The organism is Paenibacillus sp. FSL M8-0142 (genome assembly GCF_038597315.1).
GTDB classification, from domain to species: domain Bacteria; phylum Bacillota; class Bacilli; order Paenibacillales; family Paenibacillaceae; genus Paenibacillus_AQ; species Paenibacillus_AQ lactis.
Genome location: NZ_CP152008.1, coordinates 5068541 through 5299226, shown reverse-complemented (window position 1 = coordinate 5299226; position 230686 = coordinate 5068541). Strand labels below are relative to the sequence as shown.

Genomic DNA, 230686 nt, shown 5'->3' with positions numbered 1-230686 from the left:
TCAGTTATGGAGTGTGGATTGTAAGGAACATTGTAGCAAAAAAACACAAGTTGTAAATAAAAGAACAGCAGTCGGGAGCAAGAATACACAAGTCAGTCAAGAAAGCACATGGGCCGCCGCCGGGATATTCATTACAATGCTAGTAATCCATACGAATATGAAGACAGGGGGTTAATCGATCGTGAAAAAAAGAAAAGGCTTGTACAGCTGGCTTGCCGCTTTGCTGATTGTAACCGTGTTTGCAAGCGGTTGCAGCGGAGGCGGTAAACAGGATGGCGGAGCAGCCTCTCCTCCCAAGGAAGAAGACGGCGGGAAGCAGGTAGAGATTTTGCTGGGCTACTACTCCAGCGACAGCTCCGACACCAAGATGAAGGAGCTGATCGACCGGTTCGAGGAGCAGCATCCGAATATTAAGGTGAAGACGCAGAGCGCGCCGTACGGCCAGTTCTATCAGAAGCTCGACACCCAGATTGCGGCCGGTCAGGCACCGGACGTATGGCTCTCGGACGGCGTCTATGTGATGAAATACGCGCAGCGCGGCGCGGCTAAAGATCTGACGGACTGGATCGTCCGCGATCTGAAGGCCGAGGAATATTACGGTCTGGATTTCAACAAGGACGCCGAGGGCCGTTATTGGGGCGTGCCCCAGGGCATCCAGGTCGGCGTGCTGTTCTACAACAAGGATCTGTTCGATAAGGCAGGCGTCGATTATCCTTCCGAGGATTGGACCTGGGAGGATCTGAAGGCGACGGCAGCCAAGCTGACGGTCGATGCTGCAGGGAAAACGGCCGAGGATGCCGGCTTCGATCCGGCAAGCGTCAATCAATTCGGCCTGACGTTCTTCAGTATTACCGAGGGCTGGTTCTCGGTAATGAAGTCGTATGGCGGCGGAGTTCTCGACGAGAAGGCCGAGAATTCGATCGTCAACACGCCGGAGAACAAACAGGCTTTTGAATGGATGGTAGACGGCATGCAGCGCGGGATTATTACGGACCCGGTGGATTTGAAGAGCTTCCAGAGCAATACGGCCGTATTTCCGAGCGGATCGGCAGCGATGCGGATCGGCATTTACGCAAGGGTGCAGGCGGCGAACGAGGCAGGGCTGAACTATGACGTGACCCTGCTGCCGAAGGGTCCCGACGGCAAACGAGTATCTCCGGTGATCGCGAACTCCTGGGTCATCAACCAGAAGTCGAGTGACGAGAAAGCGGAAGCCGCCTGGGAATGGATCAAATACTGGGCGACCGAGGACGAGGTGCAGAAGCAGTGGACGGAGCTTGGCGAAGCGGTGCCGGTCAAGAAATCCGTTGCGCAGTCGGATGTGTTCCTGAAAGCGGGCGAGCAGCCGGCGAACCGCAAGGCGTTCCTCGACAGCCTTGAATTCGCGCAGACGCTGGACAATAACGCCGTATGGGAGGAATGGGTCGGCAAATTCAACGAGAACGCGGAGCGGGCATTCCTGGGAGACGCGACGATTGATCAGGCATTGAGCGATGCTGATGCGGCGGTTCAAGCGGTGCTGGACGATTTTTATAAAAAATAATGCAAGATCTGCTCAAGAAAGGCGGGAGCGATTATGGACAACACGCTGATCGATAAGACAAAGCCAAAAGCCGAGCTTCTACCGCACGGCAAACCCGCCCGAAAACGGACCTGGGATCATGAAGGACGATGGGGGCTGCTGATGGCATCCCCCTATATTCTCCACTTCATCGTGTTTGTGGCGGGGCCGCTCGCGGCATCGCTGTACTTCAGCTTCTCCGATTACGACATGCTGAACCCGCCTGAGTGGACGGGGCTCGATAATTTCCGCCGGATGGCGGACGATCCGATGTTCTGGCGTTCGCTGTGGAACACGCTCTATTTCACCGTGCTGTTCGTGCCGCTCCAGACCTTCCTGGCCCTGGTGCTGGCGGTTGCTCTGAATCAGCGCTTGAAGGGGCTGAAGTGGTTCCGCATGGCGCATTTTATACCGGTCATCTCTTCCTGGACCGTCATTCTGTATGTCGCGGACGCGGTTTTCAATCCGCGCTTCGGTCTGGCGAACATGCTGCTGCAGAAGCTGGGCCTCGCCGGTCAAGGCTGGCTGCAGGACCCGAAGCTGACAATCCCGCTCCTCGTGATGATCGCGGTGTGGAAGGGGATCGGCTACATCATGGTCATTTATTTGGCCGGCTTACAGAGCGTTCCAGGCGACTTGTATGAGGCGTCCGAGATCGACGGGGCGGGGGCGCTCCGCAAATTCCGGTACATTACGATTCCTTTGATCTCGCCAACCACCTTCCTTGTCTTGATCATGAGCACGATCTCTACCTTCCAGGCATTTGAGCAGATCTACGTCCTGACGGGAAGAGGGGATATCAGCGCGGCCGGAGGACCGAACCATTCCAGTCTGGTGCTCATGCTGTATCTGTACCGCGAAGGCTTCACGTTTATGCGGATGGGCTATGCTTCCGCGATTGCGTGGGTGCTGTTCATGATCCTGTTCCTGCTGACGCTGATCCAGCTGCGGGGCCAGAAGAAGTGGGTGCATTACGAATGACAAAGGAAATCTTGTGTGTCAATACGGAAGATGCTTCGGCGATTGGTTTGCGGTGGAAGGGTATATTTTACGGAGGGAAAGAAAAGGGTTATGGGGCTTCGAGCCGTGGAGTTCCTTGGTTCGGCCTCCTCGGCGAGGATCGTCAGGCAGTCAGCTGGTGCAGGAAGGAGGGACTCGCATGAAGTATAAGCTGCTAGGACGAAGCATTGCTTACCTGTTGATCGGGATAAGCTCGCTTGTGATGCTGGTGCCGTTCGCGACGGCATTGATGAACTCGCTCAAGACCTATCGGGAATACACGACCGTTCCGCCCCGATGGATCCCCGAAGTATTCCAATGGTCGAACTATGCGGCTGTATTTAAGCTCGGAAATATCGGCGGCTATACGATGAACAGCGTGATCGTGGCGGGCTTGTCGGTTGCGGGGGCGCTGCTGTCGTGCTCGATGGTTGGGTATGCGTTCGCCCGTCTCCGTTTTCCGCTGAAAAGCGCGCTGTTCGTCATGGTGCTCGGCACGATGATGATTCCCGCGGTCGTGATCATCATTCCGCACTTTATGATTTTTAATGAGCTGAACATGCTGGATACGCTGACTCCCTTGTGGGTGATTGAGTGGCTGGCCCAGCCGTTCGGAATATTTCTCATGCGGCAGGCTTTCATGAATATACCTAAAGAGTACGAGGAAGCGGCGAAGATGGAGGGCTGCAATCCGTTTCAGATTTACTGGCGGATCTTTATCCCGATGGCCAGGCCTACGCTGGCGACGCTGGCGATCTTCACCTTCATGGGCAAGTGGAATGAAATTTTGACGCCGGTCATTTACTTGACATCCAATGAGAAATACACGCTGCCGATCGGGATTCTGTCGCTGTCCGGACAATGGACGGGAAATGAGCAGCTGATGATTGCCGCGGCGCTGGTCAGTCTGGTGCCGATTCTGCTGGTGTTCCTGTTCGCGGAAAAATATTTCGTGCAGAATCACAATATGGCCGGAATCAAATAACGGTCCCGCCAGAGGCATTGCCTTTGGCGGCGGCCGCCGGAAGGGAAGGATCTACAATGAGGATAGCCGCGTTCAGCGGTTCGCTGATCGATTACGATTTGAAGGAAGCGATGGCGGTCAGTGCTTCGCTTGGTTTTGACGGCATCGAAATTGCCTGCCGGGAGCCGCATCTGCATCCGGACATGCCGCTTATGCAGGTCCGGGAAATCAAGAGCGCCGCCGAGGATCACGGCCTTGCGATCCCCGCCTTGGCAGGCTACATGGGTCATTTCTCAACAGCTCAAGCTGAGGCTTGCGCAGCGGAATACGACCGCTTCATGGAGCTGCTGGAGCGCTCCGTGCTGCTGGAGTCGGATATGATCCGGGTGTTCCCCGGGGGGCCGAACGCTTTTCTGGCCGAGCCGGAGCACTATGAGAAGGCGGCCTATTGGATCCGGCGCTGCGCGGACGAAGCGAGGAAGGCGGGGAAGCGGATCGCGCTGGAAATCCACAATCTCTCGCTGGTGGAGACAGTAGACGGTGCGCTTCACCTGTCGGATCTGGTCGGCCGGGACAATGTCGGATTCATTCACGATGCAGGCAATATGTACATTACGGATACCGGGTACGGCGAGGAATCGGTCAGGCGGCTCGGAAGCCGGCTGTTCCACGTCCATATCAAGGATGAGAAGCGGATCGCGAGCGCCGGGGCTCCGGGAACGTTTAAAAATTTGACCCGGCACGGAGAGGAAAGCTTTCTGCAGTGCCGTCTCGGCGAAGGCGAGGTCGACCACGGCGGTTTGCTCCGCGGGCTTAAGGAAAGCGGCTATGATGGCTGGCTTACGCTGGAATGCGCGGCTCCGTACCCGCCGATCGAGCGGCTGGCCTGGGATATGAAGATGCTGCGAACATGGCTTCGGGCTGTGGAGGTGTAAGGAATGACGGATCGAATCAAATATGGCATTATCGGATGTCAGCACGCCCACATCGGCATGTTTATCGAAGAGATGCAGCGGCTCGGGTATCCATGTGCCGGTGTTTACGAACCGGATAACACGAAACTGGCCCGCGAGGTGGCAGAAAGGTTCGGCCTTGCGATCACGTCGGATCGCGAGTCTTTGCTGGAGGATGACGATGTCGGCATCATCGGCTGTGCGGCGGTCAATAACGAGAAGATCGATGTGATCGAGCTGTGCGAGAGCTACGGGAAGCATGTGATGATCGACAAGCCGGCGGTAACGAGTCGCGAGGGTCTCCGCCGTCTGCAGGGGGTGATGGAGCGGGGAAGGATTGAGATCGGCATGATGCTCACCGAACGCTTTCGCGCTTCGCTGTATACGGCACGCAGGCTGGTTATGGCCGGGGAGCTGGGGGAGATTGTCCACATCGCGATGCGGAAGCCGCACCGGCTGAACCCCGCTAACCGTCCGGCATGGCATTTTGACAAGGAGAAATCGGGCGGCATCATCAACGACCTCCTCGTTCACGATTTTGATCTGCTGCGCTGGCTGACCGGCAGGGAAGTGGAGGCGGTATCCGGTCATATGGCCAAAAACATCCTGCCGGAGCATCCGAGCTTTTACGACACAGCAGCCGTGCATGCGGTCATGGAGGGCGGGGTCACCGCAGAGCTGTATGCCGATTGGCACACGCCGGCGGGCAGCTGGACCTGGGGGGACGGCCGGATCTTCATCACCGGCACGATCGGCACGGCAGAGATCCGGCTGGAGGGCGATCCGCTGCTGCAGAGCCGGGAAACGGTGCTCCTAACGGATGCGGAACAGCTTCGGCCACTCGAGCTGGAGGCTCCGCCGAAGCTGCTGGCACAGGATTTCCTAGACCGCATACGGGGAGGATCGGGACAGATCTCCCACCGTGATATTTACAAAGCGTCGGAGGGCACGATTGAAGCAGACGAAGCCGCCCGTGTCATCGTCCGAAGCACGCTGGAAACCGGGCACAACCAATATCGATAGAGCGGGGTGTATTCGAATGGAACAAAGACCGATACGATTCGGCATCATTGGCTGTGGAATTATTGCGGATATTCATGCACAGTGCATCGAAAGCACGGATGAAGCGGAGCTGGCAGCCGTGTTCGATACGAAGCCTGAGTCGGCTGCAGCATTCGTGGAGAAATACGGAGGGGACGTCTGTGGGAGCTTAGAGGAGCTGCTGGCCCGCCCCGACGTGGAAGCGGTATGTATCTGCACGCCGAGCGGACTGCATGCGGACCAGACGGTGCTCGCCGCGAAGGCGGGCAAGCACGTGCTGGTGGAGAAGCCGATGGCAATCCGGCTGGAGGATGCCGAGCGTATGATTGAGGCTTGCAATGAGGCCGGGGTGCGGCTTGCGACGGTTTTTCCAAGAAGGATGTCCCCGCAGGCGAATTACGCCCGGCAGCTGATCCAGGAGGGACGTCTTGGCAAGCTCAGCCTGTGCTCGGCCTATGTGATGCTGTATCGGGACCAGGCTTATTATGACAGCGCTGGTTGGCGCGGAACCTGGGCGATGGACGGCGGCGGTGCGATGATGAATCAGGGCATTCACACGGTGGATCTGCTGCAGTGGCTTGCCGGCCCGGTGACTTCCCTATCGGCCAAAGCCAAGGCGGTGCTGCGCAGCATCGAGGTGGAGGATACGGTGACGGCGGCGCTGGAATTTGCCAGCGGAGCCCTGGGCATTCTTGAGATTACGACGACGGCCAGGAACGCCAAGGGACAGCGGCTGGCGATTCGCGGCGAGCGGGGTGAACTGGTGATTGAAGAAGACGATATCGTGTCTCTGCAAATCGATGGCGAGGACGTGACGCTGCCTGAATTTGAGGCTTTCCGCATCATCCCGGACGGGCACCGCATGCAGATCGAAGATCTGGCGAGAGCGATCCGCGAAGGGCGGCAGCCGATCGTGCCGGGAACGGAGGGCATCCATTCGCTGGAGATCATCCTTGGCACCTATGAGGCATCGCGACAGCGTAAAGACATCAGCATCGGAGAGAAGGCACCTGCAATATAGAAGGAACGAACCGGATCAGCTGGAGTATAGGGGAAGACTCAGCATGCCGGGAAATGCATGTTCTGAGCAGGTTCTTGCATGCAGGGGAATTAGCCATAATGGGAGAAGTCTTCCAAGCTAGGGAAGTGCACAGATGAAGGAGGTGGGGATATGCACGATCAATCTTTCGGGCTCGTGAATACGCAGGTGAAGGACCGGCTCAAGGTCCGCATCTATGACAGCCGCGAAGCGATGGGAATGGCGGCGGCGGCCGATATCCGCGCTGCGATGCAGGAATTGCTGGCCGCAAAGGAACGTATCCGGATGGTGTTCGCCGCGGCTCCTTCCCAGAATGAATGCCTGGAGGAGCTGGTCCGTTCCGAGGGGCTGGACTGGAGCCGGGTGACGGCCTTTCATATGGATGAATATATCGGGCTTCCGCAAGCTGCACCGCAGCGGTTCGGCACCTTTTTGTCCGAGAAGCTGTTTGACCGGGTTTCCCCCGGAGCCGTGCATCTGCTCGACGGCTTGAATGATCCGGATACGGAGTGTCAGCGGTATGGCCGCCTCCTGGCTGAAGCGCCGATCGATATCGTGGTTCTCGGCATCGGCGAGAATGGGCATATTGCCTTTAATGATCCGCCGGTTGCCGATTTTGACGATCCGGCGCTCGTGAAGCCTGTCGAGCTGGACGAAGCATGCCGCCTGCAGCAGGTGAATGACGGCTGCTTTGCCAGCCTGGATGATGTCCCCAAGCGGGCGCTTACGCTGACGATACCGGCGCTTATGTCGGGGACGCAGCTGTTTTGCATCGTTCCTGGAGCAAGAAAGCGGCACGCCGTGGGGAGAACGTTAACCGGTGATATTAGCGAGGCTTGCCCGGCCAGTATTCTAAGGCGTCATCCGGACTGCACGCTGTATCTTGACCGGGACGCCTATGGGGAAGGTCTCCATGACTAGTAAGGCGCTTGTCCGCGAAGGCCTTCATTACGCAACCGGCGAACGGATTCGAATTACCATAAGTAGCGAAGGTCGCATTACAGAGATATTTACAGAAGATGGCGTTGGCCGAATAGAAGAGATGTCTGCAGACGGCATAGACAGCAAAATTTCAGGGGCGGCGTCAGCTGAAGCTGGCAGCGATGGCGGCGAGGCTTTGGCCACCTACGGCGAGCATTCGGTTCGCGGCGGCGACGGAGAGGTTTGGATCGCGCCGGGACTGATCGACCTTCAGTTGAACGGCGGGTACGGGATTGACCTTAACTCGCTCCCGCTGACAAGCGAATCCGTCATTCGGCTGACGTGCCGTTTGTGGGAGACGGGGGTAACGACGTATTACCCGACCGTCATTACGAACGGCGACCGGGAGATCGAAGAGCTTGTAAGCGCCATCGATCAAGCCTGCCGGGAGGATGCGCTGACAGGGAAGAGCATCGGCGGAATTCATCTGGAGGGCCCTTTCCTTTCGCCGGAGGAAGGGCCGCGCGGAGCCCATGATGAACGGTATATCAGGCCGCCCGATTGGGAACTGCTGCAGCGGTGGCAGGATGCCTCCGGCTCCCGGATTCGCATCCTGACCCTGTCGCCGGAGTGGCCGGAAGCACCGGAGATGATCCGCCGCTGCGTGCAGAGCGGCATCATCGTTTCCATCGGGCATACGGCGGCTACGCCGGAGCAGATTCGCCAGGCGGCACTGGCCGGAGCAAGCATGTCCACCCACTTTGGCAACGGCGCGCATCTGACGCTGCCGCGGCACCCGAATTATCTGTGGGAGCAGCTGGCATTGGATGAGCTGTGGTGCGGCTTCATAGCCGACGGTTATCATGTGCCGGATTCGGTCATTAAGGTGCTTCTCCGGGCCAAAGCGGGCAAAGCGCTGCTGGTCAGCGATGCCGTCTATTTAAGCGGCATGGCACCCGGAAGCTACCGAACGCATATCGGCGGCGAGGTGGTGCTGACCCCCGAAGGAAGGCTCCATCTGGCACGAAAGCCCGAGCTGCTCGCAGGCTCGGCGATGATGCTGGCCGATGCCGTCGAGCGGCTTGCTGCATCGGGGCTATGCTCTTTTGCTGAAGCCTGGGACATGGCTTCCAACGCGCCGGCCCAAGCCGTCGGACGGAAGAACCTGCACGGGCTTAATGAAGGAGCGCGGGCGGATTTTGTCATGTTGGAGCGGCATGAAGGAAAGATCCGTATTGTCGAGACCGTACTTGGGGGCGTGCCGGTATATCAGGCGAGCTCCTGAAAGCCCGCTGGCGAAAGCCGCCGTTCCAAGCATGAATGGCCGATATTCTAATACAGGGAGCCCTTCCGGGATGGAAGGGCTCCTTGCCGTGATTAACGCTGGGATTGACTTGCAGCCTGCTCAACTGCCGTGTTGATTTGTTCATATAAATCTTCGACGTGCAGTCCCGAGATTTCATCAATGGTTTGTATATCTGTGAAATCACGCCGGAATGTAATCCGGTCCCCCTTGGCGCTCATCGTTTCCTCCACGGCTAGGGCATTATAGTCGAGATGGCTTTCCCCCTCGGTATCCAGGCGTACTTGGAACGGAACGCTTGCAGGGAACAGCACGTCCCTAAGCTGCGACTTTGTCAGGAACAGCACATAATCTTCCTCTAATCGGATTTCATCGAAATAAGGCAGCTGAATTTTAGCTTCAATTACCTGCTCCTCCAGCGGATATTGAACCACCTCATACTTTGGAATCGCAATTTGAATCTGTCCGTCCAAATCGCCTAGCAGCTGCTGCTCTACGTCAAAAGTATAAATCTCGCTAACGTAACCGGGTGCCATTTCCCAGGTCTCGACCGGCTTTATATATCGCCCCCGTACAATGTACTCGGAACGCTCAACGATGCCGGGAATATTCCCATTGACCGCATAGTCACTTTCTACATTAACCTCAAAGGTTTGCGGTTCATAGGCGGGCTGGCTGACAAAAACCAAGGTTACTAGCAGAGAAACGGAAATGGCAGCGATAAGAAGTGCAAACATCGTCTTCCTTCGACTGGATCTGCTCAAAGGCAATTCGCTCCTTAGGGTTCAGCGCGGTTACTGGATATTTCCTTTGCTAAGCTTAAATATATAAGCATCCTTAATGAAAAACAATTACAGCAATCAACGGAAAATATCATAAATAAACGAACTTTTACACTTATACACCCTGCCCATACTTCTCCGTAAGCTCTCTCAGAATATCTCTTATGCTGTCCACGAGCTCCTTGGGCTCCAGCACGACAGCCTCGTTACCCAGCCCGAGGAAAAACTTTGCGAAATAGCGCATTTCGCTTATAGGCACTTCCTGCTCGAGCCGGCCGCTTCCATCGGGATTCACGTCGATCCGGGGAACGGGGCATAATTCGGCCTCACAGCGCTGAACGCCCTCTCTCGTCAGTTCGGCAATCATTCGGACATAGACGGCTTTTTCCGCCGCGAATTCTCTCCAGTTTCCCAGATGAATATGGCGGTGATCCAGCGGTTCTACCCCGCTCTCGTCAAAGGCGGCGGAATGCATGCGGTCGCAGCGGAACAAGCGAAAGTCCCTGCGCATAAAGCAGTAAGCGGGACAGTACCAGAAGCCGTTGCTGGCATAAATGCCGACAGGCTGGATGCTTCGTGCCGACAGGCCGTGCTTGGTCTCATATTGGATGCTGACGACCCGCTGCTCCACGGCTGCATCCAGCAATACCCCCAGGAATGCCGCCTTCTGCTTCCGGGTATGGGTTAGAAAATCGACCCGGTTCTTCATCTCGTCAATCCGGTCACGCACATCGCCCGGCATGTAATAATAAAATTTCTGGAGCGCTGCGGACGACTCGGCTTCGAAGGGAAGGAACAAATAATGGCGAAGGGCGTGGCTGGCAAAAAACATCGCGACCGCTTCTTCCTCGCTAAACGCGATCGGCGGAAGGATGCGTTCTCTTAGCACTTGGTAGCCGCCATGCGGACCTACCTCCGAGTATAGCGGGACGCCAAGCTCGCTAAGCTCTTGCAGGTCCCGCAGGATCGTACGGGCCGAAACACCGAATTGGTCGGCAAGCTCCTTCACCGTAAACTTTCGCATCCGATTGACGGTCATCATCAGTTCGATCAGCCGCTTGGATTTCGACATGGGATCAGCTCCGTTTTTTTGAATGACTATGACAATAGTTGTCACTATTATAGCCTATACTTGTATCATAACCCTAGAGAGAGCAGAATGGAAAATGATACAACATAGCGCGCAGGACGCTACTGAGTAATGATAACCATAACGACCAGCGGTTTCCGGAAAAGCGATGCCACGGTTGCGCCTTCCTGTCGCTGAATCTCTTTCCATTATCATTCAAACTAAAAAGCAGGAGTGAACGCCCATGAGTCAACTGGTTGAAATGAAGCAATTGCTGTTTGAGGAGCTGGAGCATATCGTGAAAACCTCCTCCAATCTCATCATGAAAATTTCGGACAAGGATTGGGATTACCGTCCTGCCTCCAATATGCGATCGCTCCTGGAGCTCGTCCATCATCTGGTGTCGGTTCCCGGAGCCGATCTGTTGATCATGCGGGAGAAGCCTGAAGAAGAGGTGCGCCAGCTTGAAGGGGCCATCGCTGCAGACGGCGGCGACAAGGACAAGCTGATCGCATGGATGAACAAGGGGCTGGCCGACTTGAAATCGTATATGGACGGCCTGTCGGATGATGACTTTTTGCATAAAAAGACGACGCCATTCTACTTGGAGCACGGCTCGGCACAAGCCAAATGGCTGATCGAGGTCGTGACGCATGTCCAGCATCACCGGGCTCAAATGTTCAATTACCTCAAAGCCCAAGGCTATGAAGTGAGCATGTTTGATTTGTATTAATTACACAGCAGCTGTGAAGATGATCTTGGGACACCGTCCATAGGTTCGGGCGGTGTTCTTTTGCATTGGTTCAGACCGGGGAGGTAACAAAAATCCCTCAGAATCCGGCATGCGTCACGCTCTTAACCGGACTCTAAGGGATTTCGTGTTGGAATAAGGATATACAAAAATGCCGATTTCTTTTACTCGTCCTGCGACGAAGCTTTGGATGAAGCGCTCGATCTCAGATATTGGGGCGGATTCACGTCATCGATCAACAATATGCCGTCGTATTGATCCCGGGCGATCAGGCTCTCGGGAATCATGCCCCAGCTGTACGCGAAGCGGGGTTCAAACATCCAGGAGTTTCCGGATTCATGGCTGCGATAGCGAAGATCCATGAAGGTATATGGAGCTCCCGATGCCGCTAGAATCGATTCGACCGATCCAGGCTCCGGCGGCAGCACGCCATGGACGGCACCCGTATTGTCGGCGGTTTTGCCGCTGGCCGGATAAAGACCGATTACATAGCTGTATTTTTTCACCTCGTCCGACAGCATCTCGCCCATCAGTTTAACCGGGTACGGGGAGCCCATCACTTCGGTCTGGGCCTTGCGGATGTGATCGTTATGTCCCCAGACGATGAATTTTTCCGTAGGATATGCCTCGGTGGCAAGCCACATGAGATTATCGTGCATTGCCTGATCCCGCCATTCCATCGTTTTCAGGAAAGGCATATAGTCCCCTTTTTCCAAGGCGGCGGTGGATTCAATGGACAGCTCCACATATTCCTCCGCTACCCGGATTCGGTCGCCTAAAGCTCTCTCCAGAAGGAGGGAAAGCTTCGGATTGTCCGGGTAGAGCTGCTTGATATGGGCCTGATTCGCCTCGGTTTTCAATGCTTCCTGAGCTTCCTTGTACACGCTGATCAGATGTTTTTTCTCTTTGCGGTATGCGGCTGCGTCCGAAGCTACCGAATAGTCGGACAGCTTTTTGTCGGCTTCCGCAAGCCGCTTCGCGAGAGCTTTATCCTTCAGCCATCCTCCGTCAAGGAGGGGGAAATGGAGCTGCATGTCGAACCCGGTCAGAACAAGCGGTTGTTCGCTGTTATGCGACGCTTTGATGTAATCGAACAACGGCAGCGTTTCTTTGGACCACCAGACGCCGAAAATCGAATCTTTCATCGTCTGCTCGGCGCTGCGGCCGCTGACTTTTCCGTATGCGATGGAGGCAGGAGCCAGCCCGCTCTCGAATGCCAATACGTTGTATCCCATCTCCTGATGGAGGAATTGGATCAAGCGCGTCTTGGCGAGATTGAATTCGGCTACGCCGTGGGAGCTCTCACCAAGGAACACGAAACGTTTGTCATGCAGGAGCGGCTTCAGCATTTCCAGATCTTGAAACGAGTCCGGCTTGCCGTCCGAGCCAACCGGCTGAATCGTATCAAGCTTATAAGCATGATCCGCAGCCCAGGCCTCCCATTCGGCAATTTTCTCTTCATGGGTTCGGGCTGGCCGGATTTCCGTCACCTTCCCCTGAATGGTGTCAGGGGCGGCTGCTTGAGCGCTCCCCGCATAAGACGCTGTGCCTCCAAGCAGGACAGTCGCCAGCATTAGCGCGGTAAAAGCTTTTCTTGTCTTATGTAGTGTCATTTCGAAAGAGTTCACTCCTTGGTCTTTGGTTTATTCAAGTCGTTCATTCGGTCGACGGTTCAAAGGGCAGAAGCACGGCAGTTTACGGCTTTAATAGACGCGGCATCCCCTCCTTTCAAAAGTCATGAATGTCTTGACGAATGTACGGGTTTCCCCATAACTCATTCATCCCAGAACAGGTCGTCCAGCGTACGGGACAGCGCCTTGCATATGGCAATGCAGAGGCTGAGTGAAGGGTTGTATTTGCCGAGCTCGATCAATCCGATCGTTTGTCTCGATACCCCGACGATCCGGGCCAATTCTTCCTGCGAGAGATCCTTTTCCACCCGGGCCATTTTCAGCTTGATATTTTTCATGCAAAATCACCTTGTCTCCCTTCTTATGAGTCCAGTTGGTCATTTTGCGATATTTTTCGGCTCACTCGATTCGCGAAATGGTGAATGGCCGTCATCGTTCCGGCAAACAGCGGGATGTAGAAGATTAGCGAAAACAGGAATACGGAAAGGAAATACTTCCAAGCGGTCTGACTGCTGCCATCCCCATATACGACGGCGCTTCGTATCCCTAAGATGAGGGCAAGGATCAAGCCGATGGCCAGTCCGGAAATCGCCGTGCGCCGGCTAAACGACATTTTGTTGCGCTGGTCATGTACCTCCACCTCATCGGAGTATATCCCCATCGCCACGCTTCGGATGCTAAAGTACAAGCTGCCTCCCAGGATGACCAGCATTTCGGTCAGAACGGATCCGCGGTCCGGTAAAAACCAGGTTTTGATTACGGCCGAAACGCTGCAGATCAGCATGATCAGAATATAGGCCTCTTTATAAATGCTGTTTTTCAGGTTGACGATACGTTCGTCATCGACTGCTTTCTTTTTAAACCAATTCATTTGTGTACGGCTCCTTTCTAGTAAAAGACAAGTTCGTGCGTTTATTACTTATCCGTATTCTACAGCTATGGATATCATTATGCAATATATATATGTCATTTTGTTAAAAATAATAATCATGCATGAGCTTGTATAACGATTTCATCATGATAGCAGAAGCGGAGCCCTCATTTTTTGATCCGTTTTGCTAATTTGTTGTTTAGATTCTATCCGCTCTCCAATTGTGATAGAATTGGCAATAGGGCAATTTTGTCCTATTTAAATTAAGGGAGGCTTCGTTATGATCTATTACATTCGGTTGCGATAATCAGAGGTGCAGATTTAGAGATAGGCCCGGTCCAATTTTTTGAAAATTATGGGACAAGGGTTTATTTTGCTGCACCTTTATTCATCGACTAATCGAATGGAAAGGGTGGAAACGAAATGTCCCGTTATAATTCAGAGGAGGTATTAACCAAAGCAAGTTTGGTTGCTTCCCAAGAGCAGCTGTTTCGCTGTCCGATCTGCAAAAGTTCGATGCGCGTCAACCGGCTGTCCAGCCTGGACTGCAGCAACGGCCATTGCTTCGATATTTCGAAGCATGGATATGTCAATTTGCTGCCGCGTCCTTCGAAGAGCAAGTATGATAAATCATTGTTTGTTTCGCGCAGCATGATCAGTAACAGCGGTTTCTTCGATCCGCTGATCGAATATGTATGTGATCTATTGATCCGCAGGCGGGAATCGCATTCCGAGATTCAGACTTTACTGGATGCCGGGTGCGGCGAAGGCTCCCACCTTCGGTCAATTATTAGCAATTTGGAGGAAAGGCCTGGCCGCAAGCGCTATTTAGGAACCGGTATCGATATTGCCAAAGAAGGGATCCTGCTGGCTTCCAAGGCTTCGCCGGACCTGGTATGGTGCGTAGCCGATCTGGCGCACAGCCCGTTTGCTGACCGTCAGTTTGATGCTATCGTGAATATATTGTCGCCTTCCAACTATGCTGAGTTCGGAAGATTGCTGAAGGAAGATGGCGTGCTGATTAAGGTCATTCCAGGGAAGTCGTATTTGCAGGAGCTTCGTGAGCTGTTATATGGCAGGAAGAGCAGGGAGCGCGATTCGAGCGGCCATACGATCGAGCTGTTCAGCCGTTACTTTGAGCTCATCGAAACCAAAGAAATTCGGTACCGCAAGAGACTGAGCCCCGAGGAGAGCTCTCTTCTGGTACAGATGACGCCATTGGCATGGGGTGCTTCCCCGGAGTTGAAAATGTCGGATAACCTTCCGAGGGAACTGGAAGTCACGGTGGATTTCACCGTGCTCTACGGCAAACCAAAGCCTGTTCCCGCTGCTGAAGAGAGCGTGTGAACAAGCACATTGTAGGGAATATAAACCAGTTTTGCCCCCGTTGCTAAAACGGCAAGGATTTGGCGATAATGAAAGTCGATACGTACATTGAAAAAAGGTAGGTGGGTCCACCATGACACTGCGTTTGAATCCATACATTATCCTGGATGGAAATGCGAAGGAAGCGATCCGTTTTTATGAGCAGGTACTGGGAGCCGAGACCGTGATGATTCAGACATTTGGCGAAATGCCGGCAAACCCTGATTTTCCGCTGCCTGAAAGCGCCAAGGACCGCATATCCCATGCACTGCTGAAGGTGGGCGGCAGCGAGCTCATGTTCTCGGACACGTTCCCGGGCCAGCCCGTACAATCGAGCAATCAGGTTCAGATTTGCATCATCTCGCAATCGGCAGATCATTCGAAGCGAATTTTTGAAGCTTTGCAGGAAGGCGGGAAGGTTGGCATGCCGCTGCAGGAAACGTTCTGGAGCCCGGCATATGGCATATTGACGGACAAGTACGGGGTGACATGGAATATTTCCACGGAATCCTGATTTCCGCAACAAGCATGACGAAGACCCCTTGGCGGTAAGCCAAGGGGTCTTCGTTCGTTTTTCATATCAATTGGGAATCAAGTTAGAAGGAAGGTGCTTTACGCACGCGACCCGTCCCACCTATTTTTCGACCGGTCAAGCGATTCAGGCTGCTGCTAATCAAAGATGGTTAGTTGTAACTAGCTTGCTTCCGATTCATTACTAAAGGACCATAGGACGAAGGATCGGGATGATGGGATCTTAAATGAAGGGAAGACCGTGCCGAACGAAAGGGAGAAGCTGTGTCCTGATGAGGAAAATAGACAGCTCGATATGTCCTTGTCCGAGAAAGCGGTTTCCATGCATCCTAGTCTGAAAGTCAGTGGGTCGTCATGCCTATTGGAAGGCAACTTTCGATTAAGGTACAATAGCCTTTGGTATATATTAGGAAAAGAGGCGATTGTGATGAGATTCATGCGGAAATGGCTGCTCATGGTCTGCGGCCTTTTGCTTGCAGTCTCCAGCATGATGCCGCTGACGGCGCATGCGGCGGACCAGAAATGGATTAATCAGGTATGGAATGATTACAAAGCGTACAATAAGAAAACCGTAAATGCTTATAACAATTTCCAGAAGCAAATTGATAAGCAATATAAGCAGTTCTATGATGCTTCCCATGCGTCCTTGGACCAATTGGAGAAGACGCTGCTGGACGATCAGAAGCTATGGAACGAGAAGCTGGAGGCGGATCTCGAGCAGTTGAAGGCGAAGTATGAGGGAAATCGGGATATCCAGGATAAGCTTCGTGAGTATGCCCGGGAGATCAATCCCACCTCGATGAGAAGTTCGATGTGGAAGTATGTCTCGGAGGCGAAACGACATTATATGAGCAGCACATTGTGGAAGCTGGATAAGGAAATGAGCGATACTTATCTGAACAGCATGATGTGGACCTACAAAAAAACGATTACTCCGACCTATTTGAACAGCGCGGCATGGAAAATGTCGAAAAATGTCAATGAAAATTATTTGAATAGTCCGATGTGGAAGCTGAAAAACGGCTCCAACGCGCATTATCTGAATAGCCCGATATGGAAGTATAAAAAAGGACAGATCAGCAAGTCAGCCGCAAAGAGCCAGTACAGCAAGCTGTTTAAGACACAGACTGCTGCCCTGTCCAAGAGCAACGCAGCTCTGAAGCAGCAGATTACGGCTATGGCAAGCGGCACGGAGAAGAAGCTCGGCGAGCTGTATGCGGATTCGGTGAAATCCTTGGAAGCTCAGCGGGAAGAGACGCTGAGCCGAATTTCGAAGCTCCGTGCCGAAATTACGGGTGAGGGCTTTACTTGGGAGCCGCTGCTGATTAAAGAATAACAAGCGTCGAAACATGATCATCCTATAGTAAACGTATAGCCGCTTCCGGCGAGACTGTTAGACAGTCCTTCCGGAGCGGCTTTATTTTATTTTTTATCGATTTATCAAAAGGGCCGCTTATAGGCGAAACCACACGTTCATTCATGGGGCCGGATGAATGCTGGTGATGGCCTTTAGTCCTCCCCCCTCATACGTCCCCAGTCATATTTTTTATGAAAATGAAAACAAGAAAATGCAGGATATACTTTGACTTGCAAGCATTTCTCGAATAGTATTATGAATGTAACCTAACAAAAACTAACACAAATAACACGCATAACACACATGGGTTGGTACGGTTCTACAAATATGCTTAAGTAGGTTGATACGATGAAATCAAAAGTAACCATTCAAGAAATTGCGGATTTTACGGGCGTGTCCAAATTTGCGGTGTCCCGTGCGCTATCCGGCAAGTCGGGCGTCAGCCCGCAGACAAGGGAAATGATACTGAAGGCTGCCGGGCAGCTGGGGTATTTCAAGGATCAGCCCGGACATACGGCCGGTCGTTCCGAGCTTCAGGATCCGGAAAACCGTAAATGGGCAGGGGCTGTTCTCGTCCTCTTCCCTAACGTGCGGTACCAAAATCGGGAGTCTCTGTACTGGGGGCCTGTCTTCGACGGGATCTCTACCCGTTTAAATCAACGGGGCCTTGACATTCTGACACTGACCGAGCCGTCTAATGACCATATGTTCTCGCTGTTGAACCCGCAGGGCCTGCTCGGGATTGTCACCGTAGGCTCCGTGTCGACGCAAAATTTGATGGATATCAAAAAATTGAACATTCCCGTCGTCATGGTGGATCATATGGACCCGGCATTTCAGTCGGATACGGTGTTCACCGACAATTTGTACGGCATGCGGCAAATGATGACCAAGCTGGTGAGCCGGGGGTACAAGAAGTACCAGTTCATTGGCAACATAAGCGATGCGCCGAGTTTTTACGAGCGGTATCTTGGGTTCACATCCGTGCTGGCCGATTACAAAATCGAGCATCGTCAAATCCCCGAGCTGATCAGTCACGAGATTGACCAGGATCTGGCAGCAACGTTGAGCAAGGCTTTAGCAGGTCAAGAGCTGCCGGAGGTGTTCGTATGCAATAACGACATCACGGCAATGTTTGCGATGGATATTTTGAAGCAGCGAGGAATCGAGGTTCCGGGGGATGTACAATTCACCGGATTCGACAATACTTATGATCAGCTGCCCATTCTGGCTACGGTCAATATCGACAAGGAATTGCTCGGAATGAGGGCTGTAGATCAATTGTTGTGGCGGATTACGAACCCGGATTCCGGTTACGAGAGGATCCTGATCCAGGCTGACGTCATCGTCAGGGATCTTCAGCAGCCTTCCCGGGGAGAGACCGATTAGATTATAGCTCCATGGGGTGTATACGCATGGCTCCGATGCGGATTGAAGCATCGGGGCCTTTTTATATTCATAACAAACAAATAACATTTTAGGGGAATGGATGGTGGGAAATCAAGTAGGCGGAAAAGATGTCGATTCCTTGTGTTTAAAGGGGTTTTAAGGCGATGACGACATTTTTCAACATACAAAATGAGTTGATTATTAATAACTAGAATAGATTATCATCGAAAAATATTAGGTTTGTTGTTATTTATAAAATAATAAATATTGACGACTAGAAAAACTGATGTTATATTTTTTGGCAAACATAGATAACGGAATGGAGGGGGCATACCGAGGTTCAAGATGTTCCGTTTATCCAAAACCATCGCATCCGGGAACGACATCAAGTTAAATCGTGCTTTTACAAATAAGGGAGGTTTTTAAAGTGAGAAAAATGGAAGGGCTTTCTTTATTACTTATCTGCTTGATGTTTGTCATCACTGCCTGCAGCGGCGGAGGCGGCGCCCAGACGGAAGCTCCCAAGACCGAGCCCGCACCGGCTGCGGAACAGGCGGGAAGCGAAACGCCGAAGGAAGAAGAGCCGGCACAGCCGGCGGCCGAGCCGGTTGACCTGGGCGGCCGAGTGATCAAGGTTGCCGCCTGGTGGGACCTGACGCCGGCGGGCAATACGGCCGACGAGAAGGCGCGCCTAGAGAAGATCGCCGAGGTCGAGAAGAAGTACAATGTCAAAATCGAGTTCGTTAACGTGCCCTTCGAGGAATATATGAACAAGTTTACGACGAGCGTGCTGGCCGGCGAGCCGTTTGCCGATATCGTGCAGCTGGAGTACAAGTCGGCTTTGCCTGCGATCATGAAAGGTCAGCTCCTGCCGATCAGCGAATTTACGACCGATCAGAACAACATAAACAATGAGGCGAATCTGCAGATGAAATACCCTGCCATCGGCGGCGGCGAATACGGGTTCGACAACCCGATCTCCCTCGGGCTTGGGCTGCATTATAACCGCGAGCTGTTCAAGAAGCACGGTCTTCCGGATCTTCAGGAGCTGCATGCCAAGGGCGAATGGAACTGGGATAAGTTCATGGAGATTGCCAAACAGGCAACGAAGGATACGAACAATGACGGCAAGACGGACGTGTGGGGCTTCTCGGGCTGGGCAATCGACGCCGTGAAGCATTTCACCGCAGCCAACGGCGGGAAAATCGTCGACGATGCGAACGGCAAAGAAGGCTTGTCCGACCCGAAAACGCTGGAGGCCGCCGAATTCGTTAACCGTCTCTACAACGTCGAGAAGGTGGTCAAGGTGAAGAGCGGCAACAAGACGAACTGGGAAGAAACGAACACGTTCAAGGACGGAGACGTCGCCATGTTCCCGGCTGCGGAATGGATGCTGGGCGACGTGACCTTCGAAGTCGGCATCGTACCGATTCCGAACGGACCGCAAGGCTCGCCGGAGGCGACCTACGCGAATACGGCCGCTTCCGCGAAGTTCATTGCGAAGGGCGTCGAAGATCCGGCCATCGTCTATCAAATCTATGAAGAAACGTTCGACATCCAATCGACGGAGGAATATCCGGGGCAGGACTACCTGGAGGGCATTTACACCAATCAGGAAGATATCGACATGATCCGCGAGCATATTGCGGGAACCGGCGTAATTACGGTTGACGAAGCGTATACGGATTATCCGACGGGTGCATTCATCGAGGACATTATCGTAAACAACCAATCCGTGACGGCGACGGCTGAAAAATACAAGCAGCAGGCGCAGGCTGCCGTCGACAAAATGGGCAAATAAGACGGATGGACGGGGGGCGAAGAGCGGCAGCCTAAGCCTCCCTTCTCCTGATAAGGGGGATGAACATTGACACGCCAATTTCAGCTGAAAAAATGGATGGGCAGACTCCTGATCCTTTTGTTGATCGTCGCGGCCCTGATGCTGTTCTTCAACCGGGGCAAGGATGATCCCGGCGAAATGCTGATCGGTGCTCCGGCGGAATGGAAGCTTGAACGTCCGGCCTCTTTGATACAGACCGGCGCTCAGGCCGGCAAAGCGATGCCCTACGTTCAGTATTTGTCGAAATATGAAGGTAGCGGTCGACCGGGACAAGAAATCATCATCCCCGCTTCCGAGTACAGCCGTGCAGAAGGCGGAGAATTCCGGAAGCTCGACCATTATGAAGGCAGGCCCGGCACATCGCTCTACACCGGCGAGAAGGGCGAGGTGGAGTGGAAGCTCCGAGTGCAGGAAGAGGGACTATACAATCTGTCCGTGCTGTACTACCCAGTAGAGGGAAAAAGCTCCTCGATCGAGCGCTCGCTTCGGATCGATGGCAGCATTCCTTTTCAGGAAGCCGCTTATTTACAGTTCGACCGGATTTGGGGCAATGCGAAAGACAGTGTGGACCGGGACAATCAGGGCAATGACCTTAGGCCAAGGCAAATAGAGCACCCCGCGTGGATCGAGGCGGTATTGAAAGATGCGGACGGCTATGAAACCGAGCCGTTTCTATTCTACTTCACGGAGGGCGAGCATACGATCTCGCTTACCGCCGCCAGGGAGCCGATGGTGATCCGGGAGCTGAGGCTGCTTCAGCAGCCGGAACCGCTTCCTTACTCCGAAGCGAGAGCCAAATACGAAGCCGATGGAACACCGCAAACCGAGGGAATCCTGCTTGAGATCCAAGCGGAAGCGGCAACGGCCAAATCCTCCCCGACGCTGTATCCGCTGAGCGAGCGTGCAAGTCCGAGCGTGCGCCCGTACAGCGCATCCGAGGTACGGATCAATACGATCGGCGGCTTTAACTGGCGACTGCCGGGTCAGTGGATCGAGTGGGAGCTGGACGTGCCGGAAACGGGGCTGTACAAAATCGCCTTCAAATCCCAGCAAAATTTCGTAAGAGGAATATATTCCACGCGGAAGCTGACGATTGACGGGAAAGTGCCATTTGACGAGATGAATCGTATTCCGTTCCGCTTCAAGAACGGGTACCGAATGGATGTGCTTGGCGGCGAGGAGCCGTACCTGTTCCACTTGACGCGCGGGAAGCATGTGCTGCGCCTTGAAGCGAGCCTCGGCGAATTCGCTCCGCTGATTCACGAAGTGGAGGACAGCTTGCTGAATCTGAATGCGATGTACCGCAAAATTTTAATGATCACCGGCACCAATCCGGATGAGTTCCGGGATTATCGGGTGGAGCAGCGCATTCCTGAGCTGATTGAGACTTTGCAGTTTGAAAGCGACAGATTGAAAGCGATCGCTGCCCGTTTGGTAGAGCTGTCGGGACAGTCCGGCGATCAGGAGGCGCTGCTGAAGACCATGGCGTTGCAGCTCGATGAGATGATTGCCAAGCCCGACACGATTCCGCGCCGGCTGGAGGCATACAAGACCAACACCGGAGGCCTCGGTACATGGCTGCAGCAGGCCAGGGAGCAGCCGCTTGAGCTCGATGCCTTATATGTCGCTTCTCCTGACGTCAAGCTGCCGAAGAGCGGAATGGGGGCAGGAGATAAAGTAAAGCACGAGCTGAATACCTTTGCCAGCTCCTTCTTCATCGATTACAACAACATCGGCAATGTGACGGATGGGAAGAATCAGCATTCGATTACCGTATGGATCGGCAGCGGCCGGGATCAGGCGAATACGGTAAAGGCCATGATTGACGAGACCTTTACGCCCGAGACAGGGATCAGCGTCAATCTGAAGCTGGTCAACATGGGTACGCTCCTGCCCGCAACGCTGTCCGGTCAAGGACCGGATGTTGCCATGCAAATCGGCAACGACCTGCCGGTGAACTTCGCGATGCGCAATTCGGCGGCGGATCTGACGCAGTTTGCAGATTTCGATGCCGTTGCGGGCCGGTTCCGGGACAGCGCGCTGGTACCGTATCAATACCGCGGGGGCGTATACGCCCTGCCGGAGACGCAGACGTTCAACATGATGTTCTACCGGAAGGATGTGCTCGAGGAGCTTGGGCTGGAGGTGCCGGAAACGTGGGACGAAGTGGCAAGCATGCTGGCCGTGCTGAACAAGAACCATATGCAGTTCGGGCTTCCCGTCGTTGCGCAGGCGCCCGACCAGTGGACCACGCTGCCGCCAAACTCCATGTTTGCGGCCCTGCTCATGCAATCGGGGGGACAGTTCTACCGCAACCATGACCGGGAGTCGGATCTGGATTCGAAACCCGCGCTCGAAGCCTTTAAGCGATGGACCGAGTACTACACCGACTACAAGCTTGAGCGGGAGTATGATTTTGCGAACCGCTTCCGTACCGGTCAGATGCCGATCGGCATTTCCGATTACACGACGTATAATCAGCTGTCCGTCTTTGCACCGGAGATTCGCGGCGTATGGGGATTTGCCCCGATTCCCGGAACCGTACGAGAGGATGGAACGATTGACCGGACCGTACCGAGCGGAGGCAGCGCAGTCCTGATGCTCGAAGATGCGAAGGATAAGGAGGCCGCCTGGGAATTCCTCAAATGGTGGACCAGCGACATGACGCAGACGAACTTCGGGCGGGAGATGGAAGGATTGATGGGGGCCGCCGCGCGTTATCCGACAGCAAATATCAAGGCGCTGGACAGCCTGCCTTGGCCCGTGGCCGATTATGAAAATTTAAAAGCCCAGTTTGAATGGGTTCGGGGAATTCCGGAGGTGCCGGGAGGCTACTCCACGGGAAGACATCTGTTCAACGCGTTCTACCGTGCGGTGATCAGCGGTGTCGAGCCGCGGGAGGCTCTGATGGATTCTGTTCAGTATATTCATGATGAAATTCGAACCAAGCAAGAAGAATTCGGCGTGCCGGAGGGATAGGGGGGAATCCAAAATGCATAATGCCGGGCTTCAAGACCCTGAGACGGCGATGCCCGCCGCGGTTCGCCCCGTCAAGCCGCAAACCTGGCGGAGCCGGAAGCTGGCGGAAATCAAGGCCAGCAAGCATTCGTATATTTTGCTTGCACCATACATGATCCTGTTTACGTTGTTTACCGTGCTTCCGGTCGTCATTTCCATGATCCTCAGCTTCACGTACTTTAACATGCTGGAGTTTCCGCGGTTCGTCGGATGGGATAATTACACACGGCTGTTTCTCGAAGACGATATTTTTCTGATCGCACTTAAAAATACGCTTCTATTCGCTGCGATCACCGGGCCGATCAGCTATTTGGCATGCTTCCTGTTCGCTTGGGTCATCAATGAGCTCGGACCGAGGATGCGGGCCTTCATGACGCTGATCTTCTATGCGCCTTCCATCTCGGGGAACGTCTACTTCATCTGGCTTATGATTTTCTCGGGAGACCGCTACGGCATCATGAACGGGATGCTGATCAAGCTCGGGATCATCCTGGAGCCGATTCAATGGCTGAAGACGGAAGCCTTCATCATGCCGATCATCATTCTCGTGCAGCTGTGGCTAAGCCTGGGAACCGGATTCCTGGCCTTCATTGCCGGCCTGCAAACCGTTGACAAGACCTTGTACGAGGCCGGCGCGGTTGACGGGGTCCGCAACCGGTGGCAGGAGCTTTGGTATATTACGCTGCCGTCGATGCGGCCGCAGCTAATGTTCGGCGCGGTGATTCAGCTTACGACCTCTTTTGCCGTCGCCGACGTCTCCATTGCGCTTGCCGGATTCCCGAGCGTGAACTATGCGGCGGAGACGATCGTCACGCATCTGATCGATTTCGGCACGACCCGGTTCGAGATGGGGTTTGCTTCCGCGATTGCCACGGTGCTGTTCATCCTGATGGTCGGCACCAATCTGATCGTTCAAAAACTGCTGCGCAAGGTAGGTGAGTAGCACTCGTGAAAGCTGTATATGAACTGCCGAAGAAACGAAGCGGCCGCCTTCTAAGCCTATCGCTCAAGCGGCGCAGGAAGCGGGTAAACCGTTCTTTCATGGGCACCTTCTCCCTGTTTGCGCTCTTGGCGGTGTTCGGCGCCTTCATGGCGCTGCCGCTCGTGTACGCGATCAACAATGCGTTCAAGCCGCTGGACGAGATCTTCATGTTCCCGCCCACGCTGTTTGTCCGCAACCCGACATGGAACAACTTCTCCGATCTGATCAATCTGCTCGGACAATCGTGGGTGCCTTTCTCCCGATATATCTTCAATACCGTGTTCATCACCGGGATCGGCATCGTCGGGCATGTCATTCTGGCCTCGGCTGCGGCTTATCCGCTCGCGAAGCATCGATTCCCCGGGAAGACGTTTCTGTTTCAGGTCGTCGTACTGTCCCTCATGTTCACGCCGGTGGTGACGGCGACGCCGAACTACATGATTCTGTCGTGGCTTGGCATGATCGATACGTATTGGGCGGTCATTATTCCGGCATTCGCTTATTCGCTCGGCCTGTATCTAATGAAGCAGTTTATGGAGCAGATTCCCGATGCCCTGCTGGAAGCCGCGAAGATCGACGGGGCCAGCGAGTACCGGATATTCTGGTCGATCGTCATGCCGAACGTGAAGCCTGCCTGGCTGACGCTCATTATCCTGCTTTTTCAAATTTTGTGGGGGACCGACGGCAACGGCTTCATTTACAGCGAGCAGCTGAAGACGCTGCATTACGCGTCCAATCAGATTATTCTCGGCGGCATTTCCCGGGCCGGCGCAGGCGCCGCCGTGGCGGTCATCCTGATGAGCGTGCCGATCGTGCTCTTCCTGTTCTCGCAGAGCCGGATTATCGAGACGATGGCTACCTCCGGGATGAAGGATTAGGGGGGATAACATGTCAGCGAAACGATGGCTCATTTCGCTTGCGGCGGTCTCCCTGCTGACCGTCCTGATTCCGGGAACAGCCGCCGCCAGCGCTCCATACGAGAGCTATAACTACAATTATTGGGAGGAAGCAACGCCGGCTCCGGCACCGTATCTTCCGGTTCGCTCGGTTACGGGAACGGAGCTTGGGATCGGCGAATTCGCGGATCCCGGCGATATGCACGTGTCCGGCTCCGGCCATGTTTATGTGCTGGACAGCGGCAACGGGCGGATCGTCTGCCTGGACGACAGCTGGAAGGTGGTCCGCGTGATCGATTCCTTCATCCGGGATGGGAAGAAGGAGACCTTCGCGAATCCATCCGGCCTATTTACGGACGAGAAGGAGCAGATCTACGTTGCGGATACGGATAACCAGCGGATCGTGGTGCTAAGCGCTGAAGGCAAGCTGATCCGGGTCATTGAGCAGCCGAAGTCCGACGTTCTGCCGCAAGGCTTTCAATTTATTCCGCTGAAGGTGACCGTGGACCAGGCGAACCGAGTGTTCGTTGTTGCCCGCGGGGTTTACGAAGGCATCATGCAATTCGAGGAGGACGGGACGTTCCTCGGCTATGTCGGCACGATCAAAGTGAAGCGCGATTACGGGGATTATTTCTGGAGGCTGATTTCGACCGATGCGCAGAAAGCGCAGATGCGGCTGTTTATACCGACGGAATTCTCCAATCTGGATATTGACAACAAAGGATTCGTCTACGCCACGAACATCGACGTCGGATCGAAGGAGCCGATCAAGCGCCTGAATCCTTCAGGGGAAGATGTGCTTAAGCGCTTCGGTTATTTCCCGGTGGCCGGCGATATTTACTACCGGCGAGCCGTCGGCCCGTCGAAATTCGTGGATATCAAGGTGCTGGGCGACGGGATGTACAGCGCGCTGGATTCCACGCAGGGACGTATTTTCACATACGATGATACGGGCAATTTGCTCTATGTGTATGGCGGAATCGGCAACCAGTTAGGAGTATTCAAGACGCCCGCGGCAGTCGAAATGCTCGGGGAGCATCAGCTGGTGCTCGATCGAGGCAAGGGAAGCATCGTGGTGTTTGAGCCGACGGCATTCGGACAGAACGTCAATCAAGCGGTTCGCCATCATTACCGCGGGGACGATGTGGAAGCGCAGGCTTATTGGGAGCGGGTGCTCCAGCTTAACGCCAATTACGACATCGCGTACATCGGGATCGGGAAAGCGAAGCTTATGAAGGGGGAGAACAAGGAAGCCCTGCATTACTTCGAGATGGGGATGGACCGCAAAAATTACTCCGTCGCCTTCAAACGATACCGCCGTGAAGTAATGAAGGAGCATTTCGGCACCTTCTTGTCGGCAGCGACAGGCGCCGTGCTGCTGTATGCCGTATATCGGACGGTTCGACATCGAAACAAGAGGAGGGTGAAGGAGGCATGAGGCAGGAGTATTTTAAATTCCCTCTGCATTTGATCGTTCATCCCTTTGACGGATACTGGGATCTGAAGTATGAGAACCGCGGACGACTCGGCGTGGCGTTCTCCGTGCTGGCCCTTGTCGTCATCGCGAGCATCGTGCAGCGGCAGTATGCCGGGTTCCTCGTAAACTTCAACGATCCCCGGAGGCTCAACAGCTTCGATGAGCTGCTGTATATCGTGCTCCCGTTCTTTCTATGGTGCGTGTCAAATTGGTCGGTGACCACGCTGATGGGCGGGGAGGGAAAGTTCAAGGAAATCGTGCTCGCCAGCGCCTATGCGCTCATTCCGATGGTGCTGATTAACCCGCCGATGACGCTTGCAAGCCGGTTCATGGTTCAGGAGGAGACCGTGTTCTATTATCTCCTCACCATGGTCGCGACGATCTGGTTCATCGGGCTGCTCTTCGTCGGATCCATGACGATCCATCAATACTCGGCGGGCAAGACCGTTCTGACGATGTTCCTCAGCGTCATCGTGATGCTTATCATCGTGTTTCTTGGAACGCTTGTCTTCAGCATGATGCAGCAGATCTACACGTTCCTCGTGAACGTCTACCGCGAGATCATATTTAGACAGTAAAGGAGGCCTTAAGCCGTGAAATCAAGAAAATGGCTCTACACGGTGCTTGCATGTGTCGTCATCGCCGGCATTGCAACGGGCTTTCTGATCGGCGCGAACCGGGGCGCGCCGGCGGTGGACGTTGCTGCTTATGCTGCAGGAGCCTCGGAGCCGGCGCCGGGGAAGGAGCTTACCGTTCTGCCGGACCGGACCGAGGGCGTACCAGGCATGAGCCTGGTCGCAGAGACGGCCGGGCTTGGCCTGTACTACCATCCGGAGACGACCGAAATCGCGATTCGGGACAAACGAAGCGGCCGCATATGGTACAGCAACCCGGCGGACCGGGCGGAGGATCCGATCGCATCGCCGTTCGAGAAGGAGGCTCTGTCCTCGCAGCTGACGGTGACGTTCCGCGATTCGATCGGCACGCTCGAAACGTATCCGAACTACACATGGAGCGTAACGAACGGGAATTTCCAAGCCGAAAGCATTGAGAACGGCATCAGGGTTACATACACTCTGGGCGATGTGTCGCTGGGCATCGATGCCCTGCCGAAATATATTACGCCCGATCGGCTGCAGGAGAAAGTGCTCAGCAAGCTGGATGCCACGTTGGCTAAATACGTGCAGGCCCGCTACTACCCGATGAAGGATAACCCCGCCGTGCTGGAGCGCCTGGACGAACAGATCAAGAAAGAGCTGGTCCTGAAAAAAATGCTGGGGGCGTTCGAGCAGGCCGGATACACCGCAGATGATCTGGCCATCGACAATGCGTCCGGGGGTGGGGAGGCGGCAAGCGCAGATTCAAAGCCGCGGTTCACCATTCCGATCGAATATCGCCTCGACGAGGATTCCCTGATGGTGTCGGTGCCGCTTGGCCAGGTAACCGAAAGCGAGACCTACCGGCTGCGCAGCCTGGAGCTCCTCCGCTATTTCGGGGCGGCTGGTACGAAGGAGCAGGGGTATATGCTCGTTCCGGACGGCAGCGGCAGCCTGATTATGCTGAATAACGGCAAGGTGAAGGAAGAGCAATACGTGCAGCGGATATACGGCACCGATCCGAACCATAACAGCGAAAGCCGGGGACAGGTTGCCGATCCGGCCCGCATGCCCGTATTCGGAATGAAGAGCGGAGACGGCGCATGGCTTGCCATCATTGAGGAAGGGGATGCCGTCGCGAGCGTGTCGGCCGATATCAGCGGCAAGCAGAACTCGTACAATCATGTGTTCAGCAGCTTTGCCGTCCGGGGCGAGGATATGCTGGAGCTGTACACCGGAAGCACGGTTCAGGAAATCCAGCTGCTGAGCGACAAAATGTACGACGGCCATCTCTCCGTCAGGTACAGCTTCTTATCCGGCGGGGATGCGACTTACTCGGGAATGGCTCGCTTATACCAGCAGCGGCTGGTTAAGGAAAACAAACTGACGCCGCTGGCGGAAAGCGATTCGCTTCCGTTCTATCTCGACATGCTCGGCAGCGTGGATAAGCAGCGATCCTTCCTCGGCGTGCCGTATCATGCCGTCGTCTCCATGACGACATTTGACCAGGCAGGGGAAATTGCCGGTAAGCTTATGAAGGATGGGGTATCGAATTTGCGCATGCGCTATCTCGGCTGGTTCGGCAAAGGCGTTCATCATAAGCCGCCGGTCAACGCCAAGACGGACGGGGCCGTCGGCAGCGTCTCGGAGCTGAAGGAGCTGGCGGCGGAGCTGCAGGCCGCAGGCGGCGGATTGTACCCGGATGTTGCGTTCCAGCATGTTTACCGGGACGATGGTTCCTTTACGCCGGCATCGGATGCCGCCAGGTTCGTCACCAGGGAAACGGCGGAGCTGCATCCTTACGACCGCAACATGAACCGGATGGATTCGTATTACGGCACCTACTATCTTATGTCCCCGGCGAAGCTTCCGCATTACGTGAGCCGGTTTGCGGATTCCTACGGCCGTTACGGCATCGCTTCATTATCCTTGCGGGATCTGGGCGATGTTCTGAGCTCCGACTACCGGGTACAGCGGGTCGTATTCCGGGAGACGGCCAAGCTGATCGCCCAAGATCAGCTGGAGCGGCTGCGGGAGGCGAGCCCGGATCTGATGGTATCGGGCGGCAATGCATACAGCTGGCCGTACGCGAAGCATCTGATCGATGTTCCGGCGGCAAGCAGCAAATTTGGCCTTACCGATGCCGAGGTGCCCTTTTACCAGATGGTCATTCACGGCTACATCGATTATGCGGCGGGCGCGTTCAATATCGGCAACGAGCAGAATCCCCGCAAGCAGCTGCTCCAGTCGCTGGAGATGGGCTCGGCTCCTCGCTATCTGTGGTCCTACGAGAAGAGCTCGGAGCTGAAATACACGCGGTTCGACGAGATGTATGCAGCCGATTACCGGGATTGGTACGAGGAGGCCGTTGCCCTGTACAACGAGCTGAACGAGGTGCTCGCTCCGGTCCGAACCGAGCGGATGGTCGAGCACACGCAGCATGCGGATGGCGTGGTCGAAGTGAAGTATGAGAGCGGCATGTCGATTCTGATCAATTATACCGACAAGCCGGCCTCGGTTCGCAGCATTACGGTGGAGCCGCAATCCTATGCAGTAGGTGGTGACCGGGCATGAAATTAAGACTGTCCTTAACGCAAAAAAGATCCATGCTCGGCCTGCTGTTCATTGCACCATGGCTCATCGGCTTTGTCTTTCTGTTCGCCGGGCCGCTGCTTCAGTCCATTCTGTTCAGCTTCAGCAAGCTGGTCATTTCCCCGGGAGGGTATGAGCTGGAGGCTGTCGGCTGGCAGAACTTCAAGGATGCGCTGTTCGTGGACGCTAACTTCAACCGGATTTTGACGGAATCCATTCTGGGGACGGTCGTGGATGTGCCTTTAATCCTGTTCTTCAGCCTGTTCTCCGCAGTCCTGCTCAATCAGAAATTCAGGGGCCGGGCGCTGGCAAGGGCGATCTTCTTCCTGCCGGTCATTCTGGCCTCCGGAGCGATTTCTGCTGCCGAAACATCAGGGCTCATCAACCTGGTCGGAAACGCGTCCGTGGCGGAGGAGCTCGGCACGGCATCCGGACAGTTTAACGTGCTCTCCATGGTGCGGATCTTGACGGAAGCCGGATTCCCGATCACGATCACCGATTACATCGTCGAGGCCGTCATGCGGATCTATGACATCATCAGCAGCTCCGGCGTTCAGATTCTGATCTTTCTGGCGGCGCTGCAGGCCGTGCCGAGCTCGATGTACGAAGTGGCCAAGATCGAAGGCGCAACCGCTTATGAATCATTCTGGAAAATTACGTTCCCGATGGTGAGCCCGCTTATCCTGACCAACATGATCTACACCATCATCGACTCGTTTACGGACAGCACGGTAACCCGAACGATCTATGAGACGGCCTTCAAGACGCAAAATTTCGGACTCAGCGCGGCGATGGCCTGGCTGTACACGATCGTGGTGAGCCTGCTTCTGGTCATCATGGGCATCATCGTGTCCAGAAGAACCTTTTACCAAAACTAAGGCTGTCACATTTACGATCGGAACAAGGAACGGGAGGAAGGGAGGAGCAACGCATGGCAATTATTCGGGATCCGTCGAAAGAATCGGTTCAGGCACGCATGAACCAATCGGTTAAGGCGCGCGTGAACCAATCGGCTCAGGCACGCATGAACCGGATCAGGAACAAGACGCTGCCGATCCTATGGTCGGTATTCCGTTATCTGCTGATCATCGGCATCACCTTTATCATTATTTATCCGATCATCTCCAAATTCTCGGTTGCGTTCAAGGATAAGCAGGACATTTATAATCCGACGATTTACATGATTCCGGTACATTTCACGCTGGATAATTTCAAAATCGTGCTGGACCTGCTTGATTATTGGCCGCTGCTGCTCAATACGATGATCTATGTGTTTATTACGATGCTGCTTACGACAATGTCGACGGCGCTTGCGGGCTATGGATTTGCACGGTTCACCTTTCCGGGGAGCAATCTGTTGTTCGCGCTGGTCGTTCTGACGATCCTGATACCGATGAGCACGCTGATGGTGCCGATGTATTTGCACTTCCGAAGCTTTGACGTGCTCGGGCTGGTCCGGCTGTTCAGCGGCCAGGAAGGAATCAATCTGCTCAACAGCTACTGGCCGTCCATCATTACGTCGGCTACGGCGACCGGGCTGAAAGCCGGGCTGTTCGTATATATTTTCCGCCAGTTCTTCCGCGGCTTGCCGAAGGAGATTGAGGAGGCGGCGCTGATCGACGGAGCGGGCGGGCTCAAGACCTTTTTCGCGATTATGCTGCCGAATGCGATTCCGCCGCTCATTACAGTCACGCTGTTTTCGTTCGTATGGCAGTATAACGACACGTTCTATACCTCGCTCTTCATGAGCGAAGGGGCGCTCATGCCGCTGAAGATCGCCTCGCTGCCCGCTGATGCGAATCAGTTCCTGCCGTCCATCATGGGGCTCGGCTCGTCGGCCAAGGCGGATCCGAACTATGTGGCCTTGGTGGTGGACACCGGCATTTTGCTGGCGATTTTGCCGCTCATCGCCCTGTATCTGTTCGTGCAGCGCCATTTCGTGGAAAGCGTAGAGCGTACGGGGGTTGTAGGCTAGGCGAGGAAAGATGGAGCATATGCCGGTCGTAGGCTAAGCGCGGCAAGATGGAGCGTCCGGAGTAGTAGGCTGCCCATGAAAAGCATGGGGTATGGGCTTTGTGGACTAAGCGTGATGTTGTGCAAAGAGTGGCATGAAATTAAGGGTGTGCGCGGAAAGCGGATAATTGAGGGCCGGTAGCTACTGCCAAGAATTGTCCCATAACGACAGGTCAGGAGAGAAGCCAATGACGAAAGCGAACACTTCCCGGTTCGAGGTTGCGCCCGAGTTGATTAATCCAAGGGCCTCGGAGGGTGCGAAGCGATTGATGCGTTTTTTGTGCAGCATTTACGGAAAGCGGATGCTGACCGGACAGCAGATCGGCGTCGTATCGACGCCTGAATTCGAGATGATTCACAGGGTAACGGGAAAGTATCCCGCGGTTGGCGGCTTCGACTTCATGAATTACTCGCCGTCCAGGGTGGAACGCGGTGCTGAATGCCGCGACACCGATCTTGCAATCGATTGGTGGAACCGCGGCGGGATCGTCACCTTCTGCTGGCATTGGAATGCCCCGAAGGATCTGATTGATCTGCCGCCGGACCGCACATGGGGGAGCGGGTTTTATACGAAAGCCACAACCTTCGACGTTCAGCGGGCGATGTCGGATCAGGACTCGGAGGAATACCGCCTGCTTATCCGCGATATCGATGCAATCTCCGATCAGCTGAAACGGCTGCAGGACGAAGGGGTGCCGGTGCTGTGGAGGCCGCTGCATGAGGCGTCGGGCGGATGGTTCTGGTGGGGAGCGAAAGGGCCGGAGCCCTGCATCGCTTTATGGAAGCTGATGTACGAGCGGATGACCCATGTTCACGGGCTGAACAACCTGATCTGGGTATGGAACGGCCAGCATAAGGACTGGTATCCCGGGGATGCGTACGTCGATATCATCGGCGAAGATATTTATCCGCCCGCTCAGGATTACGGCTCCCAAGCGGAGCGATTCCGCATGGCGGAGTCGTATACAGCTGCGAGGAAGATTATCGCGTTGACCGAGAACGGGGTCGTCCCCGATCCAGACCGGATGCTTGCGGATGACTGCCCTTGGGCATGGAACTGCACCTGGTACGGAAGTTTTGTTTTCACCGGGGAAGGAGACGAGCGTGTCTATTCCGAAGAATATACGGATGCGGAGCAGCTCGTGAAGACCTATGCGCATCCCTTTACGGTTACGCTGGATGAGCTTCCGAATTTGAAGGACTAGGGAAAGATTGGGCGGAGGCGATTTTGGCGCTGCCCATCGAATGCTAAAAAAGGATTTTGAATCTATGTGTGTTATGGTGCAGCAATGTCTTTTCGGAGTGGAGAAAACGATGCTGGATCGAAGCCATGCCGCATGCTAAACGATGAGTTCCATACAAAATATAAAAATAGGGCAAGGTGACTACCATGAATAAAAACATTCTGACATTAACGAAGTGGAATTTTAAGGCTAGCGACGAGACGGAGTGGCTTCCAGCCCAAGTGCCGGGCTGCGTTCACACAGATCTGCTGAGAAACGGCAAGATCCCGGATCCGTTCTACGGAACGAATGAGCATGATCTGCAGTGGATTGACAAGAAGGATTGGGAGTACGAAACGGTGGTTGAAATCGATCCGCAGCTACAGTCTCAAGCCAAGGTTGAGCTGGTATTCGAGGGCTTGGATACATATGCGGATGTGTACTTCAACGGGGTGAAGGTGCTGGAAGCGGATAATATGTTCCGCTCATGGCGCGTCGACGTAAAATCACTCGTCAAGGCGGACGGCAACGCCATCCGCATCCGGTTCCGCTCGCCGATCCAGGAGGATTTGCCGAAGCTGGAGAAGCTGGGATACCCGCTGCCGGCGAGCAATGATCAGTCCGAGCTTGGGGGACTGGGCGACCGGAAGGTCAGCATCTTTGCGCGGAAGGCGCCGTACCATTACGGCTGGGATTGGGGTCCGCGGTTCGTCACGAGCGGAATCTGGCGGGAGGCCCGCATCGAAGCCTGGTCGGAGGTGCGTCTGGATGATGTGTTCATCCGCCAGGATGAAATTACGGCCGTATCGGCACAATTGACGGCTGTGGCATCCATTGAGGCCGAGCAGGCGTGGCAGGGCAAGCTGCGCGTGTCGGCAGCCGGACAGGTATGGGAGAAGGAGGTCCAATTGGCGGAGGGCAGCAACACCGTCGAGCTGGAATTGGCCATTGCCGAGCCAAAGCTGTGGTGGTGCCGGGGATTGGGCGAAGCGCATCTGTATGATTTTCAAGTGGAGCTCGTCCGGGATCAGCACACTGCAGCGTCGTACCGGGTGAGAACCGGACTGCGCAGCGTCCGGCTCGTACGGGACAAGGACGAGAGAGGCACATCGTTCTATATTGAGCTGAACGGCACGCCGGTTTTCGCCAAGGGTGCAAACCATATCCCGAACGACAGCTTCATTACGGAAGTGACCGCTGAGCGTTATCGTCACGAGATTGCGTCCGCTGCGGAGTCCAATATGAATATGCTGCGCATTTGGGGCGGGGGCATTTATGAAGAAAAGGTATTCTATGACCTGTGCGATGAGTACGGCTTGATGGTATGGCAGGATTTCATGTTTGCTTGCAGCATGTATCCCGGGGATGAGGCGTTTTTGGAAAACGTACGGCTGGAAGCGGAGGAGAATATCGTCCGGCTGCGGAATCATCCGAGCATCGTGCTCTGGTGCGGCAATAATGAGATTGACTCTGCTTGGGCCCACTATGACGAGAACGCTGGATGGGGATGGAAGAAGGATTATACGCATGAGCAGCGCGAGCGGATTTGGGCCGACTATGAGGCCATTTTCCACCGGATTTTGCCGGAAGCGGTCGCAAGCTATGCGCCCGGCGCGGAATATTGGCCGTCATCGCCACTCGTATCGCTGAGCGGTGACAAGGATCAGCATGCCAATCCATCCACCACAAGCGGTGACATTCACTACTGGGGCGTTTGGCATAACACTGAACCGTTCGATAATTACAACGTGTATGTAGGACGCTTTATGAGCGAGTACGGCTTCCAGTCGTTCCCGGAGCCGAAGACGGTCCGCACTTATGCGGAGGAAGGCGACATGGAGCTGGAATCGAAGGTCATGCTGGCGCACCAGAAGAATGGGGCGGGCAACAGGCTCATCAAGAGCTACATGGAGCAGTATTATCATGAGCCGAAGGATTTTGAAGCATTCCTGCATATGAGCCAGATTCAACAGGGCGAAGCAATGAAAATGGCAATCGAGGCCCATCGCCGCAACAAACCGTACTGCATGGGTACCCTGTATTGGCAGATGAACGACTGCTGGCCGGTCGCTTCCTGGGCAGGCATGGACTACCTCGGAAGATGGAAGGCGCTGCAGTACGTGGCTAAGCGCAGCTTCCGGGACGTCAGCCTGTCGGTTGATTCCAGGGAACAGGAGGTCCGCGTTCATCTCGTCTCCGACGTGAACGAACCGGTTCGCGGAACGCTGCGCGTCCAGCTGTTCGATTTTGACGGTAAGGAGCTGTACGCTTCCGAACATCCGGTCGATGCGGAGGCGCAGGCATCCTTTGTGGCGTTCCGGGCGGCAGAAGACGGGCTTCTGCAAGGCCATGACCCGTCCCGGGTAGTGCTGCTGGCGCAGCTGCTTCAGGAGGATGACGTGCTCGACAGCAAAACCCATTACTTCGTGAACGACAAGGCGCTCCGCCTTCAACGCCCGAACATTCGCGTAAGCGAGGTTGATGGCAGCGGGGGTACCGCGTTCGTGCTGGAGAGTGACGTGCTGGCCCGTCATGTGTGGCTGTCCCAGGAGGAGGAAGGCTTCTACAGCGACAACTTCTTCGACCTGATTCCGGGCATTCCGGTGACGGTATCCTTTAACCGCAGAAATGCTGCCGGCGAAACGCCGTTCGTCACGGGCCGCCCGGGGCAGGTCGAGGTCCGATCAATGGCGGACTGCATCGATCCGGCGGCGGTCGTGTCGGTATAGTCAGCTACCTTCTTACCGCTACCAGAATTAAATTCATTCGCACGGATTATACGGATGATTCATTAGCAGCCTCGTTCGTAGTGCATATTAGTTGACAGCGATCAACAGTTAGGGTGAGGGATAACCGCTTCTCCAGCCATATAGGCGAGAGGAGCGGTTTTGTTTTTATACAGAACTTCTTTTGGTAATTACCGTGACGGAGAGATTGGTGGGTGTAAGTTTATTTATTGAATTTCTGAGTGAGCTCTGCTTCAGTCAGGTTCACTTCCTGAAAATCCGCTTTGATAGTATCGTCATTGGTAATTGCGACAACCCTATTGTTTTTCAATTGAAAAATATATGGTTCAATCATACCGTAATAACTTGAAGGACCTGACGGTGAAGGAGCTAATGCAAAGATATACTCACCATTCTTTGTTAAAGTAGCCTGTAAGGGAGTGGATTCTCCTTTGTAGTTTCCTCCAGGAACAGCGACATGAATTTTGCTATTCGGTGTGACATCCCCCTTTAAAACTTTGGTTACCTCAACAGCATAATCCGTTCCTGGAACACTGACGTTCTGGTCTTCTTTCGTCGGATCGACCGAATCCCGTCTAAGGTTTCGGGTTGTTCCCTTATCATCGATAATCTTCCCAATAACTACAACCGGGGAGGTTTCAATTGCTAGATCGATGTTATTTGCCGTGGCTCTTCTTACTTCTCCATTCGACGATCCGCTAACCTGTGCATAAACAAAGTAAACCAGAGTAGCAGCTACAAAAGCCGCCAAAATCGTTAGAGCGTAACTCTTTATTCTATTAACCAATTATATTCCCTCCCTTCCATTGATTAAGGATACATGGCATTAGCACCGTTAATGTCATCTTGTAGTGGTTTAGTATCGGTATAAAGTCCTGTTGCCCACATCACTGTTGGGGAAACCGTAGAGTGCCCTAGACCGATAAAGTGTCCGATTTCATGCAGTGCGGTATTAATCTGCAAATTCGTTTTGTTTAGCGGTCCGGAGTAATTATAGAACCACAAGTTGTTTAGACCTGCATCGCCGCTGCTAGCTTCTGAGGTAAAAGGTTTACAGTATAGATGGGCTCTACCCATATTCGATCCTTCTTCGTTATATATGCCGAAAATATTTGCAGTAAGTAAAGAATAATCATGTGACAGACCAACTTTGGTTGGTGTATCATTCCACCCAACGACAGCAGTGGCAAAAATGTTTCTGTAATCACTTGGCGTGTCCCCGATAAATTTATATTTAATGCTTCCGGGAGAACTCCATTTGCCGCACATGTTGTCTTTGTTGTTGTAAGCAAAAGCATAAGAACCTAACGTAAAAGATAGAACGATTAGGAAAACTAAGGCGTGCATTACTTTTGATTTAGTATTCACCGGATTTCCTCCCATCTGTTTAATTTTTGCGGATTCTAGGGCTGATGCTTTTGTTATCCTCCTTTCTTAACCCAGCGTATCACTGAAGAATCCGCTTAATGAAAACAGCAGAACCAAATGTTTCTGGGTTATGCTATTTCCCCGTGCAATATAAAACGCTTTCTTTGGAAAAAGGATACGGTAATATTTCTCTAAAAAATGGGAAAAAACCAATGGACCTGAGCCAGGAGATGCTCATAGAAGCATTGGGATCAGGTAAATGCATGTGATCTGAACATCAAAATGACAAAGACCCCGAAAAGGGGTCTTTGTCTTAGAGCTCGAATATGATATATGACTGTCCAACTTCTAAAACAAAAAAAGGAGATGGCGTTCATATGAATAAATTCATGATGAAGCTTGCGGAGTGGATAAGTAATCCTAAACATGGGTTCACCGCTGCTTATGAAGGGGAACATTTCGTTTTTGGAGCGCGCCGCCCTGGATTTCCTTTTGCTCGTGTTTCCTCCGTGCTATTGCAAAGGTGGATTGCATTTATGCGGACACAAGGCATAATACGCGTCATTTGTTTATTACCCCCACGTCAATTAGCCGCTTATGAGGATCTGCTTCGAAGTTACCACCAGGAGTTTGGTAAAGATAACGTGCTTTGGGTTCCCGTTGAAGATTTCCAGCTGGTAGAAGAGGACCAACTTATTTATCGTATTTTACCATTTTTGGCGGAGTCAGAGCAGCTGCAACTGAAAACGGTCGTTCACTGCTCAGGTGGAGTAGGCCGGACAGGTCATGTTCTTGCTGCCTGGCTCGTAAGCTGTCGAGGAATGTCCAATGAGGAGGCGATTACGGCAGTAAAAAGACAAGGCAGAAATGCACGTGAATCAAGAGACAAAAGATTGGATGAGCTGCTTGATCGATGCAGGGATTCCTTTTCTTAACGAGGGTAAACGAAACTAAAAAACATCACCATACAATCGTTGAAAAGATGTAAGGCGACAACCATACATTTATTGAGGGGAAAGGATGATTGTATTCCTCAAAAATAATTGTTAATATAAGAACATAATGATGAGAGGACTGATGGATGGACAATGGTTAACTAATCTATATTTTTATTTGAGTTGAATAACTTCCAAATACAAAATATAGGGTTAGTCTATCCATTTCTATAAATCAGTGTACATGTCATGAATTTAATGGCAAACTACAAACTTATTTATGAAAATTAACGGCTAATCCTTCCATATCCATTTGGGAGGATTTTTTATTCTCTCATAGGGTAAGCTGTGATGTTTTAAAATCTAAATATAAAGGGGAGAGAGAAATGAGTAGTTCAGACACGATCGTTACGCATGTAATACTCCGTATAAGTCGTTAATATCCATCAAACTTATGCGGAGTATGAAAATAGATGGATTTACCGACTTTGTATACAGAAAGAAGTGCGATATACAAAGGAGGAATTTTTCATGTCAATGATAAAAGTTCAAGACTTAACGTTTTCTTATCCAGGCAGCTTTGACCATATTTTCGAAGGGGTAAACTTTCAAATCGATACCAATTGGAAGCTTGGCTTTATTGGAAGAAATGGGCGGGGCAAAACAACGTTCTTTCAGCTGTTATTAGGGAAGTATGAGTATAGCGGGAACATCCTTTCTTCGGTCGAATTTAATTATTTTCCTTATCCCGTTTCGGATCCTAACAAGTTAACTTATGAAGTTCTTGAAGAAATTTGTCCCCAAGCAGAGGATTGGGAGTTTCTTCGTGAAATATCCTATCTGAAAGTGGATGCCGAGGTCATGTACCGACCGTTCAAAACCTTATCCAATGGAGAACAAACCAAGGTATTGCTGGCGGGACTATTTTTGAATGAAGGCCAATTTTTATTGATTGATGAGCCAACGAATCATTTAGACACCGATGGACGAAAGGTTGTCTCTGATTATTTAAGGAAGAAAAAAGGGTTTATTCTAATCTCGCACGATCGAAGCTTCTTAGACGGATGCGTTGACCACATCTTGTCGATCAATCGAGCGAATATCGAGGTTCAAAGCGGCAACTATTCTTCATGGAAGTTAAATTTTGATAGGCAGCAGGAACACGAAGAGGTAATCAATCAGCGTCTGCAAAAGGACATCGGGCGGTTAAAGGAGTCTTCGAAGCGTTCAGCAAATTGGTCTAACCAAGTGGAAGCCTCCAAAAACGGGACAACGAATTCGGGTTCTAAACTCGACAAGGGTTTTGTAGGCCATAAAGCGGCGAAGATGATGAAGAGGGCAAAGAGCATTGAGTCAAGGCAGCAAAAGGCGATTGAGGAAAAGTCCAAGCTGCTAAAAAATGTGGAGAAAACCGAGCCGTTAAAATTAGAACCATTGGAATTTCAGTCAAAAGAATTGATCGTTTTGGCTGACTTGTCAGTGATGTACGATGATCAAATCGTCAATAAACCCGTTAGCTTCACGGTTGAACAAGGTGATCGCATCATACTTGATGGAAAGAATGGAAGCGGCAAAAGCAGTATCCTCAAACTAATATTGGGGAATGAGATACAGCATACAGGCTCAATCAAACGGGGGTCTGGACTTATCATTTCCTATGTCGAACAGGATACTTCTCATCTAAAGGGGCAGTTATCGGACTTTATAGAAGAACATGAGATTGATGAATCCTTGTTTAAATCCATCTTGCGCAAGATGGACTTTGACCGAATCCAATTTGAGAAGGATATCTCCCATTATTCCGGCGGGCAGAAGAAAAAGCTTCTTATAGCCAAAAGTTTGTGTGAACGGGCTCATGTCTACATTTGGGATGAACCGTTAAATTTTATTGATCTGTATTCGCGCATGCAGCTTGAAGAACTAATTCAACAATTTAATCCCACCATGATTATGGTGGAGCATGATCAGGCATTTCAACAATCAGTTGCAACCAAAATGATATCTGTGTAGTTGAATACGAAGAATGGAAGGACATTACATGTTTAGCGACAACTATGTAATGTCCTTTTTCGTTTTTCAATGTTCCAGGCGGGGGAATCATTCCACCCACAACTTTTTCCATCGGCCCCCTAAACAGTATCACTTTTTGACATGATTAAAAGTTATTATAAAGTCAACAAAAGCGATAAGACAATTCAAGCGAAGCTAAAGAAAAGGAAGGGATTAAAAATGGCAAACTACAGTATTGCGGAAAAGGACAGCTTTATCGTAGTAGGGATCGGAACCGAGCTTCAAAGCGATTATACGGATTATGCCGGTATCAACAAGGAAAAGGCAGATTTCTGGGAGGAAGTACAGCAGGACGGAAGGCTGGATGCATTAAAGGCGGCAGCCGCGAATGAATACTTGTTTGCCGTGAACGAAGCGGTGAATAACAAGATGATGTATTATGCTGGCGTCATGACCGATGAAGCTCTACCCGAAGCAACCCGGGTCATTCAATTTCCTAAAGGGGAATATCTCGTTGTAAAAGGGGAAGGGAAGACGGCAGATGAGTTGAATCATATGCTAACTGGCATTGCTTTCGGGCAAGTCTTGCCGGAGGCAAAGGATATCGCCTATGTTGGCGGACCGAACGCCACGGTTGAGATGGGGGAGCGAAACGGATTGGTATTTGGTGAAATGTGGATTCCTGTTGTTAGGAAGTAATGCTTTCGATGCGAGTTTTGCTCGAAGTCGGTTCAAAGAAGTGCCTCACACAAAACTAAGTCTACGCTTTCGATGCGAGTTTTGCTCGAAGTAGTTCGAAGTAGTAACGCTCACAAAACTAAGTTTACGCTTTCGATGCGAGTTTTGCTCGAAGTCGATTCAAGAAGTACCTCACACAAAACTAAGTCTACGCTTTCGATGCGAGTTTTGCTCGAAGTAGTTCGAAGTAGTAACACTCACAAAACTTTGAGGAGAGATGAACATGTCCCATATCGTTGATTTCAAAAATGTATCCACCGCCGGTTTAGAATCTTCACCCGTAGCCGAAGCACTCGCTGGTTTACGAGCCAATGAAGCCCGTTATTTTATGAACAAATATAAGCATGAATTTACGGTTGTACCCGCCAGCGAGAGCCAAGAGGCCCTGGATTACGTGAACCGCATTTTGAAAAAGGAACGTGATATAGAGATTGCGGCCAAACCATTGGAAACATCGCGGTTCCAAGTGGAAAATATCCAATTTACCTATGTTTTTTATGAGGATGGGCTTGCGCTCAATGTCATGTATACGGTTGATGATCCTAAGAAGCGTGCCGTTGGTTTTAAGCTTTCTGAGGGGATGGAGGTACCCGAGGAGCTGGAAGGGAAGTTTAAATTTGCAAGGCAAAAATCAAAATTAGCTGGTACGATTCGTGGCTCGTTTTTTGTAATCAAGAGAGAATATAGCTATGAGGAGGAATCGAAATGAGTAAGCTGATCAGTGCGGAAACAACAATGAAAGGTAATACCCAACCCCGTGGAAGGAAGGTTGCTTATTGGTCGGTCACCATCCTACTCGCAGCAGCTATTACGTTAAGTGGTATCGGCCAGCTGATGCAATTAGGAGGAAATGTCGAATTAGTGACGAAGCTGGGGTACCCATTATACGTAATGACCATTCTCGGGATTTGGAAAGTGCTTGGAGCGATTGCGCTCGTCGTGCCAGGTTTACCGCGACTTAAAGAATGGGCTCATGCCGGTATCTTCTTTTTAATGACGGGTGCGGCATTATCGCATGCATTTGCCAACGACTATGGGGATTACGGGTTTAATTTTATCCTCCCCCTTGCCTATGCTGCATTAAATATCTGCTCGTGGGCGCTGCAGCCATCGAAGAGCCGCTTATCTTAAAGGATGGTAAATATCACGGACGGCTACCCCTTCGTATCACCAATAGATTTTCAAATCCAAGAAAATCTATTGGTGAAGGGGGGGATATCAGAACAAAACTACGACAATAAGATATGACAGCAGAGCCGCATAACTGCGGCTTTTATGGGTTTAAGCAGCCAAGTTTTTGATCGAACTCATTAGCCAGCGGGTAGGTATATTCATTTAATCCGGTAACGGACATCTCCTAGTCGGAGACTAACTTTCCGTCATGGGTCTTGGACCTGTTCGCTAAGGACGTCAAAGGTTAGGCCATCAATGTTCGAGTGGCCACTTTCAAGTTGTCTTCAGTAATAGCCTAAGTGCTAATGGATTGGAGTAGTCTTTTAAGAAGGTATAAACGTTTTGCTTTCCTGTGCAAAAACAGAGCGATATCAAATTTGAATCGGTCTGTTTTTATACCATTACCCGGGAAATTGAGGAAGAAGATCACAATCTTCGAGTCGGACTGCCGGTTCATGTCGAAAAAGTGATGGGTTAGGGGAAGGGCAAAAGACTTCTAGTGCTGCATTTTTGTCTGCAACCAACGTTTGTGAAGCTCCATGCTTCAGGGTCAATATGATTCTACGAAGAAGTAACTGATTATACTCAGCAGGTACAATGCAATAATGATGCAGATAACGATCAGGGTTGATTTTTTCATAGGGGATTCTCCTTGGCAGGTATTAATAAAAAGAGACTGGCCGAGCTGATGCCTCCACAATATTGCCTACTCTCGCACTTTTATCGAGAGCTAGGGAAGGAATCAGTGCAGTATTTACAGAGCATTTCAGCAAACTCCAATGGAACAGCCCTCATGGAAATGAGCTACCATGGAGCCGGCTATCTTCTGACAGAGTCGTCTCGCTATATGCGAGGCTAACCTGTATTTACACATGGAGAAGGTCCCACAAACATCCTTGATGAAAAAAAGTGCTTACTGATATTGAGATGACTAAGCTCTCAACGATTTATTATTCCATTCCTCCTCCTGTAGGAAGGGAGAGACTAGCCTTTGCGTCCCTTCGTGCAAGCTGGGATAGGCAGCGGTGATCCGCGCACTGCACTTCTTACATACAAGCAGAATAAATCAGCGAGGCTCCCAGCTTTCTTGAGTTAGCTTCAGCGGAGCAGGCGGAATGATCCATTAGAAGCCTCAGCCCAGCAGGCGGAATGTTCCAGAAGAAGCGCCAGCGTTCCCCTCAAAGCTTTCTGGAAGAAAGCTACTTCGGAAGCATCGGCTTCTCCGGATTTCTACAATAGCTACTACAAGTTCAAGGAAAACCCGAGACAAGAGGGACCGGAGGGAACATCCGCATGCGGAGCGATGCAGTACTGGGAGCAACATCCGCATACGCAGCGATGCAATACTTGGAGAAACATCCGCAGGCGGAGTCAAGCTGGTTTTATTATTGAGACAACTAACTTCTCAACGATTTTATTCCTCTCCCCCTATGGGAAGGACGAGACTAGCCTTTGCGTTCTCACGATCCATTGCTGGAAGTGGGGAAAGGGATTAGCACCTTCTGCGGGCAGAGCAACGCAGCAGTGCTCTCTCGGGATCCCTGAATAGCCTCGGCGCAGCAGGCGGAAAGTTGCAGGAGAAGCTTCAGCGGAGCAGGCGGAATGTTCCAGGAGAAGCGCAGCGTGCCCCTTTGTCTCCGGATTTCTACGATGGCTATAACTAGTTCAAGGAAATCTGGGGACAAGAGGGATCGGAGGGAACATCCGCATGCGGAGCGATGCAATACTTTGAGAAACATCCGCATTAGTAACGGTGCAGTCGTGCAGAGCGATGCCTGCAAGGTAAAAGCATGCGAAGCAATGCTAACAACAATCCCCCTCCTAACCCCCAGCACAAAAAAGACGACACCAGCAACAGCTAGTGTCGTCCTTCCCACTTTAAAATTACTTGCTCGCCTTATAAGCAGCCAAGTATTCCTTCACCTTCGCCGGATCCGCTACGAGCTCGTTGCCGGTTTTGACGATCGGGCTCACGGTGGAGTAGGCTTTGATTTTGTTATTGTTGTAGTAAGCAAGGATTTCATCCTGGTTGATCGAGTAGAGCACCGCTCTTCTCAGATCTTCGCTGCTTGCCACATCGCGATTCTTCGTATTGAAGAGCAGGTAAGATACCGCGTTGCTCTCAATGGTTTGCAGCTTCAGCTTGCTGTCGCCCTTCACAACGTCGTACTTCGTTTCAGGCACGCCGTAGTAGAGGTGAATCTCGCCGCTGCGCAGCGCGGAGAGCGTGCTGTCGGCGTCCTTGATGAAGCGGACTTTCACTTGCTCGATTTTCGGCTCATGCTCCGTACCCTTCATGTAACCAGGGTTTTTGTAGAAGATGGCCTCGTAATCGTTCTTGTAGGACAAGATGTAAGGACCGCTTGCAAACAGCGTATTGTTGTATTTGTCGCCTTCCGTTACCGTGTTTTGGTCACCGTAAGGAATGTCTTTGTTCACATCGAATTTCTCGACATCATAGGTGTTGATGGATTCAACTTGTTTCTTTGACACGATCCCTGCGGATTGGTGAGCCAGGTAGTTCAGAACTTGCGGGAACGGCTCAGTGGTCGTCAATTTGATGACCTGGTATTTACCGTCCTTGGTGCTGGCCTGGTTTTTGTCGCTGACCAGGGAAGTGATTTTGGTGTCGAGGCCTTTCTCCAGCGCTTCTTTCACGCTTTCGCCGCCACCGGACACCTTCGTGTTCTCCAGTACGCTCAGATCCGTGACCGCTTCAACGGTATTGATGTGCTCGTGAAGGGTGTAGGTACGGTGATCCGGCACGGAGTTTTTGTCCTTCGCACGATTCATCGAGAAGATGACATCGTCTGCACCAACGCGCTCGCCGGAGTCAACGGCTTTTTTATCCGTGATTTTGGCGAAGTTGATATCGTCGCGAAGAATGAAATAGTACTCCGAGTTGCCTTCCGCAATGGCATGATTATAAGACAGAGAGCCTTCGGACGTGATTTTGTCGTCATCGGTCAGGTTGATCAGACGGACGTTCATGTTGGTGTTGATGATGTTGATGGAACCGTCGTTTCCTTTGATCGGGTCAAGGGAAGTCAATTCGGAAATCGATTGGGACAAAATAAGCGGCTGCGTTGCGCGCTTCGACTGGTCTTTGAAATCAACGGCTTCCCATGGCAGGGAGCGGGATTTCGACAGACGGACGGAGTTCTCGTCAAGAACGTCCTTGTTGAACGCCTGGCTCTTCAGAGAGATGTAAAGCGGCGCAATGTAGGCTTTTTCCGTCACGAGGCGATCCTCGAGCTTTTTATAAGTGGCAACAGCCTCTTCCGGCGTTTGGGTAGCGGCTTCGTCAATCAGCTTGTCCACTTCTTCATCGGACATAATGCTGTAGTCGCCGCCGGTTTTGAACAAGGAACGAACGGCATAGTCCGGGTTACCGGTAACCGTCGTCCAGCTGGACAGCGCGACATCGTAGTTGCCGGCATCCTGCTGGGCTTTGAAGCTGCCGTAATCAGGCTGAAGATTCAGCTTCACGTTGAAGCCGTTTTTGGTCAGCTGGTCACGGATGATATTGACATCGGATTCGTTAGAGCTCATACCGAGCAGCTCAATCGTCACCGCCGAAGCGTCCGTGGACGAATCCGTTGGTTCTTGTTGGTTTTGCTGCTGTGCGTCCTCTTTGGTTTTTACGTTGCATCCTGCCAGTACGATGACGAGCGAGAGGAACAGCAACAGCAAGGAACTCTTTTTCATGGTGATTCCCTCCTGAGTGATGTATATATAAATTTGTTTGAAACCGTTAATTGGGTACTGCTAAGGCCGTCAGGCTAGTCCAGCTTCGGATCGAGCGCATCCCGCAGTCCGTCCCCCAAAAAGTTGAAGGACAGCACGAGGGCAATGATGGCAAGACCCGGATAAATCGCCAGGTAGGAGTTGGTCTCCAGATACGTGCTTCCGATTTTGAGGATATTTCCCCATTCCGGAATATGAGGCTCTACCCCAAGGCCCAGGTAACTCAAACTGCTTGTCGAGATGACCGCCGCACCGATGGTCAACGTCGATTTGACGATCATAGGCGCAAGGGAATTCGGAACGATATGCTTGAAAATAATCGAAAAATTGCTGGAGCCGAAGGCTCTGGCCGCATCCACGTATTCGTATGTGGAAACAAGCATGACATTCGCCCGCATCGTTCGGGCATACGTCGGGATGGCCCCTACGCTAAGCGCAAGAATAAGGTTGACCGTATTCGCGCCGAATGCCGCGATGATCGCGATGGCGAGCAGGATGCCCGGTATCGCATACAGCACGTCAAGCAGCCGCATGATGATGTTGTCCGTCTGACGGCCGTAATAGCCGGATATGGCTCCAAGGATCCCGCCGATAATCACCGGGATGAGGGTGGATGCGAATCCGACGATCAGCGAGATTCGTGCGCCGAACACGATCCGGGAGAATAAGTCCCGCCCGAAATTGTCGGTGCCGAACGGATACTCCAGACTGGGCGGCAGCAGGATCGCGCTGTAATTGTTGTCGATCGCGACGCTGTAATCAAAGGTGAATACGCTGCATACCGACAGGCAGAACAGAAAGATGACAAAGAACAAACCGGCCATCGCCGTCGAGTTGGCAGTCAGCTTGATCCATACGTCGCTCCAGCGCGTCATCGCCGGATTGCCATTCTTGCGGATTTTTGCCAGCAGGTTAATCCCGAGCACCAGTGCAAAAATGTTGCCGGTTGCCGCTGTAACAATAATCGGCAGCGCGAGCCACACAAGCTTCGGATGCGCATAGTGGCTCGTAACGAACTTAGCAACCAAAAGCAGTGCGATCAGTTGAAGGATTGCAACCACGACGAGGATGAACATCGCCGGTAGAAAAGTGTTCGATACATAAGGCTTGAACAAATTGAGCGCCGAGATAGCGATGACATAGAGCTGGGTTAGCAGCATGTACACCGCAATGGTGTACTCGGGAGGCTTCTGCTGTTTGACGAGGTTAAAACCGAACGTAACGGTAAACAGATTCCCGGTTATGATGCTTAGCAGCTGGATGTATCCGAGCAATCGGGTTGATCGCCTGATGTCCCCGGTCCGAAGAAGGTCCCGCCGGATCAGGAGCGTAATAATCATCTGAACGATCGTAAATAGGGCATACGCAGCAAAGGCGGTAAATACCCAAGGCTTCAAGGCGCCTCCAGCGAAATCAAAGCTGTTCAGCAGCAGGATCACGGACAGAGTCAATGATATAACCCATGTGAAGCTGGCTTGACGGTACTCCGGTGATGATTTCAGCTGGTGTGCAGTGCCTTGCTTAGATTGTAGCTTCTTGATCATGAGTACACCTGCTTTAGTATTGTTTCATCTTGGATCGGATCCGTGGATCGAAGAACGCGTACAAGATATCGATAATGACGTTCACCAGCGATATGGTGATGGCGGTATAAACGACGCCGCCCATGATGGCCGGTATATCAGGGATGAATTGCTTGTCCACGATGTAGCTCCCGATACCGCTAATGTTGAACACTTTTTCCGTAACGGCCGAGCCGCCCATCATACCCCCGAATTGAAGACCAATGACGGTGATGATCGGAATAATGGCATTGCGGACCGCATGCTTCATGAGAATCGTCTGTTTTCCGAGTCCCTTCGCTCTGGCCGTGATCATATAATCTTCATGGATGACCTCAAGCGTCGAGGAGCGCGTCATTCTGGCAACGGAAGCGGTAAGTCCCGTACCGAGCACAATAACCGGCATCACGATGGACAGCCAATTCTCCGGATTGAAGGTTGCCGGCAGCCACTGCAGCTTAATCGAGAAATTCAGGATAAGGATTAATCCTTGCCAAAAGTTCGGGATAGACAATCCGATCAGCGCAACGAACATGAACGTATAATCGAAGAACGAGTTCGGTCTGGTTGCCGAAATAATGCCGATCGGCAGCGCGATCGCAATCGCAATAATGAGCGAGATGACGGTCAGCGTCAGCGTGATCGGGAATTTTCGGGCGATGCTGTTCGTAATATCCTCGTTGCCCGAGAACGATTTGCCAAGATCGAAGTAGGCAATGCCCTTGATGTTGTTCCACAGCTGCGTCAGATAGCCTTGATCGAGACCGTGCATTTTATTGAAGGCCGCGATCTGCTCCGGCGTTGCCGTCTCTCCTAAAATATTGGCTGCAGGATTGAACGGCGACAAGTACAGGATGGTAAATACGAGAACCGCTACCCCGAAGATGACGAGAATCGTCATCGCAAGCCGTTCCACAATATATTTCAGATAGGGACTGCGATATAAAAATATAAGAATATACATCAGCAGACCCGGGATCAGTGATATAATGAAGAATAACGGATTGGCGATCAGTCGGTCGAACGTATCGGCCATGGTCAAACGCTTCTTATTATTTAATAGAAGCTCCTTGGTCGTCCGGTCACGTAGCTCCTCCTTAAACCGGGCCTGTGCGATTCGTTCAACTTCCTGCTGGAGCTGCTGCTCGCTGATCTTCTGCTTGAAGAACTCGTGCTTGCGCTTCTGCTGCTGGGCAATCTCGGCCTGGAGGGCTTCCAAATACCCGGATGCAAGCATCGCGCTGCGAATGCGGTTCTCGGCGGCTGTATAGTCGTCCTTCCTTCGCTGGACCAAATAAAAGAGGAAGACCACGAGATTAACGGGTGCTCCCAATAATAATAGTAAGTATTTATAAGAAGGATTCAGAAGGATCTTATGATAAGTGGTGCTTATCGAACCTATGAGTCCGCCTCTTCTAGCTGCTTCCGTCCCCCCCATAAGGTGTCTTTCCTCCTTGTTTCTAAATTGCATTATTCCGAGCGATATAGTATATTTTATTTTGAGATATATTAAAAGTCAATAGATTATTAGCGTCTTACGCGATGACATAATGCATATGGCAGGTGAGGAAGTTGGAACCGATCTTACAGGTTAAAAATTTGAGCGTCGCCTTTCAATCCCGGGATACCGAATTCCATGCGGTGCGCGGCGTCAGCTTCGAGGTGCGTAAAGGAGAGACGCTCGGCATCGTTGGGGAGTCCGGAAGCGGCAAAAGCGTGACCGCTCGCTCGATCATGCGTCTTCTGCCATCCCCGCCTTCTTATATGAAGGATGGGGAAATCCTGTTTCTCGGCCAAAACCTGGCAGAGAAGACGGAGAAGGAAATGGAGAGTATCCGCGGGCGCGATATCGGCATGATTTTTCAGGATCCGATGACCTCGCTCAATCCGACCATTCGAATCGGCGAGCAAATCTCCGAAGGCTTGGTGAAGCATCTGAAGCTGTCCAAGCAGGAAGCGAAGCAGCAAGCGCTGGAGATGCTGAAGCTCGTCGGCATCCCGAACAGCGAAGCCCGGTATAATCAGTACCCGCACGAATTTTCCGGCGGCATGCGCCAGCGGGTCATGATCGCCATCGCCCTGGCGTGCCATCCGGCGCTGCTGATCGCCGATGAGCCGACAACGGCGCTCGATGTAACCATTCAGGCGCAGATCCTGAATTTGATGAAAAATATGCAGGAGCGTTTCGGCTCCTCGATTATTTTAATTACACATGATCTCGGCGTCGTTGCCGGGATGTGCGACCGCGTGGTTGTCATGAAGGACGGCGTTATTGTCGAGACGGGAACGACGGAGGAGATTTTCGAGAATCCTCAGCATCCCTACACCCTGAAGCTGCTCAACGCGCTGCCTCGACTGGACGAGAAGAAGAAGCCGAAACCGGCCCCTCTGATCGTTCCCGGCACGGATTACAAGGGACCGCTGCTTGAGGTGAAGTCGCTGAAGCAGTATTTTGACATGGGAAAAGGCAAGGTTTTAAAGGCCGTGAACGATATCAGCTTCCATATCCAGGCGGGTGAAACGCTCGGCGTTGTCGGGGAGTCCGGCAGCGGCAAATCGACGACGGGACGAGCCATCCTGCGTCTTCATCAGCCGACGGGGGGCGAAGTGCTGTATCAGGGCATGTCGGTGAACCGGCTGTCGGCTTCGGAGATGAAGGCGATGCGGCGCCATATGCAGATGATCTTCCAGGATCCGTATGCGTCGCTGAACCCACGGCTTAAGGTTCTCGATATTATCGGCGAAGCGCTGGATGTCCACAAGCTGAGCGGCAGCAAGCAGGAACGCAAGAAGCGGGTCGAGGAGCTGCTCGATATGGTTGGTCTGGATCCTGCGTTCGCGACGCGGTATCCGCATGAGTTTTCCGGCGGGCAGCGTCAGCGGATCGGCATTGCCCGGGCGCTGGCGGTAGAGCCGAAATTCATCGTCTGCGACGAGCCCTTGTCGGCGCTGGATGTGTCGATTCAATCCCAGATCGTAAAGCTGCTGGAGGAGCTGCAGCATCGATTGGGCCTGACCTATCTGTTCATTGCCCATGACCTGTCCATGGTGAAGCATATTAGCGACCGCGTCGCGGTGATGTATATGGGGAAAATCGTGGAGCTTGCGGAGAGCGAGGAGCTGTACTCCAACCCGCAGCATGAATATACGAAGTCGCTGCTGGCTGCCATTCCGGTGCCTGATCCCAAGATCGAATCGAAGAAAAAACGGGTGATGCTCGAAGAGCGGACCGGCGAGGATAAGTACAATCTGGAGCATTCGGAGCTGGTGGAGGTTTCGGAAGGCCACTGGGTGGCTATGCCGACCGGGGCTTGACCGTTTGCGGGTTTCCTGAGGCATTCGAGCGCATTGCTCTTGTGAACAGCTTTTGTGAACAGCATTTTGTGAACATATAAATCGTGAACAGCCTCTTCCGGCGGGTTTTGCTGGGAGAGGCTTTTTTGATATACGCTACGTATCTTTTAATACTAATAATGAAGTGCTGCAGCTGCTCACTGAGCAGGCTTCTCCGATGAATTTCTTGAATAAACGGTTAAGTGAATCTCTTAAATAAGCGGTTAAGGAGGGCCCCGGCGTGGCCAGTCTGTCCTGCGTTATATTAGAGTTGCTTACGAGGGCTCGGCGTTGCTGTGCGGCTATCTAGGGCTGGTGGGGAATTTGGTAATCGGGAGAAGCGCCGGTGTGGCATTTTCGCGGCCTTTCCCTCGATTTCTTGTGATGCCTGATTGCATTCTTTGGGATTTGGTGTATTGAGATTGTATCTTTAACGGCGACCGCGGAAGGCCTTCGTCGATCGTTGCTCGGTATCACATGAAGGTGGTCTAGAGCTGCTGGGGATGTGGAAAAAAACTCCTGAGGAGGGCCATAAAATAGAGGAGTTTGCGGACCGCATGACAAATATATAAAACGTAAAGCGTTCTCACCGGCTGTGACAGCCTGCTAGATTTCCCATTGTACGTACAACAGCTTCGCACTTATGAAGGAGGAACATGAAATGAATCGTTTGCAGCAAGGAGATATTGTACTTTTCCAAGGAGACAGCATTACGGATTGCGGACGTGACCGCAATAATCCGAACAGTCTGGGTAACGGGTATCCGCTGCTCGTCGACTCGTGGTTTGGCATGAACTTTCCTGAAATGAACGTGACTTTTCTGAATAGAGGGATCAGCGGGAACCGCGTGGTCGATTTGAATGCGCGTTGGGAAGAGGACTGCCTGGATTTGAAGCCGAATTGGGTATCGATTTACATAGGCATCAATGATTGCTGGCGCCGTTATGATAGCGGGGATCCGACCAGCACGCAGGACTTCAAGGACGGATATCGGAAGCTGATCGAACGGACGAAGTCGGCCCTGGACGCGAAGCTCATTATGGTCGAGCCGTTCGTGCTTCCGCATCCGGAGGATCGGAGAGCATGGCGCGAGGACCTCGATCCGAAGATCCATGCGGTGCGGGACTTGGCTGCTGAATACGGCGCACTGCTGGTGCCGCTGGACGGGTTGTTTGCTGCCGCTGCGGTGCGGCGCGAAGCTTCCTTCTGGGCGCCGGACGGCGTGCATCCGTCTCCTGCGGGCCATGGCCTGATCGCGAAGGCGTGGCTTGAAACGATGGGTGTGCGTCTTAGCTAATTTAGAATGAGCGTAGAACTTTGAGGTGCGGGAGTATGGCGGGCGCCTTATTTGGCTGGCGCTGGCTTTTACTTTCGGGGTGTGACAAGGCTGCGGGCGGTTGTGTATCGTCCGGAGCCTTTTGTATTTTAGGCAAGCCAGAATTTCTGGTTGGCTATTTATTAGGTAACTTTAGCGGAACAAGTCCCTTTTAAGTACCTGTAGCGGGAGAAAGGCGGTAAGTAGGCGGAACAAGTCCCTTTTAGGTACCTGTGGTGGGAGAATGGAGGTAAATTAGCGGAACAAGTCCCTTTTAAGTACCTGTGGTGAGAGAACGGTGGTAAATAGACGGAACAAGTCCCTTTTAGGTACCTGTGGTGGGAGGATGGAGGTAAATAGACGGAACAAGTCCCTTTTAAGTACCTGTGGTGAGAGAACGGTGGTAAATAGACGGAACAAGTCCCTTTTAAGTACCTGTGGTGGGGAAACGGCGGTAAATGGGCGAAACAAGTCCTTTTTAGGCACTTGTGGCGGGAGAAGGAGGTGAATTGTGCGGAACAAGTCCCTTTTAGGTACCTGTGGCGAGAGAATGGTGGTAGATGGGCGGAGCAAGTTCCTTTTAGGTACTTGCGGCGGGAGAAGGAGGTAAATTGTCCTTTCTCACGCCATCTTATTACCACCTATCCCTTGTAAAGCTTTAACGCGAAAAAATAAGTATTGACGCTCCTCATTAAATCCTATAGGATTACTTGTATTAAAGTCTTTTTTAGGGGAAACAGGGGGAGAGAGAACATGAGGGGAAGTAAACATGTACGCAGTTTTACGGCGCTCGTGCTCGCATTCGTCATCGTCTTGACAGGCTGTGCCGAATCGGGCAGCGGCGGAGGCAGCAATGCCGGCAAGCTTTCGGACAAGGTGGAGAATCTGCCGGCAGGCATCGCCGAGAAGGATCCGGTCAAGCTGATGGTCGTCCGCAAAATCGGCGGCGATGACCACACGGCGCAATTTTTGGCAGGTGCGAAGCAGGAGGGGGAGGCGCTGGGATTCAAAGTGGATACCTTCTCCGCCAACGGAGACTCCGCGAAGTTTCATGATGCGATCGCTCAGGCGATTGATAGCGATTACGACGGCTTCATCATTTCGCACGGCGACGATCCGGCAACCGTTGAAGACGTGAAGAAAATTACCGCGAAGGGCATTCCGGTCGTTACCTTTGACTCCCTTCCGGAACTTAGCGAAATTGAAGGCGTGACCCAGACCTCGCAGGACGACGAGCAGCTGGCGAAGCTGGCGCTGGACAAGCTGGTGGAAGAGCAGGGGCCGGACGCTAACATTGTGTACCTATGGGTCGACGGTTTTCCGCCGATGGTACGCCGAAATGCGGTTTACCAAGAAACGTTGAAGAACAATCCGGGCATTAAAGAGGTGGAGCGCTTCGGTGTTGCAAGCGACCAAACCTCCCTTGAAACGCAGAATGCCGTATCCGCCATCCTGACGAAATATCCGAAGGGCGAGATCGACGCGATCTTCGCGACCTGGGATGCATTTGCGATCGGCGCGGCGAGAGCGCTTGAGGAAGCGGGACGCACGGAGATCAAAATTTACGGCATTGACGTTTCGAACGCGGACCTGGAGCTGATCCAGAAAGAGAACAGCCCATGGATAGCGACGGCGGCGGTGGATCCGAAAATGATCGGAGCCGTTAACGTCAGACTGCTGGCCAAGAAGATTGCCGGCGAGGAAACGCCGGAAACCCACAACCTCGAGCCTGTGCTGATTGAACGTTCCAGCCTGGAGGGAGCTTCCGAGGCGGTCAATATGGTGAACCTGGCCAATATTATTCCTAACTGGGGCACCAGCACCGAGTTCGAGGAAGATTGGATGAAGGCCCTTAAAGAAGCAAACGGAAAATAAGCTACGGCATACAGGCGCTCTTATCGGTCATTCGATAAGGGCGCTCTATCCTATTTGAAGGGAAGAGGACATGTGCGAAGCGGTTTGGAGGCAACTAGAACACGCCCGGCTACGGAGGCTGGGGCGGCGTCTTTACTTCAAATGAAGCGAATATCGATTTCATTTCCGGGCGTTAAGGCGCTTGACGCTGTTGATTTTCAGGCGGCCGCCGGAGCGGCGCATGCGCTGATCGGTGCGAACGGCGCCGGTAAATCGACGCTTATGAAGGTTCTATCGGGCGCGTACAGCCATTATGAGGGGGAGATATGGCTGGATGGCCGCCAGGTGAATATCAGGTCCCCGAAGGAAGCGAAGGATCTGGGCATCCAGATCGTCTATCAAGAGGTGGATACGGCGCTCATTCCGAACCTGTCGGTCGGCGAGAACATCATGCTCGACCGGATGGTCCATGATATGGGAGGCCGGCAGGTTATTCGCTGGAACGGGCTGCATCAAGAGGCAGAGGCTGTGCTGGCACGCATGAACATCCGCGTTCCGAGCCGTAAGCTCGTGTCGGAGCTGACCTTGGCGGAGAAGCAAATGGTGCTGATCGCCAGAGCCGTGTCCAAGCAGTGCCGGATTCTGGTGCTGGACGAGCCTACGGCGCCGCTCAGCCACAGCGAAACCGAGCAGCTGTTCAAGCTGGTCCGAAAATTGAAGGAAGACGGGGTAGCCATCATTTTCATATCGCACCGGCTTCCGGAGCTGTATGAAATTTGTGATGATATCACCATCATGCGGGACGGCCGGCATGTCGTAAGCCAGCGGATTGCGGACATCGCTCAGCCGAAGGTGGTGGAGCACATGCTTGGCGCCAAAATGGAGCAGCAGTTTCCGCATATCGAACGGGAGATCGGCCAGGTAGCGTTCGAGGCACGCAGCCTCCATGACCCGGGGAAAGTCCAGCATGTCGATTTCCATATCCGCAAAGGGGAGATCGTAGGCCTGGCAGGCCTCGTCGGCGCCGGAAAAACCGAGCTGTGCCGAGCGGTGTTTGGCGCTTCGAGCACATCCACGGGTGAGATATCCCTGAACGGCAAGCGGCTGCGCATCTCTTCTCCGCACGACGCCGTGCGTCAGGGTATTGCGCTTGTTCCCGAGGAACGGCGCCGGGAAGGCGTGTTCGTGGAGGAGCCGGTATCCGCCAATTTAACGGCTTCTGTACTGTCGCGCTTTACCAAATGGGGCTCGTGGCTCAGCTTCGGCAAAGAGAAACAGGCCGCCAGGGACATGATCGACCAGCTTGGCATTAAGACACCGAATGAAAAGGCAAGGGTGAAAAATCTGTCCGGCGGCAACCAGCAGAAGGTGGCGATCGGCAAGTGGCTGCTGGCGGATGCGGATGTGTATATATTTGACGAGCCGACGAAGGGCGTTGACGTAGGCGCGAAGCGGGACATCTTTCAGCTGGTAGCGGAGCTGGCGAAGCGCGGCAAATCCGTACTATATGCCTCGAGCGAGCTGTCGGAAATCGTCGGCATTACCGATCGGGTGTACATCATGTATGACGGCGCGATTACGAAAGAGCTGGATACGCGGGCATCCACGGAAGAGGAAATTTTGCTTTATTGCACAGGAGGCGGGTTGACATGAATACAGCAAAACCTTTGAAGGAGAAGCCGGCGGCGAGTTTCGCGTTTGACTTTCTATACAAATACGGCACGCTGATCACGGTCGCGGTGCTCATTCTCGTGTTCGGCACGGTTGCCGACAGTTTCCTAAGCACCAGCAATATCATTAACATCCTCCGCTCGATTTCGATTGTAACGATCATTGCGGTCGGATTAACGGTATCTTTATCGGTTGGCGGCTTTGACCTGTCCGTCGGCTCGACGGCCACCCTTGCCAATGCATTGGTCATCTCCATGTTCGTCTGGCACGGGCAGCAAATCGGCATCGGTATCGGCCTTACGCTGCTAATCTGCTTGGCGGTTGGCTTAATCAATGCCTTCCTGGTCATCAATTTCAAGATCGACGATATGCTGATGACCCTTGCTACGATGTTTATCTTCCAGGGAGTGGCCATGACCTATACCCGGGGGGCAACGATATCGCAAAACATGATCATGCCGAGCGGCGACTTTGCAACCGGAAAAATCCCGACGGCATTCGAAAAAATCGGACAGGTGCCATGGATCATCGTCATTATGGTGCTTGTGGTTCTGATCGTCCACCTGTTCTTGACCTACACCAAGCATGGACGATATATGTACATGATCGGCGGCAATCGCGAGGCGGCGGCGTTATCCGGCATACCGGTGAGCCGATATCGGCTGATCGCATACCTCGTATCCGCCCTGTTCGCGACCATCGGCGGCATTATTCTGGGCGCGCGCGTCATGACCGCAGAGGTGAATTCAGGAGGCCCGTACTTAATGGACGCGGTGGCAGCCGCATTTATCGGCTATTCCGTCTTCGGGGCAGGAAAACCGAATGCGCTTGGAACATTCGTCGGCGCGGTGCTGATCGGAATTTTGCAAAACGGGCTGATCATGCTGTCCGTGCCGTACTATGCCATGGACATTGTGAAGGGCTCCGTACTGGCGCTTGCGCTGGCCCTGACCTATTACAGAAAGAGAATGTGAAATCCGAGGCGGCAGCTCCTTTCTTTGAGAGGCCCGATGCAGCATGTGAGGAGATCATCAAGACGAACATTCCGATGTTCGAAAAGGAACCCATTTAAGCCCGGAGCTATAAAGAAAGTTCACAGAACATCGATTACAACCTCAGAATAATCAAAATGGCAGCCGGCGTAACACGGCACCAGAGCAACAGAGCACCAAGGCAACAACAAATGCACCATAGCAACAGAGTGAGCATAGCAAAACAGAGTGAGCAGAGCACCAGAGTATCAGAGAACAATAGCACCAGAGCAATAGAGCACCAGAGCAATAGAGCAACAGGCAACAGGAAACAAAGCATCCACAGTTATATATCAAGGAAATAACGATAGAGGCAGTACGGCATAACCCGTGCTGCCTCTTTGCTTGTTCTGGAGAGAGGCTTGCCGACGTGGAGAAAAAGCCGGTAGGTTGGCGGACCTTCCGGCTTTCGCAGCCACAAGGCAGTTGACGGGTCCGGCGCGGATTCATTATCCTTGTAGAAGGCTGACAGATCGGATGAACAATAGAATGAGATGCAGGCAAGGGAGTAAAATGATCCGTAGAAAAGGCAGAGATCGCCTATTAAACGGATTTTCTTCCCGAATCATCAGATCAAAATATCGCGGAGCACGGCGATTCAAGCGGCATACATTATGGTCTTGCCCACATCCGGTTCAAATGCACCCGCGGCTTCTTTATTACATAGAAGGGGGACTCATCATGAAAAAACCAACCTTTGTACAACCCGATCCGCAAACCTGGATCGATTCATTCCATTTCGAGATTCCAATCAAAATTCGTTATTGCGAGACGGACATGCTGGGTCATGTCAATAATGTCAGCTACTTCATGTATTTTGAACAGGGACGGATTGAATACTTCGAGCATTTGGGCTTAACCGAGGATTTATTCAGCGAGAAGCATGTATCGGTTGTGGCTGATCTGGAATGCCAGTACCTGGCGCAGCTGTATTTGAAGGATCCGCTTAAGCTGCGCGTCAAGGTGGCTGAGATCGGACGCTCCTCCATGGATGTGCACTACGCCGTAGTCGTGCGCGGCGAGCTGAAAGCCGCCGGGCGGGGGACGATCGTGCTCATCGATACGGCTACCGGCAAGAGTACGCCGATACCGGATGCGGCCAAGGAACGGATTCTCGCTTTTGAAGGAACAAGAACCTAGAGGAAGGGAAGGGATATAAGGATGACTACCCGATTTGCCGTCATCGGCACAAACTGGATAACGGAGCGTTTTCTTCAAGCAGCCCTGGAGGCGGAGGAGTTTCTGCTCGCAGCGGTTTATTCGCGCACGGAGGAGAAGGGACGGGCGTTTGCGGCTAAATATGCAGACCCCGATGTGTACACCGATCTGGATCAAATGCTGCGAGAAGCGGAAATCGACGCCGTATATATTGCAAGCCCGAATTCATACCATGCGGAGCAGGCGATCCGGTGCATGAATCACGGCAAGCATGTGCTGTGCGAGAAGCCGATGGCCTCGAATGCAAGCGAGGTTCAAGCCATGATCGACGCCGCCAAAAGAAATAACGTTCTGCTGATGGAGGCGCTTAAGTCCACTTTGATGCCGAATTTTCAAACGGTGAGGGACAATCTGTACAAGCTTGGCCCGATCCGGCGCTATTTTGCAAGCTACTGCCAATATTCTTCGAGATATGATGCTTTTAAGCAGGGGACTGTATTGAACGCCTTCAATCCCGAGTTTTCCAACGGATCGCTGATGGATCTGGGAATCTACTGTCTCTATCCGATGGTTACCCTGTTCGGCAAGCCGGATACCGTGAAGGCTTCGGGCTATATGCTCTCCTCCGGGGTGGACGGGGAAGGAAGCTTGATTCTGTCATACCCTGAGATGGACGCTGTCATTATGCACTCCAAAATCAGTGATTCCTACGCGCCGGCTGAAATCCAGGGCGAGATCGGGACGATGATCATCGATAAGATCAACCAGCCGTATGACGTGAAGATTCATTACCGGGACGGGACGATCGAGAACGTGACCCAATTGCAGACCCACGAATCCATGTATTACGAAGTGCGGGAATTCATCGATCTCCTAAAATGCGGGGAAAGGGAGAGCGCAGTCAACACCCTGGCGAATTCTCTGATTACTGCAGAAATCATGGAGGAGGCCAGAAGGCAGATCGGACTCGTGTTCCCGGCGGATACACGGAGTTGAGCGGGACTCGAACTTAGCCTAACGAGTCAAAAACCAAGCGGTATATGATATTTGTCATCCCCTCGAAATGACGTTTATGACTACGGTGCACACCTCCCACTGTCTATAATTAAAGAAGACAAGTGCGTGACCGATTCATTTCTAACGTCCTTGCGCCTTAAAACGAGGGGGAAGACAACGATGGCTAAGCCCGATAACAGATTGTCCAGCTTGAAAAAAAACATGACTCCTTTCGAAGTAATTGATACCAAAGCGAGCATTCGCCAGCTGTTGAATACACTGATTCCGTTGATACTGCTCTGGTATGCAGCTTACCTGAGCCTTTCGGTATCATATTGGCTGACGCTTCCGATTACGCTGATCGCTTCCGGCTTTGTGGTCCGGACGTTTATTATATTTCATGACTGCTGTCATCAATCGTTCTTTAAGAGCCGCCGCGCCAACCGGATTCTCGGCACGATTACCGGCATTCTGACGCTGTGTCCGTATGAGCAATGGAAGAGTACCCACTCGATCCATCATGCAACGAGCAGCAATCTCGATAAACGGGGAATCGGGGATATGTGGGTGCTGACGGTGGAAGAATACCGCAATGCATCGCTGTGGCAAAGGCTGTCCTACAGAATTTACCGGAATCCGCTTGTGATGTTCGGTCTCGGGCCGATCTGGGTATTCCTCGTCTCTTACCGCTTCAACCGAAAGGCAGCCGGGCGCAAGGAGAAGCTGAACACGTACATTACGAACGGATCGATTCTCGTGCTATATGCTCTGCTGTGCTGGGCGACCGGATGGCAGGCATTCCTTCTGATCCAGGCACCGATTTTCCTTCTTTCGGGCATGCTGGGCATTTGGCTGTTCTACGTTCAGCATCAATTCGAGGACACCTATTATGAGCATGATGAAGAATGGAGCTTCGTCAATGCGGCGGTGGAGGGAAGCTCGTATTACAAGCTGCCGCGCCCGCTGCAATGGATTACCGGTAATATCGGATTTCACCACGTCCATCATCTAAGTCCCAAGGTTCCGAATTACAATCTGGAAAAAGCGCATGAAGCTTCTCCGCCTCTTCAGAAGGCAACGACCATCACTTTAAAAACGAGCTTCAAATCGATCAGCTTCCGATTATGGGATGAAGAGCGGAAAGTGTTTGTTACCTTCAAGGAGGCCAAGGCGCTGCTGCGCAAGCCGCAAGGATCGGCTTCCGTTCCGGAGGTCAGCGCGATCAAGGGTAGAACGGTCGTGCAGAGTAAATCTTAGCTTGGATTCAGGGTAAGAATAAGGATAGAGGATGTTACGGGGGCACGACGCCCCGCTCAGGCAAGGGAAAGGTATACGGAAGATGAAATTGACCTAATCGGCGGTTACTAAAAGGTGGGACTTCATGCAAAAATGGTATCAGATTTTTCATAGAAGCACGGGGCTGAGCCCTTATGTATGGGTCGTCTTTTATATTCTGCCGTTCTATTTCATCTTCCGGTCAACCTCCACCTACCAGATCGTTATGGGCATCTTGATGATCGGCATGTTCTTTCTATTCTACGTGCTGTCCTTCTTGTCGAAGGGCTGGCTCGTATATTTCTGGACAAGTTTGCAGATTCTCATATCGATCACGATGTCCCTTCTGTTCGGTTACGTGTATTTCTCGCTGTTTCTCGCATTTTTTATCGGGAATATTAAACATAAAGTCGGGTTCATTACGCTGTATTCCATTCATCTGCTGACGACGCTCATTACTGTCAACTACGGCCTGCTGACAAGAAACCCGCTCTTCATTACGCAATTGCCGTTCGTGCTCGTCAGCGTTGTCGGGGTCATCCTGCTTCCGGTCACCAACTATAACCGCAACAAGAACGACCGTCTGCAGGGGCAGCTGGAAGATGCGAACAAACGGATTTCGGAGCTGGTGAAGCTGGAGGAACGGCAGCGGATTGCAAGGGATCTGCATGATACGCTGGGGCAGAAGCTGTCGTTAATCGGCTTGAAGAGCGATCTGGCGGGCAGGCTGATCGCACAGGATCCGGAAAGGGCAAAGGCCGAAATCGACGATGTGCAGCAGACTGCCCGAACCGCCTTAACGGAGGTCCGCGAGATGGTGACCAGGATGAGAGGCACCCGAATTGCGGATGAGATGTTCCGGATTCAGCAGATATTGAAGGCAGCGCAGATTGAACTGACACTAGAAGGTACAACCACGCCGGACAATATCTCGTTAATGAATGAGAACGTCATCAGCATGTGCCTGAAAGAGGCGGTCAACAATATTGTAAAGCACAGCAATGCAACGGTCTGCACCATTTCGATGGAGCAGACCGAGACGGAGCTTATCGTCAGGGTAAAGGATAATGGAACGGGCATTATGGGGCATGCTGTCCATCCCGGCAACGGGCTTCGTGGAATGAGAGAACGTCTGGAATTCGTCAATGGAAGCCTGGAGATTGTGTCGGGCGAAGGGACAACGCTCATTATTCGGGTCCCGAGCGTTCACAGAATGTCGGAAAGGGGGACGGGGATATGATCCGAATCGTCATCGCCGAGGATCAACGGCTGCTGCTTGGCGCGCTAGCCTCGCTGCTTGATCTTGAACCGGATATGCAGGTGGTCGGAACGGCAGGAACGGGGAAGGAAGCGGTAGAGCTTGTCCGGATCCATAAGCCGGATATATGCATTATGGATATCGAAATGCCGCTCATGAACGGCCTTGAAGCGGCGGAGGCGATCAAGGATAGCGGCTGCAAAATCATGATCCTTACGACTTTTGCGAGACCCGGATATTTCGAACGGGCATTAAAGGCGGGAGCCAATGCCTACTTGCTGAAGGATACGCCAAGCGGGGAGCTGGCCACGTCGATTCGAAGCATTATGGCCGGAAGGCGGATTTATGCTTCGGAGCTTGTGGATGAAGCCTATAGCGGTGAGGAGAACCCGCTCACCGAGCGCGAGAAGGAAGTGCTAGGCCTGATCGCCGACGGCAAGAACACGAAGGAGATTGCAAGCCAGCTGTTTATTACGACGGGCACCGTCCGAAATTATATTTCGGTCATTCTGGATAAGCTCGGCGTTAGCAACCGGATCGAAGCCATTACGCGGTTCAAAGAAAAAGGTTGGTTCAAATAAACAACATAACGATATTCAAGCGATGCGCTTCCGGACAGCCGGGGGGCATCTTTTTTTTTGCATATGAAACCTAGATGCTTGTCTGGTCAGGCTCGATCCATACAGATTCCTGTTGCTCGGTTTGCCTCCCCATACCATTTTGGATATTGCTTCGTTAGTTGGAAATAATGTAGATGCTAATGACGATCTGCCGAAAGCAGCTGAAATGGATGTTCGATCCGTTATTATGATTGGGCAGAAGGAAGGAACTACAGCTATGGACCATATCGTATTTGAAGTCGGAACAGCGCTGCTGCTGGTAGCGATTGCTTCCATCATTGCAGGTAAACTGAGGTTTTCCATCATCCCGTTTCTGATTGTGCTTGGAATGCTGGTCGGACCGCATGCGCCTAAGCTCGGGATTCTGGACTTCCGGTTTATCGAAAGCCAGGAAATCATTCATTTTCTGGGACAGATGGGGATATTGTTTTTGCTATTTTATTTGGGTCTCGAGTTTTCCGTTCAGAAACTAATCAAATCCGGCCGCAATATCGTCGTCGGCGGCTCCATCTATGTGCTGTTGAACTTTGTTCTGGGCCTGGCTTACGGCTTTCTGGTTCAAATGTCTTTCTATGAGACGCTCATTATTGCAGGGATGCTGTCGGTGTCCTCCAGTGCGATCGTCGCCAAGGTGCTGGTGGATTTGCGCCGGACCGGGAATGCGGAAACCGAGCTGATTCTCGGGATTATCCTGTTTGATGATATTTTCCTGGCGGTGTTCTTATCGATTATGTCCGGGCTGCTGCTTGGCGGATCCACGACGGTTGGCGGGACGGTCCTTTCGGTCCTCATATCCATCGCGTACATGCTGCTGTTTTTTGTTATCGCGAGAAAAGGGCCTCCGATTCTTAATCGGCTGCTTAATATTACGTCGAGTGAGATTTTTATTATCGTCGTGTTCTCGGCGATGTTCTTTATTGCCGGATTTTCCGAAACGCTGCATGTGGCCGAAGCGATCGGCGCTTTGCTGTTCGGGCTTGCCTTATCGGAGACGGAGCATAGTGAACGCATTGAGCATCTGGTGATTCCGTTTCGTGATTTCTTTGGAGCAATCTTCTTCTTCAGCTTTGGCCTCAGCATTGATCCGACCACACTGGGAGATGCGATCTGGCTGGCGCTTGGAGCGGTGATTTTGACAATCGTCAGCAATATCGTGGCCGGCATGATTGCCGGACGAAAGGCCGGATTGCAGCATAAGTCGTCTCTGAACATAGGCCTTACCATTATGGCCCGCGGGGAGTTTACCATTATCGTGGCCAACCTGGGCCTGGCTGGAGGCTTGGCGGCGGTGCTTAAGCCTTTCTCCGCGCTGTATGTCCTGATTCTGGCGATTCTGGGTCCGCTGTTTGCAAAAGAATCGAAGCTTATGTACCATGGAATGAATAAAATATTCAAATGGACCGACCCCGTAAAGAAAGAGAAGAAGAATGTCTAAGAAGATGAACCAAGCCGATTTACTTTCTGACAAGGAGTCTATATAATCAAGAGATTGAATGAACCCAGAACGGAGGATTTACAGATGAGTATTATTCGCGAATCGGACCTGCCGGGTATCGGGAAGAAGTTTGTGATCCAGGCGAGATCAGGGGATAAATTGGTTGTCGTTATCCACGATGACGGCCGCAGAGAAATGTACCATTTTGAAGATGACAACCCCGATGAGACGATTTCCCAAATCACGCTGGAGGACGATGAGGCCCGTCAAATCGCCGGCATTATCGGCGGCATGACTTACAAGCCGAAGGCGCTGGAGACGATCGAGGTTACGCTCGAGGATCTGATCATCGAGTGGGCGCGTATCGAGCCGCATTACAAATGCGTCGATAAGACGATCGCCGAGCTGGAGGTTCGCCAGAGAACCGGCGCCAACGTGCTGGCGATTGTGAAGCGGAATGAACAGAAGATCAATCCGGGGCCGAGCGATATTTTGACGGCTGGCTCAACGCTGGTTCTGGCCGGCGAGCGGAAGCAGATCAAGCAGCTGAAGGAGCTGCTCGTGAACGGCTAGTTAGAAGCATACGTGCTGCTATTTATGAAAAAGTCTGTCCCAGGGCAATGGACCTTGAGGCAGACTTTTTTTGTTATAAGTCGTCTATTAAATAGAGGCGTGAACCAAGCGAGGAGCGAATTTGGCGTAATGCTCGAATTCAAATCTACCGCGCTTCCGTAGTAGACATGCTGCCCAGAGCCGCACCTCACTTCCTGGCAATGATCATAAACCGGGCGGCGTTCGTCCGAATGCCGCGCGCTCCGCGGAACTCATCGATGAACTGCTGCAAAATGCGGTAATCCTGCTCATCCTCCCCGAAGCCCGGAATGATCGGCGTATGCTTCAGCAGAAAGAGCAGATCCTCGTCGCGTTCATAATATTCGGCAGCATCGTACTCGGCATATTGTACATCGCGAAAGCCTGCTTCCCGTAACTCTGCGATATAGCGATCCCTTAAGGCGCCGTCTTCCTGGTCTAAGGCTTGCCCTCTGCCGAAGGCCTTCTTCAGGTTCGACTTATCGGATTCTCTCACTTGCTGGGTGATGAGTACGCCGTCATCGGTTAATACCCTGGCCGCTTCCGCGGCAGAGAATGGTGCATGCCTGCAGGAGACCAGATTGAACAGCCCTGCCGGGAATTCCAGCCGATCGGCGTTCATCGGGATAAAGCGCGCGTTCGTCACCGAAGCCCGGCGCTGGTTCCGGCTCGCCGCCTCGATCATGGGGCGGGAAAGATCGATCCCGATCAGGAAGGCGAGGGAGGACGCGATAGACAATGCATTCTCCCCGCCCCCGGTTCCGATATCCAGCAGACAATCGGTTTTCCGGCACGCTTGCCGCACCGTATCGTAGAAATCCCATGCCGCGCCTTCGCTTATGCATCGGACTTGGCTGAAGTCCCAGCCGTTGATGGCCCCGATCGCATCATAAAAATGCTCGTAAGATTGTGAATTCATGGTTAGCTCCACCTTTCGTCAGGAGAATATTGGACGCTTGCTGTTGGTCACATTCGCCTTAGGAGGAGCGGATACCGGGTCATGGCGTGCCCGGATTGTTATCGTCCGGCAGGCGGGTGCATGCGGAAGACTTCTTTTTTAGCAGTGAATAAGGGCATATCCACCAGTCGGGTCATCCGGCTATATAAGAAATAGGCGAAGATATGCTTGCAAGGCCAGCATAGCTGTTTTAGCCTTAATTAGGCAGATACCCTTGACCAGCCCTTGGCTGCCAAGCCCGGTTCTACTCCTGCCCATGCCGTCTACTTCGAACGTTTGGGATCGACATTCCATTCACCCCGATTTTTAAAAAAGGTTATATTCATTGTACGCCAAGGAATTTGCCGGGAACAAGCCGAAATACATAAGAGGTGCGAACCCAAAATCTTAAGTAATTGTTAAGAACTTGGAAGCCTCGCGTTAAGAACTGTCATGTATACTGTGTGAATCCGAATCGGCCACAGAGAAAAATCCGGATGAAAATGAGAGGTATAGTTATGAACAAAAGCATTGCAACCCAAAGGGAGCGCCTGCCTGAACTGCAGCTCGTGCGCGCATTCGCGATTATCGGCGTGCTGTCCGTCCACTCGACGTCGTATGCGGTATCGGCCATGAAGGAATCCCAGTACTTTTTTCTCTACAATTTCATGAATATCTTCATGAAATACGGGACACCGACATTTATCTTTTTGAGCAGCCTGGTCCTATTCTACAACTACTACAGCCAGCCGATGACCAGGCAGCGGATCGGCGGGTTTTATAAGAAAAGACTGCTGTATATCATCATCCCGTACACGCTGTTCTCCATCTTCTATTTCGGTCTGCTGCACTTCCTGTACTACCCGGACCGATCGCTGGCGGATACGGTTGAAAGCTTCTTCACCAAGCTGGTGACGGGCAAAGCCTACACGCATCTGTATTTCGTATTCATCAGCATTCAGTTCTATGTGCTGTTTCCGCTTGCTTGGTGGCTGTTTAAAAAAGTGCCGCAGCTTACGAAGTGGGCCATCCCGATCGGCCTGGCGATCCAGTGGGCTTTCGTGTTTCTGAACAAATATTACTGGCAGGTGCCGAATAAGGGAAGCTGGGCGCTGACGTATATCGCATACTTCATGCTGGGGGCCTTCGTCGGCATTTATTATCCGAAGCTGAAGGCTTGGCTGGTAGTTAGCCGCTCGAACGCCACGCCGGTCCGCACCGTTTCATGGATCCTGCTGTGGCTGAGCTGGGCGGCTTGCGGGCTTGGGCATGTGTACATTTATTACACGAACCGTTTATACGGGACGGCGTACAATTCGACGCTGTACGAGCTGATGTGGAATGCGCATACGTATTTGGGGGCGATTGTGCTGCTTCAGCTGGCGTCGATCGTGTACCGAACCTTCAAGGGGGGCTTGACCCCAGCGCTGGAGCGGCTGGGCGCGGTATCCTTCGGGATCTATCTGATTCATCCGTTTTTCCTGCTGGTTTATCGGCAATTCCCGCTATCCACGGGTAATTCTGTCCTGACCCATGCTTGGTATGCGGGCGGCTTCTTGGCTGCACTGTTCTGCTCGTGGCTTGTCGTGGAGTTGACGGTCCGATATCTTCCTGCCTCGTGGCTCGTATTCGGGAATGTGCCAAAAACAGAGAAAAGCCGGAGACGGCAAGAGCAGCAGGGAGTGCCGTTATCCAGATAGTGCTGCGCGATGCTTACCGGCAGCGGTACAGGTGCTGCGCAGGAAGGCGGAACCCTGGGGAAGTGCGACGGCAGCGCGCATGTGGTAGCATGGTGGCATACAAACAACAACTTAGGGCCTGTGCGGGACTGTCCTGAAAGACACGGGGCATAAGGCTGCAGCATTTTTATAGGAGGGGCCATGTCTGGAGTAACCATACTGATGGTCGACGATGAAGTCGAAATTATTAAACTGATGGAAATCTATGTGAAGAATGAAGGCTATACGCTGCTTACCGCCAACAGCGGAATTGAAGCGCTGGAGATTTTGAAGACGCATAAGGTGGACTTGATTATTCTGGACGTCATGATGCCGAAGATGGACGGCATTCAGGCATGCATGAAAATCCGGGAGGAGAACAACACTCCGATCATCATGCTGTCGGCGAAAAGCCAGGAGATCGATAAAATCGCAGGGCTCAGCATCGGGGCGGACGACTATGTCACTAAGCCCTTCAGCCCGCTGGAGCTGATTGCCCGCATCAAATCCCAGCTTCGGAGGTATAAACAGCTGAACAGCAGCACCGCCCGGAATGAGAACGAAATCCAAATCGACGAGCTGATCATCAACGCCGCTTCCCACCGGGTCACGGTGGCGGGCGAAGAGGTCAAGCTGACGCCAAGGGAATTTGATTTGCTGCATATGCTGGCGATCAATCGGGGGCTCGTGCTCAGCATGGACAAGATCTATACGGAAGTATGGAACGAACCGTTCATGGAATCAAAGAATACCGTCATGGTACATATTCGCAAGCTGCGCGAGAAGATCGAGAAGGACCCGCAGCATCCGCAATATATTAAAACGGTTTGGGGGATCGGGTACAAAATTGAGTAAACTAAAGCAGAGGTGACTGACTTGAGAAGAATACAGCCGGATAACATCCGCATCAAAATGCTGCTTATGCTGCTTGCAAGCATCGGCATAACGGCAGCCCTGCTGGTTACGCTCTATGCTTTAAGTTCCCTGATCCTGACGGTTCCAACGCTGAACGTTCCCTTGGCCTGGGTGGTCAACAATATCGGGTCGGAGCCGGTTATGATTGTGGTTGGCATGATCCTGTTCTTCGTCAGCTATTACATGAGCACGAAGTGGTTCGTCCGCGATCTGGCGAAGATCGAAACCGGCCTGCAGGAGGTCGTCAGCGGCCGCTTCGATTATAAAATCGACCTCTCTTCCCGGGACGAGCTGGGCCGTGTAGCCGAGGGCATCAACCGAATGGCCGACGAATTGAATGTTTACCTCGAAGAAATTACGCGCGGTCTCCGGGAAATCGCCAAGGGCAATTTCGATACCGAAATCCCGGAGCATCCCGGAAGCCAGCTCGGCGAGGTGGCGGCCAGCATCAATCAGATGAGCAAGCAGCTGTATCAATCGATACTGGAGGAGCGCCGTGCCGAGAAGACGAAGAACGATCTGATCACCGGCGTTTCCCATGACCTGCGGACGCCGCTGACGTCGATCCTGGGGTTTCTGGAAGTGATTGAGGAGGATCGCTACCAGGATGAAGTTGAGCTTCGATATTACGTGAATATCGCCTACGAGAAGGCGCAAAACCTGAAGAGGCTGATCGATGATTTATTCGAATATACGCGGATCAACAACGGATTGCCGCTCGAGGTGCAGGAGATCGATATGGCGCAATTCATCCGGCAGCTGATCGAGGAGTCGGTTCCGGCTTTGGAAAAATCGGGTATGGAATGCCGGCTTGAGGCCGAGGATGGGCTCACGATTATGGCTGACGGCAGCCAGCTCGTTCGCGCTTACGAGAATTTGATGTCCAACGCGATCCGGTATGGCGCCTCAGGCGGAGCTGTTGATATTGCAGTTTGGGAGGTGGACGGCTTCGTCCTGGTCAGCTTCACGAATTACGGCGAGCCGATTCCCGAACGGGACTTGCCGTTCATCTTCGACCGCTTCTACCGTGTGGAGAGCTCGCGTTCGAAGCAGACAGGCGGAACCGGCCTAGGTCTCGCAATCACGAAAAGCATTGTCGAGGTCCAGGGCGGCGAAATCTCGGTGCGCAGCGATCGCCAGAGCACAACCTTCGCGACGCGGTTTCCCAAAGCGAAAGCCAATCAAGAAACAAAAGGGAGATGACAATGATGAAGAACGTATACGAACCGGGGCGGAAGCGGCTGGCAGCAGTCATGCTGGCCGTTCCGCTCTTGACCGCCTCGTCTTGGGGCGGGGTTGCCGGCGCTGAGCCGGTTAGCGGGGCAGCAGTCCAGGAGAAGCAGAGCGCAGCTTCTGCAGGGGCTGTTGCTCAAGAGTGGCAAGGCACAGCTTCGGGTGAGAAGGCAGCCCAAGAGGGGCAAGGTGCAGCTTCGGGTGAGAAGGCAGCCCAAGAGGGGCAAGACGCAGCTTCGGCTGGGGCCGCAGATCAAGAGGATCCAAGTGCAGCTTCGGTCGGGCAGGCAGCTCAAGATGGGCAAGATGCAGCTTCGGCCGGGACGGATGCCTCGAGCGACGCAGTACAACCCGCAGGCTCTTCCGCTGGGGCGGAAGCTTTAACGCAAGGCACGGAGACGCAAGGCAACAAGCTGGTAATATCTACGGGATCCGCTTCTTATATATTCAATGGGAAGCCGGTAGCCGCCGCGCAGAAGATGATGATCCGAAAGGGGTACAGCTATGTGCCGGTCAGCACGATGGCCAAGCTGTACGGCTGGGGCTTGTCTTATGACGCGAAGACCAAAGAGGCTGTCGTAAAGGGAAGCGAAGGAGAGTGGCGGTTCAAGAACGGAAGCTCGGCGGTCCGTAAGGATGGATCGACGGTTCGAATGGATGCGCCTGCTACTACATACCGGGGGAGCATGATGGTGCCCGTCCGGAGCTGGGCCAAGCTGACGGGAAGCAGTCTTGCGGTGACAGGTAACAAAGTTACGTTAACCTGGGGCAAGCGATTGACGGCAGCTTCACCTCCTGTTGCCGACTTCACGACGGACAAGATAGAATACCGTCTGGGCGAGCCGGTGGTCTACCGAAATACGAGTCATGATCCGAAATATAAGATCGTGAAGGAAACGTGGAAGGGAAATGAGCCGGCATTCTTCACACCCGGCGAGCATGAAGTCACGCTGGAAGTGATAAACAGCGAAGGCGTATCGGCCTCGGTCCGCAAGACGGTGAACGTGGTGGATGAATGGCTGTACACGAAGGAGCAGTATGATCGTTTATATACCCCCATGGGTAATAAATTCGATATCGACGGCGCATCTGTACTGATGATGGACGAAATTTCTTATTCAGTCACCCCGGACGAAAGCCAGCAGTTTATACGCAGCAACAGCCCGGAGCATTTAACGGAAGAGGGCATTGCTTATGAGGATACGCTAACCGGCAACGTGCGGATTAATATTCATAATCAGAACCGCTCGAAGAAGGACTTGAACGTCTACCTGATCGCTACCAACCCTGGTAACTCCGCTGCTTCGGTCAAGGTGGGCGCGGCCGGGATCGGCGGCCCGGCCCAGTATGTATCCACGAGCGGAAAGGCGGCGGTGACCCGCTATTTGGAAGCCTTGAGCTCCGGCGGAATATCGGATACGGTACACATTCCGGCCGGTGAATCGGCCGTGCTGCTGCAGGAATGGACGAAGCTTCCGTTGAAGCCGAGCCAGGTCCGGACCATCTACGCGGATCTGGAGCTCGAGGGCGACATCAAGCTGTCCGTCGTTGCGGTCGACCCATCGCGCGATCCGGTGGCCGCGCTCAAAGAGCTGCCGGTGCTTCCGCGGGACGGCAAGCATGTACGCGGAACGTTTACCGGCGCAGACCGGGAGGTCCAGGTCGACGGCGTCGTCGGCGAAAGCCCGCAGCGGCTTGTGCTCGGGGATCCTTCGCTCGACGGGTATTTGGAAGGCGTGGATGCCGTTACCGGCGAAGCCGAGAAGAATATTGGCAACACCGGCGTGCTCTATTCGATGAGCCTGAAAGTAGCGCCGAATACCCTGGTCGCGCTGAATGCGCGTGGCGGGCATTATGCGGGCGCCCTGCTCGTGAACGGCGAAGTGGTGCAGATGACAAGCGGCAGCATTTTGAAAAATTCATCCGAAGCCGGCGTCCTGTACCGGACCGGAGCGCAGGAGGAGACCGTTCGAATCGGCTTCATTCCCGCGTCGGGCAGCAACCTGCCGGTGCATATGCTGTTTATGCCGCTGCCTGAGCAACACGATTGATGAAGCTCGTGAACGCCCCCTTGATAGGGGGCTTTTTTTCGTCGGTTCGGCAGTAAGATGGTCGGACAGAGAGCCTTGACCATCTTTCCTGGGCCGGTGTGAACTTTCTCGTTCCCGGTCTCATTTCCAATCCTGCTCCCTGATGCCTCCGCATCCCGGCATCGACTTTGGGCCTCTGTTGGAGAAACAGCGGGACCCATAGCCCGTTGGTTGTCTTTTATCCTCCATCCTTAACATGATCTTGCCAAGCGGCTCCATTTATTCAGCAACCTTTAAGCGCTTCTTAAGATCTGCCGGCGACTTCCGTTAAGATGTCTTCCTTATACTGTGTCTCAGATACAGACAAGGAGGCAGTGGAATGAAGAAATCATGGGGTACATTCACGAACAAATTCAAACTAACGAAGATATTGCCAGCATTGGTGCTCGCGGCGACCGTCCTTGTGACGGGATGCGGGACGCCGGTACCGGATGAAGTGACGATATCGCTGGACGGGAAAGAGTTCAAAGAGCCTGCTGCGGAGATTTATGAGGGACAGCTGATGGTTCCCGCATCGTTTATACAGCAAGCGTTAGGCAAGCGGGTGGAATGGGAGAAAGAGACCGATAAGAAGGGTGAGGAAGAGAAAGAAAAGGCCAAGGCCGTACACTATTCCGGCAAGGTTGGCGTCCTGATGTATCATGACATCATGGAAAAGCCGGACCGGGACGACATCTTGTCCACCCAGCAGTTCAAGCAGCAGATGGAGCTGCTTCGTAAGGAAGGGTTTGTGCCGATCAGCATGGATGATTACTTGGATTTTATCGGGAAGGGGAAACCGGTCCCTGACAATGCGGTACTGATTACGTTTGATGACGGGTACGAAAGCTTTTACCAACTTGCCTACCCGATTCTCAAAGAATATAAATATCCGGCCGCAAACTTTATCATCGTATCGAGCATCGATAAGCCTGCTGCCAGCGGCAGACCGAAGCTGACCTGGGATCAGATGCGGGAGATGGCACAGCATGACATTGGCTTCTATAACCATACCTATGATATGCATCGATACGGGGATACCGATGGGAAGGGCAGAAAGAAGCCGGTAACGACCCGAAATCTGTACCTGCCGGATGAGAAGCGAATCGAGACGGAGGATGAGTATAAACAGCGGGTGAAGGACGATCTGATTCGCGCCGAGGCAAGGCTGAAGGAGGAGCTCGGCAATACCCGGAGCGCGGTAGCTCTGCCGTATGGGGCTTACAACGACAAGCTGCTGGCCGTGCTGGATTCCATCGGCGTAGAGGCTTCGTTCATGGTGAAGGAAGGCCGGAACGGAAGCGGTGACCGTAACGGATTCCGAATCAATGGAGGAAGATCCGATCAAAGTCCGGAGGCGGTCATTGCGAAGCTGAAGGGGCAGGATCCGACCAAGCGCAAGCTGGTGACAGGAGAGGGAGCCAAGCTCAAGATTGACGGGGAGGCCGTCCAGTTTTCCAAAATGCTGACCGGAGTGGCGACGGAGGATATCCTCGTTCCGCTGCGAGAGATCTGCAAGAAGTATGAGATCAAGGTGGATTGGAACCATAAAAAGAAACGGGCGGTCATGACCACATCCCAGGCCGCGGATGCGGGCGGCATAGAATAGGAATTTCGCAAGCTCCCTTCGGAGGAAGGGAGCTTTTTTCGTTTCCAAATGGGAACGCATTGCCTTATAATAGCGTTTACATGGTAAAGGTTTGTATTCGAAAGGGTGATTCCTGTGCGCTCACGTTTATCGATCAAGAAACGGCTATGCATTGTTCTAGCAGCAGCGACCTGTCTCTCGCTGGTCTCGCTGCCGGTTCAGCCGGTGAAGGAGGCCGTTCCCACGGCATATGCGGATGGTCCGGGGAGCTTGAAGCCCGGAAAAGTCACGCTTCGGCAGAAGGCAGTCTTTTATGAAAATGCTCCGTCCCGAAGCAGAAGTCTGCGCAATCACAACGCCGCCTATTACGGCCTACCGGGCCAGACGTTCCGCGTTAGCGATGTCAAGGGAGAAATGGCTTTCATTGAATCGGATGAGCTGGGTAATTTGTGGCTCCCGGCATGGTATTTGTCCAAGGAAGCCGGGCAGGTCCGGAATATCGATCCGCTCTCGCTAAAGCTTCCGGACAGCAGCAGCATCTACGTGGCTCCGGGCAGCTCGGTCCGCTGGCCAGCCTCGCAAGCGGGCAGCATGCCGCTCATTGCCGTATCGAAGTGGCAGGATTGGTACGGGGTGCTGATTAGTCCGGATCCATGGAAGAAGGAGCGCACCATCTATCGTCCCGCGGTCATGTGGGTTAAGGCCAAGGATGTGAAGTCCAAGGAGAAGCTCCCTGCCGGGCTGCTGGAGCCTTCATCGGAGCTGCCGATCGAAGCTGTGCGGAATTTGACGGATTACCTGGTGGATGAAGGTGACAGCAAGTCCTATGTTAAGCAGCTGCTTGGCGAGCCGAAGGTAAAGGAGCAGCGCTCGGGCCGGCCGCCGGTGATCGGCGAGACCTGGAGATATGAGGCACGGGAGGCGTTGTTTACGGCGACCTTCTCCCCGGCCGGGAAGCTGACCACCTGGGAATGGACCTTCCCGAACGCCGCAGCATTTGAGGGGAACTATTATGCGGGCAGCCATGATCCATTCAGCTATCGGTTCTCGGCCATGCCGCTGCTGCGGACCATTGAAGCTGGGCCAGTCTGGAGAAATCAGGGTAACCTGAATTTCACCTTCCTTCTGGAAGCCAGCCGGAACGTCCTGCTCATCAAGGGGGATGACGGCGGATTCAGCGGGATGCATGACAACTCCTCCCTGTACGCGATTGACCGGAGCACGGGGAAGAAGCTGTGGCAGCAGGATGCCGGTTTCGGCTGGTATACGGCTGTCCCGGATCGGAAGCGGGAACATGTCACCATGTATTCAGCCTATAATCCAGAGAAAAAGGCGTACGAGTCCAGAGTGCGGCATATCCGGTTAACGGACGGGCGCATTTTGTGGGAAAGAAAGCATAAAGCGGAGTTCGGGCTTACGATGACCGCTGCCTCGGGCACGATCCTTTTGTTAGAAGGGCTGGACTTGAATGCCAAGAAAAGCATGCTCAGTGTCGTGGATCAGCAGAACGGCAAGCTTCGCTGGAAAAAAACGTTGTCCGGCGAGTATCGGCTGCTGAATCAGGGCCCGGAAGATCCGTATGTGCTTATTGAGCAAAGCGGCAAGCTGACGGCGTACGAGCCGATGACCGGGAAGATCGCCTGGACGTACAAATCAGGTAAAAAGGTGATGGATGATCCGGCATGGGATCCTTACTTCACCGGCGGATACCGATATGAGCCGTTGTCGCCTCCCGGCACGACCTCCCGATGGATGCTGCTCGGAGACAAATGGACCCTGCTCAATACGGAGAGCGGCAAGCGGGAGGGCAGCTATCCCGCGAATGAGATGGAGCGGATCGAGGTGCTGGATGAGCGCTATCTTCTGGTGCAGCGGGCGCTTGACGGGAATTATTTCACAGGGGCTAAATCATATGAGACCGTGCTGTACGATGCGGTTAATCAGCGGGAGCTGTGGACGGTGAAGGGCAGGGCCGCCCGCGGTATTATGGAGGGGGATGTCATTTATCTGACGCTGAACGGGATCCCGGCGGCCGTCGAGAAAGAGACCGGGGAGACGATCTGGAAGATGAAGACCTCTTTAAAGAGCAATGAAGATGTTACGCAGCTTGTCGGCAGCAGCTTCGGCATCCTGGACCGGTATTTGCTTATTAGCTTTGGCGGCGACCTAATCGTCCTGGACAAAGGGAACGGCAGGATCCTTGGCAGGTTAGGCGACATCCCCACCGGCAACGTCGATCTGCGCGAGCAGGCGGCAAGAAGCGGCGCACTGAATATTGCCGATGGCGAAGTCTATATCGGTACCGTCAACGGGGCGTTCGTCCGTTATGATGCGGAGGAGTTGAAGGAACGGCTGGATGAGCGGGGGGCGGAGATGGACGCTGCTGGGGGGCAATTGGACCATACTCGATAGGAGAGCGATAAACGGGAATTGCGGAATCCGCAAATGAGGTTGATGTAAGCTCCTCTAAAATACGGCGGTAAATCCCGCAAATGATCAGTAGGCTCTTCCAAATGAGTGAAGCCGGAAGAGCCTCCGTTATCGTAAGTGGCGGCAAGTAAGTTAAACTTAAGAGATAAGGAATGGTCCCCGTAGTCCGGGTAGAGGCTATGGGGACGATTTATATATCCACGTTTTTAGATAAAACAATCATCTGATTTTTAACGACATATTGCTGATACATGTAGGGTAGGACACTAGACTCCCGAGCCACCAATTCCAGCGTTGGTTGTTTCAATCCACGCACCCATGTAGGGTGCGACTTTAAAATGGAGAGCATCGCAATAACCGATACTAAATTTCAATCCACGCACCCATGTAGGGTGCGACCGAAGTCTAGAATTTATCCCCTGCAGCTACTGCAATTTCAATCCACGCACCCATGTAGGGTGCGACTAGGCCAAGCCTAATGCTTTTCTTACGTCTACGAATTTCAATCCACGCACCCATGTAGGGTGCGACACTTAATGCGGTAGTCCTCGTCAAATTGGCGTTTATTTCAATCCACGCACCCATGTAGGGTGCGACGTCCAACGCCAAACACGCACACAAATATTCCAAAGACATTTCAATCCACGCACCCATGTAGGGTGCGACTTTTTACGCGAACAATCCTTTTATTCGGTTCGCTAATTTCAATCCACGCACCCATGTAGGGTGCGACGAGTGCATCGCGTAGACGTGCGTTCTCCATTCGTATTTCAATCCACGCACCCATGTAGGGTGCGACCGTGAAATAACAGTAATCAATCCATTTTAGGTATGAATGTAAAGTGCTCTCGGCCACATTTATCGAAAAAAGGCAGAGGTTCATACTTGACTTTTTGTCAGGATGAAACAACTCTCGATTATTCGACAAATTCTGAGGTGCGAAGGGCCCGGGGATTTCATGCGAGCTTCACATTCGCACTTGAATTTCTAACCAAGCAGCCTGATTTAAAATTACTTGATTACTTTCCAGTTGCCAAGCTTTTATTTCACTGCGACTATTTCGATCGGTCCTCTCTCTTCTATTTTGTCGTAATAAAATCGCTTTTTTTATTTTTTTGAATTATTGGTAGGAAATTGTCAGTTGGTGGCGAATGAGTATTATAGGTCTTCAATCTCTGGTAGGGATCGTTTGTAGGTGTTAAGTCTTGGGTCTTGGGGGTGTGTAATGACTTATATTGCTCATATTCGTCAGTCAGACGGAAAAATTCAAACGGTCGATGAGCATTTACGTGAAGTGAAAGAACTTAGTGAACGGCATGGCGCTAAGATAGGTGCTGCCCATCTGGCTGGATTGGCGGGACTTTTGCATGATATGGGCAAGTATACTACAGAATTTAAAAATTATATTGAGGAAGCGGTAGCCCACCCGGAGGCTCCCCCTCGAAAAGGTTCTGTTGACCATTCCACGGCCGGTGGCCGTCTAGTCTATGAACGTTATCATAGAACGGCGTCAACCGCAATCGATAAATTTGCCGCAGAATGGATTGCCAACTGCGTAATATCACATCACCAAGGACTTAGAGATTTTGTGGAACCAAACGCATCTTCCCCGTTTCTGGAGCGAGTTGAGAAGAAAGCATTGAATGAGTATGAACAGGCGAAGCAACGATTTTTCGAGGCTGTGGCGGAAGAAGAGATAGATGCTTGTTTTGAAGGTGCCAAGAAAGAATTGGCCAGATATTTATCTAAAATTAAAGAGCGTAAGCTTCTACCGATTGCCGCCTCGCTCTTGCTGAAGTACATATTCAGCTGCTTAATTGACGCGGATCGGACGAATACGCGCAGATTTGATGAGAATGAGGAGCCGGAAGAACCCTTGAACAGGCAGGCTTTTTTTGCTCGAAGCTATAAATCCTTGTTATGCAAGCTTCAAGTGCTTGAGCAGGGGATGGATTCGGATCATCCGATCAATCGGCTAAGACGAGAGATGTCACAGCGGTGTGATGAGTTCGCAGAGCGAGCTTCAGGGATCTATACGCTCTCCATTCCGACAGGCGGTGGGAAAACGCTGGCAAGCCTGCGTTATGCGCTCAAGCATGCCCGTATCCATGGCAAGGACCGCATCATTTATGTTGTTCCGTACACAACCATTATTGAGCAGAACGCTGCGGAGATTCGGGAGATTTTGCAGGAGGATGAATGGATATTGGAGCATCACTCGAATGTGATTGAGCACGAGGACGATCTGGAAACAGAGGATTATGATGTCCACAGGAAAAAGATCAGGAATGCTCGGGATTCGTGGGACAGTCCGATTATATTCACAACGATGGTGCAGTTCTTGAATACGTTTTATGCCAAAGGGACACGCAACGTAAGAAGATTGCATCGGCTCTCGAATGCAGTGATCATCTTCGATGAGGTGCAGTCCGTACCAGTCAATTGCATCTCGATTTTCAATGCCGCACTCAATTTTCTGAATATATTGGGCCGATCCAGCCTGCTGCTCTGTACGGCCACTCAGCCTGCGCTTGATTTCGTAAAGCATAAACTGCATATTTCCAAGGAGGCCGAGATCATAGAGGATCTGGAACAAGTGGCTGACAATTTTAAACGCGTCGAGCTTGTTTCGGCAGTAACGCCTTTAGGATGGGGAGCCGAAGAACTCACCGACTTTGTTAGGTCACGATTGGATGAGATCAGGAGCGTGCTCGTCATTCTGAATACCAAAACCGCTGTCCGGAAGCTGTATGACCAACTCAGTCAATCGGAGTGGATGAAGGAGCGGGGGGTGAAGCTGTTTCATCTCAGCACCAACATGTGTGCCGCACACCGTAAGGAAGTGTTGTCGAAGGTGATCGATTCTCTTGAAGCTCAGGAACCCGTCATTTGTGTCAGCACACAGCTTATCGAAGCCGGCGTTAATATCAGCTTTGATTGTGTTATTCGATCATTGGCCGGACTGGATTCAATCGCACAAGCAGCAGGTCGTTGTAATCGTCACGGGAAAGCCCCCATCCGCAAAGTGTACATCATCAAATCTGCCGATGAGAAACTCACGAGTCTGCCGGAGATCCGCATTGGGGCAGAGAAAACGGAACGGGTACTGCGTGATTTCGAACAGAACCCCGCCCGATTTGGCTCCGACCTGCTGTCTCCTGCCGCGATGAAGACTTATTTCAGTTATTACTACAAGCATGTTCAGGGCGAAATGGATTTTCCCATTTTAAGGCTTGGGAGGAACATGTTTGATTTGCTCAGCGCCAATAAGGCTTATGTAGATAACTATAAATATAAACATGGCAAGCACTTGGAGTCGGTAAACCGCGCTTCGTTTGCGACGGCAGAGCTGTATTTCGAAGCCATTAGCAACACGGCGACATCCGTTGTGGTTCCTTATAACGAGGAGGCGGAGAGCCTGATTGCTGCCCTTAACGGGAAAGTGGATGCCGGGGAGCTAGGCAGTCTGTTTCGTCGGCTGCAGCCGTATATCGTTAATGTTTATGATCAAGATCTGAAGAAACTGGATAATATCGGGTATGTTCAACACTTGCTTCAGGGGCATGTTCTGACGTTATTAAAACCGGCTTACTCTGATGAATTCGGGGTGGATGCCGAGGGGGAGGGAGCATGGGACGAGGCTATCTTATAAAAAAGATGAAAACCCGCTAATAATGAGCGGGCTCTCAAATAATTCTTTATAATTTTCAATCCACGCTTTGCAGCGACAAATAACAAATAGAGTTTAGCATAAGCGCATCATTTTTGTATAATTCGATTTTAGAGAAATGGAAAAATTTCCATTGTATTATATTGGATGCTGGTTTAATGTATGTATAAATAATTCTATATAAGAAAGGAGGATTAAAATGCGCAATCAAATCGAATTCGAAGTTTTCGGCAACTATGCGCTCTTTACGGACCCGCTTACCAAGCTGGGAGGAGAAAAATTCTCTTATCAGCTACCAACCTACGAAGCGATAAAGGGGATTGTTGAAAGCGTTTACTGGAAACCCACCATAATCTGGTATATAGATGAGATTCGCGTGATGAACCCAATCCAGACGGAATCCAAGGGAATGCGTCCTATCGAATATAGCGGGGGCAACACCCTGGCCTATTATACTTACCTTAAAGATGTCCGCTACCAGGTGAAAGCCCATTTTGAGTTTAATCCACATCGCGAAGATCTGGCCTATGATCGTAACGAATTCAAGCATCATAACATAGCGAAACGCTCTGTTAAAGCGGGAGGACGCCGGGATATTTTTCTGGGATCACGCGAATGTCAGGGATATGTTGAACCTTGCTCGTTCGGTGAGGGAATAGGAGCCTATGATGAAGTTCCTGAAATCGATTTTGGCACTATGGTGCACGGCATCAGTTATCCGGATGAGACGGGACGAGCAGAGCGGGAGACGCGTTTATGGAGAGCGAAAATGGAATACGGGATTATCCGTTTTATCCGCCCTGAAGAATGCACCATGGTCCGCAAGACAGGCAAACCTCCTGTCAAGGCTTTCGCTTCCGGCAATATGCAATCCGTGGACAGTCTGTATGATGAAATGTTTCCGGATGGAGGGATGTAAATGAGCTGGCTCGCGAATTTGAACAAAACGTATGAACAGCATGAGAAATTAATCGGACAGTTTGAGAAGAAGAAAAACGGCCGGGAATACGCACTGATACCTGTATCGCATACAACGCAAACGGCGCATATCGAAGTCGTTCTGGATGGAGACGGAAACTATCTCCGGGCAAAAGTTGTGGATAAGGAAGACAGCAGCACGATTATCCCTTGTACGGAAGCATCCGCTAGTAGGACGAGTGCTCCGGTTCCGTATCCGCTTTTTGACAAGCTGGTGTACGTGGCTGGCGATTATGAAGTTTACTGTGACAAGCCCAAGGGGACTCCATATGCAGATTATCTTAATCAGCTCAAATCCTGGTGTGAATCCCCATACAAGCATCCGAGGGTGGAGAGTGTGTACAGGTACATTGCCAAAGGAACTTTGCTGACCGATCTGATTCGGGACAAGATCCTTTGGGTGGATGAGGCCGGAAAGCTGTTGGCTAGTTGGCCCTTACTTGATAAACAAAATGCGGAGAAGCCGGATATTTTTAAAGTGATCGCTTCGGATCAGAGCTCGGCGTTCGTTCGTTTCTCCGTAGAAATTCCGGGGGAACCAGAATCCAGGTTATGGCGGGATCAATCCGTTCAGGAGGCTTTTATCGGGTTCTATGAGACAAGCCTGAAGGAACTGGATTTATGCTATGTAAGCGGTGAAATGCGGCCGTATGCGGAGAAGCACGCTTCCCGGATTCGGAATTCTGGCGATAAATCCAAGCTGATCTCGGCGAACGATTCCAGCGGATTCACTTATCGGGGGCGCTTTCGCACCAGTCGTGATGTGGCCACTGTCAGCTTTGATGTGTCCCAAAAAGCTCATAACGCCCTCAAATGGCTAATTGAACGGCAGGGCATTCAGATGGATGGAAGGGTGTTTCTGATCTGGGGTACAGAGCAATTGGATTTGCCTGACCCCCTTGGCGGTACATTCAGTCTGTACCGGGATGAAGATGTGGAAGCCGGCGCCGGAGACAGTACACTCAAGGAATATGCGGAACAAATCCGGCGAGCGATCAGAGGCTACCGGTTCGATGGCGACTACAAATCTAATGCCATCATCATGGTACTGGATGCGGCCACGCCTGGACGGATGTCTATCGTTTATTACCGGGATATGGACAAGGAAAGATATCTGGAACGGCTGCAAGCATGGCATGAAACTTGTTATTGGCAGCACAGGAATGGAAGAGATCAAAATAACAAGCCTCGCACTTACATAGGAGCTCCAGCAACAAGGGATATCGCCTTTGCAGCTTATGGACCGAGAGCCAACGATAAGCTGGCCAAAGGCCTGATGGAACGAATGCTGCCTTGTATCGTGGACGGTCGGAAGATTCCATTCGATATTGTTCGCAGCGTTGTTAACCGGGCTTCCAATCCGGTCGCTATGGAGGACTGGGAATGGGAGAAGACACTGAGCATCGCCTGTGCTCTGGTGAAAAAAACTTATGAGAAGGAGGAATTTACTGTGAGCTTGAATACCGAAACATCAGACCGCAGCTATGTGTTCGGACGAATGCTGGCGATTGCGGATGTACTGGAGAGAAGAGCGTTAGGCAAGGAAGAGAAAAGGGCTACAAATGCTATCCGGTATATGAATTCTTTTGCGCAGAGACCGGGCCGTACCTGGACCATCATTCAATCAAATCTTCAGCCTTATCAGGCAAAAATGGGAACCGAAGCCGGATACTTAAATCGGTTGCTGGATGAAGTGGGATCGAAATTAAGCCTGGAGGATTTTACGGATAAACCGCTGAGCGGGTTGTACTTGCTGGGCTTTTACAGCCAACGCAATGATCTTTACACAAGCAAGAAAGCCAAAGAGGCCGAGGCGAATGCCGAGGATTCCTCCGAAAATAATGATCAGGGAGAGATTTAAATGAGCATACTTGACCATAAAATCGATTTTGCCGTCGTATTGTCCGTCCACAATGCTAACCCCAACGGTGATCCGTTAAATGGTAATCGCCCCCGTCAAAACTATGACGGACATGGTGAAATTTCCGATGTCTGCATCAAACGGAAGATCCGCAACCGCCTGCAGGACATGGGAGAGTCCATTCTGGTGCAGTCTGATGAGCGGCGCAGCGATGCTTACCGCAGTATCAAAGAACGTGTAGACGCCAATGCTGAAGTGTCCGAGTTCGCCAAGGGCAAGAAGCAGAATAACGAAATGTACGCTGAGGCGGCATGCAAAGCCTGGATGGATGTTCGAAGCTTTGGACAAGTATTCGCTTTTAGCGGAACGGATGTGTCGGTCGGCATTCGCGGTCCGGTATCCATTCATACGGCAGTCAGTGTAGATCCCATCGATATTACCAGCATGCAAATCACAAAGAGTGTGAATGCAGTCACGCCGAAAGACCCGAACAAAAAAAGCTCGGATACGATGGGGATGAAGCATCGGGTGGATTTTGGCGTCTATGTGTTCTACGGAAGCATCAACACACAGCTTGCCGAGAAGACGGGCTTTACGAGGGAGGATGCGGAAAAGATCCGCGAAGCACTGCGGACGTTGTTTGAAAATGACACGTCCTCCGCTCGTCCGGACGGCAGCATGGAAGTTCACCATCTGTATTGGTGGGAGCATTCCTCCAAACTCGGACAATATTCCTCGGCCAAGGTGCATCGATCCTTGAAAGTGCAGCGGAAGGAAGGCGTGAGTGATGCCAAGTCTTTTGCCGATTATGAGTGCATTGTTGAGCCGCTTGAGGGTTTAAGAGTTCAAGAGTATGCAGGGATATAGTGAAGATGATTTTTTGATGCTTTCGGGCATTCAGCACTTCCGTTTTTGCAAACGGCAGTGGGCTTTGATCCATATTGAGCAGCAGTGGGAAGAAAATGTGAAGACGGTGGAAGGGGCTTACCTGCACAGGAAAGCCGATCAGCCGATGATTCGTGAGAAGAGGGGGGAGAGGCTCGTCGTCCGAGCTCTCCCCATTCAATCTCGTGAGCTTGGTGTAACCGGAATTTGCGATGTAGTGGAGTTTGTGCTCGATCCATCTGGCGTCCCAATTGCCGGGGAAGAAGGGCTCTATTTGCCTGTTCCGGTAGAATACAAACGGGGGCGGCCGAAGCGTAACGATTCCGACCATTCTCAGCTTGTTGCGCAAATACTGTGCCTGGAAGAAATGCTGTGCTGTGAAATCTCAAAAGGATATTTGTTTTACGAGGAGATCAAACGCCGGGAAGAGGTCATCGTAACGGATCAAGATCGAGAGCTGGTTAGAGAGATATTTCGGGAGATGCGAATGTATTTCGAAAGAAACCATACGCCCAAGGTCAAAACAGGGCCGCACTGTCAAAGCTGCTCCTTAAATAAGATCTGTCTGCCGGAAATGTTCAGTAAGAAGTCCGTATCTCGATATATCGAAAGCAGGTTGAATGAGTGAAAAAGCTGCTGAATACGTTGTTTGTAACACTGCCGGACACCTATTTGTCTTTGGACGGGGAAAATATTGTAGTCAAGCAGGAAGATGCGGTTCTCGCCAGATATCCTCTTCATAATTTGGAGGCGGTTTGCACGTTTGGTTACGCTGGAGTAAGTCCTGGATTAATGGGAGCCTGCGCGACGCGTAATATTGCGCTAACCTTTATGACAAGAAGCGGACGTTTCCTAGCTAGAGTAATAGGGGAAAGCCGCGGCAACGTGGTGCTAAGGAAAGAGCAGTACCGAATATCGGATGACGAGCATCGAAGTGCCTTTGTTGCCAAAAACATGATTCTCGGCAAAATCTATAACCATAAGTGGATTGTGGAGCGCTCTACTCGGGATTATGCGCTTCGCATTGATGTGGAGCGGATGAAGAAGGTATCCGCTTCGCTAACGGAAACGATGAAGCAGGTACGGAGTACAGAGGACCTGGACAGCTTGAGAGGTTTGGAAGGTGCGGCAGCGGTTCAATATTACTCAGTACTTGATGATTTGATTCTGCAGCAGAAGGAGGACTTCTTCTTTCATGGCCGCAATAAACGACCACCGCTTGATAACGTCAATGCACTATTGTCTTTTGCCTATACCTTATTAGCCCATGATATGAGCTCCGCACTTGAAGCAGTTGGCCTGGACGCGTATGTTGGCTTTCTTCACAGGGATCGTCCCGGACGAGCTTCTTTGGCTCTGGATATGATGGAAGAGCTTCGAGGTGTGTATGCTGACCGTTTCGTTATCTCGCTGATTAACAAGAAACTGATCAATGAGAAGGGTTTCTATCGTAAAGAGAACGGTGCAGTTTTAATGGATGACGATACTCGAAAAAAAGTGCTAAAGTTCTGGCAGGAGAGGAAGCAGGATAAGATCCTGCACCCATTTTTAAACGAGAAAATCTCATGGGGCCTGGTTCCTTATGCACAGGCGTTGCTATTAGCAAGGTATATTCGTGGAGATCTTGATGAGTATCCTCCATTTTTGTGGAAGTAGGTGGTCCCTTTGTTGATCCTGATTACTTATGATGTGAGTACGACTGATAGCGAAGGCAGAAGAAGGCTTTCCAGAGTAGCCAAAACATGTGTAGATTACGGTCAGAGGGTTCAAAACTCCGTCTTTGAGTGCATTTTGGATGCGACCCAATTCCGTCGTTTGAAATATGAGCTTGAAGAAATCAACGATAAGGACCAGGATAGCTTACGGTTCTATAATTTGGGTGACAATTATAAAAAGAAGATCGAACACATCGGAGCCAAATCGTCTTACGATATGGAAAGTCCGTTGATTCTTTAATGTAGGGAATGAATGATTATTGGTGCGAATGTAAAGCTCACATGATTTCCCCGGGTCCTTCGCACCTCAGAATTTGTCGAAAGAAGTCTGTTTATAGATATAATGCGAAAAGTAAAGATCGGGATATTTCATTTTTGATATGGATTTACCTAACACAATTATGAATTCATGCCGGGATGAGATTGTTCATGTGCTTTTTCGCGGTCGCACCCTACGCGGGTGCGTGGATTGAAATTCGATTACCTTTGCGTGTTGGTCCGCGTTCCAGATGGTCGCACCCTTCGCGGGTGCGTGGATTGAAATCGAGTGCGATTACAGCGTAATATGCGAACGTTAGGAGTCGCACCCTTCGCGGGTGCGTGGATTGAAATTGCATATCTGTGGCAACCATGGCCGCTGTAACCAGTCGCACCCTTCGCGGGTGCGTGGATTGAAATTTAATGCCATACATCATTTGGATGGCCAAAAATAGTCGCACCCTTCGCGGGTGCGTGGATTGAAATGATCAATTTGTCCGGATGATTGACGAGGGTATGATGTCGCACCCTTCGCGGGTGCTTGGATTGAAATTATGATCAGCGTCGGGAGTATTCGTTTTCTCCAGTTTTACGGGGAAATTACTCCGAACGGCTTCAAAAACGTTGCGCGGCGTAACTTCCCCCATGCTTCGTGTCACATGTCGGATAACGGTCTTCCAGGTAATATAGGTGTCGGCTTCTCTTTTTCCGTATGTACCTGGGACAAACATCCACAGCATGCCGCCAGGTTGGTAATCGGTTTTGAACAAGATAAGATGTTCCGTTACGACCGGAATAAAGTGGCCGTTATACTTGCTTCCGTAGCTCAAGGCATTGTGCTGGACTTTCGTGAAATGACGAATTGGCATGCCGACCCAAGCCATTTCCCTTTGAATGCTTTTGATATATCCTTTTCCTTTCACCACCATGTCCCCGACCAGCACAGCAACGTATCGACTATGGGCAGCTGCTTTGGCATTCACATGGCTCACGGCTTGTATAAACTCCTTCCATGGCATGCGGCTCATGTCTTTCGATTGCATTTCCTTGGGAAGATCGAGGGCGTAATCGATCATCTTCCAGTACGGATAATGCAGCATGGTTAAATCAAACCCTGTATCATGAAAGTCATCCCCGACAACATCAAACCCGTTGTGAATGTCATCCCCGATGTAGGGCAACTTTAAACTATTGCAAACGTCGCGGCTTGTTTTCCCTCCCTCCATCGGGTCATAGATGTAGGGCGTGCGGATATTCAGACGTTGGAGATAAGAGATTAGCTTGATAAGCACTTCGCCTGCGTAATTCCCCCGATAAGTTCGATCTCCGTATGGACCGCGTTCCGGTACTGAAATGAGTGTCGTTAAATTTGTCGTATTCAATCCACGAATGTCCAATGTAAATCCCTCCTTTGGCCGCCTCATTCGGACGGCCCTGATTTTTGATGTATGGAATTTATGCCGCCTTCAGTTCTTGATCTACGGTTTCTACAAACCTCGCAACAATCGGAAAGTCCATGTCTTTCAGGATATGGTGGACGACAGAACGGACGGCCTCGATGCGGTGACTTGGGACGATATGAACAAGATGTTCTTGCACCGTGACGGCTTCAAGTCCCAATCGCTCTAAGATGTTCATGAATTCGTATAAGTGCGGCTGGACGTCATCGAATCCGCAATACTCCAAATACAACAGATGAACCGTTTGCTCGCTTGACGCATGTTTTCCTTGTTTTTTCTTCATGGGTACAGCTCCTTTGTGATTTGTGGTGGTCCTTACGCGTAAAACGCACCACGCAGCGCCGGCAGTGCAAGGATGGGCATCATGAAAAAAAGGCCAGGAGCCGGGCGGTCTAGTCCGGCTTTGGCCATCATCATTGAATCGGCTTCGCCCACCCCGTCAGGGGCTTGTCCTTGCACTGTACGAGGCGCGAAGTGGTAAGTTTGTAGCGTAAGGACCACCACCCCTCGAACCCCCGACGAAAAACTGCCGGCAGGCAATAGAATCGGGATCCTTCCGGCAGGAAAGTTTCCATGCCTTTAAATAATAAAAGAGGGTTTCCTAAAAGTAACCTTTGGAATACCCTCAGAAATAAATTAGGTTGAAATTAGAAAAAAACCAAGGAATTAAGCGATTTACCCTCGCTTAACTCCTTGGTTTTTGGCGTCGTGTACGCTACACTAAAAACAACCTCGACCAGGTTTTTCTAATTGTAGTGAGCGATTCCATGTATCATTGATTTTTGCTCCAATAGGGAGACCATTTATTTCAGCTCCGATTAAATAATAGCCTTGTACAACAAAGTTAGCTGTATCTTTATCCCAGCACGTATTGGAATATGTTTTAGTACCAGTTGTCTGTGTCCATGATACTGCTACTTGCATACCACTGATGTAGGAATTGATTTTTGATACACCAGTAAAATAGGGTAGGCCATTGCTGTTATTTTCATAATTATAAACGAGGGCTATATTTTTCCATGTAAATATCCCACTCAGTCCTCCGGAAAATGGTGCCCACCAACTTAAAGTTGTCGATGTCTGAGCCATTGGAGATATAGTTGAATCAGTTTTCTCTGGTACTTCTAAGACAGAATTCTGATCGGTATCAAACTTCTCTAATTCGCTTATCGTATCTGCAAGAAATGATTCATATTCATCCAGATCTGTAAAACTCAATAGAGGTCCATTTTGTTTAACTTCTTCCAATTCGCTGTCACTTAAAACAACAAATTCTGTGTCGTATTTCTGAGAAATTTCATTCAGTCGAGGATCGCTCATAACATTTTGCTGTGCAGATGCTACTGGTTGTAATGAGACAGAGAGTAACACAGTCGCAAGGACGACAGACAGAAAATTCTTTTTCTTAATTTTCAATGTTTTTATCAATCCTTTCTGTTATAGTAAAATAATAGTAACATAATTTGAGATAATTTGGAATATATAATCAATAATTTCAAACATTTCCTATTGATTGTATATAACTTAAAGGGAGAGTGATGTGAACATGAAAATGAACAAACTAGGAACAATGACTCTATCAGTAAGATTAATAATTCTAGGAGTAGGTTTGTTACTACCTTTGTTATCTATATTTATTTCTAATTATGAACCAATTGGCGATGACCGTTATGCTTTAGGATTACCGTTTCGATTTTTGAATTATTATGGTGAGACCTTACCTGCGTATAAATATGAGTTGTTTACATGGGATGTCTTTACTCGACATGTTTTGTTTAATGCACCTCTGTATTTTCTAAATGCCGTCCTTATTTATTTGGTTATTTTTGCTGTAATTAAAATAATAGTAATAGTACGTACAAGAAACACTAAGCGATCTAATCCCGTCGAGTAACAATCGCAGTAAAAAATGCAAAACTCATCTGATATGACCCCTGTCAAGTAAACAGAAAATAAATTGCAATAGCATATTTAAGCAGCCTGAGTCATACGCACTCAGGTTGTTTAGTTTCGTTTGGAAACGTGCATGGTTGTAAAAGGGTTGTATTGCTAAGCAGCATGTTTCCCCTGCTTGCAGAGGATTTTAAAATGGCTGAAGAAGTTTCCCATGGAGGCATTGTCCCAGCAGTTTCCTTTACGAGACATACCGGGGTCGTTCAATAAAAAAAACCGACTAGATCTAGTCGGAATGGTCAATCATCATCGTCATCATCATCCTAGTCTTTCCTAAAACTGGCTGCGTCGCACCCTTCGCGGGTGCGTGGATTGAAATAATATAGCAGCGGGGAGAAACACAAAGTTCCTGCGTCGCACCCTACGCGGGTGCGTGGGTTGAAATATGTCCTTTCAGCAGCCTCCAGCCTGCCATGCTTCCGCGTTGCACCCTTCGTGGGTGCTTGGTTTTGGCTCCGCAGTTCATTACAGCGATCGGTCGGTTTTGATGACTTATACTCTTCATATAGAAAGGGTTACGTGCGTAGGGTCGGTTCGGGAAGCCGCATGTGAGTATAATTACTCCATGCGGTTTTTCAATATATATGACGATTGAGGAAAAGGTCAGAGGTGCTTCTCAAGGCTTCCCCTTACAGGGCATATTGTAACTTCCATCAAAATATAGTGAAAGCAGAAGGCTTGACTTATACGAGGGAGCTACAGCCGGGGTTCCGGCTGTGCACGGTCGCACAGCTCTGACTAGTCCCTAAAAGGATGTGTTGAGGTGCCCTTGCCCCGCCTTGTGTGCCCCAACTAAGTTCTACGGCCAGCCCCAGACTTCCGGGTCACTCTCTTTGGACCCATAAGGTGCCCAGCCTAGCCCTTTGGGCCTTGTACTGTCTTTCCGGGCGCATTAGCCCGTCTCAAGATTCCGCAACCTTGTCTCGACCGATCAGCCCGCGTAAGGGACCTACGTTTTATCACCCGCTAAAACCCCGCAGGCCCCGCCACCTGCCATTTCAAAACCAAGGGGGATCTCACATGAAGCCAGCTGCGCACAGCCGATCTCCTGAGCAAGGAGCCGTCCCGAACCCAGCGCCGCGGAGGCGCACCCTGTTTTGGCGCCTGTTCGCCAACTATTTTCTGCTCATCCTCATCCCGGTCATTGCCGCCAGCGTCCTTGCACAGGTGCTGGTCGTGCGAATCATCGAGCAGGATGCGGAGCGCCTGAACGACATCGTGATGAGCCGGTTCGCCGAGCAGACGGACGCTTCGCTCCAGGCGCTAAAGACGAACATGATCCAGATGCTGAGCACCTCCAGGCTGCGAAGCGTGCTGATGGGCGCAGCCGACTCGCCGGGAGGCAAGCTGCAGCCGGAGCTGCTTCATTCGCTGCGGGAGCAGCTGCAGCAGCTGGAGTCGGATGAGCTTGTCGAGCGGGCGTATTACATTTTCATGCACGAGGACCTGATCATCGATGCGGAGACGTATACGAACAAAGCCTACTATTTTACCACGCGTTATCCGATGGAGCCCCGAAGCCGCAAACAGCTGGAGGCCGAATTGATCGGCAAAAAAATGATGAATTTCACCGACTCCGGCAGCTCCCTGACGGCGGTGATGAGCTATCCCTTCAATACAAACGCCCCCGATGTGTATCTCCTGGTCGATCTGAGGACGAACAAGCTCCAGGAGCAGATTCATATTCCGGAAAGTTGGGTCCGCGGAACGGCGATCATAGACGATCGGGGCCGTTTGATCTCCGAGAACGGTTTAAGCGAGCGGGACCGGCAGACGCTGCAGCAGCGGATCCATGCCGAAGGCGTATCCCCGCAATTTACGATTTCGGACAAGACCGGACTCTCGCTTATGAAATCGGCATTCGACGAGCAATGGCATTATATCAGCATGATCGAGCTGGGCACATTGATGAAGCCGGTATACGTCACCCGTTTCATAAGCTGGGCGTTCCTCGCATTTTTTCTGGTCGTCGGGGGATGGGTGTCATATTACTTGAGCCGGCGTTTATACCGGCCGATTGCGGAAATCCGGAATGGACTGAAGTCGCACCGCCGTACCGGGGAAAGCCCTGCGAATGAAGGAAATGAATTTGACGTCATTAAACGCTATTCCCAGTCCATCATGACCGAGAACCGGGAGCTGTCCCACATGGTCCACGGGATGCTGCCGATCGTGCAGGAGCAGTTCGTGACCAAGCTGCTGCTCGGTCAATACCGCGACGCCCTGTCCATTGAATACTACGCCAAGGAGATTGAGTTTACGTACAACCCCGTAGCGGCCAGAACGGTGCTGACCATTGCGCTTCACGACAATCTAGATGTGCCGGAGCATCCGACGGAAACGGGCAAAACCTTTCTGCTGGCCGAGATGAAGGACAAGATCCGTAAGCTGGCTCCGGGCCGGATATGGCTGTGCCAGACCAAGCCGAATCTGCTGGCCTGCATCGTGCAGCATGACAAGGCGATGAGTGATGGCCCCGAGCATATAGCGGAGATGGCGAAACTTATTTTGCTGCAATACGGAGACTATTTTAAGGCCACCATCGGCATTGGCAAAACCGTTCAAACGATGGAGGAGCTTCACCTTTCCTACGAGCATGCCGTCATCGTGCTCCAGTATCGGGGGCTCAACTCCACCGTTGAAATTTGCGGGAGTCAACCCGTCCGCGATTTGCAGGGAGGCGATTCCTTCCTGTCCGTGCAGGAGGTCAACCGGATTCTGAACCAGTGCAAAACCAGGGAATACGACAAGCTGCTCCGGTCCGTGCTAGATCTGCTGGAGGAAGGGCAGCGCAGAGATGCGGCCGCTGAGCAGATGAAGTATCTGCTGGCGGATGTGCTGAACACGTGGATCCGGGCAGCCGAATCCGAGCATAACGAGCTGAACGTTCCGTATTACTCCCGGTTATTTGAACGCATGAACCGCTGCATGACATGGGGTGAGCTCAGGGCGTGCTTCGAGGAGATTCACGCGTTCCTCTTTCGGCGGCCGGCACCCGGCACGCGCGCTCAGCAGATCGCCGGCATTGTGGCGTACATTCACGAGCATTACGACCAAGAGCTGTCGATCGAGGCTTTTGCCGGCATGATGAACATGTCGATCGGCCACTTCAGCCGTACCTTCAAGGAAGAGGTCGGAGAGAAATATGTGGAGTATATCGCGAAGTACCGGCTGATGAAAGCGAAGCAGCTGCTGCTCGAAACGGATCTGAAGCTGGACGAGATTGCGGAGAGGGTCGGATATTGGGGCCGAAACTCGCTGATCCGGGCCTTCCGCAAATATGAGGGCATTACGCCGGCGAAATACCGGACGCTGCACCAATAGCGTTACAAAGAGAGAGACTGATTTTTTTCGAAAAGTCTCTTTTTTTGCATGGACGAAGCCGCAAACCCTTGCTCCACAAGGGCTGCAAACCGGGCGCCCGCAGGAAAAGATGCGCGCTTTACGCCCTGAGCCTTAGGCTCGTATAGTGGGGACAACAGCCGGAGGTGTCGACTACACAAACGCCAAACAAGGAGGTGGTGGGGATTGGCGCAGCTATCGCGTATCGGATATGTGCTAAAAAAGCACAAAGCATTGTACCTGCTGATGCTGCCGGGCATTCTGTATTACCTGATTTTTAAATACGCGCCGATGTACGGCATCATCATCGCCTTCCAGGATTACTCGATCGGCCGGGGGATATGGGGCAGCAAGTTTGTCGGCTTGAAGCATTTCATTGAGTTCTTCTACGTGACGCCTGATGCGTGGAAGCTGATCCGCAACACGATCATGCTGAACGTGTATGATCTGCTGTTTCACTTTCCGGCGCCCATCATTCTGGCCGTGCTGTTCCATGAGCTGAAGAGCAAATGGTTCAAGCGATTCGTGCAAAACATCAGTTATATGCCGCATTTTCTGTCCACCGTCGTCATTGCCGGTATTCTGGTCACCTTCCTGTCGCCGACGACCGGGGTGATCAACCACCTGCTGGTGAAGCTGTTCGGGATCGAGCCGATTATGTTTCTGGGGATGCCGGAGTGGTTCCGGACGGTATATGTGGGCTCGGAAATATGGCAGAAGGTTGGCTGGGGCACGATCCTGTATCTGGCCGCCATTGCCGGCATCGATCCGATGCTGTATGAAGCGGCGAAGATGGATGGCGCGAACCGGTGGCAGCAAATTCGGCATATCACCTTTGTCGGCATGGTGCCGGTCATGATCATTTTGTTCGTGCTGACCCTCGGCAATTTCATGGAAGCCAGCTTCGAGAAAATATTGCTGATCTACAACACGATGAACTACGAAACGTCCGACGTTATCAACACCTTCGTTTACAGGCGGGGCATTCTCGACGCCGACTTCAGCTTCGCCACCGCGGTCGGCCTGTTCCAATCGGCGATCGGATTCATTCTGGTCGTGGCGGCGAACCGCATCGTGCGCAAATATTCGGAGACCAGCTTGTGGTAAAGGAGATGCGCCATGAAACAAAAGGTGAGCCTCGGCTCGAGGCTGTTTGACTTCTTCAACATCACATTCATGATCGTGCTCATCATCGTGATGGCTTATCCCATGGTATACGTATTCTCGGCATCGATCAGCAATAATGCCCTCGTCGCCAGCGGAGCGGTGCTGCTATGGCCGAAAAAGATAACGCTGATCGCATATGAGCAGCTCATCTATAATCCGGATTTGTGGGTCAGCTATTGGAATACGATCCGGTATACGGCGCTGCATACGGTGCTGACCCTCATCGCGACGTCCGCGATGGCTTATCCGCTGGCGAAGCGCTGGCTGCCGGGACGGAGGGTGATCCTGCTGATGGCCGCCTTCACCCTCCTCTTCAGCGGGGGCATGATTCCGACCTTCCTGATCGTCCAGCGGCTTGGATTGCTCGATACGATCTGGGCCATCGTCCTCCCGTCGCTGATCAGCACCTGGTATTTGTTCATCATGCGGACGTTCTTCGAGGGACTGCCGGAAGAGCTGGAGGACGCAGCAGCCATCGATGGGTGCGGCTCCATGCAGATTTTAGTGCGGATCGTGCTGCCGCTGTCGCTTCCCGTGATGGTGACAATCGGCCTTTTTACCGCCGTGAATCAATGGAATTCGTTCTTCAGCGCTTTGATCTACTTGAACGACCGGGAGATGTATCCGCTGCAGATCATGCTGCGCAACATTTTGATTGCCGGCACGAATGTGCAGGGCGAAGGGGATCTGACCCACCTCGAAACGCTGAAGTACGCGATGATCATCATCGCGACGCTGCCGATACTATGCGTCTACCCGTTCATTCAGAAATATTTCGTCCAAGGGACGATGATCGGCGGAATCAAGGGATAACGATAACGATAACGGTAGCGATGGATGCTGGCTCATCCGTTTCTATAAGGCATGCTGTATTTTTAAGAAAAGGGAGGTTGTGTGCATGACGCGGAAGGGTTTCAGAAAGGCGCTCCTATTGATGCTGCTGTGCGCCCTGCTCGTCACCGGCTGCGGCGGCGGAGGCGGGAAGGATGACGGGACGCTGAGTCCGGACAATCCCGTTACCTTCTCATGGCTCGTGTATGACCGGGTGGAGGGGAAGGTCAGGGACGACTGGGAGATTTTTAAAGAAATCGAGGCAAAGACGGGGGTCAAGGTGGAATTTCAGGTAGTCAGCCAGGAAGGGCTCGAAGAGAAGCGGCAGATCATGATCGCCACGAACACCGCTACCGATTTCATCCAGGTGCCTACGCAGGACGGCAGAGAGCATGGACCGGAGAAGGTATTCCTCAACCTCCAGGATTATCTCGACAAGGCGCCGAATCTGAAGGCATTCTACGAGAAGTACCCGGAAGCCAAAGCGCTGGCAACCGGCACGGATGGCGGGCTGTACACCGTCCCTGTGCTGGAAGGCGATGCGGAGGGAAAGGGCTTTAACTTCATCTGGTATGCGCGCAAGGATATTCTGGATCAGCACGGCATTAAGCCGCCGACGACCGTGGATGAGTTCTACCAATTCCTTAAAACGCTGAAGGAAAAATATCCGGACTCCTATCCGCTCATTTCCAACTCGATCGTCGGCGATACCGGTCTCTTCACGACCTTCGGCCGCATATTCACCGGCATTCACGGCTTCTACAGCCTGGATCCGACGACGGATCAGTATGCCTTCGCGCCGTATCATGACAATTACAAGGCGATGCTGGAGTATTTGAATAAGCTGTACACGGAGAAGCTGCTTGATCCGGAATTTTCGCTCCTGACGCAGGCGCAGTGGGAAGAGCGGATTCTGACGGGTAAATCGCTCGTCACGTATTTCTGGAAGGCGGATCTGGAATCGCTTGTCGCAAAGGCGCGGGATGCGGGGATTCCGGAATACGATCTGGACGCGATCCCGTCGTTTGCGGCTGACGGCATCAAGAACTATCAGTTCTCCCGTCCCGTCGTCGGCACCGTCGGCCGGGCGATCTCGGCCAAAGTGAAGGATAAGGAGCGGGCCGTGCAGTTCCTCGACTATTTGGTCAGCGAGGAGGGAACGAATTATCTCTCGCTCGGCATCGAAGGCAAAACATATACGATGGAGGACGGCAAGCCGGTCTACAACAAAGACTTTGGCGCTTCCCCGTTCAATACGCTGCGCAAGGACTGGGGCGTCTGGTATGATCTCATCACCTTGAACAACGCGCTGTCACGCGAGGCTTGGGAGCGCGGCCTAAGCGAGAAGAGCAAGGACATCAACGCGCGCTATGCCGAGTATATCATCCCGGCGCCGAAGCAGATCGTCAAGACGGAGGAAGAGCTGGAGCTGGAGAAGTCGAAGCTGAACAACCTGAACAAATTCCTGGAGCAGAAGGTGACGGAATTCGTGACCGGCAAAACGCCGATTAACGACGAGACGTATCAGCAATTTATCGATCAGGCGAAAAAGCTGGGCGCCGACGAGCTTCTGGCCATGTACAATACGGCCTATACGCGCACCTATGGCGGCAAGTAAGGGAAGCAGATAGGGAGGAGAGGAGGAATCCGAACGTGGAGACGAAAGTGGAGACCTATAAGATCATTGACGTCGATGTTCATAACGAGCAGGATGACCGCGCCCTGCTCCCTTATCTTGAGGAGCCATGGCGCTCCCGGGTAGCGGCTTCCGGCATCGGCTATGCAGGCTCCGGGTACTATTCGCCGATCGGCGTGATGAAGAAGGATTCGATTCCCCCTGGCGGAGGGAAAGCCGGGTCTGATCCGGATTTCATGATCAAGCAGCTTATCGAAGGCTACGATGTGGAGTATGCCGTGCTGACCGGCGTCGTTTACAACATTTCATCCACGCATGACCCGGACTACGCGGCAGCCATATGCTCCGCCTACAACGATTATCTGATCAACGAATGGCTCGGCAAACATAAAGCGTTTAAGGGCGCGATGGTCGTGGCGACCCAGGATCCGCTGCTTGCCGCCCGCGAGATTGACCGGGTCGGCGGGCATCCGGACATCGTCGAGGTGATGATCTCGAGCGCGGCGCGTTCCCCGCTCGGGCAGCGCCACTATCATCCGATCTATGAAGCGGCCGAGCGGAACGGGCTCCCGGTGGCGATCCATCCGGGAGCCGAGGGCGGCGGCAGCTCAACGGCTCCGACCGCGGCCGGCTACCCGGCCCGGTACATTGAATGGCATACCTGCCTCTCCCAGATGTTCATGGCACATCTGGTGAGCATGGTATGCGAGGGCATCTTCGTGAAATTTCCGAAGCTGAAGGTCGTCCTCGTGGAGGGCGGGGTGGCCTGGCTTCCGGCATTGATGTGGCGCCTGGACAAAAACTACAAGGCGCTCCGCTCCACCGTGCCCTGGCTGAAGAAGATGCCGAGCCAGTATATCCGGGAGCACTGCTACCTGTCGACACAGCCGATCGAGGAGCCGGACCATCCGCAGCATCTGATCGACCTTTTCAATATGATCGATGCCGAGAACATCCTGCTCTATTCCAGCGACTACCCGCATTGGGACTTCGATTCGCCCCATCACATTTTGCGGGGGCTGAAGCCGGAAGCGAGACGGAAGATTTTCTACGAAAACGCGAAGCAGCTGTACCGGCTGGATTAATCGGAAGAGGACGCTGGCTACTCTATGCTTTGCGAGTAAAGGAGGGCGATTATGGCTGTACATTATGTACTGACGGAAGATGCGATCCCGGAGGGCGGCCGCGCCGTCGTCGAAATTGACGGCCGCGAGATCGGCATCTACCGCGTGAACGGCGAATATCATGCCATCCTGAACTACTGCCCGCATCAGGGAGCCCCGATCTGCGCCGGCCCTGTCTCCGGAACGACGCTTCCTTCGGAAGTGTACAGCTACGAGTACGGCCGGGAGGGAGAGGTCGTTCGGTGCCCCTGGCACGGGTGGGAGTTCGACCTGCGGACCGGCGAGTCGCTGTTCAGCGAACGGATCAGGGTGAAGAAGTATAAGGTGGAGGTGCATGAAGGGAAGATCGGGATCGTCATGCGGAGGTAGAAGAAGTAGGACAGCAGTAGAAGTAGAAGAGAAGTAGAACAATAGTAGAAGATGTAGAACAGAAGTAAAAGTTAAGCAGGAAAAAATAGAATGAGAGAACGAAAGTTATAAAGACAAGATAAAGCAGCGCTTCGGGATGACTCCGGAATGATCGGGAGTCGTCCCTTTTTAGTATAAAGTTATGAAATCATGTATCATGTAGGGAGGGGACAAGCCCCGCCTTACAAGATTGCATAAAGGAATGAGCAACGTGAACAAAAACAAGCGAGGAATTGGAATTGCTGCCGTAGCTATTATTTTGATCGGCCTGGGTATCCTTTTTGCTTATGATTATTTCAATCCAGAAAAGAATTGGACGATGCCGGAGCCCAATATTGACGTTCAAACGAAAACGATTGACGGCATGACCATTGTGTTACGAAACGCTGCCTACCGTGATGATGAAGTTACGATTGGGTTCGAACTCCAAGGCGGCGGACCAGAGGAAAACGATCTGGGCTATAGATTCTACAGCAATGGGCAGCTGCTCGCAGATACAGAAAGCGGAGAGCAGCATAAATTGGGGGAGAATCATTATTACTTAACGGCTAAAGCCAGAGGCGTGCAGGGCCAACCCGAGCCTTTACAACTGAGGGTCCATATCTTGGCGAAATCCAATATAGAAGCTCAGGATATTTTATTTAACTTTGATTTAGCGTTGCCGAGCGGCTCTTAAGGAGTGTACAGAGAGACCTCGCTCGGTGAATCACTTCTTGCTGCGTGTAGCGCGGAACTCAATGTTAATTAGCCCAATTAGAGGATTTTGAAAAAGAAAAAAGGCATCCCCAAGATGGGATGCCTTTCTAGCTGCTCGCTCACACCACCTGCGACAGCACCAGTCCGCCGTAAGCGAATGCCGCTACGATGACGATCGCCGGGTGAACCTTGCGGATATTCATCGCCCAGAAGGCGACGGCGGCGATGCCGAGGGATTGCACCAGCCCGATGGAGATGACCGAGCTTTTGCCCATCTGCCAGGTCAAGGTCAGCATCATGATCGCGATGACCGGCTGGACGAGAAGCGTCATGCCTTTGACGACCGGGGACGTGCGGTACTTCTGAAGCAGGTTCAGCAGCCAGTTTAAAGCGGCGGCGGACGGGATGACGGTAGCTGCGAGGGCGATCACCATGCCTACCCAGCCGGAGACGCCATAGCCGACGAAAGCGGCGATTTTGGTGGCGATCGGCCCCGGCAGCGCGTTGCCGAGCGCTAGCATATTCGAGAAATCAGGATCGCTCAGCCAACCGTGATGCGTGACGATTTCCTTATACATCAGCGGGATGGAGGCGGGGCCGCCGCCGTATCCGAGCACGTTGGAGATGAAGAAGCTGATCAATAGCTGAAGCCAGTCTTCCATCAGGCCGATCCCTCCTTATCCCCGCGCTGCTTCTTAAGCTTAGCCACGACTTTGAAATGCACGGTTCCGTAAGCCAGGAACAGGACGATCACGATGGCGGGGTGAAGCTGGACCGTCTCCAGCAGCAGAAACGAGATCACAAACAGGCCAATGCCGACATAAATGCCAAGTCCCTTGACGGCCTTCTCCCCGAATTCGTAAGCCATCGTGCCCAGCATGACGGCAATGACCGGCGTTACGCCGGCAATCATCCCGGCAACGATTTTGGAGCTGCTGAGAAATGTCACTGCCGAAAGTAGCGCAACCATGGCAATACAGGTTGGGAAAATGTGGGCGATCACGGCAATGATGGCGCCGAGCACGCCTTTTTCCCGGTAACCGAGATAGGCTGCCATCTTTGTGGCGATGGGACCGGGGAGCGCATTGGCAAGGGCCAGCACTTCGCCGAACTCATCATCGTTCACCCAGTGGTAACGGACGACCGCTTCATGGCGGATGAGCGGGATGACCGAAGGTCCGCCGCCATAACCAAGGATTCCGGTTCGGAACATGCCGATGGTCAATTCGATGTAGGGATTGCTGCGGTTGTTAGAGCTCACGATATAAGTCCTTTCTTTCGTAAAGATAAACACACGGCATCAGAGTCTGATGCCCATCCGGCTTTTATAACGCTTGATGAGGATCTGCGTATCTACGCTCGTAATGCCCGGCAGCGGATACAGCTTCTCATTTAAAAACATTTCCATCTGTTTATGGTCCGTAAACAGCCCGTGCATATGCAGCTTGCTCGGTCCAGTCATATGGTACAGGCTTGTGACATGCGGTTCGTTCTCCAATGCGTCCGCAACCTGCTGCAGATGCTTCGGCTCAACCTCCACGTTAAAAAAGGCGGATACCGCGATTCCGACCTTCTCCGGATTGATTACCGCCGCAAACCGCTCGATCACGCCGCTGTCCATCAGGGCGGTGACCCTTGCCTGCACCGCTACGCGGGACAGCCCGACCTCCTTGCCCAGATCCGTGTACGAGATTCGGCCGTGCTTGCCGAGGATGGAGATGATTTTGCGGTCCGTTTCGTCGATCGGGAGCGAGGCGTAGGCCCCTTCGGAATGAACATCCATTACGATCAGCTCCTTCTTTTTTTATGAATATGTAACGCATAACAGCTTAAATGACAACAAAACGAAATCGAATGTATCATTTTGATTACGACATGTTTAAATATATAAGCAATTGATTTCACTTTCAATATTTCTCTTCCGAATTGAAACTTTTTGCCCGCGAATTCAGTCTAAATCTATGAAATATTAAAGATATAAGTTGCAATTAAGAAAACGATGCAGGCGAGGGAGTAAAATGATTCCGAAGAAGTGGAACGGTCGCCTTTGGTTTCAGATTTCTACCGTAATAAGTTCTATTAAATCATGAAATCTGAAACCAACAGCGATTGTAGGAACATTTTACGTACTTGCCCTAATATACATTCATTTGTTCAACTTATATAGAATGGCATTCATTGGAGGGAGGTCGTTCTATTAATTGGATGAATTAATAGAATTACCCTTTTCTATCAATTTATGATAGAATACTCCGGTGAAGAAAAGGCTTCATAGGATTTCATAGAAAGGCGGCAGCTTAGATGAAGAAATTAATCGCCCTCATTTTGGTATGCGCAATGCTGCTCCCTGTTTCCATCGTATCCGCCGCGTCGGCTGGCGGGAGCGGGACGGCCACGAGCAAGGCGAGTGCAGCAACCAAGACGAATGCTTCCAAGAACGAGCCGATCGATCTCGTTTTTGTCGGGGATATTTTGCTGGACGGATATGTGGGGAACCAGATCGAACGTTACGGGAATCTGTATCCGTTCAAGAAGGTGGCTCCTATTTTGAAAAAAGCGGACATGGCCTTCGCCAACCTTGAAACGCCGGTGTCCGTCCGCGGCAAGGCCGCGAACAAAACCTTTGCTTTCCGCTCCAAGCCGGATACGCTGAAAGGTCTCGTATACGCAGGGATCGACGGCGTAACGCTGGCCAATAACCACATTCTGGATTATGGGCAGCAGGCGATGCTGGACACCATCACCCATCTGAAACGTCAGAAGATCGGATATACCGGTGCAGGCCGCAACATTGACGAAGCGTTCAAGCCGTATGTACAGACGGTCAAAGGGAAGAAGATCGCCGTGTTAGGCGTCAGCCGCGTGCTGTCGGACAATTCCTGGATCGCCGGCAAGAACCATCCGGGGGCAGCATCCGCTTATACGATGGAGCCGATGCTCAGCCAGATCAAGAAGTCGGCGAAGGCGAATGACTTTACGATCGTTTATATTCATTGGAACCAGGAATTCGCCGATTACCCTGATGATTACGCCCGGAGCATGGCGAAGAAAATGATTGACGCGGGAGCGGACATCATCGTCGGTTCGCACAGCCACACGCTCATGGGAATTGAGTATTACAAGAACAAGCCGATTTACTATTCGCTCGGCAATTTTGTCTTCAACCGCTCCACGCGCGGCGGTGACAAGACGCTCCTGTCCATGATGGTCCATTTTGAAATTCAGGGCTCCAAGATTACGAGCCGGATCACCCCGGTGAAGATTCTCCAGGGCCAGCCGAACCTGATGGACAAGAAGTACAACAAGGAGATCATCGCGAAGCTGAACAAGCTTTCCTATAATGCGAAGATCGATGCCAACGGCAACGTAACGAAGAAGTAACGAGCCTTGCGCAACTTTAAGAACAACCGCAGCCTTTCGTGGCAGCGGTTGTTTTTTTGTGTCTGATCGGATCGTGTAGAGGGAGAGGGGAGCGAAAAGCGTCGAATGACGGCAACCCGCCCCGACGTAACTCCTTTCCATGATTCTACAATTTACGCGATTACGGCATGAGGGCAGAAATTCCTGCACAAATAATAAAATTTTATTTTATAAAATCTATTGTATTTTGAAATTATATTTCAATATGATTAGAGAAGGAGGATTCCGCTAGCTTGGCGCAAACGCCTCTTTCAAGTTTTTAAGAGAGTTAACTTCGGATTTACAGAGAAAGGAGGTGGGCTTAACAAGTCGCCGTTATACTTCCGTATGCAAGCCCGTTATTTCGGGCGGCCTTCAAGCATGAGGAAGCACCCCCACAAGAACGAAGGAGGAATTGATGATATGTTTCGAAGCAAGAAAAGAATATCTTCACTGCTGAGCGGTGTGATGTTCCTTTCCCTGCTGTTTCCCGCCGGTGCGCTTCAAGCGGCGGACCCGGCGGCAGCTGCTGCCCCATCCGGTCTTATTGATATGCGGCAAATGGAGATTGGACCGGGCGCTACATATACTTGGATGAACATGCATAAGGGGAGCGGGGAACAGAAGGTTCACATGGTGGAATTCGATCCGGCGCAAGGACAGCTTGAGCTCCAGCCCGGACTGACCGACGGCAAGGTATACGGCATGCAGGGCGTGAGCAAAATGGCAGCCGATGCCGACAAGGAAGGCAATCGGGTGATTGTCGCTGTGAACGGTGATTTCTATGATATGTCGACGGGCATCCCGCTGGGGCTGTTCATGGGAGACGGAGAGCTTTTGACCGACCCGCCGAACGGCAGGAATGCTTTCGGCATCCGGCAGGACGGGACAACCTTGTACGGAAGTCCAAAATTAACGAAGACGGTCCGGATTGACGGGGCTGATGCGGGCTTAACGTCTATCAACCGTCTGAGAGGGACGGACGCACTTGTGCTGTATACCGAAAAATTCAACAAGACGACGATGACGAACAGCCTGGGCGATGAGGTCGTTCTGGATATCGTCAGCGGACGCGCTGCAAGCGGTGAAACCCTGGTCATGAAGGTCGCTTCCGTTCATAAGGACCGGGGGAATTCGCCAATCGGCCCGAATCAGGCCGTTCTGTCGGCTTCGGGCCAGCAGCGGGCCAAACTCGCGAATCTTCAACCCGGCGATGAAGTGACCGCCCGGTTCGAGCTGGAGGACGCCTGGAAGGACGTGACGATGGCCATCGGCGGCACGGTGATGCTGGTCAAGGATGGCATCGTGCAGCAGCATGCGGATCCGGCCATTCACCCGAGAACGGTGGTTGGCACGAAGGCGGACGGCTCTGTCGTTCTGTTCGAGGTGGACGGCCGCCAGCCGGGCTTCAGCGAAGGCGTCAATTACATCCAGCTCGGCGAGATGCTGCAGGAACTTGGCGTTGTTAACGCGCTCAATCTGGATGGCGGCGGCTCGGCAACCTTCGTCGCCCGCCTGCCGGGAGAGACCGAACGCAAGGTGCTGAACTCCCCTTCGGACGGCGGAGAACGCAAAACCGCGAACGGCATTCTGCTCGTGAACAAGGCGCCGGAAGGACAAGCGGAGAAGCTTGTCGTATCGCCGAACCTTGCGCGGGTGCTGACGGGATCGTCCGCGGTATTTACGGCAGCGGCTGTTGACGCGAACCTTCATCCCGCGGCGATACCAGGCACGCCAGTATGGCAGGCCGATTCTGCATTCGGGAGTTTCGACGCCAATGGCAGATTCACAGCGGGCAGCCAGCCGGGAGAGACGGAAATAGCCGTTCAATCGGGATCGCTGAGGGGCAGTGCGAAGCTGGAAGTCGTTGATCAAATAACGGAGCTATCCTTCCGGGATGAGGTGATGACCTTCCCGTCCGGCTCCACGAATACATTAACCGTCACGGCCCTCCGTAACGGTCAGGTCATTCAGGCCGACAACAGCCGCTTTGAGTGGCGCGTCGAAGGCGATATCGGAACCATTGACGGCACCGGCACGTTTACGGCTGCCGATAAACAGAATGTGAGCGGCAAGATCTATGTTAAATACGGCAGCGTGGAGACCTCCATCGATGTGAACGTCGGGCTCCCGCCGGTTATGCTGGAGGATTTCGAGAATGGCCTTGGCCGGTATAAGGAAAGCGCGGGCGCGCAGTTTAAGTCGACCCGGGTATCGGTCGAGACGGACGATACCTATGTCCGATCCGGCAGCGGCGCGTTGAAGCTGGAGTATGATTTTACCGGCATGACGGGGACTTCCGGTGCATATCTGCAGACGAACAGCGCGGCAGACAATATCGAAATTCCGGGCTATCCCGAGAAGATCAGCATGTGGGTGTACGGCGACGGCAAGGGGCATTGGCTCCGGGCTCAGCTTCGGGACGCTAAGGGAAATATCCCGTTGAATTTTACCGATGAGAGCGACGGCGTGAATTTTGTTGGCTGGAAGTACCTTGAGGCTGACGTGCCGAAGGGAAGAACGCTTCCGCTCGTCATGGACATGCCTGTCCGTTATATGGAGACCAAGGCGGACAAGAAGGATGCCGGAGCGATCTACGTGGACGAAATCCGGGCATTGTACGGCCCGGCTAACGACGATATTGAACCGCCGGTTCTCAAGGGCTTCTCGCCTGCCGCCGGCGAAGAGATCACGAAGAATACGCCAACGATCACGGTATATGCGGAGGATGCGGGCTATGATCCTTCGAAGCATCCGGGAACGACGCTAATCGATCCGGACCGGATTCGCTTCTATGTAGACGGCGTGCTTGTGCAGCATACGCTGTATCCGCCGGAAGGAAGAATCCACTATACGCCAAGCGTTCCGCTTGCCGACGGCATCCATCAAGCGAAGGTGACCGTCCGCGACCTCTCCGGGAATCAGACGACCAAGGAGTGGCATTTCACGATCAATACAGGCGCAGACGCAGCAAAGATCGTGTATGATACGCCGGACATCGTATACTTGGGGAACAGCTATACGCTGGATATCGGCGGCGTCAACACGTCCCGGATCCGCAGCGGACATATCGAGTTCCAGTTTGATCCGATGAAGCTGGAGAATGTGCGGCTCATTCGGGGCGACAAACTGGATTCGTCCCAGGTATGGGCGGATATCGATCAAGCGAAAGGAACGGTTAAGGTGACCTGGAAGGACATCCATACCGCATCCTTAAGCGATGATGATGTGATCGGACGGATTGGGTATGACGTGAAGAAGGATGCGGAAGGTAGTAGCGTGATCTCGCTGAAATCCGGCGCGCTAACCTTGACAGATACGGGGGATACGGAGTTTACGTTCTTCGGCCTCCCGATCACTTCCAAGATTGCTGCACATTTGGCGCTGAACTGGAATGAAGAGGGAGCCGTCGAAGGCTATGAGACGGTATTCCACGTAACCGACGCCCAAGGTGCCGCTGTTCAAGACGTGCAGATTACGGCGGACGGCGCGCTGATCGGCACGACGGACACGGCCGGCGAGCTGAGGACAAACGCGTTAACATCGCAGATCAAGACCTATACGGTTCAAGCGGTGAAGGACAATCAGTACAGCCCGGCTGTGGCGTTTAAAGTCTCTCCGCTGTCCGGAACCGAGACGCCGACGAACATCAGCGTTGGCATGGGGGCGGATCCGGCATCCTCGCGGATGTTCAACTGGCATACGCACCCGGCGATTGAGCATACGGTGGTCGAGCTAGTGAAGCAATCCGAATTTACCGGGTTTGATGCGCCGAACGTACAGACAGTCAGCGGGACAAACGAACTGTACCATACGCTCGATCTGGGGACGGTTCGTGTCCATAAGGCCGAAGCCGGCGGCCTGGAGCCCGGAACGGCATACGTATATCGCGTTGGGGACGGCCAGGGCCATTACAGTGAACAAGGCTCGTTTGAAACAGCGTCCTTGACGGAAGAATCGACCAAATTCTTGTACTTTGCGGATTCTCAGGCATCCACCGCGAAGGAATTCGAGCTCTGGGGCCAGACGATTGACAAGGCTGCAGGCGAGCATCCCGATGCGGAATTTATGGTGCATGCCGGGGATATGGTCGATAAAGGCTTTTTGGAAGCGCAGTGGAATGACTGGTTTCGGGAGGCGCAGCCGCATTTCCTGAATACGACGCTTGTATCGGCGATCGGGAACCATGAAGTGATGGGATCGAAGGAGAACGGCGATTTTCTGGCCCATTTCAACCAGCCGGGCAATGGCTTGGACAGTCTGAAGGGCACGAATTTCTCGTTCGATTACAAAAACATTCATTTCATCATGCTGAATAGTGAATATGAGCTGGAAGAGCAGAAGAAGTGGCTTGAGCAGGATCTTGCGGCCAACAACAAGGAGTGGACGATCGCGATCTTCCACCGCGGCCCTTACGGAAGCATTTATGATTCCGCCGAGGTACGCAATCAATGGGCGCCGGTTCTGGAGAAGTATGAAGTGGATCTTGTATTGAATGGGCATGACCATATCTATGTCCGCTCCTATCCGATGAAGAATCTTGCCATTGCACCGGACGGCAGCGGCACGACATACGTGGTGGCCGGCTCGACCGGGCCGAAGTTTTATGCCCATACCGAACGGGGCTGGCACCAGGTTGTGGATGAAGAGAAAACCCAGATGTACGCCTCCGTGGAAGTGAAGGGAGATGAATTGCGGTTCGTTACGAAAACGCTCGGCGGCCGCCTCGTCGATGAATTTACGCTCACCAAATCCGGAACGCCGAAGCCGAAGCCGGAAAGCATCGTCGTATCGCCGAAGCAGCTCAAGCTTGCCGTTGGCGACAGCCGTCAGCTGGCAGCGGAAGTGAAGCCGGACGGCGCAGAAGCTTCGGTTACGTGGTCAGTGTACAGCGCCGAGCCGCAGCAAGCCGTCAGCGTATCGGCGGACGGAACCGTGACCGCCATCGAGCTTGGCGAGGCCATCGTTCGGGCGACAAGCACCGTATCGCCGGAAGTCTTCGCGGATGTGCGGATTATGGTCGGTAAGGAAACGGATGTCTCCCTCGAATCCATCCGTTTCAAAGGCAAGCCGGTGCTGAGGGTTGGCGACACCGACCAGACCGTGACGGAGGCCGTATATTCGGACGGCAGCCGGATCCCTGTCATCGAGGGCGTGACGTATGAGAGCAGCAAGCCGGAAGTAGCCTCCATTGATGAACGCGGGACCGTCCGGGCGCTGGCTGAAGGAAGCACGGTGATTTCGGCAACCTACGGAGGCTTCAAGTCGGAGTACGGCTTGAAGGTCATCCGAACCGGCGGAAATCCGAATCCGAATCCCGATCCTTCGCCGCCGGTGGACCCTCCGGGCAAGCCTCCAGTGTTCCCACCGGTAAAGCCGCCGGTGATACCGCCAAAACCGCCGGTTACCCCGCCTCCGGGCAGGATTACTGTAACGGCTGAGGAATTGGCCGACAAGCTGGTAAATGGTCAGGCTGTGTTGACGGTGAACGGCGAATTCGAGGAGCTGATCCTGCCGGGCAACGCGGCTGAGCTGGTTAAGGAAGGTTCGATCCGGGTTGTGGCTAATCATATGACAATCACGATCCCGGGCGAAGTTCTTGCTCAGCTGCGCAGACTTGAGCAAGGGAATGAACCGGACAAGGGCTCCATCAAGCTGAGCAGCGAGAAGCTGAAGGAGTCCGCAGCCAATCAGCGGATTGCAGATGCTGCCCGAAGAGAAGGGGCACAGCTGAGACAGATTGGAGCTTTGTACGAGCTCGGGTTGGAATGGGTGTCCGCGAACGGTACGGCCGACAGCTTGAAGGAATTCGACAAGGCAATCATTTTAGAACTACCGCTGCCACCTGGTACCGGTGGAAGCAGAGTCTCCATCTACTATGTTTCCGACTCTGGAGCACTGGAGTATATTCCGGGGATCTTGAAGGACGGCCGCATGTCGGCACCGATCAAGCACTTCAGCGCATATGGCCTCCTGCAGTACGAGAAGATGTTTGCCGATGTGCCGTCAACGTTCTGGGCCGAGGAAGCGATTGGAGACTTGGCTGCAAAACAGCTGATCAAAGGCGTTTCCGCGGAACGCTTCGCCCCGGCCCAGAAGGTAACCCGGGCTGAATTCGCGGCGATGCTGGTCCGGCTCCTGGGCATCCAGGCTGAGGGGCCGGTGCCGTATAGCGATGTCACCCCCGGCAAGTGGTATGCGGACGCAGTTGCTGCTGCAGCCGATGCAGGCATTGTCTATGGAACGAGCGGCGACCGCTTTGCTCCCGAAGCGCCGATCAAGCGGCAGGAAATGGCGGCCATGCTCGTTCGTGCCTACGCTTATGCGGTGAAGCAGCCGAATGCAGCGGACGTGACCCGCAGCGGTTTTGCGGATATCGCCGGATCTCCGGACTGGGTACAGGAGGCCGTTAATACGGCATATGCCCTCGGCTTCATCAAGGGACATACGCCAAGCCGCTTCGCACCGGAAGGACTCGCGACACGTGCGGAAAGCGCGCAGGTCATGTTCAATCTGTTGAATAAGCTGCAGTAATCACGGATGAACCGCCCTCCCATCTCCTTGCAGGACTGCAGGAGTGGGAGGGCGGTTCTTTCGTATGTATGTCCCGGACCTCCTATAAGTGCCGGAGATGCGATCCCGGCCTGGGCAGCGGAGGACAAAGCACAGGCAGCAGTGAAATGAATCGTACCCGGGAAAATCGCTCCCGCAAACAAGGCCTGCTGCGGCCGCCCGGACGTTCGGAATCGAGGCGGCGGAAAATTTTAGATATTTTCATGCGGCAAACTCCCTTATAATGAAAATCAAAGGCCAAGAGAGGCGCCTTCAAAGATACTTTACTTAAAGAAGGCCCTTGATGGCCCGATGAAAGGAGCTTGAGGACCATGCCGTACGCCAAAACGCCGAGCCCGCCTTATTATGCGTGCATCTTCGTATCGGAGCGTACCGAGGGGGACAACGGTTATGGAGCGATGGCCGACAAAATGGTGGAGCTGGCCTCCCGGCAGCCGGGCTATTTAGGCATCGAATCGGCGCGGGATACGTCTTTGGGCATCACGGTCTCCTACTGGGAGTCGCCGGAAGCCATCGCCGCCTGGAAGGCAAATGCCGCTCACCAGGTTGCCCAGAAGCGGGGAAAGCAGGAGTGGTATCAGAGCTTTGCACTAAGAGTATGCAAGGTGGAAAGGGATCATTTTTTTGACCACAGCACACACGAGGAGGAGTTATGATGCAGCAATCGAAAATCAAATGGGGGATCATGGGGACCGGCTGGATCGCCCAGCAATTTGCCTCCGATCTGGCGCTTGTCAGCAACGGCGAGGCGCTGGCGGTCGGGTCGCGTACGGCGGGAAGCGCCGCTGAGTTTGCTTCCAAATATGACATTCCGCGGTCATACGGAAGCTATGAGGAGCTGGTTCGGGACCCTGACATCGATGTCGTCTACATAGCCACCCCGCATCCGCTTCATCACGAGAACGTCCGTTTATGTCTTGATACGGGCAAAGCCGTATTATGCGAAAAGCCGTTCACCATCAACAGCCGCGAGCTGGAGGATCTGGTCGCCGCGGCCCGCGAACGCAAGCTGTTCCTGATGGAAGCGATGTGGACGCGGTTCCTGCCGCCGATCGTGAAGGTGCGCGAGTGGCTGAAGGAAGGACGGATCGGCGAAGTCCGCCTGTTGAAAGCAGATTTTGGATTCCGGAGCGGCTGGAACCCCGAAGGGCGACTCCTTAATCTTCAGCTTGGCGGGGGCGCGCTCCTGGACGCAGGCATTTATCCGGTATCCTTCGCATCGATGATTTTCGGGGCCGAGCCCGATCAAATATGGAGCACGGCACATATCGGGGAGACGGGCGTAGACGAGCAGTTCTCGGTGATCTTATCCTATGATTCCGGCAAAACCGCTTCGTTAAACGGGGCGATCCGCCTCGGCATGACCAATGAAGCCCACATTTTCGGAACGAACGGACATATTCATATTCCCTCCTTCTTGAACGCCAAATCGGCAACGCTTCACGTCGACGGCGAGGACACCGTGCATTTTAACGATGACCGCAAGGAGATCGGATATGCTTTCGAGGCTTATGAAGTGGGCCGTTGCCTGGCCGAAGGGCAGCTTGAGAGCGATGTCATCCCCCTGAATGAATCTGTCGCGATTATGAAGCTGCTGGATCAAATCCGGGGCCAATGGGGCTTGAAGTATCCTTCGGAAGGTTGAGCCAGGTCAGCTTATAGATAGAGCTAAAGGGAAAGGGCATCAAATTGGCCGACGGATAGCAATGAACAAGCAGTGCGGAGCAGCCCGCGCTGCTTTTTTGCCATTGAGACCCTCAGTGGATAGATTGATACTGCGGCATCGACTATTGCCTTCCCTTATATTTCCCAATATTCTTGTGTGATGCTGTATAGATTATGATGCTCCCAAACGCCATTTATTTTAAGATAGTATTCCGAAAAACCGTCATATCGAAATCCTGCTTTCTCTAAAACACGAATAGAGGCCTTGTTTCGAGGCATAACCCCGGCTTGTACCCTATGTAACCCTCCAGGTCCAAAAGCGAATTTTAATGCTAAGCGAACAGCTTCCGTGGTGTATCCTTGTCCGTTATATTGCTCATCCAAGAAATAGCCCAGTGTGCAGCTTTCCCACGCTCCACGGACTACATTGCTTAAATTGACCCGTCCAATGAGATTATTATTGTTTTTCAGGAAAATCCCAAACCCGTATCGGGAACCATTACTCCAATCGTGTTGCACTTTCTCCAAAATGCTTCGCTGCCCCTCTACCGTGTAGTGAGAAGCGGGAGCGGATGGTTCAAATGGTTTAAAGAATTCCCTATTTCGAATTCGTAAATCGAGTAACGAATTAAGGTCATTCAATTCCAATCGACGAATATAAATGCGGTCAGTATCCAATCTCATTCTCTCACCTCAACATAAATCACTTCTTAGTTAATCTGCCAAATGGCGTATACCATGCCTTAACATAGCCTTATTTTAAGAGCGCTACACATGATTTACAACGTTCCCTGCGAGCGACTACGACGTCTACGCCATCACTCTTCCAAATTCCTGCCGAATCTCTAAAATTTTATTTTATAAAAACTATTGAAATTTGAAACAAAATTTCAATATGATAGAGGCAGGATGATCGTTGGTTTTATTTCCCTTCGGTTTTCCATATCACGCGTAGGAGGTGGGCGGCAGCTCTCGATGAAATCGGATGGTTGTCATTACCAATATTCCACGATGTTTAGTGGCAAGGAGTGAATTAGTGAATATGAACACCTCAAGGAGCGTTCAACGAAGCAAATCCTTTTTGTCTTTGGCTTTGGCACTGGCTGTCATGATCAGTTCGGTATCCGTGTGGGGCAGTCCTGGAGCCGCTTACGCAGACGATGTTCCGAAATCGCTTGTTATCGAGGAGTTTGAAACCCCCGGGAATTTATCTGCCTCCGCCGTCAGGGGGAAAGCCCAGCTGGGGATGATCAGCCATCCCGATCCGGTACATTACGGGTATCATGCTGCGAGTTTAACCTATGATTTTGTCGGCAGCGAGTCGGGCACGTCGGCAGCGTATCTTAATTTTAAAGACCTCGACGGCTCGGCCGGCAGAAGCGTTCCGGGCACTCCGAAAGCGCTCGGCTTATGGGTATACGGGGACGGCGGGAATCACTGGCTTCGGGCGCAGCTTCAGGATGCGGCAGGCGGCAAGCACGCCGTTGACTTAACCGCTACCTCGGGATTCAGCTGGAAAGGCTGGAAATACGTCAAGTTTTCCGTTCCATCCACCATCAAGGCTCCTCTCAAAATCAATCAAATTTATATCACCGAGTTAAAAGATACAAATAAAAACAGCGGCACGGTGTACTTCGATCGATTGACCGCATTCTACACCGATTCCCAGATCTACGGGCTCGATATCGGCGGTTTGACGCCGATGGGCGTCGGGGAAGCCATCAAGCCACAGATCTATGCGACGTATGCCGGCGAGTCCGAACCGGTGCGACTAACCTCAGGCGTGAAGCTGACGAGCAGCGACGAGACGATCGCTACGGTTATGGGAGCTACATACGACACGATTGAAGCGCTTTCACCGGGCACGGTTACAATTACGGCAGAGTACGCCGACGCGCCGAAGGCTCAGCTGGAGCTGCATGTAATGGCAGATGCTCCTTCCCCTGACCATTTGCTTGTATCCGGTCCGGTTCATCTGGAAACCTCGGTTACCGGCGCCTTGAGAACAAGCGTGGTTTATTCCGTTTACGGTACGGCGATGGAGCCGGTTCTGCTGGCGGAGGGGGTTGCTTATGCCAGTGACCGTCCGGACGTAGTTACCGTGGATAGCAGCGGAGGCCTGCAGGCCGTCGGGAAAGGCACTGCGGTGATTACCGTTTCTTATAAAGGAGCAGCCGCGCAGCACGCGATTACGGTCACCGATCCGGTGCCTGTTCTGCAGAGCATTGCACTGCAAGGATTAACCTCGGTGACGGTTGGGGATTCGTTCGAAACGTCCGTCTCGGCGACCTATTCGTGGATGGACGAGCCGATAACGATTACGGAAGGCGTTGCATTTACTAGCAGCAATCCGGCAGTGGCATCCGTCGATGAGAAGGGGGTTGTAAAGGGCTTGAGCATCGGTTCATCACGCATCACGGCGACTTATGAGGGGAAGACCAGCTCGCTCTATATCATCGTGAACAAGCAGGCTGAGCATCCGAAAGCCGAGATGAGAGCCGCCTGGATTGCCACCGTTGACAATATCGATTGGCCGGCCAAAGGGGTTACCGATCCCGAGCAGCAGAAGCAGCAGTTCATCCAGCTCCTTGACGAACTGGAAGCCGCCGGGATGAATGCGGTCATCATGCAGATCAAGCCAACGGCGGATGCGTTCTACCCGTCCGAGTACGGTCCATGGTCCGAGTGGCTGACCGGCGTCCAAGGCAAGGACCCGGGCTACGATCCGCTCGCTTTCCTGCTGGAGGAAGTGCATAAGCGCAATATGGAGTTTCATGCCTGGTTTAACCCGTACCGGATCAGCCTTCAAGGAGATATCAACAAGCTTGTAGCCGATCATCCGGCAAGGCAGCATCCGGAGTGGGTGGAAGCTTACGGTGGCAAGCTGTATTTCAATCCGGGCATACCGGAGGCGCAGCAGTTTATCCTGGACGGCATTATGGAGGTTGTGAAAAACTACGATATCGATGCGGTGCATTTTGACGACTATTTCTATCCGTATCCCGTAACGGGCGTTGATTTCCCGGACGAGGATACGTATGCCCAGTATAAAGGGGCCTTCACGAACAAGGCGGACTGGAGAAGAAACAATGTGAACCAGTTCATTCAGAAGGTCAGCCATGCGATTAAGCAGGAGAAGAGTTATGTGAAGTTCGGCATCAGTCCGTTCGGCATTTGGAAGAACAAGTCCAGTGATCCAAGCGGGTCGGAAACGAATGGACTGGAAAGCTACAATGCCATTTACGCCGATTCGAAAAAATGGGTTGAAGAGGAATGGATCGACTATATCACGCCGCAAATCTACTGGAATATCGGCTACTCGGCTGCCGCCTACGACAAGCTGATCGAATGGTGGAGCGATGTGGTCGCCGGTCATAACGTGCATCTGTATAGCGGGCAAGCCGTATATAAAATCGGGACAACGGCCGAGTGGTCCAATCCGGAGGAAATGCCGAATCAGGTGAAGTATAACCGCAGCTTCGAGGAAGTCCGCGGCAGCATGTACTTCAGCTCGAAGTGGTTCGCCGAGAATGCGCTTGGCTTTACGGACCGGTTGAAGACAGATCTGTACCGGTATCCGGCACTGGTGCCGGCCATGCCGTGGCTCGATACGGAGGCTCCGTCCGCGCCGCGGAAGCTTAAGGCCAATAAGGCTCATGGCGTAAACCTGAGCTGGGAGCCAGCCGGGGACGAGACCTACTATGCGATCTACCGGTTCGACGGGGGGAATGCCGGCAGCATAGACGATCCGGCAAACCTGCTGGGCACGTTCAGAAGAACCGGTAACGGGACGCAGCATTTCTCGGACGACACGGTGATCAAGCATCAGACCTATACGTATGTGGTGACTGCCATTGACCGTCTTCATAACGAAAGCGCGGCGACCGCCGCCCTAACGGTGAAAGCCGGGGGAACCGGCAAGCCGCCCGGAAAATCGAAGTAACCGGAAACACGGTACCTAAAAGCATGGAGCGACCTGAGTAACTGAGAAAGAAGTGCCTGAATGAAAAGAGAGAGATCAGCTTTGTCACGAAGCTGATCTCTCTCCTTTTTTGTTTTGGAACCAAGCCCAGACGGCCATGATCTCCCGTTCGTCCATCCCGACGAGGCTCTCGTTAATGTCGCTTAATATCATCTTCACTTGAAGGGACAGCAACCCCCGTCTTCGCTGTCTTCGTGTGCCGGTAACCTCGATCGCGATGATCTGCGGCCGCCGGATATATTTCGTGGAAAGGGCCAGGAACCTGCTGCGAATCGTAAGCTGCTTGCCGGTAATGTTCAGGCCGGAATCGCGGTGGGCCGCCAATCCCCACCCTATGGCAAACGGGAACAGGAGCAACGAGAGCATGCCGAGCCAGCCGAAGTACCAGATGCATCCGATGCTGACCGCAGCGGCAAAGGCCAGCTTCCACCGAAGATACATCCATTTCGCATGGGGCGGCGGCGAAGCCGTAATGGCCTGAACGCCCAGCTGGGGCGTGACCCGCGCGAGCAGCTCCGGAATGTCCGCGGTTTTTATCAGCGGGTGAAGCATGAAATGCTTCTCCGATTCGGACGTAAGCACGTGCACCTTCACTTCGGCATAGCCGAACCAGCGGCGGAAGATGCCTTCTTTTACCGTGGCAGCCAGCACCCGTTCGGGGGAAAACAGCAGCCTCTTTTTCTCGAGCAGACCGTAGCTTACGGAGATTTGCTTGCCGATCCGTTCTACGGTAAACCCGGCGTATTTAATCATATACAGAATGACGGACAGCAGCCAGGCCAGCACGACGGCAAGTATGGCAATGCCTGCCCAGTGTCCCGGGAGAATCCGCCCTGCCGATTGAAACAGGCTTTGGTATATTTGATCCGGAAGCAGGTCATCCGCAAACGATATGATACCGCCGACGAAGGCCAAAGCCAGGGACAAATTCGGGGAAGACAGGGCAGCGGTAAGCAGACGGCGAGACGGCAGCTGAAGCAAAATGCTCCGTTCTTCCGGAGAGACCGATGCAGGCGGAATAACGTTACCGCGGTCGTTAGGGTAGCCGCCGTCGCTGCCTGCTCCCGGCGTATTTCCGGATGCTTCAGCCTCATCCCGTTCCCATGACGCCATGCGTTCTTGTGGGGAAGTGCCTTCGATCATCTGCTCCGTACCATCCGCATTGACGATGTCGCCGTCAGCAAGTGCTGCCACATCGTGCGTTTGCGCTGCAGGCCGATCCGGCTGCAAGGCCCGTGTCCGGTCCCGGAGCCAAAGCTGAAGCCGTTCCGCTTCGTGGTCCGTTACGGCTGGAAGCACACCGCCATCCTCTGATTTGCCCGGCGTCTCGATGCGGATCTGCGTCAGCCCGAGCAGGCGCTGCAGCAGCGGCTGCTCGGTATTCATCGTATGAATTCGTCCGGCATATATGGACAGCTCCTCCCGGAATAACACGCCGCGCCGTATCAGGATTTTGTCCTCTTCCAGCGTATAGGCAAACCGTTTCCAGCGTAAGTATCCGTACAGAAGCAGAAGGGCTGCAAGGGCGACAATGCCGGCGGATAACCAGTACCATGGGACATCGTCCAGGGATTTTCCGTTAAAGAACTTGATCGATACAAAAGCAGCGAGCGGTACGAGCGATTTGACGCTGTTCACGAGCGGAAACAGAATGTAAAGACGGTGGAGCCTGCTTGCTTCATTCATCATGATCCACCACTTTGGCCAGCTCGCCGATCTGCTTCTTCAAAGTCTCCGCCTCTTCCAGCTTGAGCGCCTGGATGACGTGCGTGGTTGCGGCGGTAACTACCTTGACTTTGGCAAGTCCGTATTTGCGGAGCAGGGGTCCCCGTTCCAATTCAACGTGCTGCACGCGGGTCATCGGAACGAGCGTATCGCTCAGCCAAATCCAGCCGGATCTAAGCTCCAGCTCCTCTTCGCTGACCCGGAAGCCAAACTGCTTATAGGTGAAGGCCGGCACCGACCAGGTAAACCAGGCTCCTGCCAGCAACAACCCGATAGCGATCCACCCCGGCAGCAGGGTCCAGCCGAAGATGCCCGCAACGACGAGATAAGCGATAGACGCTAACAAAATGACCCCGTCGGTAATAAAGCCTGTCAGGCGTGAAATGGTAACAGAGTCGGGGTGACACCGGCGCATGGCGTCCATTCGATGATCCATTGTTGGTTCCTCCTCGATGTTTTGAGAATCAGGCAGTTCTGATGACATATGAACTTCTATGTAATTGTTTACGCTTGTGGGAAGCCGTCCGTTTCATCCTGCCGACCGAATACTGTAATGTCGCGTCCGTCTTATAATGGTTCATGTCTGTCATTATAGCATCCCGACTTGAATGGCTTGTGAACCTGACTTAACGATTGCATTAACAGGCAGCGGTTCCGTTAAGCTCGAATTAAGATTAGACAGCGGCCGGGAGCGGCTTTTTTGTATAATGGAAGGAATCGGACAGGAAAGGACATGAATGATGAAAATCGATCGTTTATTAACGATAACCGTACTGCTCTTGAACCGGGGAAGATGGAGCGCCAGCGAGCTGGCCGAACGCTTTGAAGTCTCCGCGAAAACGATCTACCGCGATATGGATGCACTTTGCCGGGCAGGGCTGCCGATCGTTGCCCATCAGGGCACATCCGGCGGATTTGAGATGATGGAGCAATATACAATTGACCGGTATTGGTTGACGGCAGAGGAGATGGGTTCGCTAGTGACCGCTGTCAAAGGAATGAGCCGTGCGCTGGATGACCGCGAGCTGGATATGCTGCTTGAGAAAGTGAAGGCGCTGCTTTACAAGGTAGAGCAGGGCTGCGGGAAAGGGGATGCATATGAACATGGCGACGTAAAAAACGGACCGGGAAGTGATCGGAGCAGGCCCTCTGTCGTTATGGATTTTCAGCCTTGGGGACAGCGGGAAGGTTTGAAAGCAACCGTCAGCCTTCTGAAGAAGGCGATCCAGGAAAAGCGGACCGTATCGATGCGTTACATCGATTCATCCGGCACGGCCGAGTGCCGAACGATGGAGCCGGTGTCCCTCATTTTGAAGGGAAATGTGTGGTATGTGCAAGCCTACTGCCTGGAGCGTGAGGATGCCCGGGTGTTCCGGGTGTCGCGAATGCAGGATGTAAAGCTAACGAACCATCATTTCGAGCCGAGGCCGATGCCCTTGATGGAACGGATGGACTGGGAGGATGCCTGGTCGGAGGTGCCGGAGCAGGAGGTTGTATTATGGTTTGGGCCGAAGGCTCGCCGGCGGGCAGCGGACGTGTTCCCGGCAGAGCAAATGGAGCTCTTGGAAGACGGCTCCTTCCGCGTGCGGGTCATTCATAAGGTGGACGAATGGTTTTACGGCATGGTTCTCAGCTTTGGCGACCAGGTTATAATCGAGCATCCCGAGGAAGCCGCACAGGAGGTCAGGAGAAGGGCGGAAAATTTGTTGAACCGCTACGGCAACCCGGACAGGCAGCTGTCCACGTTCCCCCTTTAGAATAGATCATAGATTCAATTCTTAAAGGAGGGCGTCATCATGAATACAAACATCGGCAGCCAGAAGAAGCGCCGGATCGAATCCAGACCGGCTATGTCCGTATGGGGAGCGGGTGCAAGGACGACAAACGAAGCGGAGGCGGGGGCAAACGGCGTGATTCCCCGGTTATGGGAGCATTATTTCCGGAGCGGGATCAAGGAGGTTGCCGGCAGTGATCAAGCTGTCTATGCGGTATATACGGATTACGAAAGCGACGCTTCAGGTGCGTATACACTCGTCATTGGCCATGAAACGGAAGGAATCTTCGGAGATGGGCAGGGCAGCGAAGAGGTTGAGCACGTTAGGCGTGCGGAAGGCCAGAGCATAGAGAGCATAGAGAACGTAGAGCGCGTAAAGGACGTAGAGAGTGTAGGGCGTATGAATCGTGCAGGGAGCGCAGACGTCGCTAAGCGCGAAGAAGATGGAGCTATTGTAGAGCGCAGCGTCTTTATACCGGAATCCAGATATTTGGTATTCCCGGCGAAGCCGGGTCTGTTCCAGGAAACGGTGCCGCAGGCCTGGCAGGAAATCTGGAGTTATTTCCAGAATGCCGAGGAAGTACGAGCCTATTCGGGAGACTTTGAATGTTATCGTTTCCAGGCGGCTGATCCTGCCCATCCCGTCGTCGAGATCTATATTGCGATTAAATAGCCGAAGAATGTGAAATCCCAAGCCGTCCTCGTGTTAGAGGGCGGTCTATTGATGATAGAAACGATAGAAATGAGAGGATTCGATCATTTTGTAATAATCATTATATTTTACATAAAATGTTTAATCGACGACCTAATATGATGATTATACCTGTTATGGAATAAATTTGATATCTTTGGCTTGCGGGTATCAGCCCGAGGTGCACATCGGTACTAGTACGATATCCGACTTCGGAACGGAAGGGGGCGGTATTTTTCAGGCAGATGCATGGCAAAAGGATGAATTTGTTGAAAAATGAAGCGAAAGGATGAGGATGATGAAAAAATTTCTAAGCATGATGTTATGCGCAGGCTTGGCGATATCGTTGTATGGCGTCCAGCCATCAACGGCTGAGGCTGCCACGGTAGTGAATGAGACGATCCGCGTGGAGGCCGGTCAGACCTTCGACGGCAAAGGCCAGACCTACGTGGCGAATCCGGACACGCTTGGTGACGGCAGCCAGGCCGAGAACCAGAAGCCAATCTTCCGGCTGGAAGCGGGCGCGACACTGAAAAACGTCGTGATCGGCGCGCCTGCGGCAGACGGCGTCCACTGCTACGGAAATTGCACAATCACAAATGTCACTTGGCAGGATGTCGGCGAGGATGCGCTGACTCTGAAATCGTCCGGTACGGTCAACATTTCGGGGGGAGCGGCGTATAAAGCGTACGATAAGGTGTTCCAAATGAACGCGGCCGGAACGATCAACATTCAAAATTTCAGAGCGGACGACATCGGAAAGCTGGTTCGGCAGAACGGCGGCACGTCGTATAAAGTGGTGATGAACGTGGAGAATTGCGACATTTCGAATGTGAAGGACGCGATCCTGCGAACGGACAGCAGCAGCTCCACCGGGCGAATCGTCAACACGCGCTACTCGAATGTGCCGACGTTGTTTAAAGGCTTTGCTTCCGGGAATACAACCCAATCGGGGAATACGCCGTATTAACCTGATGCTGGACTAGCTATGCAACGGGAAAAGCTCCTAAGCGTCTGCCATGACGCGAAGGAGCTTTTAAGTGCCGAAAACGGCGTTCCCGAAGATTATTTAAACCCTGTTAAGGCGGATCCGGATTTCATGAAGTATTTCTGGCCGAAGAAGTAGATCAGAATCATCGGGACCGCCATGATGGTGGAAGCCGCCATCAGTTTTTCCCACTGGGCCCCGTGATCCTGCTGGAAGCTCTGCAGGCCGACGGTGATCGTCCACTTGGCCGAATCGTTCAGATAGATCAGCGGGCCCATGAAATCGACATAGGACCACACGAAGGAAAACAAAGCGACGGTGGCTAGAGCCGGCTTCAGAATCGGCAGGATAATCCGGGCGTATATCCGCAGCTCCGAGGCGCCGTCGATCTTGGCCGCCTCCGACAGCTCCATCGGCACGCCGAGCAGAAATTGGCGCAGCAGAAAGATGAAGAAGGGAGCTCCGAAGAAAGCGCCGATCGTCAGCGGCACGATAGTATTGACCCAGCCAAGGTTCGTAAAGATGATATACTGCGGGATCATCTGGACCTGAGCCGGCAAAATCATGGTTGCCACCACGATGGTGAATATGACCTTTCTCCCTTTCCACGGGATCCGCGAGATCGAGTAGGCTACGAGCGGTGCGGACAACAGCTGCCCGATAATGTTCAAGATGCAGATCAGGAACGTGTTCATCATATATTTCGTGAAGGGGATCGCCTCGACCGCCGCTTGGTAGTTCGACCATTGGACCTTCTCCGGGAAGATCGTCGGCGGAAACTTCAGAATCTCCTCCGGCGTCTTGAGCGAGGTCATGACAAGCCATAGGAACGGGAACAGGAATACGATTGATAGCAGGATAAGCAAGACGTACGGCAGCACGGCTTTTAATCTGACGGCCACGTTACTCACCTCCATAATAGACCCAACGGCCCGATGTTTTGAGCAGCAGCAGCGTCATCAGCAGCACGATGATAAACAGAATCCAGGCCAGGGCCGACGCGTAGCCCATCTTCAGAAAAACAAAGGCTTCCTGGTACAGATTGACGGCATAGAACAGAAGCGACTGTTCCGGTCCGCCCAAGGAGCCGCCGTCCGCTTTGCCGCCAGCCAGAATATACGATTCGGTAAAGATCTGGAATGCACCGATGAGTCCCATGATGAGCTGGAACAGAATGATTGGCGACAGGGCAGGGAGCGTAATCTTCCAGAAACGATGCCAGGCGCCCGCCCCATCCACCTGCGCCGCTTCATAGTACTGCTTCGGAACGCCCTGCAGGGCGGCCAGGAAGATCAAGGCCCCGGCTCCTGAGCCCCACAGACTCATCAGAATCAGCGAAGGCTTCGTATAGCGCGGATCCAGCAGCCAGGCAGGATCGGGCAGGCCGAAGGCCCGCAGCGCCATATTGACCAAGCCGAAATCGGGGTTAAGCATCCAGGTCCACAGCAAGGCGCTGGCGACGATCGGAATGACGGAGGGAAGGTAGAAGATCGTCCGGTAATAATTGATTCCCCTTGCCTTGAAGTTCAAGACGACGGCGATCAGCAGCGATGCCGCCAGCGTAATCGGCACAGATACGAAAGCCATGAAGAACGTGTTCCCGAGAGAGGTGTAAAAGCGGTCATCCTGCAAGATATTTTCGTAATTTTGCAGTCCCACCCACCTAGGCGTACTGAACAGATCGTATTCCGTCAGGCTCAAATAGAGCGAACCGAAGAACGGATACACAGTAAAAGCCAGAAAGCCGACGATCCAAGGCGAGGCGAATGCCAGGCCGAGCCAAAAGTACCGGCGTTCCTTCCTCGACCAGCGGGCTTTAGGTCTTGGTGAATGTACGGGTGCGGAGGCATTCATCTTCGCGTACTCCTTCCATTTCGAAGATCGTAATCAGTGCATGATGGTTTATTTGACGAGCGGCTGGATTTTTTCCTTCACGTTCGCAAGTCCTTCCTCGATGCTGACCGTGCCGCGGAGAATCGCGTCCACTTGGGCGCTGAATTCCGTCATGTACTCGTTCGTGAAGGAAGTGGCCGGGAAGGACTTCAGATTCTCGCTTGCCGAGTAATCGAGAAATTCCTTGAAGCCGGGCACATTCTCGTAGAGCGGGCTCGCGAATGCCGAGGTCCGGGTCGGCAGGTTGCCGATGGCCGCCGTGAACTCGGCCATTTGCTCCGGCTCCGTCATCCACTTGATGAAGGCCCATGAGGCGTCCGGATGCTTCGCCCCTTTTGGAATGTAGAATACGCTGGTCGTGACATTGCCCGGATTTTTGCGTTCGGGATGATTCTCGTCATATGGAATCGGAGCAATGCCGTAATTCAGATCGGGCGCGAACTGCTTGATGAAGGTCGGCAGCCATTCGCCGTCGACCGTCATGGCGTACTTGCCCGAGAAGAACGGGTTCTGCGCCGACATGTATTGTCCGAGTCCCGATGAGAAACGGTCCAGGTTATCCGAGCCGTATTGGTCCCAGATCTCCTTCGACAGCTTGATGGCCGATTGAATGCCTTCATGGTCAGGCGTCACCTGCTTGGCCGCTTCGTCATAGAACGAGCCGCCGTAGGCATAGGAGAACGTGTAGGCGTCCATTCCCGGCCATAAGCCGAGCCGCGACAGTCGGCCGCCGTCTTCGACGATGCTGAGCGCCTGAATGTATTCCTTCAGCTCGCCAAGCGTTTCCGGAGGGCCGTCATAACCGGCTTCCTTAAGGATATCCTTGTTGTAGAACAGCATGGACACATGCATGGCCGTCGGAATCGCATAGGTGGCGCCTTCATGCTGCGACGTGCTCAGCGCTGCAGGCACGAAGTCGTCTAGATCGACCCCGTCCTTGGCGATATAATCGTCCAGCGGCATCATCGCTCCGCGCAGGCCCCATGGGACGACGTTCTGTCCGAACTGGGAGGCAACATCCGGCGGATTGCCTCCCGTAATGGCGGTCAGCTGCTTCTGGTAGTCGCTCTGCGAAAGGCCCTTGACCTGAATTTCCGGATGGGCCTCGTTCCATTTGGCGATAAGCTTCTCCAGCGCTTCGGCTTCCGGACCGGTCCAGCCGTACCAGAAGCTCAGCTCCACGGCATCCGCGGCAGCGGGCTGGTCCGGTTCTTCGCCGCTTGTCTTGCCGGGCTCTGCGGTGCTCCCGCTTCCTCCCGAGCATCCGGCGACCATGATCGATAACAGCAAACACCATAAACCAAACCATGTTTTCTTCTTCATCCTTCTTCCTCCCCTTTTTCGAAGTCCGATTAAAGATTGTCTGCTTAAAAAATAGATCATTTCCCTCCCAATCCATCAACAAGTCCTGGTGCTCCAATAACCGGCCCTGATCCCGTTATTTGTAGGATATCGTAGCATTTCATTTCGCCATTTCATTTCACTATCGTGCGTAAAAATAGGATTATCGTATGATTTGCCAAGCTACTTGATCGCTTGTTTGCGGAACTCCGTCGGGGAGATGCCGGTGTATTTTTTAAAGATGCGGCAGAAATAGGATAGCTCGTTGAATCCGGTGGAATAGCATACGTCCGTGACGGAGAGCTCGGCCTGCTTGAGCATGACCATAGCCTGAAGAATCCGGAGGTCGGTCAAATAGCGGTTGAAGGTTTTGCCTGTCCAATCCTTGAATACCTGACAGAAGGTGGACCTGGACAGATTCGAGAGATCGCACAGCGCGTGAAGCTTCAAATCCTCCTGGTAGTGGCGGTGAATGTAATCGACCACCTTGGTCATGATCTCCCGGTACTTCTCGGATTTCTCGAATCCTTCCCGGACGAGCTCGCCGTTGACCTGCCGTACCAGAATGGAGAGCAGTACGAGCAGCTGGGCCTTGAGCGTCAGCTGAAAGAAGGGGGCGCGCCGCTCATATTCCATCAGCATCTCCTTCATCACGTTACGCACTGCGGTTTCGGTTCCGCCGTCCAAAGAAATCCGGGCCTGGGCATCCGTATCCTCGCGCAGAAACGATCCCAGAAAGGCCGCATCGAAGAAGACCTCCTCCTCCGGAAGCTCCTCGAACCGCTCATTCACAAACGAAGGCATGAATTCGCAGCCGTAGATTTCATAATCTCCGTCCTTGGGGATCGTGACGCTGTGCAGCGTGAACGGCGGGATGACGAAGATATCGCCTTTGGTCAGCTGATAGGCCCGGTTGTTCACCGTGTGCGACAACGTGCCTTTGGCCACGTACCATATTTGAAAATAGTCGTGGCAGTGCGTCCACAAGCTCTGCTGACGGATCAATCGATACATTTTGCAAGGAAGTCCTTCCAACATCTCCATCTTTGAGTTAAAATAAACGACACCTGATCCCGTTAGCTTCTCAAGATCAACTTGGCTCCAATAAATACGCATTGTTTTTCCCTCCCTGATCGTATCCCTGATTTTTAAGAAAACGCTTTCAAAACATATTTCGTCAAAGCTGTTTCCTTCCCCCCGACGATCTCTAAGAAATTTGCAGCGTCCTTCTTCCTCCCCTTTGGAACCATAAGTCGCCGGTTTCGTGTAAGCCGGGTTTCAAAGGGAGCTAAAGACCATGAAAAAAATCGTGTATTTGGATGGCTTGCGAGGGCTTGCGGCCTTTGTTGTCGTGATCGCCCATTTCGTTCAGGTGTTTATGCCTTCCGTGATTGAAGGGCGGGAGGAGATCCGGCATTTCGCATTCGAGGAGATGCTGGCGGAAACGCCGCTGAACCTGCTGTTTAACGGCAATTTTTCGGTATGCCTGTTCTTTGCGCTGAGCGGCTATGTGCTGAGCTGGCGCTATTTTCGCACCGGGGACCGCACGATTCTGTATTCCGCGGCAATAAGAAGGTATTTTCGGCTGGCGGGACCTGCGTTTGCGTCGGTTGTGATCGCCTATGTCTGCATGATTGCCGGCTGGGGCATGTTCGACGATGTCAGGGGACTGACCGGCTCGTCGATGCCGGATCCGTTTGCGGCGGATGCGAGCCTGCTTACGATGGTGAAGGAGGGGCTGTTTCATACGTTTTTCACCTATGGCGCGCAGTATAATCCGGTGCTGTGGACGATGACGTACGAGCTGTTCGGTTCGCTGTTCATTTTTGCGTTTTTGCTTCTCTGCGGCAGACGCCGTATCCGCTTTGTCCTATACGCCGCCCTTGTCTGCTGGCTGCTCGATTCTTATTACCTTGCGTTTGTGATCGGCGTGCTGCTGAGTGACCTTCAGCACAGCGGGAGGGACCGGCTGGCACGGGTCCGGCGTCCTTGGATCAATGCCGTCCTGCTCGCCGCCGGCCTGTTCTTCGGCTCGTATCCGTACATTCATCCAGCCGGCACCCTTTATGCCGTGCTCTTATGGGAATCAAGCAAGTTTGACTTCTTTGTGTTCTATCACGTGATCGGGGCAGGACTGGTGCTGACGGCTGTGCTGAATTCTAGCCGGCTGCAGGCTCTCCTGGGCAGCAAGTGGTGCGCGTATTTGGGGAAAATCTCGTTCTCGCTCTATCTCGTTCATTTCACGATCCTATGCACTTTCGGCTGCTTCCTGTTCTTACAGCTGAGCGCCGTTCTGCCTTATGGCATCAATCTTCTGATCACGTTCACGGTAACGCTGGCGTTCATCATGGCATTCGCACACGGGTTCTACCGGCTCGTTGACGCCGTGATCCTTGATATGTTGTCCCGGTGGAACAAACGGATGTTCATCGGAGCGAAGCGGGCGGGGAAGAAAGGGGGAACAAAGCCGGTATCAGCCGGCGAACAAGCGATGGATTAACCGCAAAGCCGTCTGGCGAGGCATGGAATCGACGATTACCGCGAGGCACGGAACGTGAGGCCCGGCACCGCGATCACCGTCAGGCGAGGCAAGGCACAGTGATTGCCGTCAGGCGAGGCAAGGCACAGTGATTGCCGTCAGGCGAGGCAAGGCACCGCGATTGCTGTCTGGCGAGGCCCGGCACCGGCGGTAGCCGTCTGGCGAGGCACGGAATCGGCGATTGCCGCCAGGCACATCATCGCCATTGCCGTCTGCAGGAGCCACAGCACGAGGAAGCGCCCGGCCTGATTTCAGCATGCCGGGCGGCGGTGCGCATATAAAAAAACAAACCTTCTCTCGGCGGCGGGGCATTCAGCCCCGCCTTGCACAAGAGAAGGTTTGTTGTGGTTGCATTCCATCGATCCGATCATCCGCTGCTGGCATGGGTCTGCACCACTTGCTGCCTGCGATAGGCACCCGGCGTCATGCCGACCGCTTTTTTGAAGGTCCGGTTGAAGGAGGTGATGTTGAGGTAGCCGACGCGCTGGCTGATTTCATTAACGGTCAGGTCGGTGCAAGTCAGCAGCTCCTTCGCTTTATTTATGCGGATCCCAAGCAGATGATCGCTGAAGTTGAGGCCGGTTTTCTCTTTGATGTACACCGAGAGATAGGCGCTCGACAGGTTCAGCTTGGCGGAGAGATAGTCGAGGGACAGGTCCTCCGCATATTGGTTATGAATGATGCTCAGGAACATGGCGATCAGCGGTTCCTCGCCGCTATCCTTCTTCTTCCGTATCAGGGCGCAGGACGCTTCGATCAGCTGGCGGAAGACGCTTTGGTATTCGCGCAGGCAGTGGCATTCCGCCAGCCGCGAGCCCCACTGCTTCAAGGATTGAAGCTGAGCTTTGTCGACCTGGGCCATTTCCGCATAGCCGATAATTTTGGAGGCGGCGGCATCGGCGAAGAAACGGAACTGGGCAATGCCGGCCTCTTTGCGCTGCAATGCCGCAAGCGCCTGCTCAATGATCTGAAGCGCTCGGCCGTCGCTGCCTTCCTGCAGGGCATCCAGCAATCCCTTCTCCTGGGACGGGCTGAGATGGACCGTCGTCGGAAGCGTCCGCGGCTTCGTCACCAGCTGCGATTCCTCCAGAAGAGGGGCTTGCTCGGTCAGCGCTTTGACCTGACGGTAGGCTTCATTGAAGCCGGAGGAATCGTGGACCTGCGAGCTGACAGCGATGGTAACGAGGAACAGCTCGGTCTCGTTGTTCAGCATATCTTTCATTTCCTCCAGCAGTTTTTCCAGCTGACTGGCTTCTTCGCGCTTGAAGATCGAGATGATCTCGTTCTTCTCGATCTGGAACGTATGCGAATCCGGGTAGCGCTCCGCCGTAAACAGATGGATATGCTCCAGCATATGGCGGACCGCTTGGTCCGTCTGGAGCGGCGGCTCGCCGCTTGGATTCAGGCGGAACCGGATATGATACAGCACGACGATAAAGCTGCCGTCATCCGACAGGAAATCCTCCCATTCGCTAATATCCGTATTGATGCTTTTCAACTGGCTGATATAGGAGTAGCTGGTCAGCACCGATTTTTGCTTGTTCAGGCGGTCCCGGATCTCCTCCTTCTCCCGCAGCAGGTCCTGGATGCGGCTCTTGATGAGATCGTATTCATTGATGCTGCCTTGATACGGCTGCGGCGCGTGAGTCTTGCGATTGAGCACCGTCGTCAATATCTGCTTCACCGGCTTGTGCAATCTGCGGCTGAAGAAATAGGAGGCCGCCAGAGCTACCCCGAGCGATAGCGAGAAGATGAGCAGCAGCGCCCCGGTCAGCCTGCTCAGCTGAGCAGACACATGACTGTATGGGACGGCCGAGATGTAGGTCAATCCGTCGTCTCCGGCTTCCGCAAAATAGTAAGTTCCGTCCTTGAGCACGGCTTGCTGCCCAGAGGCAAACGTCGGCAGCTCATTGGCGCGAAGGTCTCCCCATGTGTACAGCACATCCCCGTCCGCGTTCAAAATCGCAAGCGAGCGGTCGCTCGGCTCCCCGAAGAAGGATTGAGCGGCCTTGTCGATATCGATCAGCGCGATAATCTGGTAACGGCTGTCCAGCTGCTGATAGACGAATGGCATCAGTTTTTTCTCGGACAGATCATTATGGATGCGGTAGACAGCAGCCGGAAGCAGGCTGAAGGATTCCCCGCTGCTCTTGTAGCTGTTCCAGAAGGCGTAGGGGTACTGCTTGCTAGTATAAGACCGGTCGAGCATATAAGGAGCATTCCCGCTTCCGGATTTGCTGAGCACAAAATCATGCTCCTTCAGATAAATCAGCGTATCCTCCAGGAAGAAGAGCGGGTTGTAGATATCGCTCCGCATCTGGAGCATGACATCACGGGCCTTCAAATAATTGACCTCGTTGCCCGTCTGCTGGCGGAGCTGATTATTGAACCCGATTAAATCGGCATGATTATATATGTCAAATAACAGCACCTGCAGCCGGCTGAACTGGTAGGAGAACCGTTCCGCCGTGTCGTGGACCGCCTGCTGGCTCGTATCGATAATTTCTTTTTGAAGGCTGGATTTAAATAGATGGAAGATCACGGCATAGAATAGGCCGAACAAAACGATGATGGCCAAAAAGCTGAGGAAAATTTTGAAGAACAGGCTTCTGCTCTTGCTTTTGATCCAGTTCATAAACGATCCCCCTTTTGTATGTATTCGCGTTTATGGTCCTCCCCACAGTATAAAGGACAAGTATTAAGGATCGTGCTGCGTGGTGTTAACCCACCGTAAAAAAGGAATAGTCATTATTTTAGATTTTAAGCTTTAATTTAGGAAAAACGCCCGGCAGCCCGGCAATCCAATGAAAGGCGAGACATCGAAAAAATGGTCAATACCCATCCTGGCAATCGGTCGTATATGATGCAGATGTGAACCGAAGAGCAGGAGAAAGGTTCAGAAACGAAAGTGAGGGGATGTCCGATTTTAGAGCGTCAGGTTCGTAACATGGAAGCGCATTCAACAAAACCCGGCAGCACACGTGGCAGCAGCGTCTGGCGAGGTACGGTGAGGCAGGTGCGCAAAAACTGGCAGCTGTATCTATTATTCCTGCCGGTTCTGCTCTACTTCATCGTGTTTCACTACGTGCCGATGTACGGGGTACAGATCGCCTTCAAGGATTTTATCGCCAATAAAGGCATTCTGGAAAGTCCTTGGGTAGGCTTCAAGCATTTCGAGCGCTTCTTTAACAGCTTCTACTTCTGGAGAATCATTAAAAATACCCTTGGCATCGGGCTGTATGAATTGATTGTCGGGTTCCCGATTCCGATCATACTTGCCTTGATGATCAACGAAGCGCGGTCGGGCCGGTTTCGCCGGTTCATTCAAACGGTAACTTATGCACCTCATTTCTTGTCAACGGTCGTGGTCGTCGGCATGATCATGATGTTTCTGTCTCCGGTCAGCGGACTTGTCAATTTCATTATCACCTCCTTTGGCGGGGAACCGATTGCCTTTATGACGGAGCCGTCCTGGTTTAAGAGCATCTATGTGTGGTCCGGCGTCTGGCAGAGCATGGGGTGGAGCTCCATCATTTATTTGGCGGCGCTCGCGGGCATCGATCCGCAGCTGCATGAGGCCGCCAAGGTGGACGGTGCAGGCTGGTTCCGGCGAATCTGGCATATCAATCTGCCGGGGATCGCCCCAACGATGATCATTCTGCTGATTCTGAACATCGGATCCATTCTGGGGGTCGGCTTCGAGAAGGTCTTCCTGATGCAAAATTCGCTCAACATGGAAGCCTCGGACGTTATCGCCACGAACGTATACCGAAGCGGGATCCTGGGCGCCCAGTACAGTTACTCGGCGGCGGTCGGATTATTCAACTCCGTCGTCAACTTTATCATGCTGATTACCGTCAACCGGATCGCCCGCAGAGTCAGCGAGACCAGCCTATGGTAAGGAGGAAGCAGCTATGCCACAAAGCCGGAGCGAACGCATTGCCGGAATCTGTATTTACATTATATTATCATTAATTTCGCTTGTTGTATTGTATCCGTTATATTTTGTGCTTATCGCTTCGATCAGCGCGCCGGAGACGGTGATGCGCGGAGAAGTATGGCTGTGGCCCAAGGAATTGTCGTTTGTCGGATATGAGCGGCTGTTCGCCAACAAGGAGATCATTCAAGGATTTCTGAACACCGTGCTCTATACGGTAACGGGGACGGCGCTGAACCTCGTGATGACGATCGCGGCGGCGTATCCGTTATCGAGGGCGGACTTTAAGGGACGCAACGGGTTCATGCTCATCATCGTCTTCACCATGTTCTTCAGCGGCGGCATGATTCCGAGCTACCTGCTGGTTAAGGAGCTTGGCATGCTCGATACGATCTGGGCTATGATTATTCCGTCCGCGGTGTCGGTATGGAACATCATCATCATGCGTACGTTCTTCCAGAACTCCATTCCGAAGGAGATGCAGGAAGCGGCCTTCATCGACGGCTGCTCGAATATGCGGGTGCTGTTTCGCATCGTGCTTCCGCTCTCCGGTCCGATCCTGGCCGTTATGGTGCTGTTCTACGCGGTCGGCCACTGGAATTCCTATTTCACCGCCCTGATCTATCTATCCGACCGGTCGAATTATCCGCTGCAGCTGTTCCTGCGGGAAATTCTCGTCCAAGGGCAGATGCAGGAAATGGTCGATATCAGCGACGATTCGCTGGCCCGGAGTCTGATGGATGCGGAAGCAATCAAATACGCGGCGGTCATTGTGACCAATCTGCCGATGCTGCTCTTGTATCCGTTCTTGCAGAAGTATTTTGTCAAGGGAGTCATGATTGGAGCCATTAAAGGCTGACATATTCAAATGATAAGACTATAGGAGGCAGTGACAATTATGGTGAAAAAATGGGTTTCGCTCACATTGACAGCGGTGCTGGCAGCGGGGCTGCTGGCTGGCTGCGGGAGCAAAAGCGGGGATGGCGCAACGAAGGAGGGGGAGACGGCCAAGTCCAATTTCAACGAGACCGGCATGCCGATCGTAAATGAACCGCTCAACCTGACCTTCTTCACGGGCAAATCGCCGACAAACGGAAGCAAGTTCGAGGATACGCTCGTATGGAAGACGTATAAGGACATGACCAACATGAACATTACGTTCAACCTTGTTCCGTTCGAGACGCTGACCGAGAAGCGGAACCTGGCGCTTGCCGGCGGGGATTATCCGGACGTGTTCTACTCCGCCCGGGTAGGGTCGGCTGAGCTGACGCGCTACGGCGAGCAAGGCGTCTTCATTCCGCTGAATGACCTGATCGATAAATATGCGCCGAATTTCAAGAAGCTGATGGAGCAGTACCCGGATATCCGCAAGGGCTTGACGATGCCGGACGGCAACATTTATTCCTTGCCATCCTTCTACGATCCGGAGCTGCTCTCGATGCTGATCGGTACGCCGCTGTGGATCAATCAGGAATGGCTGGATAAGCTCGGTATGGAGGAGCCGAAGACTACCGAGGAGTTCTACGCCTACCTGAAGGCGGTTAAGGAAACCGACCTGAACGGCAACGGCAAGCATGACGAGATTCCATACTCTGCAACGGGCATCACCGGTCTCGTTGACCATTTGAAGGGCTCCTGGGGCCTTGGAACGAGCGGGCTTGGCCATAAGTTCGTCGATGTCGATCCGGAAACAGGCAAGCTGCGGTTTACGAAGGCGGAGCCGAAATACAAGGAAATGCTGGAGTTCATGAACAAGCTATATAAGGAAGGACTGCTGGATAAAGAGATCTTCACGATTGAAGGCGGCGCTTTGAACGCGAAAGGGCAGGAAGGCTTGCTCGGGGCTACCGTCGTGCCGAATCCGGAGACCGTCATGGGACGCAAGGAATATATCGGTCTCGGTGCGCTCAAGGGACCTCACGGCGATCAGCTGTACTCCCACGTAAAGGTGCCGATGGTCCACGTAGGGGCATTTGCGATCACGGACAAGAACCCGAATCCGGAGGCGACGATTCGCTGGATGGATTACTTCTATGGCGATGAGGGAGCGCAGTTCTACTTCATGGGTAAAGAAGGCGAGACCTACACGAAGAACGCCGACGGTCAGCTTGAATATGTGAAGGAAATTACCGAAAATCCGGACGGCTTGACACAGGACCAGGCGCTGGCGAAGTACTTTACATGGCTTGGCGGCAGCTATCCGGGATTGGTGCGGGAGAGCTGGTTCAAGGGCTCCGAGACGCTTCCGAGCGCGATGGCGGCAGCCGAGAAGGCGGAGCCTTATGCAGTGAAGGAAATTCTGTATAACTTCAACTTTACGCTGGAAGAGACGGATATCATGTCCTCGATCGGCAAGGATATTCAGGATTATGTCACCGAGATGGAGGCGAAGTTCGTCAATGGCTCCGCATCCTTCGACCAGTGGGACGAGTACGTGAACACGCTGAACAAGATGGGCCTGGAGGAATACATGCGAGTGTATCAGGCGGCATACGACCGCTACCAGGCGGAGTAACAAGCGGTTGGTTTAGGGTATAAGCTATTATTGTGCAAGCATGAGCAGCCCGCTCAAGGGAATATCCCTTGATTGCGGGCTGTTTCCGTTATTCCTGAGAGGTATTGCTCGTATATATGCGCTGAGGTTTGATATAAAGGCATAGACGTCAATTACGCATCTCCAAGCAGCACGATCAGGGGCATTGTGGAAAGAACGTGTCCGACTGGCGCCGTGATTTTTGCTGGTGATTTTCTCTATATGGAATGGTAATATTTATGAAAAGATGTTGACCCGCAGGTCGTTGCAGCGTCAGGAGCTCAAGTCATCATTGGCGGGAGTTATGATGATGGTTTAAGAGGGGGCTGTGTAGCGATGGAGCGGAAGGTTTCCATGAAGAAGATTCCAAAAGGGGTAGCGGAATGGGTATTCAGGCCGAGACGCAGGTACGGGCGCTTTCCGAGAATCGAGCGGATGGTGGAATTGCTGTTCAAAGCGATACTCATTTTTTGGGCTTTTATCGTGATTCGCTGGTTTATCCTGATCACGGTTGCGACGATGAGGCATTTCGGCGTGTTTGATTAAGCAGTATCATTGTCAAAGAGCTGTCCATTATAAGACAGGACTAGAATCAGAGTGAAAAAAGTTGTGGTAACTATTATATATTTGCTGTATAATTGTTAGTAAAGAAAAATATATCTTTTTAATTTGAAAGAAAAATGTATTTTCATGAAACCATTCATGGTATAATTTCCATACCATACAACATCAACCGGGATACCCTGGTTTGAGTTTGTTGCAGCATTTAAAAAATAAAACATGAATATGGATCTTCGGGGTAAGGTGAAATTCCTGACCGGCGGTGATGCTTCGATTCGAAGCTTAGCCCGCGACTCGCGACAGCTGGCTCTTGCAAGGCTGCAATCGCGACTGACTTGGTGCAATTCCAAGGCCGACGGTATAGTCCGGATGGGAGAAGATCAAAGCTTGGTTTGCTGTGGGTTTTTTTTCGAAAAAATCGCATGATAGCAGGCTTATTTGATCAGCCCCCGTTTACGCCGACATGCTCGGCAAGCGGGGGCTTTCTGCTGGTAAGACCTCCGTATTCAGGATGAGGAGAGAGCTAGAGATGGATAACGTAAATACCGGTGTCAAGGTCAAGCCTTACGATTCCGGCGCACAAGCAAGGGGCCGAATGCGGGGAGGGTTTTGGCTTGTCGTATTGGGAGCGGCCCTCTGGGGCGTGGACCCTTTGTTCAGGGTCATTCTTCTGAAAAACCTGACGTCGGCGCAGATTGTTTTGCTCGAGCACATCATCATTTCCTTGATTGCCATTCCGGTTTTGTGGAGAAACCGCGTTGAATTGCGAGGTATCGGCTGGCGCCATGTCGGAGCGCTGCTGTTTATCTCCTGGGGCGGCTCCGCGCTGGCCACGATCCTGTTCACGATGGGTCTGTCAAACGGCAACCTGAACGCCGTCCTGCTGCTGCAGAAGCTTCAGCCGCTGTTTGCGATCATGCTCGCCAGCCTGCTTCTGAAGGAGAAGCTGCCTCGCCACTTTGGCATTTTGCTTATTGTTGCTCTGGCGGGCACTTATCTGCTTACCTTTGGCATGACGCTGCCTATTGGTCACTGGAACGATTTTGTGCAGATCGGAAGCCTCTTATCGTTGGGCGCAGCCGCATTATGGGGCGGCTCGACGGTGATGGGACGGCTGATGGTCGGCAAGCTGAAGTATGAGACGGTGACCTCGCTGCGCTTCGTGCTGGCGCTGCCGCTGCTGGCCTTCATGACGTGGAACGAAGGAGCCGCATGGAATATGCCGGCATTCGGTACCGGCGCTTTTGCCGCGGTATCCTTGAATCTGATCGGCCAGGCGCTGCTGCCGGGACTCTTGAGCCTGCTGGTGTATTATAAAGGGCTGACTACTACGAAGGCCTCCGTCGCAACGCTTGCCGAGCTGAGCTTCCCTATGGTCGGCGTTCTCATTAACTGGATCGTATTCCAGGAGGTTGTGACAAGCGCCCAGCTGCTGGGCTTTCTGCTGATCTGGATCGTTCTGTTTGTCATATCGAGGCAGTCGGAATCGTCTGAGCGGACGCTATCGTAATGAATGACTTCTTAATGAATGACTTCTTAATGAATAATTCATAATCTAAAGCTTCACGGCGTATAACTTCCATGACCCGGCGGGCATTCACCCTTGAGGAGGTCCGCCGGTATATCGAGGCCAACGCATGATTTCATAACCGTCGTTAACAGCCCTTTTCCCTTGGTAACGGAGCTATCTTCGCTTCTAACCTGCGGGGAGAAGGCTTTTTTCATAGGTCTGGATAAAAAAGCAGTTGAAATCGGAGCAACTCTCGATTAAAGTGGTAACCAACTGCCATACTAGTATGAAAAGGTGGATGGGTTGCCTATGACTATAACGGTCCAAGATGTCATTGATCGATTAACGGGACAATCCGGATCGCCGGATGCCTCGGTCGACGGAATCGTGGCGGGGGACGGGGGCGCGGCTGTTCGGGGAATTGCGGTTGCCTTCATTGCTTCGCACGACGTGATCGTACGGGCGGCGGAATTGGGCGCGAATTTGTTGATTACGCATGAGGGCGTCTTTTACAGCCATCATGAAGCTGGGCCGGATCATTTGGGGGACAGCCCGGTCGTTCAGGCCAAGCTGGAGCGTATCCGCTCCAAGGGGATGAATATATACCGGCTGCATGATGCTCCGCATCGGACCGAGCCCGACGTGATAACCGAAGGGCTGGTTAAAACCTTGGGCTGGAATGACCAGCTCGAGAAGCATCTGCCAACAGCGGCCATCGTGGCTCTGCCGGAGGGGATGACCGTTCAAGGGATCGCAGAATATATCAAGGATCGGCTGCATCTGCCGTACGTTCGCTTTGTGGGCAGCCGGGACACGGTATGCAAACGGATCGGAATCGCGGTTGGCTATCGGGGAGGCGGGCAGCACGCCATTCCGCTGTATGAACGCGAGCGGATGGATATGCTGATTGCAGGCGAAGGACCGGAGTGGGAGACGCCCGAATACGTCGCCGATGCGGCTGCGCAAGGACGGGACCAAGCGCTGATGCTGCTCGGGCATGGGGCGAGCGAGGAGCCGGGCATGCGGCTGGTTGCCGATCGGCTTCGGGACTATTTTCAGGAGCTTCCCGTTCATTTTCTCCCGGCACGTCCGTTGATTCATATCATCTAGACTTAAACTTGTTCGGTCGATGTACTACTGTATCTGGAAAGATATCGAGAGAGAGAATATCAAGAAATTGTATGGATAGAAAGAGGTAACCGTATGTCAACAGGGCCAAGGATCAAAGGATCGACCCGGGATTATTCATATCATCTATTAAAAGACCGTATTATGCGCCTCGATCTGGAGCCGGGCACCAAAATATCGGAGAAGGAAATTGCCGAAGAGCTGCAGGTCAGCCGAACGCCGGTACGCGAAGCCTTCATGAAGCTTGCCGAGGAGGAGCTGCTGGATATCATTCCGCAGAGCGGGACGCTTGTATCCAGGATCAACCTTACGCATGTGGAGGAGGGCCGGTTTATCAGGGAGAAGATTGAGAAGGAGATCGTTGCGCTGGCTTGCGAGCGTTTCCCGGAGGAGCACCGTTTTCGCTTAGAGACCAATCTTGCGCTGCAGGATGTGAGCGCGGACAACCGCAACCGATATAAGCTGTTCGAGCTGGACGAAGAGTTCCATCAAATACTGTTCGCAGGCACGGGGAAGGAACGGACATGGAAAATGCTCCAGCAGCTCAATATCCACTTCAACCGGCTGCGTCTGCTGCGGCTCTCGATGGACTCCAACTGGGAGACGATCATTGCCCAGCATAAGGAGATTTATCGGCTGATCGTGAGCGGGGAGACGGAGCAGGCCGTGAAGACCATGGAAGGCCATTTGCGCCTGGTCGTTGTGGAGCAGGACCTGCTTCGCCAGAAGTACCCTCAATATTTTATATAAACCGCACAAAAAGATGACCCCTGCATCGGCAGAGGCCATCTTTTTTTAGCTCTGGAGACCAGGCTTATCGTATCGATCGTTGAATGACTTGATCGAGAAGATCCGCAACGCGCGACGGTCCTTCTTGAAGATCCGCGCTGCTCAGCGTCAACCAGCTGTGGCGCTCATCCATATCCAGCGAGCGTTCAAGCCAGCCTGCAACACCGCTTCCCTTCCGGTCAACCTCGACCAGAACCGAAATTCCGTCGCGCTGGGGATACAGAATCAGCTCCAGCTCACGCATCCGGCTTGCGTATTCACGTCCCGGATAGAATTCAATTTCCTGCACGAACGGAACCCCGCGTCCCAGTCGGGAATGATATTCGCAGGAGGCCGTTTTAAACTGGAACCCGAGCTCGGAAGCCGCGTCGAATATAACAGCTGCCTCCGGCCCTGGCGTAACCTCAATATAGTCGTAATCCTTCGGATCGATTGCATTTTCGATATCAAGTCCGGTATGAACCCATACCCGCTGTCTGGAGAGCGTGAGCGGCGTTTCCAGCGGAAGCGGGAAGGAGAACGGGATTTCCAGTTCATCGCCCGCCTTTACAAGCAGGGAGTCGGTAATGCTAACCTTAGCCAGCACGCAGGATTCCGTGAATTTGCTGTCATCCCGCTCGCGGATATACTCGGTCATTACCTTTAGGTAGATGCGGTCCACCTTCTGTTCCACATTGCCGCCCCGAATATAGACGATCCCGCTTACTTCCTCCCCCGGATAATATGAGGATTTCTCCAGGCGGGTATCAATCTGCGCTGCGCCGATCCCGACGCTGGCCAGAATTTTGTTGAAAAACGACATGAACGTTGTCCTCCTTAAAGTATATAAGACGAACGATTGAACTGAATGTGGGCCAAGTACGTAAAATGTTCCTACAATCGTGCCCGCAGCCCATTCATTTGTTCATCCTATATTAGGATGTATAATACTGGCTTATACGGACAAAAGCGGCCGGAAGTTTCTTACATCAAGGCATTTTTCAAAAAATATTTTTTAGGGAAATAAAGTGGTGCTCTCGCAGATTCGCCGTGCCGACACGATCGCTTCGCGGGGGACTCATTCATGATCGCCCGACGACATGTATCCTCAACAGGGCTTGCTTCCCTCTCATCTGCATAGATGCAGCGGCTTGCCGCCAGGAGTTAGCTTTCGCGGAGGGCGCATGGTATAGTGAAGTCGATACCCTTTAAGGATGGAGTATGTAACATGAGCAAACAACAACGTTCTGCGCATAATAACAAGAATAACAAGCATAGCAAGGCAGAAGGAGCCAAACCGAACGGACCGGCGGCGTCGAGCCGTCCGAAGCCTTCCGGGAAGCCGGCCTACTTGCGAGAAGATTCGAAGCCAGCATCAGGCCGAAAGGCTGCTTCTTCCAAGGAAAGGCCGAATCCGAAAGCGGGGAAGGCGCCTCATTCATATAACCAGAAACGGCGTTCAACTTCCAATACCACCAATGCGGAGGAGCTGAAGTCCGGCGATATCATCATCGTGACGATCAAGCGGCTCGGCATCAACGGCGAAGGCGTCGGCTACTATCGCCGCAAGGCGGTCTTTATTGACGGCGCCATTACGGATGAAGTCGTCAAGGCGGAGGTCCAAGAGGTTCAGCCGAAATTCATCAAGGCCCAGCTGCTGGAAGTGGAGAAGCGTTCACCCCACCGGATCGAGCCGCCGTGTCCGGTGTTCGGGATATGCGGAGGCTGCCAGATCCAGCACATATCCTATGAGGGCCAGCTTGCGGCGAAGACCGATATCGTCCGGGAGGCGTTCAACCGGTACGCCGGATTGGACAATCTGCGGTTTAAGCCGATCCTCGGGATGGAGCATCCGTGGAATTATCGGAATAAAGCCCAGCTGCAGCTAAAGCGGCAGGGCCGCGAGGTCATAGCGGGACTGTATGAAGCCGACAGCCATTCCATCGTCGATATCAGCGGCTGCCCGATCCAGCATCCGAAGGTGAACGAAGCGGTGGAAAAGGTGAAGTCGGTGTTGGAGGAATTGCGCATTCCTCTATATAAGGAGAACGGGAGCAAGGATGGGGTGCGAACCATCGTGGTCCGCCACGGCTTCCAGTCCGGCGAGCTGCAGGTGACGCTCGTAACGGCAGGCAGCCGTCTGCCGCGGCAGGACGACTTTGTTCGAATGCTGCGCCTGACGATGCCGGAGGTCAGCGGCATTGCCATGAACATCAACCCGAAGAAGACCTCCCTCATATTCGGAGAGCGGACGATAACCCTGTGGGGAGCCGAGAACATGCAGGAATCGCTGAGCGACCTGCAGTTTGCGCTGTCGCCGCGGGCATTCTTCCAGCTGAATCCGCAGCAGACGGTGAAGCTGTATGAATCGGTGCGTGCTGCGGCCGGACTGACCGGTCAAGAGACGGTCATTGATGCCTACTGCGGGACAGGCACGATTGGGCTGTGGCTGGCTCCGTATGCGAAGGAGATCCGCGGGATCGAGGCGATTCCCGAAGCGGTGGAGGACGCCTGTATCAACGCGCAGCGCAACGGCCGCACCAATGCAAGCTTCCATGTCGGACAGGCAGAGGAGCTGCTGCCGCGCTGGGTCAAGGACGGATTGCGTCCCGACGTCATAATCGCGGATCCGCCGCGGACCGGCCTGGACCCGCGCTTTCTGGAGACGATCCTCCGCACCAAACCGAAGCGGTTCGTGTACGTCTCCTGCAACCCGTCGACGTTGGCGAAGGATTGCAAGGTGCTGCTGGACGGAGGCTATGAGATCGATTGGGTGCAGCCGGTCGATATGTTTCCGCAGACGAGTCATGTGGAGTGCGTAATAGGAATATGTCGAGACGATACGTAGAAGTACTGAATTATCAGTATTCTGCAAAGTATGCTTCGTTTACGACTAATGGAAAGGACTACAGGAATAAGGTGTTAAACGATAAAATCGAGGTTTCTATTGTTCTCGACTTGGAATGGATAGATACACCTAGTGATTTTTAATTGAAAACAAGAATATCCAAGAGAGCGTCCTTATCGGGGCGTTCTCTTTTTATATAGATATTTCTTCAAAGAGCCGGTTGTCCCTCTCAGGCAGCCGGCATTTTTCATGAAAGGAGGAACAGCGAATGACGAAGGTGATTGCTCTTGCCAATCAGAAAGGCGGTGTCGGCAAAACGACTACGGCTGTTAATTTAGGTATTGGCTTGGCGACTGAAGGTAAAAAGGTTCTTCTAGTGGATGCGGATGCACAAGGCAATTTGACAGATGCGTTGGGTTACCGCGAACCGGATAATTTGTCAATTTCTTTGGCTACACTGCTCGTTAAAAATATGTTGGAAGAATCGTATCCGCCCCAAAAAGGCATTTTGCACCATCCCGAAGGGATTGACCTAATGCCCGGTAACATCGAATTGTCTGCTGTTGAAGTCTCGCTTGTCAATACAATGAGCAGGGAAACGATCTTGCGCTCCTATATAGACAAGGTGAAAAAGGACTATGATTATGTCCTTATTGACTGTATGCCCAGCTTGGGCATGTTGACCATCAATGCACTGGCGGCTGCTGATAGCGTCATCATTCCGGTTCAGGCGCATTATTTACCGGCGAAAGGAATGACGCAGCTTTTGCAAACCATTTCCCGTGTCCGACGCCAAATCAACCCGAAGTTGCTGGTAGATGGCGTGCTGCTGACGATGGTGGACAACCGGACCAACTTTGCCAAGGATATTTCCTTTGTTCTTCGGCGTGATTATGGAGACAAGCTGCGTGTGTTTCAAACGGAAATTCCGCTTTCCATCCGTGCGGCGGAAACGAGCGCCAAGGGGAAGAGCATTTATAAGCATGATCCGAACGGACAAGTAGCCGAAGCGTATGCGGCATTTACAAAGGAGGTGAAGGGTATTGGCAAAGAAAGACGACAGACGCGCCAGCATCAAGCTGACCACAGTCGATGATTTGTTTTCGACCGATGAGAGCCGCGCCGATGCACAGCGGGAAAAAGTGATGGACATCCCGTTGTCAGAGATCAGCGATTTCCCCGATCATCCATTCAAAGTAAAAGCGGATGAAGCGATGCTGGAAATGGCAGATAGTGTGAAGCAATACGGCGTATTGGTTCCTGGATTAGTACGTCCGAAGGCAGAGGGCGGTTATGAGATGGTCGCCGGACATCGGCGGAAAAAGGCGAGCGAGCTGGCGGGTATGGAAATGATGCCTTGCATCGTCCGCGAACTGGACGACGATCAAGCGACCATTATTATGGTGGACAGCAACCTGCAAAGAGAGCATATCGCGCCTAGCGAGAAGGCGTTTGCTTATAAGATGAAGCTGGAGGCGATGAAAAGACAGGCAGGCAGACCAAGTAAAGAAAATGTGTCCCAAGTTGGGACACAAAAACGTTCCGATGAACTGCTAGCAGATCAAGTTGGAGAAAGTCGCAATCAAATTCAGCGGTATATTCGCTTGACTCATTTGATCCCATCCATTCTTGAAATGGTAGATGAAAAACGGATCGCGTTTAATCCGGCTGTCGAGTTGTCTTATTTGGCCGAAAAAGAGCAGCAAGACCTTTATGAAACGATACAGTCCGAAGACTGTACGCCCTCTTTGTCGCAGGCGCTGCGTATGAAGAAACTGAGTCAGGGCGGACGGCTCAATATGGATGTTATCTTCTCGATTTTGACGGAGGAAAAGCCCAATCAGAGGGAAAAAATGCACATTCAGCGGGAGCGCATTGATCGCTTTTTCCCTAAGAATTTCACTGAAAAACAAAAGGAGGACCTTATTGTTCAACTGTTGGAAAGCTGGTATCGCAAGCGGCAGCGCGAACATGAACGATAATCTTTAGCAACATGAACAAAAATAGCCATTCCTTACTCTCCATAGTCGGGGGAGTTTTTTTGTGCCTACAAGGAGGTGACGGAGATGCTCTTTACGGAAGGTAAATGGCGAAAATATGAACGGTTAATGAAAGAAAGGCCCGGCTTCGACCGTAGAGAACCGGAGGATGAATCGGAACGTTCCAACACAGCTAAAGGGGAACGGAGAAAACGAAGGCGAGACAAGCGGAAAAGCAATAAGAACGAAGGAAGTTGAAATTCATTGGTATAGAAAGGAGTCGTGAGCATGTCTTGGACCTATCGTCATCGCAAGATGCTGGTGATCGCTGCCATTTTGATCGGCATTCTTTTGCTCGTGTCGGCTGCCATTTTTCACTTGATGAGACAAGCTGAACAACAGCAGGAACATCAGGAAGTGATCGCCCATTATGAGAGGCAAATAGAACAGTTAACAGCGACTAAAGAAGAATCGCTGCAAACGGTATGGACCGTGGCTCGAACCATTCCGGCCGGTGACCAGATCGAACCGGAAGACGTCACGGCGATGACCCTGCCGACCGCATTGGTTTCGCCCGAAATGATCGTTAAGGAAGAAGAGGCGGTCGGTAAACACGCCAAAGTTGAACTTCGCCCGGGAATGCCGCTTCTTGCTTCTGTGCTGTATGAGGGCAACCCGATTGCCAAGGATGTGCGGACACAAGAGTTTCAAATCATTCAGCTTCCGTCGCATCTGGGAAAAGCACAGTATATCGATGTGAGGATCAACTTCCCGACTGGCGAAGATTTCGTTGTGCTTGCCAAAAAGCAGGTGCTTGATCGCGAGGGAACCGTCATTTGGCTGGAGATGAATGAAACCGACCTGCTGCTCACATCAAGCGCGATCATCGATGCTTATCTGCAAGGCGCAAGATTATACGCGGTGCCCTATATCGAACCGGGACTGCAAGAGGCAGCGACGGCGACTTATCCGGCCAATCCGATGGTGTTGGATTTATTGGAGCAAAACCCGAACCTGGTTGAGCAGGTTTCTACTGAGCTGGCTCGTCAGCAACGCGAAAGGTTGGAAAGCAACCTGAATGAAATGAGCGAAGCGGACAAAATGCGGGTGATGTACGGCAATGTCACCGTGCAGCAACAACTCATGAATGAACGGGCCGCAACACAGCAAAGCAATGCCGCTCAGCAAATGCCGCAGCCCCCTAGTTTCCCGGAGCAGGATGACCAAGAGTCGGTGCAAGGAGAAGATGAACAGCCGCCTTCTTCCGTTCCGGTCGTGGTAGAAGAAGAATCGCCCGAAGCGACGTTGCCCGATCCACCGCCTGCGTCCGAGCCAGAGTCAGAAACGGACCCGGATTATTCAGAAATCTTTAATCAATAAGGAGGAACCATGAAAAAGATTGTATTTTTAGGAGCGCCGGATAAAAGCCATGTGCTGTTATTGCTTGGCAAACTCCTGGCCGCAATGGATTACAAGGTGCTGGTGGTGGACTCCACTCTCGCACAAACGACACAAGGATATTTGCCGCAGGAAGAATTACGCGCCCCGCTCTACGAGTTTGAAGGTGTGGACGTGGCCTGTGGTTTTATCTTGTATTCGCAGATGGAACGATACTTGTATCAGAAAGCAAGTGGCATGGATTATGATGTGATGCTGCTGGACACCGACCATACCGAAATGGTCAAAGGGCGGGAGTTGCCCCATTACGACAAGCGGATCTGGTGCAGCAATTTCAACCGATTGACCATGCAGCGAAATGTCGAATTGATGCAGCGGTTATGCTTGCATGAAGCGCAGAATCAACCGGTATCGTTTTACAAGATGATGCTATCCGTTGTTCATCTGACTGTCACCGAGACGTATCTCGATTCCGCTTTTGCTCAGCAGACCATTCGCTGGGAGGAAGCGGTTTTTCGTTTTCCGCTGGATGAGCGTGATGTATCCGCCGAGCTGGAAAACCAGCATCATGGCCGAATCGATGTGAAGGGACTATCGGGAACGTATCGTCGCACCATATCGGAGATGGCACAACAGTTGTTTGATTGGGACGACAAAACCGTTCGCAAGGCATGGAAGCGGCTTCGCCAAGAACGCGCCATCTTCCGTCGCTAATCAGGCTGATCAAAATGATTGAGAGGAGGGGACACGGTGACGGGACATACAATCGTGTTTTGGAGTCCGGTATCGGGAACCGGGACAACGAGCAATCTGGCAGCGACTGCCTCGGTCATGGGACTGGAATATTCGGCACACATGTTGCTGCTGGGTCATTGTGAAAGTCACGATATCGCCTTGAAGCAATGCTTTTATCAAACGCATGCCTCTCGGGAGATGGACATGGATGTCTCAGTCAATATGGGTGTAGATGCGTTGTTGCGACTGCTGCAAAACCGAAAATTGCAACCCAACATGATTCGGGATTACACGCTGCCTTTGTTAAAGGACAGGCTCGACTTGCTGCCGGGTTCAAGCAAGCCGGATGATCGTTTTATTGACATGGCCACGCCTTGGATGGAACCGCTGCTAAGCATGGCGAAACGGATGTATGATCTTGTGTTTGTGGATGGCGGCAGCGGAAATTCATCGGAATGGACCAACGGTTTACTGCGGCTGGCGGATGTGCTGGTGGTGTGCCTCCCGCAAAATCGGTTGGCTGTCCATCGTTTTTTTCGGATGGATGAACTTCAAGCGATGCTCGCAACTAAAAAGCATGTGCTTGTGTTCGGAAAATATGATCGGTACTCATCTTTGACCCATAAAAATTTGTTGCGTCCTTATGGACGGCGCTTACAAGCATGTTCGGTCAGTTACAATACACGGTGGTTGGATGATGGACAAAACGGGCAGGCGATTTCATACATGTATCGCAATCGGCAAGTGCCGAGGGAACATGAAAACTATCTGTTTATGCGGGACGTGCGAGCGTTGGCACAGGCGTTGACTGAACAAACGGGTTTGCACAATGCCTTTTTCGGCGGGAAGGAGACCCCGATATGATGGGCGTGTTACATGGTCTGTTGATCGGAGGCATTGTCTTGATTGGCGTATTGTTCCTGTATTTGCGCATGAGCCGAACCTTGCCGGAACGCCAGCAGGAAGCGCCGGTGTACACGTTGAAGGCGATGGAAGAATACGTCAAAGGAGCACTACATGACGTGATAAGCGCCAATCTGACGGATTACGGTCTATCAGAAGAAGAGTACCGGCGACGGAAAAACAAGCGGGCCGAGATGAAAAAAGCGCTGCGCGGATGCACGTCTGGCGATCTGCGTGACAAAATGTATGTTAAGCAATATATAACGGATTTGCTTGCACAGCACTATACGTTGGATCATGAACATCTGAACCGGTTGATCCCATTTGATCGCCCTGAATCGTTGTCGCATCAGGATCGGTTTGACATCTTGCTTCATGTATACAAAAAACGTCACGGCTATCATGCGCTTAGTGAACTCATACGCCGCTATGATCTGGATCGGCCCAAGCCGGATGTCCAAGAAGAACAGGAGCTGTCTTACCGTATCACGGCTGAAGAGATCGGCGAGATTTATGAACAAGAAGACGTCCGGCTATCGGAAGAGGATAAACTGCAAATCGTGGTGCAGCGCATTTACCAGCACTACAAAGGCTTTAGTGTCGTGGACGAGTTGCGCGATATGCGCATTGACGGCGTGTCCGGTGGAGTTTCCGGTTTGCCGCCTTCCGTATGGGAAGAAACATGGGATTGGGAAGGGGATGTTCAACTCGGCGAAGTGCCGCGGGCGCATGATAGTGTGTGGTTTTTTTATGAAGGGAAATCCATTCACCTCAGTTTCCTCTCCTTTGGATCGGAACTGGAACTGCGGCGTGTATGCCAAAACATCTACAAACATAATTTTCCCGGCCAGTTGTCCGAAACGACCGGATACAAGGTGAATGAAATGGCCGACGGTTCTCGAGTCGTGGTGCTGCGCCCCCGATTTGTCGAGTCGTGGGCTTTTTTTGTGCGCAAATTTGATGTGCAAAATGCCACTTTAGAACAGTTGATTCGCGATGAACATGCGGAACTGCCGATTGCTCTGATTCGCTATCTTGTGATGGGAGAGCGCATTACGGCGATAACTGGCGCGCAAGGCAGCGGGAAAACGACGCTGCTTATGGCCATGGTGCGTCATATATCCGCCCTGCTCCCGATTCGCGTTCAAGAGATGAGCTTTGAACTGCAACTGCGCAAAATTTATCCGAATCGTAATATTCTCAGCCTTCGGGAAACTGAAACGATCTCCGGTCAGGCTGGGCTGGATATACAGAAAAAAACGGACGGCTCGGTCAACATTTTGGGTGAGGTGGCGACCGACCCGGTAGCGGCCTGGATGATTCAAATGGCGCAAGTGGCTTCACTTTTTACGTTGTTTACCCACCACGCCAAAACGTTTCGCGATTTGGTGTTGTCCTTGCGCAATTCATTGCTCAAAACCGGCGTGTTTACCAATGAACAGGTGGCAGAACAGCAAGTGGTCAGCGTCATCAACTTCGATATTCATTTAAAACGGGATGCGGACGGTCGCCGCTATATCGAGCGCATCACGGAATGCGTACCGCTTGCACAGGAAGTGCCTTACCGGACAGACTTTCGCGAGAAGAAGACGCTGGATGAGAAGATGGATGCGTTTATGGAGACGGTGACGGATTACTTCCAACGCTCCACGGATCGAAAGCTGTATGAAGCGAGAAATGTCATTGAATATCGGGATGGCCGTTATGTTGCGGTTCATCCGTTGTCCGAACAAAGCCGCAAAGAGATTGCCGAGCGGCTTTCCGGTCCGGACCAGGCAGCTTTCGAGGCGTTTTTGTGTAATTGGGGGGATGGCGATGAATCTTGAGTGGCTTTCCCTGCTGCTTGGCGGAGCGACTCTGTTGTTTCTTGCAGCGGTCATAGCGTTTCAATTTTTGTCCCGCTATGGGGAAGCCGGGGCAGCACGAAAGTATGAAGCCTTGCGCCAACCTGCCAAAACGAGCAACAAGCAGGCATTGCACAACGGCATGCAGCAACTCTATACCCTCTGCTCTCGTGTACCGCTCTTGCGTACCTACCTACACTTCATTCGTCGTCGTTTGGTCATTCTCCACCTGGGGGATGAGTGGAAGCTGCGTCTGGAGACGATGCGGACGGCGCTTTGGCTCTGGGGCATGTTGCTTGCTGCGGCTGTGCCGATCACGCTTTGGGTGCGCGATGTATTTACACTTGTCATGCTGATGATTGGCGGTTGGGTTTGCCACGGCATGTTAACAGACGTAAAGACGTATTCGTACAACGGTTGGAAATGCGATTGTTGCGTCAGCTACGCCAGTTTTTCGGGGATGTCCGTCATCATTACCACCGACACGGAATGGTAGAAGAAGCGATTTACGAAGCGACGGATGAAGCGCCGTATGAAATGACTTTGCACGGCCAGGAAATCGTTGAAGTGTTGACCGACAGCCACGCGGAAGAACGACTGGAACAATACTTGGAAGCGGCTCCGAACCGTTATTTGAAAGGTTTGGCCGGATTGTCGTATCTGGTGAAGGAATACGGAGACAAACAAACGGATAGCGGATCATTGTATTTGAAGGCATTGGGAAAATTGGCCGGTGAATTGAACTTTGAACTGTTGCGCCGGGAACGCCTTGGTTTTTTGTTGCATGGGCTGTCCGTTATTGCCCTGCTTCCGCTCTTGTTTACCCGTCCGATTGAAGCATGGGCCAGCTATTATTTTTCGGCGATGGACGCCTTTTACAGCAGTGTGATGGGTTGGAGCATAAAGCTCGGCTTGATGGGGGGCGTTTGGCTCTCCTATGTTCTGCTTCGTCATATTCAGAACTTGGAGACCTCGCCGAAAATCACCAGCCGAAAGAGATGGGAGAAATGGGCGCACGGCCGGGGCTGGATGCGTTGGCTCGTTCACCGTTTGGGTCCTGCTCCTGGCTCAACGGAAGCGGAACGGATGGTGAAGCTGCTGAAAGAAACGGCTTCTCCTTTGCGGTTGGAATGGTTTTATGTCCAGCGAATCGTGGCGGGAAGCATGGCTTTTCTTGCAGCAATGGGACTATTCATAGCTTTGCATTATGCGGATCGGCATCAAGTGCTGTACGCGCCGGTGTATGCTGATACGCTGTTTGGTCAAGCGACGCCTGAGGAGCAGGAAAGAGCGCTGGAAGCAGCCGTGCTGGATCGGAGAATCATCGATCAAGTAAAGGGGGTGAGGCCTACAGAGGAGTCGCTCTTGGAGCTGTTGCGAAAGGAGACCGGAGGAGAACGTTCGGATGAAGCGCTTCGCGCGGATGCACAGCGCATTATGGGCAAGTTGGAGAAACTCGACAGGCAATACGTCAAATGGTGGCAAGCTCTATTGACCGTTTTGGCGGGCTGGGTCGGCTACTGGGCGCCGGTCGGCATTCGCCTGTTCCAGCGCAAGATGCGGCAAATGGAAATGAAGCATGAAGTGGATCAATTGCAGGCGGTCATTGCGATGCTGGCCGATATGGACCGCATGTCGGTAGAGCATTTGCTAATTTGGATGGAGCAGTTCGCCCGCGTGTTCGAAGAGCCGCTGCAAACATGCCTGCTCCATTTTGATCAAGGCGCTGAACAGGCGCTGGCGCAGCTCAAGGAGGATGCGCCTTTTCAGCCATTCGTGCGCATGGTGGAAAAGCTGGAACTGGCGGCAAGCACGCTGCCGATTCGAAAAGCGTTTGATGATTTGGAGTCCGAGTACGTGTATGCACAGGAAGAACGCAAGCAGGAGTACGAACGATTGATTGAGCACAAGGCGGGCTGGGGCAGAATGATCGGGTTCGCACCAATGATGGCGCTTATTTTCGGTTATCTGGTCATTCCGCTCATTGTTGTCAGCTTGAACCAAATGTCGGTGTACTACGAGCAATTGCAACGCATTCAATGATTCATCCTTAGCGGTGCTTTCCATGTTGGAAAGGACCGTTTTTTATTTCTACATTTAAAGGAGAGATCGACCATGTCCAATGCACAAAAGGCGCTGGTAATGGCGGCGGGCATTTTCCTCGCAATTGCGCTCATTACCCTCGCTGTCGTGTTGTTTATTTCCGCGCAAGATTCAACAAAAGCAGCTCAAAGCAATTTTAGCAATATCCAAACGGAATTATCTCAGACGGCCTTTACAGTGTATGACAACACGACACTTTCGGGCAGTCAAGTCGTCAATGCACTGCGCAAGTTTTCGGATCAGGAACAGTTTGGCATCCAAATAATCACCGGGAAAAACCCGACCGGGCAGTGGTATGGCAAAGTCATCAACATTGGCGTTCCGATGGACAGCATTACGTATGGATCGGTCGTTGGCGATGCGCCTGGACGTCTGGAGCATACCGTCGATGAAGCCAATGTGAACTATGTCAATCCGAGCGGAAAGTTTCAGGCGCAATTGGTGCTGGATCGCAGCAATGTCATTCGCGGGATCGTGTTCCGGCAACAATAAGGTGCGAAAATGAAATGAAGCCAAGGGGCGTCCGTCTAGCTGTCGCCCCCTTTTGCTGAAAGGAGGAAGCCATTGGATTACGCGACGCGAACGATGTTGGAGATGAGTGCATCCTGTCTCCTGTTTTTGATCGCCGTGGTTAGCGGGCTGTGGCTGTTTCAAAACGGCGCGACGCTTGCCGATACGGCCTATCTCGCCGGTATGACGCAGGACCGGACCATCCGGCAAACGTTGTCTCCCTTGTCCGGTGATGGCAGGATGTCGGGAACCGAAGTGTTTCAGGCCATCGCGCGGTTGGAAGAAGGAGATGCGGAAATCGTGGTGGATGGCGTCCGATACGCATCACCGGTGAACCGGGAGCAATGGTTTTCAGACAGAATCCAACTCCATGGCCGATACAGCGTCTTGCACGAACGTGACACGGACGGGCGGCTGTTGCGCCTGGTAGTCGTCACACGTTGAGGAGAATGCCATGAACAGTTATATTAAGGTGTTTGCGATACTGCTTGCCGTACTGCTGCTTTACATCTACCCGATTTACACAGCGTTCCAGCAGCAGGATGATATTTCAGAATTAGTCGTCCTGCGGGCGACAACGGCGTTTGTGGATGCGGTACGTGACAAAGGATATATTTCACCGACCATGTATACCGATTTCAGACAAACTATTGAGGCGACGGGCCTTGATTTCAATGTGCAGATGGAACATGAAAGCAAGAAATATGTGCCGGTATATGACGATCCGACCAGGCCGGAAACGTTCCAGGGTACGTATGAAGTGCATTACGATGCGTTTTACAACGCTCAGATCTTGCCGGTGCTGTTTCCCGGTAGCTCTGCCCCCAGAGACGACCCGTCAAGAAGGTACAAACTGCGGGTGGGCGATACGTTCACCGTCACGGTCAAAAATGTGAGCCGTACGCCCGGCACGGTCTTGTTTGATTTTCTGAACAGCACCGTCAGCCCGAACGATAAAATATTCATTCCTTATGGCGGGGTGGTACGCAATGAAGTGGATTGAATGGGCTGTCGTTGGTGTGCTGATCTTTTTCCCGTTTGCCACAATCAATCAGATTGATGTGGAACTGATGCGTCAAACGATGCTGCTCGAACTGCGTTATGACGCTGCCATGGATGCTGCGGTGGATGCGGCGGCACAAGCACTCATCATCAATGCTGATCAGCAGCATGAGTCACGCTACGAGTCGGTCAAGCGAGTGGCGGTCAACAGGGAGGAAGCGCTCACGGCGTTTTACCGGACGTTGTACGCCAATTTCGGCATATCCGGCGATCCGGTTGCGCAAGGGGTGTTGAACCGTTACATTCCGGTGATTGTCGTCATTGGATACGACGGGTTTTATGTCTATGCTGAGGATGAATGGACAGATCGTAACGGCCAAACGGTTATGGCACCGGCTTGGGGAACCAAACGGCCCTATGCGTATACCGATTCAAACGGCAACAGCTATTCCTTTACGCTGGATGAACAAGTGCTGGTGTATGCTGCGGCGACTCGTAGTTGGCATGAAGGTTTTCGTAGGGACATTCAGGCGGAGGCCAACATTCCATTGTTAAGAGATGCGGCGTTATTTCATGAAGTGCGGCGCAGCACGATCGTGGGCGCAATACAGGATGAGCTGTCCTATCGGATCAACAAGCATAACGAGGTCGCCCTGCGAAATGGTCTTTCCTATACGTTTACACTGCCGTCCATCCCGCTAGAGGAATGGCATAACACGATTGCCGATGTAGGCGTTGTGGCTTTTATGCAGGGAATTCCGATGGGACGCAAGGTATATAACAACTACGCACTGGGCGGCAGCCGCGTGATGAAGCAAACGGAGATTGTGGGAGCAATGAAAGGCAATATGAAAGTGTATTATCGCAAAAGCTGTCCGTACTCCTATCCGATAGAAGAAACGTTCGCAAGCGAAAAAGCGGCGGCGCAACAGGGCTATATGCCGCTTTCTTGTTCCTCTTTCTAAGGGTGGACAGTCTGACTCATGCACATTATGCTAGTAGTAACAGTACAACCAGTCCAGTCAGGATTACTTGAATAAGAGGTGAAATGAGTGAAGAAATGGTTTATGGCCATGACGATTGCCGTCCTGGTTAGCAGCTTGTTCGGGGCTACGGCAAGTGCTGCCAGTCTTCCTCCTGCGTTTGTAAGCGTGGTGCTGGACGGCAAGAAAATATGGTTTCCCGATGCCCAAGCTTATGTTGATGAGAACCAGCGGACATTAGTGCCGTTTCGCTTTGTCGCAGAGTCGCTCGGTGCCAAGGTTGGCTGGGAAGCTCCGAGCCAATCGGTGCCGATTGAACGGGACGGCCAGCAGATTCGACTGCAAATCGGTTCAAATATTGCGCTTGTCAATGGACAAGAGGTCGCTTTAGATACGCAAGTGGTAACCAAGGACGGCCGGACGTTTGTGCCGCTGCGTTTTGTCAGCGAGGTGCTGGGCGCAGAGGTGGAATGGGACGGCAGTACGTCAACGGTGACAATTCACACGAAGGACATCTCTGAGAGCGACACGGATGAATGGGGCCGCTTGCTCCGCAAGACGGATCTTCCGAAAAATGCGGCGGACTATCCCTACATTTTGGCCGATGTTCCCAATGAGATGTACGAGATGGCGTACCCCCCCTCCCGTCCTTCAGAAAGCAAAGTGTCTTCCGAACTGTACGCGACCATCCCCGAATACAACAAGCAGAACGTGGACATCTGGATGGGACACTTAAAAACGTTTGGCGCTTTGTTGTTAAATGTAGATTACCGCACGATTGATGATACGTGGGCGCAGGCCATGTTTGCAACGAAGATGCAAAACTCCAATGCGGAATTGAGATACATTCGTGAATATGTGGATTGGGTGAAAGAAAATCAAATTCATATTATGGGCTACCTGGAACCGGAGCCGTCCATGATTTTTTATGACGGGTTTGGAGCGGATTATATTCGCGTCAAGTTTCGGGTTCAATTCCTCTCGTTTAAACATCATGAACGGTTGATTTATGATAACTGGTTTCCGCAGGAAGCAGATTTTGAAAAGAATGTGTGGTATGAAGGGTACGCCGACATCAAAATGGTCACCAACGTCGGCGGCCATTGGGGAAGCACGTTAAAGGTCTCGCCCACGGCCAGCTTGTTTTTCAACCACACGATTTCAAAGGTGGAATGATCGGTGAGCAACAGAAAACTTTATCAACGTGTACTGTGCATGCTGCTGGCATGCACTTTTTTTATGCCGTTTTTCGTCGTTCAACAAGCGGCGGCAGCTCCCCCGCAAGTGATTATCCGTGACGGCAAGATTCAATTCGAAATCACCAGCACGGCGGCGAGCACTTCGATTCGGTATCGGACGGTGGGCTGGGTGGTGACCCGGGAGCAAGTTTGCAGCACAACATCGCCCAAACAATGCGCTGACCCGCGCAGCAGGCCGCATGCCTTGTTTATGAATCAGGAAGTACGACAAATCGGGCAGCATCCCGATCCTCCTGTACCGGGGCAACCGTTGACATCATACTACGAAATCCCCGAAGAAATCGTGACGCAGCGCCTCTGGCAAGCAGGAATGGAAGGCATTCAGAACAATGACGATCTTTACTTTTATGCTGTGATGGTATCGGTCAATGCGGACGGCTCGGTGCGGAAAGGTCCGTTTTATACGTTGTCCGGGATCAAACAAGCGGAAGGCTGGAGATTTCCGGACGATCTGGATGATTACTTTGGCTTGCATATTCCATATCGTAGTGCGGAATTCCCGGTGGACGTTATCGCTAAAACAGTAGACGGACGGGTGATTGACCGACCGGATGTGACATTTGAAAAAGGAAAGTTCGAGATCGGGGAAACGATCAATCATGAATTTCCGGCGGTGATCGAAGACAATGGAAAAACGTATACCATCGCTCGCTCCTATATATCACCGAAGCAAGACCCGTCGCGAAAAACGTGGGTGCAGGAAAACCCGGAAACGAACGAAAAAGTGCGCATTCGCAGCTTTACGGTCGCGCTGGGCGGAACGAATCTAATCGCCGAATACCATGAGGAAAATACGGTGAAGGCGATTTATATGACAGAAGGCGGCCAAGTCCTGAAAGAGGTGGATAAAGGCGAATATGCGACCGGAGATGAAGTGAATCACACGTTTGAAGCCGCACTGACCAAAGACGGGCAGACGTATGAAATCATCCGGTCTTATATCACGAACAACAACAAGCCCGACGAGAAATTGTTTATTCAGGAAAAAGGAGATAGCAAGTTGCTGGATCGGTCCATCTTTGTCGGTTCCGGAGGCTCCAATTTTATCGGCATATACAAAGGGGGAAATGGCGGTACGGATGACGAAACAGAGCCTGGAGCTGTCAAGGAAAACGAAGTGATGAATCCCGATGCTTCGGCTGTGATCCAAGCGGATACTCGCGGTGCGGAACGCTTCGACGTGCTTCAAGGCATCCCGACATCGGAGAGTCTTTATGTTCAAGCGAATGCCAAAGCGTATCTGTACCGAAACAAATTTACGGAAATCAAAGGGACGAAGACGTACCCGATTACCGTTAGTCGAACATACACGCTGCGCTGGACGGAATACGTTTCCGGTCCCCCGGACAGCGAAGGCAATCCAACCAGAGTGCCTGTTTCACGCTCGGATACACAAACCGTAACGAAAAGCTATACCGTGGAGCGCAAGTACAGCTACTGGCTCATTGATCGTCTGGAGGTATATGGCTTGCAAAAAGCAGAGGTTTCCAACTACGCGTTACCCAGCGGACAAGTTACCTTGAAGCCGAACGGCTACGCGCAGCCAAGGGTCTCGGTTTCTCACGACGCCACCCATCAGGCTCATATTATCGATCCGGTCTATCAAAATGTGACGCTGCCTGGGCAAACGATTCAAGGAGGTTCCAGCCGTCCATCTGTGCCGAATGAGGATTGGACCAACGCAGCGGAACAGGCTGTCGGAAAAATCAAAGTGAAAAATGACTCACTGATCTTTAACGGGCAAACGATTATGGACAACCGGATCACGGAAGAAACCGCCCCGCCCCCGAGGGAGATACCGACTCCGCCCGAGATCGGACAAAATGTTCTGTATAGCAACGGTTTGTTGATCGATGCCAGCAAACCCAACAAGGCCGAACAGCCAAGCTCCGGCACGATCTTCTATGCGCTCATCGAAGGAATTGGAGGCGGCCAGAACCAAAGCTATCCCATTGATGGCATTAATCCGGTGACGGTGCATACGCCGGTCGTCAACCAGGCTTCCGTATCTGACGATCAGGCGCATAATCAAAAAACGCTGCCGACCGCAGGGAGAGCCGCGCTTATTCTGGATCGTCCATTTACGGTCATCATCCCAACCAATGGAGCGCATCGGGATATAAAGGGTTACGGCAATCGCGACTATGGCAAGTATATGCGCGACAAGCAAGTATGGTTTCCGTTTGACGTGTACAAAGCGGATCGGAAAACGCTGATCCCGAAAGAAACATGGACGTCGATCCCGGTCGGCCAGATTCAGACAACGTTTTATTTACCTGTTTGGGTGGACGAGGGCAATTATGATGTACTATTCCGAACCATTGCTGAAAACAGTCCTCCCTCCTTTACGTCACAAATGAACGCCAATTTAGACTTGACGCACCATGTGGCCACACAGGTTGTGCCGGTTGAAGTGATCGGCCGTGTCTATGATTTCCGCATCACAGACATTGCCGACTTTAATTGGGAGACCGTATTTCGCAGAGAACGAGGAAGTGCAACGCCGACTGGCAACGCTTATTGGGTGGGTACGAAGGGCATCGACGGCGCAGCACGGGGGAATCAGCCTCCTTACGTGTTGCCGATACGACCGGGGAGCCATCCGGATGCCGGCAAGAAAAACGTGGCTGTCAAAACCGGCTACCATATTAAATTTGAATTGAAGAGTATGGGCAATATGTTCGGTTCGGACGACGGGATCAAGATTACGCCAACCTTTTACTTTGTCGACAGCAAGGGCAAGAACCGGCAAGAGGTGGACTTGTACTATCATTCGGGGAATAAACGTTTTATTCGCATCGGCTCCAGTGCAGATGTGGAGCGGCGTCATGTGACGCTGGACACCCGCTTGCGCAATATGTCCCAGCAGGAACTGACGAACACGGCATCTTCCCTTTGGTCGCTGAACGGTGCGTCTGGCAACCAGCAAACGTTTATTCAGCAGTTTTTGAAAGATGCACAGCAGCCCGTTTACGTGGGCGGATATGATGTCATGTTGCTCCCGCCACGGCTTCGGACATTTATCGGCAGTATGGAAGTTCCTTCCGGCATTGACGTTTCGCGTGCCCATGCTTCGGTGCAGCGATGGGTTGGCGAATACAGTCTACCTGCCGCGCCGTATGTCGTCCCCAAAGGATTCAACTTGGCCGAGTACGGACGAACCAATCGGCTGGACGATAAGTCGCCTATCTTTTTGCGGGACGGGTACATCATTGTCAATTTCAATATCGAAACGATTCGCAATCAGAATGTGAATCAACCGCATTTGCAGTATATCCACGCGCCGCTCAGCAATCAATGGCGACGAGAAGGGTTTCAGCATCGCTTTGTCGACCCGTATGGAGCAACGTTTAGTTTGCAGGACGGCGATATGGTGTTCTATCATGCCGACCTGTCTTCTTATGATGACTTTGGAACAGGGGGTACCCATTAAATTCACCAGCCGGGAGGATAGATCAAATGGAAAGGTTACAAAGTGCCGCACCGGAGGAGGCGGCTTATTTTTATTCCTCGTCTGCTGAGGAGGGCATTGCGCGCGGATGCATCGGTCATCTGCGCGGCGATTTTGGACGGTCGGGCGAAGAGTTCTGGGTGACCTGGTTTCCCCGGAACTCACCTTTTGAAACGCCTACATTTCAAGAAGAATTGGGCAAGGCGTTTCAAGTGATCGGCGATCAGGGCGTGCTGAAAAGCCGTCGGCATATGCTTCGGTTCTGCAGCCAGCATCCGGAAGCACGGATCGGCGGCGCTTGGAGCACAGATGTGTACGGCTTCCGCATGGAGACGCAGGATCACCGCTACTATTTGCGATGCTTTCCTTTTGCCGGGGATTACAACTTTTACTTATACTGCTACGCCCGGCCGGAGCGCGTGACGGAGCAGCAGCGGCAAGCGTCAGCCGTGCAGAAGAAAAAAACGGAACAGCAACGTTAGTGGAAACGGAGGTTCGGGCGATGTTTGGCGAACTTCAACCGTTAGCATCGGAAGAGACACCTTACTTCTATTCAGCGATCGCGACTCAAAGCAAGGAACTCAGCTATATCGGTCATTTGCGAGGAGATTTCGGCACTGATGACGATCAGTTTTGGATGTCATGGTCGGATCATGCCGGGGAACGGAGGACGCTTGCCTTTCGCCAGGAACTGGCGGCACTTGTGCAACATTTGCAATGGCAAGGACTTTTGCTCAATTTGAATGAGATGCGAGCCTATTGCAGGCGGCACCCGGAAGCACGTATCCCCGGCGCATGGCATTCCGATGTTTGTGGTTTCTGTTTACAAACCACTCACTATCGCTATTATATTCGCTGCTTCCCCCATCTTGGCGATTACAGCTTCTATATCTACTGCTACCGCAAGAATCACTTGCTTGGCCGATCTGTTCAGCAAAACCAGAACGGCGCGGTAAACCTTGTGAAGGAGGACGTACAATGAATGATCTAGCACGCTACATGCTGATCGCGGGAGCAGCCGTCCCGCCAGCTGCAAAGCTGTTGTACGGCTATTGCTGGATAGGGCGGGCGACACAAGTCGGTCTACCTGTCCAGTACAAAAATGGCAATCGATGTAGGTTTTTCTCCTTCGACGGTATGTCGAAACTTGCACCGTTTGCAGAGTAAGGGCTTGATTCGGATCATGACCCGCTATTCGGAGGAGGGGATTCAACTGGCCAATCAGATTACGATCTTATGAAAGGAGAAAGGTACCGTTGACCGCGAAAATACAGCATATCGTTGATTTGTCCGTTCATACCGCCCGCACGGTTGTGGAACATCCCGACCGTTGGGCGGATTTTTTATCGACAGCGGCGTGGAACTACAAGTATCCGTTTCAAGATCAGTTATTAATCTATGCACAGCGGCCCGATGCTACAGCTTGCGCATCCATCGACGTCTGGAACAAGCGGCTCAACCGTTGGGTCAAACGCGGGGCGAAAGGTATTGCACTTATCGAAGACCGGGGCAACCATTTTGGGTTACGGCATGTGTTTGATATCTCGGACACGCAAAGCCGAGATCCTCGACCGGTCTCGCTTTGGCGCATGGAGCCGGGCGATATAGCGGTCGTTACGGAAACGTTGAACAATGCGTTTGGCGAGCAGGAACCGGATGCGGCATGGCCGAATGCGCTGCTGAGCGCAGCCCGGAACGCGGTGGATGACAACAGTTCGGATTATGTGGATTTGCTTGTTCGAGAGCTTGAGGGCAGTCTGCTTTTTGAAGAACTGGAACGCCAACCTGTGGAAGTGCTGTTCCGTCAGATTGTGTATCATTCCGTTGCCTATATGGCACTAACCCGCTGTGGTATGAACGCCCCTCACTATATTGGACGGGAGGATCTTTCAGGCATCGGGAATTTCAATACACTGCCCGCTCTTTCGCAGCTTGGAGCAGCGATCAGCGACATCGCGGAGATGATGCTGCGGGAAATCGAATCGACGATACGGGTGCAGCGGCGTGTAGAACGTCAGACTTCACAGGCTAGAGACGTTCGCACCGTTGCAAGAGAAACGGCCTTGACACAAAATGAAGCTAAACGATTGCCAGAAAGGACGGATGAACATGGAAGTGACTTACACCCGTCAAGGGGGCTATCTGCTGCCCGACCTGACACTGACCGAGGATCATCAACTGATCGGCAAGTATGGGATGTTGCGCAAAAACTACCTGAAAACCGAGAAGAAAGGCACATACGCCAGCCTGCTGCTCTCGGGCGAACTGCACCAGCATCTGACGGAAATCGACCGGTCGGCGCGGACGCAGCTCGAACAGACGATGAACGAACTGCTCCGTCTGCACCCGGCCCCGGACAAAGCGAGCGATCCGCTGGGCTGGACGGGTTACATGAACAGCCTGAAGCAACAGGTGGAGGAGACCATTCTGACAGAACTGATTTACAACTAAAATGGTATGATCGAAAAACGGAAGATCGGAGTCTTCCGTTTTTTCATGACCATCATGCCATCAACGATCTACTGCGCACCGCTCCTTTACTGAAAAGCAAGTCGGAAATCGAGGCTTTCTTCGCCGCACATGAAAATGAAGGGGAGCGGGCGTTGTATGTGCGTAGCCTGTTTGCGCCGGGTCAGTCCGAGCTTACGCTGGACGAAGACCTTCTCATCGGGTATGAACCGTATCGCAATGTGCTCCATCTTTGGACGGGTCCGGCAACCGAACCAACCGCACAAAGTTTTTACGATTGGGAAGTGATCGCCGGCCATATCAACAGTATGATAGTACTTAACGAATTTGACCCGGCACGAAAGACGGAGCCATCGGTTCAGCAGCAAACCTTATTTATGGAACAGGCGGAGGCGGATACAGCCTCCGCTTTTGTCTGGCCGTAGGCGGTGATCGATGCGATTCTCCAACAAGGAAGCGGCTTTGCCAACAGTAAATATCGCATTGCTCTCCATTTTCAGCAATCGTTATCGGAGAAAGAAAACGCCGAATTTTTGAAACGGGAATATGGCACGGGCGGGCGCGCCCCTGTACTGATCGGCACGGATATTTATGAGCATCATGATAGCAAAGGCATCACGTTGACCCGACGTTCAATGACGGATCAAGAGCAAAAGCTGGTGTTGCCTTGGATGAAGGTACAGAAGCGGATCGGCGAGTTGCTGGCGGCGGGACGTTATCTGAATCGTTTGGAAACGGAACGACTTCCTGCATTTGCCGAGCAACTGGAGGGGCGCCGCGGGCAGATGGCCGAAGAAGCGTCTGCTCGCGAACGGTTGGAACAAGAACATCCGTCCTCCTCACAGCAGTCGGAGACGATGGAGCGGAAGCAGGCGCGTTATGCCTATGCGCCCGGCGATACGGTTTTTTTTGGCGCGGACGAATATGAGATTTTGCTGGTGGAAAACGGTAACGTGATGCTGCGGGATGTTCATTTTCCGCTTTTCACCAAGGAACTGGAACGCCGAGATTTTGAACGCATCCTGCGTGAAAATCCGCTTAATGATCATCTGCTAACTGATGAACAAGGAGTGGAAACCGAAGCGGAGGAACCTGCCGGAAAAGAAATAGAGCCGGAGCTTTCGGATGGAGATGAGCCGAAGTCTGCCTCGGCATCCCTTCAGTTAACCGAACAAGTATCGGATGAGGCGCATAATGAGGAAGCACCCTCTGCTCCTTCCGCTGTCGAGGATGTACGGTCTGTTGCACCGCAAACGACTGCGGTGAATTACCGTATCACCGATGACCAGTTAGGGCATGGCGGAGCCAAGGTTAAGTATGGTTTTAATGTAGCCGCGATTCGCTTGCTCAAACAATTGGAGCTAGAAGGCCGCCAGGCAACTGCGGATGAACAGGTCGTTCTCGCCCGCTATGTCGGATGGGGCGGAATCCCACAAGTATTTGACGAAGCGAACGCGCAATGGACGGCCGAATATGCCGAACTGCAATCGTTGCTGGAACCGGACGAATATGCGTCCGCTCGCGCATCAACGCTGAACGCTCACTATACGTCTCCAGTTGTCATTAAAGCAATCTATGGTTGTCTGGAAAGGATGGGCTTTCGCAACGGCAATATTTTAGAGCCTTCCTGCGGGATCGGCAATTTCTTCGGGTTAGTTCCGGAGTCGTTTCAAGACTCGCAGCTATTTGGTGTAGAACTGGACAGCATCACAGGTCGCATCGCCAAGCAGCTTTACCCGCAGGCGACGATTGCGATCAGCGGGTTTGAGGAAACCGCTTTGCCGGACAGTTTTTTTGATTTGGCCATAGGGAATGTTCCTTTCGGCGGGTATGGTGTGGCGGATAAACGCTACGACAAGCACAAGTTTCTCATTCACGATTACTTCTTTGCGAAAACATTGGACAAAGTGCGTCCGGGCGGCATTATTGCCTTTATTACGTCCAAAGGAACGATGGATAAACAGAACCCGGCTGTCCGCAAGTATATTGCGGAACGGGCAGAATTGCTGGGTGCGGTTCGTTTGCCGAACAACGCTTTTCAGTCCAACGCCGGAACGGAAGTGACGGCGGATATTTTGTTTCTGCAAAAGCGCGACCGAATGGTGACTGTCACCGAACAAAGTGTGGAATGGATTGGCTTGGCAGAGACAGCCGAAGGCGTGCCGATCAATGCGTACTTTGCTGCGCATCCTGACATGGTGCTTGGGACGATGGCGTTTGATGACCGGATGTATGGCAATAGACAGGAGACGACTTGCAACCCGTACCCGGATGCTAATTTAAGCGAACTGCTGGGAGAAGCACTGACCAATATCCATGCCGATTGGGTGGAGGTTGAGAGGGAAGTAATGCCGGATGAAGAAGACACGTCCCTCCCGGCCGATCCGACCGTGCGCAATTTCAGTTATACCCTTGTGGACGGCCAACTGTATTACCGCGAAAACAGCCGGATGCACCGAGTGGACACGTCGGCCACGGCCGCCGGGCGAATCAAAGGTATGATCCGATTGCGGGATACGGTGCGCGAACTGATCGAATACCAGACGGAAGATTATAGCGACGAAGAGATCCGGGAACAGCAGCGGAAATTGAATGCGCAGTATGATCGTTTTACCGCCCAATACGGTCTGATCAACAGCCGCGCCAACAGCCTGGCATTCGCCGACGATAGCGCCTATTTTTTACTTTGTTCATTGGAAGTGCTCGACGAGGAAGGGAAGCTGCTACGCAAAGCCGATATGTTCACGAAGCGTACGATTCGGCAGCGCACGACCGTTCGGCATGTGGAAACGGCAGAGGAAGCGCTGGGCGTCTCCATTGGAGAAAAAGCACGTGTCGATCTCCCCTATATGCAAGAATTGACCGGCATGACAACGGAACAGCTTGTTCAGGAGTTGCGCGGCGTGATCTTCCCCAACCCGGAAAGACTGGATGAGAAAGGACAGCCGGTTTTTGAAACGGCGGATGCTTATTTGTCTGGCAACGTTCGTGACAAACTTCTGATTGCACGGCGTGCCGCCGAAATGGATGCAGAGCGGTACGGCGAAAATGTCAAAGCATTAGAAGCGGTGCAGCCGAAAGATTTGGATGCTTCCGAGATTGATGTGCGGTTAGGAGCGACGTGGCTTCCTCCGGAAGTGATCCGGGAGTTTATATTCGAACTGGTGGACACGCCATACATGTTCCGGCAGTCTATCGACGTCTTGTATTCCGAATATACAGCTGCCTGGAATGTCCGAGGGAAAAGCAATGACCGCAGCAACAACATTAAAGCCAACGTGACCTTCGGAACGAATCGTGTGAATGCGTATAAGATTTTGGAAGATACCTTAAATTTGCGAGATGTGCGCATTTTCGATACCATGCTGGAGAATGGCGTGGAAAAGCGAGTTTTGAACAAGCAAGAGACCGCAATTGCCCAACAAAAGCAGGAGATGCTGAAAGAAGCGTTCCGCGATTGGATTTGGAAAGACCCGCAGAGGAGGGAACGATTAACGCGCTTGTACAATGATCGTTTCAATGCGATTCGCCCGCGCGAGTATGATGGCAGTCATATTCGGTTTACGGGAATGAATCCGGAAATCCGGCTGCGCCAGCATCAAGTCAATGCGGTTGCCCGGGCGCTGTATGGAGGCAATTCCCTTTTTGCTCATTGTGTAGGCGCAGGCAAAACGTTTGCCATGACCGCTGCGGCCATGGAAAGCAAGCATCTTGGCTTATGCAGCAAAAGCATGTTCGTTGTTCCTAATCATTTGACGGAGCAGTGGGCAGCGGAGTTTTTGCAGCTCTATCCATCGGCCAATATTCTGGTAGCGACCAAGAAGGACTTTGAAACAAAGAACCGGAAGAAGTTTTGCGCGCGGATTGCCACCGGCGACTATGACGCGATCATCATCGGACATTCGCAGTTTGAGAAAATTCCCATATCGATGGAGCGCCAACGTCAACAACTGGAGGAACAAATTTACGAGATCACAAGCGGCATTCGCGAGCTGAAGGAGGCCAAGGGCGAACGGTACGCGATCAAGCAACTGGAGAAGACGAGGAAGACGCTGCAAACCAAGCTGGCAAAGCTGAACGATACCAGCCGCAAGGATGATGTGGTCACCTTCGAGGAGCTGGGAGTGGATCGGCTATTCGTGGACGAGGCCGATTCGTACAAAAACCTGTTTCTTTACACGAAAATGCGCAATGTGGCCGGACTGTCGCAAACCGAAGCGCAGAAGTCGTCGGACATGTTTGCCAAATGCCGCTATCTGGACGAACTGACCGGAGGCCGGGGTATCATCTTTGCGACGGGTACGCCGATCTCCAATTCCATTACGGAAATGTATACGATGCAGCGCTACTTGCAATATGAGCGGCTGCGAAAGCAAGGATTGCAACATTTTGATTCCTGGGCTTCGACGTTTGGCGAGACGGTCACGGCGATTGAACTGGCACCGGAAGGAACGGGCTATCGGGCGAAAACCCGGTTTGCCCGTTTTTACAATTTGCCGGAACTGATGAATATGTTCAAGGAAGTGGCTGACATCCAGACGGCGGACATGCTCCAGCTTCCCGTACCGAAATCCCATTTCCACAATGTTGCCGTGCCGCCAAGCGACTTCCAGCGGGAAATGGTCGCGGATCTCGCCCACCGTGCTGAGCGGGTGCGAGCCAAGGAAGTAGAGCCGCACGAAGACAATATGCTCAAGATTACGAATGATGGGCGTAAGCTGGCACTGGATCAACGGCTGGCCAATCCGATGTTGCCCGATGACGAAGGCAGTAAAGTGAGCGTTTGTGCGGACAATGTGTTTCGGCTATGGAAGGAACACGAGGAAAAGCGGCTAGCCCAACTGGTGTTTTGCGATCTATCCATCCCAAAGCAAGACGGAACGTTCAATGTGTATGACGAACTGCGACGCAAGCTGACAGAGAAAGGGGTGCCTACCGAGGAGATTGCGTACATTCACGATGCCAACACCGAGGTGAAGAAAAAGGAACTGTTCGCCAAGGTGCGGACTGGCCAGATTCGTATACTGCTCGGATCGACATTTAAAATGGGGGCGGGCACCAATGTGCAAACGAAGCTGATTGCGCTTCATGATCTCGATTGCCCTTGGCGCCCGCGCGACCTGGAGCAGCGAAGCGGACGCATTATCCGGCAAGGCAATGAGAATAGCGAGGTACACATTTTTCGGTATGTGACGGAGAACACGTTCGACGCTTATTTGTATCAGACGCTGGAGAATAAACAGCGCTTTATCTCGCAAATCATGACCAGTAAATCGCCGGTACGTTCTGCCGAGGATATCGATGAAGCAGCCCTTTCTTATGCCGAAGTCAAGGCGCTGGCAACCGGTAATCCGTATATCAAAGAGAAGATGGACCTGGATATCCAGGTTTCCAAGCTTAAGCTGCTCAAGGCTAATCACTTGAGCCAACGCTACGCATTGGAGGATCGGTTGCTGAAAGTATTGCCGCAACAAGTCAAATCTACAGAAGATCGAATTGCCGGATATGAACAGGATGTCGCTCTATATCTGCGTTCCAAATCGGCTGTGCCGGAGGGAACGGATGAATCCAAGTTCCCAGGTATGGTCATTAAGGATTTTACCTACACGGAGAGAGCGGCAGCAGGCGCGGCCTTGCTGGAGGCGTGCAAGGGAATGACTTCATCCGAGCCGCAGGAGGCGGGCAGTTATCTCGGTTTTTCCCTATGGTTATCCTTTGACAGCTTCCATAAAGAATACAAGGCGACCCTGCGCGGCGCATTGGACCATACCATCTCGCTAGGGATGGATGCAGGCGGCAACATCACCCGGTTGAACAATATGTTGGCGGATTTGCCAGCCAAACTGGAACATAGCCGCCAGCAACTCTCCACGCTGCTCCAGCAGATGGAAACAGCGAAGGAACAAGTCGAAGCTCCTTTCGAGAAAGAACAGGAGCTGCTAACGAAATCGGCGCGACTCGCGGAACTGAATGCCCTGCTTAATATGGATAAGCGGGAGAATGAAGCCGTGGACAGCGTTCCGGACGAAGAACCGGAAGCGCCCGAACGGCGAGTGGTGGGCCGTGGGCGATAACGGCCTGACACCGTCGTTCCTCCCCCTGAAAGGGAACTTCATGCTGACCATTACGGAGAAGAACATGGTATCGGTGCGAGCATTTCACAGGTCGAAGATCGCTCACTTGTTAAAATTATCAATTTCATGACGAATGGGACTCCGGTTTTGGGGTCCTTTTCTCGTTTCCGGAGGAATGAACATGTTGTATGCCAGCCCAAGCGGCGGATGCTTTTGTCCGATTTTGCCGCCTTTTGGTTACGGAACCAGCTTGATCAAGGAGGGAGAAACCGTGCCATCGTTGGAGTTGATATCCAAAGAGAAAAACGGATTTGGCGACACGTATGATTACATCCGCGACTCAAACGGGGTGACCAGTCAAGTTCATGAAGGCGATTTAGACGCATTCATGAACAAGAAAGGCGTTACGAAGTTGAAGGAAGGCAGAGCTTATACGTACCCCAAAAAGAGGGGTAAGGCACGATGAACCATAACCCCATCGGACGCTGCCTGGATTTCCAAAAGGAGCTGCGGCAATGAGCTATGTAAACAAGGAACAGATCGAACGTGCCAAAAGACTGGACCTGCTCACATATTTGCAAATGTACGAGCCGGCAGAACTGGTCCGATGCTCCCGCAATGTCTACACCACCCGGACACACGACAGCTTGAAAATTTCCAACGGTAAATGGTACTGGTGGTCAAGGGGGATCGGCGGGCGCTCGGCGCTGGACTATTTGATCAAAGTGCGGGGCATGTCTTTTCCCGATGCGGTGCTGCAAATGGAAGGCGTTCATCCAGGCAGCGCACCTGCATTTTCGCAATCTTTGCAACAACGCTCATCTCCAGCGCGGTTTGAACTTCCTGAACCGAATCGTACATCGCATCGCGTCATGGCCTATCTCAGCAAACGTGGTATCCATCGCACGTTGATCGACTACTGTCTCGAAACGGGGCGTTTGTATGAAAGCCGCCGCTATCACAACGCGGTATTCGTCGGTTTCGACCAGCAAGGAACGCCGCGCTATGCGGCGATACGCGGTACGACAAGCACTCGTTATATGGGGGAAGCCGCTGGCAGCGACAAGCGGTATTCGTTTTCCATTCCGGCCTCGGGAAACTGTACGGAACTGCATCTGTTTGAGAGCGCTATTGATCTCTTATCCTACTGTACGCTGGAACATCTCGCTGGCCGGGATTGGCGGCAGGCGCATAAGCTGTCGCTGGCCGGAATATACAGGCCCAGGACAAATGGGGAGGACTCTACTCCCCCGTCTGCCCTAACGCATTACTTGCAGTGCTTTCCCCAGGTGAATCGACTTGTCCTGCACCTGGACAATGATGAGCCGGGGCGATTGGCGGCAGCCACGATACAGAGGCTCCTCTCCCCCGCCCTTCTCATATCCGATGAGCCGCCTAAGTTCGGAAAGGATGTAAACAACGATTTGATGGAATTCCGAAGAAGACGCGGTGAACCATCCCGATAGCGGTAGACGCTGAACGGTTGGCGTCTTTTCTTTCTGGGCTACGGAAAATTTTCACAGCATGTGGATAAGATGTGAATATATGGGGATAAGTGCAGCCGCATTGATTGTATAGCATGTAATAGGTATAATAAAATCAATATACAGCTATGCAAGGAGTGACCAAGATGATTATCAAACCTTCCGCCAGTATCCGGCAAAACTATAATGAAATCGCCGATCTATGCAAAACATCCGGGGAACCGGTTTATCTGACCAAGAACGGTGAAGGCGATCTTGTCGTAATGGACATTGATACGTTTTCCCGTCGCGAGAAGATGTTAAAGCTGCGTGAAGAACTGCTCGCTGTGCAAGAAGATCGTTTGGCGGGCCGTGTTGGCGTGACGCCGGATGAACTGGACGCTTACCTGGAGGGCATTATTGACGAGGTGCAGCATGGAAAAGATGCCCCGTTATAAGATCATCGTCTCCGATCGCGCCCGCCAAATGCTGGCGACTCATGTGCGATTTCTTGCGGAGAAAAGTCCGGATGCCGCGCGAAAAACGAAAAACGAATTACTGCAAGCGATACGTTCCTTGGCGCGAATGCCGGAGCGCTATCCTTTTCTGGAAGCGGAATTTATCCCGTCAAACAAGTATCACAAGATGTTCGTGGAAAAATGGTATCTGGTGTTATATCAAATTCAGGATGAAATCGTGTATGTCGATTACATTGTAGACTGCCGTCAGGATTATCGCTGGTTGGTGAGATAACAAAAAAGTTCGAAGGAAGGCGCTGAGCGGATCGGCGTCTTTTTTGTGTTTTTTGGGTCCCTCTCTTTTTCCCGGCAGGTGCCTTGAAGGCAACGCGAGACGACTGTCTCGTGTTGTAGCAAGCACTGAATTTGGATATCCAAATTCGCTTGTTAGGGGCATAGCCCCTAAGACCCCGTTCGCACGATGCTATTGCCTCGATGCTCGAATTGTCCCGCGGCGATGAGATTTTCTGTCGGTAGCTCATTTTCGGAAAGGGGTGATGCTAATGAGGAAACGACCAATCTCTTTTCTGGTTCGCTTAAATGAAAGCGAGCATGCTCGCCTTATGAGAGAAGTGAAAAAAACGGGACTTTCTCGGGAAGCGTACATTCGGGCACTGATCAATGGGTATACTCCCAAACCGCTACCGCCCCTGGATTATTTCGCGATGATGCGTGAACTAAACGCTATTGGGAATAACCTGAATCAACTCACTGTGAAGGCCCATACGACTGGACATCTAGAACGGGCTGCATTTCAGGTGGAAGCCGACCGCTTGCGCCGCGCAGTCCAGCAGATTCAACAGTCTGTAACCGAACCGGAACGAAGACCACCAGTGAATCCAAATGTGCATCCGCCGTAAGGGGGGAATTTCGCGTGGCAACGACCGCAATCTGGGGTGTGACCGACAGGCTTAAGCGGGTGCTGGATTACGCCGCAAATCCTGACAAGACAGCAGAACGTAGCGAAGGCGGAGGTTTGGAGCAGGTACTCGTATATACACAGGCGGATGCCAAGACGGAGAAGCAACTATATGTCAGCGGTGTCAACTGCGATCCGTCAACGGCTTATGAGCAGATGCAGCGGACGAAGCGGCAGTTTTTTAAGACGGACGGCATATTGGCCTTTCACGCCTATCAAGCGTTTGCGCCGGGTGAGACAACGCCGCAAATCGCCCATACCATCGGTGTTAAACTGGCACAGGAGTTGTGGGGGGAGCGCTTTGAAGTCGTCATATCGACCCATTTGGATAAACAGCATGTGCACAATCACTTTGTGTTAAACTCGGTTTCCTTTGTGGATGGGAAACGGTATTACGACAACAAAGCTTCCTATGCCCTGCTGAGACAGACATCCGACCGGCTTTGCCAGGAACATCACTTGTCGGTGATCGAGCATCCCGAATCGGGCAAAGCCAAGCATTATGGAGAATGGAAAGCGGAACGTGAGCGAAAGCCAACATGGAGAGGGCTAATCCGGCAGGACATCGATCAGGCTATTGCATCTTCCATGACGATGACACAGTTTTTTGCCCATTTACAAAAGCAAGGTTATGAGCTAAAAACGGCGGTTAAACATATGGCGATACGGCCGCCTGGAAAGACACGCTTTGTCCGTTTGCGCAGTCTAGGCGATGGCTATACCGAGGAAGCGATCAAGCAGCGAATATTGCGAAACCGAATACCTGAACGGGAAAGGCCATCCCATGTCCGCAGACGACGTGCCATGTGTAAGAGCCATGTTCGGTCTGGTCGCAAATTGCGCGGCTTGCAAGCTTTATATATCCGCTACTTGTTTGAAATGGGTGTGCTTCCTAGAAAACGAAAGCCTGTCAAAAAGCCATCCTTTAGACTTCGGGAGGATTTGAGACACTTGTCGGTATTGATGGAGCAAACCAAGCTGCTATGCAAGTATCGCCTCACCCATCAAGAGGAGCTTCTCGCTTTCCGTGACAGGTTGGAGGAACAGATCCAATCCCTGCACCTGAAGCGCAAGTCGTTGTACAACCGAATTCGCCGCTGCAAGGATGCTGGCCAGCGAGAACAATACAAAACGCAAATTGCTGTTTGTTCTAAACGGCTTGCCTCGCTTCGAAAGGAGGTGAAGCTGGTTCAAGGCATTTTGGAGCGATCAGGAGAATTACGAGAGACGTTAAACAGAAGTGGCGCACAGGATCGAAAGGAGGAAATTTTCGATGAGTACCGAAACGGAAGCCGCCAATCAGGTTGTCAACATGAGCTTGAAAAGCATCGAAGTCATGGCCAAGATTTCCGGCGAAGGCGCTAAGCATTTGGCGGTATATTTGTTTGCGGCCTTGCAAGGACAAAAACGAACAAAGGGCAGCATCCGGTTGGAGAGTTTGCTGCGCAGTGGGAAAGAATTAAAGGTATTTGCGGTCAAGAACGAAGACCTGGCAACCTTCTGCAAGGAAGCCAAGCGGTATGGCGTGTTGTACTGTGCTTTGCGCGACAAAAAGAACGTGGACGGGATGTGCGATGTGATGGTCCGGGCGGAGGATGCGTCCAAAATCAATCGGATCGTGGAGCGTTTCCACTTGGCCACTGTGGATACCGCCAAAATTAAGAGTGAAATTGAAAAATCCAATGGAATGTCCGAAGCTCCTGCTGTGGAACAAGGACATGAACCAGGTCACGAGCAAGTTCAGGAACAAGAGCTGTCGAAGGAAATCGCAGAAGAAAGGAATACGGACGACTTGTTGGATGAATTGATGGGAAAGTCCGAACTGCCGGAGCCGACTCCATCGGAGGACGACCATTCAACAGCGGAGAAGGAACCGGCGGAAACGTCCCATCCGTCCGAGAATACCTTCGAGCGCAACGAGGTTACCGCAAGGGATACTGATCCACCTTCTCGTCAAGAGCCGGAGCGAGTGTCCGTCCGTCAATTATTGCGGGAAATACGCGAAGAGAACCGGCAGCAAAGGATATGGGAGAAAGACAGACAGCCGCGGGAACAAGCGGAACCGTTGCCGTCTCGAAAGGAGCGGATAGCCGCCGATAAACAACAAGCCAACAAAGCAAAAGGACGAAAGCGAGGGAAAGCCAAATGAGCGAACTGGATGATTTATTCCGACAGGATGCTGCGGCTTCCTCTTCTTTCCGTACAACCGAACCATCCTTCGATAAAGAAGCATGGGTGCAAAAGAAACAGGAGCTGCGGCAATGGACATATGATACGATTGATGCCACCACCTTGTCGGTGATGCAGAACGGTGAGGCGTTCCAGCAATATTTGGATGTCCAGAGCCGCTTTGACCGCTATAGCGTGGCCAATGCGTTGCTGATTCTGGCGCAGCGGCCAAACGCGACTCGCATTGCCGATTTTGACACATGGAAGGAACAAGGGGTATTCATTCGTCGAAAGGAAACAGGGTTTTACATTCTGGAACCGGGCGAAACCTATCAAAAGCAGGATGGCAGCACCGGTATCAGCTACAATCCGAAAAAGATGTTTGATATTGCGCAAACGACCGCCGCGTTGAAACGGGAAGAACCGGCATTCCCGGATGATCGCGCCCGTATTAAAGCGTTAATTGACCTCGCCCCTGTTCCGATTGGCATTGGTGATGCGTTGCCATCGGTAAAGCACGCGTTCTATCAGCCAGATACAAAAAACATTACCATTCGTCGCGGGCTTGAGGCCGGCGATATTTTTCGAGCGCTTGCCCAAGAACTGACACATGCTGAACTGGATCGTGGCGATGGACGGTACAACCGCTCAGATAACGAGTTTGTTGCCTACTCCGCTTCTTATATGTTGTGCAGGCAATTTGGTGTTGCAACCGACACCTTCCGCTTTGATCGAGCGCCGGAGAAGTGGAACGGGTTGGAACCGCAGCAAGTTCGTGCCGAGTTGACGCTCATGAAGGAAGCTTTTCAACAAACATCCCAGAGAATGAACCGGAACCTGTCACAACAGCGCCAGCCTAAACGATACGATCCGGTTCGCTAAGTTTTGTCTGGAGGGAGTGCTATGAAAAAACAGGAACGAATCTTGTCTTTGAATCATTATGAGCACGGGATAGTCGTCCATGCGCTGAATGCGTTACGAAATGACTTAATCGGTGAGAAACGACCGACGGATGCCGTGGATGATTTATTGTTAAAAATGATTGATGCCCCACTTCTAAATAAAAAGCGCTGGAGGCATTATGAAACGCGATGAAGCCGCAAGGAGTAATTTGATACTCTTTGCGGCTTTTTTTATTCCCGTCATCTGGTTGGCACTGTTGGTTGCTCCCGCATGGTCAGAAGGATTGCCGAGTATGTTGGTCCATCTCAGCACGGCGATGCGCCAGCCGCTTAACATAGAGTGGGTGGACGATACGCCCCGCTGCTTGTTGATTTTTGCGCTGATCTATGGGCTTTGCGCTGGGGTTTATTTGGCGACACCACGGAATTATCGTCGGCGGGAAGAGCACGGCAGCGCCCGCTGGGGCCGAGCGAAAACCGTCAATGCCAAGTATCGAGACAGACGGACGGAACAAAACAAAATTTTGACGCAGCGGGTCAAAATCGGTCTGGATGGCCGCAAGCATCGCCGGAACCTGAACGTGTTGGTTGTCGGCGGCTCCGGCGCGGGCAAAACACGGTTCTATGCTAAGCCGAATGTGATGCAAGCCTCGACCTCTTATGTCGTTCTGGACCCAAAGGGGGAAATATTGCGGGACACCGGTCATCTGCTTAAAGCCAAAGGCTATGACATCAAAGTGCTGGACCTGATTCACCCGCATCGTTCGCATGGCTATAACCCGTTTGTCTATTTGCAGGACGACAAGGATGTCTTGAAATTGGTCACGGATTCGTATCCCCACTTCCCGACGGTCTCGCCGATTAACCCCCGAATAGTCGGGTCGTCTTCTACGATCATTATCTTCATCTTCATTCCATACGCCTCCATATCCTTAATCCTATTATATCTTAATTCGGCTAACACTACTGCAACTAGTACCGTGACAAAAATGTAAGCTCGCCAGTAGAAAAACGTAAGTTCAGCGTAAGGATAACTAGTCACCGGCATGGTACGATGGAAATTGAAAAAGGGAAAGCAGGGAGGAAAGATACAGTGGAAACGGTTATTGAAATAAAAGCGTTAACGAAAAGTTATGGGAATAAAGGGAACGTCGTGCCGGTGCTTCACGGGATCGATATGTGCATAGGCGAAGGAGAATTTGTCGGCATTATGGGGCCATCGGGCTCCAGGAAGACAACACTGCTTCATATGGCCGCCACCATCGATGAACCGACCTCCGGCAGCATCGTGATCGACGGGGAAAACGTTCTTCAAATGAACGAGGCGCAGTTATCGGCTTTTCGGCGATCCAAGCTAGGATTCATTTTTCAAGACTATAATTTGCTGGATACGTTGACGGTCAAGGAAAACATTCTGCTCCCCCTCGCGTTGTCCGGTATATCGGTCGACGAATTGGAGAACAGAGTGTCTGCCATTGCGGAACGATTTAACATCAAGCATATTCTAGAAAAATACCCTTACCAAATCTCCGGAGGTCAGAAACAGCGAACTGCTGCCTGCCGTGCCATTGTGACGCGTCCGCGACTGATTCTGGCCGACGAACCGACGGGAGCGCTGGATTCTAAAGCTGCGGCCAGCCTGCTAGAGGCGCTAAATGAACTGAACGAACAAGAGCATGCGACCATTCTGATGGTGACTCATGATGCATTAGCGGCAAGCTACTGCAGTCGAGTTCTCTTTCTAAAAGACGGTGTCATTTTTGCCGAGATCGTCAAAGGAACGACACCGCGACAAGCATTCTTTAAAAAGATACTGGATGTGTTGACGGTGCTTGGAGGGCGTACGGATGACGTTATTTGAGTTGGCCAAGAAAAATATAAAAGGTAATCTTCGCAACTATTTCATATATTTATTTTCCATGTTCGCAAGCGTCGCCATATTTTATGTCTTTGCTTCACTACAATATAGTACGCAGGTAGTCGAGGCTGTCGAATCTTCAGATAGCATGCAATCTGTGTTCATGGTTGGATCAATCATCCTGGTATTGTTTGTATCCGTCTTTATGATGTACTCTGGCCAATTTTTTACCCACAAACGAAAAAAAGAAGTCGGGCTATATGCTTTATTAGGTTTTCCAAAAAAAACAATCGGCCGGATGCTGTTCTATGAAAATATGACAATTGGAGCCGGCGTCCTGGTTCTCGGCATTGTGGCCGGTACGCTATTGTCGAAGCTGTTTGCCATGATTTTAATGCGCTTATTGGGAGTAGCTGTCGATGTCGGAATCACGTTCTCCCTTCCTGCGGTGCTTACCACTGTGGTTATATTTCTTATACTAATTACAATAACTTCTATACAAGCTTATCGATTGGTCTATCGATTCAAGCTTATCGAATTGTTCCGCGCAGAGCAGGAAGGGGAGCAGGAACCGAGGGCGTCGATCGTTCCCGCTGCCGCCGCGGTCGCGTTGCTCATCGTCGGCTACGGATTTGGACTTCGGAATTTTGAAAATAATGAACAGATCTTTACGAACCTGGGCGTCATGACCGTCGGCATCATCGCAGGAACTTTTTTGCTTTTTTCATCGCTCGTTATTTACCTGCTGAAATACGCCAAGAGGCGGAAGTCCCATTATTACAAGGGCATGAACCTAATCATGATTTCCAACCTGGTGTACCGAATGAAAGGGAATGCACGCACGCTAAGCGTCATTACCATCTTGTCCGCAATCGCACTATGCGCCTTCAGTTTCGGTTTCAGCACTTACTACGCTTACGAGCACACGGCACGTGTAACGGCACCTTTTAGTTACATGCATATTGCGCAGGATGACGAAGTCGATCAAAAGGTCGAGGAGATCATACGTGGCGACGATGCGCATCCCGTGAAAGCCAAGATGTCGATTCCGGTCATTCATCTGAGCGGCGAAGCGTCAAGCGACGATATCTTGTCTGATCGTGAGCGCAAGGCAGCCGAGCATCCGGTGAAAGTGATAGCGGCTAGCACATATAATCGTGTAGCGGATGCGCTGAGTCTTGACCGGTTAACGTTGAACGAATCTGACCATGCGATCGCTATTCGCCCCATGTATACGGATTACGAATGGGCGGATTATGCAGGAGAAACCATCACCCTGGATTTGCCTAATGGGAACGTTAATTTAGCATTTGCAGGCATGACGCTTGAACGTGTTCTCAATTGGCATTATCCGGATATTATGGTCGTCGTTGCGGACGATACATTTCGCAAGCTGGAAGCGCAAGTTCCTACCAAGCAATATGTTGGTTACATCGTTGAGGACCAGAAGAATACGAAAGAGACTGCCGATGCGCTTGCAGCTATACAGACATCAGAAATGAAGCTGTCGACCTATTATTCCGTGTATCGCCTCGGCATCGAGAATGCGGCTTTCAATGTTTTCATTCTAGGGTTTTTGGGTGTGATGTTCCTTCTAGCAACGGGAAGTATCCTATACTTTAAACAGTTGACGGAGGCGACGAACGATCGTTCTCGCTATGAGATATTGAAAAAAATCGGCGTGAGCCACAAGGAAATCGCCGCTACGATCCTGAAACAGAACGCACTGATCTTCTTGTTGCCGCTGTTGGTCGGCCTCGGTCATTATTTGATTATCTTTAACTGGCTGCGGAAGCTCTTCGGAGGAATGGGTGGTATAAATCTCCTGCTTCCAATATTGGTTTGCGTTGGATTGTTTATGGTGATCTATATGACATATTACATGATCACAGTAAATTCTATCATAAAGTTTATTAACGGGGAGTCTGCTCGTAAGGTTAGGTTCGCCATGTTCGCCTCAGCAGCCGTAATGGTTGCGGCCGTTAGCCTGTTCATCTTGGCGGAACCGCCAGTACAATACGACGAACCGCATACCGGTGAACGGATTCACATCACGTTACCTGAGCCGACTGGCGAGATGCCAGTGGGCGTGACGGAGCTCCACTTGACAGATATCGACCGAGCCGATCCTTGGGTAAAGGATCGAAAGCGGGAGCTTATGATCAGCATCTGGTACCCGGCCACCCGGGAGGTTGGCCAGAAAGCCAAATATATACCGCCAAACGCAGCTGCATTTTACGACGAAACCGTCATGCCGACAATCGGAGTAGAGCCCGGCCGAATCGATCTATCCAACATCGGCGTTCATGCTTCGCTGAACGCACCCGCAGAGCACGGAGAGAAGGGCTGGCCTGTCATCATATATTCTCCGGGCGGATCTGTTCCGAGAAGTCTAGGTACGATTAACGTTCAGGAATTGGCCAGTAATGGCTATGTCGTTGTGACCATTGACCATACATATGAGACAACGGTCGTCGAGTTTCCCGAAGGGAGAATAGAGACCGAGCAATTGCCTGATTTCGGGGCGGATACGGTACTGAAAATGATGAGCGTCAGGGTTGATGATGTCCGGTTTGTACTGGATCGACTGGAGGCGCTCAAGGAAGGGAACAATCCGGATCATGCGAAACGTGAGCTGCCTGAAGGGTTGGACCTTGCACTGGACTTATCTAGAATCGGCATTTTTGGTCATTCTGCTGGCGGCGCAACGGCTGCCCAAGCGATGTATGAAGATGAGCGAATCGGCGCCGGTATCGATATGGATGGCTCGATGGGCTATTTACCCAACCACCTGCTTCCGGTTGCTCAGCATGGACTTGACCGCCCGTTTTTACTAATGAATGCTGGTTTTACCGACGAGGGAGAGGTGGATCCCCATCTCACGGCGGAGGATAGGGCATCGTTCTGGAACGAGTCGAGCGGGTGGAAACTAGATGTAGCGATACCGAACGGGGCGCATTATACGTTCACCGATCAACAATATCTGCTGCCGCAAATAAGCAGTAAGCTGAGCCTTTCTCCTCAAGTCGTCCAGGGGAGTGTTGGAATCGTCGAGCCGGAACAGGCGCTTGCGGCACAACGCGATTACATTACCGCGTTTTTCGACATGCATCTGAAAGGGGTGTCGCAGCCCCTGTTAGAGTCATCAAAATCTCCTTATGCGAATGTGGAGGTGTTGGAATAACGGTCATAACTGAACCATCTAGAGGAAAAGTTGTAAAATCAAGCACTACGGGTTACTACTCTAATTTTAAGGGGCTGTCTCAAAGTCATAAATGACTAGGGACAGATCCCTCTTTTATAATCTTGCAGTTGTCGGGAGGGGGAACGAGTTCTGGTCGCTCTTGAACGTCGTGTTCTTGGAAAAGGTTAGAAGAGTACAACACGACGTTCAAAGGGCGGACGTAAACTCCTTCACCCATACCCACTCCCTCGCCCTTTTGTAACCTGAATGAGCCGCCTGCAGTCATTAAGCCCATGCGCGCTTCACTTCTGCGCGAGAGCATACAAAAAAATGAAAGCGTGTATGAAGTACAAATGCGTTACTACCGATGTGCAGACTTGAAGGTTGCCCACTTAAGGAGCGTTGCAGCAAAGCGCAAGGGAATCGCGAGATTAAAGTGAGAAATGACTTATCTTGGCTAAAAGGCAAAAGCATGTGAAGAACTTCAGAGCGAGGAAGGTCGTGAACTTTCCGTCCGGCGCATGATCGAGGTGGAAAGTGTAATTCGGTGAAATGAAGAACAACCGGGGATTCCGGCGTTTCTTGCTTCAAAATTTGCCGGAAGTAAGCCAAGAGGTCGGATCAGACTTACCAAGAATACTAGAAGTTAATGGCCGCCCTGCTGGATGAAGCAAAAGCGAATAACACAATAAATCTGGAACATGATTTGCGAAGACCGACCGATCACATTCATGACTCGCCAAATACTTCAGAAACTAATCGCTGGGTGAAGATATTGCCTTGAATTCTACATGCCTTGCGATGCTTAGCTCTTGTGTGTAATGCGGACGTCTATAAGTCGGATCACCGGTTCAAACCCTGCATCAAGTAAGCATGAGCGGCGTGTATCATGCAGGGGAGCGGAAGTTTCCATTGTTCCGACCGATTGTTCCAATGATTTTGTTGTGATAAACGTATGAGACATATCATGTTCTCCTCTGCGTGGAGTGGTTGGTCAGAGAGTCAAGGGTGTCTCTTTTTACATTTCATAGAACTGAATTTGGGCAAGTAAAGTTAATCAAGCTAAGGGGTGGGGGTTTCATGAAACAGGCAAGTAGGTTATAGTGACAAGTGGAAAAATAGAGTGGAGGAGTTAAGCATGGTCAAACAACGCAAAATTTTACTAACCGCAACTATTGTCTATACCATTATTGTACTTTATTTTATGTTCTTCGCTTTCGGCAGAGGAGAGGCTTCGGAGCAAATTTCCAGCTACACCTTTATTTTCATGCCCGAGAACTTTATTAGTTTGCCGTCTCCAGCTGATCTCCTGCATCCCAACCTAATGAGTATGGTGGCTTTCGGGAACACTATTGCGTTTATTCCTTTCGGTATATTGATTCCATGGCTATACCGGGTCAGCTTTGTCCGGTTCATCATCTTATTCTTCATCGCGATTCTTGTGCTGGAAACGATCCAGGCCCTTACATTCCTGGGCAGCTTCGATATCAACGACGCTCTTCAGAATTCGATTGGAGCAGCCCTCGGTTTTGGGGCGTACAAGCTTGGTTTCCGTTACCGGAGCCTCGGGCGCAATCTGGTGGCAACGGCTATATCGGGTATGGTTCTTTTTATAGCTTTATGGGGATTAGGGGCGGCGGTAGACAAAATAACAACTAAAGTAGAGGGTCCGTTTGTGGCGATCACTGAATGGACGGACAACTCGGGCAATTCATCCACCGGAGACAAACCGGACAGTATTCAAATCAACGGACAGAAGATACCGCTCCGCTATAACCTATATGGCGCTGAAGGCGGAGATTCCAGAACGTTCACGTACAAGTCTGAGGGACAGACGATTTTCTCCTTCGATTACGGATGCCCCGAACCAACGGATTATTCCGGTAGTATCAGTGTTACTCGGGATGACAGGGAGATCATGAGCAATTCTGGAGAACTTCAGCGTACTCATCCTGATCTGTTCCCTTCGCTATTCAAGATTCCGCTTGAGCCGGGGGATGAGCTGAAGATCACGATTAAGGGCGACATGAAAGCATGGGATGTCGGGTATACGCGGATGCAGTATTTCTGGAACTAAGTGCTTAAAGGGATTTCGCCGCCATTTTATCATGAATAACACCTAGCGTTTGGGTTTTCAAGCGCTTTTTTTACTTTTGAGATCGGGATTTTCAGAAACCTGGTTATAACCTAGGCTGGTTGGTTGTCCAATTGGGTATTTTAAAGGAGCTGAAGGTCTGGAGAACGATCGGCTCCTCCGCTTACCGAGTATATCGCTATGAAGGGAAGCTCAATCTCTTGGAAAATGCCGCCCTGCTCCTATGTTGGAAAGAGGGAGATGGCTTTGAATCTAAGCTGATGAAGGCCTTTCTGAGCACGGATATTTCACTGAGCAATGAAGAGATTCTATGCTATTACAGCAAACGTTGGGACATTGAAACGTATTTTCGAACTGCGAAAGTACAACCGGCCATGGATCGTTACCAGGTTCGATCTACTCAGGCGATTGATCGTTACTTGACCCTGCTCATGTTTTCTACGTTATATTACCAGTATGACAGCCAAGGAAGTTTAAACGATGGGTTACATCACTACCGTATCCAGAAAAAGCACGACATGATTGAATATATTTACAACCAAGCCAAAAGTGAGGCAACATTAGACCAAATTAAAACATGGCTAAGCGTTGCATAGGGATACTGTCAGCTCTTAAAACTTACAAATTATTGAAGCGATTATTGGCAGGTACAGTTAAAGAAAATACAAGAGCGAAATCCCGTGTAAAAAAGAAAACGCTCTTTTTGTGTTAATGGCGATAAAAAATGGCTATTCAGACCTCGCTGCGGCATCTATTGATTTGAAAATCTCCGTTGTTACCTTATGGATCATCTTTACATCTTCGCTCTTCTTCCCTAATAGAAATTGATAGTGGACCTCAAGGACAGTTCTGGTCTCAAATTCCTGAGAATCTGGATCGATTTCTCGAAAATCTAAAAGATTTCCTGGCTTTATGTTAAGAGCGTCCATGATTTTTTCCAATGAATCAATGGATAGATTTCTTTTTCCAAGTTCAACTTCGGTTAAATATGAGGTTTGTTGCCCTGTTATTTGGCTTAATTGAAGTAAGGTCAGATTTTTTTTATTACGTATGCTACGAATTTTTTCACCGATCAGTTTTTTTAAATCAGACATCGATTTACAACCTCCCTGCTTATCCTAAGGGTAAGTGTTTCAATCGGAAAAATACATAACATTATAAGTTAAATATATTGACTCAATTGGGACTGCGTATTAGTGAGTTGATCACTATTTATAGCGCCTCAATCAAGCAAGTAGGCGGCGATACGATGCTAATTTATTCAACTGGAAAGTTGAGTCCCGAACCAGTAGAGGTTTCAAAGCCAGCGAATCAACTAGTAGTATACGCATTGGATAAAATCAAAGAATATGCAGTGCCGTTACAAAAGGAATCAGGGCTTCCATATTTGTTCCTGTCAAGAAATAGAAGCAAAAAAGGCTACCCGGTTGGATTGGCTTCGCATTCAAATTGGAATAAGAATCATTTGCGACCATGGATTAAACAGCATAATATCCGAGATAAGAACAACGAATTAATTGATTTTACTAGCCATACATTCCGTCATGTATTTGCAAGCTACGCATTAAAGGGTGGGGCATCGATAGAGGTGGCGTTACAGCATATTTGCCATCCTCCCACCTAAACCTTGTGGAACCTTTGTAACCGTCAAGTCCTTTTGATTTTCAAAAAATTAATAGTAAACATTACGAAGTGGTTGACATATAAAAGTAGTCGCTGTTACAATATGCATGAGTTAATCGTAATGATTACGATTAACATCATTTTGAGTGAAGTGTTGTATGAATCAAAAGACAGGAGGTTCAAAGTGATGCATGCATACAAGCGGCAAAATTTACTTCGCCAATGGAGCGGAGGACTGCTAGCAGGAGTTATGTTCGTATCCGGTTGTGCAGCGCCGTCCAATCCTGCGAGCGACAATAATCGTGATGCATTGGAGTTATCGCCGTCAGCGGAGTCTAGACCTGTATCTGTTCATGATGGGGAGGAAGAAAAGGCGTCGTTTCTCACGTTCGAAGACGACACTGGAAGGGAGATTCGGCTGCCTGAGCAACCACAGCGCATCATCGTCCTATCGCCGCAGCTATTGGATTTGCTTTATTCGGTTGACGGTCACGCCATTGCCCACGCCACATCACCGGGTGGAACGGTGCCGGATGAGGCGGAGCGAATCGAAGAAGTCGGGGGAATGACGACCGTCAATAAGGAGAAGCTACTTGCTTTAAAGCCTGATCTCGTGATCGGCTCTGTGGTGTTTCACCGTGAGTTAACGGCGATTTTGGATGCGAGTAACGTGCCGTTCGCCCTGTTCAATCTGAGTACATATGCAGATTTGCAACAAAAAGCGGTGTTGTTCGGTCAGCTCTCTGGGACGGAAAACAAAGCTAGGGAAGCACTTGCCGATTTGGATCAGGAAATTCGTGAATGGACTGCCCGGGTACCGGCCAGTGATGCACCAACTTTCATCATGCTGAACGTGACCCCTAACAGCCTTTCTGTGCAGCGGCAAGATACCGTCGGAATCGAGGTCGCAACTATGCTGCATATGAACAATTTGGCGGAAACATGGGAAGCAGCAAGCGACAGTCCGTCGACTGCACCATTTAGTCTGGAAAAAATCGTCGAGCTAAATCCGGATTATGTTTTTATTCTGATCCACGGGGCGCGAGAAGATGGGGAGAAGAAAATTCAATCCGATCTGGCCAGCCAACCTGCATGGACATCGCTGCGTGCGGTGAAGGAAAACCGTATGGTCATCTTGCCGTCTGATCGGTTTCTCTCAAACCCGGGATTTCGATTAAGTGAATCGGTCGAATATTTGGCTAAACTTGTTTATCCGAATACATATGAGAATGGTCATTAATGCTTTCCGTGTTCCGATGTCCAAAGGCGTTCTAGTCATTGTCGCTTTGACGGCTGCGGTAATCCTCGCTACTGGATTCAGCATCGGTACCGGAGCAGTCCGCATTTCTTTGTCAGAGATTTGGTTATATGTCTTTCACGGTTATGACGGTCCAATGAAGGAAATTGTGTGGAACATTCGGCTGCCTCGCACGTTAGTGGGCACGCTCGTTGGAGCTAATCTGGCACTGTCCGGTGCACTCTTGCAAGGCGTGATGCGGAACTCGCTGGCAGATCCGCACATCATCGGCGTGTCATCTGGAGCAGGATTATTCGGCATCATCGTTCTCATTTTATTTCCACATCTATGGTCGATGCTGACACCTATCGCTTTTCTTGGCGCTTCCGGAGCTGCCGCCATCATTTATTTGCTTGCCTGGAAGGACGGTGTACAGCCGGTGCGCCTAATACTTGCAGGCGTGGCCGTGTCCGCCTTTCTCGGCTCTGGCATCTCCGCATTGTTAATTTTCTTCAGCGATCGGGTGAACGGTGCCCTCGTGTTTATGGTTGGCGGCTTGTCCGCCAAAAGCTGGCCAGAGCTTGAAATCATTCTCCCTTATTCGCTCATTGGCATGAGCCTGGCGTTCATTGGCAGCTCGCATTTGAATATACTTGCCCTTGGCGATTCCAATGCACGCGGCCTCGGCTTGTCGGTGGAAGCAGCTCGCTTCTTCCTGACGGCGCTCGCTACCTTGCTTGCCGCAAGCGCGGTCAGCGTCGTCGGCCTGCTCGGCTTCGTCGGTCTGATCGTTCCGCATTCAGCCCGCTTGCTGATCGGCAGTGATTATCGGTTCTTACTTCCTGCATCCGTGCTGCTTGGAGCGGCCGTCGTGACCTTTTGCGATACACTCGCCCGCTTGATGTTTGCTCCTTTGGAGCTGCCGGTCGGCATTATGATGGGAGCTTTGGGGGCGCCGTTCTTTCTATATTTGCTAAGGAGGGAAGCGAGATGACGTTGTTACGCTTGGAAGACGTGTCCGTGAGGCTTCACAACCGTACGGTGCTGGATTCGCTGAATTGGCAGGTGGAGGTCGGAAAAATTTACAGCATTATCGGTCCGAATGGCAGCGGCAAAAGCACCTTGCTCAAAACTTGCGCCGGTCAATTAAAGCCTGCGCAAGGAAAGGTGCTCTTGCAAGGCAGACTGCTCGACAGCTATCCCCGTCGGCAGTTGGCACGGCATATGGCAATGCTTCAGCAAAGTCAAGCATCTCTGCCGGACGTGTCCGTGCGTTCGCTGGTCAGTTACGGACGTTTTCCTCATCAGCCTGTATGGGGCGCAAAGCGCAAGGAAGACGAGAAGATTGTCGAATGGGCCATGGCTCAGACCGGAACGCTACCCTTCGCGGAGCGAAAGCTGTCTAACTTATCCGGCGGAGAACGGCAACGCGTATGGATTGCCATGACCTTGGCACAGCAATCGGGGCTAATCTTATTAGATGAACCGACGACCTATCTCGATGTCAATCACCAGTGGGAGGTTATGGAGCTAGTCCACGATCTGAATCGCAAATATAGCATTACGATCGTCATGGTCCTGCACGATCTCAACCATGCTGCAGCTTGCTCCGATGAATTGTTGGTGATGCGAGCTGGCGAAATGTATGCCAGCGGACCGCCGGAGCAAGTCATCACCGATCGCATGCTGCGCGATGTGTTCGGTGTGAGAGGGAGCGTAGGAAGGGATGATCGAAGCGGTCGCATGCATTGCCATATCGAAGGGCTGCTTGAAGCGGTGGATTTCTCAGCTCAACCCGCAATCGCGGCAGTCAAATAACGAATGTCTTGATTTCGTGTATATGTGCAGATTTTGCCTTGTTCAGTTCACTTAATAGAAAACATTTACAAAGGAGAGGATCAACATGGAGGGGAAAGCAGACGTATATCCATTCGCGGCAATCGTCGGACAGGACTTGATGCGCAAAGGGCTGCTGCTTAATCTTGTCAATCGGAAGCTCGGCGGCATCTTGATCCGCGGGGAGAAAGGCACAGCCAAATCGACGGCCGTACGCGCAATCGCGGACTTAATGCCGGAGCTGAGCGTCGTGAATTTGCCCGTATATGCTACGGAGGATCGCGTCGTCGGCACATTGGATATCGAGCATGCGATTCGAGAAGGAGAGAAAAAGTTCGAGCCGGGACTGTTAGCGAAGGCGCATGGACATATTTTGTACGTGGATGAAATCAATCTACTCGATGATGCGATCGTCGATGCGCTGCTCGACGCAGCAGCCATGGGGGTGAACACCGTTGAGCGAGAAGGCGTCTCCTACTCGCATCCGAGCCGCTTTATCTTGATCGGTACGATGAACCCGGAGGAAGGGGAGCTGCGGCCGCAGCTGCTGGATCGCTTCGCGCTTTCAGTAGAGGTGAATGGGGAACGAGATGTGGAGAGCCGAATGGAGGTCATTCGCCGGCGCCTAGCATTCGAAGCAGATCCAGACGAATTCCGAAGACGTTATGAGCCGCAACAACTAGAGCTTCGGGAACGGATAGAACGAGCGCGTCAGCTGCTCGAGCAGATCAAACCGTCCGAGGAGTTACTGAAATGGACCGCCGCAGTCGGCATTCGGCTGAAGGTAGACGGACATCGTGCGGATATCATGTTAATGAAAACCGCCATGGCGATGGCTGCATTCCAGGGAAGAACGCAGATCGTGGCAGACGATATGGTAGAAGCGGCGATGATGGTGATGCCGCATCGCATGCGCAAGCGGCCGTTCGAAGAGGGAGCATATGACCACGAGACGATACGCGAGCTGCTCGGCGACCTTCTGTCCGAGGTCACCCATGCAAGTTAAGCCTCACTTGTATCCGTTCTGTGCTGTAGTCGGTCAAGAACGTGCGCAAAAGGCGCTGCTGCTTCATGCTGTAAATCCGGGATTAAAGGGGGTGCTGCTGGCAGGCCCACCAGGAACGGCGAAGTCCACGCTCATCCATGGTGTTACAGAGCTTCTGCCGGAACTTAACGTCATTAACATTCCTTTGAACGTGGATGAGGAACGGCTTTGGGGCGACTGGGATATGGCAGCTGCTGTCCGCAGCGGCAAACGAACGTTTGTACCCGGCTTGCTTGCAGCTGCGGATGGGCACATCGTCACGGTAGACAATGCGCATATCATGCCCGAAAGGTTAATGAAAGCGGTCCTGACTGCTGGCGACAATGTGGCGGGCGAGCCCGCGCATGGGCATGTCCGCAAGAGCTCTGAGCGAAGAAGTGGCCTTGACAGTGCAGCATTCTGCTTGTTCGCAGCTATGAGTCCGGACGATAGGAAGCCGCTGCCGGCGATGTTTGATCGCTGCGGGCTATATGTGCGACTGGAAACCTCGGCGGACCTTGCGGAGCGAACGGAAATCGCAAGCCGCTTGCTCGCCTTCGAACAAGATCCTGAGTCGTTTCGCCTAGCTTATGAATCGGAAACGAAGGAATTGAGAGCACGTATCGCAGCGGCTAGGACTCGGCTGCCTGCTGTACATATTGATGGAGAGCTGCTACGTTTGGCTGCCGAAATCGCTGAGGAAGCTGGCTGTCTGGGACACCGCGCGGACATCCTGCTGATCGAAGCGGTCCGTACGATCACAGCTTGGGAGGGTCTTAGCGAGACGACACAGGAACATCTGCAAGAAGCGGCGGGCTTTGTGCTGCCGCACCGGATGCGTGCAGCATCTCAACCGGAAGTGTCGCGAGGGAAGTCGCCTGGAGACTTGCCGGATCAAGAGCAAACGAAGCATGATTCGAATGGCGATCATCCATCACCAGGATCGCATCGCGATAAGGAAAGCCAAAGAGAAAGCCAAGCGGAAGGAGAGAATAATGCGACAAACGGCGAGCAAGTTGACCGGTCACAATTCGCTTCGCCTGCACAACTTGGGGGCGACCACAACGGCGAAGCCGATAGTAGACAATCTCTTTCCTCAGAGGCGCGGGCTGTAGTGGAAGCCGTTGGACGGGAAATCGCTGTGCAGCCATTCGTCTTTACCTCGCCGCATCCAATGAAACAAGCGCAAACTGGGAAACGAAATCAAGCGTCAGTAGGAACGGTAAACGGTCGATATGTGCGGGCTGCGATGCCACGCGGCCCTCTAAGAGACATTGCGTTTGATGCCACGCTTCGTATGGCGGCTCCCTTTCAGCGGATACGTAAGCAACAATCAAGTTCATATAACACGAACTTAAAGCTATGGATTGAGCCGAGTGATGTGCGTGTGAAGGTTAGGGAAAACAAGACAGGAACTGCTTTGCTATTCGTCGTCGATGCCAGCGGTTCGATGAATGCAAATAAGAGAATGAAGGCTGTCAAAGGTGCGGTATTGTCTTTACTTCGTGATGCGTACCGGCAGCGTGACCATGTGGGCTTGATTGCCTTTCGCGATCAACAAGCTGAATTGCTGCTCGGGTTGACACGCAGTGTAGAGCTCGCGGAACGCAAATTGAGGACGCTGCCAGCTGGCGGGAAAACTCCGCTAGGTATTGGACTGGAAAAGGGACTTATGGCGATCCGCCCTTTGTTAAATAGAAGAAGTGGACTCATCCCCGCGATGATCGTCATGACCGATGGAAAGGCGAACGTCAGCGCAGAAGCGGCAGGTGATCCATGGCAGGAAAGCCTGCAAGCTGCACAACGCATCGCAGCGGCTGGCATACGCACACTTGTGATCGATACGGAGGATGGTGTAGTACGATTCGGCTATGCCCGCAAGCTGGCGGAAGCGATGCAAGCGCGGTATTACCGGTTAGAACAATTGGAGGCTGGGAGTATCGAACGAGCTGTACGGACGTTGATCTAAAAATAATGATTTATGGATTACGGAAAGGAGGATGGCGCGTTGAAGCTATCCATACTCACAAACGGGGAAACGACGTTGTCGCATTTGTCTGAAGCATATCAATTGCTTGATCAAAATCAGAAAAATCAGCTGCATCTGACCATCATCGATTTAGGGAATCGGAAGATCGACGAGCTTGAGGACGTGGAAGCCACGCTTGTTGGAGCTGACCTTGTCATCTTCGATGCACATGGCGTCCGCCAGGACGTTGTCGAATGGTTGAGTAGCCTGCTAAGCAAAGGGACGGCTCATATCGTTCCGCTTGGCGGCAACTCCGCTGAGATCGCTTCGCTGCTCAGGCTAGGCAGTCTGACCTTTGCAAATTTGCCTAGACAAGAAGGGCATACACATGCGGCAACGTCCTTGCCGCTAGAAGGAATGGATGAGGGTAAGGCGGATTATGAACACTACGTTCGATTTACCGAATATTGGCGGGGCGGAGGTACTGACAATTTGCTCGGCCTGCTTTGTCTGGCAGGCCGTGAATACGGCGGCTGCCATCTGTTGCCGGAGCCTAAGGAGCCGGTATATGTTCGGGAGTTAACGATTATGGAGCCGAGCAGTCGCACGGTTTACTCGTCTGCAGCCAGCTACCGGCAAAGCAATCGCTACGACGAAGGTCGGCCGAATGTCGCGATTTTATATCTTGGGAATAGCAATCCGCTCGATACCGCAGAATGTATTGCGCAGCTTAAGGAACAATTGGAGGCTTTCGTGAACGTCATGCCGATCGCGTTTCCTTCAGTGATGAACATTCCGCTCGACCGTCTGCGCGAGTTGCTACTTGGCGACGGTCACCAAGTCGACCTTATCGTGAACCTGCTGCCTTTCCGACTTGGGATTGGTCCCGGCGGAGGAAATCAGGACGGGGCTGTGCAGATGCTGGAACAGCTCGATGTGCCGATGCTGCATCCGCTATTGTTGAACAGTAGAACGGAACAAGAATGGAGACAGTCTGCGAGTGGACTTGAGCCTTCGTTGCTACTCGTTCAGGTCATGCTTCCGGAGCTTGACGGGAGCGTGGAGATGTTTCCGATAGCGGCACTGCAGGAAGAAGGAGAAGACGCCGAGCTAAACGTTCCGCTAAAGCGACTTGCACTTATCCCTGAACGGACAAAACGCTTGACAGATCGCATCCGCCGCTGGCTTGCCCTGCGGAGCAAGCCCAATGCAGAGAAGAAGCTGGCGCTCATTGGCTACAATTATCCGCCAGGCGAAGGAACGGTGTTCGGCGGTTCCTTCTTGGATACATTCGAATCGATAGCACGTTTATTGAGCTGGCTGAAGCAGCAAGGATATCATACCGAGGAACTGTCAGCGGCGGAGCTGCGTGCCAGATTTATAGAGGGCGGTCTAGTCAATTCCGCAAAATGGTCTGATCCTCAAGCTTCGAGTCAGTTGATCCGTTATGCGGATCCCCATTTCACACAGAAGCTATCCGGTCGTTCATGGGGAGAAGAAGCGATAAGCCGCTGGGGTCAGCCGCCTGGTGACATCATGACGGACAACGGCTCCTTTCTCATACCCGGTCTAATGATCGGCCAAGTGTTTATCGGCCTGCAACCTTCACGCGGTATCCATGAGGATCCAGAGAAGTCACTGCACGATCGTTCGTTACTACCTACGCATCAATATACTGCGTTTTATCAATGGATTCGTGAACAGTTTCAAGCGGATGCCATCGTCCATATCGGGACACACGGCACCTTAGAGTTTCAGCGGGGGAAAGAGGCCGCTCTGTCTGGGGACTGTGTACCGGATGACTTACTCGGGGATTTGCCAAATTTGTACTACTATTACGTAGGGAATCCGTCCGAAGCGATGATCGCCAAGCGGCGCAGCCATGCCGTATTGATCGGCTATCAGGCGCCGGCTTTTACTGAAGCTGAGCTGTATGGCGAATGGCGTGAGCTTGAAGCCTTGCTGCACGAATATCGTGAAGCGAAGCAGCTCGCGCCGGAACGATGTGAGGCGATTCTACAAGAGCTGCAGGCGGTAGCGAAGTCGCTTGACTTCTCCGCGGAGACCGTAGAACACATGGAGGAGGAGCTCTATCGCATGCAGCGTTCGCTCATCCCTAGTGGACTGCATGTGCTTGGCGACAGCTATTCTCCTGAAGTCGCTTTGAACCATATGCAATTCGTGCTTCGCCACGAGCGGGGAAATATTCGCTCAATTCGCGGACTGCTCGCTGAACGTCAAGGCGTTCGGGCGGATGCGCTAACTTCGGGCAAGCATGTGAGCTTGCTGCGCCAGCTCGATGAGGAAGCGAATGCGTTAGTGACCGCTTATGTGTCAAACAAGGCAATCCCGGACATGTATAAGAGTGAACATCCAGATTGGCTTAAGCAGTTGGAAGCTTCGCTCGAGTACGGTTACGAAGCTTACCTAAGATCATTGCGAAATGAGGAAGCAGAAGGGCTGATGCGGGCGTTGGAAGGCCGGTACGTTCCAGCTAAGCTCGCTGGTGACGTGCTGCGAACACCTGAAATATTGCCGACCGGACGCAATCTGTACCAATTCGATCCCCGCTTAGTGCCCAGCCGTACAGCTGCTGAACGGGGGGCGATTGTCGCCGAAAACTCCATACAGCAATATCGCGAGCAGCACGGGGACTACCCGCACACGACGGCGGTCATCCTCTGGGGGATTGAGACGTCGCGCACACAAGGGGAAACCATCGGGCAAATCCTGCATTATATGGGGGTTCGCATTGGCGGAGGAGTCGGAACGTTCCGTACAGAATATGAAGTGATCCCGCTTGCGGAATTAGGCCGACCGCGCTTGAACGTCATGGTGCATATTACTGGGGTTTTTCGCGATTTGTTTCCGAATTTGCTGGAAGAATTACATGACCTATTCCGCAAGGTTTCGGAGCTGGATGAACCTGATGAGCTCAATTGGTTCAAGGCTCATACACGAAGCATGGAGGAGGAGCTGCTTGCTGCTGGATATGAGGCAAGTCAAGCGCATGACTTAGCTTGCGCCCGCATCTTCGGCCCGGCAGAAGGAGAGTATGGCACGACGGTGACGCGGATGATCGAGACGAAGCTATGGAACGAGGAGTCTGAGCTCGGAGCGGCATACACGGACAGCCAGCAGCATGTATACAGCGCACTAGCGCGAGGACAGGCGGAGCCGGAATTGTACCGGTCACATATGCTGGAGGTGGATATTGTGTCGCAAATTCGCAGCAGTCATGAATGGGAAGTAACGGATTCTGACCACTATTATGAGTATTTTGGCGGCTTGGCAAAGTCTGTGGAAGTGATGAAAGGTCGTAAAGCAGACATTCATATTACGGATACGACAGGGGAGCAAATCAAGACAGAATCTGCCGAACATGCGATTGCACGCGGAGTAAGGACTCGCTTAACGAACCCGAAATGGATCAACGATCTCTTGAAGCATCCTTATCATGGCGCAAAGGAAATGGCCAGCCGATTCGAGTATGTACTGGGACTTGCAGCCACGACTGGAAAAGTAGAACCTTGGGTATTCGATCGTCTGCATGACGTCTATATGGCTGATGAAGCACTTAGCCGGAAGCTGCAGGACAACAACCGTTGGGCTTACCATGCGATGATCGAAACATTGCTGGAAAGCGAGCAGCGAGGATACTGGACACCGGATGAACAAGTTCTGCATCAGCTGCGGCAGAAATACCTAGAGCTTGAAGGAGAGTTGGAAGGGGAATGAGAACAGCTTGAGGCATAAGCTGAAATCCATTTAAATTAAGAAATGAGGTGTTTACCTAGATGATCGAAATCTTACGCAACGAAGCTGCTTGGGAACAAGCTTGGAAGGACGACCAAACGACAGGTGTAAACTTGATGAAATCAGCAGGGATCGAGCCGAGATTCACTTTTGGCGCCATCGCGGCCCAAAACTACAATGAGCAATCGTTCAACGATGAAGGAAGAAGACGGTCAGCACGTATTATCGGCTGGTTGGAAAATCAAGGCGTAAATTTTAATGGCGCCTCTGTCCTCGACATCGGAGCGGCCTCTGGAATATTTTCTATTCCCTTTGCGCAAAGAGGAGCAGATGTGACCGCCGTTGAGCCGTCGCTTCCGTTCACAGAACTATTGGAGCACAACAATCAAAAATGGGCCGACGGTAAGGTAAAGATCGTGCGCGCAGCCTTTGAAGATATGGATACGAAGACATTAGGCTGGAACCAAGCTTTTGATTTTGTCTTTGTGTCAATGTGCCCGGCGATCACAGACTGGGAGATGGTGGAGAAAGTGATCAGCTGCGCTCGAAAATTTTGTTATATCAGCCTAGCGGCAGGTCCTAAAGAACACAGCCTCACCCTTGAAATATTACCGCTGTTAAACCATTCATACAACAAGCATCAAAACTCCGAGATGATGTATTTGCTACAGCTGCTTTATCTAAAAGGGTACGCCTTTCATTCACTCGTCACACGAGAAATGAAAGCCAGGGTTGTGTCTCGTGCGGAAGCCATTCAAGAGGTTTTACATTGGCTTAACTTTTACAATTATCCAGTAGATGAGAATACGCAGGCCATCATTGAAGATTATCTGGATCAAACTTATCCTGGAAAAACGATCCCAATCAAACAAGGAGGGCGCTTCGGCAAAGTGCTCATTCAGTTAGAAGAGCAAAGCATGTTTACTTATTCATGAGGATGAATCAACCAAAGCGCCTACATCAGATGAGTTCCCGCATAAGGGACGCGTTGTACGAAACAATGGCGGTTCCGGAAGTGCGGGAATTTTTGATCCAGATGGGCATGATATTCAGGCGGATGAAGAAAGAGGCGTGTACTTTGATTGTATTTGCCTTTGAAAAACAACACTTATCATATTAAATGGAATGGTCATTGCGCTTGTTGGCATGTTAAGTGGTTTAGTCGCTTCTTATGAATTGGGTACACCACCCGGCGCTTCCATCACATTAATTTTAATGTTGATTTTTTCAGTCATAACACTTGCAAAGTACATGTTAGATTACTTGAAATTGGATAGACTATTTAATAAAAGTCAAGTCTAGAATGAAATATGCAGAAAATGACAAATCGAGTTTACGCCGTAGATTTGCCATTTTGAAAATAAGCCCATGCATTATACTGAGTAATCACATCTCGTATGGAAAGTTAAACGAAGTGGGAGGGAGTTAATCATGAAGGAAGTTGATGTTGTTATTATTGGAGGAGGTCCTGCAGGTTTAAGTGCTGGACTTGTACTAGGACGTGCTAGAAAGAAGACATTGATTATTGATGAGGGCCAACCGCGTAATGCAGTGACTAGAGAGGCTCATGGCTTTTTAACACGTGATGGCATTAGCCCACATGACTTTCGAAAAATTGCGAAAGAACAGCTTCGCACTTATCCATCGGTTTCACATCTGGAAGATATCGTCAGGTTGATAGAAGGGGAAGATGGACAATTTTTGTTGGAAACTGTTTCGGGGGTGAAGATAGCCGCTAGTAAACTGCTGTTTGCTATCGGAATGAAGGATCGTGATCTTGGCATACCAGGGTTGGCAGAGGTCTATGGTAAGAGTGCGTTTGTATGCCCGTATTGTGATGGCTGGGAACTAAGGGATCAGCAATTAGTTGTCATAAACAGAGGAGCGACATTAATGCATTTTGTCCCATTGCTTTCTGGATGGTCGAAGCAGTTAGTAGTTTGTACAAATGGTCCCGATGAATTGAGTGAAGCAGAACGTGAAGAATTGCGCGCACATAATATCCCGGTATTTAATGCACCAATACATTTAATCCAATCAAATCAAGGCATGGTAAGCCATATCAAGCTTGAGGATGGGACGGAAATTTCGTGCACAGGGATTTTCTTCAAGCCGGAATTGGAACTTGGATCGGATTTGCCAGTTGCCCTTGGTTGCCGGATGTTGGATACTGGAATCATTGAAGTCGATGAGTTTGGAAAAACTAGTGTACCTGGTGTTTATGCAGCAGGGGATGCAACTACACACTTACACCAATCTATTGTTGCAGCTGCTTCAGGTGCTGTATCCGCAGCTGCAATAAACGGGGAATTAAATCAAGAAGAATGGCGGAAGAGCAACGTTTGATTGAATAACCATGAACACTTTACGAGCCTTCCTCACCCAAGTATCATGCTCATAGAATAAACTTCAAGGGTGAGGATCAAGACATAATAGGTTAGTCAACTTTATCCTTTATTTTAAGAGAACCCACACCAATAATTGCTCCCAATATCACTAAAATTATACTGGCTATTATTTCATATCCTTGCAATGCATCGATGTAATTGACGAGAAACCAACCTGGTCCCCCGCCTGCCAATCGATTTATGATACCTCCAACTCCCTGAAGCAATAGAAGTAAACTTGCACCGCTTGCAATCTCTTTCATAACGCTACATCTCCTTTTTACATAACGAATATCAAGATAGAACTCCCCTGATGCCAATATTGAATAAAATCGCCCCAATAACTGCCACTCCGACTAATACAGAAGACAACGGAGCTTTTACTAATTTTGATCGCAGTTGTTCAAGCTGATTCATTATCCAGTTTTTACATAGTATAAACACGATCAATAGTAAGATTGAAGGAAGTACCATAATCGCGTTATAGCCAAGTAAAATGCCAATGGACAAACCCGTATGAAACGCTAAACCATCCATTAGTAATATCGAGTAAAAATACGGTAAAGCTGTGGTAAACTCAATCGCAAAGACAATAATACCGAGTATGATCATCCCTCTTATAGACACTTGCGTAGGTAACCATTCCAAAAATCGGGATTCCATCCCTTTTTTAGGCTTATAAAAACTAATGAGTACAAAGGCGACTCCAAGTATCGTATAAAACCAACTTGAAATTTGATTGTTCGCCATGCTTTCTATAATACCAAGAATCGGCCCAACTCCGAGATAAACCAAGATACCCATTATAAAATAGCAAAATTGTGTCGAAAATAAAAAAACGATCAATCGCGATGCTGTTTTTTCTTTTTGTATGAGAAGGATATAAGCTGTAATCGCCAATACCCCGGGGCTTAAAATATCAATGACAGCACAGAGCACAATAATGAGGAGTGCTGTTGTGAAATCTATGTTGGCAGGAATTAATGATTCAATGATTTCAATCACCTAAACATCCTCCTTATTTATTTATTTCGCGCACTGTGATAAAATAATAATAACACAGTGTGTTAAATAAAACAAGAGGTGATTTGAAGTGCCGAAAATTGTTGATCATGATCACAAAAGAAAGCTCATCGCTGAAACGGCTTGGAAAATTATTGAAACCGAAGGTATTGAAAAAGCATCTATCCGCAGAATCGCATCTGAGGCTGGAATGTCTGCCGGAGCATTGAGACATTATTTCTCAAACCAGGATGAGTTACTATTATTTATCATGGATTATTTTCTTGCTCGCGGGAAAGAACGGTCGAAGAATAAATCATGGTCACAAGACCCTTTCATTGCGGTACAGGAAACGTTGTTAGAATTGGTTCCTGTAGATCGGGATAAACAAGCTGAAGCTGGCGTATGGCTGGTTTTCGTCATTCGTTCACTTACAAGTGCAGCTTTGAACACGAAAAAAGATGAACTCATCGAAGGAGAATACATTTTAATGAAGGCACTGCTTGAAATCTTGATAAAGGCAGGCTATGTAAAAAAAGACATAGATATTGAATTAGAAAAATTAAGGCTTTCTGCAGTCATTGAAGGTTTATCCATACATGCTCTATTAAGACCGGATATATTCACCATTGAAAAAACGGAACAAATTATTACTCACCACTTAAAAGAACTTTGCAACCAATAAATATTAAGTTAACATTTGATTCGAAATAAACCTTGTTGAAGAAATCGACAATGAAAAGAAGCAGGTCCCACTATAAAAGCCGAAGGAGTCAAAAAGTTTTTTGTCTTTTTCTAAAAGTCTTCCAACGAGTATCGAGTTAAGCGAACCAATAGCTGCTGACGCCGTTTAAAGGGTCGAGGGCAAGGTATATGCTTTGGCTTACATATACGCTTGTGGTATATTAGAGAGTTCTGCGATTCCATATCTTATCTGAAAGAAAGCGGTGTGGAATATTTGACACCGTATCGTGACCATTCGACAATGGCATCTGCCAGTGAGGAAAGGCTTCAGAAACGTTTCGAGCAAGAGGCCGAACGAATTCGTTCAATACTTGGCAACAAGGTTCTGCAATTAGAGCATGTTGGATATACTTCGGTGCCGGGCCAAGCCAATCATCGATATGTTGCTGGTAGTAGAGAATTCAGCTGACGAAACGGCCTACGTTTCCGACTTTGAGGAAGAAGGGTACACCCGTCAAAAACAAATGTAGCCTACTTTTTCAAATGGCCGATGACGTGACGGAGTCCCTCTAACAGCACTTCGTTTGTTGATTTGAATCCCTTCTCTGTGGAAGAATGGATCCGAGAGAAGAGGTTGACGGGTTGCTTCTGCGGGGCGTCAAACCGACTATTTCCGTGACCGAATAACCCTTTTCAATCTTGTAATCTTTATTCGAGCTGTCTCTGACCTGCCCCAACGCTTCGAATGCTCGACCATACGGTTTGATCACATCGGAGTCGTCCTCCAGAATTAACGCGTCCTCATCAAGTGCATTCACCATTTATTTCGCATAGCGGGTGGTGAGCGACGGAGACGGTCGTTGCAGATTCTGACTTAATCGATCAATTGTATTCTTTACCTGAATGAATTCATTCAAGGCGACTGCGATATTTCTAAGAATCACACTTTTGGACTTCAACAGACAGTAAATGGTTTGGGTAATAAATTTGGATTCGACTTGACCAGATTCGGATACCAGGTCTTTTGCAAAATGTATCGTTTCCCGTTTTGTTACATACACATCTGTGGTGGAATGGAACATGTTAAAAAACCCTAATAATTTACATTTTTGTTTAGATTAATTTTGGCGGTACTTAAATTATACCAATCAAAGGGAGGTTTTTTGCTGTTTTCAGGTAATATTTCCCACTCTTCATCTCTGTTTTGGGGGATTTTCTTAAGATACACACCTCCGTAATTACATGCCATCCATTTTTGCGGAAACTCAATTAATTAAATTGGTTTACAAGTAGATTTATGCATGATAAAATATATATTATTCAAAAATGAACAGAGGTTCACGAATGCAATATTTAAAAGAGGAAATTAAAAAACGAATCTTAATAGCTGCATTGGATGAATTTAAAGAGAAGGGTTATTTAAGTGCATCCGTTAGAAATATAGCCAGTAACGCAGATACTGCATTAGGTACAGTGTATAAATATTTTAGGAATAAGGAGGATTTGTTTAATTCTGTAGTAGAATCGGTTTATAGCGATTTGTTTGCTACGATCAATAAAATTATTGTTGCTGATGTTAACCCTAATGAAAAATTGATTGAAATTAAAAATAGGATTTTGGACATTTTTACAGGAAACAGTAAAGAAGTCTTAATTCTTTTCGGTAAGAGTAAGGGATCTAAATATGAGAACTTTAAAAACGAGGTCGTGGATGTTCTTCATAATATTATTCAAAAAGAAATATTCTCTCGTTTTGAAGATAAAAGCATTGTGAAAGAACCATTTATTTTCTATGTCCTATCAACAAACTTTGTAGAAGGATTATATACCATTTTAAAGACTCAAGAAGATGGGGAAAAAATTAGCATCCTCATTGACCAGTTGATGTTTTTCTCATTTCACGGTACTGAAAGCCGATTTAAAGAAATGTCTCACATTTAAATAATGTGGATATTTTTTTGAAACAAAAATGAACAATCGTTCATGGTGTTTATTTTATCAATTTGGTTGTTTTAGCACATATACAGACAGGAAATACAGGAGGAGATTACATTGGCAAAGTATCTTTATAAATTAGGAAATTGGTCAGCAACACATAAAAAAAGCGGTACTTTTTGGCACTGTAGGAATTTTGATGATATTAGCAGTATTAGTACTGAGTTTAAAACCATCTTTTCATGGAGAACTAACTATTCCCAATACACCTGCGGAAAAAGCAGCCAATTTGATTAAAGGAGAATTTGCAGGTACTTCCGAACAATCAACTGTAAACATCGTATTTAAAGCACCAGATAATAGAACGTTGGAATCAGAGGATGTCCAAAGCAAAATTACGGAAGTACTTAATGAAATAAGTAAAGATTCGAAAGTAGCAAGTGTTCAATCACCGATAGAGCTGAACAACTTAAATGAAGATAAAACAATTGGTTACGCACAAGTTACGTTTGCGTTAGAAGCTGACAAAGTGTCAGAAAAATCGAAAGAATACATTTTGGATAGTATTGAAATAACAAGAGATGCAGGTATTCAGACAGAAATAATGGGAGGAGATATTACCTTCTCTAGCATACAGTTTGAAGGAATTTATGAAGTAATTGGAGTAGTGGTTGCATTTATTGTATTAGCAATTACTTTTGGTTCATTTATTGCAGCAGGCTTACCAATTCTTATAGCGGTATTAGGTTTAGGAATTAGCTTATTAGGTATTATGATTGGTGCCTACTTTATTGATTTGAATTCTATTTCTATAATTCTAGCAGCTATGTTGGGTTTAGCGGTAGGTATTGACTACTCACTATTTATTATTACACGATTCAGACAAGAATTGGCAAAGGGACATGCCATCAACAATTCAATTTCAATAGCCATAGGAACATCTGGAAGTGCTGTAGTATTTGCAGGTTTGACTGTTATTATTGGACTATTGGGTTTATCTGTAGCTCAAATTCCATTCTTAACCCTTATGGGTGTTTCAGCCGCTATTAGTATACTGGCAGCCGTGCTTATTTCGATTATTACTTTACCAGCAATTTTAGGTATGATAGGCCACCAATTGTCGCCTGCAAAGGAAAGTAGATTTTGGCAAAAAATCAATGGTCAGAATAGAACAGACGAAGAAAAAGCTAATAGATGGGGGAGATTGGTTACTAAACATCCTATCATTATATCGCTAGTATCCATTGCATTCCTTGCAATTCTTACAATTCCTTTCTTCCATATGAATTTGGGGCTACCATCTGATGGAACAGCTAAATCAACGGAAATGACGGAAAGAAGAGCATATGATTTACTAACGGAAGGGTATGGAGAAGGCTTTAATGCACAATTAGTTGTTGCTGCAAAAGTTAGTAAAGTAACAGAGGAAACACCTCAAGTTATTGGAGAAATAGTGAAAGAAATTAGTGATTTAAAAGATATTAAATCTGTATCACCACTTATACCTGGACCTTCCGGAGAAATTTTTATGATTCAAATTACACCAGAAATCCGGACCGGATGATATAGAAACAAAGGATTTGGTAAATCTTATTAGAGACAAATCTAAAGAAACAGAAAAAGAACATGATATTGCATTAATGGTAACAGGTAGCACGGCTATGAACATTGACATATCACAGCAATTGAATGATGCTTTACCATTATTTGCATCCTTAATAATTGGTCTTGCTTATATACTCTTAGTAATGGTCTTTAGATCACTATTAGTACCGTTGAAAGCAGTAGTTGGATTCTTACTTTCATTAGGAGCAACATTAGGATTTATGGTATTTGTTGTTCAAGATGGGCATTTCATTAATTTCTTTGGATTTCCATCGGAATCTCCAATATTAGCCTTTTTACCTGTTATTACAATAGGGATATTGTTTGGACTAGCTATGGACTATGAAATATTCTTAGTTAGTAAAATGAGAGAGAGTTATATGCATACTGGAGATAGTCGTAAAGCTATTTTATATGGAATGAGAGACAGCGGTAGAGTAGTAACTGCTGCAGCTCTTATTATGATGGCAGTATTTCTCGGATTTATGATGAATCCTGATGCGATGATTAAATCAATTGGAATGGCACTAGCCTTTGGAGTATTCTTCGATGCGTTTATTGTCAGAATGACAATAGTACCTGCTGTAATGACTCTAATGGGAAAATCAGCTTGGTATATTCCGAAGTGGTTAGATAAAATTCTTCCTAATATAGATGTAGAAGGAGAGTCTATTACGCATAAAGAAAGAAATGAAGAATAAATCAAGAAAGTAGCATTCTGCAGCTTTCCAGAATGAAGACAAACTCCCGATGCGATGCATGTTGAATGTTGCTCACTGTTAATTAGTTACCCCTGAAAAAATCAGGGTTTTGATCAAAAATAAAAGGAATTCACTGCCTCAAAATGGAATTAGTTATTGTCCAGATAACCATCCAAAGGGGGGCCGAATTCCTATGCTTATGAATTCTTCATTGCCCCTCAAAATCCTTTTGAGGTGAGAAAAATGTTGAAACTTCGTGAAGAACAAATCACATTGTGGGATTCCATCATCTCTGAGAGCGTATGGTCGTTGCCTGAAGAACTGGCTAAAATAGATGCCTTGCTGGATGATGAACGTTTCATGCAGCCTTTTCTAGAGAAGCATCACACCCGAAGGGGCCGTCCGACCAAAGCGATTGAAACCTTCCTGCGTCTCATGTATCTGAAGCGCCGCTACAATTTCGGTTACGAATCCCTCGTGCAGGAAGTAGGCGACAGTCTGACGTGGCGGCGATTTTGCCGCATACCCATTGACGAAAAGATGCCTGATCCGACGACCTTGATCAAAGCGCGCCAGCGCTATGGCGAAGAATGGGTCGAACAACTCAATGAGCTTTTGCTTCAAAAACTGGATGAAGCGAAGGTGCTCAAACACCGGAAGCTGCGGACGGATACCACCGTAGTCGAATCGGATGTACATCATCCGACCGATGCGACCTTGCTGCAGGATGGCGTAAAGGTCATCACTCGCCTGGTAGGCAAGATCCGGAAAGTGGCGTCCGAAGCGACCCGGAACTTCGAGGATAAAAACAGTGAAGTGAAGCAACACATCCTTTCGATCGCCAAGTTGCTGCGCCGGCGCACGCAACAGTCATGGGACGAGCTCAATGCCATAACGGAGCAAGTCGTTGCGATGACGGAAGACGTATGTCAGAAATCAACAGCTGTTATGAATCTTACAAAGGATAAAGGTAAGGCGTCCGTCAAGGCGATGAAAGAGAAGTTAGGTGAAGCTATTACCTTGACCCAAAAGCTCGTCGATCAGGCCAAGCAAGTGGTATCCGGAAACCGCATTATTCCAGATCGGATCGTCAGCTTCTTTGATCCTGAAGCACGCCCGATCAAAAAGGGAAGCTATCCAAGAGCGCGGAATTCGGATACAAAGCGCGAATCGATGAAACCGAAAATGGGTTTGTAACCGGCTATGAGTTATACAAAGGTAACCCCTCGGACGACGAAATGCTCGTTCCCGCCGTGGTACAACATAAAGAACGATTTGGCTCGGTGCCCCGTGCTGTGGCAACCGACCGCGGCTTCGGCAGCAAGAAAAATGAATCGACCCTTGCAGAACTGGGTGTAACACGAATCAGCACCCCATTCTGAGGGAAGAAGAGCAAGAAACGTGCGGAACTTGAGAAACAGTTATGGTATAAAGATTTGCAACGCTTCCGCGCTGCAGGTGAAGCCAAAATCATTTTACTGAAACGCAGGTACGGTTTAAACCGCAGCCGGTACAGGGGCTTTGTTGGCTCAAAAACCTGGATCGGCTTGGGAATTTGGGTTCATAACCTCAGAAAAGCCGCTCAGATGATCAAATAAGGCAAAGAAATGGAATACAAAGGAAATATGTCCACCTGAAAATTTCAAGGAGAGTAGAGCGAACTCTAAATTCGAATTTTTCAGGGGTAACTAATTAGAAACGAAAAGTAATCCTGAATTTCGAACGTACAGCTCCGTGGAAACGTGAAAAGGGATCCAAATCTTTGGTAGAATGGTGTTTGACTGAAACACATCACCCAAAGAGAGGAGCACCTTTTAGGTGAAGTCTACCACACCCGTCAGCAAGATCAAGACTGAATTTTCCTTGGAGAATGCCACCAGCTTCGGAGGCATCAAAATCTTTCTGGAATACCTTGAGAAAATAAAGCTCTCCGAAGCGTTACGTGACATCTCTTGCGGCAAAGGACGAAATTCTCTCTTTCCGATTTACCGCATTCTGCTTTATCTCATCGTGGGTTGGATGCTCGGCTGCGAGCGGCTCTTTCATTTTCGCAAACTATAGCGCGACTAGCTTCTGAAGCGATTTCTTGGCGGGCGATGCCCACACCATACCTTGCTGTACAAAGAACTGATTCGATTGAGAACATCTTGTCCTAACTTGCGGTTCGAACTGCGAACGCTCAATCAGACCGTCATTCGGCCCTGCCTGCCGTCTAAACTTGTCCTTGATCTGGATTCGACGGCGGAAACCGTATACGGCGATCAAGTCGGCGCAGAGAAAGGAAAGAACCCGCACAAGCCCGGCCGCAAAAGCTACCACCCGCTACTGACATTTGAGGGGTAGTCTCGCCTGTGCCTGAATGACTTCCTCCGATCTGGGAACACGCATGCCTCTACGGATGCTGCTTCATTCTTAGACAACACGTTCGAGCTCCTTGGCGGACGTTCGGTGAAATATGCCCGATTCGACAAGGGCTTCGGCGGCGAGGAGTTCTATAGCCTGTGGGAAGGCAAGAACATCGGCTACGTCGGCAAGCTGAAAAGGACGCAGCGCCTTGCGGCGCAGGTGCAGCCTGCCGGTACTGGAAACGATTTGTCGATGAAGACTGGATTATCGAAGGGATAACGCTCATTTACAAAGCGACATCCTGGAAAAAGCCCCGCCGCGTGGCGATCATTGTAGTAAAACCTATTGGTTTTATTGATAGAATACAATCCATACTTGAAAATAGGAGTATCGGGATCTGGAACTACAATGTAGATCCTTTTCGAAGTATCTCAAGTTATTTCCGTTTTAAAACGACTCCATTTGCCTTCATAAATATTTTGGGTAATATTGTTACGTTCTGTCCATTAGGATTCTTAATCCCTACTATTTTTACAAAGTACAGGAAACTTTCTAAGACTTTGTTGATTTGTTTAATCAGTATAATTGGGATCGAGAGTTTCCAATTTGTCACAATGTTAGGTTATTTTGATGTTGATGATATCATTTTGAATATGACAGGTTGTTTAATTGGATATTTTGTTTATAGTGGGTTTAGAATATTAGCCAGGAAAATAGCTAAACCTGAATTTCGAAAGTAACAACTCTATGAATACGTGAAAAGGGCTCAAAATCTTAGATAATGGTGCTGGATGCTGAACACATCACATAGAGTGCGATTACTTGACTTTCATAGAAAAAGGGGTTAAATAACTCAACTGGATATAAGGACCTGCAATCAGGTATTAAACTTTTATAGCCGTCAGCTAGTCTGACCGCTAATCCGCGTAGATTTTTGCCCTGGAAACTTTGCTTCCACCGGGTTAGCATCTAGGTAAAAGAAACAGTACGCGAGCTAGAGAACTGATCTTAGTACGCATTATTTCATGAATAAAAATTGTAAATAGACTGTTGTACGGTCTTTTTTCGTTTATAGCGATTTGAATTCAGATTTAGAAGTCTGTTTTCCTATTACAAGCGTTTATTATACGCACATGGAGTTTACTCATTTGACTGATTTGTAAAGAAAATAAGAAATGCTGATGATCTTGCAGCATAAGGTTATCGGCATTTCCCGACGGTGTTTCATACTCGTGGCTTACAATTTCGCGCATGAGTGCCATTTGCTCTCCGGGATCCAATTTGCGGCTAACCAGGGGCGCAATCAAGCCGTAACGGAAGTTAGCCTCTTGCTGCCTTGCTTGCTCATCCATGCAAAATCTCCTCTCCCTGTGGTCTATGAGAGTATCCCATAGACGCTAGAAACCAGGGAGGGCGCATATTTTGTGGGATCGGGAGGGCAACTTGCCGTCCAGGCGATTTTTAAAGCGATTTTGGGGGCGACTTTCGCTTGCCGTGCTCCTTGGCGGCGGATGCTGAAGGAATTTATAAGCGTGATGCTGCAGGTAACCCTGCATTTAGAAAAGTCCAATAGCCCCGTCTAGATGCGCCAGCGGGGATGAATCGGGATAACAGTTTGTTCAGCCAATCCAGTGTGTCCATTGGCGTTGGATTCATCATGGTGGGGTAAAGGCGGAGCATATCTTCGTCTACTCCCCCGGCAATGAATTGCCCGGCAACCCAAAGTGCCGCATTTGCTGCGCGGTGCAAATGCCTTGCCCACCAGCGTTTCAACGTACGGAAGCTGTAACGGACGCTAGATGTTGTCGTGCTTTCTGCGATCTGCCGCCAAGAGAATCCCTTGCGCTTGCGCTTCAATGCCGCTTCTCGCACCCAAGTCGCATACCGGGCCCATGGAATCAGAAATTCCGGCAGAAGGGAAATCGTCTTATTACAAGCAGGACAGTACCAGCGGTAGATGGGGATCAGGATGACTTCGTGTTTCGTCACAACGCCTCGCCAATAACGACCGTGTTTATGGAGAAGCCGGCCGCAATCGTCACAGCAGATTTGGACGTCAGGAGATTGATTCTCGAAAGTGCGTAAATAAGCCTTGCAAGAAAGGCCGAAATAAAGTACTTTTGACATGATGAAGTGAATGCTCCCGGGGATCCTCGCCAAAGGTTCGGGAGCATTTTCCTTTTTAATCGACAATAGCCTAATCCCCCGTCAATGTACAGAAGGGATTAGGCTATTGTCGGCTGTTTATTCGGTTTGGCTCCGCCAAACCGAATGGCGAATCCATGGTTTTTTTCCGCCAAATAATCAGGCGGCGAACAGCATATCATGATTTCAAACGTTTTTAATAATAGACAAACATGATATTGCTTTAGCATCTTTTCTGAAAGCTATGAAATAAAAAGAGGGAGGGAAGGGGGGCGAAATAACAAGAAAAAATGCCCGATGAAAAGAAGTTTTGAGCTGTGTTATTAAGGGAAGAAGAAAATTGAAAGGAGTATATCCGGGTTTGCTAAAGGACCTAAACCTAAGGTAAAGTATCCGGAATCACCAGTAAAATGAAAGAGCATAAGCTTACGCGTCCTTTTTGTCTCAAGAAGCATGCAAAATTGCAGTCTCTAGTTAGGTATCCTATCATGCCGCATATCTACTACGAGACCAGTTTGCCGCATAACCCTTGAACCAAGTAAAAAGGCCGTCGTTTCCGACGACCTCCCCCTGATATTTGATCATTGCTTGGTCTCCGATAAATTTAACCTATGATAATCTTCTGATGCCCAAGTTTACCACATATATTTATTTTTTATAAACATATTATACGAGGAGATACTGATATAAAAAAAACGGTAATTGGTATTCTAATAGTCTGTTTTGTTTATTTTTCAATGCACCAAGATTTTGAAAATAGTTTAATGCTTGGTTATTTAATTATGATTATAGTGACTTCACTTCTTGCTTTCCTCCGACAGAAGTATTATTTGATAGGGAAATCTATGAAATGGTTATTCCGCACGAGATCAACCCGTTCAAAATCAGTACCCTAGAATCTGGCTACAAGGCTGGTATGAAGGAACGGTTTATTATAAGCATTAATTTTGCCGCTAGTAATCATTCGTTTTCAGTCATCCTTCATATCTCCTGTTAAGGTTCTGTCACAAGGATTGGCGGATCATAGTGGTACTAAACTGGGAAGAACCCGCAAAACAATTCATTCTACGTTTATATCATCGTCGTTGAAATGGATTTTAACATTTCAATCATTCTTTCAATAAAAATCGTAATGATAAAAGGACGATGATTCACGATACAAATCCATAATCCGTATCCAATAACAGATACAGCCCCAAAAACTGCTGCATCCCGATAAAGTCTCTTTCGAAGCAATCCCAACATCGGTAAACCTATCAAAGGCGCCAGCAGGATGTGAAGCATCAACATGTTCAATTCATCCTCCTTTTCGCTTCTCGAACGTGCGTTTGACCCATGTTGTCACTAGCAACAAAAAGGGGATCAGTAGAACAAAGAAACTGTCATATATGAATGTATATTTTTCATCCCATTCCTCGTTTTGGATCGGGTTTTCATAGATGGACAAGGCGGTCGCCGACAACAAAATCGTCAAACCCAGAAAATGAGGCCACCGGGTTTTTGGACGAAATACTTGACGCAGCGTTTCGGAAGCTCCGTAAACGAGTACCAACAGCTTGATAAAAATCAGAATCAGTAAAATAACGGAGATAATGGAATGGATGTTGACGATCACCTCTCCGATGGAAATTTCCTGCACGGTCGTATACACTGGAAAGGTAAGTTGTGACGCCCTCTCCACTCCTAATAAACCGATAATCATAAACAAGGTCATGCTAAGAGAAAGGGAAGCGGTCATCAACCCAAGCAAAAAGGGGCGTGTTGCCCCCTGTTTGACCAGCGGAAAAAGCATCGTGAGCGCTATGGCTTCCATATAGGGAAAGCCCAAAAAGGGATGGTATTGCAAAATGGCACCCAGGCCGGAATGGAAAGCTGGCTGAAGTCTTCCCCAATCCCAGTTCACCATTGCCAGCAACAGAACAAACCAGAACGGGAAGAACAAAAACGGAGTGATGATTTGATTTAATCGTCCGATGGCTTCCGTCCCCTGAGCGACCGTGTAAAAGGCGACAAGCAAAAACATGACGTGAAAAACGGTTTTCGGCGTCTCCGGCATGATGGTTCCATTTAAAAAATCGCTTAAATTTCGAAGAGCCCATCCAGCCAAAATACAGAAATAAAGAAAATACAAGACGGAGACAAGCGTTCCCAGAGAACGTCCCCAAGCTTCCAGCGGGATTTGCACCAGACTTTTGCCCGGGTAGTATCGGAAAAGAAAAGTCCAGAACAGACCGACGAGTATGCCAAAACTTCCTGCCCACAAGGGCATGAGCCAGGCATCCTGTCCCGCCTGTACGACCAGCCGCCCGATCAGCACGAAAAGGGTGGTTCCGAGGATATAATTGATTGTCAGCAGATAAAACTGGAATCGGGAAATCATTGGCTTCATCCTGTTCCTCCATAAGGTTGACTCATGCTTCCCGTTCGGAGCAGCCGGGTATTTGCACGAATCTCAATTTGTACATTTTTCGCCGCTTGGTCGATATCCGGATGATTTGGCGTTTGTTTGCGCAACAAGTCGTTGATGCTTAACAGATCCCAGCCACGCTCCCTTATCATTTGATAGAAAGCAAGCGACTCGTCTGCTATGATCTGATTCAGTCTGTTTTCAAGTCTCTCCACCTCGTTCCGAGACTTCGGGACGGACTCGATTGTATAGGCAGTGGAAAGTTCGAGGTCCATGCGGATCCGAACGACAGGTTGGTCGGATTTCCAGAAGACCTCACGTTTTATGCGAACCAGTCTCAATTCCACGGATACCTGTTTTCCTTCCACCTGAAACTGTCGCACGTGGCGACCTCGATCGCCATTTAGCAAATGGTACCAGACCAGTTGCGTATCATTCAGTTTGCCCGCCATGCGATAATCACGGAAAACCGCCCCGCCTCGGATGATAAAGTTGTTTTGATTGGCGTCGATATCCGCCAACCTTTCCCCGCTGTTGGAAGAAGGTGCCTCTGTCATTCCGGTGATCAACGGTAATACGATCGTATCTGACTTTTCCATCCGTTCAATGACATCACTGACCTTGATCTGTTTTCCCACTAGGAGCGAATTCCGGATCAGCAGGTCGAGCCTGGAATCGATCGTGTCAGACGGCACCCGCTCCAGGGGAGTTAATGTTCTCATGACCTGAGATATCGATCCGTCGACAATCAGCATCGGGACCGACGAACGGCCATTAGGTTGCATTTCGATAAAGTTGACAATATCGCGTATGTTTTGTTTGGCCACCCGTCGAGAAACGAGCAGCACCTTGCAGTGGGCCATAAATAACTTGCGCGGCAACATTTTGTAAATCGTAGATTTGATTTCTCCAAAAGAGGATCCACTGATTTCGTAAGTGTATACAGGGGCTTGTTCGCCTCCCGACGTACCTTTGGCGGAAGTGCCGCTGAGCGGGTTGATGATCTGGTAATATACGGTTATTTTTCCACTCTCAGGATCTCTGTCCACCCCCATCATACTGACCAGCGCCAGTTCGTTCATTTCCGTTCTGTCCCAGCAAGCCGTAAGCAGGGCGGTAAACATCATCAGGATGAACAGACCCGCTGCATACCGGTTGGTCATGTTTGATCCTCCAGATTACCTTTTTCTCTTCATATTCCGAATATATCCGGGCAGACCGTTCGGATCCAGCCAGGGCCGGGGCAGCCGCACCAACACATCTTTCCAATCGGTTCCTATGGACGGGGAAGCGGGAGTGAAGTAAGGAACGCCAAAGGACTTAAGCGACACCAGATGGGCAACCAGAAACAGGGCACCGCATAAAATGCCGAAAAGGCCCATAAAGCCGGCCAACAGCACGAACGAAAAACGAAGCAGGCGTTGTGACATGCCAAAGCTGTAAACCGGAACGACAAAATTGGTGATGCCGGTTATGGCTACAACAATGACAATCGCGGCGGAAATGAGACCGGCTTCCACCGCCGCCTGCCCCAGTACAATCGCCCCCACGATCGAAAGCGCCTGTCCGACCGCTCGCGGCATACGCAGCCCCGCTTCCCGGATAATTTCAAACACGACTTCCATTAACAACACTTCGAAGATGGCGGGGAAGGGAACCCCTTCCCGCTGGGCGGACAAACTGATCAGGAGTTGGGTCGGGATCAGTTCCTGGTGGAACGTCGTGGCCGCGACATACAAGGAAGGGACGAACACGGCCGTAAAAAAGGAAATCAACCGAATCCAGCGAATAAACGTGGCGATGTCCGCCCGCTGATAATAATCTTCAGGAGAACTGAAAAACTCGAAAAACGTCATGGGGGCAAGCAGGACGTTGGGCGTTCCGTCCACCATTACGGCCACTTTACCATCCAGCAACTGGGCAGCTACCATATCTGGGCGCTCGGTGTTGGTAAGCGTCGGAAAAGGAGACCAAATCCGGTCCTGGATGAATTCCTCCACATAAGCGCTTTCCAGCACACTGTCCGTCCGGATGGCTGACAATCTGCCGCGCACTTCCCGGACCAGCGATTCCGGGGCGAGGTTCTCCATGTACACCATAAGCAAAGTCGTCCCGGTTTGATTGCCGATGTTCATTTTATCAAACCGGAGGAATGGGTTGCGGATTCTTTTGCGGACAAGCCCCACATTGGTCAGAATGCTTTCCGTAAAGCCTTCGTGCGGCCCGCGAATGGTCGATTCCGACTTCGGTTCTTCAATGGAGCGTTGTTTGGATTCGGTCACATTGATAAGACAAACGCGCTCCCTTGCAAAATCGGTTAGTGCGCAATGGCCTGTAAGGAGAGCTTTTACGGCATGTTCCCGCAACTGTTCATATGGATCGGAAAAGGAAAATTCGCGCAAAAAACCGCTTTCGGCGGAACGAGGCGCTTCCCCTTCGGAAAACGTATTTTCCGTGAACGATTTCAAAATGTATTCGTCAATCGTTTTTTTATCGACCATCGATTCCAGATACAGGCACTGCATGGTTTGTTCCCCTTGGGCAAACAAGGATCGGCAGACCAAGTCTGGAGGGAACCCGAGGGCTGATTGAATGTCTCCGAAAAAATCATTCTTGATCGATTGATTTTGCTTTTTTCTTGCCATCGACGAACCTCCAGATTCTCACATCTCATCATTATCATTATTTCCTATTGGGTGGATTCTTATTCCATTGGCAGTTATGCTGTTGCAAATTATCGTGTGGTGAAATCAAGATTCGGTTACGACATTACTAAGTTATTCGATCAATGAGGATATCTAGTACATGACCTCAACTGCTGCAGTATTCTTGAACATACTTCCCGTACTTGCTGGCATGAAGGAAGAAGCAGGCTATTATAGATTCGCTCGCAGCATTCGCCAAAGTTGGATGATCTAACGTAAATACGACTCTCTTATTCATGATTTATAGATTATCGATTAGAAAAAAAAGAGGGTAGCCCGTTGACCTCATATTTGTGCACCGTCTGCAAAATCAGGCAGAACAATTCGGCTTTGCGGATCGCGTGACTATTCTGTTTGTAAACGAACTCCCCTAGTCCGTCGAGAACGAAAATGGGGTGGTGGTACGGGGCCGATCTGAAGACAGGAAGGTGTGCGCGTGGACAACCCGAGGCGGCTGTTTCCGTCGGTCTAACGCCCGCGGGCGCTCCGGCGTTAACAATCGGATCGGCAAGGCGAATTTGATCGTATCCCTCAACATGGGCGCACACTCGCGCGAATTTTATTTGGGCGATCATGTACTGACTCTTCTCTATCTGCTTCCCCGCCATCTACGGCGGTGACTCTGTCAGATCGTCGTGGATTTAACGGATCGACTGCCGGTTGTCATCGGAAAAGCTACCGGTTTTACTGGCAGGTTTGGGTGGACAGTATCATGTTTGATGGGGCTCGTGACTGCCTCGATAACCGTAAGCATCGTTCTCGCCCCAGAAGTTCCTCAGCTGACTTCCTCTTTTTCTGAAATACAGCTGTCTTAACAAAAATTTAACAACAGATCAAATACACTGTGGTTAAGTAGTCGGGGAAAAGAAAAAATGAGGTGAAAAAAATGAGAATGAAACGTTTTTTAATTACGGCTGTTTTGTTGATAACCGTGTTGCCCATGACCGCATTTGCCTTGGCAAATGATGCGCTGCCAGTAACGATTCAAACGAGTGATGTTGTTTCGAAGTCAGAGGATATTTCGGGTCAGTCTTCTGGAGCTGTTACAGTAAATCAACAAGCAATTTCTCAAGTGAATGACACAAACCCAACTTCAAGTGATGTCACTGTGGACGGGCAGCCGGTACACAAAATTCAACTATCAGAGGAAAACATCATTGAATTGAATCTTGGGGATTCTGACGATGTTGGTGTACAGGCTACTTATCCGGTTAACTTCAACTTGCCGGGATCATCACTTGCCACAATAAGTGATGGGTCTGGAAACCCGTGGTATTTGACTCGGAACGAAGAGGTAACCATATCATTGACATGGCTGCCTCGGGACGCTACACTTCGAGTTGGTTTAATCGACTCGGACAATACATTTTTTTATGTGAACTTTACAGGCGGTGCCGATAGTCGAACCTTTGTAGTGAATGTCGCTGACAACTATCGAGTGGGGATTTACAATACCGATACCCATCAAGTGACAGTCACCGGAAATATCACGATCTAAACAAAAACCATTCCCCGACTACATTGTTTTATGAGAGGTGAGCAAAAGATGCGGATGCTGGTAATTGAAGATGAGCAAGATTTGGCCAATGCGATCGAAAAAGGATTGGAAATGGAAGGATTTGCGGTAGATATTGCATTAGATGGAGAAGAAGGCTGTCACCTGGCGGAAATCCATGCCTACGATATCATCATCTTGGATTTAAACTTGCCAGATAGGAGTGGATTAGACGTGCTGCAACACATACGACATCTGTCCAAACAAATCAGAGTGCTGATTCTAACGGCGCTTTCTGATACGCCTTCTCGTGTGAAAGGATTGAATTTGGGAGCGGACGATTATCTTGGTAAACCATTTGATTTTGAAGAACTGAAAGCAAGAATACGCGCCTTATTGAGACGTGATCTTTTACGAGAAAGCCCGCTGCTCACCTATGGCCCTATCGAGTTGAATCCGATCACGATGACAGCAACTTGTGCTGGGCAACAGCTGACCCTTACTCGTAAGGAGTTTGCCTTATTACAGTATTTTTTATCTCATCCTGATCGAGTTGTCTCGTCCGAAGAATTGGTTGAACATGTGTGGGATCAGCATGCGGACCCTTTTTCCAATTCCGTCAGGGTACATATTACGACTTTGCGTAGTAAGATAAGATCCGTTATCCATGCAAACTTTTTGAATACGGTGCCAGGGTACGGCTATCGACTGAACAAACAAATTGAGGGGTTACCAAAATGACGAAAAGCAGGCGGCTTACATTGGCGGGAACAATCGTATTGTGGAACCTGGGTTTAATCATATTGACAGGCGTGTTTCTGATGGTTTCGCTCAATATTTTCGTGCAAATTATGCTTCCTGCCGTCCATGTGAAGCCTAACGATATACTGCTTCCACAAGACCAAGAAGTGATCGTACCCACCATTGAAGTGAATCAGGTAAACGAAGAGGGGATGCTCATATCGGATGTAAGCTTTTCATCTGAATTGATCGCATTTAAAGGACAAGTTCTCCTTTTTTCGCTGATCTGCCTGATCATCATGATTATATTAGGTGGGATCGGGGCGTATTATCTTTCCAAAAGAAGTCTGTGGCCGGTGCGTTTATTGAGTGAACGGCTGATGAAAATCAATGCCAACGATTTGTCTGTGCAGCTTCCTGTTAAGGAACTGCCAAATGATGAATTGAAAGAATTAACGGAATCGTTCAATACCATGCTGAAAAAAATAGAACATGCTTTTCAACAGCAAGAACGTTTTATGGCCAATGCCGCTCATGAATTTAGAACTCCCTTGACGATTTTGAAGACGAATCTGGACGTCTTGAGGAGTGACCCATCCGCGACTATGGAAGATTATCAGCAGCTCTCGGACATTTTTGAAAAGACGTTAAAACGAATGAATCATATGATCAATGAACTGCTAGTTCTTACTAAAAATAATGATCCGGATAAGGATGTGATTGAAGTTGGTTCGCTGATCCGTAAAGTAGTAAGTGAATTAAACGATTTAGCTTCAACACAGACAATTGCTATTGAAATCCACATCCATCTTGATGTTGAGATATACGGGAACGATATTTTAATCCAGAGAGCCATTAGCAATCTGGTCGAGAACGCTATTATGTACAACAAGCCACAAGGAAAAGTGATCATCACATGCACAAGTCAAGAAGGCGAGTGTTTCGTTTCAATTATGGACACCGGAGATGGTATTGATGAAAAACACATTCCGTTTATCTTTGAACCGTTTTATAGAACTTCGGAAGGCAGAAGGAAGAATAAGGCAGGCACAGGTCTAGGTCTGTCCATAACATTATCCATTATTAAAAAGCATGGGGGAACGATTGAATATTGTCGTGAGCAAACGATGAAAGGTTTTATCGTCCGCCTTCCTGTGCTCGACTAGCGAGCAGGACGAACTTTGTTCTATTTCATGTTAATAGTAACCCCCAGCATTGTCGATCAAAGTGATTTCACCCTGATATGGTTCAACGGAGAAAAGTCGCGTCGACGAGACTACGTGATGTCATCGTGTTATTCCTCAAATGTAAAAGGAGCATCGACATGCTCCGATAAGGCCCTACCTAAATAAAAGTTTTTTGGTAAAATAATAGAAAAAATGTTCATATCTCATGACGATTGTCAAATAAGGGAGGGGTCAAACCATGATCATAGCCACGAAACTTCATATTCCCCAATCACGAAGCGAGCTGGTCGTGCGTTCACGCCTCATTCATCGTTTACATGAAGGTTTGGAGCGCACACTTACTTTGATCACAGCACCAGCCGGGTATGGCAAAACCACCTTGCTCGGTGAATGGGCGATGACGCTGGAAAAGCCTGTCGCCTGGGTCTCACTCGATCAAGGGGATAATGATCGCATGCGTTTTTGGGCACATACGATTGCGGCGCTAAAACAAGCTTATCCGTCTTTTAACGAACAGGCCGTGCTTCGTCATGCCGTGGAAGATCCATCGGGAGTTTCACTGATTGCCGCGCTCGTCAACGGGCTTCATCGTATCTCGCAAACAACGGTGCTCGTTTGGGATGACTTTCATCATATCGAAGAAGAATCAATCTTGAAGGGGGTCACTTATCTGCTGGAACGTTTGCCGCCACATGTCCATCTCTATCTCGCAAGCCGAAATTCTCCATCGCTTCCTCTTTCCAGAATCAGAGCGGGAAATGGGTTGAACCAGTTGGATACAAGCGATCTCCGCTTTGCTCCGGACGAAACGATTGAATTTTTTGCGAAGTGTTCCTATATGGAATTGTCCAGTGAAGACATAGCCGCCGTACAAAAAAAGACGGAGGGATGGGCAGCTGCGATGCGACTGGCGATCTTGTCGTTACATGAACATGCTGATCCCGCGTCGCTGGTCTGGAAGATGGCGGGGACGGAACGTGATATATCGGATTACTTCTTTGATGAGGTGTTAGCCCGACAATCCGCTACAATGCAGAAATTTTTACTCTATACTTCCATTTTGGATAGGATGAAGGGCGAACTTTGTCAAGCGGTAACCGGTATCGCCGAAAGTCATGCGTTTCTGCAACAATTAGACGAGGAAAGCTTGTTTCTTGTAGCTTTGGACGAGCGGCGGGAGTGGTACAGGTATCATCATTTATTTCGGCAATTTTTGACGGCGCAGTTGAAAATACGCGAGCCGAAGCAATGGAAAACCTATCACATGGCAGCTGGAAAATGGTTGAAAGAGAACGGTTATCCGCATGAAGCGGTAGATCATTACCTTGCGGCTGCCTGTTACGAACAAGCGCTTTCATTGGTAGAGGAGATGACACCGGAGCTGATGGACAAGGAATGGACGACGCTCTGTACGTGGCTAAGCGCTATTCCTGATTCTCTGCTATTTACCAGACCGATGATGCTTTTGACAAAACTCGCTTCCCAGTACATGTCCGGGCATGTCGAAGCGGCCACAGATGGGTATTGGAGAACGATTCGCAGACTGGATGAGGACACAGATCCCCTTCCTCCTGAAGAAGCCAAAACATTACATGCCGGACTTGCTTTTCTGGCTGCATTCCGCTCATTTATGGATCGGGATTATGAATACGCGGTACAATTTTCAAAAGAATATGTCGAGAAGCATCCGAAAGGTGATTTCTTCATTGGCTTCGGAAGCGATGGGGATGGCTATCATCCGGTGTGGGATATTTACGTGTCGGATGACAGCCTTCGATTGGCGGAGCAGGTATTACCCCCCTTGCTGTCGATTTGGTCTGAAACCCGAAATGTGCTTTTTGTTGCTCATTTATATATCGACTTAGGAAAAATGCATTACGAACGAAATCGCTTGGTCGATGCTGAGAAGGTTATGCGTCAAGCTTATGATATTGGAAGATTGTATGATAATCGAAGCCTGGCGACCATCGCGGCGCTATGGCTCGCCCGCATTGCCGCCGTACAGGGAGACGAGGAGACGTCAAATCACATATTACGCGAGTTAGCCCAACAAACGTCCAAGAAACCGAATCCCCATTTGTCCGGAAAAATCGCCTGGTTCCGCGCCATGCAAGGCTGGATGCATGGGGAAGAGAAACCGGTGAAACGATGGCTGAGAAAGTGTGGCTTGCGATTCCATGATGAAATTCCGGTATCCATGATCAAGGAATACGATTTATTGGTCTCTGTTCTGGCAGAGCAGGGGAAATTCGAGGAAGCCGCCCCTTTGATAGAGCGTCTTCTTTTCATGGCTAGAGAAACTGGACGGCAAAGCGATCGAATCCGACTTCTTGTTCGTAAGGGCAGGCTTTTATCCTTACAAGGAAAGGTTGCAGAATGCATGGACGTGTTGGAAGAAGCGCTTGCATTGGCGTGGCCAGAAGGGTATATCCGAACCTTTGTCGACGAAGGAGCACCTGTTGGGCAATTGTTGGATCACTATATCCGATTGCGCCAAAATCAGCATCACCGCCCCAGTCATAAGGTGCCTTTATCCTATGTGAAACGACTGCGGAGATTGATTCCGCAAGTCGAAAGGAAAGTCGGTACTCCCCATGAAGGAACGGTGGTCGTATTAACAGCCAGAGAACAAAGCGTGCTTCGGTTGATGGAAACGGGAATGTCTAATAAAGAAATAGCGCTCAAATTGAATGTTTCCCTGGCGACTGTAAAAACACACATTAACAATATCTACGGCAAATTGCAATCCAAAAATCGATTACAAGCGTTGGAACGGGCCAGAACATTGCAGCTGTTCTGACTCGTTCTTTTTATTTTGTAAAAATTATCTCCACCTCCCTGTTCAACCTTTTTGATCTTATGTGCCAGGCAGGGTTGATCACAGATGGACAGGATGTTTGTATAATAAATCGGATGAAGTTATACTCCTTTGCCTTCACATCATCGGAAAAGTCATTGCTTGGTGAAGTAATTCCTCTGGTCAACTCGAGGTTCCGTTAAACCGCGTAAGTCACAATGCCAACAGACCATCTTGCGACCAAAGGGACTAACGGGAATGCCATCGGCGGTTAATGTTCATTTCATTGTCTACCCGTCACGGAAGCGTTCGCATCGCCAGGCAAACCCTTTGCCACAGATGGGAGGGCAAGCATTGGAAGGAGGATTAATGTTGAAATCAATGAAATCCCCGATCAAGTATGTATCCCCATGGCTGATTGCCATGCTCTTCATCAATCTGATTCTATCGCTGCTGGTTATACCAGCGCCAACTCTGGCTCAAGAATCAGAGACAAATGCAAACCTAGTCGGCGTATTTTCGTTCGGAATGGGTAATCATGGAAAATTAGGACATGGCGATACGGATCGTCAATACACGCCCAAGAAAATCGAGAGCTTGACGGACATTCAGGCGATTGCGGCTGCCGATAATCATTCCCTTGCTTTAACGAAGTCCGGAGACGTATACTCGTTCGGACATGGTTATCATGGCGAATTAGGACATGGCGATAGGGAAGATCAACTCACGCCGAAGAAAATCGAGGGATTGGCGGACATTCAGGCGATTGCTGGAGGATGGTATCATTCCCTTGCTTTAACGAAGTCCGGTGACGTGTACTCGTTTGGAAGCGGTACTTTTGGCCAATTAGGACATGGCGATACGGAAACTCAACTCACCCCCAAGAAAATCGAGGGTTTGTCGGACATTCAGGCGATTGCGGCTGGTGTATATCATTCCCTTGCTTTAACGAAGTCCGGAGACGTGTACTCGTTTGGATTCGGTACGCATGGCCAATTAGGACGTACGGAAGATCAACTCACGCCGAAGAAAATCGAAGGTTTGTCGGACATTCAGGCGATAGCTGCCGGGGGTCATTATTCCCTTGCTTTAACGAAGTCCGGAGAAGTGTACTCGTTTGGAAGTGGTACTTTTGGCCAATTAGGACATGGCGATACGGAAACTCAATTCACCCCCAAGAAAATCGAGGGTTTGTCGGACATTCAGGCGATTGCGGCTGGCTCTACCCATTCCCTTGCTTTAACAAAGTCCGGAGAAGTGTACTCGTTTGGAAAGGGTACGCATGGCCAATTAGGACATGGCGATAGGGAAGATCAACTCACGCCGAAGAAAATCGAGAGCTTGACGGACATTCAGGCGATTGCGGCTGGCTCTACCCATTCCCTGGCACTTATCATCGAAGCGACACAAGATAGCACCATTTATCCGGACGAGGCATCGTTCGACAAGAACATCCTGAAGCAGCAAGCGATCTTGGTCACGATGGAGTTGAACGGCAATACGCTCATCGATGTGAGGAATGGCACAACATCGCTATCGGAAGGCGCGGATTACATCGTAAATGGAACGATCGTCACCATTACAAAAGAATACCTGGTCAACCTGCCGATCGGTACGACTACACTGGTCTTTATGTTCAGTGCAGGAAACGATGCAACGCTTAGCATAACGGTGAGCGACAGCACACTTGTCCCCCCAACCGACTTGCTGGCGACAGAGGGAGATGGGAAAGTGGTGCTGAGTTGGACGGCATCCGACGCTGTAGACGGCTATAACGTCTATATGCAAGAAGCGAAGGAAGGGATGCCCCCCGTTGTCGACCGATGGATGCTTGATAATGATGAGGGGCCAGTAACCGGAACGTCCTATACGGTCGACCATTTAACTGCTGGAAAGTGGTATTGGTTTGCTGTAACGACCGTGAAGGATGAGATGGAAAGCGGCTTTTCGGAGGCAACGTCCGAAACGCCGTATACAACGGTTGCGGCTGTCGCATCTCCCGGTGCGATCGAGGTGGGTAAGGGCGTCGCACCAGAGAAGCTGGCGGCCTATCTTCCCGAACATGTCCAAATTCAATTAACAAGCCTGCCGGTCACGATGGACGCGGGTGTGCAATGGGACCTGGAGCATGCTGATTATAACCCGGATCAAGCCGGAGTGTACGCGGTTACAGGAGAGTTGCAATTGCCGGGATATGTTCGCAATCCACAACGGCTGCAAGCCGAAATGGCGGTTCATGTACGGCCGAATACGAATGCGAGACTGAGCGGCATTACCCTGAACGGAGAACCGTTGGCCCCGTTTGATCCGGATATTTATACCTACGATGTGTCGGTTCCTTATGCAACGGAGCAAGTGATCGTGACAGCGGCAACGGATGATCCGGCAGCACACTACGAAGTCGTCGGCGAGGTTGTGTATGGTGGCGTGCAACCGCTGAAGGTCGGCTTGAATCGAATGGACATCCTGGTAAAGGCAGAGGATCCACAAGAGCAGGCCGTCTATACCCTCTATGTGCAGCGTCAGCCGGATGGCGAAGCGCCGCAATGGCGAGCGGGGGATGAACTGACCGTCTCGGACATCACCCCGACGAGCGTGAAACTGTCGTGGCCGAGCGCGACGGATAACGTCGGCGTGGCAGGTTATCGAATCGATGTTGATGTTGACAACTGGATGCCTCAAACCGTTACAGCAAGCGTGTACGAATTCACGGTCACGAGCCTTCGTGCAGGCATGACGTACACCTTTACGGTGAAGGCGTTTGACGATGCAGGCAACGAAAGTGCACCGCTTAGCAAACAAGCGACTACGGCTCGAGCTGCAGGCGGGGACGTTGGCTCAAGCGGAGATTCGGGAAGCGGTCGTGTGTTGTCCAGCAATGCGGATCTGGCGGACCTGCAAGTATGGGCGGGGGGCAAACAACTGAAGCTCAGCCCTTCATTTGCTACGGGAACAACAGAATATACGGCCTGTACCGAAGCCGAACGAATTGAGATTGTGATCAAAGAAGCTCACTCCGCGGCGAAAGTGATATGGAAGAACAAGGTGATTACGGACGGAATTCAATTCGATTTGGAGGAAGGCGACAATACGATTGTACTCACGGTAGAAGCAGAAAACGGCACGAAGAAAACCTATACGCTGACCATATATCGTGAAATATATCGTGAAATGCCAAAGCCAATCGAACCGGTTATTAAATTTACCGACATTGCCGGACACTGGGCGGAAAGTGACATCAAGCGCGCCACAGCGAAATGGATCGTCAGCGGTTATCCGGATTTCACATTCAAGCCGAATAACCCGGTCACTCGCGCCGAGTTTACTGTGATGCTGGCAGGTGTGATGAAACTGGAAGGTGACGGCTCTGTGTTAACATTCACGGATCACGACCAGATCGGTGCGTGGGCGAAGCAAGCCGTTGCGCAGGCCGTACAAGCGGGCATCGTGGTCGGATACAGCGATGGCAGCTTCCGGCCAAACACGCGGATCACCCGAGCGGAGATGGCGGTGATGATCGCTCGGGCGCTACAACTGGAGCTTAACGCGAATGCGTTACCCGGCTTTGCCGATGATGAAACGATCCCTGGATGGGCGAAAGGCGCGGTCGAAGCCATCCGAAAACTGGGCATTGTCGATGGCCGCAGCGACAATCGTTTTGTGCCGAACGAAACGGCTACCCGCGCAGAAGCGACGGTGATGCTGCTAAGATTGTTGGATAGATGATAGAGCATCGTGCTGACAAGTATATCCCTCCGACTAGGAAGCGATCAGTTTCGACGAATCCGGGGAACAACAGCAGAGCGTGAACAAGGCCATGCTTGCGATGGAAAAGATTGATCTGGGAGCCTTGGAGAAGGCGAGAATTGGACTTTCAGACGGACAATGATGCTGAACTGGCGGGCTCCGCACGTTGGAAAGGAAGTGAAAGGAAAATGAGACCGTTTAAATCAGCCGTTCTGTTGGCGGCGTTAGTTCTTTTTTTCGGATGGACCTGGACACAACTGTTTGGGAATGTCGGCATATCGGTTCAGGCCGCCGATGACGGTGCATTCGCGCCGTTAAGCAGTGATTTTGCCGGCGGCTCAGGCACGGAAGAAGCCCCGTATATTATCGAAACCGCTGAACAGCTGAACAAAGTGAGAGATTATCTGGATGCCCATTTCAAATTGGGAGCCGATATTAATCTTTCAACTTACAGTTCCGGAGAAGGATGGTTGCCAATCGCAACGGAATACTCTTCTCCTTTTACCGGAACATTTGATGGCAACGGCTATCAAATTACAGGTTTAAAGATCAACCGTGAAGATGAGAACTACCAATCTTTGTTTGGAGTAACGTCAGAAACGGCTGTCATCCGGAATGTCCATCTCGAGGTCGTGGAGATCAAGGGGTATGATTACATCGGCGGGTTAGTAGGGTATAGCTACGGGATGATTGAAAACAGTACGGTAACGGGAACCCTTATTCGAGGAGAAATGAAGGTTGGCGGGTTAGCCGGTATTGTTAGAAATGACGTGATCGGGTCATCCGCCCATATCGAAGTTGTCGGAGAGCGTGAAGTCGGGGGTCTGGCAGGTCTATTTAGGGGTTCGACTGGTAAAAAGATTACGATTCGCGATTCATTTGCAACTGGTGACGTTGCGGGCATAAATAATCTTGTAGGTGGTTTAGTTGGCATAATTTCATCGGGAAATATAGGAAGTGTCAATGAAATCACGAATTCATATGCGACTGGGGAGGTTAATGGAGCCGAATTTGTAGGTGGATTAGTCGGTAGAGTTATAGATCTTCCATTTGGTGTGATCAGGATTAAGAACTCGTATACGACAGGGAATGTTAACGGTAATCGATTCGTGGGTGGATTGATCGGATATAATACTACACGGGGTTACGGTTCAGTGATAGAGGTTGAGCATTGTTACACGACAGGCAAGGTAACAGGTCATTCTGAGACTGGCGGGCTGGTCGGGGCGAATTATGCTTATGATGAAGAAGGAGATATCATTGATGTCACCGGCAGCTACTGGTTGACCGATAGCTATACTGATGGTGAACTCCCTGACAATGGAATCGGAATACCTGTGGAAGAGGCGGATCTCCGCGATCCGGAAACATTTAAGGATTGGGATCTCACAGAGGGCTGGTACCAGTACGACGGACATCGGCCATTTCTCCAATGGCAAAACCCGCTCATCTCCTGGGCTGCGTCCATTGCAAACGATCAGTTGAACCTTGACGACAAGACCCACATTACCGTGAATACGGAACATCAAAACGGGGATCGCTACAATGCGACAACAACCGCCAGGTATAGCGTTGATCCGGATGACCCCGAAATTGTGCGTGTTGATCCTAACGGGGAGGTCAGCACCGTCAAAGGCGGCAAAGCGACGATCACCGTCTCCTTATTCGACAAGTCCGAGACTCTCGACATCGTCGTGGACAGCGGAAATCCGGAACCGCCGACGATCACCCTTCATCCCGACGGCTGGACCAATGCTGCCAAAGTGGAAGTGGCGATCGACCACAGCGCCGCTAACCCAAGGCAGACAGATGTTCACACGATTCGTGTGAAAGTCGGCGACAAGGAGTGGGAGGATCGTGCATTTAACGGTACACCTATCCGCTTAGAGGTGACGGAAGAAGGGCAAACGAAGATCCAGGCGCAAGCGATGGATGACATCGGCAATAAGAGTACGATCGTTGAGCGGACCGTGAAGATCAGCAGAAGCGGCCTGAAGCTGGATGTGGATTTGTATTTTACCGATAATGACAGTAAAGCATATCCCAGCGGAACGTGGACGAACCAAAGTGTGACCGCAGCGGTTTATGCTTCTCATGACCACGGGATCGCGCTGCGGCCCATTGCATATTCGTTGGATGAAGGAGCGGCTTGGGAGATTTATCATGATCCGCTCGACTTCACAACAGAGGGGCAGTACTCGCTTTGGTTCAGAGTGGAAGATGTATTAGGCAATGAAATGAGCGAGCATGTACTCATCCGTATCGATCACACGAATCCGGAGATCGAATTGAAACCCGACGGCGATGAAACCCTTTCGCGGACCATATCCAGTCAAGTCAACGTGAAGGACGACGGCAGCGGGATCGATGCCGCTTCCCTCCGTTATGTTTGGTCAACGAGTTCAGACCCGTTGGATGAACATGCCGACTGGCAACCTTTCATTAACCAAAGCACGTTGAGTTATGCAGACAAAAACGGCGGCGACTGGTATTTGCACATTTACGCCAAAGATCAGGTGGGTCAAGAGAGTTATAAAATATCCCAGCGCTTTCGTCTGGTGCGTGAGCCCGATCCTTCAGATTCGCCGAGTCCGCCTGCCTCTGCACGCTCCGGCAATGCGACACTGAGGGAGCTCATCTTGTCAGAAGGCGTGCTGACACCGGAATTTTCGGGGGACATTACGATGTACAAGGCTTTGATCCCGCATGATGCTGACAGCATCCAGCTCACGATCCGTGCTGCACATCATCAGGCTGGAATCAGCGTGAATGGTCGGCAAGTCCGGAGTGATCAGGGAAGCATTCGCATCCCCTTGCACACGGATACGGATATCATTGACATCGTGGTCACTGCAGAAGACGGAACGCGCAGAACGTATTCCATCACCGTGGAACGTATGCAAGAGGAGATGCCGGACCCGCCTTCCCCGGAGCCGTTATTTGCGGATATTGCGGGTCATTGGGCGGAGCCGTTCATTCAGGAAGCCTATGCAAAAGGCATCGTTGCCGGATACCCTGACGGTACGTTTAGGCCGGATCATGCCGTCAGCCGCGCTGAATTTACGTTGATGCTCGTTCATGCCTTGCGGCTGGAAGGAGAAGCGGGAGGCGATGCGCCTGCTTTTGCGGACGGGGAGCAAATTGGCGAATGGGCAAAGCAAGCGATTGATTTGGCGGCAAGGGCAGGCATTGTGTCAGGATATGAAGATGGAACATTTCGACCTGGTCGCCCGGTCACTCGTGTGGAAATGGCGGTGATGATCGCAAGAGCAACAGGAGCGGAGTTGACCGACCATGCGCACACCCGCTTTGCAGACGATGCCAGTATTCCGGCATGGGCGAAAAGTTACGTGGAAGAGGTTCGTATCATGGGCATCATTCACGGTCGCGATCGCAATCTCTTCGCGCCGAATGAGACGCTGACCCGCGCGGAAGCGGTCACCAGTATCCTGAGATTGTTGGAGCTGTTGTCACAATAAGGTTTGGTGCAGAAGCGCTTTTGCTTCTGCACCCTTTTTGGTACGCCCGGCATGGGTGCCGTGCTTTAGGGTGAAAGTCCCGAACGGGGGCTGTCGAGCGCCTACCGTTAGCCAAAAGTAAGGGTGTCCATCGTGAGGTGGAATCTGAAGGAAGCTGGAGGCAAACACTCGACCTGAGATACAAGAATCCAATTTGAGGCTAGTACAGTCGGACGAGTCTGCGAAACAAGGCGAAGTCCTAAGGCGCCAAGGGCTGTATGGGTATATTGGACAGGTGCATGGATGAAAGTACGCATCCTTATCCGAGGAGGCCTGCACGGAACGCCATCTGAGGATGGTAACCAAGGCCGTAAGGTTTTGCTGAGCGTGCAGGAGTCAGCAAAGGTCATAGTGCGTGAGTAAGGTACGCCTGAAAAAGGGAAGGGCCAAATGTCAACTCAAGGATGGATCAGACGTTTTCGAGAACGACGCGTTGAAGCAGAATTCCTGACGGAACTCTTCCAAGGAAAGATGGGTGAAGCCCGGAGGGCCTTGAAGTGATGGTTAAGCGTCGTCCGGCAAACTCCGAGCCCCATGAGCACTGGCCGCTTATACGACAACAACTATTAGAAGGGGCCTATCAAACGGCACCAGTCCGAAGGGTCGAAATCCCGAAACCCGACGGCGTAGTCAGATTATTTGGCATTTCGTCTGTGGTAGATCGCTTTATCCAACAGGCTCTTCTCCAAGTGCTTACTCCTATCTTTGAAGCCCATTTTGTCAATGACAATTGAAACCGATCGGGAAGATATAAAGCGGCTTTTTGCTCCGGTTGCACCGGGAATTAAGCTGGGAATTCAAGCATTAAGAGAAGTACATGAGGTAGGGATAACTATACAAGCGTCAATTTCACCTGTACTGCCGTTCACTCCGGATTTCCCAAAGTTACTGGAAGGTATCGTAGATCGGATATGGATAGATACACTTAATATCGGGAATGGTTTGATGGGGAAACGCTCTGAACGACTCGGCAAGCCACAGTTGTTCAAAGCCTATGGACATTCGGAATGGTATCAAAAAGATATCCATCACAGAGTAGAAAAGTACTTTAAGAAAACATTCCCTCAAGAAATGATTCAAGTTTCCAAAGAAGAAGCTTTTCCGGTCTTTGAGAAAGGTACTTAGTTCAGATGAAACCATACCTAGATACTAATTCGCAGGCTATATAGTTTGCCCCTTAAGGATAACTCTCAACATAACTGTCGCAATATAAGCACAAGATAAGACAAGACTTTTCCAGAAAACCAACGAAATGGAGTCTATACATGTCAGTTAAACAACATCTGAGTTTAAGTGGTACTGCTGGCTTAATTGCAATGAGGTAACAGAAGATTTTGATCGTATTATTGCGAAACTATCTTCCGCTAATTTAGCTGAACTTCAGCAATAGAGCGTGCTAGTCCATGGCGATTTCGAAAATGCAGAGCACGCCTTAATTCGATTTCATTCCATCTGCCATACTGGAGATGTTTTTGGCAATAGGAGGGCAGAGCAAGTGCAGCTTGTTCATTCATTGCATGCAGGGTCGAGCGGCGGACAATGACCAGCACCTATATATAATGAGTAATCTGAACAACCTGCAGCGCATTAAGCTCTTGAATTATTCTTCGGGATCCCCCAGTTCACTAGCTTCCACCTTCAACGGGATTTTCTTCACTTTGTTCAGTTTCTTTACATGTAAAGCTGGTTATTGACCGAGATTTAATCGCGACAGCATTAAGTGGCCATTTTTATTTTTTTTCGGCAATAGATACATCCCATCTATTCTGTAACCGAGATTAAACTCTCGGAGCATGCAGATGATGATCTCGAAATACTCACATTATTTTCCCTCACATTGATTCATCATTTTTTTGAGCTTTCTGACAAAGCTCAGAACCTCTCTTGTTGGGACCATTTCTTCCATAATGTGATCACCTCGCCATCATTATAGCTCACGCTACCGGAGATTTCTAATCTCTGTACCAAGAGCTTTCTATCCTCTCCTATTTATTTTTTCGCAGAAAGGTCCGATTTTGGCTTCAAAATGAAAAGGATGATAGAGGGGCATGTCCTCTACTGTTTTTCCGTACCTTGAAAATTAAATACCATCCATTCCAGTACGTTCCCCGCATGCCTAGGAAAGCCAATTTGCAGGTGCGCCATGACCATTCTGCTTGTTTTTTCGATCTGTGTTTGAAGTAGCAGGGTGAGAGCGATTTTATTTTTGTCCGTGCAATAATAAATGGTGGTTCCATTTAAGGCGATGACCCATGCGGGGGATAATGATACTTCCGTCCAGCCACAGCTCTGCTTTAGGCAGATCACGCAATGGGGGCGGCTTGCAGCGATCCTGGGAGAGGTATTCGGACTATACCTATGAGGCCGTTAACCACCGGCCGCTGGAATTGGATTTATGCGATATAACCAAAACAAGGAAGAACAGAGATGCGTATAAGGTTATCGTCCTTTGTCGCATCTCTGTTTAAGATGTAATGAACCAAACGGGGGGCTTATGATGAGTCGAAAATTAATCAGATATAGCATGCAAATTGCCATGTTGAAACAATTATTTGCTCTGTCATTGATTTCGGAAAAAGAGTTTACTCTTATCAAAAACAAAACCATGAAGGAATACGATGTTGTTTCAGACCTGACTTCTTGATTCATACAATTGTTGGTCTGCTTAACTCTTATTACACTGATCGTGATAATAAGACGAAAGGAGCCTTAACAATGGGGTATGCAGTTGAAGTAATCAAAGCCAATCGGAAGCTATCAGATCGTGTTGGAGGAAGGCCAGACCGTCTGCGCGTTGCTCCTTATGCCAGAGTGAGTACCGACACGGAAGAACAGTTAAGCAGCTATAAGTCGCAAGTTGCTCACTATACAGATATGGTTAGCCAACGAAACGATTGGATATTGGTGGACATTTACGCGGATGAAGCCATCACTGGAACCCAAGTGAAGAAACGTGATGATTTCCAACGACTGATAAAGGATTGCATGGATGGCAAAATTGATATGGTTATTACCAAGTCCATTTCAAGGTTTGCCAGAAATACTGTAGATACTTTGAAATATGTTCGCATGTTGAAAGAAAGAAACGTTGCTGTATTTTTTGAGAAAGAAAATATCAACACGCTTACCATGGATGGGGAATTGTTGCTAACCATTCTAAGTTCGGTAGCTCAACAAGAGGTTGAGAATATTTCTTCTATTGTAAAAATGGGCTTGAAAATGAAAATGCAACGTGGGGAACTGGTTGGATTTCAAAGCTGCCTTGGATATGACTATGATCCCGTTACCAAACAGATATCGGTAAACGAAGAAGAAGCTAAGATTGTACGCTACATCTTTGAGCGCTATATTTCTGGTGTTGGTGCATACGTGATTGCAAAAGAACTGATGGAATTTGGATATAAGACGAAAAGAGGGAATCCCGAATGGAATGATACAACTGTTCTAGGCATTATTAAGAATGAGAAATATAAAGGTGATCTCCTTCAGGGAAAGACGTTTACTCTCGATCCGATTTCCAAGCGCAGACTTGAAAATCATGGTGAGGAAGATCAATACTACATCAAAAATCATCATGAGCCAATTGTCAGCGAAGAAGTCTTTAACAAGGCACAGGATATATTGCACCGTAGAGGAAAAAATCGCGGGAAGCTTAAACAAGGCAGTAAACGGGAAAAATACAGTAGGAAATTCGCTTTTAGCAGCAAGTTGGAATGTGCGTTCTGTGGTTCCAACTTCTCTCGGCGGAGTTGGAATAGTGGTACATCGCATGAAAAGACAATTTGGCAGTGTACCACTAACACGAAGAAGGGAAAAAGATTTTGTCCGCACAGCAAAGGAATAGAAGAAAAAATTATTGAAGGTGCATTTATTGAAACGTACAAATTAGTTTGTAGTAATCATAAGGATGTGTTAGACGAATTATTAATCAGAATGGAATCCGTATTTAGTGACCAGAACAATCAAAAACAATTGAACAAAATTATAAATGAAATCCAGGCGATTGAACATAAGCGCTGTAAACTGATCGACTTGCATCTGGAAGAAAAAATAGACCGCCCAACATATGAGCGTAAGTTTGAGGAACTCGAATCCACGTTGACCGAACTGCTCGACGAAAGAGAGGGATTGGAGGAAGCGGCGCAAGAAGAAATCAATATCGAGAAAAGAATTGAACATTTCCGCAAAGTGCTTCAAACGAATGCCATCCTGTCTACATTTGACCGGAATGTGTTTGAGAGCGTCGTTGATAAAGTTATAATTGGAGAGAGCCTTAATGAAGGTAACCCTAATCCTTATAAGCTAACTTTTATCTATAAAACAGGCTTTACGAGCAGCGTTCAAGCCAAGATGGGCAGGCAAAATCGAAAAAAGCCCTCAGTAAATGAAAGGAGTGATTCATGTTCCTATTCCCAACTCAACACATGTGGAATCCTGTACACTGCTCGTGCGGAAGGACAATTAAATCGGAGATGATTGGCCAAATCAAGAGGGGTGAAAGAGCCCCTCTTTTTTTTGTTGACGTAATATCATGCGGCAGCATTAGCCTAGGAGGTTATCTTTTGTGCAATCATTTTGGTCATGGCATGTTGGTGAGGAATACCCGATGAATTGCAGTCGAATACGATTTCCGAGCTTTCCTTCATGAGCCAGTCGCGATAATGCGTGAGTAATTCCCCGGAGTGCCACTTATAGGCATTTGGTTCTTTTTCAGGTGGCGGAGCAATAAACGGTTTATTTACAAACACATTAAAGACGTGAATGCCGTTTTCGTTTGTAAACTGCTTATAATTATCAAATATTTCTTTACGATATTCCGGCTTTATGTAGTGCAGCACACCACTTGAAAAAATAATGTCATAATGAGTATCTAAACGGTAATCCAAAATATCTGCCTTAAAGACATGAACGTGAACTCCGGTTTTTTCAGCAAGGCTTCTTGTCTTCTCAATCCCCGCGTCAGAAACGTCAAATGCGCTAACCTCATATCCATTTCTTGCAAAGAATACGGCGTCTTTCCCTTCGCCGCAACCAATATCCAGTAATCTCAGGCGTTTGGTCGGAGGCATAAGTTGCAAGACCTGATAGCATGCATCATTAGGCTCAGTCCCCCAGTAATAATCTTGTGTTTTATATTCTTCTTCATAAATCGTAATCCGCTTGTCCTGCGCTGTATACCCAAGAAGTTTATCGATGCTTACTTCTAACGTTCTCGATAGCTCAGGGAGTAACGCAATATCAGGCATCGACTGAGCATTCTCCCATTTGGAGACTGCTTGGAAAGAAAGCCCAAGGATTTGTGCAAGCTCTTCTTGGGTAAGTCCCTTCTCTTTGCGGTATATGGCTATGTTCCTTGCTAATGTTTCCTTCATGATCTCTCACGCTCCTTCTAGTAAACCAATTGTATTGGAGCTGCCTGCAATGAACAATAACTTCATATTTGAGCTTTTATAATATTCAACCACCAGTTGAGCCAAGAATAATTCATAGAGCCGCTTCCTGAGAGGGCGTAAGTTAAAGCCGACAGAGTCTATCATTGCTGAGAAAAAGCAAACCATAAGAAATGGACGCTTTTGATTTGATATAAAATAGGGCTAAATTGCGAGTTTCATCGGTGTATAATATGGAAAGGACTGATGATGATGTTGGAAAGATCCAGAAGAAAGGACATCGCATCAAGAATCGTCAAAGCGCCGCCGCACGCAGTTTATGAAGCATTCATGAATCCTAAGGCACTCGTTGCCTGGCTTCCGCCGGAAGGGATGGAAGGTCGGATCGACGCATTCGATGCCCGTGAAGGCAGCATTGAATGCAACATATATGCCCGATAATAGATGCGGCAGATCAAGCGAAGGAGGAATGAACATGACAATGAGGGAGTTATCGCCAGAACAACGTGAAGAACTACTCCAAACATTGAAAGCCCGTTTCGAGAAAAACATGAACCGCCATCCAGGACTTGAATGGGCTGACGTACAAGCAAAGCTTGAAGCAAATCCTGAAAAACTGTGGTCGCTCCATGAAATGGAGGAAACCGGCGGAGAGCCGGATGTCGTTGGTCACGACGGCAAGACAGGCGAGTACATATTCTATGATTGTTCGGCTGAAAGTCCAAAAGGCCGCAGGAGCGTCTGCTATGACCGCGAAGCGCTGGAGTCAAGGAAAGAACATAAACCGAAAAGCAGTGCCGTCGAAATGGCAGCTGCCATGGGCATTGAGCTGTTAACGGAAGAGCAGTACCGGGAGCTGCAGCAGCTTGGCAATTTCGATATGAAGACATCGAGCTGGGTGATCACACCTGAAAGGATTCGAAGACTCGGCGGAGCCCTCTTTTGCGATCGCCGTTACGACACGGTCTTTGTATACCATAATGGAGCGGAATCCTACTATGCAGCCAGGGGGTTCCGCGGCTCGCTAAGAGTCTAAAAAGCAGGGAGTCGGCGCTGCTGCGGGGCTTCCATGGTTTTGGATTGTACTAATAGATCCGCACGTCGATTGAGAATTTTTAATGGAATAGGAAATGTTTTTAGGGAGCGTCTTTTTGGGCGCTCTCTTTTTATTTGGCTGGCAGGGAATGGGGCTAGCTTTGGTAATTATTATTATATCAATTTAATATGTTTACTTATTATATTATTTTGATATAATAAAAATCGATCAAACAAATAAGGAGGAAAACACGATGTTTAAGAGTGGCAATGTAACGGTGATGGTGTCGGATATGAAGAAGGCGGAGCAATTTTATGTCGAAACCCTTGGATTAAAGCTGTTGCCTGAAAGCGACGGGCATTTTGCGCAGATCGAAGCACCAGGGGTGACGATCGGACTCCTGCATCTAGACGGCGAACATGGGGGTGACCCGGTAAATTCGGGCAGCATGTCGATTGGCTTGGAGGTAGAAGAAATGAAGTCGGCCATCGAGACACTTAAGTCTCGCGGCGTAGAGTTCCATCATGCTGTAGAAGGCGAAGCCGCCAAAGTCGTACATTTCAGTGACCCTGACGGCAATGCCCTCTACTTGGTTTGTAACCGATAAGCCGAGGAAATTGAGACAAAGTAAGGAGGCATCTTCGGCATGGGCCCGAAAACCAATGTCATTATGGTCGTTGCCGGATTGCTGGCGGCGATGTTTATCGGCGCTTTGGACGCGACAGTCGTCGCCACCGCGACGCCGCATATCATCACGGATTTGCATGGCCAGAACCTGTTCAGTTGGGTGTTCGCCGTTTATACGCTGACTACTTGCGTGGCGACGCCCATTTTCGGCAAGCTGGCCGATTTGTTCGGGCGCAAAGCCGTGTTCGCGGTCGGCATCGGTTTATTCGTCCTCGGTTCCATATTGTGCGGGGCTGCACAGTCGATGCTTGAGCTCATTTGGTTCCGGGCTTTGCAAGGCTTCGGTGCCGGGGCACTCGCGCCCGTATGCTTTACGATTATCGGCGACTTGTTCTCGGGCAAGCAGCGCGGCAAAATGATGGGGATTTTCTCATCCGTTTGGTCTGTAGCTGGCCTTCTAGGCCCACTGATCGGGGGGTATTTCGTCGATCAGGTGTCATGGCGCTGGATATTCTACATCAACGTGCCGATCGGTGCCGCGGCCCTGCTGCTGGTCGTCCTATTTTTGCACCAACCGATCGAACGCCGGGCGAAAAAGATCGATTACCTCGGAGCGCTGACCTTTACCGTATCCTTCTCTACGCTCCTTTATGCACTGCTGAGCGGGGGAGCCGAGCATTCGTGGAATTCCCCGTTGATCGTGGGGCTGTTCACGGCATCCGCCGTATTTTTAATGCTGTTCCTCTGGATTGAGAAACATGCGGATGAACCCATGATCCCTTTGTCGATTTTCCGGATTCGCGTATTGAACGTGACCAATATCAGCGGTTTTCTGACGTTCGGCATTACGACAGGGTTGACGGTTTACACGCCGATCTGGATTCAGTCGGTGCTCGGGAACTCCGCGACGAGCTCGGGACTGATCGTCATGCCGATGTCCCTGGCCTGGCGCTTGCCGCCAACATCGCTGGCAGGCTGATGTACCGGGTCGGGGTGAAAACCTCGATTGTATTCGGGTCTGCTCTGGTAGTGGCCGGCTCAGTCTGGCTTATTGCGCTTCAGTTGAACTCCCCTTACGTATTCTGGATTGGCATCCTCATTCTAATCGGGCTGGGAATGGGCTTCGTGGCGACACCGTCCACGGTTGTCGTGCAATCGGTCGTCGGCTGGGAGCAACGCGGCGTCGCGAACGCTTCCAGCATGCTGTTCCGTTCGCTGGGCCAAACGGTCGGCATCGCGGTGTTCGGTACGATTTATAACCAACATGTGACATCCCTCAGCTCCAGATCGGAGCTGGCTGCCGGTTTGCATGCCGTTTTTCTGCTCCTGTTCGGCATAGCGGTTGCGAACATGCTTGCCGTGATGCTTCTGCCAAAACGTCGTAATATGATGGCGCAGCAGCAGGCCGGGGGATAGAGGAGTGGACAATAGGCCGACAATCGGCCCTCCAAACGGATCGGACTTGGAAAAGTCGCGGTGACCGCGGCTTTTCTGTTTTTTCAGCCCACCGTATGTTATACTGTTGTTTACTTAATAGCAGTAGAACGGATAAGGGAGGCCATTCGCTTGTACGAATTGTTCATACTCGGCGAATTGATGAATAACCCGATGCACGGCTATTTGCTGCATCAGATTTTGAACGGAATTGTTGGACCCACGCGAAAGGTCAGCTGGGGGGCGATTTATCCGCTTATCCACAGCATGCTTGCAGACGGTCTGATCGAACAGGTTCCCGATGAACAACCGGAGGGTGCCCGGCAGGGAAGAGGTAAAAAGGTAAAGACTTATAAACTTACAGACGAAGGCAGAATTCGTTTTTTCCGGCTGATGGAAGAACCGATTCCATACTCCCCGGATTACGAGCTGCATTTTTATACGAAATTGAAAAACTTTGAAATGATCAGCAAGGAATTGCAGTTTTTGATTTTACACCAATACAAGGATTACCTGCGTTATGAAATCCGTCATGAAGAAGAACGGTTGGAATATGCTAGCAAGGACGAGCGGATTCCTGCCGGAGAGCAGCGCTACATTCAGATCTTTTTCCGGCATCGACTGGAGAAGCTCCGCTTTGACGAAGAGTGGGTTTTACAGTTAATCGATAGCCATCGAGCGGAAGGAAAAGAGCTTGAACGGAAGTAAGAGCTGATAAGCTGAAAGCAAACCATGAGAAGTGGTCGACCATAGTGAACTCGAAATGACAATGTGTCGAAAATATGGACTGAAATAATAGAGAAGAGGGGCATGCCCCTCTTCTTGTTTTTTTAATCAGCTCTGGTGACATTGAATCGTATTAAGACCCTCACCAAGTGGATGGCGAGGGTCAGTTCCATATCCGTTGTACCTCCACAAGGTCTTGATCGCTGAAGCTTAGCTTGTAAATGTCAGGCATATCGAGCTGTCTCCAGAAGCTAAAATCAAACCGCGGATCGAAATGGTTCATGATCAACACCATGATGTTTCCATGAGTCCCGATGGCGATGTTGTTCCCTTTATACTGTTCCAGTACTCTTTCAAGTGCCCGGACCCCTCTCGATTGGGCAGCCTGATTGGACTCTCCGCCTTCCCAGGCGAAAGAGTAGTCCTCCCACACCTTGGCGACTGCATGCTCGAAGTCGTCGACGGGGTGCTTTGATAATAATCGTTCTCGAAAATCTTCTTCGAGGATGATCCCGGCCCCGATTCGTTCCGCTAGCCCCTCGATCGTTTGAACGGCTCTCTTATACGGACTCGATATGAGGACATGAATATATTCAGGCTCCAGCAGCTCCGCAACTCTTGCAGCGTCCTGATGTCCGCGTTCCGATAAGGGTCTGTTTCGTTCATCCGGGGAATATACCGAGTGCGCATGCCGAACGAAATAGAGGTTTGTCATCATGTGCGCCAACCAACTCTCTTCTCAAGATTATGCACCATATTTTAACATATCAATTGATGCAATATAAGCTGAAGGATTGAACGGGATTAGGAAGAAGCAGCGTAGAAGCCTCTATTGCTTCACCATCCGCTCCCGGAATATTGGATATTGAAATGGGTGTTGACAGGGATTATTTGGAAGGGGTATACTGTGTGAAATTTAATCAAGGGAAAACGCAATGAATGGGAACAGTAAGGAGCTGCATTGTTCAGAGAGCTGTCGGTATCGGTGGGAGACAGTCAATCAGGCCCTGAAGCTCACCCATGAGCGGTAAGGCTGAATTTCAGTAGGTCTTAACGGATGACCTCCGTCAGAAGGTTCCAAGATCATTCGCGGATTCTTTAGGCGTCCAGCGAATTGAAAAAGAGTGGTACCGCGAGGGAAAACCTATCGCCTCTTTATAGGCATAGGTTTTTTTTATTTGTAACAACAAACCATGAATAAAAGGCAGGGGATCGGCATGGAACATGTAATTGAATACTATTCCCGGTTCGATGAGTGGGGAAGGCTGGATCGGGAGCCGTTGGAATTTATCATTAACTGGCATTATATGAAGCATTATTTGCCTTCAAGCGGGAGTGTATTGGATAACGGCGCAGGGCCTGGAAAATATGCAATGGCATTAGCGGAGCAAGGCTATCAAGTCACCCTTTCCGATTTAACGCCCCGACTTGTTGAAACGGCAAGGGAGAAGGCGGCCGAACGGGGGCTCATGGAACGCTTCGCCGGCTTTCATGTATTGAATGCAACGAATTTAAACGGTTTGCCCGATGAGTCCTTCGATGCCTCGCTCATGTTAGGACCCCTCTATCATTTGCAGCGGGAAGAAGAACGAATTCGTGCCGTTCGAGAGCTGTTCCGTGTTACGAAGCAGGAAGGGATGGTGTTTGTTGCTTTCCAGAGCCGAATGCGGATGACATTGACGTCGTTACAATTCCCGGATTTCTGGAAGCCGAATAACACGATGGATGCGATCGATCGGTTCCGCAGGACCGGGATATTTAATCACGCCGATCCGGGGCGCTTTACGGGTGCGTATTACTTCAACATTGATGAGATCAAGCCCTTCATGGAAAGCCATGGATTCGAAACGATCGATTTGATCGGCTCTTCTAGCATCGGCGGCTTGCTGTCGCAGGAACAGATGCAGGCATGGGAGGACAAGGGCGAGTCTGAACAGCTGCTGAACACGCTGATTGATATGGCAAGGGACCCATCCATTGCGGGGATCTCCTCTCATTTGCTGTACATCGGCAAAAGGAAATAGCGGCAGAACCGTGAAATTATACGTACGCCAACGAAAAATACATCGATATATATAAAAGGATAGGGGAGGAGCACGGTTGGAACGTATCATCAGCATCGCGAAATCTGGGCATCAAGGATTGTCAGCCGCCGCCATAAACTCGTTCTTTACGCGGCTTGAGCAGCAGGCCCTGGAAGTGAATCATTTTATTCTGCTGAAGGAGGGGAGGTCGGTGGCCGAATGGTACCGCGCCCCCTACCGGAAGGAATGCCTCCAGCTGCTGTATTCCTTGAGCAAAAGCTTTACCTCGATCGCAGCGGGGATCGCCTGGGATCAAGGATACTTGGAGCTTCACGACCCGGTCATCTCGTTCTTTCCCGATGAACTCCCGGGCCGGGTGTCACCGAATCTTGCGAAAATGACCGTGCATCATCTGTTGTCCATGAGCACCGGCCATCTCGGCAACATCTATCCTGCAATCGCGAGGGAGGAGAACTGGGTCAGGGCGTTCCTTGCCCAAGAAGTCGAGCTTGAACCGGGAGAACGCTATTGCTACACCACGCACGCTACCTATATGGTGGCCGCCATAATCGAGAAGGTGACCGGCCAAAGTCTGGTTGATTTTCTGATGCCCCGCTTGTTTGAACCGCTGGGGATTTCAAGGCCAACCTGGGAGACGTGCCCGATGGGCATCGCGGCTGGAGGAATGGGTCTCAGTCTTACCACCGCAGACGTGGCCAAGTTCGGCCAGATGCTGTTAAACCGGGGGATGTATGAAGGCAAGCGAATCGTATCGGAGCGGTATATTGAGCTTGCTACATCCGAGCAGAGCGATAACCGTCCAGGCGTAGAACGGGTCGACTGGGCACAAGGGTATGGGTATCAGTTTCACCTATGCCGCCGGGGCTGTTACCGGGGGGACGGCTCCTTTGGCCAGATGTGCTTTGTGACCCCTCGCGAAAACATCGTCATTGCAGTGAACGCCAGCTTTAAGAGTATGGCCCGCCTTCAGGTTCTGCTGGATTTGATTTATGAAGAGCTGCTGGACGCTAAGGAGATTCAGCAGTCCGAGGACCTTCAGGACGATCCCCGACTGCAGCACGGGCTGAGCCCAGCTTTCATAAAGACGGTCTGGAGCAGGGCAAGTTCGACTGGTACGAGATTCCGCCTGCCGTTATCTTCCGGTTCCGAAAGGATTGAGGACGGACGATGACGCAGCTGAGGAACATTTATGTCGTGAGGCATTGCCAAGCCGAAGGGCAGGCACCGGAAGCCAGGTTAACCGGCATCGGCATGCTGCAGGCGGCAAGGCTTGCCGAGTCTTTCTCGGATCACGCGATCGATTGTATGGTTTCAAGTCCATATGCGAGGGCGCGGCAAAGTATTGCCCCGCTTGCCGAACGGTTAGGCTTGGAGGTAACCCTGGATGAAAGGCTTACGGAGAGGGTATTATCCGGATCGCCTTCACCCGATTGGCGGGAGAAGCTTCGGCTTACTTATGACGATATGGGCTTATGTTATGATGGCGGGGAGTCCAGCAGTACGGCGATGAAGCGGGCCGTTCAAGCGGTTGAGGATATTCTAAACCAAGGCTGCCGCAATGCCGTCCTCGTTTCGCACGGCAATCTGATCTCGTTGCTGCTGAAATATTTTGATGACCGGATCGGATTCAAGGAGTGGGAGGCGCTAACCAACCCGGATGTGTATCGGTTGTCCTTTCCGATCGATGGCGGAAGTCCAAGCTTGCTTCGGATCTGGCCCGCATGACTTTTTCGCTGATTGCATGACCTTATAAGCGGATTGCAGGATCTGGGTGAATATAGAGGTCTTAACGACTTCACAAATTTTATAGCTGTAATTATGCATCTGCCTCTTGACCCTGACACTAATGTCAGGGTTTATGATAGGTTCAAGATCATGAAGGAGGTGGCGTTAACGGTATGAAAATCGGAGAGCTTTCAGCCCGGACCGGCGTGAGCATCCGTTCGCTCCGTTACTATGACAAGCAAGGCTTGCTCACGCCGACTCGCCTTGAGAACGGCTACCGGGAGTACTCGCCGTTTGCGGAACAGCAGGTACGGACGATCCAGCTATA

At 51.1% G+C, this 230686-nt stretch carries 182 protein-coding genes, 5 pseudogenes, 2 CRISPR repeat arrays, 1 riboswitch and 1 other annotated feature (1 of these 191 only partly in view); of the genes and pseudogenes, 150 read left to right on the top strand and 37 right to left on the bottom strand.

The window, feature by feature from the left end; translation table 11 throughout:
- The first annotated feature begins 181 nt into the window (after positions 1-181).
- From NSQ46_RS24255 to NSQ46_RS24220, 8 genes are all read left to right on the top strand, one after another.
- The gene (locus tag NSQ46_RS24255; RefSeq protein ID WP_341341597.1) at positions 182-1543 is read left to right on the top strand and encodes a sugar ABC transporter substrate-binding protein; all 1362 of its coding nucleotides are present in this window, start codon (positions 182-184) and stop codon (positions 1541-1543) included.
- Between the two features lie 33 nt (positions 1544-1576).
- Entirely contained in the window at positions 1577-2542 is a 966-nt protein-coding gene (locus tag NSQ46_RS24250) for a sugar ABC transporter permease (protein ID WP_007131533.1), read from the top strand.
- A gap of 178 nt (positions 2543-2720) precedes the next feature.
- Positions 2721-3545 carry a carbohydrate ABC transporter permease gene (locus NSQ46_RS24245; RefSeq protein WP_007131534.1) on the top strand — a complete coding sequence of 275 codons (825 nt, stop codon included), beginning with the start codon at positions 2721-2723 and terminating at the stop codon, positions 3543-3545.
- 56 nt (positions 3546-3601) lie between these two features.
- Positions 3602-4459 (top strand): sugar phosphate isomerase/epimerase family protein, encoded by an 858-nt coding sequence (locus NSQ46_RS24240; protein ID WP_251536689.1) that lies wholly within the window; start codon positions 3602-3604, stop codon positions 4457-4459.
- Between the two features lie 3 nt (positions 4460-4462).
- Entirely contained in the window at positions 4463-5500 is a 1038-nt protein-coding gene (locus tag NSQ46_RS24235; protein WP_341034242.1) for a Gfo/Idh/MocA family oxidoreductase, read from the top strand.
- 16 nt (positions 5501-5516) lie between these two features.
- Positions 5517-6539 (top strand): Gfo/Idh/MocA family oxidoreductase, encoded by a 1023-nt coding sequence (locus NSQ46_RS24230; protein WP_251536693.1) that lies wholly within the window; start codon positions 5517-5519, stop codon positions 6537-6539.
- Positions 6540-6689: 150 nt separating this feature from the next.
- Complete coding sequence (locus NSQ46_RS24225; RefSeq protein ID WP_251536695.1) at positions 6690-7478, top strand: glucosamine-6-phosphate deaminase; 789 nt, start codon at positions 6690-6692, stop codon at positions 7476-7478.
- Positions 7471-8763, top strand: coding sequence for an amidohydrolase family protein (locus NSQ46_RS24220; protein WP_341034241.1), 1293 nt, complete (start codon positions 7471-7473; stop codon positions 8761-8763). Before NSQ46_RS24225 ends, NSQ46_RS24220 begins: the two co-directional genes overlap by 8 nt.
- A gap of 92 nt (positions 8764-8855) precedes the next feature.
- On the opposite strand, the gene NSQ46_RS24215 is transcribed toward NSQ46_RS24220, so the two are convergent.
- Together NSQ46_RS24215 and NSQ46_RS24210 are read right to left on the bottom strand one after the other, a co-directional pair.
- Positions 8856-9545 carry a hypothetical protein gene (locus NSQ46_RS24215; RefSeq protein ID WP_341034240.1) on the bottom strand — a complete coding sequence of 230 codons (690 nt, stop codon included), beginning with the start codon at positions 9543-9545 and terminating at the stop codon, positions 8856-8858.
- Positions 9546-9678: 133 nt separating this feature from the next.
- On the bottom strand, positions 9679-10635 hold the full coding sequence (locus NSQ46_RS24210) for a YafY family protein (protein WP_341034239.1): 957 nt from the start codon (positions 10633-10635) through the stop codon (positions 9679-9681).
- Between the two features lie 241 nt (positions 10636-10876).
- Here NSQ46_RS24210 and NSQ46_RS24205 point away from each other — a divergent pair, with 241 nt between their 5' ends.
- The gene (locus tag NSQ46_RS24205; RefSeq protein WP_341034237.1) at positions 10877-11365 is read left to right on the top strand and encodes a DinB family protein; all 489 of its coding nucleotides are present in this window, start codon (positions 10877-10879) and stop codon (positions 11363-11365) included.
- Between the two features lie 182 nt (positions 11366-11547).
- Here NSQ46_RS24205 and NSQ46_RS24200 read toward each other — a convergent pair whose 3' ends face one another.
- From NSQ46_RS24200 to NSQ46_RS24190, 3 genes are all read right to left on the bottom strand, one after another.
- The gene (locus NSQ46_RS24200) at positions 11548-12996 is read right to left on the bottom strand and encodes an erythromycin esterase family protein (protein ID WP_341034236.1); all 1449 of its coding nucleotides are present in this window, start codon (positions 12994-12996) and stop codon (positions 11548-11550) included.
- Positions 12997-13157: 161 nt separating this feature from the next.
- Positions 13158-13352: a helix-turn-helix transcriptional regulator gene (locus tag NSQ46_RS24195; RefSeq protein WP_007131544.1), complete on the bottom strand. Its 195-nt coding sequence runs from the start codon at positions 13350-13352 to the stop codon at positions 13158-13160.
- Positions 13353-13375: 23 nt separating this feature from the next.
- On the bottom strand, positions 13376-13885 hold the full coding sequence (locus NSQ46_RS24190) for a DUF6773 family protein (RefSeq protein ID WP_007131545.1): 510 nt from the start codon (positions 13883-13885) through the stop codon (positions 13376-13378).
- 423 nt (positions 13886-14308) lie between these two features.
- Between NSQ46_RS24190 and NSQ46_RS24185 the strand changes: the two genes are divergently transcribed.
- The 15 genes from NSQ46_RS24185 (at position 14309) to NSQ46_RS24115 (ending at position 35893) form a co-directional block, all read left to right on the top strand.
- On the top strand, positions 14309-15232 hold the full coding sequence (locus NSQ46_RS24185) for a putative RNA methyltransferase (RefSeq protein WP_341034234.1): 924 nt from the start codon (positions 14309-14311) through the stop codon (positions 15230-15232).
- A 112-nt stretch (positions 15233-15344) separates the two neighbouring features.
- Entirely contained in the window at positions 15345-15764 is a 420-nt protein-coding gene (locus tag NSQ46_RS24180; protein WP_007131547.1) for a VOC family protein, read from the top strand.
- Between the two features lie 444 nt (positions 15765-16208).
- Complete coding sequence (locus tag NSQ46_RS24175; protein ID WP_341341598.1) at positions 16209-17117, top strand: hypothetical protein; 909 nt, start codon at positions 16209-16211, stop codon at positions 17115-17117.
- Between the two features lie 369 nt (positions 17118-17486).
- On the top strand, positions 17487-18527 hold the full coding sequence (locus NSQ46_RS24170) for a LacI family DNA-binding transcriptional regulator (RefSeq protein ID WP_341341599.1): 1041 nt from the start codon (positions 17487-17489) through the stop codon (positions 18525-18527).
- A gap of 427 nt (positions 18528-18954) precedes the next feature.
- The gene (locus tag NSQ46_RS24165; RefSeq protein ID WP_342575005.1) at positions 18955-20328 is read left to right on the top strand and encodes an extracellular solute-binding protein; all 1374 of its coding nucleotides are present in this window, start codon (positions 18955-18957) and stop codon (positions 20326-20328) included.
- 66 nt (positions 20329-20394) lie between these two features.
- Positions 20395-23346: an extracellular solute-binding protein gene (locus NSQ46_RS24160; protein ID WP_342575004.1), complete on the top strand. Its 2952-nt coding sequence runs from the start codon at positions 20395-20397 to the stop codon at positions 23344-23346.
- A gap of 13 nt (positions 23347-23359) precedes the next feature.
- Positions 23360-24328, top strand: a complete 969-nt coding sequence (locus tag NSQ46_RS24155; RefSeq protein ID WP_007131553.1) for a sugar ABC transporter permease — start codon at positions 23360-23362, stop codon at positions 24326-24328.
- Positions 24329-24333: 5 nt separating this feature from the next.
- Positions 24334-25245, top strand: a complete 912-nt coding sequence (locus tag NSQ46_RS24150; RefSeq protein ID WP_007131554.1) for a carbohydrate ABC transporter permease — start codon at positions 24334-24336, stop codon at positions 25243-25245.
- A 10-nt stretch (positions 25246-25255) separates the two neighbouring features.
- A complete protein-coding gene (locus tag NSQ46_RS24145) occupies positions 25256-26701 on the top strand; it encodes a gluconolactonase (protein WP_342575002.1) in 1446 nt (481 codons plus the stop codon).
- A complete protein-coding gene (locus tag NSQ46_RS24140) occupies positions 26698-27318 on the top strand; it encodes a Yip1 family protein (RefSeq protein ID WP_007131556.1) in 621 nt (206 codons plus the stop codon). The genes NSQ46_RS24145 and NSQ46_RS24140 overlap by 4 nt, the downstream gene beginning before the upstream one ends.
- A 15-nt stretch (positions 27319-27333) precedes the next feature.
- A complete protein-coding gene (locus NSQ46_RS24135) occupies positions 27334-29910 on the top strand; it encodes a DUF5696 domain-containing protein (protein WP_007131557.1) in 2577 nt (858 codons plus the stop codon).
- Complete coding sequence (locus tag NSQ46_RS24130) at positions 29907-30806, top strand: sugar ABC transporter permease (protein ID WP_007131558.1); 900 nt, start codon at positions 29907-29909, stop codon at positions 30804-30806. The genes NSQ46_RS24135 and NSQ46_RS24130 overlap by 4 nt, the downstream gene beginning before the upstream one ends.
- Before the next feature lie 98 nt (positions 30807-30904).
- Complete coding sequence (locus tag NSQ46_RS24125; protein WP_040739841.1) at positions 30905-31903, top strand: carbohydrate ABC transporter permease; 999 nt, start codon at positions 30905-30907, stop codon at positions 31901-31903.
- 226 nt (positions 31904-32129) lie between these two features.
- Positions 32130-33146, top strand: a complete 1017-nt coding sequence (locus tag NSQ46_RS24120) for a glycosyl hydrolase (protein WP_342574999.1) — start codon at positions 32130-32132, stop codon at positions 33144-33146.
- 185 nt (positions 33147-33331) lie between these two features.
- On the top strand, positions 33332-35893 hold the full coding sequence (locus NSQ46_RS24115; protein WP_007131561.1) for a glycoside hydrolase family 2 protein: 2562 nt from the start codon (positions 33332-33334) through the stop codon (positions 35891-35893).
- Between the two features lie 220 nt (positions 35894-36113).
- On the opposite strand, the gene NSQ46_RS24110 is transcribed toward NSQ46_RS24115, so the two are convergent.
- Together NSQ46_RS24110 and NSQ46_RS24105 are read right to left on the bottom strand one after the other, a co-directional pair.
- Positions 36114-36698, bottom strand: coding sequence for a hypothetical protein (locus tag NSQ46_RS24110; RefSeq protein WP_007131562.1), 585 nt, complete (start codon positions 36696-36698; stop codon positions 36114-36116).
- A 23-nt stretch (positions 36699-36721) separates the two neighbouring features.
- Positions 36722-37279, bottom strand: coding sequence for a matrixin family metalloprotease (locus NSQ46_RS24105; protein WP_007131563.1), 558 nt, complete (start codon positions 37277-37279; stop codon positions 36722-36724).
- Between the two features lie 98 nt (positions 37280-37377).
- On the opposite strand from NSQ46_RS24105, the gene NSQ46_RS24100 reads away from it, so the two are divergent.
- The 6 genes from NSQ46_RS24100 (at position 37378) to NSQ46_RS24075 (ending at position 42093) form a co-directional block, all read left to right on the top strand.
- Positions 37378-37548 carry a hypothetical protein gene (locus tag NSQ46_RS24100; RefSeq protein ID WP_342574995.1) on the top strand — a complete coding sequence of 57 codons (171 nt, stop codon included), beginning with the start codon at positions 37378-37380 and terminating at the stop codon, positions 37546-37548.
- A gap of 108 nt (positions 37549-37656) precedes the next feature.
- Positions 37657-38214: a dual specificity protein phosphatase family protein gene (locus NSQ46_RS24095; RefSeq protein WP_007131564.1), complete on the top strand. Its 558-nt coding sequence runs from the start codon at positions 37657-37659 to the stop codon at positions 38212-38214.
- 531 nt (positions 38215-38745) lie between these two features.
- The gene (locus NSQ46_RS24090) at positions 38746-40224 is read left to right on the top strand and encodes an Lsa family ABC-F type ribosomal protection protein (RefSeq protein ID WP_007131565.1); all 1479 of its coding nucleotides are present in this window, start codon (positions 38746-38748) and stop codon (positions 40222-40224) included.
- A gap of 219 nt (positions 40225-40443) precedes the next feature.
- Entirely contained in the window at positions 40444-40923 is a 480-nt protein-coding gene (locus tag NSQ46_RS24085) for a GyrI-like domain-containing protein (RefSeq protein ID WP_040739768.1), read from the top strand.
- Positions 40924-41185: 262 nt separating this feature from the next.
- A complete protein-coding gene (locus NSQ46_RS24080; protein ID WP_007131567.1) occupies positions 41186-41671 on the top strand; it encodes a hypothetical protein in 486 nt (161 codons plus the stop codon).
- Positions 41668-42093: a DoxX family protein gene (locus NSQ46_RS24075; protein ID WP_007131568.1), complete on the top strand. Its 426-nt coding sequence runs from the start codon at positions 41668-41670 to the stop codon at positions 42091-42093. Before NSQ46_RS24080 ends, NSQ46_RS24075 begins: the two co-directional genes overlap by 4 nt.
- Before the next feature lie 1926 nt (positions 42094-44019).
- Here NSQ46_RS24075 and NSQ46_RS24070 read toward each other — a convergent pair.
- The 3 genes from NSQ46_RS24070 to NSQ46_RS24060 all read right to left on the bottom strand — a co-directional run bounded on the left by NSQ46_RS24070 (position 44020) and on the right by NSQ46_RS24060 (position 48882).
- Complete coding sequence (locus NSQ46_RS24070; RefSeq protein WP_007131569.1) at positions 44020-45843, bottom strand: ABC transporter substrate-binding protein; 1824 nt, start codon at positions 45841-45843, stop codon at positions 44020-44022.
- A 74-nt stretch (positions 45844-45917) separates the two neighbouring features.
- Positions 45918-47426, bottom strand: coding sequence for an ABC transporter permease (locus tag NSQ46_RS24065; protein ID WP_007131570.1), 1509 nt, complete (start codon positions 47424-47426; stop codon positions 45918-45920).
- Between the two features lie 13 nt (positions 47427-47439).
- Positions 47440-48882: an ABC transporter permease gene (locus tag NSQ46_RS24060; RefSeq protein ID WP_007131571.1), complete on the bottom strand. Its 1443-nt coding sequence runs from the start codon at positions 48880-48882 to the stop codon at positions 47440-47442.
- A 134-nt stretch (positions 48883-49016) separates the two neighbouring features.
- Between NSQ46_RS24060 and NSQ46_RS24055 the strand changes: the two genes are divergently transcribed.
- From NSQ46_RS24055 to NSQ46_RS24000, 12 genes are all read left to right on the top strand, one after another.
- A complete protein-coding gene (locus NSQ46_RS24055; RefSeq protein ID WP_007131572.1) occupies positions 49017-50759 on the top strand; it encodes an ABC transporter ATP-binding protein in 1743 nt (580 codons plus the stop codon).
- Positions 50760-51438: 679 nt separating this feature from the next.
- Positions 51439-52074 carry an SGNH/GDSL hydrolase family protein gene (locus NSQ46_RS24050; protein ID WP_007131573.1) on the top strand — a complete coding sequence of 212 codons (636 nt, stop codon included), beginning with the start codon at positions 51439-51441 and terminating at the stop codon, positions 52072-52074.
- 771 nt (positions 52075-52845) lie between these two features.
- On the top strand, positions 52846-53967 hold the full coding sequence (locus NSQ46_RS24045; protein ID WP_342574990.1) for a sugar ABC transporter substrate-binding protein: 1122 nt from the start codon (positions 52846-52848) through the stop codon (positions 53965-53967).
- 141 nt (positions 53968-54108) lie between these two features.
- Positions 54109-55599, top strand: coding sequence for a sugar ABC transporter ATP-binding protein (locus NSQ46_RS24040; RefSeq protein WP_213616696.1), 1491 nt, complete (start codon positions 54109-54111; stop codon positions 55597-55599).
- The gene (locus tag NSQ46_RS24035) at positions 55596-56591 is read left to right on the top strand and encodes an ABC transporter permease (protein ID WP_213616694.1); all 996 of its coding nucleotides are present in this window, start codon (positions 55596-55598) and stop codon (positions 56589-56591) included. Before NSQ46_RS24040 ends, NSQ46_RS24035 begins: the two co-directional genes overlap by 4 nt.
- A gap of 738 nt (positions 56592-57329) precedes the next feature.
- The gene (locus tag NSQ46_RS24030; protein WP_007131577.1) at positions 57330-57788 is read left to right on the top strand and encodes a thioesterase family protein; all 459 of its coding nucleotides are present in this window, start codon (positions 57330-57332) and stop codon (positions 57786-57788) included.
- Positions 57789-57809: 21 nt separating this feature from the next.
- Positions 57810-58802: a Gfo/Idh/MocA family oxidoreductase gene (locus NSQ46_RS24025; RefSeq protein WP_028406907.1), complete on the top strand. Its 993-nt coding sequence runs from the start codon at positions 57810-57812 to the stop codon at positions 58800-58802.
- A gap of 180 nt (positions 58803-58982) precedes the next feature.
- Entirely contained in the window at positions 58983-60059 is a 1077-nt protein-coding gene (locus NSQ46_RS24020) for a fatty acid desaturase (RefSeq protein WP_007131579.1), read from the top strand.
- Positions 60060-60183: 124 nt separating this feature from the next.
- Positions 60184-61317 carry a sensor histidine kinase gene (locus NSQ46_RS24015; RefSeq protein ID WP_210095437.1) on the top strand — a complete coding sequence of 378 codons (1134 nt, stop codon included), beginning with the start codon at positions 60184-60186 and terminating at the stop codon, positions 61315-61317.
- Positions 61314-61916 carry a response regulator transcription factor gene (locus NSQ46_RS24010; RefSeq protein ID WP_007131581.1) on the top strand — a complete coding sequence of 201 codons (603 nt, stop codon included), beginning with the start codon at positions 61314-61316 and terminating at the stop codon, positions 61914-61916. The genes NSQ46_RS24015 and NSQ46_RS24010 overlap by 4 nt, the downstream gene beginning before the upstream one ends.
- Positions 61917-62172: 256 nt before the next feature.
- Positions 62173-63390, top strand: coding sequence for a cation:proton antiporter (locus NSQ46_RS24005; protein ID WP_007131582.1), 1218 nt, complete (start codon positions 62173-62175; stop codon positions 63388-63390).
- 84 nt (positions 63391-63474) lie between these two features.
- A complete protein-coding gene (locus NSQ46_RS24000) occupies positions 63475-63963 on the top strand; it encodes a cation:proton antiporter regulatory subunit (protein WP_007131583.1) in 489 nt (162 codons plus the stop codon).
- A 187-nt stretch (positions 63964-64150) separates the two neighbouring features.
- Here NSQ46_RS24000 and NSQ46_RS23995 read toward each other — a convergent pair whose 3' ends face one another.
- Complete coding sequence (locus NSQ46_RS23995; protein WP_342574983.1) at positions 64151-64900, bottom strand: class I SAM-dependent methyltransferase; 750 nt, start codon at positions 64898-64900, stop codon at positions 64151-64153.
- Between the two features lie 536 nt (positions 64901-65436).
- Here NSQ46_RS23995 and NSQ46_RS23990 point away from each other — a divergent pair.
- The 14 genes from NSQ46_RS23990 (at position 65437) to NSQ46_RS23925 (ending at position 85344) form a co-directional block, all read left to right on the top strand.
- Entirely contained in the window at positions 65437-66618 is a 1182-nt protein-coding gene (locus tag NSQ46_RS23990) for an acyltransferase (RefSeq protein WP_007131585.1), read from the top strand.
- A 180-nt stretch (positions 66619-66798) separates the two neighbouring features.
- Positions 66799-67491 (top strand): response regulator transcription factor, encoded by a 693-nt coding sequence (locus NSQ46_RS23985; RefSeq protein ID WP_007131586.1) that lies wholly within the window; start codon positions 66799-66801, stop codon positions 67489-67491.
- Between the two features lie 21 nt (positions 67492-67512).
- A complete protein-coding gene (locus NSQ46_RS23980; protein ID WP_210095439.1) occupies positions 67513-68754 on the top strand; it encodes a HAMP domain-containing sensor histidine kinase in 1242 nt (413 codons plus the stop codon).
- 2 nt (positions 68755-68756) lie between these two features.
- Complete coding sequence (locus tag NSQ46_RS23975) at positions 68757-70835, top strand: stalk domain-containing protein (RefSeq protein WP_050954068.1); 2079 nt, start codon at positions 68757-68759, stop codon at positions 70833-70835.
- Positions 70836-71193: 358 nt separating this feature from the next.
- Positions 71194-72462: a polysaccharide deacetylase family protein gene (locus tag NSQ46_RS23970; protein ID WP_251537169.1), complete on the top strand. Its 1269-nt coding sequence runs from the start codon at positions 71194-71196 to the stop codon at positions 72460-72462.
- 114 nt (positions 72463-72576) lie between these two features.
- Entirely contained in the window at positions 72577-74853 is a 2277-nt protein-coding gene (locus NSQ46_RS23965; RefSeq protein ID WP_007131591.1) for a PQQ-binding-like beta-propeller repeat protein, read from the top strand.
- A 318-nt stretch (positions 74854-75171) separates the two neighbouring features.
- Positions 75172-75670: direct repeats of the CRISPR family, unit length 32 nt; unit sequence ATTTCAATCCACGCACCCATGTAGGGTGCGAC.
- Between the two features lie 426 nt (positions 75671-76096).
- Entirely contained in the window at positions 76097-78523 is a 2427-nt protein-coding gene (locus tag NSQ46_RS23960) for a CRISPR-associated helicase/endonuclease Cas3 (RefSeq protein ID WP_007131592.1), read from the top strand.
- A 217-nt stretch (positions 78524-78740) separates the two neighbouring features.
- On the top strand, positions 78741-79460 hold the full coding sequence (gene cas5c, locus NSQ46_RS23955) for a type I-C CRISPR-associated protein Cas5c (RefSeq protein ID WP_251537168.1): 720 nt from the start codon (positions 78741-78743) through the stop codon (positions 79458-79460).
- A complete protein-coding gene (cas8c, locus tag NSQ46_RS23950; protein WP_251537167.1) occupies positions 79461-81380 on the top strand; it encodes a type I-C CRISPR-associated protein Cas8c/Csd1 in 1920 nt (639 codons plus the stop codon).
- Positions 81381-82247: a type I-C CRISPR-associated protein Cas7/Csd2 gene (cas7c, locus tag NSQ46_RS23945; protein ID WP_251537166.1), complete on the top strand. Its 867-nt coding sequence runs from the start codon at positions 81381-81383 to the stop codon at positions 82245-82247.
- Positions 82234-82893: a CRISPR-associated protein Cas4 gene (gene cas4 / locus NSQ46_RS23940; protein ID WP_251537165.1), complete on the top strand. Its 660-nt coding sequence runs from the start codon at positions 82234-82236 to the stop codon at positions 82891-82893. Before cas7c ends, cas4 begins: the two co-directional genes overlap by 14 nt.
- A complete protein-coding gene (gene cas1c, locus NSQ46_RS23935) occupies positions 82890-83921 on the top strand; it encodes a type I-C CRISPR-associated endonuclease Cas1c (RefSeq protein ID WP_251537164.1) in 1032 nt (343 codons plus the stop codon). The genes cas4 and cas1c overlap by 4 nt, the downstream gene beginning before the upstream one ends.
- A 9-nt stretch (positions 83922-83930) precedes the next feature.
- On the top strand, positions 83931-84221 hold the full coding sequence (gene cas2 / locus NSQ46_RS23930) for a CRISPR-associated endonuclease Cas2 (RefSeq protein WP_251537163.1): 291 nt from the start codon (positions 83931-83933) through the stop codon (positions 84219-84221).
- A gap of 203 nt (positions 84222-84424) precedes the next feature.
- A CRISPR array of direct repeats spans positions 84425-84791; the repeat unit is 32 nt; unit sequence GTCGCACCCTTCGCGGGTGCGTGGATTGAAAT.
- Position 84792: 1 nt separating this feature from the next.
- Entirely contained in the window at positions 84793-85344 is a 552-nt protein-coding gene (locus tag NSQ46_RS23925; RefSeq protein ID WP_251537161.1) for a hypothetical protein, read from the top strand.
- A gap of 349 nt (positions 85345-85693) precedes the next feature.
- Here NSQ46_RS23925 and NSQ46_RS23920 read toward each other — a convergent pair whose 3' ends face one another.
- Together NSQ46_RS23920 and NSQ46_RS23915 are read right to left on the bottom strand one after the other, a co-directional pair.
- Positions 85694-85981, bottom strand: a complete 288-nt coding sequence (locus NSQ46_RS23920; RefSeq protein WP_251537159.1) for a hypothetical protein — start codon at positions 85979-85981, stop codon at positions 85694-85696.
- 437 nt (positions 85982-86418) lie between these two features.
- Positions 86419-87114, bottom strand: coding sequence for a hypothetical protein (locus NSQ46_RS23915; protein ID WP_251537157.1), 696 nt, complete (start codon positions 87112-87114; stop codon positions 86419-86421).
- Between the two features lie 130 nt (positions 87115-87244).
- Here NSQ46_RS23915 and NSQ46_RS23910 point away from each other — a divergent pair, with 130 nt between their 5' ends.
- The 8 genes from NSQ46_RS23910 (at position 87245) to NSQ46_RS23875 (ending at position 96835) form a co-directional block, all read left to right on the top strand.
- Positions 87245-87592, top strand: coding sequence for a hypothetical protein (locus NSQ46_RS23910; RefSeq protein WP_251537155.1), 348 nt, complete (start codon positions 87245-87247; stop codon positions 87590-87592).
- 1079 nt (positions 87593-88671) lie between these two features.
- A complete protein-coding gene (locus tag NSQ46_RS23905) occupies positions 88672-90975 on the top strand; it encodes a helix-turn-helix domain-containing protein (RefSeq protein ID WP_251537153.1) in 2304 nt (767 codons plus the stop codon).
- A 204-nt stretch (positions 90976-91179) separates the two neighbouring features.
- Entirely contained in the window at positions 91180-92100 is a 921-nt protein-coding gene (locus NSQ46_RS23900) for an ABC transporter permease subunit (protein ID WP_007131600.1), read from the top strand.
- A gap of 12 nt (positions 92101-92112) precedes the next feature.
- Entirely contained in the window at positions 92113-92973 is an 861-nt protein-coding gene (locus NSQ46_RS23895) for a carbohydrate ABC transporter permease (RefSeq protein ID WP_007131601.1), read from the top strand.
- 85 nt (positions 92974-93058) lie between these two features.
- On the top strand, positions 93059-94609 hold the full coding sequence (locus NSQ46_RS23890) for an extracellular solute-binding protein (RefSeq protein WP_213616666.1): 1551 nt from the start codon (positions 93059-93061) through the stop codon (positions 94607-94609).
- Positions 94610-94656: 47 nt separating this feature from the next.
- Positions 94657-95712, top strand: coding sequence for an amidohydrolase family protein (locus tag NSQ46_RS23885; protein ID WP_034272725.1), 1056 nt, complete (start codon positions 94657-94659; stop codon positions 95710-95712).
- 51 nt (positions 95713-95763) lie between these two features.
- Positions 95764-96120: a Rieske (2Fe-2S) protein gene (locus NSQ46_RS23880; protein WP_251537151.1), complete on the top strand. Its 357-nt coding sequence runs from the start codon at positions 95764-95766 to the stop codon at positions 96118-96120.
- A gap of 250 nt (positions 96121-96370) precedes the next feature.
- Positions 96371-96835 carry a hypothetical protein gene (locus tag NSQ46_RS23875; protein ID WP_157462163.1) on the top strand — a complete coding sequence of 155 codons (465 nt, stop codon included), beginning with the start codon at positions 96371-96373 and terminating at the stop codon, positions 96833-96835.
- Between the two features lie 139 nt (positions 96836-96974).
- Here the strand turns inward: NSQ46_RS23875 and NSQ46_RS23870 are convergent, their stop codons facing one another.
- The 3 genes from NSQ46_RS23870 to NSQ46_RS23860 form a co-directional block, all read right to left on the bottom strand.
- Positions 96975-97517 (bottom strand): chromate transporter, encoded by a 543-nt coding sequence (locus NSQ46_RS23870; RefSeq protein WP_251537150.1) that lies wholly within the window; start codon positions 97515-97517, stop codon positions 96975-96977.
- Positions 97517-98068, bottom strand: coding sequence for a chromate transporter (locus NSQ46_RS23865; protein ID WP_251537177.1), 552 nt, complete (start codon positions 98066-98068; stop codon positions 97517-97519). Before NSQ46_RS23865 ends, NSQ46_RS23870 begins: the two co-directional genes overlap by 1 nt.
- Before the next feature lie 87 nt (positions 98069-98155).
- On the bottom strand, positions 98156-98638 hold the full coding sequence (locus NSQ46_RS23860; RefSeq protein WP_007131608.1) for an Lrp/AsnC family transcriptional regulator: 483 nt from the start codon (positions 98636-98638) through the stop codon (positions 98156-98158).
- A 518-nt stretch (positions 98639-99156) separates the two neighbouring features.
- Here NSQ46_RS23860 and NSQ46_RS23855 point away from each other — a divergent pair.
- The 4 genes from NSQ46_RS23855 to NSQ46_RS23840 all read left to right on the top strand — a co-directional run bounded on the left by NSQ46_RS23855 (position 99157) and on the right by NSQ46_RS23840 (position 108472).
- Positions 99157-100236, top strand: a complete 1080-nt coding sequence (locus NSQ46_RS23855) for a CapA family protein (RefSeq protein ID WP_251537149.1) — start codon at positions 99157-99159, stop codon at positions 100234-100236.
- Between the two features lie 441 nt (positions 100237-100677).
- Complete coding sequence (locus NSQ46_RS23850; protein WP_342574959.1) at positions 100678-106788, top strand: phosphodiester glycosidase family protein; 6111 nt, start codon at positions 100678-100680, stop codon at positions 106786-106788.
- 350 nt (positions 106789-107138) lie between these two features.
- Positions 107139-107483 (top strand): antibiotic biosynthesis monooxygenase, encoded by a 345-nt coding sequence (locus NSQ46_RS23845; RefSeq protein ID WP_007131611.1) that lies wholly within the window; start codon positions 107139-107141, stop codon positions 107481-107483.
- Complete coding sequence (locus NSQ46_RS23840) at positions 107483-108472, top strand: Gfo/Idh/MocA family oxidoreductase (protein ID WP_028404483.1); 990 nt, start codon at positions 107483-107485, stop codon at positions 108470-108472. The genes NSQ46_RS23845 and NSQ46_RS23840 overlap by 1 nt, the downstream gene beginning before the upstream one ends.
- A 155-nt stretch (positions 108473-108627) precedes the next feature.
- Here NSQ46_RS23840 and NSQ46_RS23835 read toward each other — a convergent pair whose 3' ends face one another.
- Positions 108628-109176, bottom strand: a complete 549-nt coding sequence (locus tag NSQ46_RS23835) for a GNAT family N-acetyltransferase (RefSeq protein WP_007131613.1) — start codon at positions 109174-109176, stop codon at positions 108628-108630.
- A gap of 358 nt (positions 109177-109534) precedes the next feature.
- On the opposite strand from NSQ46_RS23835, the gene NSQ46_RS23830 reads away from it, so the two are divergent.
- Positions 109535-112435 (top strand): family 10 glycosylhydrolase, encoded by a 2901-nt coding sequence (locus NSQ46_RS23830; RefSeq protein ID WP_028404484.1) that lies wholly within the window; start codon positions 109535-109537, stop codon positions 112433-112435.
- Positions 112436-112519: 84 nt separating this feature from the next.
- Here the strand turns inward: NSQ46_RS23830 and NSQ46_RS23825 are convergent, their stop codons facing one another.
- Positions 112520-114163 (bottom strand): PH domain-containing protein, encoded by a 1644-nt coding sequence (locus NSQ46_RS23825; protein ID WP_232239265.1) that lies wholly within the window; start codon positions 114161-114163, stop codon positions 112520-112522.
- Complete coding sequence (locus tag NSQ46_RS23820) at positions 114153-114635, bottom strand: PH domain-containing protein (RefSeq protein WP_028404485.1); 483 nt, start codon at positions 114633-114635, stop codon at positions 114153-114155. Before NSQ46_RS23820 ends, NSQ46_RS23825 begins: the two co-directional genes overlap by 11 nt.
- Positions 114636-114936: 301 nt before the next feature.
- On the opposite strand from NSQ46_RS23820, the gene NSQ46_RS23815 reads away from it, so the two are divergent.
- The 3 genes from NSQ46_RS23815 to NSQ46_RS23805 all read left to right on the top strand — a co-directional run bounded on the left by NSQ46_RS23815 (position 114937) and on the right by NSQ46_RS23805 (position 117634).
- Positions 114937-115956, top strand: a complete 1020-nt coding sequence (locus tag NSQ46_RS23815) for a YafY family protein (RefSeq protein ID WP_312889670.1) — start codon at positions 114937-114939, stop codon at positions 115954-115956.
- 39 nt (positions 115957-115995) lie between these two features.
- Entirely contained in the window at positions 115996-116646 is a 651-nt protein-coding gene (locus tag NSQ46_RS23810; RefSeq protein WP_007131618.1) for an effector binding domain-containing protein, read from the top strand.
- A gap of 316 nt (positions 116647-116962) precedes the next feature.
- Complete coding sequence (locus NSQ46_RS23805; protein WP_028404486.1) at positions 116963-117634, top strand: pectate lyase; 672 nt, start codon at positions 116963-116965, stop codon at positions 117632-117634.
- Positions 117635-117729: 95 nt separating this feature from the next.
- On the opposite strand, the gene NSQ46_RS23800 is transcribed toward NSQ46_RS23805, so the two are convergent.
- From NSQ46_RS23800 to NSQ46_RS23785, 4 genes are all read right to left on the bottom strand, one after another.
- Positions 117730-118554 carry a carbohydrate ABC transporter permease gene (locus NSQ46_RS23800; RefSeq protein WP_007131620.1) on the bottom strand — a complete coding sequence of 275 codons (825 nt, stop codon included), beginning with the start codon at positions 118552-118554 and terminating at the stop codon, positions 117730-117732.
- Position 118555: 1 nt separating this feature from the next.
- The gene (locus tag NSQ46_RS23795) at positions 118556-119506 is read right to left on the bottom strand and encodes a sugar ABC transporter permease (protein WP_007131621.1); all 951 of its coding nucleotides are present in this window, start codon (positions 119504-119506) and stop codon (positions 118556-118558) included.
- A 48-nt stretch (positions 119507-119554) separates the two neighbouring features.
- Positions 119555-120868, bottom strand: coding sequence for an ABC transporter substrate-binding protein (locus tag NSQ46_RS23790; RefSeq protein WP_007131622.1), 1314 nt, complete (start codon positions 120866-120868; stop codon positions 119555-119557).
- 201 nt (positions 120869-121069) lie between these two features.
- Positions 121070-122002, bottom strand: a complete 933-nt coding sequence (locus tag NSQ46_RS23785) for an AraC family transcriptional regulator (protein WP_007131623.1) — start codon at positions 122000-122002, stop codon at positions 121070-121072.
- A 181-nt stretch (positions 122003-122183) separates the two neighbouring features.
- Between NSQ46_RS23785 and NSQ46_RS23780 the strand changes: the two genes are divergently transcribed.
- Positions 122184-123386: an acyltransferase gene (locus tag NSQ46_RS23780; RefSeq protein ID WP_341341616.1), complete on the top strand. Its 1203-nt coding sequence runs from the start codon at positions 122184-122186 to the stop codon at positions 123384-123386.
- A gap of 108 nt (positions 123387-123494) precedes the next feature.
- Here NSQ46_RS23780 and NSQ46_RS23775 read toward each other — a convergent pair whose 3' ends face one another.
- Both NSQ46_RS23775 and NSQ46_RS23770 read right to left on the bottom strand, forming a co-directional pair.
- Positions 123495-123737, bottom strand: a complete 243-nt coding sequence (locus NSQ46_RS23775) for a hypothetical protein (protein ID WP_138919352.1) — start codon at positions 123735-123737, stop codon at positions 123495-123497.
- Positions 123738-123792: 55 nt separating this feature from the next.
- Positions 123793-126060: a helix-turn-helix domain-containing protein gene (locus NSQ46_RS23770; protein WP_007131625.1), complete on the bottom strand. Its 2268-nt coding sequence runs from the start codon at positions 126058-126060 to the stop codon at positions 123793-123795.
- A gap of 312 nt (positions 126061-126372) precedes the next feature.
- Here NSQ46_RS23770 and NSQ46_RS23765 point away from each other — a divergent pair, with 312 nt between their 5' ends.
- The 7 genes from NSQ46_RS23765 to NSQ46_RS23735 all read left to right on the top strand — a co-directional run bounded on the left by NSQ46_RS23765 (position 126373) and on the right by NSQ46_RS23735 (position 133844).
- Positions 126373-127326: an ABC transporter permease subunit gene (locus tag NSQ46_RS23765; protein ID WP_210095466.1), complete on the top strand. Its 954-nt coding sequence runs from the start codon at positions 126373-126375 to the stop codon at positions 127324-127326.
- Between the two features lie 13 nt (positions 127327-127339).
- Positions 127340-128221 carry a carbohydrate ABC transporter permease gene (locus NSQ46_RS23760; RefSeq protein WP_007131627.1) on the top strand — a complete coding sequence of 294 codons (882 nt, stop codon included), beginning with the start codon at positions 127340-127342 and terminating at the stop codon, positions 128219-128221.
- Between the two features lie 36 nt (positions 128222-128257).
- The gene (locus NSQ46_RS23755) at positions 128258-129877 is read left to right on the top strand and encodes an extracellular solute-binding protein (protein WP_028404492.1); all 1620 of its coding nucleotides are present in this window, start codon (positions 128258-128260) and stop codon (positions 129875-129877) included.
- Positions 129878-130231: 354 nt separating this feature from the next.
- Complete coding sequence (locus NSQ46_RS23750) at positions 130232-130441, top strand: hypothetical protein (RefSeq protein WP_028404493.1); 210 nt, start codon at positions 130232-130234, stop codon at positions 130439-130441.
- Positions 130442-130681: 240 nt separating this feature from the next.
- Positions 130682-130841, top strand: a riboswitch (FMN riboswitch).
- Between the two features lie 144 nt (positions 130842-130985).
- Entirely contained in the window at positions 130986-131966 is a 981-nt protein-coding gene (locus NSQ46_RS23745) for a DMT family transporter (protein ID WP_342574946.1), read from the top strand.
- Positions 131967-132275: 309 nt separating this feature from the next.
- Positions 132276-133076: a Nif3-like dinuclear metal center hexameric protein gene (locus NSQ46_RS23740; protein ID WP_007131631.1), complete on the top strand. Its 801-nt coding sequence runs from the start codon at positions 132276-132278 to the stop codon at positions 133074-133076.
- Positions 133077-133169: 93 nt separating this feature from the next.
- Complete coding sequence (locus tag NSQ46_RS23735; RefSeq protein WP_007131632.1) at positions 133170-133844, top strand: GntR family transcriptional regulator; 675 nt, start codon at positions 133170-133172, stop codon at positions 133842-133844.
- Positions 133845-133908: 64 nt separating this feature from the next.
- Here NSQ46_RS23735 and NSQ46_RS23730 read toward each other — a convergent pair whose 3' ends face one another.
- Positions 133909-134685, bottom strand: coding sequence for a sporulation protein (locus tag NSQ46_RS23730; RefSeq protein ID WP_028404495.1), 777 nt, complete (start codon positions 134683-134685; stop codon positions 133909-133911).
- A gap of 405 nt (positions 134686-135090) precedes the next feature.
- On the opposite strand from NSQ46_RS23730, the gene rlmD reads away from it, so the two are divergent.
- From rlmD to NSQ46_RS23560, 34 genes are all read left to right on the top strand, one after another.
- Positions 135091-136710, top strand: a complete 1620-nt coding sequence (gene rlmD, locus NSQ46_RS23725) for a 23S rRNA (uracil(1939)-C(5))-methyltransferase RlmD (RefSeq protein ID WP_342574943.1) — start codon at positions 135091-135093, stop codon at positions 136708-136710.
- Positions 136711-136978: 268 nt separating this feature from the next.
- On the top strand, positions 136979-137806 hold the full coding sequence (locus NSQ46_RS23720; protein ID WP_007131635.1) for an AAA family ATPase: 828 nt from the start codon (positions 136979-136981) through the stop codon (positions 137804-137806).
- Positions 137754-138692 (top strand): ParB/RepB/Spo0J family partition protein, encoded by a 939-nt coding sequence (locus NSQ46_RS23715; RefSeq protein ID WP_213594292.1) that lies wholly within the window; start codon positions 137754-137756, stop codon positions 138690-138692. Before NSQ46_RS23720 ends, NSQ46_RS23715 begins: the two co-directional genes overlap by 53 nt.
- 285 nt (positions 138693-138977) lie before the next feature.
- On the top strand, positions 138978-140069 hold the full coding sequence (locus NSQ46_RS23710) for an SAF domain-containing protein (protein WP_155609867.1): 1092 nt from the start codon (positions 138978-138980) through the stop codon (positions 140067-140069).
- A gap of 9 nt (positions 140070-140078) precedes the next feature.
- Positions 140079-140801, top strand: a complete 723-nt coding sequence (locus NSQ46_RS23705; protein WP_155609866.1) for a hypothetical protein — start codon at positions 140079-140081, stop codon at positions 140799-140801.
- A gap of 36 nt (positions 140802-140837) precedes the next feature.
- Positions 140838-141686: a hypothetical protein gene (locus NSQ46_RS23700; RefSeq protein ID WP_244996819.1), complete on the top strand. Its 849-nt coding sequence runs from the start codon at positions 140838-140840 to the stop codon at positions 141684-141686.
- A complete protein-coding gene (locus tag NSQ46_RS23695) occupies positions 141683-143551 on the top strand; it encodes a pilus assembly protein CpaF (RefSeq protein ID WP_342574936.1) in 1869 nt (622 codons plus the stop codon). Before NSQ46_RS23700 ends, NSQ46_RS23695 begins: the two co-directional genes overlap by 4 nt.
- Positions 143541-144065, top strand: a complete 525-nt coding sequence (locus NSQ46_RS23690; protein ID WP_342574935.1) for a hypothetical protein — start codon at positions 143541-143543, stop codon at positions 144063-144065. Before NSQ46_RS23695 ends, NSQ46_RS23690 begins: the two co-directional genes overlap by 11 nt.
- Positions 144002-145612: a hypothetical protein gene (locus tag NSQ46_RS23685; RefSeq protein WP_342574933.1), complete on the top strand. Its 1611-nt coding sequence runs from the start codon at positions 144002-144004 to the stop codon at positions 145610-145612. Before NSQ46_RS23690 ends, NSQ46_RS23685 begins: the two co-directional genes overlap by 64 nt.
- Positions 145613-145684: 72 nt before the next feature.
- Complete coding sequence (locus tag NSQ46_RS23680; RefSeq protein ID WP_007130992.1) at positions 145685-146164, top strand: hypothetical protein; 480 nt, start codon at positions 145685-145687, stop codon at positions 146162-146164.
- Positions 146165-146236: 72 nt separating this feature from the next.
- Positions 146237-146626, top strand: a complete 390-nt coding sequence (locus NSQ46_RS23675; protein ID WP_095397604.1) for a hypothetical protein — start codon at positions 146237-146239, stop codon at positions 146624-146626.
- Between the two features lie 10 nt (positions 146627-146636).
- Positions 146637-147185 (top strand): hypothetical protein, encoded by a 549-nt coding sequence (locus NSQ46_RS23670; protein WP_210095470.1) that lies wholly within the window; start codon positions 146637-146639, stop codon positions 147183-147185.
- On the top strand, positions 147172-148149 hold the full coding sequence (locus NSQ46_RS23665; RefSeq protein ID WP_055109600.1) for a hypothetical protein: 978 nt from the start codon (positions 147172-147174) through the stop codon (positions 148147-148149). Before NSQ46_RS23670 ends, NSQ46_RS23665 begins: the two co-directional genes overlap by 14 nt.
- A gap of 87 nt (positions 148150-148236) precedes the next feature.
- Positions 148237-149343, top strand: a complete 1107-nt coding sequence (locus NSQ46_RS23660) for a copper amine oxidase N-terminal domain-containing protein (RefSeq protein WP_213594298.1) — start codon at positions 148237-148239, stop codon at positions 149341-149343.
- A 3-nt stretch (positions 149344-149346) separates the two neighbouring features.
- Positions 149347-152859: a DUF5704 domain-containing protein gene (locus tag NSQ46_RS23655; protein WP_007130987.1), complete on the top strand. Its 3513-nt coding sequence runs from the start codon at positions 149347-149349 to the stop codon at positions 152857-152859.
- Between the two features lie 26 nt (positions 152860-152885).
- Positions 152886-153359 (top strand): hypothetical protein, encoded by a 474-nt coding sequence (locus NSQ46_RS23650; RefSeq protein ID WP_007130986.1) that lies wholly within the window; start codon positions 152886-152888, stop codon positions 153357-153359.
- Positions 153360-153379: 20 nt separating this feature from the next.
- Positions 153380-153859, top strand: coding sequence for a hypothetical protein (locus NSQ46_RS23645; protein WP_007130985.1), 480 nt, complete (start codon positions 153380-153382; stop codon positions 153857-153859).
- On the top strand, positions 153856-154044 hold the full coding sequence (locus NSQ46_RS23640; protein WP_007130984.1) for a hypothetical protein: 189 nt from the start codon (positions 153856-153858) through the stop codon (positions 154042-154044). Before NSQ46_RS23645 ends, NSQ46_RS23640 begins: the two co-directional genes overlap by 4 nt.
- Positions 154045-154133: 89 nt before the next feature.
- On the top strand, positions 154134-155771 hold the full coding sequence (locus NSQ46_RS23635; protein ID WP_342574930.1) for a hypothetical protein: 1638 nt from the start codon (positions 154134-154136) through the stop codon (positions 155769-155771).
- A 3-nt stretch (positions 155772-155774) separates the two neighbouring features.
- Positions 155775-161420, top strand: coding sequence for a DEAD/DEAH box helicase family protein (locus NSQ46_RS23630; RefSeq protein WP_342574929.1), 5646 nt, complete (start codon positions 155775-155777; stop codon positions 161418-161420).
- A 181-nt stretch (positions 161421-161601) separates the two neighbouring features.
- On the top strand, positions 161602-161886 hold the full coding sequence (locus NSQ46_RS23625) for a hypothetical protein (protein WP_055109589.1): 285 nt from the start codon (positions 161602-161604) through the stop codon (positions 161884-161886).
- 49 nt (positions 161887-161935) lie between these two features.
- Complete coding sequence (locus NSQ46_RS23620; RefSeq protein ID WP_007130981.1) at positions 161936-162886, top strand: DUF3991 domain-containing protein; 951 nt, start codon at positions 161936-161938, stop codon at positions 162884-162886.
- 164 nt (positions 162887-163050) lie between these two features.
- The gene (locus NSQ46_RS23615) at positions 163051-163341 is read left to right on the top strand and encodes a type II toxin-antitoxin system Phd/YefM family antitoxin (RefSeq protein WP_007130980.1); all 291 of its coding nucleotides are present in this window, start codon (positions 163051-163053) and stop codon (positions 163339-163341) included.
- Complete coding sequence (locus NSQ46_RS23610) at positions 163319-163636, top strand: type II toxin-antitoxin system RelE/ParE family toxin (RefSeq protein ID WP_007130979.1); 318 nt, start codon at positions 163319-163321, stop codon at positions 163634-163636. The genes NSQ46_RS23615 and NSQ46_RS23610 overlap by 23 nt, the downstream gene beginning before the upstream one ends.
- A gap of 268 nt (positions 163637-163904) precedes the next feature.
- On the top strand, positions 163905-164261 hold the full coding sequence (mobC, locus tag NSQ46_RS23605; RefSeq protein WP_040739004.1) for a plasmid mobilization relaxosome protein MobC: 357 nt from the start codon (positions 163905-163907) through the stop codon (positions 164259-164261).
- 14 nt (positions 164262-164275) lie between these two features.
- On the top strand, positions 164276-165685 hold the full coding sequence (locus NSQ46_RS23600; protein ID WP_007130977.1) for a relaxase/mobilization nuclease domain-containing protein: 1410 nt from the start codon (positions 164276-164278) through the stop codon (positions 165683-165685).
- Entirely contained in the window at positions 165594-166469 is an 876-nt protein-coding gene (locus NSQ46_RS23595) for a PcfB family protein (protein WP_040739002.1), read from the top strand. Before NSQ46_RS23600 ends, NSQ46_RS23595 begins: the two co-directional genes overlap by 92 nt.
- On the top strand, positions 166466-167371 hold the full coding sequence (locus NSQ46_RS23590; RefSeq protein WP_007130975.1) for a hypothetical protein: 906 nt from the start codon (positions 166466-166468) through the stop codon (positions 167369-167371). The genes NSQ46_RS23595 and NSQ46_RS23590 overlap by 4 nt, the downstream gene beginning before the upstream one ends.
- Positions 167372-167392: 21 nt before the next feature.
- A complete protein-coding gene (locus tag NSQ46_RS23585; protein ID WP_007130974.1) occupies positions 167393-167584 on the top strand; it encodes a hypothetical protein in 192 nt (63 codons plus the stop codon).
- 100 nt (positions 167585-167684) lie between these two features.
- Positions 167685-168386 carry a type IV secretory system conjugative DNA transfer family protein gene (locus NSQ46_RS23580; protein ID WP_244152735.1) on the top strand — a complete coding sequence of 234 codons (702 nt, stop codon included), beginning with the start codon at positions 167685-167687 and terminating at the stop codon, positions 168384-168386.
- A 98-nt stretch (positions 168387-168484) separates the two neighbouring features.
- The gene (locus tag NSQ46_RS23575; protein WP_342574923.1) at positions 168485-169252 is read left to right on the top strand and encodes an ABC transporter ATP-binding protein; all 768 of its coding nucleotides are present in this window, start codon (positions 168485-168487) and stop codon (positions 169250-169252) included.
- A gap of 160 nt (positions 169253-169412) precedes the next feature.
- The gene (locus NSQ46_RS23570; RefSeq protein WP_342574921.1) at positions 169413-172433 is read left to right on the top strand and encodes an FtsX-like permease family protein; all 3021 of its coding nucleotides are present in this window, start codon (positions 169413-169415) and stop codon (positions 172431-172433) included.
- 1138 nt (positions 172434-173571) lie between these two features.
- The gene (locus NSQ46_RS23565; RefSeq protein WP_095397594.1) at positions 173572-174510 is read left to right on the top strand and encodes a VanZ family protein; all 939 of its coding nucleotides are present in this window, start codon (positions 173572-173574) and stop codon (positions 174508-174510) included.
- 131 nt (positions 174511-174641) lie between these two features.
- Entirely contained in the window at positions 174642-175124 is a 483-nt protein-coding gene (locus tag NSQ46_RS23560) for a hypothetical protein (protein ID WP_095397593.1), read from the top strand.
- 132 nt (positions 175125-175256) lie between these two features.
- Here the strand turns inward: NSQ46_RS23560 and NSQ46_RS23555 are convergent, their stop codons facing one another.
- Positions 175257-175622: a helix-turn-helix transcriptional regulator gene (locus tag NSQ46_RS23555; protein WP_055109574.1), complete on the bottom strand. Its 366-nt coding sequence runs from the start codon at positions 175620-175622 to the stop codon at positions 175257-175259.
- 77 nt (positions 175623-175699) lie between these two features.
- Here NSQ46_RS23555 and NSQ46_RS23550 point away from each other — a divergent pair, with 77 nt between their 5' ends.
- The 10 genes from NSQ46_RS23550 to NSQ46_RS23505 all read left to right on the top strand — a co-directional run bounded on the left by NSQ46_RS23550 (position 175700) and on the right by NSQ46_RS23505 (position 188319).
- Positions 175700-176152, top strand: coding sequence for a site-specific integrase (locus NSQ46_RS23550; protein WP_074048690.1), 453 nt, complete (start codon positions 175700-175702; stop codon positions 176150-176152).
- A gap of 120 nt (positions 176153-176272) precedes the next feature.
- Positions 176273-177391: an ABC transporter substrate-binding protein gene (locus NSQ46_RS23545; protein WP_342574912.1), complete on the top strand. Its 1119-nt coding sequence runs from the start codon at positions 176273-176275 to the stop codon at positions 177389-177391.
- A complete protein-coding gene (locus NSQ46_RS23540) occupies positions 177381-178382 on the top strand; it encodes an iron ABC transporter permease (protein WP_100085244.1) in 1002 nt (333 codons plus the stop codon). Before NSQ46_RS23545 ends, NSQ46_RS23540 begins: the two co-directional genes overlap by 11 nt.
- Positions 178379-179206, top strand: coding sequence for an ABC transporter ATP-binding protein (locus NSQ46_RS23535; protein WP_007130966.1), 828 nt, complete (start codon positions 178379-178381; stop codon positions 179204-179206). Before NSQ46_RS23540 ends, NSQ46_RS23535 begins: the two co-directional genes overlap by 4 nt.
- Positions 179207-179291: 85 nt before the next feature.
- Positions 179292-180230 (top strand): AAA family ATPase, encoded by a 939-nt coding sequence (locus NSQ46_RS23530; protein ID WP_007130965.1) that lies wholly within the window; start codon positions 179292-179294, stop codon positions 180228-180230.
- Positions 180166-182217 carry a VWA domain-containing protein gene (locus NSQ46_RS23525; RefSeq protein WP_083832636.1) on the top strand — a complete coding sequence of 684 codons (2052 nt, stop codon included), beginning with the start codon at positions 180166-180168 and terminating at the stop codon, positions 182215-182217. The genes NSQ46_RS23530 and NSQ46_RS23525 overlap by 65 nt, the downstream gene beginning before the upstream one ends.
- A gap of 39 nt (positions 182218-182256) precedes the next feature.
- Positions 182257-185955, top strand: coding sequence for a magnesium chelatase subunit H (bchH, locus tag NSQ46_RS23520; protein WP_342574906.1), 3699 nt, complete (start codon positions 182257-182259; stop codon positions 185953-185955).
- Between the two features lie 59 nt (positions 185956-186014).
- The gene (locus NSQ46_RS23515; RefSeq protein WP_007130962.1) at positions 186015-186908 is read left to right on the top strand and encodes a class I SAM-dependent methyltransferase; all 894 of its coding nucleotides are present in this window, start codon (positions 186015-186017) and stop codon (positions 186906-186908) included.
- A gap of 190 nt (positions 186909-187098) precedes the next feature.
- Complete coding sequence (locus tag NSQ46_RS23510) at positions 187099-187275, top strand: metal ABC transporter permease (protein WP_342574905.1); 177 nt, start codon at positions 187099-187101, stop codon at positions 187273-187275.
- A 129-nt stretch (positions 187276-187404) separates the two neighbouring features.
- Positions 187405-188319 (top strand): NAD(P)/FAD-dependent oxidoreductase, encoded by a 915-nt coding sequence (locus NSQ46_RS23505; protein WP_007130960.1) that lies wholly within the window; start codon positions 187405-187407, stop codon positions 188317-188319.
- A gap of 91 nt (positions 188320-188410) precedes the next feature.
- On the opposite strand, the gene NSQ46_RS23500 is transcribed toward NSQ46_RS23505, so the two are convergent.
- The gene (locus NSQ46_RS23500; protein ID WP_007130959.1) at positions 188411-188623 is read right to left on the bottom strand and encodes a hypothetical protein; all 213 of its coding nucleotides are present in this window, start codon (positions 188621-188623) and stop codon (positions 188411-188413) included.
- A 31-nt stretch (positions 188624-188654) separates the two neighbouring features.
- Positions 188655-189365: a GAP family protein gene (locus NSQ46_RS23495; RefSeq protein WP_341034370.1), complete on the bottom strand. Its 711-nt coding sequence runs from the start codon at positions 189363-189365 to the stop codon at positions 188655-188657.
- 88 nt (positions 189366-189453) lie between these two features.
- Here NSQ46_RS23495 and NSQ46_RS23490 point away from each other — a divergent pair, with 88 nt between their 5' ends.
- From NSQ46_RS23490 to NSQ46_RS23460, 7 genes and pseudogenes are all read left to right on the top strand, one after another.
- Positions 189454-190047, top strand: a complete 594-nt coding sequence (locus NSQ46_RS23490; protein ID WP_007130957.1) for a TetR/AcrR family transcriptional regulator — start codon at positions 189454-189456, stop codon at positions 190045-190047.
- Positions 190048-190347: 300 nt separating this feature from the next.
- A pseudogene (locus NSQ46_RS23485) lies at positions 190348-190531 on the top strand (GrpB family protein); the annotation flags it as partial.
- Between the two features lie 859 nt (positions 190532-191390).
- Entirely contained in the window at positions 191391-191987 is a 597-nt protein-coding gene (locus tag NSQ46_RS23480; protein WP_007130955.1) for a TetR/AcrR family transcriptional regulator, read from the top strand.
- A 193-nt stretch (positions 191988-192180) separates the two neighbouring features.
- On the top strand, positions 192181-193545 hold the full coding sequence (locus NSQ46_RS23475) for an MMPL family transporter (protein ID WP_007130954.1): 1365 nt from the start codon (positions 192181-192183) through the stop codon (positions 193543-193545).
- Positions 193546-193561: 16 nt separating this feature from the next.
- Positions 193562-194287 carry an MMPL family transporter gene (locus NSQ46_RS23470; protein WP_244152731.1) on the top strand — a complete coding sequence of 242 codons (726 nt, stop codon included), beginning with the start codon at positions 193562-193564 and terminating at the stop codon, positions 194285-194287.
- 243 nt (positions 194288-194530) lie between these two features.
- Positions 194531-195885 (top strand): annotated as a pseudogene (locus NSQ46_RS23465) (ISNCY family transposase).
- A gap of 220 nt (positions 195886-196105) precedes the next feature.
- Positions 196106-196965, top strand: a pseudogene (locus NSQ46_RS23460) (transposase); the annotation flags it as partial.
- Between the two features lie 759 nt (positions 196966-197724).
- Here the strand turns inward: NSQ46_RS23460 and NSQ46_RS23455 are convergent.
- The 6 genes from NSQ46_RS23455 to NSQ46_RS23430 form a co-directional block, all read right to left on the bottom strand.
- Positions 197725-197985, bottom strand: coding sequence for a hypothetical protein (locus tag NSQ46_RS23455; RefSeq protein ID WP_007130949.1), 261 nt, complete (start codon positions 197983-197985; stop codon positions 197725-197727).
- A gap of 172 nt (positions 197986-198157) precedes the next feature.
- On the bottom strand, positions 198158-198826 hold the full coding sequence (locus NSQ46_RS23450) for a DUF6431 domain-containing protein (protein WP_007130948.1): 669 nt from the start codon (positions 198824-198826) through the stop codon (positions 198158-198160).
- A 1023-nt stretch (positions 198827-199849) separates the two neighbouring features.
- Positions 199850-200068, bottom strand: a complete 219-nt coding sequence (locus NSQ46_RS23445; RefSeq protein ID WP_007130946.1) for a hypothetical protein — start codon at positions 200066-200068, stop codon at positions 199850-199852.
- A 7-nt stretch (positions 200069-200075) separates the two neighbouring features.
- Positions 200076-201167, bottom strand: a complete 1092-nt coding sequence (locus NSQ46_RS23440; protein WP_342574897.1) for an endospore germination permease — start codon at positions 201165-201167, stop codon at positions 200076-200078.
- Positions 201164-202348: a Ger(x)C family spore germination protein gene (locus NSQ46_RS23435; protein ID WP_342574895.1), complete on the bottom strand. Its 1185-nt coding sequence runs from the start codon at positions 202346-202348 to the stop codon at positions 201164-201166. Before NSQ46_RS23435 ends, NSQ46_RS23440 begins: the two co-directional genes overlap by 4 nt.
- A 15-nt stretch (positions 202349-202363) precedes the next feature.
- A complete protein-coding gene (locus NSQ46_RS23430) occupies positions 202364-203830 on the bottom strand; it encodes a spore germination protein (RefSeq protein ID WP_342574893.1) in 1467 nt (488 codons plus the stop codon).
- A gap of 946 nt (positions 203831-204776) precedes the next feature.
- Here NSQ46_RS23430 and NSQ46_RS23425 point away from each other — a divergent pair.
- The 10 genes and pseudogenes from NSQ46_RS23425 (at position 204777) to NSQ46_RS23380 (ending at position 221851) form a co-directional block, all read left to right on the top strand.
- Positions 204777-205388, top strand: a complete 612-nt coding sequence (locus tag NSQ46_RS23425; protein WP_216539088.1) for a hypothetical protein — start codon at positions 204777-204779, stop codon at positions 205386-205388.
- A 48-nt stretch (positions 205389-205436) separates the two neighbouring features.
- The gene (locus NSQ46_RS23420) at positions 205437-206126 is read left to right on the top strand and encodes a response regulator transcription factor (protein ID WP_342574887.1); all 690 of its coding nucleotides are present in this window, start codon (positions 205437-205439) and stop codon (positions 206124-206126) included.
- Entirely contained in the window at positions 206123-207292 is a 1170-nt protein-coding gene (locus NSQ46_RS23415) for an ATP-binding protein (protein WP_342574885.1), read from the top strand. Before NSQ46_RS23420 ends, NSQ46_RS23415 begins: the two co-directional genes overlap by 4 nt.
- A 259-nt stretch (positions 207293-207551) precedes the next feature.
- Positions 207552-210113: a LuxR C-terminal-related transcriptional regulator gene (locus tag NSQ46_RS23410; protein ID WP_342574883.1), complete on the top strand. Its 2562-nt coding sequence runs from the start codon at positions 207552-207554 to the stop codon at positions 210111-210113.
- Positions 210114-210479: 366 nt separating this feature from the next.
- The gene (locus NSQ46_RS23405; RefSeq protein WP_342574881.1) at positions 210480-213836 is read left to right on the top strand and encodes an S-layer homology domain-containing protein; all 3357 of its coding nucleotides are present in this window, start codon (positions 210480-210482) and stop codon (positions 213834-213836) included.
- A 140-nt stretch (positions 213837-213976) separates the two neighbouring features.
- The gene (locus NSQ46_RS23400; RefSeq protein ID WP_342574878.1) at positions 213977-217336 is read left to right on the top strand and encodes an S-layer homology domain-containing protein; all 3360 of its coding nucleotides are present in this window, start codon (positions 213977-213979) and stop codon (positions 217334-217336) included.
- A 575-nt stretch (positions 217337-217911) separates the two neighbouring features.
- A pseudogene (locus NSQ46_RS23395) lies at positions 217912-218085 on the top strand (group II intron reverse transcriptase/maturase); the annotation flags it as partial.
- A gap of 13 nt (positions 218086-218098) precedes the next feature.
- A complete protein-coding gene (locus tag NSQ46_RS23390; RefSeq protein ID WP_155609839.1) occupies positions 218099-218500 on the top strand; it encodes a hypothetical protein in 402 nt (133 codons plus the stop codon).
- 163 nt (positions 218501-218663) lie between these two features.
- Positions 218664-218867: pseudogene (locus NSQ46_RS23385) on the top strand (GTP cyclohydrolase); the annotation flags it as partial.
- 1223 nt (positions 218868-220090) lie between these two features.
- A complete protein-coding gene (locus tag NSQ46_RS23380) occupies positions 220091-221851 on the top strand; it encodes a recombinase family protein (protein WP_342574874.1) in 1761 nt (586 codons plus the stop codon).
- 71 nt (positions 221852-221922) lie between these two features.
- Here the strand turns inward: NSQ46_RS23380 and NSQ46_RS23375 are convergent, their stop codons facing one another.
- Positions 221923-222747: a methyltransferase domain-containing protein gene (locus tag NSQ46_RS23375; RefSeq protein WP_342574872.1), complete on the bottom strand. Its 825-nt coding sequence runs from the start codon at positions 222745-222747 to the stop codon at positions 221923-221925.
- A gap of 493 nt (positions 222748-223240) precedes the next feature.
- Between NSQ46_RS23375 and NSQ46_RS23370 the strand changes: the two genes are divergently transcribed.
- The 5 genes from NSQ46_RS23370 to NSQ46_RS23350 all read left to right on the top strand — a co-directional run bounded on the left by NSQ46_RS23370 (position 223241) and on the right by NSQ46_RS23350 (position 226570).
- A complete protein-coding gene (locus NSQ46_RS23370; RefSeq protein WP_342574870.1) occupies positions 223241-223801 on the top strand; it encodes a DUF4256 domain-containing protein in 561 nt (186 codons plus the stop codon).
- Between the two features lie 253 nt (positions 223802-224054).
- Positions 224055-224408, top strand: a complete 354-nt coding sequence (locus NSQ46_RS23365) for a VOC family protein (RefSeq protein ID WP_144879148.1) — start codon at positions 224055-224057, stop codon at positions 224406-224408.
- A gap of 39 nt (positions 224409-224447) precedes the next feature.
- Complete coding sequence (locus NSQ46_RS23360) at positions 224448-225407, top strand: MFS transporter (RefSeq protein ID WP_244869244.1); 960 nt, start codon at positions 224448-224450, stop codon at positions 225405-225407.
- On the top strand, positions 225407-225844 hold the full coding sequence (locus NSQ46_RS23355; protein WP_251537133.1) for a hypothetical protein: 438 nt from the start codon (positions 225407-225409) through the stop codon (positions 225842-225844). Before NSQ46_RS23360 ends, NSQ46_RS23355 begins: the two co-directional genes overlap by 1 nt.
- A 150-nt stretch (positions 225845-225994) precedes the next feature.
- Positions 225995-226570, top strand: a complete 576-nt coding sequence (locus NSQ46_RS23350; protein WP_213615983.1) for a PadR family transcriptional regulator — start codon at positions 225995-225997, stop codon at positions 226568-226570.
- 181 nt (positions 226571-226751) lie between these two features.
- Here NSQ46_RS23350 and NSQ46_RS23345 read toward each other — a convergent pair whose 3' ends face one another.
- Positions 226752-227303, bottom strand: coding sequence for a histidine phosphatase family protein (locus NSQ46_RS23345; protein ID WP_213616088.1), 552 nt, complete (start codon positions 227301-227303; stop codon positions 226752-226754).
- Between the two features lie 211 nt (positions 227304-227514).
- Positions 227515-227746 (top strand) — a binding site (T-box leader).
- A gap of 59 nt (positions 227747-227805) precedes the next feature.
- Here NSQ46_RS23345 and NSQ46_RS23340 point away from each other — a divergent pair.
- From NSQ46_RS23340 to NSQ46_RS23325, 4 genes are all read left to right on the top strand, one after another.
- Positions 227806-228612, top strand: coding sequence for a methyltransferase domain-containing protein (locus NSQ46_RS23340; RefSeq protein WP_342574863.1), 807 nt, complete (start codon positions 227806-227808; stop codon positions 228610-228612).
- A gap of 76 nt (positions 228613-228688) precedes the next feature.
- Positions 228689-229804: a serine hydrolase gene (locus NSQ46_RS23335; RefSeq protein WP_342574862.1), complete on the top strand. Its 1116-nt coding sequence runs from the start codon at positions 228689-228691 to the stop codon at positions 229802-229804.
- A gap of 5 nt (positions 229805-229809) precedes the next feature.
- Complete coding sequence (locus NSQ46_RS23330) at positions 229810-230358, top strand: histidine phosphatase family protein (protein WP_040739052.1); 549 nt, start codon at positions 229810-229812, stop codon at positions 230356-230358.
- Positions 230359-230531: 173 nt separating this feature from the next.
- Positions 230532-230686, top strand: partial view of a MerR family transcriptional regulator gene (locus NSQ46_RS23325; RefSeq protein WP_007130916.1) — the start only. The gene runs 223 nt beyond the window's last position; only the first 155 of its 378 coding nucleotides appear in the window; the start codon lies at positions 230532-230534; its stop codon lies beyond the right edge, outside the window.

Excerpts from the sequence above, each read along its gene's own strand:
- NSQ46_RS23365 (WP_144879148.1), top strand. The coding sequence starts at position 224,055 with ATGTTTAAGAGTGGCAATGTAACGGTGATGGTGTCGGATATGAAGAAG.
- NSQ46_RS23730 (WP_028404495.1), bottom strand. The coding sequence starts at position 134,685 with ATGTCGTTTTTCAACAAAATTCTGGCCAGCGTCGGGATCGGCGCAGCG.
- NSQ46_RS23680 (WP_007130992.1), top strand. The coding sequence starts at position 145,685 with ATGTCCAATGCACAAAAGGCGCTGGTAATGGCGGCGGGCATTTTCCTC.
- NSQ46_RS24075 (WP_007131568.1), top strand. The coding sequence starts at position 41,668 with ATGAGTAAGCTGATCAGTGCGGAAACAACAATGAAAGGTAATACCCAA.
- NSQ46_RS23440 (WP_342574897.1), bottom strand. The coding sequence starts at position 201,167 with ATGAAGCCAATGATTTCCCGATTCCAGTTTTATCTGCTGACAATCAAT.
- NSQ46_RS23545 (WP_342574912.1), top strand. The coding sequence starts at position 176,273 with ATGATTACGATTAACATCATTTTGAGTGAAGTGTTGTATGAATCAAAA.
- rlmD (WP_342574943.1), top strand. The coding sequence starts at position 135,091 with ATGAGCAAACAACAACGTTCTGCGCATAATAACAAGAATAACAAGCAT.
- NSQ46_RS23425 (WP_216539088.1), top strand. The coding sequence starts at position 204,777 with ATGAGAATGAAACGTTTTTTAATTACGGCTGTTTTGTTGATAACCGTG.
- NSQ46_RS24195 (WP_007131544.1), bottom strand. The coding sequence starts at position 13,352 with ATGAAAAATATCAAGCTGAAAATGGCCCGGGTGGAAAAGGATCTCTCG.
- NSQ46_RS23860 (WP_007131608.1), bottom strand. The coding sequence starts at position 98,638 with ATGGATGTTCATTCCGAAGGGGCCTACGCCTCGCTCCCGATCGACGAA.
- NSQ46_RS24125 (WP_040739841.1), top strand. The coding sequence starts at position 30,905 with ATGAACCAATCGGTTAAGGCGCGCGTGAACCAATCGGCTCAGGCACGC.
- NSQ46_RS23690 (WP_342574935.1), top strand. The coding sequence starts at position 143,541 with ATGAATCTTGAGTGGCTTTCCCTGCTGCTTGGCGGAGCGACTCTGTTG.
- NSQ46_RS24200 (WP_341034236.1), bottom strand. The coding sequence starts at position 12,996 with ATGACACTACATAAGACAAGAAAAGCTTTTACCGCGCTAATGCTGGCG.
- NSQ46_RS23835 (WP_007131613.1), bottom strand. The coding sequence starts at position 109,176 with ATGAGATTGGATACTGACCGCATTTATATTCGTCGATTGGAATTGAAT.
- NSQ46_RS23985 (WP_007131586.1), top strand. The coding sequence starts at position 66,799 with ATGTCTGGAGTAACCATACTGATGGTCGACGATGAAGTCGAAATTATT.
- cas7c (WP_251537166.1), top strand. The coding sequence starts at position 81,381 with ATGAGCATACTTGACCATAAAATCGATTTTGCCGTCGTATTGTCCGTC.
- NSQ46_RS23740 (WP_007131631.1), top strand. The coding sequence starts at position 132,276 with ATGACTATAACGGTCCAAGATGTCATTGATCGATTAACGGGACAATCC.
- NSQ46_RS24170 (WP_341341599.1), top strand. The coding sequence starts at position 17,487 with ATGAAATCAAAAGTAACCATTCAAGAAATTGCGGATTTTACGGGCGTG.
- NSQ46_RS23720 (WP_007131635.1), top strand. The coding sequence starts at position 136,979 with ATGACGAAGGTGATTGCTCTTGCCAATCAGAAAGGCGGTGTCGGCAAA.
- NSQ46_RS24030 (WP_007131577.1), top strand. The coding sequence starts at position 57,330 with ATGAAAAAACCAACCTTTGTACAACCCGATCCGCAAACCTGGATCGAT.
- NSQ46_RS24155 (WP_007131553.1), top strand. The coding sequence starts at position 23,360 with ATGCATAATGCCGGGCTTCAAGACCCTGAGACGGCGATGCCCGCCGCG.
- NSQ46_RS23515 (WP_007130962.1), top strand. The coding sequence starts at position 186,015 with ATGATCGAAATCTTACGCAACGAAGCTGCTTGGGAACAAGCTTGGAAG.
- NSQ46_RS24020 (WP_007131579.1), top strand. The coding sequence starts at position 58,983 with ATGGCTAAGCCCGATAACAGATTGTCCAGCTTGAAAAAAAACATGACT.
- cas5c (WP_251537168.1), top strand. The coding sequence starts at position 78,741 with ATGCGCAATCAAATCGAATTCGAAGTTTTCGGCAACTATGCGCTCTTT.
- NSQ46_RS23770 (WP_007131625.1), bottom strand. The coding sequence starts at position 126,060 with ATGAACTGGATCAAAAGCAAGAGCAGAAGCCTGTTCTTCAAAATTTTC.
- NSQ46_RS23355 (WP_251537133.1), top strand. The coding sequence starts at position 225,407 with ATGTACCGGGTCGGGGTGAAAACCTCGATTGTATTCGGGTCTGCTCTG.
- NSQ46_RS23455 (WP_007130949.1), bottom strand. The coding sequence starts at position 197,985 with ATGGATGAGCAAGCAAGGCAGCAAGAGGCTAACTTCCGTTACGGCTTG.
- NSQ46_RS23735 (WP_007131632.1), top strand. The coding sequence starts at position 133,170 with ATGTCAACAGGGCCAAGGATCAAAGGATCGACCCGGGATTATTCATAT.
- NSQ46_RS23580 (WP_244152735.1), top strand. The coding sequence starts at position 167,685 with ATGTTGGTCCATCTCAGCACGGCGATGCGCCAGCCGCTTAACATAGAG.
- NSQ46_RS24205 (WP_341034237.1), top strand. The coding sequence starts at position 10,877 with ATGAGTCAACTGGTTGAAATGAAGCAATTGCTGTTTGAGGAGCTGGAG.
- NSQ46_RS24070 (WP_007131569.1), bottom strand. The coding sequence starts at position 45,843 with ATGAAAAAGAGTTCCTTGCTGTTGCTGTTCCTCTCGCTCGTCATCGTA.
- NSQ46_RS23595 (WP_040739002.1), top strand. The coding sequence starts at position 165,594 with ATGAGTACCGAAACGGAAGCCGCCAATCAGGTTGTCAACATGAGCTTG.
- NSQ46_RS23500 (WP_007130959.1), bottom strand. The coding sequence starts at position 188,623 with ATGAAAGAGATTGCAAGCGGTGCAAGTTTACTTCTATTGCTTCAGGGA.
- NSQ46_RS23775 (WP_138919352.1), bottom strand. The coding sequence starts at position 123,737 with ATGCCCCGCCGCCGAGAGAAGGTTTGTTTTTTTATATGCGCACCGCCG.
- NSQ46_RS23405 (WP_342574881.1), top strand. The coding sequence starts at position 210,480 with ATGTTGAAATCAATGAAATCCCCGATCAAGTATGTATCCCCATGGCTG.
- NSQ46_RS23380 (WP_342574874.1), top strand. The coding sequence starts at position 220,091 with ATGGGGTATGCAGTTGAAGTAATCAAAGCCAATCGGAAGCTATCAGAT.
- NSQ46_RS23745 (WP_342574946.1), top strand. The coding sequence starts at position 130,986 with ATGGATAACGTAAATACCGGTGTCAAGGTCAAGCCTTACGATTCCGGC.
- NSQ46_RS23620 (WP_007130981.1), top strand. The coding sequence starts at position 161,936 with ATGAGCTATGTAAACAAGGAACAGATCGAACGTGCCAAAAGACTGGAC.
- NSQ46_RS23390 (WP_155609839.1), top strand. The coding sequence starts at position 218,099 with ATGACAATTGAAACCGATCGGGAAGATATAAAGCGGCTTTTTGCTCCG.
- NSQ46_RS23920 (WP_251537159.1), bottom strand. The coding sequence starts at position 85,981 with ATGAAGAAAAAACAAGGAAAACATGCGTCAAGCGAGCAAACGGTTCAT.
- NSQ46_RS24080 (WP_007131567.1), top strand. The coding sequence starts at position 41,186 with ATGTCCCATATCGTTGATTTCAAAAATGTATCCACCGCCGGTTTAGAA.
- NSQ46_RS23665 (WP_055109600.1), top strand. The coding sequence starts at position 147,172 with ATGAAGTGGATTGAATGGGCTGTCGTTGGTGTGCTGATCTTTTTCCCG.
- NSQ46_RS23650 (WP_007130986.1), top strand. The coding sequence starts at position 152,886 with ATGGAAAGGTTACAAAGTGCCGCACCGGAGGAGGCGGCTTATTTTTAT.
- NSQ46_RS24245 (WP_007131534.1), top strand. The coding sequence starts at position 2,721 with ATGAAGTATAAGCTGCTAGGACGAAGCATTGCTTACCTGTTGATCGGG.
- NSQ46_RS23845 (WP_007131611.1), top strand. The coding sequence starts at position 107,139 with ATGCCGTACGCCAAAACGCCGAGCCCGCCTTATTATGCGTGCATCTTC.
- NSQ46_RS23895 (WP_007131601.1), top strand. The coding sequence starts at position 92,113 with ATGAAACAAAAGGTGAGCCTCGGCTCGAGGCTGTTTGACTTCTTCAAC.
- NSQ46_RS23780 (WP_341341616.1), top strand. The coding sequence starts at position 122,184 with ATGAAAAAAATCGTGTATTTGGATGGCTTGCGAGGGCTTGCGGCCTTT.
- NSQ46_RS24035 (WP_213616694.1), top strand. The coding sequence starts at position 55,596 with ATGAATACAGCAAAACCTTTGAAGGAGAAGCCGGCGGCGAGTTTCGCG.
- NSQ46_RS23535 (WP_007130966.1), top strand. The coding sequence starts at position 178,379 with ATGACGTTGTTACGCTTGGAAGACGTGTCCGTGAGGCTTCACAACCGT.
- NSQ46_RS23960 (WP_007131592.1), top strand. The coding sequence starts at position 76,097 with ATGACTTATATTGCTCATATTCGTCAGTCAGACGGAAAAATTCAAACG.
- NSQ46_RS23805 (WP_028404486.1), top strand. The coding sequence starts at position 116,963 with ATGAAAAAATTTCTAAGCATGATGTTATGCGCAGGCTTGGCGATATCG.
- NSQ46_RS23360 (WP_244869244.1), top strand. The coding sequence starts at position 224,448 with ATGGGCCCGAAAACCAATGTCATTATGGTCGTTGCCGGATTGCTGGCG.
- NSQ46_RS23785 (WP_007131623.1), bottom strand. The coding sequence starts at position 122,002 with ATGCGTATTTATTGGAGCCAAGTTGATCTTGAGAAGCTAACGGGATCA.
- NSQ46_RS23540 (WP_100085244.1), top strand. The coding sequence starts at position 177,381 with ATGGTCATTAATGCTTTCCGTGTTCCGATGTCCAAAGGCGTTCTAGTC.
- NSQ46_RS23820 (WP_028404485.1), bottom strand. The coding sequence starts at position 114,635 with ATGGATCATCGAATGGACGCCATGCGCCGGTGTCACCCCGACTCTGTT.
- NSQ46_RS24040 (WP_213616696.1), top strand. The coding sequence starts at position 54,109 with ATGAAGCGAATATCGATTTCATTTCCGGGCGTTAAGGCGCTTGACGCT.
- NSQ46_RS24005 (WP_007131582.1), top strand. The coding sequence starts at position 62,173 with ATGGACCATATCGTATTTGAAGTCGGAACAGCGCTGCTGCTGGTAGCG.
- NSQ46_RS23480 (WP_007130955.1), top strand. The coding sequence starts at position 191,391 with ATGCAATATTTAAAAGAGGAAATTAAAAAACGAATCTTAATAGCTGCA.
- NSQ46_RS23555 (WP_055109574.1), bottom strand. The coding sequence starts at position 175,622 with ATGTCTGATTTAAAAAAACTGATCGGTGAAAAAATTCGTAGCATACGT.
- NSQ46_RS23905 (WP_251537153.1), top strand. The coding sequence starts at position 88,672 with ATGAAGCCAGCTGCGCACAGCCGATCTCCTGAGCAAGGAGCCGTCCCG.
- NSQ46_RS24185 (WP_341034234.1), top strand. The coding sequence starts at position 14,309 with ATGTCCCGTTATAATTCAGAGGAGGTATTAACCAAAGCAAGTTTGGTT.
- NSQ46_RS24000 (WP_007131583.1), top strand. The coding sequence starts at position 63,475 with ATGAGTATTATTCGCGAATCGGACCTGCCGGGTATCGGGAAGAAGTTT.
- NSQ46_RS23565 (WP_095397594.1), top strand. The coding sequence starts at position 173,572 with ATGGTCAAACAACGCAAAATTTTACTAACCGCAACTATTGTCTATACC.
- NSQ46_RS23815 (WP_312889670.1), top strand. The coding sequence starts at position 114,937 with ATGATGAAAATCGATCGTTTATTAACGATAACCGTACTGCTCTTGAAC.
- NSQ46_RS24060 (WP_007131571.1), bottom strand. The coding sequence starts at position 48,882 with ATGGGGGGGACGGAAGCAGCTAGAAGAGGCGGACTCATAGGTTCGATA.
- NSQ46_RS24090 (WP_007131565.1), top strand. The coding sequence starts at position 38,746 with ATGTCAATGATAAAAGTTCAAGACTTAACGTTTTCTTATCCAGGCAGC.
- NSQ46_RS23645 (WP_007130985.1), top strand. The coding sequence starts at position 153,380 with ATGTTTGGCGAACTTCAACCGTTAGCATCGGAAGAGACACCTTACTTC.
- NSQ46_RS23420 (WP_342574887.1), top strand. The coding sequence starts at position 205,437 with ATGCGGATGCTGGTAATTGAAGATGAGCAAGATTTGGCCAATGCGATC.
- NSQ46_RS23410 (WP_342574883.1), top strand. The coding sequence starts at position 207,552 with ATGATCATAGCCACGAAACTTCATATTCCCCAATCACGAAGCGAGCTG.
- NSQ46_RS23760 (WP_007131627.1), top strand. The coding sequence starts at position 127,340 with ATGCCACAAAGCCGGAGCGAACGCATTGCCGGAATCTGTATTTACATT.
- NSQ46_RS24095 (WP_007131564.1), top strand. The coding sequence starts at position 37,657 with ATGAATAAATTCATGATGAAGCTTGCGGAGTGGATAAGTAATCCTAAA.
- NSQ46_RS23840 (WP_028404483.1), top strand. The coding sequence starts at position 107,483 with ATGCAGCAATCGAAAATCAAATGGGGGATCATGGGGACCGGCTGGATC.
- NSQ46_RS23615 (WP_007130980.1), top strand. The coding sequence starts at position 163,051 with ATGATTATCAAACCTTCCGCCAGTATCCGGCAAAACTATAATGAAATC.
- NSQ46_RS24025 (WP_028406907.1), top strand. The coding sequence starts at position 57,810 with ATGACTACCCGATTTGCCGTCATCGGCACAAACTGGATAACGGAGCGT.
- NSQ46_RS23570 (WP_342574921.1), top strand. The coding sequence starts at position 169,413 with ATGGTTGGATCAATCATCCTGGTATTGTTTGTATCCGTCTTTATGATG.
- NSQ46_RS23870 (WP_251537150.1), bottom strand. The coding sequence starts at position 97,517 with ATGGAAGACTGGCTTCAGCTATTGATCAGCTTCTTCATCTCCAACGTG.
- NSQ46_RS23825 (WP_232239265.1), bottom strand. The coding sequence starts at position 114,163 with ATGATGAATGAAGCAAGCAGGCTCCACCGTCTTTACATTCTGTTTCCG.
- NSQ46_RS24115 (WP_007131561.1), top strand. The coding sequence starts at position 33,332 with ATGAATAAAAACATTCTGACATTAACGAAGTGGAATTTTAAGGCTAGC.
- NSQ46_RS24145 (WP_342575002.1), top strand. The coding sequence starts at position 25,256 with ATGTCAGCGAAACGATGGCTCATTTCGCTTGCGGCGGTCTCCCTGCTG.
- NSQ46_RS23525 (WP_083832636.1), top strand. The coding sequence starts at position 180,166 with ATGACCACGAGACGATACGCGAGCTGCTCGGCGACCTTCTGTCCGAGG.
- NSQ46_RS23375 (WP_342574872.1), bottom strand. The coding sequence starts at position 222,747 with ATGAAGGAAACATTAGCAAGGAACATAGCCATATACCGCAAAGAGAAG.
- NSQ46_RS24240 (WP_251536689.1), top strand. The coding sequence starts at position 3,602 with ATGAGGATAGCCGCGTTCAGCGGTTCGCTGATCGATTACGATTTGAAG.
- NSQ46_RS24210 (WP_341034239.1), bottom strand. The coding sequence starts at position 10,635 with ATGTCGAAATCCAAGCGGCTGATCGAACTGATGATGACCGTCAATCGG.
- NSQ46_RS23625 (WP_055109589.1), top strand. The coding sequence starts at position 161,602 with ATGTTGTATGCCAGCCCAAGCGGCGGATGCTTTTGTCCGATTTTGCCG.
- NSQ46_RS24190 (WP_007131545.1), bottom strand. The coding sequence starts at position 13,885 with ATGAATTGGTTTAAAAAGAAAGCAGTCGATGACGAACGTATCGTCAAC.
- NSQ46_RS24120 (WP_342574999.1), top strand. The coding sequence starts at position 32,130 with ATGACGAAAGCGAACACTTCCCGGTTCGAGGTTGCGCCCGAGTTGATT.
- NSQ46_RS23695 (WP_342574936.1), top strand. The coding sequence starts at position 141,683 with ATGATGGGCGTGTTACATGGTCTGTTGATCGGAGGCATTGTCTTGATT.
- NSQ46_RS23975 (WP_050954068.1), top strand. The coding sequence starts at position 68,757 with ATGATGAAGAACGTATACGAACCGGGGCGGAAGCGGCTGGCAGCAGTC.
- cas4 (WP_251537165.1), top strand. The coding sequence starts at position 82,234 with ATGCAGGGATATAGTGAAGATGATTTTTTGATGCTTTCGGGCATTCAG.
- NSQ46_RS23610 (WP_007130979.1), top strand. The coding sequence starts at position 163,319 with ATGGAAAAGATGCCCCGTTATAAGATCATCGTCTCCGATCGCGCCCGC.
- NSQ46_RS23415 (WP_342574885.1), top strand. The coding sequence starts at position 206,123 with ATGACGAAAAGCAGGCGGCTTACATTGGCGGGAACAATCGTATTGTGG.
- NSQ46_RS24015 (WP_210095437.1), top strand. The coding sequence starts at position 60,184 with ATGCAAAAATGGTATCAGATTTTTCATAGAAGCACGGGGCTGAGCCCT.
- NSQ46_RS23910 (WP_251537155.1), top strand. The coding sequence starts at position 87,245 with ATGAAAATGAACAAACTAGGAACAATGACTCTATCAGTAAGATTAATA.
- NSQ46_RS23850 (WP_342574959.1), top strand. The coding sequence starts at position 100,678 with ATGTTTCGAAGCAAGAAAAGAATATCTTCACTGCTGAGCGGTGTGATG.
- NSQ46_RS23340 (WP_342574863.1), top strand. The coding sequence starts at position 227,806 with ATGGAACATGTAATTGAATACTATTCCCGGTTCGATGAGTGGGGAAGG.
- mobC (WP_040739004.1), top strand. The coding sequence starts at position 163,905 with ATGAGGAAACGACCAATCTCTTTTCTGGTTCGCTTAAATGAAAGCGAG.
- NSQ46_RS23765 (WP_210095466.1), top strand. The coding sequence starts at position 126,373 with ATGGAAGCGCATTCAACAAAACCCGGCAGCACACGTGGCAGCAGCGTC.
- NSQ46_RS23705 (WP_155609866.1), top strand. The coding sequence starts at position 140,079 with ATGAAAAAGATTGTATTTTTAGGAGCGCCGGATAAAAGCCATGTGCTG.
- NSQ46_RS23890 (WP_213616666.1), top strand. The coding sequence starts at position 93,059 with ATGACGCGGAAGGGTTTCAGAAAGGCGCTCCTATTGATGCTGCTGTGC.
- NSQ46_RS24010 (WP_007131581.1), top strand. The coding sequence starts at position 61,314 with ATGATCCGAATCGTCATCGCCGAGGATCAACGGCTGCTGCTTGGCGCG.
- NSQ46_RS24130 (WP_007131558.1), top strand. The coding sequence starts at position 29,907 with ATGAAATTAAGACTGTCCTTAACGCAAAAAAGATCCATGCTCGGCCTG.
- NSQ46_RS23990 (WP_007131585.1), top strand. The coding sequence starts at position 65,437 with ATGAACAAAAGCATTGCAACCCAAAGGGAGCGCCTGCCTGAACTGCAG.
- NSQ46_RS23995 (WP_342574983.1), bottom strand. The coding sequence starts at position 64,900 with ATGAATTCACAATCTTACGAGCATTTTTATGATGCGATCGGGGCCATC.
- NSQ46_RS24220 (WP_341034241.1), top strand. The coding sequence starts at position 7,471 with ATGACTAGTAAGGCGCTTGTCCGCGAAGGCCTTCATTACGCAACCGGC.
- NSQ46_RS23370 (WP_342574870.1), top strand. The coding sequence starts at position 223,241 with ATGACAATGAGGGAGTTATCGCCAGAACAACGTGAAGAACTACTCCAA.
- NSQ46_RS24140 (WP_007131556.1), top strand. The coding sequence starts at position 26,698 with ATGAGGCAGGAGTATTTTAAATTCCCTCTGCATTTGATCGTTCATCCC.
- NSQ46_RS23530 (WP_007130965.1), top strand. The coding sequence starts at position 179,292 with ATGGAGGGGAAAGCAGACGTATATCCATTCGCGGCAATCGTCGGACAG.
- NSQ46_RS23925 (WP_251537161.1), top strand. The coding sequence starts at position 84,793 with ATGATCAGCGTCGGGAGTATTCGTTTTCTCCAGTTTTACGGGGAAATT.
- NSQ46_RS23970 (WP_251537169.1), top strand. The coding sequence starts at position 71,194 with ATGAAGAAATCATGGGGTACATTCACGAACAAATTCAAACTAACGAAG.
- NSQ46_RS23475 (WP_007130954.1), top strand. The coding sequence starts at position 192,181 with ATGATATTAGCAGTATTAGTACTGAGTTTAAAACCATCTTTTCATGGA.
- NSQ46_RS24100 (WP_342574995.1), top strand. The coding sequence starts at position 37,378 with ATGAAAACAGCAGAACCAAATGTTTCTGGGTTATGCTATTTCCCCGTG.
- cas8c (WP_251537167.1), top strand. The coding sequence starts at position 79,461 with ATGAGCTGGCTCGCGAATTTGAACAAAACGTATGAACAGCATGAGAAA.
- NSQ46_RS23710 (WP_155609867.1), top strand. The coding sequence starts at position 138,978 with ATGTCTTGGACCTATCGTCATCGCAAGATGCTGGTGATCGCTGCCATT.
- NSQ46_RS23445 (WP_007130946.1), bottom strand. The coding sequence starts at position 200,068 with ATGTTGATGCTTCACATCCTGCTGGCGCCTTTGATAGGTTTACCGATG.
- NSQ46_RS23795 (WP_007131621.1), bottom strand. The coding sequence starts at position 119,506 with ATGAATGCCTCCGCACCCGTACATTCACCAAGACCTAAAGCCCGCTGG.
- NSQ46_RS23790 (WP_007131622.1), bottom strand. The coding sequence starts at position 120,868 with ATGAAGAAGAAAACATGGTTTGGTTTATGGTGTTTGCTGTTATCGATC.
- NSQ46_RS23855 (WP_251537149.1), top strand. The coding sequence starts at position 99,157 with ATGAAGAAATTAATCGCCCTCATTTTGGTATGCGCAATGCTGCTCCCT.
- NSQ46_RS24065 (WP_007131570.1), bottom strand. The coding sequence starts at position 47,426 with ATGATCAAGAAGCTACAATCTAAGCAAGGCACTGCACACCAGCTGAAA.
- NSQ46_RS24045 (WP_342574990.1), top strand. The coding sequence starts at position 52,846 with ATGAGGGGAAGTAAACATGTACGCAGTTTTACGGCGCTCGTGCTCGCA.
- NSQ46_RS23830 (WP_028404484.1), top strand. The coding sequence starts at position 109,535 with ATGAACACCTCAAGGAGCGTTCAACGAAGCAAATCCTTTTTGTCTTTG.
- NSQ46_RS24230 (WP_251536693.1), top strand. The coding sequence starts at position 5,517 with ATGGAACAAAGACCGATACGATTCGGCATCATTGGCTGTGGAATTATT.
- NSQ46_RS23435 (WP_342574895.1), bottom strand. The coding sequence starts at position 202,348 with ATGACCAACCGGTATGCAGCGGGTCTGTTCATCCTGATGATGTTTACC.
- NSQ46_RS23345 (WP_213616088.1), bottom strand. The coding sequence starts at position 227,303 with ATGACAAACCTCTATTTCGTTCGGCATGCGCACTCGGTATATTCCCCG.
- NSQ46_RS23510 (WP_342574905.1), top strand. The coding sequence starts at position 187,099 with ATGGTCATTGCGCTTGTTGGCATGTTAAGTGGTTTAGTCGCTTCTTAT.
- NSQ46_RS23865 (WP_251537177.1), bottom strand. The coding sequence starts at position 98,068 with ATGTTCCGAACCGGAATCCTTGGTTATGGCGGCGGACCTTCGGTCATC.
- NSQ46_RS24225 (WP_251536695.1), top strand. The coding sequence starts at position 6,690 with ATGCACGATCAATCTTTCGGGCTCGTGAATACGCAGGTGAAGGACCGG.
- NSQ46_RS23585 (WP_007130974.1), top strand. The coding sequence starts at position 167,393 with ATGAAAAAACAGGAACGAATCTTGTCTTTGAATCATTATGAGCACGGG.
- NSQ46_RS24175 (WP_341341598.1), top strand. The coding sequence starts at position 16,209 with ATGAGATTCATGCGGAAATGGCTGCTCATGGTCTGCGGCCTTTTGCTT.
- NSQ46_RS23880 (WP_251537151.1), top strand. The coding sequence starts at position 95,764 with ATGGCTGTACATTATGTACTGACGGAAGATGCGATCCCGGAGGGCGGC.
- NSQ46_RS24085 (WP_040739768.1), top strand. The coding sequence starts at position 40,444 with ATGGCAAACTACAGTATTGCGGAAAAGGACAGCTTTATCGTAGTAGGG.
- NSQ46_RS23505 (WP_007130960.1), top strand. The coding sequence starts at position 187,405 with ATGAAGGAAGTTGATGTTGTTATTATTGGAGGAGGTCCTGCAGGTTTA.
- NSQ46_RS24050 (WP_007131573.1), top strand. The coding sequence starts at position 51,439 with ATGAATCGTTTGCAGCAAGGAGATATTGTACTTTTCCAAGGAGACAGC.
- NSQ46_RS23590 (WP_007130975.1), top strand. The coding sequence starts at position 166,466 with ATGAGCGAACTGGATGATTTATTCCGACAGGATGCTGCGGCTTCCTCT.
- NSQ46_RS23670 (WP_210095470.1), top strand. The coding sequence starts at position 146,637 with ATGAACAGTTATATTAAGGTGTTTGCGATACTGCTTGCCGTACTGCTG.
- NSQ46_RS24250 (WP_007131533.1), top strand. The coding sequence starts at position 1,577 with ATGGACAACACGCTGATCGATAAGACAAAGCCAAAAGCCGAGCTTCTA.
- NSQ46_RS23810 (WP_007131618.1), top strand. The coding sequence starts at position 115,996 with ATGAATACAAACATCGGCAGCCAGAAGAAGCGCCGGATCGAATCCAGA.
- NSQ46_RS24180 (WP_007131547.1), top strand. The coding sequence starts at position 15,345 with ATGACACTGCGTTTGAATCCATACATTATCCTGGATGGAAATGCGAAG.
- NSQ46_RS23750 (WP_028404493.1), top strand. The coding sequence starts at position 130,232 with ATGGAGCGGAAGGTTTCCATGAAGAAGATTCCAAAAGGGGTAGCGGAA.
- NSQ46_RS24235 (WP_341034242.1), top strand. The coding sequence starts at position 4,463 with ATGACGGATCGAATCAAATATGGCATTATCGGATGTCAGCACGCCCAC.
- NSQ46_RS23640 (WP_007130984.1), top strand. The coding sequence starts at position 153,856 with ATGAATGATCTAGCACGCTACATGCTGATCGCGGGAGCAGCCGTCCCG.
- NSQ46_RS23430 (WP_342574893.1), bottom strand. The coding sequence starts at position 203,830 with ATGGCAAGAAAAAAGCAAAATCAATCGATCAAGAATGATTTTTTCGGA.